The sequence below is a fragment of the Streptomyces sp. R44 genome, assembly GCF_041053105.1.
Classification (GTDB): Bacteria; Actinomycetota; Actinomycetes; order Streptomycetales; family Streptomycetaceae; genus Streptomyces.
The window spans coordinates 6290172-6514778 of sequence record NZ_CP163444.1; the positions used below are offsets into that span (position 1 = coordinate 6290172).

The following is a 224607-nucleotide window of genomic DNA, read 5'->3' on the forward strand; positions in this document are numbered from 1 at the left end:
AGGACGGGGTCTGCTGGTCGAGTGTGCTGCCGTTGCCGAGCTGGCCCGCCGTGTTCAGGCCCCAGGCCCGTACCCACGGGTCTCGGGGCTCGGCGTGCGCCGGGGAGACGGCGAGGCAGAGGAGCGCGAGGCAGGCGGCGCCGCGCGCGTATGCGTACGTCATGCCGTTCACCGGCTCAGTACGCGTACGTCGTGTTGCCGCCCAGGGAGACGGCCACGTCCTTGATCGCCGAGCCCTCGTTGAGGATCTTCACCGATTCGAAGCGCGCGACCGTCGTGCCGTTGCCGAGCTGGCCCTCGCCGTTGTGGCCCCAGGCGAAGACGTCGTCCGCCGTGACCGCGACGCCGTGCCGGGCGCCCGCCGCGAGGTGCTGGACGCCCTCCAGGCGCGGGATCTCGACGGGGGCGGTGCGGTTGGTGCGGGAGATGTTGTCGCCGAAGGCCTCGTCGCCCTCCAGGAGCTGGCCGTACTGGTTGTTGCCCCAGCCCCAGACGTGGCTGTCGCTCGTCTTGACGTAGTTGTGGAAGGCGCCCGCCTCGATGTCGGAGACGCCCTCCAGCCAGTCGACGTCGACGGGGACGGTCGAGGACTTCGTGGAGGAGTTGCCGAGCTGGCCGTAGAGGTTGTAGCCCCAGGACTTGACCGTGTCGTCGGCGGTCAGCGCGAGGGCGTGGTAGCAGCCGGCGTCGATCTCCACGATGTTCTCCAGGCCCTGCACCTGCCGGGGTACGGCGCTGGTGGCGCGGTTGCCGGTGCCGAGCTGGCCGTGGATGCCGCGGCCCCAGGCGTACACCTTGCCGTTCTCCAGGAGCGCGAGGCTGAAGTCGCAGCCGGCCGAGATCTGCTTGACCTTGGGCATGCCCTGGACGCGGTCCGGGACCGTACGGCTGTCGCCGGTGCGGTTGTTGCCGAGCTGGCCGTAGGCGTTGTCGCCCCAGGAGTAGACCTGGCCGCTGGTGTCGAGGGCCAGGGCGTGCTTTCCGCCGGCCGCGATGTCCTTGATGTTGGTCAGGCGCGGGACGGTGGTGGGCACGGTCTGGTTGGTGTTGCCGCCGTTGCCGAGCTGGCCGGAGGAGTTGTGGCCCCAGGACTTGACCGTCTTGTCCGTACGGGCGAGGACGAACGAGTCGGCCGAGGACGTGCCGCCGGCCGAGACCTGGTCGACGTCGCCGCGGAAGAGGCTGGTGACCGAGGTGGGGCTGAGACTGTCGGCGAGGGTGCCGTTGCCGAGCTGGCCGGTGCGGCCGGCGCCCCAGCTCAGGACGGTCGGATTGCCCTCGTTGGCGAGCGCGAGGGGGGTCGGTGCGGCGGCGAGCGCGGCGGCGGCCGTGAGGACCGCCAGGCTTCGCAAGGGGGTACGCAGGGGACTGCGGCGTGTACGGGACATGGCTCTGCTCTCCTTCGATGGGGACATACGGGAGCGCTGCGCCCGGTCGACCGGTGGCCCCACGGGGGAAGGCGGATCGGGCGCGGGTCATGCGGACAGGCCGTGCCGGGCCGTCGGGCATGGGGCGCCCGACGGCGGGGTGCGGCGGCCGGGACGGGCCGCCGGGCACAAGATCAGACTGGCCGAGAATGATCACCGTGGCGAGCGGGACGCGATGAAACACCCGTCTGACGGACGCCCGTTCGGGGTCGCGATTCCGGGGGCGCGTTCACCTGCCGAGCACCCCTGAGGGGCGCCTTCGCGGCTGCGGCCGACGGGCCGCCGTACGGCGGCGGCCGGGGGAGTGAAGGACCCCGTCGCGTACGGCCGCCCGCCCTCTCGCCCGCACGTCGCATTCCCTACGAACGGGTGGACCGGCGGGCCCGGCGGGCGGCCGGCGAAGGACCCGGATCCGGCCCCTCGCGGCGGCCCCGAATGCGCTCCGCCGAAGCGGTGAGCGGGCCCGTCGGCACGCGCCGCGCCGTGTGTCGCGCCGGGGTGCCGGGGTGGCGCCGGTTAGCGTCGGACCACGCTCGGTGATCTTGAGGACAGTCCCCTGTCCCGCCCCTGGCGTCCCCTTCCGAGCCGCCCAACACACCCCTGTCCCAAGGGAGTTCCCATGCCTTACGTGAAGGCGCGCCGTGCCCTCGGCGTCGTCCTGCTCGCCGCTGCCCTGGCCCTGCCGGCGACCTCCGTCGCCCACGCCGAGGAGTGCAAGCCCGACGACCAGGCCTGCCTGGACAAGGAGGCCAACGCCAAGGAGGCCAAGGAGATCGAGGAGAAGCAGAAGAAGAACGACGAGGCGGCCGCCAAGGCCGACAAGGACATCAAGGCGGCCGGCGAGAAGCTCAAGGAGTGCCCGCCCGGCTCCTCCTCCTGCATGGGCAAGCTGACCGGCGGCAAGGGCGCTGACGAGGAGCAGGGCCTCAAGGACATGACCGAGACCATCTCCACGAACAAGCCCGAACCGGGGAACAACGCGGCCGAGGCCGTCACCTCGACCTGCGCGTCCTTCCCCGGCTCGCTGCCGCAGGGGTCCACCGACCCGGGACAGTCCCCCTTCCCGGTCGACCAGCTCTGCTCCCTGCTCGGCTCCTGAACACACCCACCCACCCCGAAGGGTTCCTTCGTCATGTCTCCGCGCCGTCCCCGCGCCCTCCTGCCCGTGCTCGTCCTCGGCCTCACCGCGCCGCTGACGCTGCTCGCCCCGCCCGCCGCCGCCGAAGAGGGGCCGGGCGAGACCCCGGTCCCCCGCGCCCTCACCGCCGACGGACGCCCGGCCGAGGTCGACGACGTCCTCCAGCACTGCCGGACCAAGCGCTCCGCCTGCACGTTCACGATCGACCCCAAGCTCAGCCGCGAGTACGCCACCACCGTGAAGTCGCTCGGCAACGCGGTCGTCAACTGCACCCAGAGCGACATGGCCGTCGAGCGGACCGTCACCCTCAAGACCGGCACCACCGACAACATCGGCGGCGAGATCTCCGGGCAGATCACCGCCGAGGGCACGGTCGCCGCCTCCGGCCAGGTGACCGCCAACCTCGCCAACGAGACCGCCATGGAACACAAGACGCCCCAGCTCGACAAGGGCCCCACCTCGACGAACGGCAACAAGACCACCGTCTCGGGCGGCGCGACGGCCTCCGGCTCACTCACCGCGCGGCTCGCCTTCGCGGCCGCCTTCAAAGCCACGTACTCCAAGTCCTGGACGGTCGAGAACAGCGAGCAGACCGTCTACAAGACCACCGTCCACGCGCACGACATGCTCGTCTTCGGCGCCAACGCCGCCATGAAGCGCGTGGTCGGCAGCCTCGTCGCCAAGACTGGGCAACGCATCATCGGCATCGCCGTGGACAGCCCCTCGATGGTCACCAGCAGCTCGTTCATCGCCCAGACGTACGCCGCGCCCGCCGGCGTCTGCGGCGGCACGCGGCCCCCTCAGAACACCGCCCCGACTCCGGCCCCCGGCCCCGCTCCCGCTCCCGCCCCCGGCCCCCCTTCCGCCGCCGAGGTCCCCGCCGCACGGGCGGTGCCTCCGGCCGCCGAACCCAAGCACGTCGTCGTCCTGCCCGCCGCCGCTTCCTGATCCGGGAGGAGAACCACCATGCACCGCACCACGCTCCCGGCCCTCGCCGTCCTCGGGGCCGCCGGACTGCTGCTGCCCGTCGTCCCCGCCTCGTACGCCGCACAGGCCGCCCCCGCCGAACAGGACGTCACCGTCCTCAACGGCGACTTCGCCGACCCCGTCATGAAGGGCGACGGCCCCACCACCGTCGGCCTCGACCACTGGACCGGCCTCAACCAGCGCTACTCGCCCGCCGCTTCGGGCCGCACCGACGCCTCCCACGGCGTCGCCCTCCAGAAGGACGGCAACACCCTCCGCCAGCGGCTCCGCGGGGTCCGCGCCGGGGCGAAGGTCACCGTGACCTACGAGGACAGCCCCGCGGTCTCCAAGGAGTGCACCGGCGAACAGGTCGTCGACGGCCAGCCGTACGCCGTCAGCGGCTCCGGCGGCCCCGTCCGGGAGGTCACCACCGCCGGTGACCCCGACCGGGTCAAGGGCACGCCCGGCAAAGGCCGTTGGACCGGCCGCGCCTACGTCTTCACCGCCGGCGAGAACGAGCCGGTGCTCACCTTCACCTCCCGCGTCACCGACTCCCGCACCCATGTGACCTGCTCGCCGATGATCGCCCGCATCCGCGCCGTCGAGGTGCCGCCCGCCGTCGACAAGACCGTCGACAAGACGCGCCTCGGCACCTCGGAGGCGTACAAGGGCAACGAACGGGAGAGCAGCCTCCACAACGCGGCCGCCGCCTGCAACGGCGAGAACGCCTGCACGTTCCGGCCGGATGCCCGGACCTCCTTCCGCTACTACGACAAGGCGCGGGTCGTCGGCGAGGCCTACGTCAACTGCACCCGCAACGCCCTGGAGCACAGCCGGGTCCTCTCGTACTCCGAGCGCAGCCACGACAGCATCGCCCAGACGTACGCCGACGCCGGCCTCGCCCTCCCCGAGGTGGCCCGGCTGCCCACGAGCGGCGACCCGGTGGAGGACGCCAAGCGGATCAAGGAACGCCCGATGGCCACCCAGTTCTCCCAGGCGTACGAGAAGGGCTGGCAGCGGGCCTGGCAGTGGTTCAGCGGCGACCAGAGGACGGTCGTGGAGAAGATCCAGCCGGGCGAGGTCAGCTGGGTCGAGCTGCAGCCGAGCCGCGAGCGGGTCGAGGGCTGGTTCGTCAGCAAGAAGGACGACTACCGGCTGCACGCCGTCGTCGACGGGCCCTCCCGCGCCGTCCCCGACCGGCTGCTCCAGCGCACCGGGCCCATGTCCGAGGCCGAGAAGCAGCGCTGTGCCGCCTCCCGTCCCATGACCACCACCCCGGTGGACGCGGACGCGCCCGCGAGCTCCAGCGACAAGGGGCTCCTCCGGGCGAAGGCGCCGGCGGCGCCGGGCGTCCGCGCATCGGCCCGGACCCTGCCGCTGGACTAGACGGGTCCCGCCGCCTCACCCCGCCACGGCGGTGAGGCGGCGCACCACCTCGTCCCGGCCCAGGGCGCGGGCCACGGCGACGAGGTCCGGGCTGCGGGTGGCACCCGTGAGCGCGACCCGGGCCACGTTCGCGACGACCCTCGGCGGGCCCGCCCAGCCGTCCGGGTCCCGGCGCCAGGAGGCCGTGTCCGGGGCGTGGCCGTGGCGCCCGGCGATCTCCCCGAGCTCCGCGTACCAGTCCTCCGGGGAGACGGCGGCGAACTCGGCCGCGATCTCCCGCACGCGGAGTGCGGGCAGGCCGCCGTAGCGGTCGTCCTCCGGTGCCGGTGGCCGGCCGAAGAGCTCCGCGAAGAAGAAGCCGTACCGGTCGCGGAAGCAGGACCAGCGCTCCAGGTCCTTGCGGGCCGGCGCGCCCTCCGGCCGCCCCGTGGCCACGGCCGCCAGGGCGAGCTCCTCGTGGCGGGCGAGGACGGAGGCGAGCTCGGGGTCGTACTCCTCCGCCCAGGCGAGGAGCTGCGCGTACAGCTCGCCCGGGGTGAGCGAGGCGATGAACTCCCGGCTCAACGAGTGCAGTTTGGGCAGGTCGAGCAGGGGGCCCGAGGGGCGCATGCCGTCGAGCCGGACGTCGGAGGCGAGCGCCTCGGCGGTGGGGACGTCCATGAGCCGGACGTTGGCGAGACCCCGCAGATAGTGCTGGACGGCGGCCGGGGGATAGCCGGCGGACAGGTAGTAGTCCACGGACGCCTCGGGGTCCTTGCGCTTGCTCAGCTTGCGGCGCGAGGGCCCCTCCGCCTTCATCAGCGGGGCGAGGTGCGCGTACGCGGGCGGCTCGAAGCCCAGCGCCGCGTGCAGCTGCAGATGGACCGGGGTCGAGGACAGCCACTCCTCGCCGCGCACCACGAGCGTCACCCGCATCAGGTGGTCGTCCACGACGTGCGCGAAGTGGTAGGTGGGCAGCGGCAGTTCCTCCTGCGAGGACTTGAGGAGGACGATGTCGTTGCCGTTGTCCTGCATCGTGACGGAGGCCCGGATGCGGTCCGTGAACCGCACCCGGCCGGGGAACTCGTACGGGCAGCGGAACCGCACCACGTACGGTTCGCCCGCCGCGAGCCGGCGCGCCGCCTCCTCCGGAGCGAGCGTCCGGCACGGCGCCCAGCGCCCGTAGTAGCCGAGCGGCGAGCGGCCCGCGCGCTGCTCCTCCGCGCTCCGGGCGAGCAGCTCCTTGCCGCAGAAGCAGGGGTACGCGCGGTCGCAGCGCAGCAGCTCCCGCACATGGGAGAGGTAGATCCCCCGGCGCTCCGACTGGAGGTACGGCCCCCAGGCCCCGTCCCCGGCGACACCGCCCTCGTCCGGGGCGAGCCCGAAGGCCCCGAGCAGCCGGGAGAACTCCTCCGCCGCGCCCGCGACCTGGCGGGAGCGGTCGGTGTCCTCGACGCGCAGCAGGTGCACCCCGCCCGACTGGCGGGCGAGCGCCCGGGCCACGGCCGCCGTGTAGAGGCCGCCGATGTGCAGGTGTCCGGTGGGGCTCGGGGCGAAGCGCGTGACCTCGGCGCCGTCCGGCAGGGCGCGCGGCCCGAACCGCCGCTCCCAGTCGGCCGGTTCCGGGAGATCGGGCGGGAACATCGCGTTGATGACGGACAGGTCGAGCACGGTGGACTCCCTCCTGGGGTTCCTGGAGAGCCCGGGATCCTTGCGGGGCCCGGGTTCCTGGAGAGATCCACCGTAGGCCGGTGACCGGCCGATTCGAGGGCACGAGGGCGCGAGGCTGCGGAACTCCGAACCCTCTTGGGCGTTGTGGCCCCGCGGCGGCGCCACCGATCAGTAGCGTCCCGAGGACCGTTCCGTACGCGAAGTCCTCTGCGTACGAGGACCGTTCCGTACGACGACCACAAGGGGGTGTGATGGGCGGCACGCGCGCGGTGGCCCTGCTCGCGCTCGGCTCCTTCGCCATGGGGACCGACGCCTACGCCATGGCGGGACTGCTCCCGGACATGGGCGCCGACCTGGGCGTCTCCGTCTCCCTCGCCGGCCAGTCCGTCACCGCCTTCACCCTCTGCTACGCCCTGGCCGCGCCGCTCTTCTCGGCCGTGCTCGCCCGCTGGGGCACCCGTACCGTCCTCGTCACCGCGCTGGTCGTCTTCATCCTCGCCAACTCCGGGACGGCGCTGGCCGGTTCGTACGCCGAACTGCTCGGCACCCGGGCCCTCGCCGGCGCCGGAGCCGGCCTCTTCACCCCGGCCGCCGCCACCGCCGCCGTCGCGCTCGTCCCGCCCGAACGCCGCGGGCGCGCCCTCGGCCTGGTCCTCGGCGGGATGAGCGCGGGCACCGTGCTCGGCGTGCCGCTCGGGCTGCTCGTCGCGGCCGGCTCCGGCTGGCGGGCCGCCCTCTGGCTGATCACCGCGCTCGGCCTCGCCGCGCTGCTCGGCGTCGCGACGGCCCTGCCGCCCGTACGGGGAGCCGCGGCGCCCTCGCTGCGGGACCGGTTCGGCGCCCTCGCCCGGCCCCGGGTCGCCGTGGTCGTCACCGTCACCTTCACCCAGACCGTCGCCAGCCTCGGGCTCTACACCTACCTCGAACCCGTCCTGCACCGCGTCGCCGAGGTGGACAGCGCCGTGCCGTACCTGTGGGTCTGGGGCATCGGCGGGGTCTGCGGCAGCTTCCTCGCCGGGACCCTCGTCGACCGCACCGGGCAGCCCGCGCGCCTCGCCGTCACGCTCCTCGGCATCCTCGGCGGCGCCCTGGCGCTGCTGCCGTGGACCGGCGCCGTACCCGGCCTCGTCCTGCTGCCCCTGCTCGTCTGGGGCGCGGTCGGCTGGGCCTTCGTCGTCCCCCAGCAGCACCGGCTCCTCGCCCAGGACGGCGGCGCCGCCGCCGTCGGCCTCAACAGCTCCGCCACCTACCTCGGCGGCGCCGCCGGCTCCGCCCTCGGCGGCCTCGCCCTCGCCCACGGGCTCGACGCCCGCCTGCTCCCGCTCCTCGCCGCCGGGGCCGCGCTCGCGGGAGTCCTCTTCCACCTCACCGTGGCCGGCCGCCTCACCGGGCCCGCGCCGCACCTCCCGGACACCGCCCACGGGGCCGGAGCCGCGGACACGACCGCGGCCGAGACCCCCGAAAGGAACGCCTCATGAAATTCGGCGTCAATCTGCCGAACTACGGCCCCGAAGCCACACCCGACGCCCTCGCCGACTGGGCGCTGCGGGTCGAGGCGATGGGCTACCACTACGCCATGGTCTCCGACCACGTGGCGCTCACCCCGGACGTCCAGCACCTCTTCCCCGCCCCGTTCTACGACCCCTTCGCGACCCTCGCCTGGCTCGCCGGGGTCACCAGGACGGTGGGGCTCGGCACGACCGTGACGATCCTTCCGTACCGGCATCCCGTGCACACCGCGCGCGTCGCCGCCAACATCGACCGGTTCAGCAACGGCCGGCTCGTGTTCGGCGCGGCCGCCGGCTGGGCCGCCCGGGAGTTCGCCGTCCTCGACGTGCCCTACCGCAAGCGCGGTGCCATCAGCGACGAGTACCTCGCCGCCATCAAGGCCTGCTGGGCCGACGAGGTCGCCTCCTTCGACGGCGCCCACGTCTCCTTCCGCGAGGTCCACACCGGGCCGCTGCCCGTGCAGCGGCCGGGACCGCCCGTCTGGGTCGGCGGCCACAGCTACGGGGCGCTGCGCCGCGCCGTCCGCCTCGGCGACGCCTGGCACCCCACCTCCGTCTCCGGCGACTGGCTCCTCGGCGTGGGACTGCCCACGCTCCGCCAGGTCGCCGAGGAGCAGGAACTCCCCGTGCCAGACGTCTGTCCCCGGATCAAACTGCGGGTCACCCCACGGCCGCTGGGCCCGGGCAGGCTGCTCGGCGAGGGCACCCGGGCGCAGATCGCCGACGACCTCGGACTCCTCCAGGACCTGGGCGCGGCCGCCGTCGTCCTGGACCCCACCTACCCGGGCGACCGGCGGGAGGCGGGCCGCACCGCGCGGGACCTCGACGTCCTGGAGACACTGGTCAAGGAGGTCATCGACGTGGACGCCGGCTGCGTACGATGACGAGACGATGAGGGGCCTCACGGGGAGGGAGTGCGGGACGTGGCCGATCTGGACCTGCGGAAGCTGCGCGTGCTCAGAGAGCTCAGCGAGCGCGGCACCGTCAGCGCGGCCGCCCAGGCCCTCCACCTCACCCCACAGGCCGTGTCCCAGCAGATCAGCGCCCTGGGGCGGGAGTTGGGCGTCCAGCTCACCGAACCGTCCGGGCGCCGGCTGCGCCTCACCGGCGCCGCGCGGATCGTGCTCCGCCACGCCGACGCCGTGTTCACCCAGGTCGAGCAGATGCGTGCCGAGCTCGCCGCGCACGAGAGCGGCGAGCGCGGCGAGGTGGCGGTGGCCGGCTTCTCCACCACCCTCTCGGCGCTGATCCTGCCCGCCGTGGCCCGGCTGCGGGAGACCCGGCCGCTGCTGCGGACCTCACTCGCCGAGATCGACCCGCCCGAGAGCTTCTCCCTGCTCCACCGCGGGGGGACGGACGTCGTCATCTCCGCGGACACCGCGCACCATCCGGGAGCGCTGGGCGAGGACCCGCGCTTCCACCGCGTCGCGCTCTGCGACGACCCCTTCGACATCGCCCTGCCTGAGGGCCACCGGCTCCTCGACAGCCCCCGGCTGCTCCTCGCCGACCTCGCCGAGGAGACCTGGATCTTCGCGACGACCGGCATGTGCCACGACATCGGCGTCGCCGCCTGTACGGCCGCCGGGTTCACCCCGCAGGCCTCCCACGCCATCGGCGACTGGGACGCCACCCTCGCGGCGGTGCGGCTCGGCCTCGGGGTCGCGCTCGTCCCGCGGATGGCCAAGCCGGCGCCGCGGCCCGAGGTGACGATCCGCGCGTTCAGCGAGCGGGCCCCGTCCCGCACGGTCTTCGCGGCCGTACGGGAGGGCAGCCAGACCTCCCCGGAGATCGCCGCCGTCCTGGACGCGCTCCGCACCGTGGCCCGGGCGGCCGTAGCCGCCTGACCAGGCGGAACGCGATTCGCCACGGCTCGTGGACGGTACCGTCCACGAGCCGTTGCTGGACCCGCCCGGCAGCCGCTGCGAGGCTCGTTCCCGTACCGCGGACCCGTTCGCGCGTCCCCTTCTTCTCCCCTTGTCCTCTCCTGGAGCGGGAACACCCATGTCCAAAGCCACCTACGCGCGGCTGGCCGCGCTGAGCCTCATCTGGGGCTCCGTCTTCCTGTGGATCAAGATCGCCGGATACGGCTTCTCCCCCGTGCAGATGGTGCTCGTCCGGCTCGCCCTCGGCGCCGTCGTGATCCTCGCCATCGGCTACGCGAAGGGGCTCCGGCTGCCCAAGGAGCCCGCCACCTGGGGGCATCTGGCGGTGGCCGCGCTCCTCGGCAACGCCGTCCCCTGGACCCTGTACGCCGAAGGCGAGATCGAGGGCTCCAGCAGCGTCGCCGCCGTCGTCAACGGCAGCGCGCCGATCTGGACCCTGGCCGCCGCGCTCCTCCTCGGCCAGGAGAAGCGGGTCTCCGGCTACAAGGCCGGCGGTGTGCTGCTCGGCCTCGGCGGCACCGCGCTCATCGCCTCCCCCTGGAACTCGGCCTCCGCGGGCACCGGTTGGAGCATCCTCTGCTTCGTCCTCGGCTCGATCAGCTTCGGTGCCAGCTTCGCGTACATGGGCAAGTTCCTCGTGGGCAAGGGCATTCCGCCGCTGATGCTGGCCGGCGGACAGCTCAGCGTGGCGACCGTGCTGCTCCTCGCCGCCTTCCCGTTCCTCGGCCTCCAGGCCGTGACCTGGCGCACCGACTCGGTGATCTCCGTTCTCGTCCTCGGCGTGGTCTGCACCGGCTTCGCCGCGCTGCTCAACTTCGAACTGATCATCAAGGACGGGCCCACCGTGGCCTCCACCGTCACCTACCTCATGACCGCGGTGGCCGTGGTGCTCGGTGCCCTCGTGCTGCGCGAGCCGCTCGGCTGGACCGTGTGGCTGGGCGCCGTGGCCGTGCTCGCCGCCACCGGACTGCTGCGCCGCAAGCCCCGCCCGGCGCCCGAACCGGCTCCCGAGGCCGCCCCCGTACCGACACCCGCGGCGGCCGATTAGCCGAGCGCCGCAGGAACCCATGAAATGCCGGGCCGCCGTCCGCAACATTGTGTTCATTCAATGGGCGGGCGGTGGATGGTAGCGTCACAAGTGGAAACACCCGGCCTTAATGGGGGAGTCGCACGTGGCTTTTGTGGTCGAACTCGTTTTCCGTGGCAGTGAGACGGACCGGTTGAGTTTCGGAGAGGCTCACCGGGCCTACTGGAAAAGAATGGCCGCGCGCGGCATCCTGCTCGGCGGCGGACCATGGCGGGACGGCACCGGGGAATTCCTCGTCTGCGAGGCACCCGACCGCCGCACACTCTTACGGGTCCTGTACGCCGACCCGTACGCACAGGCGCAGGTCGTCGGCGAACTGCGGGTCCGGGAATGGAACGCCGTCATGGGGCACGTGGTGCTCGCCGGCCTCGAGCGGTCCATCGGCGGGGCCGGGACCCACGAGCGAATACGCGGGGGCGTGCCGGCCTCCCTCACGCCACCCACCCCTCCGGGCGCGCGCGAGGAGCCGACCGCCCCGCCGGGCGCCCGAGAGGAGCTCACCGCCCACGAGCGGCGCATCGCCACGATGATGCTCGACGGCCTGACCAACAAGCAGATCGCCGAGTCCTTCACGGTCTCCACCCGGGCCGTGGAGCTGCACATCACCCGGATCTACCGGAAGCTCGACATCCGCAGGCGCGCCCAGCTGGCCGCTGCCATCGACCGCTTCGAAGCCGCGCTGGCCTGCTGATCCACACCTCCTGACGCACACACCGATGATGGGAGTCACCATGCCTCTGGTCGAGATGACCGTTCCCGAGGGCACCCTGTCCGAGGCCGCCGCGGAGGTCCTGCAGCAGCAGGTCGCCGACTCCGTGCTCACGGCCATGGAGCTGCCGCACACCGAGTTCTTCGCCGCCGCGACCTGGGTGTACGTCCGCGAGGCCGCCAAGGGGCTCGCGACCACCGGCGCCGGCCGGCCCCCGGGCGTCCTGGTCGTCGTCACACCCCTGGAGGGCTTCCTCACCCCCGAGCGGAACGAGGCGCTGTCCGTCGAGGTCACCCGGCACGTGCACGCGGCGACCGGCCCCGACACCGTCGTCTGGCTCGTCGTGAACGAGATCCCGGAGGGGAACTGGGCCGTGAACGGCGGACTCACCCGCCGCGCGAAGATCGACGAACTCGTCGCCGAGGCGGCCCGGGCGAGCTGAATTCCATATTCCTGTCGGCGGCGCCGCACCGTATTCACGGTGCGGCCCCGTTCGCATTTCCGGAACCGGGCGCACCGCAAAGGGGTGCGGATTCCCGTATCGAAGTACGGCTCACCCGGCCCGTACGGTGATGTCAATGGCACCGACGGATGGGAGAGACTCGTTCATGGCTCTGCAATCGGCGCCGCGACTCGGTGTGGTGGTTCCGTCCGGGAACGCCGCCGCCGAACCCGAGATCGGCAGCCTCGTGAACCCCGCATTGAATGTCCACACATCACGATTCCCGGTGCTTCCCGGAAAAGACCTGCGCGGTCGTCTGGAGAAGTACAACGACGTGCTTCCCGAAGTGCTCGGGAATTTCGGCGGACTGCGTCTCGACGCGGCCGTCGTCTCCTGCACCGGTTCGCACTACCTCCTCACCCCCGAAGGCGACCGCGCGCTCTGCGCGGAGCTCTCCGAGCGCCTCGGAGCGCCCGTACGGTCCGCCGCCCTGGCCATCCTCGACACCGCGCGGGCCGTGGGCGCCGAACGGCTCGTCCTGATCTCGCCGTACGAGCCCTGGCTCACCGAACTCTCGCACGCCTACTGGGAGTCGGCCGGACTCAGGGTCGACCGGATCGTCAAGATCCGGGCCGGCGCGCGCTTCTCCCCGTACGACGTCACCACCGAGGAACTCGTCGCCCAGGTCCGGGAGGCCGAACTTCCCGAGGACGCGGCCCTGTTGTTCACCGGCACCGGCATGTTCACCTTCGACGCGCTCGCCGAGCTCGGCCGCGACAGCGGACGCACCCTGCTCACCTCCAACCTGGCGAGCGCCTGGTGGGCCCGCGACACCCTCGGCCTCCCGGCCGAAGGACCGGACGCCCACCCGCTGCTCCGCCGGCTCGCGGAGCGGGCCGCCGCCGTGGCCGTGTCGTGAGCGGCCGCGCGACGCCCCACGGGCCGGTCGCCGTCGTCGGCGCCGGGCCGGTGGGCCTGACCGCCGCCCTCGTCCTCGCCCGCGCCGGGATCCCGGTGACCGTTCTGGAGTCCAGGAACGAGCTGGCCACCGAGTCCCGCGCCTCCACCTTCCACCCCGCGACCCTCGACCTCCTCGACGAACTCGGCGTCGCGGCCGCCCTGCGCGTCCAGGGCCGCACCGTCGACCGCGTCCAGTGGCGCGACCTGGACGGCGCGGTCCACGCCGAACTGGACTACGGACTGCTCGCCGGACACACCGGCCACCCCTACCGGCTCCACGTCGAACAGGCCCGGCTCACCCCGCTGCTGCTCGACGCGCTCACCGCGACCGGCCTCGCCGACGTACGGTTCGGGGCCACCGCCACCGGCGCCACCGAGACCGGCGGCGGGGTGCGGCTGCGCACCGAGGACGCGGCCGGGCGGGCGACCGTCGGCCACCACCCGTACGTCCTGGCGGCCGACGGCAGCCGCAGCCGGCTCCGCGAGCTCGCCGGACTGCCCGGCACGGCCGAGGAGTACCCCGACTACGCGCTGCGCGTGGTCACCGACTCCCCGCTCGACGAACTGCTCCCCGGGCTCGCCCCGCTGGCCTACGTCCGCGACCCCCGTGGCTCGTTCAGCGCGCTCGGGATGCCCGACCACTGGCGGCTCATCTTCCGCATCCGGCGCGGGACGCCCCGCGACGAGGTGCTCGCGCCCGAGGCCGTCCGCGCCCGGGTCGAGCAGGCCCTGCCGGGCGCCGCGGGACGGGCCGTGCGCATCACCGACGCGCACACCTACCGGCTCGCCCGCTTCCTGCTGCCGGCCTACCGGGCCGGCCGGGTGCTGTTCGCCGGGGACGCGGCCCACCTCACCTCCACCGCCGGCGGCCTCAACATGAACTGCGGGATCCACGACGCCGTGGAGACCGGCCGGGCCCTCGCCGCCGTCCTGCACGGCGGCACCGGGGACGAGGCCCCGCTCGACGCGGCCCTCGCGCGCCGCCGCTCCATCGTCGAGACGGCGGTCCTCCCGCGCAGCGAGGCCCGCACGGCCGGCCTCGACAGCCCCGCCGAACTCCTCGCCCGGATCGCCGGCCTGCGGCGCACCGCCGCGGACCCCCGCGCCGCCACCGACTACCTGCTCAAGGCATCACTTCTCGACGTCGCACCACGACCCCTGAAAGGTGACGCACATGCGGATCTGGTTTCACAAGCACACCGTTGAGGGACGCCTGCCGCTGCTCGACCAGTGGTACCGCGAACACCTCGACGCGATCGCCGCACCCGGCACCACCGTCGACATCAAGACCCTGCCGGCCGACACGTACCCCGACCGCACCCCCTTCGGCCTCGTCGGCCACCACTCCGCCCAGGTGCTCTTCAGCCGCCACTTCTCCGAGTCCGCGCTCGTCGCTGAGCGGGAGGGCTACGACGCCTGGGTGATCGCCGCCGGCCAGGACCCCGGCCTGCGCGACGCCCGCCACCTCGCCTCCATCCCGACCCTCGGCTACGGCGAGACGGCCTTCTTCCTCTCGGCGCTCACCGGCCAGCGCTTCGGCGTCCTCGGCTTCATGCCGCCCCTGGAGGAGCCGATCAGGGCCAACATCCGCCAGTACCGCCTGGAGTCCTCGCTCAGCTCCTACGAGGTCGTGCCCGGCGGCTGGGACTCCGTGCACCGCTCCCTGGAGGGCGACTTCGACGAGTTCGTCGAGGTGTACTCGGCGGCCGCCCTGCGCGCCGCAGAGGCCGGGGCCGAGGTCATCATCCCCGCCGAGGGCATCCCCAACGAGATCCTCTGGCACCTCGGCATCCACGAGCTCCACGGCCTGCCCGTGATCGACCCCGCCGGACTCGCCGTGAAGCTCGCGGAGACCCTCGTCCAGCTCGGCGAGCTGAAGCTCTTCCAGCGCAGCGGCCACGGCTACTGGTTCAGCCGCCCCGACGAGCCCGTCGCCAAGCACCTGGAGCAGGTCTTCCTCGGCTCGGCCCTCTAGGAGATGCCGTGTCCGCAGGACCGGCCCTGCCCGGGGCGCGACGCACCGCCCCGCGCCCGTACCCCCACCGTCATGCACCGCACGCCGTCACGCCTTCGAGGGAGTCACGCCCATGACGTACGACGCCTACGGCCGCAACACCGCGGCCACCGACCCCGCCGCCCCCTACTACCGCCCGCGCCGGCTCCGCCGCACCCCCGCGCTGCGCCGCTTCGCCGCCGAGACCCGCGTCGGCCCCGCCAACCTCGTCCAGCCCCTCTTCCTCCGCGAGGGCCTCACCGAACCGCGTGAGATCCCCTCCATGCCGGGCGTCTTCCAGCACACCCGCGACACCCTCCGCAAGGCCGCCGCCGAGGCCGTCGCCAACGGGGTCGGCGGGCTCATCCTCTTCGGGATCCCCGAGCACAAGGACCCCACAGGCACCGGCGCCGTCGACCCCGACGGCATCCTCCAGGTCGCCCTGCGCGACGTCGCCGCCGAGGTCGGCGACTCCACCGTGATCATCGGCGACATCAACCTCGACGAGTACACCGACCACGGCCACACCGGCGTCCTCGACGCCAACGGCGACGTCGACAACGACGCCAGCATCGAGCTGTACGCGCAGGCCGCCGTCGTCCAGGCCGACGCCGGCGCCCAGATCGTCGCCCCCAGCGGCATGATGGACGGCCAGGTCCGCCGCATCCGCGAGGCCCTCGACCGGGCCGGGCACCAGTCCGTCGCCATCCTCGGCTACTCCGCCAAGTACGCCTCGCACTTCTACGGCCCCTTCCGCGACGCCGTCGAGTCCACCCTGCGCGGCGACCGCAAGGGCTACCAGCAGTTCCCCGGCAACATCCGCGAATCCCTCCTGGAGGTCTCGCTCGACGTCGCCGAGGGCGCCGACCTCGTCATGGTCAAGCCCGCCCTCGCCTACCTCGACATCGTGCGACTCATCGCCGACCACGTGCAGGTGCCCGTCTCCGCCTACCAGGTCTCCGGCGAGTACTCCATGGTCGAGGCGGCCGCCGCCAAGGGCTGGATCGACCGCGACCAGGTCGTCCGCGAGAGCCTCGCCTCCATCCACCGCGCCGGCGCCACCCAGATCATCACCTACTGGGCCTCCGAGTTCGCCCAGAGTCTGGACCGGTGACCCGGTGACCTCGTCCTCCACCGTGCTGGTCCTCGGCATCAGCCATGCCAGCGCCCCGCTCGACCTCCTGGAGAGACTCGCCGGCACCGACCGGCCCGCCGAGGAGCTCGTCTCCGACGCGACCTCCGTCGACGGCATCGACGCCGCCGTCGTCGTCTCCACCTGCAACCGCCTGGAGATCTACGCCGAGACCCGGGGCGGCCCCACCGACCTCGACGAACTCGACGGCCTCGGCGAGCTGTTCGCCCAGCACACCGGCGTCGACCACGAGGAGATCGCCCCGCACCTCTACAGCCACCACTCCGACCGGGCCGTACGCCACCTCTTCGCCGTGGCCTCCGGACTCGAATCGGTCGTGGTCGGCGAGGACCAGATCCTCGGCCAGGTGAAACTGGGCCTCGAACGGTCCCAACGGCTCGACCGCACCGGCCGCGTCCTCGCCAAGGCCGTCCAGACCGCCCTGCGCGTCGGCAAGCGGGCCCGCAACGAGACCGGACTCAACGAGGCCGGCCGCTCCCTCGCCACCGCAGGACTCGGCTTCTTCGAGCGCCGGGTCGGCTCCCTGCACGGCAAGACCGCCCTCGTCATCGGCGCCGGCGCCTTCGCCGGCGTCGTCGTCGCCGCGCTGCGCCGCTCCGGCCTCGACCGGGTGCACGTCGCCAACCGCACCCCGGAGAAGGCCCAGCGGCTCGCCGAGACCACCGGAGGAGTGGGCTACGACCTCGACGACGTGCCCCGGCTGCTCACCGAGGTGGACGTCGTCGTCGGCGCCACCGCCGCCACCGGCCACCTCGTCACCGCCCGGCACGTCGAGGAGGCGCTCGCCGCCCGGGACGGCCGCGAGCTGTTCCTGCTCGACCTGTCCCTGCCGCACAACATCGCCCCCACGGCGGCGGAACTGCCCGGCGTCACCTTCGTCGACCTGCGCCGGATCGCGGAGGAGGGCCAGGAGGACGAGATCTCCGCCGCCAGCGTCCAGGCCGCGCACGAGCTGATCGACGCCGAGGTCGAGCAGTTCCGCACCGGCCTCCGGCTCGCCGGCGCCAAGCCCGTCCTCACCGCCCTGCGCACCGCCGCCACCGAGGCGGCCGAGGCCGAGCTCGACCGGCTCGCCCGCCGTCTCGACGGGCTCGACGGCGCGGCGCGGCAGGAGATCGGCCGCAGCGTCCGCCGCATCGTCGACAAGGCCCTGCACCAGCCCACCGTCCTGGTGCGGGAGCTCGCGGCCGACCCGGACGGCGCCCGGCACATCGCCGCCTTCACCCGCCTCTTCGCCGCGGCGGAACCTCCCCACGACAGCGACACGAACGACCCGAACGAGAAGAAGATCGAGGCCATCGCATGAGTGACATCTCGGCCCTCTGGGAAGCCGAATCCATCGCCGTCATCGGGGCCAGCGAGCGCCCCGGCGCCCTGGGCCGCAAGCCGCTCGACTACCTCCTCCGGTACGGCTACAAGGGCCGCATCCTGCCGGTCAACCCGCGCTCGCCGGAGATCCTCGGCGTCCCCGCGTACCCCAGCGTCAAGGACGCCCCCGGCCCCGTCGACCTGGCCCTGATCATGGTCTCCGCCGAGCGGGTCCCCGGCGCCGTCGACGACTGCGTCGCCGCCGGCGTCAAGCTCGCCGTCATCGCCTCCTCCGGCTTCGCCGAGACCGGCGAGGAGGGCGCCCGCCTCCAGGCGGAGGTCGTCGCCAAGGCCCGCGCGGGCGGCCTGCGGATCATCGGCCCCAACTGCATCGGTGCCGTCGGCTACGAGAACCGGGTCCTCGCCACCTTCAGCCCGCTCTTCGGCGCCGAGTCCGTGCCCTTCGAGCCCGGCACCCTCGCCTTCGTCAGCCAGAGCGGCGCCCTCGGCTTCGGCGCCGCCAGCCTCGCCCTGGAGCGCGGTCTGCGCCCTGGCTGGGTGGTCAGCACCGGCAACGACGCCGATGTCACCGCCCTCGAAGTCCTCCGCGAACTCTCCGCCGTCCCCGAGGTCACCGGGCTCCTCGGCTACCTGGAGGACACCCCGGACATCGGGACCCTCCGCGAGCTCGCCGGCTCCGGCAAGCCCGTCGCCCTCCTCAAGTCCGGCCGTACGGAGGCCGGCGGCCGCGCCGCCGCCTCGCACACCGGCGCCCTCGCCACCGACGACCGCGTCCTCGACGCGGCCCTGCGCGGCCTCGGCATCGTCCGCGTCGACGACATCGACGAACTCCTCGACGTGGCCCGGGTCTTCGAGTCCGAGCGGCGCCCCGCCGGCAACCGCGTCGCCGTCGTCACCACCTCCGGCGGCTCCGGCATCCTCGCCGCCGACGCCGTCGAGGCCCACGGCCTGGAGCTCAGCGCCCTGGAGCCGCGCAGCAAGGAGGCGCTCGCCGAGATCGTCCCCGCCTTCGGGGCCATCGACAACCCGGTCGACATCACGGCCACCGTCCTCAGCGACCCGTCCCTCTTCGACCGCTCCCTCGACGTCCTCATCGCGGACGAGACCGTCGACATCATCGTCGCCGCCTTCTGCGTGATGGCGGGACCCGACGTCGAGAAGGCCGTCAACGCCCTCTCCCGCGCCGCCCAGAAGGGCGGAAAGCCCATCCTCGTCGCCCGCACCGGCGCCGACTTCCTCGCCCCCGACGCCCCCCGCGACCTGCGCGAGGCCGGCCTCCCCGAGTACCCCACCCCGGCCCGTGCCCTGCGCGCCGCCGCCGCCCTCTGGGAGGTCAGCCGTCCCCGTACGCTCCCGGAGGCACCGCGCCCCGGGACCGTGCCCGGCCCCGGCGCCGAGGCCACGGAGCCGCAGCTGAAGGCGCTCCTCGCCGAGGCCGGGATCGCCGTGCCCAAGGGCCGGATCGCGGCGGACGCCGAGGACGCGGCGGCGGCCGTCGCCGAGGTCGGCGGTACGGCGGTGCTCAAGGCCGTCGTCCCCGGCCTGCTCCACAAGACGGAGGCCGGTGGCGTCGAGATCGGCGTCACCGCCGACACCGCGCCCGGGGCGTACGAGCGGCTCGCCGCGCTCGGCGGCCAGGTGCTCGTCGAGGAACGCGTCGGCGAAGGCGTCGAGTTGATCGTCGGCGTCCACACCACCGACCTGGGCCCGGTGCTCACCGCCGGTCTCGGCGGCATCTTCACCGAGGTCCTCGACGACGTCGGCCACCGGCTCCTGCCGCTCGCCCCGGGCGAGGGCGCCGAGCTCCTCGCCGGCCTGCGCGGCGCGAAGATACTCGCCGGGGCCCGCGGCCGCGACGCCGTCGACGTCGAAGCCGCCGCCGCACTCCTCCACAAGGTCGGCGAACTGGTCCAGGACTGGCCGGCCGGCTTCGCCCTCGACCTCAATCCGGTGCGGGTCCTCGCGAAGGGCGCGGTCGTCCTGGACGCCGCTCTGAGCTTCGAGACCGCCGAGGAGGCCGGACGATGAGCGGTACGGAGACGCACAGCAAGGCCCTCTTCGAGCGCGCCCGCAAGGTCACCCCCGGCGGCGTCAACTCGCCGGTCCGGGCCTTCGGAGCTGTCGGCGGCACCCCCCGGTTCATCGCCTCCGCCGAGGGCCCGTACCTCACCGACAGCGACGGGAACGAGTACGTCGACCTCATCTGCTCCTGGGGTCCGATGATCCTCGGCCACCGCCACCCGGCCGTCGTCGAGGCGGTCACCCGGGCCCTGGAACGGGGCACCTCCTTCGGGGCGCCGTCCACCGGGGAGGTCGAACTCGCCGAGGAGATCGTCGACCGGGTCGCCCCGGTCGAGCAGGTCCGCCTGGTCAGCTCCGGCACCGAGGCCACGATGTCGGCGATCCGCCTCGCCCGCGGCTTCACCGGCCGCAGCAAGATCGTGAAGTTCGCCGGCTGCTACCACGGCCACGTGGACGCGCTGCTCGCGTCCGCCGGCTCCGGCCTCGCGACCTTCGCGCTGCCCGACACCCCGGGCGTCACCGGCGCCCAGGCGAGCGACACGATCGTCCTGCCGTACAACGACCTGGCGGCGGTCGAGAAGGTCTTCGCCGAGATCGGCGAGGAGATCGCCGCCGTCATCACCGAGGCGGCCCCCGGCAACATGGGCGCGGTTCCCCCGCTGCCCGGCTTCAACGCCGGCCTCAAGGAGATCACCGCCCGCCACGGCGCGCTCTTCATCTCCGACGAGGTCATGACCGGCTTCCGGGCCAGCCGCTCGGGCTGGTACGGCCGCGACGGCGTCGCCCCCGACCTGCTGACCTTCGGCAAGGTCATGGGCGGCGGCTTCCCGGCGGCGGCCTTCGGCGGCCGCGCGGACGTCATGGCCCACCTCGCCCCGGCGGGCCCCGTCTACCAGGCGGGCACCCTCTCCGGGAACCCGGTCGCCACCGCCGCCGGCCTCGCCACCCTGCGGCACAGCACCCCCGAGGTGTACGAGCGGCTCGACCAGGTCTCGGCCACGATCGGCGCCGAGGTCTCCGCCGCCCTCACCAAGGAGGGCGTGGCGCACCGGCTGCAGTACTCCGGCACCATGTTCTCGGTCTTCTTCGGGGAGGACGAGGTCGTGGACTTCGACGGGGTCCGCGCGACCGAGGCGTACCGCTACACGCCGTTCTTCCACGCACTGCTGCGGCAGGGCGTCTATCTGCCGCCCTCGCCGTTCGAGGCCTGGTTCATCTCGGCCTCGCACGACGACCGGGCCGTGAGCCGGGTGGTCGAGGCACTCCCGGCCGCGGCGGCGGCCGCGGCCGCGGCGAAGCGCTGACGGCGGAAACCGAAAGGGAAGAGCCCCCGTGGATCACGGGGGCTCTTCCCTTTCCCGCGGGGCGGTTCAGCCGGCGAGGTCGATCCGCACCTCGACATTCCCCCGGATCGCCTTCGAGTACGGGCAGCGGCCGTGGGCGGCGTCGGCGAGCCGCCGCGCCTCGGCGGCGTCGAGGCCGGGCAGTTCGACGGTGAGGACCACCGACAGGTGGAAGCCGCCGTCCTCCTTGTGCAGCGCCACCTCGGCGGTGACGGTGTCGTCCGTGAGCGCGGTCCTGGACTCGCGGGCGGAGACCCGGAGCGCGCTGTGGAAGCAGGCGGCGTAGCCCGCGGCGAAGAGCTGCTCGGGGTTGGTCGCGGTGCCGGAGCCGCCGACGGCCTTGGGGCTCGACAGCGGCAGGTCGAGGAGACCGTCGGAGGAGCGCACGGCGCCGTTGCGCCCGTCTCCGGTGGAAGCGACCTCGGCGGTGTAGACGACGGCCATGCGTCATTCCTTTCGACAGCGGAGAAGGGGGAATTCACCCAGTCTCCGGCGCTGGCGAATTCCCGGCGCTACGGATCTCCGCAGTCCTCTCCGGAGCTCCGCCGAATAGCGTGGAGGACATCACCGATCCATGAATTCAAGGGAGTTGGCCATGACCGGACCGCTGACCGGAGTACGCGTACTGGAATTCGCGGGCTCGGCGCCCACCGCGTTCGTCGGCACCGTCCTGTCCGGTCTCGGCGCCGACGTCGTACGCGTCGACAGGGCGCCCGCAGCCCCCGAGGGCGCACGCCCCCCGGAGAACCCGCTCTCCCGCGGCCGCCGTTCGGTCGCCCTCGACCTCAAGAGCCCCGAAGGGACCGAGCGGGCGCTCGCGCTCGCCGAGCACGCCGACATCCTCGTCGAGGGCTTCCGCCCCGGCGTCGCCGACCGCCTCGGCATCGGCCCCGCCGCCGCCCACGCCCGCAACCCGCGCCTGGTGTACGGGCGGCTCAGCGGCTGGGGCGGCCAGGGCGAGTGGGCCGGACGCGCCGCCCACGACCTCGCCGTGCTCGCCCTGACCGGAGCCCTCGACGCCGACCCGGTGACCGGGACGCCGGTCCCGCCCCCGACCGCGTACCTCTCCAGCTTCGCCGGCGGCGCCAACGCCCATGTGCACGGGCTGCTCGCCGCACTCCACGAACGGGAGCGCTCCGGCCGGGGCCAGGTCGTCGACACCGCCCTCGCCGACGGCGCCGCCCTGATCGCCACCCTGATCCACCAGTGGCGCGCGGTCCCCGGCAACCACACCGTCACCGACGCCCCGCACTACACCTTCTACGCGGCCGCCGACGGCCTGCACCTCGCCGTCGCCGCCATCGAACCCCGGCTCTACCAGAACCTCCTGGAACAGCTGGGCCTCACCGAGGAGGACAACCTCCCCGACCGCGCCGACGCGGCCGCCTGGCCGGAGCTGCGCGCCCTGATCGCCGCCCGCTTCGCCACCCGCGACCGTGCGCACTGGGTGAAGCTCTTCGACGCCGTGGACGCCGGAGTGGCCCCCGTCCTCACCGCCGCCGAGGCGGCCGAGCACCACCAGCTCGCCGCGCGCGGCGCGTTCGTGGAGGTCGGCGACACCGTGCAGCCCGCCCCCGCCTCCCGCTTCGACCGCACCCCGGCCGGCGCCCCGGGCCGCGCCCCGCTCCCCGGCGAGCACACGGACGAGGTCCTCGCGGAATGGGCTCAGGCCTCCAGGTAACGCAGCACCGCCAGGATCCGCCGGCTGTAGCCGTCGGTCCGGTGGAGCTCCAGCTTGTCGAAGACGACGCCCAGGTACTTCTCGACCGCGCTCAGCGAGAGGTGCAGCTGCCGGGCGATGGCCGCGTTCGTATAGCCCTGGGCCAGCACCTCCAGGACCTCCCGCTCGCGCGGGGTGAGCCGGGCCAGCGGATCGGCGTGCGTGCTGCGGACGACGAGCTGGTGCACCACCTGCGGGTCGATCGCCGCCCCGCCCCCGTGGATCCGTTCCAGCGCGTCGAGGAACTCCTCGACCTGCGCCACCCGGTCCTTGAGGAGATAGCCGACCCGTTCCGCGCCGGCCGCGAGGAGCCGGGCCGCGTAGCTGCGCTCGACGTACTGCGAGAGCACGAGCACCCCCGTCCCCGGCAGCCGCTCGCGGATCTCCACCGCGGCCCGCAGCCCCTCGTCGGTGTGGGTCGGCGGCATCCGGATGTCGGCGACCACGACGTCCGGGCGCCGCGCCTCGACCTCGGCGACCAGGGTCTCGGCGTCGCCGAACGCGGCGAGCACCTCATGGCCCTCCTCGACGAGCAGCCGCACCAGGCCCTCCCGCAGCAGGGTCGAGTCCTCGGCCAGGATCACGCGCACGGCAGCTCCGCGACAAGAGTGGTGGGTCCCCCGAGGGGGCTGTCGACGCGCAGGGTCCCGTCCAGCGCGGCGACCCGGCTGCGCAGCCCGGTGAGCCCGCTGCCCGCCGGGTCCGCGCCGCCCCGGCCGTCGTCCTCGACCCGCACGGTGAGCAGCGGGCCGACGCGTGTGACACGCACGGAGACGGCGGAGGCGGCGGAATGCTTGGCGGCGTTGGTGACGGCCTCCGACACCACGAAGTACGCGGCGGTCTCCACCGGCCGGGGCAGCGGCCCGTCCCCCGCCTCGAAGCGGACGCGCAGCGGGATCCCGCAGCGCTGCGCCACCCCGCCCAGCGCCTCTTCGAGGCCCAGGCTGTCGAGGGCCGCGGGGTACACCCGCCAGGCCACGTCCCGCAGCTCGGCCAGGACGTCCTGGGCCTCCCGGTGCGCCTGCCGCAGCAGCGCGTCCGCCTGCTCCGGGTCGCGCTCCCGGCCCCGGCGCGCCCTGCCCAGCAGCATGGCCAGGGCCACCAGCCGCTGCTGGACGCCGTCGTGGAGGTCGCGCTCGATCCGCCGGCGCTCGGTGTCCACGGCCTGGACCACGGCCGCCCGGCTGAGGGCGAGCTCGTCGATGCGGCGGCGCAGCAGCTCCTGCTCGGAGGGGCCGAAGCACGCGCGCGCGAGGCGGGCGTCGAGGGCGGTCAGCGCGTACAGGCCCTGGACGTCGAGGAAGAGCAGGACACCGCCGAGCAGCAGCTGGCCGAGGAGTTCGGTCCAGCCGAGCGAGCCCCGGACGACGCCCCGGACGAGCAGGACGGCCAGGACCTCGCCGAAGACGAGGAGCCCGAGCACGATCGCGGTCACCAGACCGGCCCCCACCCGGGCGGCGAGGTACCGGAGGAGCCGCCGGTCGGGGACTTCGTACGCGCCGGGGAACCGGTCGCCGAAGAAGACCGAGCGGCGCCTCCGCTCCAGGGCGGCCAGCCGCCGGACCCCGGCCATCAGGACGGGCCGCGCGCGGGGCCACAGCAGGAAGGGGCCGAGGACGGGGCCGGAGACCAGGAAGAGAAGGGGACTGAGGCATCCGAGCAGCACACCGACGAACCGCCGGCCCGCCGAAGCCTCCCCCTCGCCCCCTCGCATGCTCCCGGAGCCTACTTCGTCCGGCACGGGTCCCCGCTCCCCGCTCAGGAGGCCTACTTCGTCCGGCACAGGTCCCCGCTCCCCGCTCAGGAGGTACGGCGGTGCTGGGCTCGGCCGCGCCCCCGGAGCCGTACGGCGAGGAACGCGGCCAGGGCCACCAGGACCAGCACCAGCACGGCCTTGGACAGCACGCCCACGTACCCCTCGACGAGGTCCCAGCGGTCCCCGAGCCAGTAACCGGCCATCACGAGCACGCTGTTCCAGACGAGACTGCCGAGCGTCGTGAGGGTGAGGAAGAGGTGCATCGGCATCCGCTCGACCCCGGCGGGGACCGAGATGAGACTGCGGAAGATCGGCACCATTCGGCCCAGGAACACCGCCTTGGTGCCGTGCCGCGCGAACCACCGCTCGGTGCGCTCCAGATCGGAGACCTTCACCAGCGGCAGCCGGGCCCAGAGCGCGTGCATCCGCCGCTGCCCGAACCACGCGCCGATCCAGTAGAGGGTCACCGCCCCCACCACCGACCCCAGCGTCGTCCAGAACAGCGCCGAGGCGAGGCTGAGCACCCCCTGCCCGGCGGCGAAGCCGGTCAGCGGCAGGATCACCTCGCTGGGCAGCGGCGGGAAGAGGTTCTCCAGCGCGATGGCCAGCCCGGCGCCGGGCCCGCCCATCGTGTCGACGAGTCCGGCGGCCCACCCGGCGAATCCGCCGGCGGGCTCCCCGGCCAGGGCCAGGGCGGGGTGGGAGACGGGCGAGGTGATCGGCACGGCGGATCTCCAGGACGGCGAGTGGGTTCCCGAGGCCCTCCGCCCCGGCACCCTTCACGCTAGAAATCCCACGTCACGCCCGGTACGAGGCTTCCCGCCCGGCCACCCTGCGGAAAACCGCAGGGCCGTTCCGGACAGGCCCTAGGCACCCGCCCGGAACGGCCCGTCGAGGGCGGCCCACTGCAGCAGCATGACGGTCTTCGCGTCGGCGATCCTTCCGTCGCGGACCATGGCGAGTGCCTCCGCGAAGGGGACCTCCACGGTGGTGATGTCCTCGCCCTCGGCGGCGACCCCGTGGGTCTCACCGGGGGAGTGCGCCGTGTCGTACGGAGCGGCGAAGAAGTGCAGGCGCTCGGTGACCGAGCCGGGACTCATGTAGACCTCGAAGACCCGCTCGGGCGCACCGATGCTGTGCCCGGTCTCCTCCTCGGCCTCGCGGCGGATCGCCTCCTCGGGGCTCTCGCCGTCGAGGAGGCCCGCGGCGGTTTCGAGGAGCATGCCGTCGGGGTGCCCGTTGACGTAGGCGGGGAGGCGGAACTGGCGGACCAGGAGCACGGTACGGCGTTCGGTGTTGTGGAGCAGGACGGTCGCCCCGTCGCCGCGGTCGTAGGTCTCGCGCTGCTCACGGCTCCAGTGCCCGTCGCCGTGCCGGAAGTCGAAAGTGGTCTTCCGCAGGACGTACCAGTCGCAGGACAGCACCTCCACGTCCTGGATCCGCACGTCCGGGTTGCCGGTCAGATCGCGGCCGTGCCGGTCGAGACCGGTCCGGCCGCGGCGGTCGGGGGTGTCGACGCCGGCGGTCATCGGGCGGCCGGGACGGCGGTGATGTCGGTGTAGACGGCGGCGCCCTGCCCGAGGGCCTGGGCGACCATCCGGTCGGCGCCCTCGGAGGGCCCGCCGATCCGCAGCACCGCGTCGCAGCGGGACAGCAGGCGCTCGGCGACGGGATGGAAGATCTCGTCGAAGAGCGGGTCGCCGGGGGCGGCGCCGCCGGCCGTCTCCAGGAGCGGGAGGGCGAGGGCCTCTCCGGTGACGGGCAGGTGCCCGGCGCGGAAGAGCACGAGAGCGGCCTCGTTCATCGCCCGCACGTTGGCGGCCAGCTTGCGGGGGTCGTCGCCGGTGCCGGCCCGGTAGGGACCGGCGACGAGGATCATCAGGGGGCGGGGACCGGGGGTCATGACCGCATCACTCCTCCATCAGGCGTACGGGTACGGGCGACGGCGTCCCGGTCAGGCGAGCGCCGTCCGGACACCCGCGTCCCGCAGGGCGTCCAGGGTCTGGGGGCCGCCGGGATGGGTGGCGGCGTCCTCCGCGGCCCGGTCGGTCACGAAGTCGTCCACCGCGTCGAGGGAGGCGACCCGGCTGAACGCGCGCACGCCCAGCTTGGTCGCGTCCGCGACCGCGACCGTACGGGCGGAACGGGCGAGCCCGGCCTGCTTGACGGCCGCGTCGTCGAGGGAGAACTCCGACCAGCCGTGCTCGGCGTGCACCCCGCCGATGGACATCACGAAGCAGTCGAAGGCCAGGGCCTCCAGGGTGCGCAGCGCGAGCGGGCCGACGAGGGAGCGCTCACCGGGACGGGAGCGTCCGCCCACGACGAGGAGATCGATCCCGGGCCGGTCGGCCAGGGCGACGGCCGCCTGGAGGCTGAGCACGGCGACCGTCAGCGGGCCTCGGTCGGCCAGGTGCTCGGCGACGTGCACGGTCGTGGTCCCCGCGTCGAGCAGCACGCGCGAACCGGGCTCCACGAGCGCGGCCACGGCCGCGCCGATCCTGTCCTTGGTCGCGGTCTGCCAGGGCTCCCGCGCGGTGAACCCCGCCTGCTCCTCACGCGTGCGCGTGGCGACGGCACCACCGTGCACCCGGCGCACGAGACCCTGGCGCTCCAGCGCGTCGAGGTCCCTGCGGACGGTCATTTCGGAGACGCCCAGACGAAGGGAGAGCTCCGACACGGAGACCCGGTCGGAGCCCTGCACCAATCGCAGGGTCAGGTCCAGACGATTGGCGACACCCATGACGACTTTCTACCACGGTGATGTTCGAATGAACATCACCGTGTGCGAAATGACGGGACGGGAGCCATCCCCGGACCGCCTACCCTTGGACGCATGACGAGCAGCAGCGACCGGAGCACCGCAGTGAGCGTTGACGGCACCAAGACCTACGAGATCCGCACCTACGGGTGCCAGATGAACGTCCACGACTCCGAGCGGCTCTCCGGTCTGCTGGAGGAGGCGGGTTACGTCCGGGCCCCCAAGGGCGCGGACGGCGACGCCGACGTCGTCGTCTTCAACACCTGCGCGGTCCGCGAGAACGCCGACAACAAGCTGTACGGCAACCTCGGCCGGCTCGCCCCGATGAAGACCACGCGCCCCGGCATGCAGATCGCCGTCGGCGGCTGTCTCGCCCAGAAGGACCGCGACACCATCGTCAAGAAGGCCCCCTGGGTCGACGTGGTCTTCGGCACGCACAACATCGGCAAGCTGCCGGTCCTCCTGGAGCGCGCCCGCGTCCAGGAGGAGGCCCAGATCGAGATCGCCGAGTCCCTGGAGGCCTTCCCCTCCACGCTGCCGACCCGCCGCGAATCCGCCTACGCCGCCTGGGTCTCGATCTCCGTCGGCTGCAACAACACCTGCACCTTCTGCATCGTCCCCGCCCTGCGTGGCAAGGAGGAGGACCGCCGACCCGGCGACATCCTCGCCGAGATCGAGGCGCTGGTCGCCGAGGGCGTCTCCGAGATCACCCTGCTCGGCCAGAACGTCAACGCGTACGGCTCCGACCTGGGCGACCGCGAGGCCTTCAGCAAGCTGCTGCGCGCCTGCGGCCAGATCGAGGGCCTGGAGCGCGTCCGCTTCACCTCCCCGCACCCCCGCGACTTCACGGACGACGTCATCGCGGCCATGGCCGAGACGCCGAACGTCATGCCGCAGCTGCACATGCCGCTCCAGTCCGGCTCGGACTCGATCCTCCGGGCGATGCGCCGCTCCTACCGGCAGGAGCGTTTCCTCGGCATCATCGAGAAGGTCCGCGCGTCCATCCCGCACGCCGCGATCTCCACCGACATCATCGTGGGCTTCCCCGGCGAGACCGAGGAGGACTTCGAGCAGACGATGCACACCGTCCGCGAGGCCCGCTTCGCGAACGCCTTCACCTTCCAGTACTCCAAGCGCCCCGGCACCCCGGCGGCGACCATGGAGGGCCAGATCCCGAAGGAGGTCGTGCAGGCGCGCTACGAGCGCCTCGTCGCCCTCCAGGAGGAGATCTCCTGGGAGGAGAACAAGAAGCAGGTCGGCCGCACCCTGGAGGTCATGGTCGCGGAGGGCGAGGGCCGCAAGGACGGCGAGACCCACCGCCTCTCCGGCCGCGCCCCCGACAACCGGCTCGTCCACTTCACGAAGCCGGCCGAGGAGGTCCGCCCCGGCGACGTGGTGACGGTCGAGATCACGTACGCGGCTCCGCACCACCTCCTGGCGGAGGGCGAGGTCTCCTCGGTCCGCCGCACGCGCGCGGGCGACGCCTGGGAGAAGCGCACGGCGGCCCCGAAGCCGACGGGCGTCCTCCTGGGCCTCCCGAAGATCGGCGCCCCGGCCCCCCTCCCCCCGGCGGAGACCCCGGCCTGCGGCACGCACTGACGAACGAGCCCACCCGCCGTGTGGGCAGGCGTCCCGCTGGGGCGATGGGGGCACCTCCCGGACGAAGTCTGGGGGAGAAACGCATGCCCACAACGGGCGGGGCGCGGCGGGCGTAGGCCCACGACGGACGGCAGGGCGCAGTAGGCTGCCGATCATGCTTGTCGCCGCAGCCGTCTGCCCCTCCCCGCCCCTGCTCCTCCCCGAGATCGCGACCGGCGCCGCCCCCGAGCTGGACGCCGCGCGGACGGCCTGCGCGGATGCCGTCGGGCTGCTCGCCGCCGCCCGCCCCGACCGGCTGTACGTCGTCGGCCCCGCCGAAGCGGGCGCGCACGGCGCCTACCCGGCCGGTGCGACGGGCTCCTTCGCCGGATTCGGCGTCGACCTCTCGGTGCACCTGGGCGAAGGCCCGACAACCTCCCGCGCCCTCCCCGCCTCCCTCGCCGTCGCCGCCTGGCTCCTCACCCGCGCCGCCTGGGCCGACGCGCCGATCGAGGGCCTGGCCGTGGCCGAGGCGACGGCGCCGGACGCCTGCGCGGCGACCGGCCGTGAGCTCGCGGCCTCCGCCGAGCGCGTCGCCCTCCTGGTGATGGGCGACGGCAGCGCCTGCCGGACCGTGAAGGCCCCCGGCTACCTGGACGAGCGCGCGGCCGGCTTCGACGCGGAGGCGGCCCGGGCGCTCGGCACGGCCGACGTGACCGCGCTGCTCGGGCTGGACGCCGGGCTCGCGGGCGAGCTGAAGGCGGCCGGCCGCGCCCCCTGGCAGGTCCTCGCGGGCGCGGCCGAGGGCGCGGGCCTCGACGGCCGACTGCTCTTCGAGGACGCCCCGTACGGCGTGGGGTACTTCGTCGCCGCCTGGTCGTAGAAGCCCGGGCACACGAACGGCGGACGGCCGCGGAGCGCGATGCTCCGCGGCCGTCCGCCGTGCGGAGGGACTGTCGGGTGACGTCGGTCGTCAGGCGGCCGGCGGCGGCGTCGCGCCACCGCTCCCGGGCGTGCCGTCGTCCTTGTGACCGATCCGGTCGATGGCGTCCTTCGCCTTGCCCGTACCGGACTGGATCTTTTCGCTGTACTTGCCCTTGGTCTTCTCGTCGACCAGCTTCGCGGCCTTGTCCAGGCCGTGGTCGATCTTCTCGCCGTGCTGCTGCGCGAGGTCGGCGACCTTGTCCTTGGCCGGGGCGAGCTTGGCCTTCAGCGAATCCAGGAGACCCATGGGGCACCTTCCCTCCGCGGACCTCGGGGGCCCGTATTCCGTGTCCTACTTCCGGGCGCCTTCGCCCGCCTCGTTGTCGGCGGCGGCCTCGGCCGACTGCTGCTTCGGGATCTCGACGGCCTCGGCGGGCGCCGCTTCGGCCGTCACCTCGTCCGTCTCGACGTCCTCCGCGGCAGCCGTCGGGGCCTCCGCCTCGGCGGCCTCGGCCGTGGCATCCGACCCGGTGTCGCCCTGCTTCTTCCGGCGAAACATTGCAAAAACGCCCATATTCACTCCATAGCGTACTCGGACGGGACGGGCTCCGTGACGATCGACGGTCGGAACCTCGCAACAGGCAACGAAGCCGGATGGGGCCCGTCACGTAGCTCGTTCGGGGACCGGGCGGGAGGTTTGCGAGACTGGGACGGTGAGAAGCGCAGCTCCCGCCCCGCGGGTCATCGCCGTCGTCGGCCCCACGGCAGCCGGAAAGTCCGATCTGGGTGTATTCCTGGCACAGCAGCTCGGCGGCGAGGTCGTCAACGCCGACTCGATGCAGCTCTACCGGGGGATGGACATCGGAACCGCCAAGCTGACGCTTGAGGAGCGCGGCGGCGTCCCGCACCACCTCCTCGACATCTGGGACGTGACGGAGGCCGCCAGCGTCGCCGAGTACCAGCGGCTCGCCCGCGCCGAGATCGACCGGCTGCTCGCCGCGGGCCGCACCCCGGTCCTCGTCGGCGGTTCCGGACTGTACGTACGGGGGGCCGTCGACGCCCTGGAGTTCCCGGGCACCGACCCCGCCGTCCGGGCCCGTCTGGAGGCCGAACTCGAAGAGCGCGGCTCCGGCGTCCTGCACGCCCGGCTGGCCGAGGCCGACCCCGAGGCGGCCCGCGCGATCCTGCCCAGCAACGGCCGTCGCATCGTCCGGGCCCTGGAGGTGATCGAGATCACCGGCAAGCCCTTCACCGCCAACCTCCCCGGCCCCGACTCCGTCTACGACACCGTCCAGATCGGCGTCGACGTGGCCCGCCCCGAGCTCGACGAACGGATCACCACGCGCGTGGACCGGATGTGGGAGGCCGGCCTCGTCGACGAGGTGCGCGCCCTGGAGGCGCAGGGGCTGCGCGAGGGCCGCACGGCGGCCCGCGCCCTCGGCTACCAGCAGGTCCTCGCGGCGCTCGCGGGGGAGTGCACCGAGGACGAGGCGCGCGCGGAGACCGTGCGGGCCACGAAGCGCTTCGCCCGCCGCCAGGACTCGTGGTTCCGCCGCGACCCGCGCGTGCACTGGCTCAGCGGAGCGGCCGATCACCGGGGGGAACTCCCGCGGGAGGCGCTGTCGTTGGTCGAACGAGCGGTCACAGCCTGATCACGTGATGGCATCGGGACGCACTGCCCGTCATTTCGGCGGTCATGAGCGTGCCATCATCGAGCATCGATCGACCGAGTGAAGTCCGAGTGGGGAGGGCGCGTGGCGATGGAGGCCGGCCCTCGCGACAGAGAACAGCACGAGGCGGCCCTGAGTGACCCGACGGCGGATCCGTCGGCGGACACCCCGGGCCATCCGACGGACGACGCTCCCGTCGGCGCCGCCCCGGGGCTGACCCCGGACGGTCCGGACGACGCCGTGGGCACGGCCGTCGAGGTCGACGCCGACGAGGTCGAGGTCGAGCTGCGGCCCCAGCGCCGGCTGCGGATCTGGCAACTCGCCCCGATCGTGGGCCTGGCCGCCGTCGGCTCGCTGATGTTCGCCTTCCCGCTCGCCTTCGGCTCCGGGGACGGCGGTGCCGTGGTCGCGATGCTCGGCCTCCTCATCAGCTCCTGCGCGGCGGGCTGGGGCATGATGGCCGCCCGCAAGGTCGGCTACACCTGGCCGGGCCTCCCGCCCCGCGGCTCGGGCGAGCGCCCGAACTGGCGCGTCCTCGCCCTCTACGTGTCGACGATCGCGGCCCTGGTGGCCCTGGCGGTCTGGCGCGTCGCCCGCCTGCGCTGAAGGGCCACGGCCCGCACCCGTACGGCGCTCGCCTCGTACCGAGTCCCGGACGCACCCTCGCCCGCACGGAGTCCCGGACGCACGCTCGCCGGTACCGAGTCCCGGACGCACCCGTGCCCGTACCGGGTCCCGGGCACGCCCTCCCTCAGCCGTTCGGGGTCGCTCGTCGTGTGTGTGGTCCGGCCCGGGCCCGTGCGGAGGCGGGGCCCGGGGGGACGTGGCCCGAGCGCGGTCGGGCCGGGTGGACCGTCCTGTGGACAGGGCGGGCGGCCTGTCGGTCCCGACCCGTACAGTTGATCGCGTGACCAGCACGCAGACCTCGCCGCTCCCCTTCCTCAAGGGCCACGGCACCGAGAACGACTTCGTGATCGTCCCCGACGCGGAGAACGCCGTCGACCTGCCCCCCGCCGTCGTGGCACGGCTCTGCGACCGGCGGGCCGGCATCGGGGGCGACGGGCTGCTGCACGTCGTGCGCAGCGCCGCCCACCCCGAGGCGCGCCACCTGGCCGAGGAAGCCGAGTGGTTCATGGACTACCGCAACGCCGACGGCTCGGTCGCCGAGATGTGCGGGAACGGCGTGCGGGTCTTCGCCCGCTACCTGGAGCACGCGGGGCACGTCACCGCCGGCGAGGTCGCCGTCGCCACCCGGGGCGGCGTCAAGTACGTCCACCTGGACAAGGACGGCTCCGTCACCGTCGCCATGGGTCGCGCGGTGCTTCCCGAGGCCGGCGTCACCGTCACCGTCGACGGCCGCAGCTGGCCCGCGCGCAACGTGAACATGGGCAACCCGCACGCGGTCGCCTTCGTCGAGGACCTCGCCCACGCGGGGAACCTGTACGACGAGCCGCCGTACGAGCCCGCGGCGGTCTACCCGGACGGGGTGAACATCGAGTTCGTCGCCGACCGCGGCCCCCGCCACGTCGCCATGCGGGTCCACGAGCGCGGCGCCGCCGAGACCCGCTCCTGCGGCACCGGCGCCTGCGCCGTCGCCGTCGCCACCGCCCGCCGGGACGGCGTCGACCCCGCCGAGTCCGGCACCCCCGTCACGTACACCGTCGACGTCCTCGGCGGGACCCTGGTCATCACCGAGCACCCCGACGGCCGGATCGACATGACCGGCCCCGCGGTCATCGTCGCCGAGGGCACCGTCGACCCCACCTGGCTCACGGCATGATCGCGCGCGGCGGAATCGAAACTGTCAACGACTGAATTATCGCTCGAATGGGTGATCCGATTCACGCTGAGCGAGAGCGTGACTGCGCCACGTGGTGGGGTCGGTAGCATCAAGCACCGGCCCCCCGGGCACGCCTGGCCCGCCCACCGCCGGTCGACGTTGCCGGAGGTGCCCCATGAGCGCAGAGGCCACCAACCCCGAGGCCGCCCCCACCGACATGGCCGTCCGCAGACGCGGACGCGCCCGGATCGACCTCCGCCGCCTCGGCCGCGCCGCCCTGCTCGGCGCCACCGCCGGACCGGCGCCCCGTGACCGGCTGCCCGACGCCATCAGCCATGTGGCCGAGGCCCACCGAGCCCAGCACCCCGAGGCCGACCTGACGGTCCTCGGCCGGGCGTACGTCCTCGCCGAGTCCTCGCACCGCGGCCAGTTCCGCAAGAGCGGCGAGGCCTACATCACCCACCCCCTCGCCGTCACCCTCATCCTCGCCGAACTCGGCGCGGAGACCACCACCCTGACCGCCTCCCTCCTCCACGACACCGTCGAGGACACCGAGGTGACACTCGATCAGGTACGCCACGAGTTCGGCGACGAGGTCGCCTATCTCGTCGACGGCGTCACCAAGGTGGAGAAGATCGACTACGGCGCCGCCGCCGAGCCCGAGACCTTCCGCAAGATGCTCGTCGCCACCGGCAGCGACGTCCGGGTCATGTCGATCAAGCTCGCCGACCGCCTCCACAACATGCGCACGCTCGGCGTGATGCGCCCCGAGAAACAGGCCAGGATCGCCAAGGTCACCCGAGACGTCCTCATCCCGCTCGCCGAGCGGCTCGGCGTCCAGGCCCTCAAGACCGAGCTGGAGGACCTGGTCTTCGCGATCCTCCACCCCGAGGAGTACGAGACCACCCGCGCGCTCATCGCCGACAACCCCGGCGCCGCCGGCGAGCTCGCCGCCGTCGCCGACCAGGTCACCGCCGCCCTGCGCGAGGCCGGCATCGGCGCCGAAGTCCTCGTCCGCCCCCGGCACTTCGTCTCCGTCCACCGGGTCCGCCTCAAGCGCGGCGAGCTGCGCGGCTGCGACTTCGGCCGGCTCCTCGTCCTCGTCGCCGAGGACGCCGACTGCTACGGGGTCCTCGGCGAGCTCCACACCTGTTTCACCCCGGTGATCTCCGAGTTCAAGGACTTCATCGCGGCCCCCAAGTTCAACCTGTACCAGTCCCTGCACACCGCCGTCGCCGCCCCCGACGGCGCCGTCGCCGAGGTCCTCATCCGCACCCACCGGATGCACAAGGTCGCCGAGGCCGGCGTCGTCGCCCTCGGCAACCCCCACGTGGGCCAGGAGCCCGACGGCCCGCTCCAGGGGCCCGACGACGGCGAGCGCGTCGACCCCACCCGCCCCGGCTGGCTCTCCCGGCTCCTCGCCTGGCAGCAGTCCGCCCCCGACCCCGACACCTTCTGGACCTCGCTCCGCGCCGACCTCGCCGAGGACGACGAGATCACCGTCTTCCGCGCCGACGGCAGCGCCCCCGGCACCATCAGCCTGCCCGCCGGCGCCAGCTGCGTCGACGCCGCCTACGCCCAGCACGGCGAGGCCGCCCACGCCTGCCTCGGCGCCCGCGTCAACGGCCGCCTCGCCCCGCTGAGCACCGTCCTCGGCGACGGCGACACCGTCCAGCTGCTCCTCGCCCAGGACACGGTGTCCGGGCCGTCCCCGGAGTGGCTCGACCACGCCCGTACCCCCGCCGCGCGGATCGCGATCACCGGCTGGCTCCAGGCGCACCCCGAGAGCGCCGCGCCGCCCGCCGCCCCCACCGACCCCCGGCCGCAGCCCAGCGTCCCCGCCGACCGGCGCTCCGGCGCCGAGCTCCACGCCGACCTGGACGGCGAGCCGCCCGCGGCCGTCCGTCCCGCGGGCTGCTGCACCCCCGTGCCGCCCGACGAGATCACCGGCTTCCGGGTCCGCGGCGGCTCGGTCACCGTCCACCGCGCCCGCTGCTCCGCCGTCGACGCCATGCGCGATCTCGGCCGCGAGCCCGTCACCGTCCGCTGGGGCGACACCGCGCAGGGCCGGGTCACCCTCGTCGCCGAGTCCTTCGGCCGGCCCGGACTGCTCGCCGACCTCACCGAGGCCATCGCCGCCTCCGGGGCCGCCGTCGTCTCGGCGAACGTCGAGCCGCCCAGCGAGCAGCGGGTCCGCCACACGTACACCCTCCACCTCCCCGACGTGGCCGGCCTCGCCGCCCTCATGCGGGCCATGCGGGACGTGCCGGGGGTGTACGACGTCAGGCGGGCGCGCCACTCGCGCGGGCTGAACTGACGACGGCCTTCGAGCGCCCGGCCTTCGAGCGCCCGGCCGTCGGGCGCCCGGCCTTCGAGTGCCCGCCCTTCGAGCGCCCGGCCTCGGGCGACGGGGCTCCGGACTCGGGGCCTGGGGCGACGGGGCCTTGGACTCGGGGCCCGGGGTTCGCGGTAGGCCGTCACCTTCGGGTGCCCCCTCCGGTGACCCCCTTCGGGTGGCCGGCGCGCGCGCCGTCCCGGTGTGCGGCGGCGGCCCTGGTAGCCGTAGGGCCATTCCTCCGGAAAGGCCCTGGCCCATGCCGCTCGTCCGAACCCCCCTGCCCCGCGCGCGGTGGCTCCGCTCCGCCGTCCTGGTCGCCGCCTCCGCCGGGCTCGTCGCCGCCGCGCTGCCCGCCCCGGCGCCGCTCGGCATCGGGGACCCGCTCTTCCCGCACCTCGGCAACCCCGGCTACGACGTCCTCGCGTACACCCTCGACCTCACCTATCCGGGGGTGAACACCAAGCCGCTCGCCGCCGTCACCCGCATCGACGCGCGCGCCACCGAGGACCTGGAGCGGCTCAACCTCGACTTCACCCACGGCACGGTCTCCGCCGTCACCGTCGACGGTCTGCCCGCCGAGTACGTCGGCATTGGCGAGGACCTGGTCGTCACCCCGGTCGCCCCGATCGACGCGGGGGAGGAGGTCCAGATCACCGTCACCCACACCAGCGACCCCACCGGCCCCGCCGACACCGGCGGCTGGGTCCGCACCGGCGACGGGCTCGCCATGGCCAACCAGGCCGACGCCGCCCACCGGGTCTTCCCCTCCAACGACCACCCGGCCGACAAGGCCAGATTCACCTTCCGGATCACCGCCCCCAGCGACCTCACCGTCGTCGCCAACGGGCTCCCCGAGGGCCGCGTCGACCACGGCGCCACCACCACCTGGACGTACCGCGTCCGCCACCCCATGGCCACGGAGCTCGCCCAGGTCTCCATCGGCCGCTCCACCGTCGTCCACCGCGAGGGCCCCCACGGGCTGCCCGTACGGGACGTGGTCGCGACCGCCGACCGGCAGCTCATGGAGCCCTGGCTGCGCCGCACCCCCGGCCACCTGGAGTGGATGGAGAAGCAGGTCGGCCCGTACCCCTTCGAGACGTACGGCGTGCTGATCGCCGACGCGGACACCGGCTTCGAGCTGGAGACCCAGACCCTCTCCCTCTTCGAGCGCGGCATCTTCACCGAGCCCGCCTACCCCGAGTGGTACGTCGACTCCGTCATGGTCCACGAGCTGGCCCACCAGTGGTTCGGCGACAGCGTCTCGCCCCGCACCTGGTCCGACCTCTGGCTCAACGAGGGACACGCCAGCTGGTACGAGGCGCTGTACGCCGAGGAGACCGCCGGCAAGCCCCTGGAGAAGCGCATGAAGGCCGCCTACGCCGCCTCCGACGGCTGGCGCGCCGACGGAGGACCGCCGGCCGCCCCCGAGCCGCCCGCGCCCGACCACAAGATCAGCCTCTTCCGGCCCGTCGTCTACGACGGCAGCGCCCTCGTCCTCTACGCGCTCCGCCAGGAGATCGGCACCGAGGCCTTCCGGACCGTGGAGCGCCGCTGGGTCGCCGAGCACCGGGACGGGACCGCCACCACCGCCGACTTCATCGCGCTCGCCGGCGAGGTCGCCGGCCGGGACCTCACCGCCTTCTTCCACGCCTGGCTGTACGAGGCGAAGACCCCGGCCATGCCCGGGCACCCGGACTGGCGCAGCCGCCCCGTCGAGGGCGCGAGGACCGCCCCGAAACCCGGGTGACGGGCCCCGCGCGGCCGTGTCACCATCTTCAGGTCGGCGACGCGGCCGCGGACGGGAATCTTCCGGCGCCCGCAGGCGTTGTGACCGGCACAGACACGAATCTCCTCATCGACGTTAGGACCCAATGACCTCCTCTTCTTCCCCTTCCCAGGACCAGAGCTTCGCGGAGACGAGCCGTACCGAGAGCCTTCGGGCCGATGCCCTGATGGAAGAGGACGTCGCCTGGAGCCACGAGATCGACGGAGAGCGGGACGGCGAGCAGTTCGACCGCTCCGAGCGTGCGGCGCTGCGCCGTGTCGCGGGCCTCTCCACCGAGCTCGAGGACGTCACCGAGGTCGAGTACCGCCAGCTGCGCCTGGAGCGCGTCGTGCTGGTCGGTGTCTGGACCTCCGGGACGGTGCAGGACGCCGAGAACTCCCTCGCGGAGCTCGCGGCCCTCGCCGAGACGGCGGGCGCCCTCGTCCTCGACGGCGTGATCCAGCGCCGCGACAAGCCGGACCCGGCCACCTTCATCGGCTCGGGCAAGGCGCGCGAGCTGCGCGACATCGTGCTCGAGACCGGTGCCGACACCGTCGTCTGCGACGGCGAGCTCAGCCCCGGCCAGCTCATCGCCCTCGAAGACGTCGTCAAGGTGAAGGTGGTCGACCGGACCGCCCTCATCCTCGACATCTTCGCCCAGCACGCCAAGTCCCGAGAGGGCAAGGCGCAGGTCGCGCTCGCGCAGATGCAGTACATGCTGCCGCGACTGCGCGGCTGGGGTCAGTCGCTCTCCCGTCAGATGGGTGGCGGCGGCGGTGGCGGCATGGCCACCCGTGGTCCCGGTGAGACCAAGATCGAGACCGACCGGCGCCGCATCCGCGAGAAGATGGCGAAGATGCGCCGGGAGATCGCCGAGATGAAGACCGGCCGCGACATCAAGCGGCAGGAGCGGCGCCGTAACAAGGTGCCGTCGGTCGCCATCGCCGGATACACCAACGCCGGCAAGTCCTCCCTGCTCAACCGGCTCACGGGCGCGGGCGTCCTGGTGGAGAACGCGCTGTTCGCCACCCTCGACCCGACCGTCCGCCGGGCCGAGACGCCCACCGGCCGGATCTACACCCTGGCCGACACCGTCGGCTTCGTCCGGCACCTGCCGCACCACCTGGTCGAGGCGTTCCGCTCCACCATGGAGGAGGTCGCCGAGTCCGACCTCATCCTGCACGTGGTGGACGGCTCGCACCCCGCCCCGGAGGAGCAGCTTGCCGCCGTGCGCGAGGTCTTCCGCGACGTCGGCGCGGTGAACGTGCCGGAGATCGTCATCATCAACAAGGCCGACGCGGCCGACCCGCTGGTCCTCCAGCGCCTGCTGCGGATGGAGAAGCACTCGCTCGTGGTCTCGGCCCGTTCGGGCCAGGGCATCGACGAGCTCCTCGCGCTCATCGACTCCGAGCTGCCGCGCCCGGAGGTCGAGCTGGAGGTCCTCGTGCCGTACACGCAGGGCGGTCTCGTCTCGCGGGTGCACGCCGAGGGCGAGGTGCAGTCCGAGGAGCACACCCCGGAGGGCACCCTGCTCAAGGCCCGGGTGCACGAGGAACTGGCGGCGCTGCTCGCGCCGTACGTGCCGGCCGCGCACTGACGAACGGCGAAGGCGCCGGCTTCTCCTTCCGGAGGAGCCGGCGCCTTCTGCTTTCCTGCCTGCTTTCCTGCCGTGTCGCTCAGCGCGTCAGCGGGCGAACTTCTTGCTGACCATGTCGTGGGCGGCCTTGGCCCCCTGACCCAGCTGCGGTCCGGCGAGCCAGCCGTTGCCGCCGGCCGGGCCGATCGAGGTGTTCGACACGAGCGCCGTCTTGCCGTTCGGCAGCACGCGGAACCAGCCGCCACCGGAGGAACCACCGGTCATCGTGCAGCCGATCCGGTACATCGTCGGCGTGGCCGGAGCCGTGGTGAGCCGGGTGGGCCGGTCGAGGCACTTGTGCATGATCATGCCGTTGTACGGCGGCGCCGCCGGGTAGCCCCAGGCGCCCATCGTCCCGGCCTGCGCGGCCGTCGGAGCGGAGAAGTCGACCGGCAGGGCGACGCCGACGGTCTCCTCCAGGGACTTCCCGCCGCGCTCCGGCTGCACGTGCAGCACGGCGTAGTCGTACGGCCAGGCCTGGTTGGTGCCGCCCGCGTTGATCCACTCGCCCGAGGTCACGGCCCAGTCGGCCCAGAACTGGCCGTACGGGTACACCTCGTGCGGCTGCGCGTTCTGCAGCGCGGCGGGGGACTTGCCCAGGTCGTTGAAGGCCGGGACGAAGGTGATGTTGCGGTACCAGCCGCCCTTCTTGCCCGCGTGGACGCAGTGGCCGGCCGTCCAGACCAGGTTGGACTTCCCGGGCCGGCGCGGGTCCTTCACGATCGTGCCGGAGCAGACCATGGAGCCCTCGGGCGAGTCGAAGAAGATCTTGCCGACCGGGGCCGCGTTGCGGTGGTACGGGGTCTTCTCGCGCTGCGCCTGCACGGGCCGGGGCGTCGGGTCGCTGCCGCCGCTGCCGGCCTGCGCGGTGATCGTCTGGTCCGGGCTCTTCGCCGACTGCATGCGCGCCGGGTCCCAGAGTCCGTCGATGACCGGGTTGACGAAGTCCTCGGCCTCACGGAGCCAGGTGTCCTGGTCCCAGTTCTTCCACTCGCCGTTCTTCCACTTGTCCAGGTCGACGCCGTGCTTCTTGAGCTTGTCGGCGAGGTCCTTGGTGAGGTCGGAACCGGCGTCACCGCCGTCGGCGGCGGGTGCGGAGCTGCTCGCTCCGGCGGACGGCTTGCCGTCGGCCGGGGTCTCGGTGGGGCCGCAGGCCGTGGCGGTCAGCGTGAGCGCGGTGACCAGACCGAGGGCGGCGGGTAGGAGTCGTACGGAACGCATGTATGGATTCCCCGTTGGTGTTGCCATGGACGTGTCATAAGCGGTGCACAGTATGCCCGTTGCGCGGAACACGGGTGGAGGCGGGACCCGACGGTCCCGCCTCCGTGCGATGCCGTGCCTACTGGCCGGCGTACTTCTTGCTGACCTCTTCGAAGATGGCCTTGGCCTCGGGACCGAAGCGCGGACCCGCCAGCCAGCCGGCCGTCGACGGGCCGATCGAGGTGTTCGACACCAGCGCCGGCTTGCCGTCATGGCCCTTGGCGACCCAGCCGCCACCGGAGGAACCACCGGTCATCGTGCAGCCGATCCGGTACATCGTCGGCTGCTCGGCCTTCAGGGACAGCCGGCCCGGCTTGTCCTTGCACTGGAAGGCCTTCTGGCCGTCGAACGGCGGCGCCGCCGGGTAGCCGGTCGCCGTCAGGCTTGCGATCTTCGGCACCGCGGGGGCGTTGAACTCCACCGGCAGCGCCGAACCGACCGTCTCCTCCAGGGACTTGCCCGAGGAGCCCTTCTCCGGGGTCACCTTGATGACCGCGAAGTCGTACGGAGCACCGGCACCACCGGTGGACGCGCCCTCGGCGATCCACTGGTCGGAGGTCTTGACCCAGTCCGCCCACCACACGCCGTACGGGGCGATCTGCTCCCGCGTCGCCTTCTCCAGCGCGGAGGTCTCCATCGCCGCGTCGTTGTACGAGGGCACGAAGGCGATGTTGCGGTACCAGCCGCCCTCCTTGCCCTTGTGCACGCAGTGGCCGGCCGTCCAGACCAGGTTGGACTTGCCCGGGTGCGCGGGGTCCTTCACGACCGTGGCCGAGCAGACCATCGAACCCTCGGGGCCGTCGAAGAAGACCTTGCCGGACTCGGGGGCGTTGTCGTGGTACTTCGCCGCCACCGCCTTCGCCTTCACCGGGTCCGGCGTCGGGTCGGTGACACCCTTGTCGCCCGAGATGTCCTCCTCCTCGACCGGCTTGTCGGGGCGCTCGGCCTCGCGCATCCGGTCCGGGTCCCAGAGGTCCTCGATGATCGGGTTGACGAAGTCCTTGGCCTCACGCAGCCACTTGTCGCGGTCCCAGTTCTTCCACTCGCCGTTCCGCCACTTGTCGAGGTCGATCCCGTGTTCCTTCAGGCGGTCCTTCAGGTCCTCCGGAATCTTGAGCTTGTCCGGGTCCAGGCTCACGGGCGCGACGGGCTTGTCGCCTCCCGCGTTCTCCTCGCTCGGACCGCAGGCCGTGACGGTGAGCGTCAGCGCCGCGACGGCGGAAGCCGCCATCAGCAGCGGACGAATCGATCGCATCTCGTGATCCCCCTGGGACTACGTCAACTTGTGCATGGTGCATGGCCGAACACCGGCCGGGCCCTCGCGGACACGACCGACGGCCCCCACTATGCCGGTGCCGGAGGGGACGGTACGCGCCCCGTCCACGGTTCCGGGCACCGTTGAGCCGTTGCCGTGCCGTGATCCGGGACACGCCAACTTCCTGCCCCCCGGCCCGTGATCCCCGGCAGTTCCCGTCGTTGGTACGTACGGGGGACACAACGGTGGCGTTCAGGGCGGCCCTTGCGGCGGCTTCACGACGCCCCGATGTGCAACGCAACTGTTACAGCGGGAGGACACCCAGCCGTGGCCGTGACCGAATCAGCTCCGGCCGTCCCACCGGCCGCGCGCACCCAGACCCGGCCGACGGACCAGCCGGACCGGAGCGACCAGCCGGGCCGGAGCGACCAGCCGGGCCAGAGGGACCGGACGGACCAGAGGGACCAGCCGGGCCAGAGGGACCGGACGGACCGAGGGGAGGGGTACGAGGGCATCCTGCGCCGCCAGTCCCAGCGCGAGTCCGCCGCCCGCACCTACGCCCGCTCCCTGCCGATCGTCCCCGTACGGGCCCGGGGGCTGACCATCGAGGGCGCCGACGGCCGCCGCTACCTGGACTGCCTGTCCGGCGCCGGGACCCTCGCCCTCGGCCACAACCACCCCGTGGTCCTGGAAGCCATCAGGAAGGTCCTCGACTCCGGCGCTCCCCTCCACGTCCTCGACCTCGCCACCCCCGTCAAGGACGCCTTCACCTCCGAGCTCTTCGCCACCCTCCCCGGCGCACTCGCCGTCGACGCCCGCATCCAGTTCTGCGGACCGGCGGGTACGGACGCGGTCGAGGCGGCCCTCAAACTCGTCCGGACGGCCACCGGCCGCAGCGGCCTCCTCGCCTTCACCGGCGCCTACCACGGCATGACGGCCGGAGCCCTCGACGCCTCGGGAGGCGCGACCGACGTCCGCGTGACCCGGCTGCCCTACCCGCAGCAGTACCGCTGCCCCTTCGGCGTCGGCGGCGAGCGCGGCGCCGAACTCGCCGCCCGCTGGACCGAGACCCTCCTCGACGACCCCAAGAGCGGCGTCACCACCCCCGCCGGAATGATCGTCGAGGCCGTCCAGGGCGAGGGCGGAGTCATCCCCGCCCCCGACGACTGGATGCGCCGGATGCGCCGCATCACCGCCGACCGCTCCGTCCCCCTCATCGTCGACGAGGTCCAGACCGGGGTCGGCCGCACCGGCACCTTCTGGGCCGTCGAACACAGCGGCGTCGTGCCCGACGTGATGGTCCTCTCCAAGGCCATCGGCGGCTCCCTCCCGCTCGCCGTCATCGTCTACCGGTCGGAGCTCGACGCCTGGGAACCCGGCGCCCACGCCGGCACCTTCCGCGGCAACCAGCTCGCCATGGCCGCCGGCGCGGCCACCCTCGCGTACGTCCGCGAGAACAAGCTCGCCGAACGGGCCGGCACCCTCGGCGCCCGTATCCTCGGCCGCCTCCAGGGCCTCGCCGCCGCCCACCCCTGCGTCGGCGACGTCCGCGGCCGGGGCCTGATGATCGGCGTCGAACTCGTCGATCCCGAAGCGGCCGGCCCGGACGACCCCGTCCCTCCCCCCGCCCCCGCCCTGGCCGTCGCCGTCCAGCAGGAGTGCCTCGCCCGCGGACTCATCGTCGAACTCGGCGGCCGCCACTCCGCGGTGGTCCGGCTCCTGCCCCCGCTCACCCTCACCGACGAGCAGGCCGACGCCGTCCTGGACCGCTTCGCCGACGCCCTCGCCGCGGCCGAACGGGCCCACACCCCGCACCCGTCCGCCTCCCCCCGGGCCACGGCCCCCCGGAACGCCTCCGGCCCGTCCCACTGACCCCGGACCGCCCCGGCCCCCACCCCCAAGGAAGCCCCCCGTGAACGCCACCCCCACCACCCCGCCTCCCACCACCGAACCACCCCGCACCACCACCCCCCCCCTCCACCCGGAGCCCCCACTCCCCGGACCCTTCCACGCGGAGCCCCCGCTCCCCGCCCTCCACGCGGAGCCCCCGCTCCCCGCGTCCCTCCACGCGGAGCCCCCGCTCTCCGCGTCCCTCCACGCGGAGCCCCCTCTCCGCGTCCCTCCACGCGGAGCCCCCGCTCTCCGCGTCCCTCCACCCCGAGGGCCGGACGATGCAGGCTCTCCTCCCGGACACGTTCGGCTCCGAAGAGCTCGGCGTGGATCCGTTCGGATCCGAGGAACCCACCGTCCCGCGCCAGCACACCGGACCGTACGAGCCCCCGAGCCGCCGCACGGCCGGCAGCCCCGACCCACTGGACGACCCCGACCCCCAGCGCGCCGCCGACGCCGCAGCCGTCGAGAACCTCCTCCGCTGTTGGGTCCGGGAGAAGAACCTCCCCGCCCCCGGATCGACCACCCTGCGCATCCCCCTCGACGCCAGCGGCACCGCCCTCCTCGTCCCCGTCCGCTACTGGTCGCCCACCGGCTGGCACCGCTTCGGTGCTCCCGCCCTCGAAGGACTCCCGGCCTCGGCGCCGGCCGCCGACGCCGTCACGGTGGCCGCCCTGCTGAGCCGCGAGACCGGCCGCTCCGAGGGCACCGACCTCGTCGGCCGCGTCGCCGACTCCTCCCGCCGCACCGCCGCCTTCCTCACCGAGCGCCGCCGCCGCCCCGAGCCGCACCCGGACGCCGACCTCTTCCTCGCCGCCGAACAGTCCCTGCTGCTCGGCCACCCGCTCCACCCCACCCCCAAGAGCCGCGAAGGACTCTCCGAGGCAGAGGGCCGGCTCTACTCACCCGAACTCCACGGCTCCTTCCCCCTCCACTGGATCGCCGTCGACCGCACCCTCCTGGCCACCGACTCCGCCTGGACCGAACAGGGCCGGCCCGTCACCGCCGAACAACTCGCCTCCGGCCTCGCCGAAGGACTCGCCATCCCCACCGGCACCGCACCGCTGCCCCTGCACCCCTGGCAGGCCCGCGAACTCCTGCACCGCCCCGACGTCCGGGCTTTCCTCGACGCCGGCCTCCTGCACGACCTCGGCCTCCACGGCAGCCCCTGGCACCCCACCTCCTCCGTCCGCACCGTGCACCGCCCCGGCGCGCGGGCCATGCTCAAGCTCTCCCTCGGCCTGCGCATCACCAACTCCCGCCGCGAGAACCTCCGCAAGGAACTCCACCGCGGCGTGGAGGTCCACCGGCTGCTCCGCACCGGCCTCGTCGACGAATGGCAGGCCGCCCACCCGACCTTCGACATCGTCCGCGACCCCGCCTGGCTCGCCGTCGACGCCCCAGACGGCACCCCCGTCCCCGGCCTCGACGTCATGATCCGCCACAACCCCTTCGCCCCCGGCGACGACGCCGTCTGCATCGCCTCCCTCACGGCGCCCCGCCCCTGGCCCGGAGCCACCACCATGCGCTCCCGGCTCGCCGACCTCATCGGACGGCTCTCCGCCCGCACCGGCCGCCCCACGACCGCCGTCGCCGCCGAGTGGTTCCTCCGCTACCTCGACCAGGTCGTCCGCCCCGTCCTCTGGCTCGACGGCCACGCCGGCATCGCCCTGGAGGCCCACCAGCAGAACACCCTGGTGCTCCTGGACCCGGACGGCTGGCCGGTCGGCGGCCGCTACCGGGACAACCAGGGCTACTACTTCCGCGAGTCCCACCGGGGCGAGCTGGAGAGCCGCCTCCCCGGCATCGGTGCCGACAGCGACACCTTCGTCTCCGACCAGGTCACCGACGAGCGCTTCGCCTACTACCTCGGCATCAACAACGTCCTCGGTCTGATCGGCGCCTTCGGCGCCCAGCACCTCGCCGACGAACGCGTACTGCTCGCCGCCTTCCGCAGCTTCCTCATCTCCGCCACCAGCCTCGGCTCACCCCTTCCACACCGGCTCCTGGAAGCCGCGACCCTGCGCAGCAAGGCCAATCTCCTCACCCGCCTCCACGGCCTGGACGAGCTCGTCGGGCCCGTCGACACCCAGTCCGTCTACGTCACCGTCACCAACCCCCTCCGCAGCTGAACCACCCCGGCGGCGTCCCACGCCGCCCCGACCGCACCGCCGAGAGGAGAGCGACACCGTGTCACCCACCCGCCCACCGGTCGACCCGCCGGGGGAGGACACCCTGAACCTGAGGGTCGACGACCTCGTCGCCCTCCTCGACGGCGATCTGCTGGACTCCGTCGCCGGCTGGAGCCCCGCCGACACCCCCGTGGGCCCCTTCCGCCTCGTACCCGTGCGGCTCGAACGCGATCTGCCGCTCCTCACCCGATGGATGAACGACCCCGCCGTCGCCGCCTTCTGGGAACTCGCCGGACCCGACACCGTCACCGCCGAGCACGTCCGCGCCCAGCTCGAGGGCGACGGCCGGAGCGTCCCCTGCCTCGGCGTCCTCGACGGCACCCCCATGAGCTACTTCGAGATCTACCGCGCCGATCTCGACCCGCTCGCCCGGTACTACCCGGCGCTTCCCCACGACACGGGTATCCACCTGCTGATCGGAGGCGCCACCGACCGTGGCCGCGGCGTCGGCACCACACTGCTCCGCGCCGTCGCCGATCTGGTCCTCGACCACCGTCCCCGCTGCACCCGCGTCGTCGCCGAACCCGACATCCGCAACACCCCCTCCGTCTCCGCCTTCCTCACCGGCGGCTTCCGTTACGCGGCGGAAGTCGACCTCCCCGACAAAAGAGCCGCGCTCATGATCCGTGACCGGGCCCTACGTCACGTCCTGTGAACACCCCCTGCCTCACCCCGTGCCTCACCTCCACCGCTCGACCCACAGCGGTTCCCACCCCGAGGAGTCCTCGTGTCGACGTCCCCTGCACCCCACGACTCCGCACCACCCAGCCCGGCCGGCCCGCCTCCCACCGGCGGAGCCGTCCCCGCGCCCGAGCTGCTCGCGCCCCCCGAGCTGAACGAGGCCGCGTGGACACGGGCCTGTTCCCGCCTCCTCGCCAAGGCCCTCTCCGAGTTCTCCTACGAGGAGATCCTCGAACCCGTGCCCATGGAGGACGGCGAACCCGACCTCCACGCACTGCTCCTCGACGACGGCACCACACTCACCTTCCGTGCCCGCCGCGGCGCCTACGGCAGCTGGCACGTCACCGCCGGCTCAGTCACCCACGAGGGCCGCCCCCTCACCGACCCCTTCGACTTCCTGGTCCGCGCCCGCCGCCTCCTCCGGCTCGACGGCGCCACCCTCGGCCATCTGATCCGCGAGCTCTCCGCCACCCTGGCCGCCGACGCCCGCCTCGACCACACGGCCCTCACCGCCGCCGAGCTCGCCGAACTCTCCTACGCCGAACTCGAAGGCCACCAGACCGGCCACCCCTGGCTCGTCCTCAACAAAGGCCGCATCGGCTTCTCCGCCACCGACGCCGCCCACTGGGCCCCCGAGGCCCGCCGCGCCACCCGACTGCCGTGGATCGCCGTCAGCAACCGCCTCGCCGCCTACCGCGGCGTCTCCGGCCTCGACACCCCCGACCGTCTCTACGCCCGGGAACTCGACCCCGAGGTGCACGCCGCCTTCCGCGCCGCGCTGACCGCCCGCGGCCACGAACCCGACGGCTACCTCCTGCTGCCCGTCCACCCCTGGCAGTGGGACGAGATCCTGCTGCCGCTCTACGCCCCGGCCATCGCCGCCGGGACCGTCGTCCCGCTCCCCGCCGACGGCGACCTCCGGCTGCCGCAGCAGTCCGTCCGTACCTTCCTCAACACCAGCCGCCCCGACCGGCACACCGTCAAACTGCCGTTGTCGGTGCTCAACACCCTCGTCTGGCGCGGACTGCCCACCGAGCGGACCCTCGCCGCGCCCGCCGTCACCGCCTGGGTCCAGGGTCTTCGCGAGGACGACCCCTTTCTGCGGGACGAGTGCGGAGTGATCCTTCTCGGCGAGGTCGCCTCCGTCACCGTCGAGCACCCGCTGTACGACCGGCTGCCCGAAGTCCCGTACCAGTACAAGGAACTCCTCGGCGCGATCTGGCGCGAACCCCTGAGGCTGCCCCCGGGCGAGCGGGCCCGCACCCTCGCCTCCCTCCTCCACACCGACCCCGAGGGCCGGGCGTTCGTCGCCGAACTCGTCGAACGCTCCGGGCTCGCCCCCGCCGTCTGGCTCCAGCGCCTCTTCACCGCTCTGCTCCCCCCGCTGCTGCACTTCCTCTACCGGTACGGCACCGTCTTCTCGCCCCACGGCGAGAACGCCATCGTGGTGTACGACGGCGACGACGTCCCGGTTCGCCTCGCGATCAAGGACTTCGTCGACGATGTGAACATCTGTGCCCAGCCCCTTCCCGAACACGCCACCCTTCCGGATGATGTCCGCGCCGTCCTGTTGACGGAGGAGCCCGGATTCCTGATCCAGTTCATCCATTCGGGGCTCTTCGTCGGAGTCTTCCGCTACCTGGCACCGCTCTGCGAAGAGCAACTCGGAGTGCCCGAGGAGGACTTCTGGGGCCTCGTCCGAGCGGAGATCCTGCGGCACCAGGCACGCTTCCCCGAGCTGAAGGAACGGTTCGAGCTCTTCGACCTCCTGACCCCGCGCATCGAGCGGCTCTGTCTCAACCGCAACCGTCTGCACCTGGACGGCTACCGGGACCGGCCCGACCGCCCGCACGCGGCCGTCCACGGCACCGTCCCCAACCCGCTCGCATGAGGCGCACACGTGCCCCGGCTGTCAGTGCCGCCCCGTAGGCTGGAAGCGCTATGACGAAGCCATCCCTCCCCGACCTCCTCCACGCCGCCGTCTCCGCCGTCGGCGGCACGGAGCGGCCCGGCCAGGTCACCATGGCCGAGGCCGTGGCCGAGGCCATCGACGACAACTCCCACCTCCTCGTCCAGGCCGGCACCGGCACGGGCAAGTCGCTCGGCTATCTCGTGCCGGCGCTCGCCCAGGGCGAGCGGGTGGTGGTGGCCACGGCCACCCTGGCGCTCCAGCGCCAGCTCGTCGAGCGCGACCTTCCCCGGACGGTCGACGCGCTGCATCCGCAGCTGCGCCGCCGCCCGCAGTTCGCCATGCTCAAGGGCAGGTCGAACTACCTCTGCCTGCACCGGCTCCACGAAGGCGTCCCGCAGGACGAGGAGGACGGCCTCTTCGACCCCTTCGAGGCGGCCGCGCCCACCAGCAAGCTGGGCCAGGACCTGCTGCGGCTGCGGGACTGGTCGGACGAGACGGAGACCGGCGACCGGGACGACCTGACGCCGGGCGTCTCCGACAAGGCCTGGGCCCAGGTCTCGGTCTCCTCCCGTGAGTGCCTCGGCGCGAGCAAGTGCGCGTACGGGCCGGAGTGCTTCGCCGAGGCGGCGCGCGAGCGCGCCAAGCTCGCGGACGTCGTCGTCACCAACCACGCCCTCCTCGCCATCGACGCCATCGAGGGCGCCCCGGTGCTCCCGCAGCACGAGGTGCTGATCGTCGACGAGGCCCATGAGCTGGTCTCCCGGGTCACGGGCGTCGCCACCGGCGAGCTCACGCCGGGCCAGGTCAACCGCGCCGTGCGCCGGGCCGCGAAGCTCGTGGACGAGAAGACGGCCGACCAACTGCAGACCGCCGCGGAGGGCTTCGAGCGGGTCATGGAGCTGGCACTGCCGGGCCGCCTGGAGGAGATCCCGGAGGACCTGGCGTACGCGTTGATGGCGCTGCGGGACGCGGCCCGCGCGGTGATCACGGCCCTGGGCAACACCCGGGACCGGGCCGTGCAGGACGAGGACGCGGTGCGCAAGCAGGCCATGGCCTCCGTGGAGACCGTGCACGGCGTGGCGGAGCGGATCACCCACGGTTCCGAGTACGACGTCGTCTGGTACGAGCGTCACGACCGGTTCGGGGCCTCGCTGCGGGTCGCGCCGCTGACCGTCTCGGGCCTGCTGCGGGAGAAGCTCTTCACGGAGCGGTCCGTAGTGCTCGCCTCGGCCACGCTCAAGCTCGGCGGCGACTTCAACGGGGTCGGGGCCTCGCTCGGACTGGCCCCCGAGGGCACCAAGGGCGACGACCTGCCCGTCTGGAAGGGCATCGACGTCGGCTCCCCGTTCGACTACCCCAAGCAGGGCATCCTGTACGTCGCCAAGCACCTCTCGCGCCCCGCGCGTGACGGGGAGCGGGGCGACATGCTCGACGAGCTCACCGAGCTGATGCAGGCGGCAGGGGGGCGGACCCTCGGTCTCTTCTCCTCCATGCGTGCCGCGCAGCAGGCGGCGGAGGAGCTGCGGAGCCGGATCCCGGAGCTGCCGATCCTGCTCCAGGGCGAGGACACGCTGGGCGAGCTGATCAAGAACTTCGCGGCCGACCCGAAGACCTGTCTCTTCGGCACGCTCTCGCTCTGGCAGGGCGTGGACGTACCGGGGCCCAGCTGTCAGCTGGTCGTCATGGACAAGATCCCGTTCCCGCGGCCGGACGACCCGCTGATGAGCGCGCGGCAGAAGGCCGTCGAGGAAGCCGGCGGCAACGGCTTCATGGCGGTCGCCGCCACCCACGCGGCCCTGCTGATGGCCCAGGGCGCGGGCCGGCTGGTGCGCGCCACGGGTGACCGCGGCGTGGTCGCGGTCCTCGATCCCCGGCTGGCCACCGCCCGCTACGGCAGCTATCTGAAGGCCTCGCTGCCCGACTTCTGGTACACGACGGACCGCAACCAGGTGCGGAAGTCGCTCGCGGCGATCGATGCCGCCTCGAAGACGGCCGACGTCTGACGGGCCCGGCTCCGGACATGGCAGGGCCCCGGGACCGGCGCAGTGGGTCCCGGGGCCCGGTCAGAGCCGGCGGGGGAGGATCACACCCGCCGCAGCACCGCCACGACCTTGCCGAGGATGGTGGCCTCGTCGCCGGGGATGGGCTGGTACGCCGCGTTGTGCGGGAGCAGCCAGACGTGGCCGTCCTCGCGCTTGAAGCGCTTGACGGTGGCCTCGCCGTCGAGCATCGCGGCGACGATGTCGCCGTTCTCCGCGACGGGCTGACGGCGGACGGTGACCCAGTCGCCGTCACAGATGGCGGCCTCGATCATCGAGTCGCCGACGACCTTCAGGACGAACAGCTCGCCGTCGCCGACCAGCTGGCGGGGGAGGGGGAAGACGTCCTCGACGGACTCCTCGGCCAGGATGGGGCCACCGGCTGCGATCCGGCCGACCAGCGGGACGTACGACGCGGCGGGCTTGCCGGTGGTGTCCGTCGGCTGGGTGCTCGGCTGGTCGGAGCCGCGGACCTCGTAGGCGCGCGGCCGGTGCGGGTCGCGGCGGAGGAAGCCCTTGCGCTCCAGCGCCATGAGCTGGTGCGCGACCGAGGAGGTGCTGGAGAGGCCGACCGCCTGCCCGATCTCCCGCATCGACGGCGGGTAGCCGCGCCGCTGGACCGAGTCGCGGATGACTTCGATGACCCTGCGCTGCCGGTCGGTGAGTCCGGAGCTGTCGGCGCGGATGCCTGGAGGTCGCCCGGGGAGGGCGCGGGCGGGTCGCCCGGGCTCCTCGCCGTTCATGCTTGCGTCATTCATGGCGTGCACCGGCTCGAGTCGGCCCTGGGAGCGGTCCTGGGCGGTGATGGTGGCACTGTCTGCGGTGGTGGTCACGTCGTCGGCCCCTCTCGAATGGTCTCCCTGGCTGGCACAACGGTAGTGGCTTTCGAAAGGTTGCGCCAAACACACGTTCGAGTGAAAATTCGCAGATTGCCTTACGTGCGTATGTGCGGGGGTGTATGAGCCCGCTCACTCCGCCGTCCCAAATCGGTCGTTACGGTAGCCTTCGCCGCTGGGTCGCGAGCGACCGGTGCACCGTCCCAGTGTCGCACCCGGAGATGCGGATCCGCGGGAGTGTCCGGGCTGCGACACGCGGAGGGGCCGTTGGTGCCCCCAACCCAAGATCTAGTGGTTGGATGGCATCGGCCACCCAGGGGTAGTGGTCCCCGGTCTGCCGGGGGTGCCCGTATCGCCTATGCTGGTGGTCGCTTCGCAGGGCCCTGAAGGGCCGGCGAGGCTCGTCAGTCGTGCCGTGAGGAGGGTCGGAACCAATGCACTGCCCCTTCTGCAGGCACCCCGACAGCCGTGTCGTCGACAGTCGCACCACCGACGACGGGACGTCGATCCGACGCCGCCGCCAGTGCCCCGACTGCTCCCGTCGTTTCACGACGGTGGAGACCTGCTCGCTCATGGTGGTGAAGCGCTCCGGCGTCACCGAGCCCTTCAGCCGCACCAAGGTCATCTCCGGCGTCCGCAAGGCGTGCCAGGGGCGACCGGTCACCGAGGACGCCCTCGCCAAGCTCGGCCAGCGGGTCGAGGAGGCGGTGCGCGCCACCGGCAGCGCCGAGCTGACCACCCACGACGTGGGCCTGGCCATCCTCGGCCCCCTGCAGGAGCTCGACCTCGTCGCGTACCTGCGCTTCGCGTCCGTGTACAAGGCTTTCGACAGCCTCGAAGACTTCGAGGCCGCCATCGCGGAGCTCCGCGTGCGGCCTCCCGCTGAGAACCGCGGGACCGGTGCGACCCCTGAGGTCCCCGTTCCCGCCACCGCCGCCGACTGATCGGCGGACCGGGCCGTTCGACGGCCCGGCGTCCGGCCGCCGTGCGGCCCGGCAGACGTGCCCCGGGCGACCCCTGTGGTCCCTGTGGCAGCAGTACAGAACGACGTACAGAAGACGGTGCCCTGGGACTATCTGGGTGCCAAAGTGTGTTTTGCCCGTATATGGGAGGCGGCATGACAGAGACGGCGAGCGGCCCGGCACGTGGTTCCCGCACCAAGGGAACCAAGTCGGCGAGCAAGGGCCTGCGTATCGAGCGCATCCACACCACCCCCGGCGTGCATCCGTACGACGAGGTCGCCTGGGAGCGCCGTGACGTCGTCATGACCAACTGGCGCGACGGCTCGATCAACTTCGAGCAGCGTGGCGTCGAGTTCCCCGACTTCTGGTCGGTGAACGCGGTCAACATCGTCACCAGCAAGTACTTCCGCGGTGCGGTCGGCACTCCGCAGCGCGAGACCGGTCTCAAGCAGCTCATCGACCGGATCGTGAAGACGTACACGAAGGCCGGCGAGGAGTACGGCTACTTCACCTCGCCCGCCGACGCAGAGATCTTCGAGCACGAGCTGGCCTACGCCCTCCTGCACCAGATCTTCAGCTTCAACTCGCCGGTCTGGTTCAACGTCGGCACGCCGCAGCCCCAGCAGGTCTCCGCCTGCTTCATCCTGTCCGTCGACGACTCCATGGAGTCCATCCTCGACTGGTACAAGGAAGAGGGCATGATCTTCAAGGGCGGCTCCGGCGCCGGCCTGAACCTCTCCCGCATCCGCTCCTCCAAGGAGCTCCTCTCCTCGGGCGGCAACGCCTCCGGCCCGGTCTCCTTCATGCGCGGCGCCGACGCCTCCGCGGGAACGATCAAGTCGGGCGGCGCCACCCGCCGCGCGGCCAAGATGGTCATCCTCGACGTCGACCACCCCGACATCGAGGACTTCATCGAGACCAAGGTCAAGGAGGAGGAGAAGATCCGCGCCCTCCGTGACGCGGGCTTCGACATGGACCTGGGCGGCGACGACATCACGTCCGTCCAGTACCAGAACGCCAACAACTCGGTCCGCGTGAACGACACGTTCATGAAGGCCGTCGAGTCCGGCGGCAAGTTCGGCCTCACCTCGCGCATGACCGGCGAGGTCATCGAGGAGGTCGACGCCAAGGCGCTCTTCCGCAAGATGGCCGAGGCCGCGTGGGCCTGCGCCGACCCAGGCATCCAGTACGACGACACGATCAACCACTGGCACACCTGCCCCGAGTCCGGCCGCATCAACGGCTCGAACCCGTGCAGCGAGTACATGCACCTGGACAACACGTCCTGCAACCTCGCCTCGCTGAACCTGATGAAGTTCCTCAAGGACGACGGCAAGGGCAACCAGTCCTTCGACGTCGAGCGCTTCGCCAAGGTCGTCGAGCTCGTCATCACCGCGATGGACATCTCCATCTGCTTCGCCGACTTCCCCACCCAGAAGATCGGTGAGAACACCCGCGCCTACCGCCAGCTCGGCATCGGCTACGCCAACCTCGGCGCCCTGCTGATGGCGACCGGCCACGCGTACGACTCCGACGGCGGCCGCGCCCTCGCCGGCGCCATCACCTCCCTGATGACCGGCACCTCGTACAAGCGGTCCGCCGAGCTCGCCGCGGTCGTCGGCGCGTACGACGGCTACGCCCTCAACGCCGAGCCGCACCAGCGCGTCATGCAGCAGCACGCCGACGAGAACACCAAGGCCGTCCGCATGGACGACCTGGACTCGCCGATCTGGGCCGCCGCCACGGAGGCCTGGCAGGACGTGATCCGCCTCGGCGCCAAGAACGGCTTCCGCAACGCCCAGGCCTCGGTCATCGCCCCCACCGGCACCATCGGTCTCGCGATGTCCTGCGACACCACCGGCCTCGAGCCCGACCTCGCCCTGGTCAAGTTCAAGAAGCTCGTCGGCGGCGGCTCGATGCAGATCGTCAACGGCACCGTCCCGCAGGCCCTGCGCCGCCTGGGCTACCAGGAGGAGCAGATCGAGGCGATCGTCGCCCACATCGCCGAGCACGGCAATGTGATCGACGCCCCCGGCCTGAAGACCGAGCACTACGAGGTCTTCGACTGCGCCATGGGCGAGCGCTCCATCTCCGCGATGGGCCACGTCCGCATGATGGCCGCCATCCAGCCGTGGATCTCCGGCGCCCTCTCCAAGACCGTGAACCTGCCGGAGACGGCCACGGTCGAGGACGTCGAGGAGGTCTACTTCGAGGCCTGGAAGATGGGCGTCAAGGCGCTCGCCATCTACCGCGACAACTGCAAGGTCGGCCAGCCCCTCTCCGCCAAGAAGAAGGAGGAGGAGAAGGTCGAGGTCACCGCGAAGTCCGAGGCGACGATCCGCGAGGCCGTCGAGAAGGTCGTCGAGTACCGTCCGGTCCGCAAGCGCCTGCCCAAGGGCCGCCCGGGGATCACCACCTCCTTCACCGTCGGTGGCGCCGAGGGCTACATGACCGCCAACTCCTACCCGGACGACGGTCTCGGCGAGGTCTTCCTGAAGATGTCCAAGCAGGGCTCCACCCTCGCCGGCATGATGGACGCCTTCTCCATCGCCGTCTCCGTGGGTCTGCAGTACGGCGTCCCGCTCGAGACCTACGTCTCGAAGTTCACCAACATGCGCTTCGAGCCGGCCGGCATGACGGACGACCCGGACGTGCGGATGGCGCAGTCGATCGTCGACTACATCTTCCGCCGCCTCGCGCTGGACTTCCTGCCCTTCGAGACCCGCTCCGCCCTCGGCATCCACTCGGCCGAGGAGCGTCAGCGTCACCTCGACACCGGCTCGTACGAGCAGCCCGAGGACGAGGACGTCGACGTCGAGGCGCTCGCCCAGTCCGCGCCCCGCACCCAGGAGCTGAAGGCCGTCGCGGCCCCGGCCCCGAAGATCGAGGTCCCGGCTCCGAAGCAGGCCCACACCTCCGCGGAGCTCGTCGAGATGCAGCTCGGCATCAGCGCCGACGCCCCGCTCTGCTTCTCCTGCGGCACCAAGATGCAGCGGGCCGGCTCCTGCTACATCTGCGAGGGCTGCGGCTCCACCAGCGGCTGCAGCTGACGCCGGCCGGTGCGCTGAGCCGCGGAAGCCGCTGAGCGCACCGGACCGCCCGTCCGGTCGCCCGTGAGGGGGCGCCGACCACCGGTCGGCGCCCCTTTCGCATGCGCGGGCAGGTGGTTGTCAGGCCGCGGGGGAGCCCAGGAGCGTGCCGAAGGTCTGCGGGTCGGCGTCGAAACCGCGGCTGATCGAGCGGTACGACCAGCCGTCCGCGCCGTCGCGGGTGAACTCCACGACCGTCGCCGAGCGCGCCCCGCGGACGTCCGCGAAGTCGTGGGTCAGCAGGTCGGTGTAGCCCTCGCGGACCCGTATGCCCGTGTTCGCTATGTCGCCGAACGTGAGTCGCCCGCCGCCCTGCTGTATGGCGACGCCCACCACCACGCGCGCGTACCGCGCGTCCAGCCGGTCCAGCTCCAGGGTCATGGCCTCGTCGTAGCCGAACCCCTGCCCCGTACGGCTGTCGCGGTGGAGCGTGATCGTGCCGTCCGGGGAACGGCTGCCGAAGTGCACCAGGTGGGCCGGGGCGCCGTGCGGGTCGTCCGCGGGAAACACCCCGGCGACCAGATCCAGGTCGTGGGCCGGCCTGCCGACCGGCGCGGGGTCCCACTTGAGCGTGACCTCGACGCGTGCCACCCCTTTGTTGAGTCCGCTCATGGTGCTTCCCCTCTCCGCGCGCGCCCCCGCGCACGCCCTCGCCTCGTACCGTCGACCCGTTCAAAAGCCCGTGGTCGTGGGCCGATTACTCATGGTGTCATGTGCCTACGACAGAGGACCCGGCGCTTGAGGGGGAGAGCGGTTTGTGGAGCGGTGACGAGCTGGATCTCGACGCATATCTGGCTCGAATCGGATACGACGTCGGACGGGAAGGGGAACTCGCCGCCGATGTCGGGACCTTGACGACCCTTCACCGGGCACACGTTTCGGCCATTCCGTTCGAGAATCTCGACGTCGCCCTCGGGAGGAACGTCCCCCTCGACGTGAAGAGCCTTCAGGGCAAGCTCGTCGAGCGACGCCGGGGCGGCTACTGCTACGAGCAGAACTCCCTCTTCGCGGCCGTCCTCGAACGGATCGGCTTCCAGGTGGCCGGCCGCGGCGCCCGCAACCGCTCGCGGGGCGCGGCGCTGCCACCGGTCACCCACGCGCTCCTCGTGGTCACCGTCGAGGGCGAACAGTGGCTCGCCGACGTCGGGTTCGGCTGGCAGGGGCCGCTGGAGCCCGTACCGCTGCGGGACGGCGCGCGCGTGGAGCAGAGCGGCTGGACGTTCGGGATCGGCGTCGAGGACGAGGGCATCCACGTGCTGCGCTCGCTGCGGCCGGAGGGCTGGACCGATCTGTACGCGTTCTCGCCGCAGACCCTCTACCCCGGCGACTTCACCGTCATGAACCACTACAGCTCCAGCCACCCGCAGTCACGTTTCCTCGGCCAGGTCGTGGCCCAGCGGCCCGGCGCGGACGTGCGCAGGGCGCTGGTGCGCGAGCGTCTCTCCACGATGCGTACGGACGGAACCGCAGGGGAACGGACAGTGGGCGTGGCCGAGTTGGCGGCGACGCTGGAGGCCGAGTTCGGGATCGAACTGGACGACGAGGAGCGCGCCGGTCTGGAACGCGTGCACGCGGCGGGACTCTGACGGGGTCTGCCGGGGCGCTCTCCGGCCCCGTACGATGGCGCGGTGCTGGTCAAGTGGATTCGCTGCACCGTGGTGGACCGTCGAGGGTTCGAGCGGGGACAGCGGAAATGGGCGGGGCTGCTCGGTGAGCCGGGATTCCGGGGCCAGGGCGGCGGGTGGAGCCGGGGTCGCCCGGACGTCGCCCACATCTTCGCGTTCTGGGAGAGCCGGGCCTTCTACGACTCGTTCATGGCGCGGTCGCACGATCGCCTGGCGGCCTCCCAGGTGGGGACCTTCAAGGACATCCAGGTCAAGCTCTTCGACCACCGCTTCGACGTGAAGACGGGGTTCGAGCCGCGGTTCGCCGACGCCGACGTGGCACGGGTGGCGCACTGCCGGGTCCACGAGGACCGTGCCGAGCACTTCGCGCTCATGCAGGAGAAGGTGTGGAATCCGGCCATGGCCGGCTCTCCCGGGATGCTGCGGGGCCTGTTCGGCGAGGCCCCCGGCAGCGAGTTCCTGGTGCTCTCCCTGTGGCAGTCCGCCGCCGAGCACGGAAAATACCGGGTCGAGCGCGTGGAGCGGCTCGGGCTGCGGGCCCGTACCGCGGCCGACGTGGCGGCGCTGAACGGCGACGTCGTGCAGCTCGAACCGTCCTGGACCGTGTGAGCCTCCCCGGGCACGTACCCCGGATGGGCTCCGGGCGCCGCCTCGGCTGAGCCTGCCGGAGAGGGGCGATCTAGGGTCGGGGTATGGCACGACCGCGGCGCATCGTTCTCGTACGGCACGGAGAGTCCGAGGGCAATGCCGATGACACGGTGTACGAACGCGAGCCCGACCACGCCCTGAGGCTGACCGAGACCGGGTGGCGGCAGGCCGCGGAGACGGGGGAGCGGCTGCGGGAGCTCTTCGGGGACGAGCCGGTCAGCGTCTACGTCTCGCCGTACCGCCGCACCCACGAGACCCTCCGGGCCTTCCGGCTCCCCGCGGAGCGGGTACGGGTGCGGGAGGAGCCGAGGCTGCGGGAGCAGGACTGGGGCAACTGGCAGGAACGGGAGGACGTACGCCTGCAGAAGGCCTATCGGGACGCGTACGGGCACTTCTTCTACCGCTTCGCGCAGGGCGAGTCCGGTGCCGACGTGTACGACCGCGTCGGCGCCTTCCTGGAGAGCCTGTACCGCAGCTTCGAAGCGCCCGACCACCCGCCCAACGTCCTGCTCGTCACCCATGGGCTGACCATGCGGCTGTTCTGCATGCGCTGGTTCCACTGGACCGTCGCGGAGTTCGAGTCGCTGTCGAATCCCGGCAATGCCGAGACCCGCACGCTCCTGCTCGGAGAGGACGGCAGGTACCGCCTGGACAGGCCGTTCGAACGCTGGCGTACCCCGGAACCGTACGGCCCCACCGGATAGAGTGGCAGACCGATGACCGCTGACTCCTCACCCGACCGGCGCTTCGACCGCGCCCTGGCCAGCCTGCGCGGGCTGTCCGTGGGAGACGCCCTGGGCTCCCAGTTCTTCGTACCCGCCCACTACCCCCTGCTGAAGCGGCGCGAGCTGCCCGCCGGCCCCTGGCAGTGGACCGACGACACCGAGATGGCCTGCTCCGTCCTGGCCGTCCTCGCGCACCACCACCGGATCGACCAGGACGCCCTGGCCCTGTCCTTCGCGGAGCACCACGACTTCGACCGGGGCTACGGCCCCGCGGTCAACCGGATGCTCCGGCTCATCCGGGAGGGCGGCGACTGGCGGGAACTGGCCGCCGCGCTCTTCAACGGACAGGGCTCCTGGGGCAACGGCGCCGCGATGCGGATCGCCCCGCTGGGAGCCTGGTACGCCGACGACCCCGAGCAGGCGACCCACCAGGCCGAGATCTCCGCCTACACCACCCACCAGCACCGGGAGGCCGTGGTCGGGGCCATGGCCGTCGCCGCCGCGGCCGCGCTCGCCGCGGACCCGGCCGGGCCGCCCACGCCCGAGGCGCTGCTCGACGGCGTCATCGCCCTGGTGCCGCGCAGCGCGGTCGGCGCGGGTCTGCGCAGGGCCCGCGACATGCTCGACTACGGCGACGCCGGCACGGTCGCCGCGGTGCTCGGCAGCGGACGGCGGACCAGCGCCCACGACACGGTCCCCTTCGCGCTCTGGTCGGCCGCGCGCGGGCTGGGCGACTTCGAGCGGGTGTTCTGGACGACCGCGCAGGTCGGCGGCGACGTCGACACGACCTGCGCCATCGCCGGGGGAGTGGTCGCCGCCGCGGCGGCCGGCACGCCGCCGGAGGAGTGGCTGCGGCAGACCGAGGACCTTCCGGGATGGGTTCCGGACGGCACGGACTGAGACGGGCGCTGTCCCCCGCCCCGACGGGGGCGGGGGACAGCGGCGTGATCAGGTACGCGTGCGCGTGCTCAGGCCACCGGGCCCGCGGCCTCGGCGCGGCCGCTCAGCGCCTCCAGGTCGCTCTTGCGGACCCGGATCACCAGGACGGCCGTGACCAGGGCGATCAGCACCATGCCGACGGCGGCCGTGAAGGCCGAGGAGATGCCGGAGGTCAGCACCTCGTGGCCCCAGGGCGCGGGCAGCTCCCTCGCCTGCAGGGCCTCGGCCTGCTCCTTGGCCGTCGAGTGCGCGAGGAAGTCCGGCAGCTGCTTCTCGCTCTCCTCGCGGCTCGCCGTGCCGAAGACGGTGACCAGGATGGAGAGGCCGAGCGAGCCGCCGACCTGCTGGGTCGCGTTGAGCAGACCCGAGGCGGCGCCCGCCTCGTGCTGGGCGACTCCGGAGACCGCCGTGAGCGTGAGCGTCACGAAGTTGAGGCCCATGCCGAAGCCGAACACGACCATCGGGCCGAGCACCCCGCCGACGTAGCTGCTGTCCGACGAGATGAACGTCAGCCAGAAGAGCCCGACGCCGGTGAGCGTCGCTCCGGTCACCATGAACGGCTTGGGGCCGAGGACCGGGAGCAGGCGCTGGGCGAGGCCCGCGCCGACGCCGATCGCCAGGGTCACCGGGAGGAAGGCGAGTCCGGCCTTGACCGGGTTGTAGCCCAGGACGTTCTGCACCCACAGCACGATGAAGAAGAACATGCCGAACATGGCGGCCGACAGGCTGAGCATGATGACGTACGTGCCCGAGCGGTTGCGGTCCGCGAACATGCGCAGCGGGGTGATCGGCTCCTTGGCGCGCGACTCCACCACGGCGAAGGCCACGAGGAGGACCACCGCGGCGGCGAAGGAGCCGATGGTCAGGCCGTCCTTCCAGCCCTTCTCGGACGCCCGGATGAAGCCGTAGACCAGCGCGGCCATGCCCAGCGTCGACGTCGTGGCGCCCGCGATGTCGAAGCGGCCCGGGTGGCGCTCGGACTCGGCTATGTAGCGCGGGGTGAGGAAGGCGATCAGCAGGCCGATCGGCACGTTGACGAAGAAGACCCAGCGCCAGTCGAGCCACTCGGTGAGCGCTCCGCCGGCGAGCAGCCCGATGGCGCCGCCACCGGCGGAGACCGCGGCGAACACACCGAACGCCCGGTTGCGCTCCGGCCCTTCGGGGAACGTCGTGGTGATCAGCGCGAGCGAGGTGGGCGAGGCGATCGCGCCGCCGACGCCCTGCAGAGCCCGCGCCGCGAGCAGCTGCCAGGGCTCCTGGGCGAAGCCGCCGAGCAGCGAGGCGAACGTGAAGAGCAGGATTCCGGCCATGAACACCCGGCGGCGGCCGAGGATGTCGCCGGCACGTCCGCCGAGGAGCAGCAGACCGCCGAAGGTGAGCGTGTAGGCGCTGAGCACCCACGACAGGTCGGTGGTCGAGAAGGAGAGCGCGTCCTGGATGTGCGGCAGCGCGATGTTCACGATGGTGGCGTCGAGAACGACCATCAGCTGGCAGGCGGCGATGACGGTCAAGGCGATGCCCGGCCGACCTGCGGCGCGGGCTGGCTCGTCCTTGGTCTGTGTGTCCACCGGAGAAGTTGTCACTATGGATCCCCCACGGAAGAATTAGTGAACGCACCCGTTCACTGTTCGCCACGGTAGTGAGTCCCCCTCAGTGAACGCAACCGTTCACTGAGCACTGCCGACAAATCGAATCGCGTCAACGGAGAGATCCTGATGGTTACTTCGCGCTCCACGGCCGCCGCCCGGCCGGAGGGGGCGGCGCTGCGACGCCGCGGCCCCGTGCTCGAGCGGGCGATCCTGGAGGCCACGCTCGACCAGCTGGGCAGTGTCGGCTGGAGCGGCCTCACGATGGAGGGTGTCGCGGTCGGTGCGCAGACGGGCAAAGCGGCGGTGTACCGCCGGTGGCCGTCGAAGGAAGACCTCGTCGCGGATGCCCTCCAGGCCGGACTGCCGACGCTCGACGAGGCTCCGGACACCGGTCGTGTGCGTGAGGATCTGTATGAGCTGTGCCGCCAGGTCCGGGACGTCATGTACTCCAAGCCCGGCTTCGCCCTGCGTTCCGTGCTTCACGAATGCGATGCCGAGGCTGCCGAGCGATTCCATGGGCTGATCGAGACGGGTGTGATCGAACCGTCCAAGCGTCTCTTCCGGGATGTGCTGCGGCGCGGAATCACGCGCGGAGAGGTGCGCGCCGACGCGATCGACGATCTCGTCCTCGATGTCATTCCCGCCATGATGATGTACCGGTCCAAGGTGTGCGGAAGCGAATGGCCGGACCATGAGATCGCCGATGTCATCGACCGGATCATGGTGCCTCTGCTGCGTGCCTGATCAGGTTTGGGAGCGGGTTGGGAGCGGCTGGGGGGCGGCTCGGGGACGACGGCTCGGGGGTGGCTCGTGGGTGGCTTGGGGGCGGCTCGGGGTCCTCCGGGACGGGCAGGGTGAGGGGCTGCCGGGTGAGGATTCGGGCCGGCTGCGACCGGCCTCCGGGCGTCTGTGGCGAATCCGGGTATCGCGGGTGGCATCAGGCGGCGTAACCTGTCTGGCGCCATGCCGTACGAACCTCCCACCCACACCGTCGAGCGGTCGCTCCGAGCCACCACCGGCGCCAAGATCGTCGCCGGGGTCGACGAGGTCGGACGCGGGGCGTGGGCCGGCCCCGTCACGGTGTGCGCGGCCGTCACCGGCCTTCGCCGGCCCCCCGAGGGGCTCACCGACTCGAAGCTGCTCACCCCCAAGCGCCGGAACGCCTTGGCCGCGGAGCTCGAGGGCTGGGTCACCGCGTACGCGCTCGGCGACGCCTCTCCGCTGGAGATCGACGAACTCGGGATGACCGCGGCCCTGCGGCTCGCGGCCGTCCGAGCCCTCGAAGGCCTCCCCGTGCGGCCCGACGCGGTGATCCTGGACGGCAAGCACGACTACCTCGGCAGCCCCTGGCGGGTCCGTACGGTGATCAAGGGCGACCAGTCCTGCGTCGCCGTCGCGGCCGCCTCCGTCATCGCGAAGGTCCGGCGCGACGCCCTCATGGCGGAGCTGGAGGCCGAGGGCGGCCCGTATGCGGCGTATGCCTTCGCCGCCAACGCGGGCTACCCTTCGCCGGTCCACAAGGCGGCGCTCGAAGAGCTGGGGCCCACCCCGTACCACCGACTCTCCTGGTCGTACCTGGACGCGCTGCCCCAGTGGCGTCACCTCAAGAAGGTCCGCCTCTCCGCCGAGGCGGCCGCGCTGGAGAGCGGGGGCCAACTCGGCTTCGACTTCTGAACTTCCGGTCACGGGGGCCCTGTCCGAGGGCCGTCCACGCGGCCGGGGTGCACATGTGTGCCCACCCGCCGGTGCTCCGCGCAGCGGCGTTTGATAGACATCCATTCATGCCTCTCATCCCCGAGGAGCCTCAGATTCACGAGAGCGCCCAGGGTCCCCGCGCCACCGCGGCCGCCGGCCGCCCCGCGTCGACCCCCCGTCCCGTACCCGGCCCGCGTTCCGCGGCCTCTCCGCGTCCCGGACGCCCCGGTCCCGGCCCGGCCAGGCCCGCGGCGCCGGCACCGCACCCCAACCCCGGTGCCGGGCAGTCTCCGGCCAAGCGCCCGGAGAATCGTTCCGACCAGCGGACCACTCCGCAGCTCCAGCTGATCCCGGCCCCGGTCGACGGCGCGCTCGACGCCGCCGAGGAGGCCCTGGACCTGCTCCTGGAGAGCGGGCGGGCGCCCGGCGAGATCCTGGTCCTCACCACCGGTGACCCGCACCCGTGGGCGGCCCACGAGCTGTCCTTCGGCGAGGCCGCCTACTGGGCCCAACAGGACAGCGCCGACGACGTGTTCTTCGCGGACGCCGCCGCCGTGGAGCGGGCCTCCGCCCGCCCCGTGGTGATCGTCGCCGTCAACGGCGGAGACGAGGAGACGGCCGCCCGGGCCCTTCCTTCGGCGATGACCCGCGCGGGCGCGCTGCTCGTCGTCTGCGGTGACCCGCAGCGCATCACGGCGCTCCTCGGAGCCGGCGCCGGCGTCTGAACCGGCTCCGGCGTCTGACCGACCGCCCCTCCGCCGGCCCCCACCGGGCCCGGCGGGGGCCCGGTGCGATCTAGCCTTGGCGGCCTGTCGCGGCCCGCGTGATCAGCGTGCGGCCGCCCGGCGCAGGGGTTCGGTCGCGCCGCTCGCGGTTCTCGGTGTGAGCAGGCCGAGTTCGGCCGGCCCGTCACCCAGCGGCAGGGGCAGCGAGTCGGAGCTCGGCCGCCGGCCTCCCCGGCCCTCGCCGAGCACCTGCCAGCCTCCTCCGGTCAGCGTGATGTACGCGCCGCAGCGGAGTCCATGCAAGGTGCAGGCGTCCCGGAGCCCCCACATCCAGGCTCCGTCCTCCTCCGTCCAACGCTCGTCGCCCTCGCGGCAGTACAGCAGGACCGCGGTCCGCACGGGCGCGCGTCTCCGGAGGTCATGGGGAATGACCCGCCGCAGATGCGCGAGCAGCGCGTTGCGGAACTCCCAGCCGTCCGCCGCGACGGGGCGGCGGACGAACGAGGCGCTGGCGGCGAGCCGTTCCTCGTGGTCCAGGACGGCGATGACCGCCGTCGAGGGCGTGGGCGCGTGCCGGGAATGAAGGCCGCTGACGACCTCACGAGGGTTGCCTAGCAGGGGAATCCCCGCCGCGGCCCACTCGGCGGGTTCGAGCATCCGAGCGAGGCGGCTGGCGGACTGGGACGACGATCTGAGCGAGGCGGCTGTGGGCGGAGCGAATCCGAGGGTCACGGTCCTCCCTTCGGATACGCGCCCGCTGGGCGGGCAAGGTCGGGTGAGGGCGCACCACAGCACAGTCCTTCCGGACCGCTGACGGGCCGTGCGGGGCGGTTTCCCAATTCTTGCGGGCCCGTGCGCGAGCGGCAACGAGCAATTGAGACCGCTGACGGGATTGAGTCGGTATGCCACTCATATCCCTGCCCAGTTGCCCATTGTTCACTCCCCGTTCCCCCTCCTGTTTCACCCCTGGACGGCGAGCACCAGCGGAAACACCCCTTCCGCTCCGGCCCGTCGCAGCAGCCGCGCCGCCACTGCCAGCGTCCAGCCGGTGTCGGAGAAGTCGTCCACCAGGAGAACAGGACCGCCCGCGCCCGCCAGACGCCCCGCCAGGTCCGGAGGGACCGTCAGGGTCCGCTGCAGACCGACGACCCGCTGGGCGCTGTTGGTCCGCGAAAGCCGGAGATCCTCCGCCTCCGGCGCGTACTCCACCACGCCGAGGAAGGGCATCCTGCCGATCTCCGCGATCCGCTGCCCGAGCGAACCCACCAGACGCGGCCTGCGGTGGGAGGCGACCGTGACCACACCGGCGGGCCGGGCCGGCGCGTCCGGCGCCCCGGAAGCCCAACCGCCCGGTCCCTTGGCCCAGTCCGCCAGGACTTGCACCACGGCCTGCACGACATCGTCCGGCACCGGCCCGTCCGGTGTGCCGTCGGCCAGCAGCGGACGCAGCCGGTTGCCCCAGCCGATGTCCGAGAGCCGCCCCAGGGCCCGGCCGGCGAACGACTGCTCCCCGGGCGGAATACGACCCTTCAGGTCGACCCCGACCGCGGCGAGCCCGGTGGGCCACATCTTCCGGGGCTCGACCTCCACGCCGGGCCGCCCCAGCTCGCCCTTGGCCGCGTCCAGCGCCGTCTCGGACACCTTCGGGTCGAACCTGCTCCCCGCGCAGTTGTCGCAGCGACCGCACGGAGCGGCCTCCTCGTCGTCCAACTGACGCCGCAGGAACTCCATCCGGCACCCGGTGGCCGCCGCGTAGTCGCGCATCGCCTGCTGCTCGGCGGCCCGCTGCCGCGCCACCCAGGCGTACCGCTCGGTGTCGTACACCCAGGGTCGCCCGGTGCTCTCCCAGCCGCCCTTCACCCGGTGCACCGCGCCGTCCACGTCCAGGACCTTGAGCATGGTCTCCAGCCGGGTCCTGCGCAGCTCGACCAGCGGCTCGAGGGCGGGCAGGGACAGGGGCCGGCCGGCCTGGGCGAGCACGTCGAGCGTGCGGCGCACCTGCTCCTCAGGCGGGAAGGCCACCGAGGCGAAGTAGCGCCAGATCGCCTCGTCCTCCTGACCGGGCAGCAGCAGCACCTCGGCGTGCTCCACCCCTCGCCCGGCCCGGCCGACCTGCTGGTAGTACGCGATGGGGGAGGACGGCGACCCGAGATGGACCACGAAACCCAGGTCCGGCTTGTCGAAGCCCATGCCGAGGGCCGAGGTCGCGACGAGCGCCTTGACCCGGTTGGCCTGCAGATCGTCCTCGGCCTGCTGCCGGTCGGCGTTCTCCGTCCGGCCGGTGTAGGAGGACACGACGTGCCCGCACTGGCGCAGGTAGGCGGTGACCTCGTCGGCCGCTGCGACCGTCAGCGTGTAGATGATGCCGGAGCCGGGCAGCTCGCCGAGATGGTCGGCGAGCCAGGCCAGGCGGTGTGCCGCGTCCGGCAGTCTGACCACGCCCAGGCTCAGGCTCTCCCGGTCGAGCGGCCCGCGCAGGACGAGGGCGTCCGTGCCCGCGGCCGTGCCGAGCTGCTCGGCCACGTCCGCCGTCACCCGGGCGTTCGCCGTGGCCGTGGTGGCCAGCACCGGAACGCCGGCGGGCAGGTCGGCCAGCATCGTCCGCAGTCGGCGGTAGTCGGGCCGGAAGTCGTGGCCCCAGTCCGAGATGCAGTGCGCCTCGTCGACCACGAGCAGCCCGGTGGCGGCGGCGAGCCGGGGGAGCACCTGATCGCGGAAGTCGGGATTGTTGAGCCGCTCCGGGCTCACCAGGAGCACGTCCACCTCACCGGAGGCGACTTCCTCTTGGACCGTCTCCCACTCCTCGGTGTTCGACGAGTTGATCGTCCGGGCGCGGATGCCCGCCCGGGCCGCCGCCTCCACCTGGTTGCGCATGAGCGCGAGCAGCGGGGAGACGATCACGGTCGGGCCGCTGCCGCGCTCACGGAGCAGCGACGTCGCCACGAAGTAGACGGCCGACTTGCCCCAGCCGGTCCGCTGCACCACCAGGGCTCGGCGCCGGTCGGCGACCAGGGCCTCGATGGCCCGCCACTGGTCCTCGCGCAGTCTGGCCCTGCCGGTCGGGTCGGAGACGAGACGGGCGAGCACGGCATCGGCGGCGGCTCGGAGTGCGGCGCGGTCTTCCAGCGGGGCTGCTTGGGTCATGCCTCCATGCAACCCGATGCCTCGGACATCGCGCGAATGAGAGAGCGAACCTGTGGACAACTCGGCGATGGGGCGGATGCCCCGTTCCAGGAGTTATCCACAGGGGTTTCGGATTTCGGAAGATCGCGAGACGGTCCTGACCATGAACGCGAATCACCACGAATCCAGTGGACTCTCCCGTACCCAGCGAATCACCCTGCGCGGCCCGGCGGAGCTGGCCGACGCTCTGCCCTTCGTGCTGGGCTTCCATCCCACCGACTCCGTCGTCCTGGTCGCCCTCCACGGCGAGCACGGCCGCTTCGGGGGCCGGGTCAGGCTCGGAATCCCGCGCTCGCCCCGGGAGTGGGCGTCCACGGCGGACCACCTCGCCGAGTGCCTCGTCGAGGGAGGTGCCCGGTCCGGCGCCCGGCCGGACGGCATCGTCGTCTTCCTGTGCCAGGACCCCGCGCCGGGCGAGACGGGCCGCAGGGTCATGGAGCGGCTGCGGCCCTTCGCACAGCGACTGCGGACCGCCTGCGGGGCCCTCGACATCCCCGTCTACGAGGCCCTGTGCATCTCCGACGGGCTGTACTTCTCGTACTGCTGCCCCGACCAGCGCTGCTGCCCGCCCGACGGCACCCCGCTCGCGCTCAGCGGCACCTCGGTGATGGCGGCGGCCGCCGCCTACGCCGGAATGCAGGTGAGGGGCTCCCTGCGGGACATGGAGGCCCGGCTGAAGCCGCGCGGCGGGCCCGCGGACGAGGAGCAGCGTGCCGCTCTCGACGCGGCCGCGACCTCGATCGTCCCCCGGATTCTCGAAGGAGCCGAAGAGCGGGGACGGAAAGAGGTGCGCGAAGGGACGCTGCGTCTCGCCCGCGAGGTCCTCCGCCGGTTCGTGAACCCGAAGAGGCCGGAGAACCCGGGCAGCCCGGAGGAGGCGAGGGGCGCGGCCGGCGCGGTGGGTGCGCTGGGCACGGCGACTCCGGTGCGGCAGGTCGCTCCCGGCCGGCCCGCCGGTGCCACGGCCGCGGACGACGCGGCGGACGACGCCCTGATCACAGCTGACGAGGCGGCCGCTCTCGTCCTCGGCCTGCAGGACCGGGTCACCCGGGACCGCGCCGCCGAGTGGATGGAGGGCTGGGAGGGGACAGCCGCCCTGAGGCTCTGGCGCGTACTCGCCCGGCGCTGCGTCACGCCCTACCAGGAGTATGCCGCCGGGCCCCTCACCCTCGCGGGCTGGACGGCCTGGTCCACGGGCGACGAGCCGAGCGCCCGGGTCGCCCTCGGACTCGCCCTCGACGCCGACCCGAAGTACGTCTTCGCCCGGCTGCTGCACCAGGCGTGCAACGAAGGCCTCGACCCCGAGTCGCTCCGTTCCTGTCTGAGGAGCGAGCGGGATGCCCGGGCCGCCTCGGAGCAGGAGGCCGCGTCGCCTTCCCGGCGGGTCCGGATGCGGGCCGGCCGCCGGCCGGGCACCCCGCTGAGCCTCAGGAAGCCAGGGCGTCAGACCGGTGGGGGCGAGCGCCGGGCGAGGGCCGGGGTCCGCCCCGGCGGGCCCGCCACCGGGAGGCCGGCGAGCGGGACTCCGCGGCCCGGCGGGCAGCGCGGCTCCAGGAGTGGCCGATGACGACCGTGACCCGGCCGCCCGCAAGCGCGTTCAGCTCTCTGGCGGAGTCGCACGAACCGTCCCGCCGACACCCCGCCGGCCGACCGGTTCGCACAGAGAGCACCCCGTACCCGCCATGGCTCCCAGCCCCGTCCCGGCCCCCGGCCGCCCCACCACCCAGTCGCCCGGACCCGCCTCCGGACACACGTCCGGTGCCGGCATCGCGTTCCCGCGCGCGACGCGGCCCCCGGAACTCCCCTCGGTGCACGGTGCGCTCGTCTGCGTGGCCCTGCCCGCCCTCGCCGTCTGCGCCGAGCACGGCCAGCTCACCGGGGAAGGACCCGAGGGGGTGTACGAGGCGGGGCGGCGGCTCCTGTCCCGCTGCGTCCTGCGGGTGGCGGGACGCGAACCGGTCGCGCTCCAGGGCCGCATGGCGGCCGCCGACCGGGCGGTGTTCCTCGGGGTCCTCCGCGTCCCCGGGGACGCGGGCCCCGACCCCGCCCTCACCGTCGAACGCACCCGGAGCGCCGACGGCACCGAACGGATCACCCTGCGCAGCGCCGCGGCACGGCCGCTGCGGCTCCCCGTGGAAGTCGCTCTGGGGACGGATCTCGCGGACCTGGGCGCGGTGGCGTCCGGGCGGACCGGCCCCGACATCGCCGCGAGCGTCCACGGCACCGGACTGCGGTGGACCGGCACCGACGGCCGATCCGTCGCCGTCACGGCGGACCCGCCGCCCATGGACTCCTTGGCGGCGGCGGGAGTGCTGCGCTGGGAAGCCGAGCTGGCACCGGGAGCGGCCTTCACCCTCCGGCTGCGCGTGCGAGGGGCGTCGGCCGCCCGGCCCACCGCCTCCACGGGTGCCGGCTCGGGGCGGCCGGGCGGCCACCTCCTGGCCGAGGCCCGCGCCGAGGGCGACGACCCGCGGCGGGGAGAACTGCTCCGCGCCTCCGTCGAGGACCTGCGGGCCCTGCTCCAGCGCGACCCGGCCAACGCCGCGGACGTGTACCTCGCGGCCGGTGTCCCCTGGCGGTGCGGACCCGTCACCTCCGAAGCGCTCTGGGCGGCCCGTATGTCCCTGCCCCTCGGCACCCGGCTCGCCGCCACCACCCTGCGCGCCCTCGGACGCACCCAACTCTCCGGCGGCGGAGCCGAGTCCGGCCGCCTCCAAGGGCCCCTCAGGGACGCGGGCCCGCACCTCCCGCCCCGCTGCACCGGCATCGAAGCGACCCTCGCCTTTCCCGTCGTGCTCGCCGAGGCCCGCCGCTGGGGGCTCCCGTCCGCGGACCTGGAGGAGCTGCTTTCCGTGGCGGAGCGCTGCCTCGACTGGCTCGGCCGTACGGCCGGCCGGAACGGCCTCGTGCCGGACCCGGGGCCCGCCGGGCCCTGGCGGGCCGAGACCCAGGCGCACGCCCACCGCGCCGCCGTGCTCGGCGCCGACCTCCTCGACGACTGCGGACGGCCCGGGGGAGACGCCCTGCGCGAAGCGGCCAGGACCCTGCGCGAGCGGTTCCGGCGGGAGTTCTGGCTCGACGACCCGGCGGGCGGCCGCCCGGCCGTCGCCCGCGCACCGGACGGCCGGACCTGGCCCCAGCTGGGCGGCTGGGCCGCGCACCTGCTCGACACCGGGCTGCTGGGCGGCGGCCGGTACGCTCCCGGCCTCCTGGGCGCGACGCAGACCGAACAGGTGGCCCGGCTGCTCGGCACCCCGGCGCTCGACTCCGGCTGGGGGCTGCGCGGTCTCGGGACGAAGGAGCCGGGGCACAACCCCTTCGGGCACCGCGCCGGAGCGGTCCGGGTGCACGAGACGGCGGTCGCGGTGGCGGGTCTCGCCGCCGCCGGGCACGAGAAGGAGGCGGCCTCCCTGCTGCGGGGGCTGCTGGACGCGGCGGAGGCCTTCACCCACCGGCTCCCCGAGATGTACGCGGGAGAACAGCGGACAACGGGCGGACGCCCGGTGCCGCACCCGGCGGCGTGCCGGCCGGCGGCCGTCGCGGCCGCCGGGGCCGTCCAGGCGCTGCTCGCCCTCGCGGGCGTCCGGCCCGACGTGCCGGGCGGCTCCGTCTCGGTGCACCCGCTGGCCTCGGCCCCGCTCGGCGCGATCCGTCTGTCGGGGCTCGTGGTCGCCGGAGAACCCTTCGCCGTGCGGGTCGGCAGGCTGGGTCTCGGTATGGTCGAGGAGGCCGCAGAGGGCCTTCAGCTGGGGGTGTGACGGGATGCCGGACACGGAGACGAGGGAAGCCTCACGACGTGGTGAGGAAGTAGTAGCCGATGCTTCCGCGGGGCGTGTTTATCGTCAGGAAGACGACTATGATCGCGGCATGCCTCCCTACGACCCGTCGGCCTTTCCTCCCTTCGCCGTGACCGTCGACCTGGTCGTGCTCACCGTGCGGCGCCACGCACTGTGCACCCTGGTCGTTCGGCGAGGAGAGTCGCCGTACCAGGGGCGTTGGGCGCTGCCCGGCGGCTTCGTGCAGGCGGAGGAGGACCTGGGAGCCGCGGCGGCGCGCGAGCTGGTCGAGGAGACCGGCCTCTGCGCCCACGATCCGGCCGCCCCGACGCCCGTGCCGAGCAACGGAGCGCACCTGGAGCAGCTGGCGACGTACGGGGCGCCCGACCGCGACCCGCGCATGCGGGTGGTGAGCGTCGCGCACCTCGCGCTGGCGCCGGACCTTCCCGCGCCGCGCGCCGGAGGCGACGCGAACAGCGCCCGCTGGGCCCCGGTCGAGGAGCTCCTCGGCGAGGACGAGGCCGCCGCGGCCGAGGACGGAGGGCCGGGGGCGCTCGCCTTCGACCACGCCCGGATCCTCGCGGACGGAGTGGAGCGTGCCCGCTCCAAGATCGAGTACTCCTCCCTGGCCACGGCCTTCTGCCCGCCGGAGTTCACGGTCGGCGAGCTGCGACGCGTCTACGAGGCGGTCTGGGGAGTCTCCCTCGACCCGCGCAACTTCCACCGCAAGGTGACCGGCACGCCCGGCTTCCTGGTCCCGGCCGGAGGCACCACGACCCGTCAGGGAGGGCGCCCCGCACAGCTCTTCCGGGCAGGTGGGGCCACTCTTCTCAACCCGCCGATGCTGCGCCCCGAGGTCTGAGAGCCGTGCGCATCCGGCACCCCTGGGCGCCAACCATGCGCGGAAAGTCCGAAATGTAGCGTTATCTTGCTGCGGTAGCGCCGCCCTGCCGCGGAGCGGTGTCACCTACCGCGAGAGAAGCGATGCTCCAGGCCATCGGACTGACCAGCACTCCCCGCCGCGATCGCCCGCCCGCCGTGGACGATCTGACCTTCGAGGCACGGCCGGGTGCCGTGACCGCTCTCCTCGGCCCCCGGGGATCCGGCAAGACCACCACGCTCCGGCTCATGCTCGAACTCGAGCCGGGCCGTGGGATCACCTACTTCCGCGGCCGGCCGCTGCACCGCGTCGCCCACCCCCCTCGCGAGGTCGGCGTACTCCTCGGCGACGTCCCCGGGCACCCCTCCCGCACCCTCCGGGGCCAGCTCCGGATGCTCTGCGCCGCCACGGGAGTGCCCGCCGCCCGGGCCGAGGAGCTGGTGCGCACGGTGGGGCTCACCGGCCTGGAGCGCCGTCGGATCGGCACCCTGCCGATCGGCGCCGACCGTCGACTCGGGCTCGCCTCGGCCCTGTTGGGCGCCCCCCACACCCTGCTCCTCGACGAGCCGGCCGCGGGTCTCTCCGTATCCGAGAGCGGATGGCTGTACGAGCTGCTGCGGGCGCACGCCGCGGAAGGGGGAACCGTGCTGTACACCACGGAGGACCCCAAGGACGCCGCCCGCAACGCCGACCGTGTCGTCACCCTCGAAGGCGGCCGGCTCGTCGCGGACCAGGACGCCGTCGAGTTCGCCCGCACCCGGCTGCGCCCCCGGGTCGTCGTCCGCACGCCGCACGCCGCGCGCCTGGCCGCGGTCGTGACCCAGGAGGCCAGAGCCGCCCGGCGGGCCGTCGAGGTGGTCGCCGAGGACGGCAACCGCCTGTCCGTCTACGGCAGCGACTGCGCGGCCGTCGGCGACACCGCCTTCCGTCACGGCGTACCGGTTCACCGTCTGGCCGAGGAGCGGGGAGGCGACGGAGGCGCCGCTGCCGGTCGTGACCGTGGTTCCGCCGGGCAGGCGCGGCGTACCCACGAAGGCGAGGAGCCGGCGAAGCCCGGTAGCCGGGCCGTCGGGCCGGCGGCCGGGGGAGCGGGGCGGGAGGCTCCGGGAGGGAGGCGAGGCGCACGGCGGCCCACGCGCTCGCCGCTTCGACCGCTGCGCTACGAGCTCCACCGGCTCCTGGGCGTACCGTCCACCCCGCTGGTCGTGGCCGGCGTCCTGCTCGTCTCCGTGACGCTCGCCCTGCTCCTCGGACGTGGCGGCCGCGCCGAGCTCCCCGCCGTCCTCGCCGGCTGGCCCGCGATCTCCCCGCTGCCGCCCGCGGCCGTCGGCGCCGGACTGATCGGAGCGTTCTCCTTCGGCGAGGAGTACCGCTATCCCGCGCTCACCTCCGGGCGCGGAGCCGTGCCCCGCAGGCCGGGTCTGCTGCTCGCGAAGCTCGCCGTCGCCGCGGTCGTCGCCCTTGCGCTCGGGGTGCTCGTCGTGGCGGTCGACCTGGAGGTGCTGCGGTTCGTCTACGGCGGCGAGTTGGTTCCCGTACCGAAGAACTGGCCTACTCTCGCGGCGAGTTGGCTCGGTCTGGTGGTCGGCTGCGCGTGGGCCGGGGTGCTCGGCGCGGGAGTGTTCCGGGCCGCCGCGGCCGGAGTGGCGGCGGTGCTCGCGGTGCCGGTCGCCTTCGTTCCGCTGCTGCAGAAGGTGCTGACGGGGCCGTCGGTGCGCTCGGCGGCCGGACTTCCCGCGCGACTGCGCGAGTTCGCCGGCCCGCAGTGGTCCCCGGCCCTGGACCGGTGGCTGGCGGGGGTGCTGAGGGTGGTCGGTCAGCCCGCGGGGGTGGCGCTCTCGCTGACGTTGACAGGGCTGCTCTGCGCCTATGTGTTCACCGGCCTTCGCCGCAAGGCCCGTTGGTGATCATTTGTGGACCGAAAGGTTCCGGTTCCCCGTCAACTGCCTTGAAATCTGCCGTATATGTCCGATTAATCGTCAATTGTGTAGGGGGTGCCGATCACCCTTTCGTGTGCTTTTCACCAAAGACCTCAAGGGTCACGGAGGCAACGCCGACAAAGGATGCGTGAGTACCCTTGCGCACACCATGATGACCGCCGCCCGCCCCGTCGACTCCGGCCTCGGCGCCCCGGGCGATCTCGACCGCTACCCCTACACGGAGGCGCCCGCCGCCGGCCGCGTGGGCCCGCCCTCCTGGGAGGGGGTGGACACCGACCTGGGTCGCGTCGGCCGCCGGACCACCGGCAACCGGGGGCGCGGGCTGCACGGCCAGCTCGTCCAGCAGCTCGGCCAGATGATCGTCTCCGGCGACCTCGGGGCCGACCGCCCGCTCGTACCCGAGGAGATCGGCCAGCGGTTCGAGGTCTCGCGCACCGTCGTGCGCGAGTCGCTGCGCGTACTGGAGGCGAAGGGGCTCGTCAGCGCCCGCCCGAACGTCGGTACGCGGGTCAGGCCGGTCAGCGACTGGAACCTCCTCGACCCCGACATCATCGAGTGGCGTGCCTTCGGCCCGCAGCGCGACGACCAGCGCCGCGAGCTGAACGAGCTGCGGTGGACGATCGAGCCCCTGGCCGCCCGCCTCGCCGCGGGGCACGGCCGCGAGGACGTGCAGCAGCGTCTCGCCGACATGGTCGAGATCATGGGGCACGCCTTCGCCCAGGGCGACGGCATCACCTTCTCCCGGGCCGACACCGAGTTCCACACCCTCCTCATCCAGCTGGCCGGGAACCGCATGCTGGAGCACCTCTCCGGCATCGTCGCCTCCGCGCTCCAGGTCTCCGGCGGTCCCGTCACCGGCTGTGACCGGCCGAGCGAGGCCTGCCTCGCGCACCATGCCCGGATCGTGGACGCGCTGGCCACCGGGGACGCCCACGGTGCCGAGAACGCGATGCGGCAGCTGCTCACGGTCCACCCCGAGGTGGAGCGCGTGGTCCCCGCCCCCCGCGAACACTGACCCGCGGGCCGTGGCCGGGAGCGCGGAGGCGCACGCACCGCGTGCCGCCGGGTCCGAGCACCACCCGGGGGCCCGACAGGGTCTCCCCGGGCGGCGCCCGGGTTCCGGCGGCGCGAATGTGCCGTGATCGACCGCTCTGGCCGTTTCGTCGCAAATGGGGTGTGACTCGGGCCACGAAGATTGGGCGTAACACTCCTCCGAGCCGTGCGATGACCTAAGAGGTGACAGCCGAGGAAGGAATACAGCAGCCCGTGGAGGCGCTGTGCAGTTCCCCGGTCCAGCCCGCGCCGTCGGCACATTCCCCGTCGACGGTCGTCGGCTCCAGCCCGATCCAGGGCGGGGCCGGAAGCCGTTTCCATCGTTCCGAGAGGTTGTTCGTGTCGGCCAGCACATCCCGTACGCTCCCGCCGGAGATCGCCGAGTCCGAGTCTGTGATGGCGCTCATCGAGCGGGGAAAGGCTGATGGGCAGATCGCCGGCGATGACGTGCGTCGGGCCTTCGAAGCTGACCAGATTCCGCCAACCCAGTGGAAGAATGTTCTGCGCAGCCTCAATCAGATCCTCGAGGAAGAGGGTGTGACGCTGATGGTCAGTGCAGCGGAGTCGCCGAAGCGCGCCCGCAAGAGCGTCGCAGCGAAGAGCCCGGCCAAGCGCACCGCCACCAAGACCGTCACCGCCAGGACGACCGTGACGAAGACCACCGTCTCGGCCTCCGCGGCCCCTGCGGCCGAGGGCACCGACCCGGCCGACGAGGCCGGATCGCCCGCCAAGAAGGCGGCCGCGAAGAAGACCGTCGCCAAGAAGGCGGTGGCCAAGAAGACCGTCGCCAAGAAGACGGCGGCCAAGAAGACCACGTCCAAGAAGGACGCCGACGAGCTCGTCGAGGGCGAGGAGCTCCTCGAGGACGTCGCTCCCGGCAAGGGTGAGGACGAGGAGACCGAGGGCGAGAGCAAGGGCTTCGTCCTGTCCGACGAGGACGAGGACGACGCTCCGGCGCAGCAGGTCGCCGTCGCCGGTGCCACCGCCGACCCGGTCAAGGACTACCTCAAGCAGATCGGTAAGGTCCCGCTGCTCAACGCCGAGCAGGAGGTCGAGCTCGCCAAGCGCATCGAGGCCGGTCTGTTCGCCGAGGACAAGCTCGCGAACTCCGACAAGCTCGCCCCTAAGCTCAAGCGCGAGCTGGAGATCATCGCCGAGGACGGCCGCCGGGCCAAGAACCACCTCCTGGAGGCCAACCTCCGTCTGGTGGTCTCGCTGGCCAAGCGTTACACCGGCCGCGGCATGCTCTTCCTGGACCTGATCCAGGAGGGCAACCTGGGTCTGATCCGCGCCGTCGAGAAGTTCGACTACACCAAGGGCTACAAGTTCTCCACGTACGCCACCTGGTGGATCCGTCAGGCGATCACCCGCGCCATGGCCGACCAGGCCCGCACCATCCGTATCCCGGTGCACATGGTCGAGGTCATCAACAAGCTCGCGCGCGTCCAGCGCCAGATGCTCCAGGACCTGGGCCGTGAGCCCACCCCGGAGGAGCTGGCCAAGGAGCTCGACATGACCCCCGAGAAGGTCATCGAGGTCCAGAAGTACGGCCGTGAGCCGATCTCCCTCCACACCCCGCTGGGTGAGGACGGCGACAGCGAGTTCGGCGACCTCATCGAGGACTCCGAGGCGGTCGTGCCGGCCGACGCGGTCAGCTTCACCCTGCTCCAGGAGCAGCTGCACTCCGTTCTCGACACGCTCTCCGAGCGTGAGGCGGGCGTCGTCTCCATGCGCTTCGGCCTCACCGACGGCCAGCCGAAGACGCTGGACGAGATCGGCAAGGTCTACGGCGTGACGCGTGAGCGGATCCGTCAGATCGAGTCGAAGACGATGTCGAAGCTCCGTCACCCGTCGCGCTCGCAGGTCCTGCGCGACTACCTCGACTGATCCGTACGAGGGACACAGCGCTACACGGAAGGGCCCGGTTCCCCGAGAGGGGGAGCCGGGCCCTCCGGCTTTGCGCGGGTGCACGGCGGGGACAGGTGCTGGACGCTGGGTGAACCGACATCACCCGAGAGTCAGGAGGCTCCATGCGTGGTTCCCTCATCCGAGCATTGACGGGTGCTCTGGGCCTGATGACCGTGGCGGCCGGGCAGCTGGCCACCGCCGGTCCCGTGGCCGCCGACAGCGTCGTGGTGGGTGGCCGGCCGGCCCAGATCACGGACGCGCCGTGGGTCGTGGCGCTGTCCAGCCGTGACCGGTTCGGGGGTACGCGCGCGGGGCAGTTCTGCGGAGGTGTGGTCGTCGCCCCGACCAAGGTGCTCACGGCGGCCCACTGCCTCGGCCGTGAGGTGCTCGGCGGCGAGCCGTGGGAGGTGCGCGACTTCGTGGTCATCGCGGGCCGTGCGGCGCTCCGCGGACAGGAGGGGCAGGAGGTCCGGATCTCGGACACCTGGATCAACCCCGACTACGACCCGACGACGAACGCCGGCGACCTGGCCGTACTGACGCTCGTCAGCGCGCTGCCGCAGTCGTACGTGATCGGTGTCGCCCGCTCCGGAGACACGGCGTACGCGCCCGGGACGGAGGCGGACGTCTACGGCTGGGGCGACACGACCGGCAACGGGGCCTATGCCTCGACACTCCGGACGGCAGGCGTCCAGGTGCTGCCGGACACGGCGTGCGAGCGGGCGTACCCGGGCGGCTTCGGCGTCCGCTACCAGCGCGGGACGATGCTGTGCGCGGGCGACCCGCAGGGCGGGAAGGACGCCTGTCAGGGCGACAGCGGCGGCCCGCTGGTGGCCAAGGGGCTCCTCGTCGGTCTGGTGTCCTGGGGCAGCGGCTGCGGGCAGGCCGAGAACCCGGGCGTCTACACACGCGTCTCGGAGGTGCTCCCGGCACGCTTCTGAGTCGAGGGATACGAGAACGGGCGGCCACCCCCTGGAAACAGGGGTGACCGCCCGCCGTCCGATCAGCGCGACCGGCCCTGGGCTCGTCGTGGATGGCGCGTCAGGCGTGGTCCTCGCCCTGCGTGCGGGCCGGCACGTCGGTGAGCCGGTCCGTCTCATCCTGTATCTCAACGGCGATCTTCTTGAGTTCCGGCTCGAACTTACGTCCGTGGTGGGCGCAGAAGAGCAAGTCACCTCCGCTGGTCAGGACGACACGCAGGTATGCCTGGGCGCCGCAGCGGTCGCAGCGGTCAGCGGCCGTCAGGGGGCTCGCGGGGGTCAGAACAGTAGTCACGTCGCCTCTTCTCTAGCTCGACGAGCTGTCGTACCAGGGTCAACATCCAACCAGGCCGAAAACGTTCCCGCTCGTGGCTTTTCCTTGAAACTTCTTCCCAAGGTGGCTGTCTGCTGCCGGTTGGCGGCGAATGAGCCGTATTGCGTCGCTCTACGGATTTCGCGTTGCTTGTGTCGGTTAGCCCTCCCGGCTTGGTTGCCGGTTGTTCATGAGGACGTGCCCGGAGCCTAAATGGTTCATGCCTGGAAGGGAACGTGATGTTCGCGTCACCCCATCGAGGGATCGAACATCCATGCGAGGCTGGACTAGCATGAGGATTCGGGGAGGGTGGCGTGACAACGGCTCTACCAGGCATCGGTACCCTCTGAGCGGTGACCGAGGCCGGGCCCTACCCCACAGGGCCAGATTTCAAATTCAGCGAGGAGCGAACCGCGTGACCGCCGAGACGTCCGTGCCGTCCAGTGCGCTGCTGACCGCAGACCGTGACGGTTCCAACTACACCGCGCGGCACCTGCTCGTACTCGAAGGGCTCGAAGCGGTCCGCAAGCGCCCCGGCATGTACATCGGGTCGACCGACAGCCGCGGCCTGATGCACTGCATCTGGGAGATCATCGACAACTCGGTCGACGAGGCCCTCGGCGGCTTCTGCGACCACATCGAGGTCATCCTCCACGACGACGGCTCCGTCGAGGTCCAGGACAACGGCCGCGGCATCCCGGTCGACGTCGAGCCGAAGACCGGACTCTCCGGCGTCGAGGTCGTCATGACCAAGCTGCACGCCGGCGGAAAGTTCGGCGGCGGTTCCTACGCGGCCTCCGGTGGTCTGCACGGCGTCGGCGCCTCCGTGGTCAACGCGCTGTCGGCCCGCCTCGACGTCGAGGTCGACCGGAACAGCGCGACCCACTCGATCTCCTTCCGCCGCGGTGTCCCCGGCATCTTCACCGAGCAGGGCCCCGACAGCCCCTTCGACCCGGCCAACGGCCTCATCAAGGGCAAGCGCGTCCCCAAGACCCGCACCGGCACGCGTATCCGCTACTGGGCGGACCGGCAGATCTTCCTCAAGGACGCCAAGCTCTCCCTGGAGACGCTCCACCAGCGCGCCCGGCAGACCGCCTTCCTCGTCCCCGGCCTCACCATCGTCGTCCGCGACGAGCGGGACCTGGCCGGCGTCGGCAAGAGCGAGGAGACCTTCCGCTTCGACGGAGGCATCAGCGAGTTCTGCGAGTACCTCGCGCAGGACAAGGCCGTCTGCGACATCCAGCGCCTCACCGGGCAGGGCACCTTCAAGGAGACCGTCCCGGTCCTCGACGAGCGCGGCCACATGACCCCGACCGAGGTCACCCGCGAGCTCGCGGTCGACGTCGCCCTGCGCTGGGGCACCGGCTACGACGCCACGGTCAAGTCCTTCGTCAACATCATCGCCACCCCCAAGGGCGGCACCCACGTCTCCGGCTTCGAGCAGGCCATCACCAAGACGGTGAACGAGGTGCTGCGCTCGGCCAAGATGCTGCGCGTCGCCGAGGACGACATCGTCAAGGACGACGCCCTGGAGGGGCTCACCGCCGTCGTGACGGTCCGCCTCGCCGAGCCGCAGTTCGAGGGGCAGACCAAGGAGATCCTCGGCACCTCCGCCGCCCGCCGGATCGTGGCGAACGTGGTGGCCAAGGAGCTCAAGGCCTTCCTCACCTCCACCAAGCGGGACGCCAAGGCGCAGGCCCGCGCCGTCCTGGAGAAGGCCGTCGCCGCGGCGCGGACCCGGATCGCGGCCCGTCAGCACAAGGAGGCGCAGCGCCGGAAGACCGCGCTCGAGTCCTCCTCGCTGCCGGCGAAGCTCGCGGACTGCCGCAGTGACGACGTGGAGCGCAGCGAGCTCTTCATCGTCGAGGGAGACTCGGCCCTCGGTACGGCCAAGCTCGCCCGGAACAGTGAGTTCCAGGCCCTGCTGCCGATCCGCGGCAAGATCCTCAACGTCCAGAAGTCGTCCGTCTCGGACATGCTCAAGAACGCCGAGTGCGGGGCGATCATCCAGGTCATAGGAGCGGGCTCGGGCCGCACCTTCGACATCGACGCCGCCCGCTACGGGAAGATCGTCCTCCTGGTCGACGCCGATGTCGACGGCGCCCACATCCGCTGCCTGCTGCTGACGCTCTTCCAGCGGTACATGCGGCCCATGGTCGAGGCCGGCCGGGTCTTCGCCGCGGTGCCGCCGCTGCACCGGATCGAGCTCGTCCAGCCCAAGAAGGGCCAGGACAAGTACGTCTACACGTACTCGGACAACGAACTGCGGCAGACCCTCCTGGAGTTCCAGCGCAAGGGGGTCCGCTACAAGGACTCCATCCAGCGCTACAAGGGTCTCGGCGAGATGGACGCCGACCAGCTCGCGGAGACCACGATGGACCCGCGGCACCGCACCCTGCGCCGGATCAACATCGGCGACCTGGACGCGGCGGAGCAGGTCTTCGACCTCCTCATGGGCAACGACGTGGCGCCCCGCAAGGAATTCATCACCGGCTCGGCGGCCACCCTGGACCGCTCGCGCATCGACGCCTGAGCAACTCCACCCGTGGGTGGAGCCACGCGCTCCACCCACGGGCCGATCACACGATCGCCCACTCTCCGTAGCATTGAGATGTCGGAGGGGGACGGACATGGGCGAGAAGCGCGATCCGGGATTCGCGGGTACGAGGACGAGGACGAGGACCGGCCCGCGGGCAGGGACAGGGCCGGCGACGGGGGCGGCGGAACGGGCAGGGGCGGGGAGCGCGGTGGCGCACAAGCCCTCCTGGCGTTCCTGGCCCTCGCGGGAGGCGCTCACCCGCGTCGGTGTGCCCCGCGGGCGGATCGTTCTCGACCACACCATGATCGCGGGCTTCAGCGTCCTGGTGGTGACCGGCTGTTACACCTCGGGAGCGTTCGACGGCTGGTACGCGCCTTTGCCTCCGCTGGGCTTCGGGCTCTGTCTGGTGGCGGCGATCCGGTATCACCACACGACCCTGGAGAACCGCCTGGCGGCCTCACTGGGACTGCTCGCGGTGATCACTCTCTGCGGCCTGGGAGCCTATGCGGCAGGTGCCCCGACGCCCGCGACGGTGCTCTGGATCATCGTCTCGGTCATGGCGATGGAACGGCTCCCGCTCCCCGCGGGGCTGGCCACCGTGGCGGTGCTCGTGGCCGGCTTCGTGGAGGCCGACGAGACCGGGATCCTCGGGGCCGGTGTCACCACGGCGGCCGTGCTGCTCGCCGGCTACTCGCTCCGGCTGGACGCCGAGGCGCGGGGTGCCGGGTTCCAGCTGCTCGCGCAGGAGCGGCTCGCGCGGGAGGCGGAGGCCGCATCGGCGGCGCTCGCCGAGCGGGCCAGGATCGCCCGGGAGATACATGACGTCCTCGCCCACAGTCTCTCCGCCCAGATGGTGCACCTGGAGGTCGCACGGCTTCAGATCGAGGCCGGGGCGGACCATGCGGAGATCCTCAAGCTCGTGACCTCGGCCCGTTCGATGGCCAGAGAGGGGCTCGCCGAGACCCGGCACGCGCTCTCGGCCCTGCGCGGGGAGATGGCACCGGTCGAGGACTACCTGCGGGAGCTGGCGAGGGAGGACCGAGCCGAGGTCGATGTCACCGGCGAGCGACGGGACCTGCCCGCCGAGGCCTCGCAGGCCGTGCGGCGGGTCGCGCAGGAGGCGCTCACCAATGTCCGCAAGCACGCCCCGGGGGCCCGCACCAGGATCCGGTTCGCCTATGGGAGGGACGAGATCTCCCTGGAGATACGCGACTCCGGGCCACCCCGGACGGACGGAGGCCTCGGGGTGGGGGAGGAGCTCGGGTCCTCGGGCTCCGGGTACGGGCTGCTCGGCATGAGAGAGCGGGCCGAACTGCTCGGCGGCAGCCTGGACGCGGGGCCCGAGGGCGCCGGGTTCACGGTGCGGCTGCGGGTGCCGGCATGAGCGCCGCGGGCGGCGACCGCGTCGCACGCGTCGTCGTCGCCGACGACCAGGCCGTGGTGCGGGAGGGGATCGTGATGCTGCTCGGTCTGCTTCCGGGGATCGAGGTCGTCGGGTCGGCCCGGGACGGGGAGGAGGCGGTCGCGCTCACCGCCGAGCTCGGTCCCGACGTCGTCCTGATGGATCTGCGAATGCCCCGCTGCGACGGCGTCGAGGCCACCCGCCGGATCTGTGACCGGCATCCCGGGACGGAGGTCGTCGTGCTGACCACCTACGCCGATGACGACTCGCTGTTCCCGGCACTGCGGGCAGGGGCGCGCGGATATCTCACCAAGGACGCCGGCGGCGAGGAGATCGAGCGGGCCGTGCGGGACGTGGTCGACGGGCGGGCGGGACTCTCCCCCTCCGTGCAGCGGCGCCTCCTCGAGCGGCTGATCGACCGGGAGGAGCGGGAGCAGCGGGAGCACCGGGCCGCTCAGGACGGCCGGGACCAGCGGGATGCGCGGGATGAGCCGGGCAGCCGGGACGGGTGGGGTGGCCGGGACGAGCCGGGCGGTGGGGACGAGCCGGGCGGGCGGGGCGAGCCGGGTGGCCGGGACGGGCGGAGCGGCCGGGACGGGCAGGGTGGCCGGGATGGGCGGGGTGCCTGGGACGGGCGGGGTGGTGCCGGGCTCGGAGGGGATGTGCGGTCGGAGCGGTATGGGGCCGGGGCTGGGGTCGGGGCGGTGGCGGGTGGTGATTCCGGGGTGCGGCCGGGGAGTTCGGACGGTTCGGGCGGGCCGGGTGCCGACGGGCTGACGGAGCGGGAGACGGAGGTGCTCGTGCTGGTCGCGGACGGGCTGTCCAACCCGGAGATCGCCGGGCGGCTGCGGATCTCCACGGCCACGGTGAAGACCCACATCAACAACCTCTTCGCGAAGACCGGGGTGCGCGACCGGGCGCAGGCCGTGCGATACGCATATCAGCACGGTCTGGTCAGGGCACCTGGGAGGAGAGTCACCTGATGGGGTGAAGTGAGGGGGGAGAAGAGTCCGGGATCTTCCCGCTCTGTCCATCCTTGGGCACGCGGCCGAAACGGTTCGCTGACAAGGAGAGTTGGCCGGTGGAGCAGGTGGACAATCAGGAGGGGCGCGACGCCGCGGCGATGGCGGTCGACGACCCCTGGTACGACGCGACGGCCTCCGGCTGGGGCGAGGAGAGGACGGCCGGGGCGCCCGAGGAGCCCGGTGACGGCCGCCCCGGAGCGGTGCCGCGACAGCGGGTCCACAGCGCGGCGGAGATCTATCTGGAAGTCCAGCGGAGCCCCGCCTTCCAGGAAGTGCGCGGTCGCTACCGCCGGTTCGTCTTCCCGGCCACCCTGGCGTTCCTCCTCTGGTACCTCGCCTATGTCGTGGCGGCGACCGCCGCGCCCGAACTCATGGCCCGGCCGGTGGCCGGGGTGGTGAACGTGGCGATGGTCGCGGGCCTCGGGCAGTTCCTCAGCACCTTCCTGCTGACCTGGGCGTACGCGCGTCACGCGCGGCTGCGCAGGGACCGGGCCGCGCTGGAACTGCGCTGGGACACGCAGGAGATGACCCGAGGGGTGGTGCAGCCGTGACCGGAACCCACCAGACCCTGGCGCTCGTGCTGTTCAGCGTGTTCGTCGCCGTGACCCTGGGGATCACCACCTGGGTGAGCCGGCACCGGCACGGATCGGCAGAGGAGTTCTACGCCGGCGGGAGGCTGTTCTCGCCGCTGGAGAACGGGTTCGCCATCGCCGGGGACTACATGTCCGCCGCCTCGTTCCTCGGTATCTCCGGGCTGATCGCGCTCTACGGCTACGACGGCATGCTGTACTCCGTCGGCTTCCTCGTCGCCTGGCTGGTCGTGCTCCTGCTGGTCGCCGAACTGGTCCGCAACTGCGGGCGGTTCACGCTGGCCGACGTCGTCGCCGCGCGGATGGCCGAGCGCCCGGTACGGATCGCCGCCGGAACGTCCTCGGTGGCCGTCTCCGTGCTGTACCTCGTGGCCCAGATGGTGGGTGCCGGGAGCCTGGTGGCGCTGCTGCTCGGCGGTTCCAGCGAGGCGGCGCGTTCGTGGACGGTGATCGGCGTGGGCGCGCTGATGGTGATCTACGTGTCGCTCGGCGGCATGCGGGCCACCACCTGGATCCAGATCGTCAAGGCGGTCCTGCTCATGGCGGGCACGATCGCGCTCACCGTCCTCGTGCTGCTCCGCTTCCACGGCGATGTGAACAGCCTGCTCTCCACAGCGGCCGAACGCAGCGGGCACGGCCTGGGCTTCCTCGCCCCCGGGCTGCGCTACGGCGGGGACTGGACGGCCCGCCTCGACTTCATCAGCCTCGGCCTCGCCCTCGTCCTGGGCACCGCGGGACTGCCGCACATCCTGTCGCGCTTCTACACCGTGCCGACCGCCCGCGCCGCCCGTCGCTCCGTCGTCTGGTCCATCGGGCTCATCGGCAGCTTCTATCTGATGACGATCGTGCTCGGCTTCGGCGCCGCCGCGCTGATCGGCCCCGACGAGGTCCGCGCGTCCAACGCCTCCGGCAATACCGCCGTGCCGCTGCTCGCCCTCGACCTCGGCGGTGGCGCGGGCTCCACCGGCGGCACGGTGCTCTTCGCGATCGTCGCCGCCGTCGCCTTCGCGACCATCCTCGCCGTCGTCGCGGGGATCACGCTGGCCTCCTCGGCCTCCGTCGCCCACGACCTGTACGCCTCACTGCGCCGCCGGCACGCGAAGCAGTACAGCGAGGTCGCGGTGGCCCGGGTCGCCGCCGCGGGGATCGGCGCGACCGCCATCGGCCTCGGGCTGCTCGCCCGCGACCTCAACGTGGCCTTCCTCGTCGGTCTGGCCTTCGCCGTCGCGGCCTCCGCGAACCTGCCGGTGCTGCTCTACTCACTGTTCTGGCGGAAGTTCACCACCCGGGGCGCGGTCTGGTCGGTGTACGGCGGTCTGATCCCCGCCGTGCTGCTCGTCCTGCTCTCCCCGGTCGTCTCCGGGAGCCCCGAATCGCTGTTCCCGGGCGTCGACTTCCACCTCTTTCCGCTGCAGAACCCGGGGGCGGTCTCCATCCCGCTCGGCTTCCTGGCCGGATGGATCGGTACGGTCACCTCGCCCGAGCCGCCCGACGAGGCCCGGCACGCGGAGACCGAGGTCCGGGCCCTGACGGGCGCGGGCGCCGTCTGACCCCCGCCCCCGGGCCCTGACGGGCGCGGGCGCCGTCTGACCGTCGCCCCCGAGCCCTGACCGGCGCCGGTGCCCGTGCCGTGCGACCGTCGGCCTCCCCGTGCGGCGCGTCAGCCGCCGGCCTGGGAGCTCGCCCAGGCGTACCGGTGCTCGGGGCGGCCCGTCTCGCCGTACCGGAGGGAGAGGCGGACCCGGCCGGTGCGTTCCAGGAGCTTGAGGTAGCGCTGTGCGGTCTGGCGGCTGACGCCGGCCCGCTCGGCGATCTCCTGCGCGGACAGGGGGCCGCCGGCCGCGAGCAGTACCTGCCGGACCAGTTCGGCCGTGGTGGGGGAGTGGCCCTTGGGCAGGTCGGGGGCGACGGTGCCCGCCGACAGGACGCCGAAGATCCGGTCCACCTCGGCCTGTTCCGCCTCTCCGCCGCTCTCCAGGGTGCGGCGGAGCGTCGCGTAGGCCTCCAGCTTGGCGCGGAGCCCGGCGAAGTTGAACGGCTTGACCAGGTACTGGAGCGCGCCGTGCCGCATCGCCGACTGCACGGTGGCCACGTCTCGGGCCGCCGTCACCATGATCACGTCGCACTGGTGGCCGCGCGCGCGGAGTTCGCGTACCGCCGCGAGCCCGTTCTCGTCGGGCAGGTAGTGGTCCAGGAGGATCAGGTCCACCGGCAGGCCGTCCAGGGCGGCGAGCGCCTCGGCGGTCGAGTGGGCGGTGGCGACGACCCGGAAGCCGGGCACCTTGGCGACGTAGGCGGCGTTGATCCGTGCCACCCGCTCGTCGTCGTCCACCACGAGTACGTCGATCATCGCGACGCCTCCTCGGAGCGCTCCGAAACCCGTTCCGGCTGGGCGGTCTCCGGTTCGGTGGAATCCGGTTCGGTCAGGGCGTCGGGGAGGACGACCGTGAACACGGCGCCGCTCTCCGGGCCGTCGCTCACCCCGGCCGTCCCGCCCCGGCGCTCGGCGAGCCGGCGCACCAGGGGGAGGCCGAGCCCGCGCTTCCCGTGGGACGGGAGCTCCTTCGTCGTCCACCCCTCGGTGAAGATCAGCTCGCGGCGCTCCTCCGGGACGCCCGGGCCGCTGTCCGAGACCCGCAGCACCACCGTACGGCCCTCGGCGCGGAAGGAGACCTCGATGCGGGCGCCGGGGGTGCCGGCGGCGGCGTCCAGGGCGTTGTCGACGAGGTTGCCGACGACGGTGACCAGTTCGCGCGGGTCGACGAGCCGGTCCGGCAGCAGGGAGTCCGGTGCGAGTCGCAGCGAGACGCCGCGCTCGGCGGCCACGGTCGCCTTTCCGACCAGGAGCGCGGCGAGGAGCGGGTCGTGGACCTTCTCCGTGACCTGCTCGGCGGTGGCCCGGTGCACGCCGACGACCTCCGTGACGAACTCCACCGCCTCCTCGTGCATCTCCAGCTCCAGGAGCCCGAGGAGGGTGTGCAGCCGGTTGGCGTGCTCGTGGTCCTGGGCGCGGAGCGCGTCGATCAGGCCACGGGTGGAGTCGAGCTCGCGGCCGAGGCGCTCCAGCTCGGTGCGGTCGCGGAGGGTCGCCACGGCGCCGCCGTCGTCCGTGGGCATCCGGTTGGCGATCAGCACCCGGTGCCCCTGGACGGTGAGCAGGTCCTCGCCGGTGACCCGGCCCGCGAGGACGTCCGCGGTGCGGCCCCCGCCGAGGACCTCGTCGAGCGGCCGGCCCGCCGCCTCGGGGCCGAGGCCGAGGAGCCGCTGCGCCTCGTCGTTCATGAGCCGCACGGAGCCGTTGCGGTCGAGGGCCACGACGCCCTCCCGGATGCCGTGCAGCATGGCCTCGCGCTCGGCGAGCAGCGCGGAGATGTCGGAGAAGGCCAGGTCATGGGTCTGCCGCTGGAGCCGCCGGGAGATCAGGTACGCGGCGAGCGCCCCGGCCGCGAGCGCGCCGCCCGCGTAGGCGAGGAGGCCGGGGATGGCGGCGAGGAGCCGGTCGCGGACGCTGTCGTACTCGATGCCGACGGAGACCGCGCCGACGATCCGGCCGTCCGCGTCCCGTAGCGGCGCCTTGCCGCGCGCCGAGCGGCCGAGGGTGCCGCTGTCGATCTCCATGACCTCGTGCCCGGCGAGGACGGCGCTCGGGTCCGTGGAGACGACCCGGCCGATCTGGGCGGGGTCGGTGTGCGACCAGCGCACCCCGCGCGTGTCCATGACCACGACGTACTCGGCGCCCGTGGACGCCCTGATCCGCTCCGCCTCCGTCTGCACCGGGCCCCGCGCGGAGGGCCGGCTGCCGGTGAGGTCCGCGGCCAGCCGGGGCGACGCGGTGGTCCCGGCGATGGCCAGGGCCCGCCGCATGGCCTGGTCGTCGAGCTGCGCGCTCAGCGGGGCGAGGAAGAGGCCGGTGGCCAGGACGGTCACACCGGTCGCGATGGCCAGCTGCATCAGCAGGACCTGCGAGAACACCCGCTGCGGCCATCCGAACCGCCGGCGGCGCGCGCGGGCGCGCGGGGGGCTGCTCTGTGCGGGGCTCATGCCCGAAAAGGTAGACGGCCGCGCGCCGTGACCGGAAATGGTGACGGAGCGGGCGCCTATTCTGGGGGTTTCCCACGCCGGGGCCCACGCCCGTGGGACCCGAGGAACCCGTGGGACCCGAGGAACCGGAGGCACGTCCCTTGACCACGCAGCAGATCCCCGTCGTCGTCCTCGCCGGGTTTCTCGGAGCGGGGAAGACCACGCTCCTCAACCATCTGCTGCGCAGCGCCCGGGGCACCCGTATCGGAGTCATGGTCAACGATTTCGGGGACATCGGCATCGACGCGATGACCGTCGCCGGACAGGTCGGCTCCACCGTCTCCCTCGGCAACGGCTGCCTGTGCTGCGCCGTCGACGCCGGCGAGCTCGACGAGTACCTGGAGGTGCTGACCCGGCCCGAGTCCCAGCTCGATGTGATCGTGATCGAGGCGAGCGGGCTCGCGGAGCCGGAGGAGCTGGTGCGCATGGTGCTCGCCAGCGAGAACGAGCGGGTCGTGTACGGAGGACTGGTGCAGGTCGTCGACGCGTCCGAGTTCGCGGCCACCCGGCAGCGGCACCCCGGGACCGACCGGCACCTCGGCCTCGCCGACCTCGTCGTCGTCAACAAGGCCGACCGGGTGGCCGCGGACGAGCTGCGGAGCGTACGGGAGACGGTGGCCGGGCTCGCCGGGCGCGCCGCCGTGGTCGAGGCCTCGCACGGGCGCGTCGATCCCGAGCTGCTCTTCGACCGGGTCGTGCCGGAGGGGGAGATCGAGGGCCAGATGTCGATCGAGGACATCCTGTACGGCTCCGAGGACGAGGGTCACGCCCATCCGCACGCGGCCTACGAGAGCCTGTCGGTGACGGCCTCGACGCCGCTGCACCCGCGCCGTCTGATGGCCTTCCTCGACTCGCGGCCCGAGGGCCTCTACCGGATCAAGGGCTTCGTCGACCTCGGCCCCGCCGACCCGGCCAACCGCTACACCGTGCACGCCGTCGGCCGCTTCCTGCGCTTCTACCCGGAGCCCTGGCCCGCCGGCGAGGAGCGCCTCACCCAGCTCGTCCTGATCGGCTCCGGCGTCGACGCGGCCGCACTGCGCAAGGAGCTCGCCTCCTGTGAGCTGAACGGCCCGCAGGACGCCCCCGACGAGCACAGCATGTGGGGCGTCCTGCGGTACGTACAGCGGTCCGAAGAGGACCCGGAGGCTTCCTAGACGGCCGGGCCGGCCACCACCTCGACCGGATTGGCCAGCGGGGTGCCCGAGCCGTCGCGGCGCGGGTCCGGGTCCGGGAGGTCCACCGGGAGGCCCGTCTTCTGGGCGGCGCGGGCCGGGGTGGCGCCCGCCCAGGCCAGGATCAGGACGTCCTCGCCCTTCAGGAAGCGCTGGCAGCGGACACCGCCGGTCGCCCGTCCCTTGCGCGGGTACTGGTCGAAGGGGGTCAGCTTCGCCGACGTGCCCGCCGAGGCGTCCAGCGTGCCCGTGGAGCCCGCGACGGTGAAGACGACGGCGTCCGCCGCCGGGTCCACGGCCGTGAACGAGATCACCTCGGCGCCCGCGGTGAGCTTGATGCCCGCCATGCCGCCCGCCGGGCGGCCCTGGGGACGCACCTGCGAGGCCTGGTAGCGCAGCAGCTGGGCGTCGGAGGTGATGAAGACCAGGTCCTCCTCGCCCGTCCGCAGCTCCGTCGCGCCGACGATCCGGTCACCGTCCTTGAGGGTGATGACCTCCAGCTCGTCCTTGTTCGCCGGGTAGTCCGGCACCACGCGCTTCACCACGCCCTGGAGCGTGCCGAGCGCGAGGCCGGGCGAGGACTCCTCGAGCGTGGTCAGGCAGACCACCGTCTCGTCCGCCTCCAGGGAGAGGAACTCCGACAGCGGCGCGCCGCCCGCCAGGTTCGGGGCGCTCGCGGTGTCCGGCAGCTGCGGAAGGTCGATCACCGCGATCCGCAGCAGTCGGCCGGACGAGGTCACCGCGCCGACGTCACCGCGCTGGGTCGCGGCGACCGTCGAGACGATGACGTCGTGCTTGGCGCGCTTGCCGTCCACCACCGGCGGGAGGTGCTCGGTCACCGTGCGGGCCAGCAGGCCCGTCGAGGAGAGCAGCACCCGGCACGGGTCGTCCGCGACCTCCAGGGACACGGCCGCGACGGGCGCGCCGGCCGACTCGAGGAGGACCGTCCGCCGGTCCGTGGCGAACTTCTTGGCGACCGCGGCCAGCTCCGCCGAGACCAGCTTGCGCAGCTCCGCGTCGGATTCGAGGATGCCGGTCAGCTCGTCGATCTCGCCGTTGAGCCGGTCGCGCTCGCTCTCCAGTTCAATGCGGTCGAACTTGGTGAGGCGGCGCAGCGGGGTGTCCAGGATGTACTGCGTCTGGATCTCGCTCAGCGAGAAGCGCTCCATCAGGCGCTCCTTGGCCTGCGCGGAGTTCTCGCTCTCCCGGATGAGCCGGATGACCTCGTCGATGTCGAGCAGGGCGACGAGGAGGCCCTCGACCAGGTGGAGGCGGTCGCTCTTCTTCGTGCGGCGGAACTCGGAGCGGCGCCGGACCACCTCGAAGCGGTGGTCGAGGTAGACCTCCAGGAGCTCCTTGAGGCCGAGGGTCAGCGGCTGTCCGTCGACCAGCGCCACGTTGTTGATGCCGAAGGACTCCTCCATCGGCGTCAGCTTGTAGAGCTGCTCCAGGACCGCCTCGGGCACGAAGCCGTTCTTGATCTCGATGACCAGGCGGAGGCCGTGGCTGCGGTCGGTGAGGTCCTTGACGTCCGCGATGCCCTGGAGCTTCTTGGAGCCGACCAGGTCCTTGATCTTGGAGACGACCTTCTCGGGGCCGACGGTGAAGGGGAGCTCGGTGACGATGATGCCCTTGCGGCGGGCCGTCACGGTCTCCACGGTCGCGGTGGCGCGGATCTTGAAGGAGCCGCGGCCCGACTCGTACGCGTCCTTGATGCCGGAGAGGCCGACGATCCGGCCGCCGGTCGGCAGGTCGGGGCCGGGCACGAAGCGCATCAGCGTCTCGAGGTCGGCGTTCGGATGCCGGATCAGGTGGCGGGCGGCCGCCACGACCTCGCCGAGGTTGTGCGGGGGCATGTTGGTCGCCATGCCGACGGCGATTCCGGACGCGCCGTTGACCAGCAGGTTCGGGTAGGCGGCGGGGAGCGCCACCGGCTCCCGCTCCTGGCCGTCGTAGTTCGGCGAGAAGTCGACCGTGTCCTCGTCGATGGACTCGGTCATGAGCAGCGCGGCCGGGGCCATCCGCGATTCGGTGTATCGCATGGCGGCCGGCGGGTCGTCGTTGCCCAGGGAGCCGAAGTTGCCGTGGCCGTCGACGAGCGGGAGGCGCATGGAGAAGGGCTGCGCCATGCGGACCATCGCGTCGTAGATCGACGCGTCGCCGTGCGGGTGGAGCTTGCCCATGACCTCGCCGACGACACGGGCGCACTTGACGAAGCCGCGGTCGGGGCGGAGTCCCATCTCGCCCATCTGGTAGACGATGCGGCGCTGCACGGGCTTCATGCCGTCGCGGGCGTCGGGGAGGGCGCGCGAGTAGATCACCGAGTACGCGTACTCGAGGAAGGAGCCCTGCATCTCGTCGACAACGTCGATGTCGAGGATTCGCTCCTCGAACGCGTCGTCCGGCGGCGGTGTCTTCGTGCTGCGGCGGGCCATCGCGGCTGCGGCTCCTTCACCAACAAGGTTGATCTGACGCGGACCATTGTGGACCGTGCCACCGACAACGCCGACCGCGACCCGGAAGAGGGACATCACGAAGGCCCGGGAACTTCGCCAGGTGTCGGCGCGCTTGCATACAGTGGCAGGACTTTTTCACATCGCGATCGAAGGGACGTACATGCCCATGGGTCACACGGCCACGGCCGAGGCCGGCTCCGGCGGCCTGACAGCGACCGAGCACCGGTTGGCGAACGGCCTGCGCGTGGTGCTCTCCGAGGACCACCTGACCCCGGTCGCCGCGGTCTGCCTCTGGTACGACGTCGGCTCGCGTCACGAGGTCAAGGGCCGCACGGGCCTCGCCCACCTCTTCGAGCACCTGATGTTCCAGGGCTCGAAGCAGGTGCACGGGAACGGCCACTTCGAGCTGGTGCAGGGTGCCGGCGGCTCGCTCAACGGCACGACGAGCTTCGAGCGCACCAACTACTTCGAGACCATGCCCACGCACCAGCTGGAGCTCGCGCTCTGGCTGGAGGCCGACCGCATGGGCTCGCTGCTCGCCGCCCTGGACGACGAGTCCATGGAGAACCAGCGGGACGTCGTCAAGAACGAGCGCCGCCAGCGCTACGACAACGTGCCGTACGGCACCGCCTTCGAGAAGCTGACCGCCCTCGCCTACCCGGAGGGCCACCCCTACCACCACACGCCGATCGGCTCCATGGCCGACCTGGACGCGGCGACCCTGGAGGACGCGCGGAACTTCTTCCGCACGTACTACGCCCCGAACAACGCCGTGCTGTCCGTCGTCGGCGACATCGACCCGGTGCAGACGCTCGCCTGGGTCGAGAAGTACTTCGGCTCCATCCCCGCCCACGACGGCAAGCCCGAGCCGCGCCCCGGCGACCTGCCCGAGGTCATCGGCGAGCAGCTGCGCGAGGTCGTCGAGGAGGAGGTCCCGGCGCGCGCGCTGATGGCCGCCTACCGGCTGCCGCACGACGGCACGCGCGCGGCGGACGCCGCCGACCTGGCCCTGACGGTCCTGGGCGGCGGGGAGTCCTCCCGCCTGCACAACCGTCTGGTCCGCCGCGACCGTACGGCCGTCGCCGCCGGCTTCGGCCTGCTGCGGCTCGCCGGCGCGCCCTCGCTCGGCTGGCTGGACGTCAAGACCTCCGGAGGCGTCGAGGTCCCGCAGATCGAGGCGGCCGTCGACGAGGAGCTCGCCCGGTTCGCCGCCGAGGGCCCCACGCCCGAGGAGATGGAGCGCGCGCAGGCCCAGTTGGAGCGCGAGTGGCTGGACCGGCTCGGCACCGTCGCGGGCCGCGCCGACGAACTGTGCCGGTTCGCCGTGCTGTTCGGTGACCCGCAGCTCGCCCTGACCGCCGTCGACCGCGTCCTGGACATCACCGCCGAGGAGGTGCAGGCGGTCGCCGCGGCCAAGCTGCGCCCCGACAACCGCGCGGTGCTCGTCTACGAGCCCCTGGCGACCGAGCAGACCGCCGACGGCGACGACCACGAAGAGGGAGCGGACCAGTGACCGACGCCGCCGCGTCTTTGACGAGCATGGACTTCCACCCGCAGCCCCAGCCGGGCACCGCGAAGCCGTGGGCCTTCCCGGCCCCGGACCGGGGGAAGCTGGACAACGGTCTGACGGTGCTCACCAGCCACCGTCCCGGCCAGCAGGTCGTCGCCGTGGAGATCTTCCTGCCGGCCCCGCTGGACGCCGAGCCCGCCGGTCTCGACGGTGTCGCGACCATCATGGCCCGCGCGCTCTCCGAGGGCACCGACGAGCACAGCGCCGAGGAGTTCGCGGCCGAGCTGGAGCGCTGCGGCGCCACGCTCGACGCGCACGCCGACCACCCGGGCGTACGGGTCTCCCTGGAGGTCCCGGTCTCCCGGCTGCCCAAGGCGCTCGGCCTGCTCTCCGAGGCCCTGATCGCCCCGGCGTTCCTCGACACCGAGGTCGAGCGGCTCGTGCGCAACCGTCTCGACGAGATCCCGCACGAGACGGCCAACCCGGCCCGCCGCGCCGCGAAGCAGCTCTCCAAGGAGCTGTTCCCGGCCGAGTCCCGGATGTCCCGGCCGCGCCAGGGCACCGAGGAGACCGTCGCCGCGATCGACGCCGCCGCCGTCCGCGCCTTCTTCGAGGCGCATGTCCGGCCCGGCACGGCCACCGCCGTGGTCGTCGGCGACCTGACCGGCGTCGACCTCGACAAGGTCCTCGCCGAGACGCTGGGCGCCTGGACCGGTGAGCCCGCCGAGCCGCTCCCGATGCCGTCGATCACCGCCGACGACACCGGACGGGTCGTCATCGTGGACCGTCCCGGCGCCGTGCAGACGCAGCTGCTCATCGGCCGGATCGGCCCCGACCGGCACGACCGCGTCTGGCCGGCCCAGGTCCTCGGCACGTACTGCCTCGGCGGCACCCTGACCTCGCGTCTGGACCGGGTCCTGCGCGAGGAGAAGGGCTACACGTACGGCGTGCGGGCCTTCGGCCAGGTGCTCCGCTCGGACGCCGAGGGGAACGGCGCCTCGATGCTCGCCATCAGCGGGTCCGTCGACACCCCCAACACCGGCCCGGCACTCGACGACCTGTGGAAGGTGCTGCGCACGCTGGCCGCCGAGGGCCTCACCGACGCCGAGCGCGAGACGGCCGTGCAGAACCTGGTGGGCGTGGCGCCCCTCAAGTACGAGACGGCCGCCTCCGTCGCCGGGACGCTCGCCGACCAGGTGGAGCAGCACCTCCCGGACGACTTCCAGGCCCAGTTGTACGCGCGCCTGGCCGAGACCGGCACGGTCGAGGCGACGGCCGCGGTGGTCAGCGCCTTCCCGGTGGACCGGCTCGTCACCGTGCTCGTCGGCGACGCGGCGCAGATCGCGGAGCCGGTGCGCGCTCTCGGCATCGGTGAAGTGACCGTCGTGACGGGCTGATTCCGGCTCCCGGACGACAACAGGAGGGCCCCGACGGCATAGTTCGTCGGGGTCCTCCGCTTTGTCCGTATTGCCTGCAAGGATGATCGTTTGCCCTGTGGCATGTCTTACAAAAGGCGTGTCCGGTTGGTGATTGAAAGACGATCCGCATAGCGTCGGGGCGACTGTTCGTCAGTTGCACGTGCCGCACCCGCGGCATCGGACAGTCATCGCCGAGTCCCCGTCAGGCGCGAGCCTGGGGAGCCGGGGACCCACACGTAGTCCCTGGGGTGAATCGGGCGCCTTCGTCTCGACGGAGGGGCTCGTAGGAGACCTTCCTGCTCCGAACCCGTCAGCTAACCCGGTAGGCGAGAAGGAAGGAAAGGACCAGCCCCTTCATGGCGTTCACCCGTGCCACCGGGAAGCATCGTGGTCCGAGCCGGATGGCGCGCCGCAGCGCGGGCATCGCCGGCGTCGCGACCATCGCCACCACCGGCGTCATCGGAACCCTCGCCTCCCCGGCGCTCGCCGCCGACACGGACAAGCACTCCCTCGAGGACACCGGCCTCACCCAGGTCATCACCGAGGACTCCCTCGTCGACCCGATCAACGCCCAGGCCGCCGCCCAGGAGCAGGAGGCCGACGAGGCCATCGCCAAGGCGAAGGCCAAGGCCGAGGCGAAGCGCAAGGCCGAGGCCCGCGCCAAGGAGATCCGCCTGGAGCGCGAGCGCGCCGCCCGCGAGGCCGAGCGCCGCCGCCTGGCCTCCTTCCAGCTCCCCGTCGCCGGCTCGTACGTCTCCACCGGCTACAAGACCGGCGGCTCGCTCTGGTCCTCCGGCAGCCACTCCGGCGTCGACTTCCACGCCGCCTACGGCACCCGGGTCGTCTCCGTCGGCTCCGGCACCGTCGTCGAGGCCGGCTGGGGCGGCGCGTACGGCAACAACATCGTGATCCGGATGAGCGACGGCACGTACACCCAGTACGGTCACCTCTCCTCCATCGGGGTCTACGTCGGCCAGACCGTCGAGCCGGGCCAGCAGATAGGCGTCTCGGGCTCGTCCGGCAACTCCACCGGCCCGCACCTCCACTTCGAGGCGCGCACGAGCCCCGAGTACGGCTCGGACATCAACCCCGTCGCGTACCTCCGCGCCCGCGGCGTCAACGTCTGACCGACCCGCCGCGCACCGCGTCGCAAAAGCCCCGGCTCGTACTGAGCCGGGGCTTTTCGCTGACCAAAAGACATCCATGGATTCCGCTGGGGCATCGGAAATTCCGGCGCGCTGCAATAGAGTCGCAGATCGGGCGCAGAACAGGCGCCGACGGAATTGACTCGCGCGGACCAAGGCGGAGGTCGGACATGCGCATTCCCGCGCACTCGGTATGCACGGCGATCCGGGACGACATCGTCTCCGGCGTGTTCGAGCGGGGCAGCCGGCTGACCGAGGAGCAGCTCGCCCGCCGGTACGGGGTCTCCCGCGTCCCGGTCCGCGAGGCGCTGCGCACCCTGGAGTCCGAGGGCTTCGTCGTCACCCGTCGCCACGCGGGTGCCCATGTCGCCGAGCCGACCGAGCAGGAGGCGGCCGATCTGCTGGACATGCGGGCGCTGCTCGAACCGCTGGGGGCCGCACGGGCGGCGCAGCGGCGCACGGAGGCCCATCTCAAGGTGCTGCGCGGCCTGGTCAGGCTGGGGCAGGAGCGGGCCAGGCGCGGGCAGGGCGAGGATCTGCGCTCGCTCGGCGGCTGGTTCCACGAGACGCTGGCGCAGGCCTCCGGGAGCCCGGCCCTGACGGCGCTGCTCACCCAGCTGCGGCACAAGATCGCCTGGACGTACGTGGTGGACCAGCCCGTCCAGCCGGTGGAGGCCTGGGCCGAGCACGGCGCGATCGTGGACGCCGTGGCACGCGGGGACGCCGAGCGGGCGAGGTCGCTGACCGCGCTGCACGCGGAGCGTTCGATGGTGCTGCACCGGCTCAAAAGTCCGGGGCGCGGCGGTGTGAGTGTTTCGCAACATGCCGTCAACACGGCGAGTGCCCGGAATTAACACGCACGCCGTATACAAAGAATAGGCATTCGGCCGCGTCTTTTGTGCTGCCCGGAAATAGATGCGGGGGAATGCGAATGGCCGTGGCCGCCGGAATTTCGGCGGCCACGGCCATTCGGGGAACGGGGCGAGGGTCAGACGGTCTCGGGGAGCTCGTCCAGGCCCTCGGCGACCAGCTTCGCCAGGCGGTCGAGCGCGGCCTCGGCGCCGTCGGCCTCCGAAGCGAGAACGATCTCCTCGCCGCCCTGCGCGCCCAGACCGAGCACCGCGAGCATGGAGGCGGCGTTCACGGGGGTGCCGTCGGACTTGGCGATCGTCACCGGCACGCCGGAAGCCGTGGCGGCACGGACGAAGATGGACGCGGGGCGGGCGTGCAGGCCCTCGGCCCAGCCGACGTTGACGCGGCGCTCAGCCATGGTGTTGCCCTTCAAGTCTCAAGCGGGTTGTCTAGACCAGTCTCTCACGGGTTGCGCGGTGCTCACACCGACCTGCGGCCCGGGAAGGACCATCCTTCGCCCCGGACCGGACCGTCCGTCGGCCCTTCCCAGCTTGCAACACCTTGCGTCTCGCATGCCCACCCCGCGACCGGTGCCACAGTCGTGTCGCGGCCGTAGGCTGACCCCATGCAGAGCGCGTCGGAGCAGTCGGAAGCGGCGGAACCACCGGCACCACCGGCGCGGCCGGGCCCAGCGGAGCACGCCTACCCCGACCACTGGGAGGCGGACGTCGTGCTCCGCGACGGCGGCACCGCGCGCATCAGGCCCATCACCGCCGACGACGCCGACCGGCTCGTCAGCTTCTACGAGCAGGTCTCGGACGAGTCGAAGTACTACCGCTTCTTCGCGCCCTACCCGCGGCTGTCCGCCAAGGACGTCCACCGCTTCACCCACCACGACTTCGTGGACCGGGTCGGACTCGCGGCGACCGTCGGCGGCGAGTTCATCGCCACCGTCCGCTACGACCGCATCAACGCCCAGGGGCTGCCCGCCTCGGCCCCCGCCGACGAGGCCGAGGTCGCCTTCCTCGTCCAGGACGCGCACCAGGGCCGGGGCGTCGCCTCCGCCCTCCTCGAACACATCGCGGCGGTCGCGCGCGAGCGGGACATCCGGCGCTTCGCCGCCGAGGTGCTCCCCGCCAACACCAAGATGATCAAGGTCTTCACCGACGCGGGCTACACCCAGAAGCGCAGCTTCGAGGACGGCTCCGTCCGGCTCCACCTCGACCTCGAACCGACCGACCGCTCCCTCGCCGTCCAGCGCGCCCGGGAACAGCGCGCCGAGGCCCACTCCGTGCAGCGCCTCCTCACCCCCGGATCCGTCGCCGTCGTCGGCGCCGGACGCGCACCGGGCGGCGTCGGCCGGACCGTCCTCCGCAACCTCCTCGGCGCCGGTTTCACGGGACGGGTGTACGCGGTGAACGCCGCGCTCACCGGGGAGACCGAGCTCGACGGCGTCCCCGCCCACCCCTCCGTCGGTGCCATCGGCGAACCCGTGGACCTGGCCGTCGTCGCCGTCCCCGCCGAACGGGTGCCCGAGGCCGTCGCGGACTGCGGCGAACACGGGGTGCGCGGCCTCGTCGTCCTCTCCGCCGGATACGCCGAGAGCGGGGCCGCCGGCCGCGAGCGCCAGCGTGAGCTCGTACGGCAGGCCCGCTCGTACGGCATGCGGATCATCGGCCCCAACGCCTTCGGGATCATCAACACCGCCGAGGACGTCCGGCTCAACGCCTCGCTCGCGCCGCAGATGCCGGCCGCGGGGCGGATCGGGCTCTTCACCCAGTCCGGCGCCATCGGGATCGCCCTCCTCGCCGGACTGCACCGGCGGGGAGCCGGGCTCTCCTCCTTCATCTCGGCCGGCAACCGCGCCGACGTCTCCGGCAACGACTTCCTCCAGCACTGGTACGACGACCCCGGCACCGACGTCGTCCTCCTCTACCTGGAATCCATCGGCAACCCCCGGAAGTTCACCCGGCTCGCCCGCCGCACCGCCGCCGTCAAGCCGGTCGTGGTCGTCAAGGGCGCCCGGCACAGCGGCAGCGCCCCGCCCGGCCACCGGGTGCCGGTCACCCGCATCCCGCACGCCACGGTCTCCGCGCTGCTCCGCCAGGCCGGGGTGATCCGCGTCGACACCGTCACCGAACTCGTCGACGCCGGACTGCTCCTCGCCGCCCAGCCGCTGCCCGCCGGGCCCCGGGTCGCGATCCTCGGCAACTCCGAGTCGCTCGGCCTCCTCACGTACGACGCCTGCCTGACCGAGGGGCTGCGCCCGCTGCGGCCGCTCGACCTGACGACGGCGGCCGTCCCGGCGGACTTCCGGGACGCGCTCGCGGCGGCGCTCGCGGACGACACCTCCGACGCGGTCGTCGTCACCGCGATCCCCTGGGTCGGGGAGGACGGGGCCACCGAGTTCGGCGACGGCGAGGTGCTGGCCGCCGCCCTCCGCGAGGCCGTCGCCTCCGCCCCCGCTCCGACGAAGCCGGTCGTCGTCGTCCACGTGGAGATGGGCGGCCTCGCGGAGGCCCTCGCGGTGGCGACGAGCACCCGGCCGACGGCACCGGGGCGCGGAGCGGTCACCTCGCCCCCGACCCGCGCGGCCGCTCCCGCCGCGGCCACCGCTCCCGTACCGGACGGCCGGGGAACCACCCCCGATCGAGAACCCACCGTCCCCGCCCAGCAGGCCACCATCCCCGCCTACCCCGCCGCCGAGCGCGCCGTGCGCGCCCTGGCCGAGGCCGTGCGGTACGGGCAGTGGCGGCGGCAGGCCGCGGAGCCCGGGCGGGTGCCCGAGTACGAGGACATCGACGAGGCCGGCGCCGCCGCGCTCATCGAGGGGGTCCTCGGTACCGACGACGTCGACGCCCGCGGTGTGACCCTCGACACCGAGGAGGCGGGGGCGCTGCTCGCCCGGTACGGGATCACCGTCCGGCCGACCCTCCCCGCGCCCACGCCCGACGCGGCCGTCGCGGCCGCCGGCCGGCTCGGCTACCCCGTCGCGCTCAAGACGACCGCGCCCCACCTCCGCCACCGCCCGGACCTGGGCGGCGTCCGGCTCGACCTCGCCACAGAGGAGCAGCTCCGCACGGCGTACGCCGAGCTGACCGAGGTCCTCGGCAAGCCGGAGGAGCTCCAGCCGGTCGTCCAGGCGATGGTGCCCCGGGGCGTCGACACCGTGGTCCGCTCCGCGATCGACCCGGCCGTCGGCGCCGTCCTCTCCTTCGGCCTCTCGGGCGCGGCCTCCGAACTGCTCGGCGACATCGCCCACCGGCTGGTTCCGGCCACCGACCGGGACGCCGCCGAACTCGTCCGCTCCCTCCGCACCGCCCCGCTGCTCTTCGGCTGGCGCGGCTCGGCCCCGGTCGACACCCCGGCCCTGGAAAAACTGCTGCTGCGGGTCTCACGGCTCGTCGACGACCACCCCGAGGTGGTCGCGGTCTCCCTGGAGCCGGTGGTCGTGGCACCCCGCGGCCTCTCCGTCCTCGGCGCGACCGTCCGCCTGGCCCCGCCCCCGCCCCGCACCGACCTAGGGCCGCGGAGCCTGCCACGTTACTGACGGGGCCGGAGGGGGCCCCTCGGCCCCGTAGGATGGAGTCCATGGCAAAGAGCGGTACGACGACCCAGGGGCTGCGCGCGGCGATCGAGCGCAGCGGCTACTACCCGGCCCTCGTGGCCGAGGCGGTGGAGGCCGCCGTCGGCGGCGAGGCCGTTTCGTCGTACGTGGTCCACCAGGAGACCACCTTCGACGCGAACGAGGTCCGGCGCCACGTCACCGTCCTCGTCCTGACGCCGCACCGCTTCGTCGTCAGCCACACCGACGAGCAGGCCGCCGACACGAGCTCCCCGACCCCGTACGCCACGACCTCCACCGAGTCCGTGAAGCTCGACCGGATCTCGTCCGTCGTCGTCAGCCGCGTGGTCGCCAACCCCGAGTCGTACACGCCCGGCACGCTCCCCCGCGAAGTGGTCCTCACCATCGGCTGGGGCGCCGTCTCCCGCATCGACCTGGAGCCCGCCGCCTGCGGCGACCCCAACTGCGACGCCGACCACGGCTACACCGGCAACGCCACCGCCGACGACCTCAGCCTGCGGGTGAGCGACGCCGGAGACGGCCCGGACACCGTCCGGCAGACCCTCGCGTTCGCCCAGGCTCTGTCCGAAGCCATCGCGGCGACCGCCGCGCCCACCCGCTGATGGCGCAGCCCACCGCCGTGACCCACGGCTGGCCCGACGACCCGGTCCCGCTCGCCCCGGAGACCGCACCGGTGCCCGAGTACGCCTCCGGCTCCCTCGGCGACCTGCTGCCGACGCTCGTGGCGGGCCAGGACGTGCCCGGCTTCGACGCGCGGATCGCGGAGCTCGCCCCGGCCGACCGGAACTGCGTCTTCCTGATCGACGGGCTCGGCTGGGAGCAGATCAAGGCCCACCCGGACGAGGCCCCGTACCTGAGCTCGCTCCTCGGCTCCTCGCGCGGCGGCACGGGCCGGCCCATCACCGCCGGCTTCCCCGCCACCACCGCGACCTCGCTCGCCTCCGTCGGCACCGGCCGCCACCCCGGGACGCACGGACTGCCCGGCTACACCGTGCGCAACCCGGACACCGGCGAGCTGATGAACCAGCTGCGCTGGAAGCCGTGGACCGCGCCGCGCGTCTGGCAGCCGTACCCGACCGTCTTCCAGCTCGCGCACGAGGCCGGGATCCACACCGCCCAGGTGTCCTCCCCGATCTTCGAGCAGACCCCGCTCACCAAGGTCGCGCTCAGCGGCGGAACGTTTCACGGGCGGCTCTCCGGCGAGGAGCGCATGGACTTCGCCGCCGAGCAGCTCGCCGCCGGCGACCGCTCGCTGGTCTACACGTACTACAGCGAGCTCGACGGCGCGGGCCACCGCTTCGGCATCGACTCCGACGCCTGGCGCGGCCAGCTGATGTTCGTCGACCGGCTCGTGCAGCGGCTCGCCGAGCAGCTGCCGCCCCGCTCGGCCCTGTACGTCACGGCCGACCACGGCATGGTCGACATCCCCTTCGACGAGCAGCACCGCATCGACTTCGACGAGGACTGGGAGCTGCGCGCGGGCGTCGCCCTCCTCGGCGGCGAGGGCCGGGCCCGCCACGTCTACGCCGTGCCCGGCGCCGAGGCGGACGTCCTCACCTGCTGGCGCGAGGTCGTCGGCGAGCAGTTCTGGGTGGCGAGCCGCGACGAGGCCATCGCCCTCGGCTGGTTCGGCGAGGAGGTCGACGAGCGGGTGTACGGCCGGATCGGCGACGTCGTCGCGGCGGCCCACGACGACGTGGCGATCACCGCCTCCGTCAACGAGCCCAACGAGTCCGCGATGGCCGGCATGCACGGGTCCATGACCCCGGCGGAGCAGCTCGTCCCGCTGCTCGAAATCCGTTCCTGACCCCTGACACCGCCCCGTACCCCCACGACCTGAAAGGTCCCCGTCCCGTCATGCCCGAGCTGGTCTTCTTCTCCGGAACCATGGACTGCGGGAAGAGCACCCTGGCGCTCCAGATCGCCCACAACCGCGACGCGCGGGGGCTTCAGGGCGTGATCTTCACCCGTGACGACCGGGCGGGCGAGGGCAAGCTGTCCTCCCGGCTCGGCCTGGTGACGGAGGCGGTCGAGGCGCCGCGGGACATGGACCTGTACGCGTATCTGGTCACCCAGCTCTCCCAGGGCGGCAAGGCCGACTACGTGATCGTGGACGAGGCCCAGTTCCTCGCCCCGGAGCAGATCGACCAGCTCGCCCGCATCGTCGACGACCTCGGCCTCGACGTCTTCGCCTTCGGCATCACGACCGACTTCCGTACGAAGCTCTTCCCGGGTTCGCAGCGGCTGATCGAGCTCGCGGACCGGATCGAGCAGCTCCAGGTCGAGGCCCTGTGCTGGTGCGGCGCCCGCGCCACGCACAACGCCCGTACGGTGGGCGGCGAGATGGTCGTCGAGGGCGAGCAGGTCGTCGTCGGGGACGTGAACCGTCCGGCCGAGGAGATCGGCTACGAGGTCCTCTGCCGCCGTCATCACCGCCGCCGCATGACCTCGGCCACCGCCCGCGCGGGAGCCCTCTCCCCGGACGTCCTTCCCGTCGGCAACGCCTGACCGTCGGCGAGGCCTGACCGTCGGCAACGCCTGACGGCAGGGCTCAGGCCGGCGGCCTCGGCGCGTCGGTCAGGCCGTCCAGCGCCGTCGCGCTCACCGGAGCCGTTCCCGTCAGGGTGCCCAGCAGTGCCTGGGCGAGGACGGTCGCGGTGCCGATCCGGCCGTCCTCGCGCTCGTCGCCGGTGACCTTCCCGATGACCGCGTCGCGTACCGCGTACGAGATGGCGACGTCCCCGAACAGTTCGGGGAACGACAGCGCCATCATGCACACGCCCACGTTGGCGGAGAGGATCGACTGGCCGGCCAACTCCGGGGCCGTCCGCAGCCGTCCGGCGTCGCCGCAGCGCTCCACGGCCTTCAGCAGGATCGCCTGCGCCTCCTTGATGGCCTGCGGCTTGGCGTCGCCCGTCGGCGTGAACATCAGGCGGTAGAGGTACGGGTTGCGCAGCGCGAACGCGACGTGGCTGTCCCAGGCCGTGCGCAGGTCCGCCACCGGGTCCTCGGTGAGCGGGTTCCGCCGCTTCTCGGCGAGGAAGCGCTCGAAGCCGATGTCGGCCACCGCCGTGAGCAGCCCCTGCTTGTCGCCGAACTGACGGTAGATCTCCGGCGCGCCGACCTTCGCCCGGTCGCAGATGGCACGGGTCGAGATCGCCAGCGCGTCCTTGGTGGCGAGCAGTTCCCCGGTGGCTTCCAGGATGCGCTCTCGTGCCGTCGACATGGCTCCCACGATAACAGCGTTAACAGTGCTGACCTGGGAGACCGACTTCGACGTTATCGTCGCTTACGTATTGTGTTAGCGTGTTGAACATGCCCGGGGGGTGGCGCGCCTCCGAGCCCTCCTGTCGTACGCAACGCGAGAGCTGGTGTTCCCCCATGAGCCGTTCGACGTTCCTCCGACGACGCGTCACCTCGGGCGCCGTCGCCGCCACCGCTGGCGTGGCCCTCCTCGCCGGCTGCGGCGGCGGCACGGACGAGGACACCGCCGCCCCCACCAGGGCGTTCACCGCCACGCACATCGGCGGGCCGACCACGATCCTGGAGATCGGCGGCGTGCGCCTGCTGCTCGACCCCACCTTCGACGGGCCGAAGAAGTACAGGAGCGGCCTGGAGAAGACACAGGCCCCCGCGCTCGGCATCGACGGGATCGGCCGGATCGACGCCGTACTGCTCTCGCACGACCAGCACGACGACAACCTCGACGACAAGGGCCGCGCCTTCCTCAAGGACGTCCCCGTCGTCCTCTCCACGCCCGGCGCCCGGAAGCGGCTCGGCGACCACGTCACCGGCATGAAGAGCTGGGAATCCCGGCAGGTGAAGACCGCCGCGGGCGCGGTCGAGGTGACCGCCGTGCCCGCCCTCCACGGCCCCGACGGCGTCGACCGCGGCGCCGACGGCGAGGTCACCGGCTTCGTCCTCAGCGGCGAGGGCGTCCCCACCACCTACATCTCCGGGGACAACGCCTCGGTCAAGGTCGCGGGGGAGGTCGGTGACCGGGTCAGGAAGGAGATCGGCCCCATCGACACGGCCGTCCTCTTCGCCGGCGCCGCCCGCACCCCCGCGATCCTCGGCAACGCCCCGCTGACCCTCACCTCCGCGAACGCCGCCGAGGTGGCGAAGGACCTCGACCCCCGCAGGGTGGTCGCGGTGCACACCGACAGCTGGAACATCTACTCCGAGGACATGACGTCCCTGGTCAAGGCGTTCCAGGAGCGCGGCATCGCCGCCAAGCTCGTCGACCTCGCGCCCGCCGGCGCCCCGAAGAGCCTCTCCTGACACCTCCTCACGCCGGACGGCGCCCCCAGGAGCCTCTCCTGACACCTCCTCACGCCCGACGGCGCCCCCAGGACCCTCTCCTGACACCCCGTCGTTTCTCTCGACCCTCGATGAAAGGAAGCCTCATGACCGCCTCCACCACCCTCCGCGATGTGATCGGACTGCCCCAGGAGCTGCCGCGACTGGGCGAGTCCGCCCTGATCCTGGTCGACTTCCAGAACACCTACCGCACCGGTGTCATGCGCCTCGACGGGGCCGAGGAGGCCCTGGCCGCCGGGGCCAGGCTGCTCGCCGCCGCCCGCGCCACCGGTGCGCCGGTCGTCCACATCGTCAACGACGGCGGGGAGGGCACTCCGTACGACATCCGGGCCGAGATCGGCTCGATCAGCGACGAAGTCGCCCCGATCGAGGGCGAGAAGGTCGTCGTCAAGCAGTTCCCCAACGCCTTCCACGCCACCGACCTGGAGGACACCCTCAAGGACCTCGGCGTCAGCGGCGACCTCGTCATCGCCGGCTTCATGACGCACATGTGCGTCCTCTTCACCGCCCAGGGCGCCTTCAACCTCGGCTACCGCCCGACCGTGGTCGCCGAGGCCACCGCCACCCGCCCCCTGGAGGCGCCCGACGGCACCGTCCAGTCCTCCGAGGCCCTCCAAGCCGCGAGCCTGACGACGGTCAGGGACCTGTTCGGCACGGTGGCGCGCACGGTCGACGAGCTCCTCGCCCCGGCGTCCGCCGGCTGACGCCTCCGTGGCGCGTGGCACCCGGAGTTCACCGGGGGTGCGCCTGAAGAGCGCCTGCCGATCGGTTGCGGGTCGCCCGCCTCGGCGGTAATGGCGGTCGGCCCGTGACGACCCCTCCGGGCGTCTCCGTGCTGTGCGCCCCCTGGAGGATGTGTGCCACCCGCCGCCGAGGCCGTGTACGTCGAGGACCCCGAGCGCCGGACCGTACCCGACGAGCTCGGCGGCGACGCACGGCGGCGGTTCGCGGGCCCACGGGCCCCGGCCGCCGCCGCGCTGCTCACCGCCGTGCTGTTCTGCCTCGCCACCCGGCTCTCCCGGACGTACCCCTTCGGCCCGGTGACCAGGAACACCGTCGACCTCGGCCAGCAGTACCTGCCGTTCCACGCCTACTGGCGGGCCTTCCTGCTCGGCGAGACGCACGGGGACGCCTTCCTCAACTGGAACTCCGGCTTCGGCTCCAACTTCCTCGGCGACATCGGCACCTATCTGAGCAGCCCCTTCGACCTGCTCGTCGTGCTCTTCCCGGCGGACCGCGTCGAACTCGCCCTGTACGTCGTCACCGCCGCCAAGATCAGCGCGGCGGCGGCCGCGATGGCCCTGCTGCTCCTGCGGCTGCGCCCCGGCCCGTGGCCGGTCGCCGCCGCCCTCGGCACCGCCTACGCCCTCTCGGGCTGGACCCTCGGCAACGGCGCCACCGTCCCGATGTGGCTCGACGGGCTCGTCGCCTTCCCGCTTCTCTGCCTGGTCGGCGAGTGGGCCCGCACCGGCCGCCGTCCCGTCCTCGGCCCCCTCGTCGTCGCCCTCGCCTGGATCGCCAACTTCTACACCGCGTACATGGCGACCCTCGGCGCGGCCGTCGTCCTCCTCGTGCGCCTCCTCACCGCCGAGGAGACGGCCACCGCACGGCAGCGCCTCGCCGCTGCGCTCCGGGCCGCCCGGGGCGTCCTCATCGGCGTCGGGCTCGCCGCGCCGCTCGTCGTGGTCGTCTTCCTCGCCACGAAGGTCGCCGACCCCACTCCGGAGACCACCTTCGCGCCGGCGCCCTGGACGGACGTCCTCGCCCGGTTGCTGCCCGCGACCGCGAGCGGCGCCAGCCCCGCCCTCTTCATCGGCACCCCCGCCCTCACGCTCGCCCTGACCCTGCCCTTCAACCGGGCCGTCGCCCCACGCGTCCGGGCCGGCTGGACGGCCGCGATCGTCCTGGTGACGCTCTCCCTCCAGTGGGAGCCCACCCATCTCCTGTGGCACGCGGGCGCCTCGCCCAACGGCAATCCGTACCGCCAGACCTTCGTCCTGTGCGGCCTGCTGCTGATCGCCGCCTGGTTCTCCGCCGCCCGGGGCGTGCCCCGACCGACCGCGCTCCTCGCCGGCGTGGTGCTCCTCGGAGCCCTGGCGTGGACGGCCCGGGGGAGCGTCGACATCGACCGGTGGACCTTCCCCGCCTTCGGCGCGGCCGTGCTCCTGGCGCTCGCCGCGGGCCTCCTGGCCCTCGTCGGCGACCGCCGGAACCACGCGCGCGTACGCACCGATCAGGCCCGCGACCGCCGGCCCGCCGCGCGCGTACTCCCCGTCCTCGCCGTCGTCCTGCTCGTCGCCGGGCAGGCGGGCGAGGCGGCCGTCAACGGGAAGCGGATCGAGGAGCAGCAGCGCGACAAGGTCGCCTGGTCGCCCCGGATCGGCCCCTGGCACGCCACCGCCGCCGCCGAGGTGGCCCGCGCCGACGACTGGCCCCGCCACCGCACGGACCCCGGCGAGGTCCCCGGAGGCAACGACGTGCTGCTCGTCGGAGGGCAGGGCGCCGACTACTACAGCAGCCTCACCGCGGACGTGACCTCCCGCACCCTGGCCTCGCTCGGCTTCGGCTACTACGCCAAGGGCCGGCACCCGGTCAGCCTCGACAACCCCGTCGCGGACGCCCTCTTCTCCATCGGCACCCGACTGCGCTCGCGGCCCACGGAGCCGGTACGGCAGGACGCCCTGCCCCGCGCCACGGTCACCGCCACCACCACCCCCGTACCGCCCCTGGTCACCGTCCGTCCGCCGGAGCGGCCCGCCACGCACCCCGGGGACTCGGCCTTCGCCCGGCAGGAGCGCCTCCTCGGCGCCGACGTGTACGAGCTGCCCGCCCCGAGCCGTACCGGACGCACCCTCACCGCCCGCTGTCCCGCGGGCTCCCAGGTCTGGTTCTGGGCACCCGAGTACAAGGGCACGGCGGCCCTCGCGGGGGAGCGGCCCGTGGGCTTCGACGGCAGGCCGCCCGCCGTGCGCGCCCCCCTGCAGGCCCTCGGCACCGTCCCGGCCTCCGGCGCGGTACGGATCGACCTCGGGCCCCAGGGCAAGGTGCGGCTGCCCCGGGAGCCGATCGGCTGCCTGGTCCGCGCCCGGCTCGACTCCGCCGTACGGCAGCTCACCGCCACCGGCGCCACGCGCGTGCGTGCCGACGGACACACCGTCACCGCCGAACTGCCGCCGGGCAGCGAGGGCGTCGCGGTTCTCGCCGCGCCGCGCATCTCCGGCTGGCGCTGCTCCGCCGGCGATGCGGACGCCCGACCCCCGCGCGCGTACGAGGGCCTCGTCGCCGTCCCCCTCGACGGACGGGCGAGCACGGTCAGCTGCTCCTTCCGGCCGCCGGGGCTCCGGCTCGGCGGCGCGGTCGGCGCGGCGGCGCTCCTCGCGCTCGCGACGACGGCGCTCCTGCACCGCCGGCGGGCCCGCCGGTGACCGGGTTCGCGCCCGGGACGACAAGAGTTCACCCGGAGTGCACGCACGGATCGTTCACCCGGAGAAGTCGGTCGTTACTGTGCCCGCCGTAACGGCGTTAAATTGTTCGATTCAGCGTGGGGATCCCGAGTGCCGAAACTGTCCGTCGTCGTACCGTTCCACAATGTCGGGGCCTACGCGCCCGACACCCTGCGCAGTCTCGCGAACAACGCGGATCCGGAATTCGAGTTCCTGCTGATCGACGACTGCTCGACGGACGACACCCCGGAGATCCTCGACCGCTGGCGCGACCGCCTGCCGAACGCCACCGTCATCCGGCACGAGACGAACAGGGGCGTCGCCCAGGCCCGCAACACCGGAATCGACGCGGCGACCGGCGACTACCTCACCTTTCTCGACGGCGACGACTGGTACGCGCCCGGCCACCTGAGCGCGGCCGTCGCCGGAATCTCCCGCCTGGACTGCGATTTCGCCCGGACCGACCACGTCCTGTCGGAGGGCCGGAAGCGGCAGATCCGCTATGCCCCGGCCAAGCGCCGGGACACCGTGATGGACCCCAGGGACGGCATCTCGCCGGCCAGCATGGTCACGATGGTCGACTATCCCTTCGTCCCCTTCGGAATTTACAGCGGACGCCTTTTCGAGAAGGGCGAATCCCGCTTCGAGACGTCTCTCAGAACCGCCGAGGACCGCCTCTGGATCTGGCGCCTCCACCTCAAGGCGCGCACCTTCGCGGCGCTTTCCCTGCACGGCGTCTTCTACCGGCGGGGCGTCACCACCTCGCTCACCCAGATCACCGACAACCGGCAGCTGGACTTCATTCCCTCGTACGACCTCCTGCTCGACGACGTCTCCCGGGACGTGGAGGCGGACCGCTTCCTCCCGAAGGCGGTCCGCACCTACTGCGCGATGATCGCCTTCCACATGGGGAAGGCCGCCTCGTACGAGCCCGCCGTCGCCGCGCGGCTGCGCGCCGACGTCCGCGACGCCCTGCACCGCATGCCGCAGGACGTCCTCGACGAGACCCTCGCCACCATGGACACCCCGCGCAGCACCCTCCTGCGGAGCCTGCGCGACACCGGAAGGACCGCCTGACCCATGGCCCCCGCCCCCGCGAAGGCGCCCGCCCCCGACCTGCCGGTCCAGATCTTCCAGGTGTCCACCCTGTACGGCGCGGCCACCCTGGCCGCCGCGCTCGACGCCGGACAGTTCGGCCCCCGCCACTCCGCCCGCAGGCTCCTGCTGCTCTCGCACCACGCCGAGATCCCGGAGACCGCGCTGCGCCTGGAGACCATGACCGGGTACGGGCGGATCGCCGCCCGCTTCGACGGCACCCTCGACTGGAACGAGACGATCCACCCGTACCACCCCGCCACCTGGGCGCCCCGCCCCGAGGAGGCCCCGCTGTGGCAGCGCGTGCTGCGCACCGCCTGGGACCTCGGCACCGGCCCGGTCGAGCTGATCGTCGAGTCCATCCAGGTCAACCCGGCCAAGGCGCTCGCCGGGGCCTTCCCCGAGAGCGCCCTGCACGTCTACGCCGACGGCCTGATGAGCTACGGCCCGACCCGCTCCGAGCTCGCGCAGTCGATCGCCTGCCGCGTCCGCCGGGTCCTCCACCTCGACCTCGTGCCCGGCCTGCGCCCCCTCCTCCTGAGCGAGTACGGGGTCGAGCCCGAACTCGTCCCCGACGCCGCCTTCCGCGCCGTCCTCGCCGAGATCGCCGAGGAGGCGGCCGACGACCCCGAGATCGCCCGGGCGGCCGCCGCCGAGCCGACGGCCCTGCTGCTCGGCCAGTACCTCGCCGCCCTCTCCCTCCTCACCGCCGAGGAGGAGGAGGAGCTGCACGTGCGGATGCTGCGCGGGGCAGCCGCGGCCGGGCACCGCTCGATCGTCTTCAAGCCGCATCCGACCGCGCCCGCCCGCTACTCCCAGGCCCTGGACGAGGAGGCCGCCCGGAGCGGTGTGCGGCTCACGGTCCTGGACGGGCCGCTGCTCGCCGAGACCTTCTACGAGCGCTGCCGGCCCCGGCTCGTCGTCGGCTGCTTCTCCACGGCGATGCTCACCGCCGCCGTCCACTACGACGTCCCCATCGCGCGCGTGGGCACGACCGAGGTCCTCGAACGCCTCACCCCCTTCGAGAACAGCAACCGGATCCCGCTCACCGTCGTCGACCACCTCGTCGCGGACCTGGAGGGCGGTGAGGAGCCCGCCGTCCCCGGGGTGGCCCCGGACTCGCTCACGCCGCTGGTCCGGGCCGTCGGCTACTGCATGCGGCACAAGGTCCATCCGGGACTCCGGAAGGAGGCCGCCGCCTTCCTGGCGGAGCACCACGCCGACCCCGGCACCGCGCTCCACTTCACCGCCGAACGGCTGACCGAGCTCGGCCTGCCGGGCGGCGGGCCCGTCCCGCGGCGCACGGGCGCGTCCCGGCTGCGCCGCGGCCTGGCCCGGAGCCGCCGCGGCTGAGCGGAGGAGATCAGCGGTCGATGGACCTGACCAGGGTGAAGACCGCGCCCTCCGGGTCCGCCACCAGGGCGAGCCGGCCCGCCGTGCCCTCGCGCGGCGGGCGCAGCACCTGGCCGCCGAGCTCCACAACGAGCCGCGCGGCCGCGTCCGTGTCGGCGACCTCGAAGTACGTCATCCAGTGCGGGCCCCGGTCCCGGGGCAGCGCGTTGCCGACGCCGTGCAGCGAGGCCACCGGGACCCCGGCCACGTGCAGCGTCGCGTAGTCGTGGTCGGCGGAGACGATCGGCTCGACCTCGTAGCCGAAGACCGTCCGGTAGAACTTGCCGATCGAGGACGTCTCGTACGTGAGGAGCTCGTTCCACACCGGGGTCCCCGGAGGTCCCGCGACCACCGTGCCGTGGTGCGCCTCCGCCTGCCAGACCCCGAAGACCGCGCCGGCCGGGTCGGAGCAGATCGCCATGCGGCCCGCCTCGCCCGCGTCCAGCGGGCCGACGGCCACGGTGCCGCCGCAGCAGCGGATGTTCTCGGCGGTCTCGTCGGCGTCCTCGGCGGCCAGATAGGGGGTCCAGGCGATGCGCAGGTTCCGGTCGGGCGGCAGCTGGCCGATGCCCGCCACCTCCTTGCCGCCGAGCAGCGCGCGCACGTACGGGCCGAGCTGCTGCGGACCGGGCACGAACTCCCAGTCGAAGAGCGCGTTGTAGAACTCCTGCGTGGCGTCAATCCCGTGCACCATCAGGCTCACCCAGCAGGGTGTGCCGGGGGATCGGGGAGTCGCCTCGGTCATCGTCACTCTCTCCTCGGACCATCGTCGTGGCCGTGCCCGTCCGATGGTGACACCGACGGGCGCGCGCCGCGCCCCGGACGCACCGAACATGGCGCGATCCGGTCAGAGGTCGCAGGGTCCGTCCCCCGTGGCCGTGCGGCTGCGCGAGGATGGCTCCCATGAAGCCCATCATCTCCGCAAGCGAACTGCTGAGCGAGTCGGCCGGGGCTCGGCCGCCGGTCCTCCTGGACGTCCGCTGGACGCTCGGCGGCCCGCCCGGACGGCCCGCGTACGAGGCCGGCCACCTTCCCGGCGCCGTCTACGTCGACCTGGACGCGGAACTCGCGGGACCGCCCGGGAGCGGCGGCCGTCACCCGCTGCCCGACCCGGAGGCCTTCGGCGCCGTCATGCGCCGGGCGGGTGTCTCGGCGGACCGGCCGGTCGTCGTCTACGACGGCGGTCTCGGCTGGGGCGCCGCCCGCGCCTGGTGGCTGCTCCGCTGGGCGGGCCACCCGGACGTGCGGGTCCTGGACGGGGGCCTCGCGGCCTGGACGGGCGAGCTGACCGAGAAGGTTCCCACGCCGGACCCGGGCGACTTCCAGCCGGAGCCGGGCGCCCTCGGACTGCTCGACGCCGACGCGGCGGCGGAGCTGGCCGGTACGGGGCTGCTCCTCGACGCGCGGGCGGCGGAGCGCTACCGGGGCGACGTGGAGCCGATCGACCGGGTCGGCGGGCACATCCCGGGCGCGGTCTCGGCCCCGACGACCGAGAACGTCGACGCCGAGGGCCTCTTCCTGGCCGCCGGCGTCCTGCGGGACCGGTTCAGGGCGCTCGGAGCGGCCGAGGGGACCCCGGTCGCCGTCTACTGCGGCTCGGGCGTCTCGGGCGCCCACGAGGTCCTGGCCCTGGAGATCGCGGGGATCCCCGCGGCCCTGTACGCCGGCTCGTGGTCGGAGTGGTCCTCGGACCCCGCCCGCCCGGTCGCCACGGGCCCGGACCCGCGGTAGCGCGTACGGAAGGACCCGGACCCGCGGTAGCGCGTACGGAACGAGGGCCCGCGCCGGCGAGCGGTGCGGGCCCTCTCTCGTACAGCGGTCAGTCCTGCTTCTTCCTGCGGGTGCCGAAGACGATCTCGTCCCAGCTCGGCACCGCGGCGCGGCGACCCGGGCGGACGCCGTCCGCCTCGGCCTGCCGGTCCGTGGCGCCGTGCAGACGGTCCCGGTGGCCCGAGACCGCGCGCGGCATCAGGACGTCGGCGTAGGCCGAACCCGCGCCCGCCGAGGCGGCCGGGGCCGGCGGCTCCTCCGCCTCCGCCTCCTCCGAGGGCTCGGTGTCCGGCGGCTCGGGGACGACCATGTCGCCGCGGAAGCTCGGCACGGCCTCCAGGAGGCTGGTCAGCGAGTCCCGCTCCTCCTCCGGCTCGACGGGGGCGGGCGCCCGCTCCAGCTGGCGGTCGGACCGGTCGATCTGGCGGTCCAGGGCGCGGTCGAGCGGCCTGTCCCGGGGCAGCCGGGCGATGCGCGGCACGAAGGGGAAGCTCGGCTCCGGCGCGGCGGCGATCGTGTCGTCCGTCTCGCCGATCAGCGCCCGCGCCTCGTCGTCGACGGCCTGTACGAGCCGCCGCGGCGGGTCGTACGTCCAGCTGGCCGTGTGGACCTCGCCCGCGACCCGGTAGACGAGCAGCACCTCCCAGGTGCCGTCGTCGCGCCGCCAGGAGTCCCACTGCACGGTGTCCTTCTCGGCGCCGCGCAGCAGCAGCCGCTCCTGCACCGCCTCGCCGAGCTGCGGGCCGCTGTTCTCCCCGGGCCTGCGGACCGGGGTCTTGCGGGCCCGCTCGGCCATGAAGGCGCGCTCCGCGAGCACGGGGCCCTCGAAGCGGCGTACGCGGTCGACGGGGATGCCGGCGAGCTGGGCGACCTCCTCAGCGGAGGCACCGGCTCGTATCCGCGCCTGGATGTCACGGGGGCGGAGGTGGCTCTCCACCTCGATCTCGATCTGACCGAGGCGCGCGCGGTCGTTGCGCACGGCGGCACGGAGCCGCTCGTCGATCGGAAGCGTGTACTCCGTGCTGTCAGCAGCCTTCAGCACCAGTCGTGTGCCGTCGTTGGAGACGGCCACGACACGCAGTTCGGGCATGGGGACCTCCCGGGTGGTGCCTGCCGACGTCACGTGCGTCGCTGCTTCCGCTAGTCGAGTGTGGCCTGCCCGGGTGCAGCCTGCCACTACCTTGCCGAGTTGCCCGGCGTGTCGGGCATGGACCCTGGAACGCCGTTATGGCACGGTTACCTGTTGGCTACTCGGAGTGACTGGCGGTCACTCTGTGCAGCCGGTTCCCGTGCGATGCCGAGGCGCCGCCGGTTCGAGCGCCGTGTCCGGCCCCCTCCCCGTGATCGCGGGCACCCGTGAGGGCGTCCGGACCCAGGGTTCGTCAATGTACTCCATTCGGGCCACCTGGGTGGACCGGCGCGCCGCCCAACTTCTCGGGCGGTACGGGAGTTGAGTCTCCGTGATCTTCCCCCGTACGTGTCACTCTTCACAGAAACAGCAGAAACGGAACTATTCGCTTCTCCTGTTTGTCCCTTCTGGGTGCAAGGCGAACGGATGAACCATCAGGGGCTGGAGATGCGTCACAGGCCGGAAACCGACAGGGACGAGCCGGAGGAGGGCGGGAAGAGCGACAGGAGAAGGATCGACCTGAGCGTGGCTCAGGTCTCCGGCAGCGCCCTGGCCGCGGTCATCGCCGCCAAGCTCGCCTCGACCCTCGGTGTGTACGGCACGATCCTCGGCGCCGGTGTGATCAGTGTCATCGCGACCTGCGGCGGACCGCTCTTCCAGCACCTCTTCAAACGCACCGGCGAGCAGGTCCGCGACGTGACCGCGGCGGCCAAGCCGAAGGCGCGTCAGGTCCCGGTCCCCGCCGGGCCGCAGGGCGACCGCACCCTCCTGCTCGCCACGGTCCAGGGCCCGCCGCCGTCCGACGAGGAGTTCGGCGAGGCGACCACCCACGGCACCCGCGTCCGGGGCTGGAAGCGCCCGGCGATCGCCGCCGCCCTGGTCTTCGGCGTCACCATGGGCGGCATCACCGCCTACGAACTGGTCGCCGGGCAGGACTTCAGCGGCAAGCAGGGCACCACCACCTTCGGCTCCGTCGTCCGCGGCGGCGGGAGCGCGGGCCAGGACGCGCCCGACCGGGACCAGGAGCCCGCGCCCGCGCCCTCGGGGTCCGCCGACGGCACCGGACGGCAGCGGGGCGGCACCGACGCTCCCTCGACGGGAACCACGCCGACCCGGGAGCCGGCCACCGGGACCCCGTCGGCGGAGCCCACCCCCTCCGGTTCCGCCGGTGGCGGGACGACCCCCGCCCCGACGCCGACCGGCCCGACGACGGAACCGACCGCGCCGACCCAGGAGCCGGCCACGGGACAGCCCCAGGCCCCGTCCACCCAGGCCCCGGCACCGGCCGCGGACGGCGCCGGAGCCGAATGACCGTCAGTCGCCCAGGACCCGGCGCAGATAGTCGTTGGCGAACCGCCGGTCCGGGTCGAGCCGGTCGCGCAGCGCCGTGAACTCGGCGAAGCGCGGATAGGCCTCGGCGAGGTAGGCGGCGTCGCGGGTGTGGACCTTGCCCCAGTGCGGCCGGCCCCCGTGCGCCGTCATGATGCGCTCCACCGCGGTGAAGTACCCGTGGTGGGGCGTTCCCTTGTAGAGGTGGACGGCGATGTACGCGGTCTCCCGGCCCGAGGCCGTGGACAGCGCGATGTCGTCCGCCGGAGCCGTGCGCACCTCCACCGGGAAGCTCACCTTGAGCGGCGAGCGCTCGACCATCGCCTTGAGCTCGCGCAGCGCGGCGACGGCCGCCTCACGCGGCAGCGCGTACTCCATCTCCAGGAAGCGGACCCGGCGCGGCGAGGTGAAGACCTTGTACGGGATGTCGGTGTACGTACGGGCCGACAGGGCCCGGCTGGAGACCTTGGCGACCGACGGGATGACCGGCGGCACCGCCCGGCCCAGCGAGCAGGCGAGCTGGAAGATCCCGTTGGAGAGGAGCTCGTCCTCGATCCAGCCGCTGATCCGTCCGGGGGGAGCGGCGGGGCCCGCGCTGCGGTTGTTGCGCTTGGTGTTGCAGTTGTCCGTGTGGGGGAACCAGTAGAACTCGAAGTGCTCGTTCTCCGCGTGCAGCGCGTCGAAGTCCGAGGTGACCCGGTCGAAGCTCATCGGCTCCTCGCGCGCGGTGAGCAGGAAGACCGGCTCCACCGCGAAGGTGATCGCCGTGATCACACCGAGGGCGCCGAGCCCGATCCTGGCGGCCGCGAAGACCTCCGGATTCTCCTTCTCCGAGCAGGTGAGGAGCCGCCCGTCCGCCGTCACCAGCTCCAGCTCGCGGATCTGCGCGGCGATGGAGGCCGACTCGCGGCCCGTGCCGTGCGTGCCGGTGGAGGTGGCGCCGGCGACGGTCTGCTCCATGATGTCGCCCATGTTCGTGAGCGACAGGCCCTCCCGGGCCAACGCCACGTTGAGCCGCTTCAGCGGGGTGCCCGACTCGACCGTCACCGTCATCGCCTCGCGGTCGATCCGCCGGATCCCGGTCAGCAGGCCCGGCCGGATCAGCACGCCGTCGGTGGCCGCGATCGAGGTGAAGGAATGGCCGGTGCCGACGGTCTTGACCCGCAGCCCGTCCTCGGCCGCGCGGCGCACCGCCTCGGCGAGCTCCTCCGCGGAGGCCGGGCTGACCTCCCGCACGGGGCGGGAGGTGACGTTCCCCGCCCAGTTACGCCACGGGCTGCTCGCCGTCCTGGCGCTCCCCGACCCCGCTGCTGCCGTCCTGCTCACGCTGCCCCTCCCGGTTCGGCGCCGGCCTGCGCAGCCGGCGGTGTCCGAGGAGACCCACCGCGACCGCGAGCGCGCCCGAGACGACGGGCACCACGTACCCCGCCTCGGCCCCCGACGCGTCGACCACCCAGCCGGCGGCCGAGGAGCCGAGCGCCACGCCGACCGCGAGTCCGGTACCCGTCCAGGTCATGCCCTCGGTCAGCTTGGTGCGCGGTACGTGCGCTTCGACGAGGGCCATGGTGGTCACCATCGTCGGTGCGATGGACAGGCCCGCGACAAAGAGCGCCACGGCCAGCAACGGCAGGTTCCCGGCCAGTAGGAGGGGGATCATACTCACGGCCATCGCGCAGAGGCCCAGGAGCCATCTGCGGGACGCCTCGCCCTTGAGGTGGAGCAGCCCGAAGACGGCACCGGCCAGGCCGGAACCCAGCGCGTAGACGGCCAGGACGAGGCTGGCGGCCGCCTTCCGGCCCTGCTCCTCGGCGAAGGCCACGGTCACCACGTCCACCGAGCCGAAGATGGCGCCGGTGGCGACGAAGGCGAGGGTGAGCACCTGGAGGCCGCGGGAGCGGAGCGCGGAGGTGCCCCGGGCGTCCTCCTTGGGATGGGGCACCGGCTCCGTGGCGCGCTGCGAGGTCAGCCAGAAGACGCCGACGGCCAGGAAGGCACCGGCGAACATCGGACCGGCCTCGGGGAACCAGGCCGTGGACAGGCCGATGGAGAGGATCGGGCCGAAGATGAAGCACACCTCGTCGACGATCGACTCCCAGGAGTACGCGGTGTGCAGACGCCGCTCCTCGCCCCGGTAGATCTCCGCCCAGCGGGCGCGGGTCATCGCGCCGACGCTCGGCACACAGCCGATCACGGCCGTGAAGACGAAGAGGGTCCAGTCCGGGGCCTGCTGCTGCACACAGAGGAGCAGTCCCGTGGCCGCGGCGAGCGAGACCAGCGTGACCGGGCGGAGCACCTTGCGCTGTCCGTGCCGGTCGACCAGGCGCGAGACCAGGGGGCCGAGGACCGCGGCGGACATCGCCAGGGTCGCCGAGAGCGCGCCGGCCAGGCCGTACCGGCCGGTGACCTGCGAAATCATGGTCACGATGCCGATGCCCATCATGGACAGCGGCATCCGGCCGAGGAATCCCGCGACGGAGAACGAGGCGGTTCCGGGCGCCGCGAAGATCGCGCGGTAGGGACTGGGCAAGAGAGGTCCTTGGTCAACACGTGTAATTAACGTCTAAAGCCTACGGTGTTGAAGTCGATCGGTCATCCCCATTTTTTTGGACAAGTGCTGCCGGACGAACGTCCCCGGACGGGCCGCGCCCTTCGCCGTCGGTGGCGGGTGGGAGGATCGGTGCCATGTCCGATCAGCACGATCCCGCCCCGTACGACGCCCTGCTGCTGCTCTCCTTCGGCGGCCCCGAGGGCCCGGACGACGTGGTCCCGTTCCTGGAGAACGTGACGCGCGGCCGCGGCATCCCGAAGGAACGGCTCAAGGAAGTGGGGCAGCACTACTTCCTCTTCGGCGGCGTCTCCCCGATCAACGACCAGAACCGCGCGCTCCTCGACGCGCTGCGGACGGACTTCGCGCAGGCCGGGCTCGGCCTGCCGGTCTACTGGGGAAACCGGAACTGGGCGCCGTACCTCACCGACACCCTCCGCGAGATGATCACCGACGGGCGGCGCCACATCGCCGTCCTCACCACCAGCGCGTACGCCTCCTACTCCGGCTGCCGCCAGTACCGGGAGAACCTCGCCGACGCGCTCGCCACCCTGGAGGCGGAGGGGCTCCCGCTGCCCCGGGTCGACAAGCTCCGGCACTACTTCAACCACCCCGGCTTCGTCGAGCCGATGGTCGAGGGCGTCCTCGCCTCCCTCGCCGAGCTCGACCCCGCCGTGCGGGTCGGCGCCCACCTGGCCTTCACCACCCACTCCATCCCCGACTCCGCCGCCGACAGCTCCGGCCCGGTCACCGAGCACGGCGACGGCGGGGCGTACGTGAAGCAGCACCTCGACGTGGCCCGGGTGATCGTCGACGCCGTCCGCGAGGAGACCGGCATCGCCTACCCCTGGAAGCTCGTCTACCAGTCCCGCAGCGGCGCCCCCCACATCCCGTGGCTGGAGCCCGACATCTGCGACCACCTGGAGGAGCTGCACGGAGCCGGCGCGCCCGCCGCCGTCATGGTCCCGATCGGCTTCGTCTCCGACCACATGGAGGTCCTCTACGACCTCGACACCGAGGCCACCGCCAAGGCGGCCGAGCTGGGGCTGCCCGTCCGGCGCTCGGCGACCGTCGGGGCCGACCCGCGCTTCGCCGCCGCCGTCCGCGAGCTCGTCCTGGAGCGCGCCGCGAACGAGCGGGGGACCAGGGTCGAGCGGTGCGCGCTCGGCGCCCTCGGCCCCTCCCACGACCTCTGCCCGATCGGCTGCTGCCCCGCCAGGGCGGAACGGCCCGCCGCGGCCGGCGCCGACAGCCCGTACGCCTGAGGAGCCAGCGTGACCGACGTTTCCGACGTACCCGACCCCCTGCTCACCGAACTGCTCGACCTCGCCCTGGAGGCCGCGCGGCGGGCCGGAGCGCTGCTCCGCGACGGCCGCCCCGACGACCTGGCCGTGGCCATGACCAAGTCGAGCCCCATCGACGTGGTCACCGAGATGGACATCGCAGCCGAGAAGCTGATCACCGGCTTCCTCTCCGAGCACCGCCCGCAGGACGGCTTCCTCGGCGAGGAGGGCGCTTCGAGCCCCGGGACCAGCGGGATCCGCTGGGTGATCGACCCGCTCGACGGCACCGTGAACTACCTGTACGGCCTGCCCACCTGGGCGGTCTCGATCGCCGCCGAACGGGACGGCGAGACCGTCGTCGGCGTGGTCGAGGCCCCGATGCGCGGCGAGACCTACCGGGCCGTCCTCGGCGGCGGCGCGTACGCGGGGGAGCGGCGCCTCGCCGTCCGCCCCTCGCCCGCGCTCGACCAGGCCCTCCTCGGCACCGGCTTCGGCTACATCCAGGCCCGTCGCGCCCACCAGGCGGACGTCGCCCAGCGCGTCATCCCGCGCGTCCGCGACATCCGCCGCGGCGGCTCGGCCGCCATCGACCTCTGTGACGTCGCCGCCGGCCGCCTCGACGCGTACTACGAGCGCGGCCTCAACCCCTGGGACCTCGCCGCGGGTGCGCTCATCGCCCGCGAGGCGGGCGGCCTCACCGGCGGCCGCCCCGGTGAGCCCGAGTCCGGCGAACTGACGCTCGCCGCCTCCCCGGGCCTCTTCGGACCGCTCCAGGAACTCCTGGAGGAACTGGGGGCCTGGCACGACTAGCACCGCTCCCGGGGGACCGGGAGGCGGACGCACGTGGGCCCCGGTGCCGGTACGGCGCCGGGGCCCACGCGTGCGTCACGGGTCGGACAGGTGGGACGGGTCAGACTCCCGGCGCGGCCACCTCCACGCCGTGCTCGGCGGCCAGCCGGTGCAGGTCGTCCAGCTCCGCCTGCTCCACCTCCGCCAGGTAGTCGTCGCCCGTCTCACGGGCCCGCGTGAGGTCCGTCTGCGTGGTCCTGATGCGGTGCAGCAGTCCTGCGGTGAAAGCGTCCATCGTGCGCCCCCTCCTCGTGGGTCCGGTGGCACGGGGGTGTGCCGAGGGTGGGTGGATCACACACTGCGAACTCTGGGGGACAGAGAGCGGTAGGTGGCGCGCCACATACAGGGCGTGATCACGGGGTGTGCATTCGTCCTCCCCAGCCCTTTCCTCAGAGAAACCTCAACTGGCCCGAGAATCCGGTGAATTCTTCGTTCCGGGCCGCGCGCCCCATCGCGCGCCCCCCGCTCACCACCCGCCCGCCCCGGGCCCCGCACGGTCGCCTTACAGCCGGTTTACGCGCGTACGGGGCAGGATGGACACGCACAGTCAGTGCTCGGATTTCAGCCGGTCCCCACCTCGGACAGCGGCTCAACGGAAGGATCTACGACGTGCGCGTACTCGTCGTCGAGGACGAGCAGCTGCTCGCCGATGCGGTGGCCACCGGACTGCGCCGGGAGGCCATGGCCGTCGACGTCGTGTACGACGGCGCCGCGGCCCTGGAGCGCGTCGGGGTCAACGACTACGACGTCGTCGTCCTCGACCGCGACCTCCCGCTCGTCCACGGCGACGACGTCTGCCGCAAGATCGTCGAGCTCGGCATGCCCACCCGCGTCCTGATGCTCACCGCCGCCGGCGACGTCAGCGACCGCGTCGAGGGCCTGGAGCTCGGAGCGGACGACTACCTCCCCAAGCCCTTCGCCTTCACCGAGCTCACCGCGCGCGTGCGCGCCCTCGGCCGCCGCACCACCGTCCCGCTCCCGCCCGTCCTGGAGCGCGCCGGCATCAAGCTCGACCCGAACCGCCGCGAGGTCTTCCGCGAGGGCAAGGAGGTCCAGCTCGCGCCCAAGGAGTTCGCCGTCCTGGAGGTCCTCATGCGCAGCGAGGGCGCCGTCGTCTCGGCGGAGCAGCTCCTGGAGAAGGCCTGGGACGAGAACACCGACCCCTTCACCAACGTCGTGCGCGTCACCGTCATGACCCTGCGCCGCAAGCTCGGCGAGCCGCCGGTCATCGTCACCGTCCCCGGCTCCGGTTACCGGATCTGACCCGATGGCCACGACCCCCGCGCCTCACCCGCAGGCGCCGCCGAAACCGACCTGGGACCCCCGGGACCCCGTCCGCCCGCTGCTGCGCCCGACCATCCGGATACGACTGACGCTGCTGTACGGCGGGATGTTCCTGATCGCCGGCATCCTGCTGCTGTCGATCATCTACCTGTTCACCGCGCAGGCACTCACCGGCAGCGTGTCCGAGCTGCCCTTCAAGGTCGTCGAGGGCAAGGTCCAGCCGACCACCTCCTGGTGCCAGCTGCCCGCCCAAGGCACCGGAGAACAGCTCAACGACGCCGTGTCGGTCTGCCTCCGGCACCAGAGCGACATCGCCCTGGAAGACCTCCTGAGGCGGTCCCTCTTCGCCCTGCTCGGCCTGAGCATCATCGCCTTCGCCTTCGGTTACGCCATGGCGGGACGGGTGCTCTCCCCGCTCGGCCGGATCACCCGGACCGCCCGCCAGGTGGCCGGTTCCGATCTGTCCCGGCGGATCGAGCTCGACGGCCCGGACGACGAGCTCAAGGAGCTCGCCGACACCTTCGACGAGATGCTGGACCGCCTGGAACGGGCCTTCACCGCCCAGCAGCGGTTCGTCGCGAACGCCTCGCACGAGCTGAGGACCCCGCTCGCGATCAACCGCACCCTCCTGGAGGTCCACCTCTCGGACCCCGGGGCACCGGTGGAGCTGCATCAGCTCGGCAAGACCCTGCTCGCCACCAACGAGCGCAGCGAACAACTCGTCGAGGGCCTGCTGCTGCTCGCCCGGAGCGACAACCAGATCATCGAGCGCAAACCCGTCAACCTGGCCGAGGCCGCCGAGCGGGGCGTCGACCAGGTGCACGCCGAGGCCGAGGCCAAGGGCGTGGAGATCCGGGGCGAGCGCGCGCCGGCGGTCGTCCAGGGCAACGGCGTGCTCCTCGAACGGATCGCGCTGAACCTGCTCCAGAACGCCGTCCGGTACAACGTGCCGGAGGGCGGCTGGGTGGAGGTCACCACCGAGGTCAAGGACGGCCAGGCGGTCCTGGTCGTCTCGAACACGGGACCGGTGGTCCCCGCGTACGAGATCGACAACCTCTTCGAGCCGTTCAGAAGGCTCCGGCAGGAGCGGACCGGCAGCGACAAGGGGGTCGGTCTCGGCCTGTCGATCGCCCGATCCGTGGCGAGAGCCCACGGCGGCCGTATCATCGCGGAGCCGCGCGAGGGCGGCGGACTCGTGATGCGCGTCACTCTGCCGATCTGACACACTGCACGAGCCGACCGGTTCCGTTCGCTTTGCGCGGAATTCCGGAGCCCCGATTCTGAGACGCTCATGTGTGATCGATCACAGGAGAGGGTGTCCGGCCCTCCACTCTCCGTGACCGGGAAATCCCTCGGAAAACCAGTAAAAGTCCGGGTTTCCGGGGCCTGGAATGACGGGAAGTACACGGGGTGGCGCCCGTGAGGGCCGCCCGGAGGACCGTGTACGGTCCGGTTCGCCACCCGAAGCCGATCACTCGCGAGAGTGCGCGACGGGTGTCGATTGAGTAACAGACCTTGATGTGAGGCAAAATCTCCGCCTCAGGTCGGGCACAAGTCCGACCTCTCACGCGTTACGTGCGCTGGAGACACCGCAACCACCCAGAGGGGGAGAGCGACATGGCAACGGATTACGACACCCCACGCAAGACCGACGACGACGTCGACTCGGACAGCCTTGAAGAACTGAAGGCCCGCCGGAACGACAAGTCGACCTCGACCGTCGACGTCGACGAGTTCGAGGCCGCCGAAGGCCTGGAGCTTCCCGGCGCCGACCTCTCGAACGAGGAGCTGGCCGTCCGGGTCCTGCCCAAGCAGGCCGACGAGTTCACCTGCATGAGCTGCTTCCTCGTGCACCACCGCAGCCAGCTGGCCCGGGAGAAGAACGGCCAGCCGATCTGCCGCGACTGCGACTGAGACCGGCTCGGCCGTGGCAGGCGACACACCGTCCCGGAAGCGGCGTCTGCGGCTCCCCCGGAGCCCGGAGACGCACAAGGGCGGCCAGGGCACGGCAGAGGGCGCCCAGGAGGCACCTGAAGCCGAGCGCCCCGGCTCCCTGCCCTCCCTCGGCGCACGTGACGACGAGCGAGGCCTCCCGGCCTCGCTCGAGGCGGTCATCGAGATCGCCGAGACGGATCCGGCACATCTGCCCGCGCGGCAGGAGCAGGCAGGTCCGGGCGAAGCACGGCAGGGCGGACGCCTCGGCGCCGTCCGGCGGCTGGCCGACCCCGCGCGGGCCCAGCTCGACCGGATCAGGATCGACTCCGGCCGGATCGACGCCGTCCGGCGCGGCGTCACCCAGGGCGTCCGGCAGGGCGTGAAGCGCGGCGGCGACGGCGCCAAGGCCGGCCTGGGCTACCTGGCCGACCGGCTGATCGAACTCGCCCCGCGGATCCCCGTCCGCGACCTGGCGACCCTGAGAAGACAGTTCCCCGGGCTCGGCCCCGAGCAGCTCGCCGACAAACTCGTCGCCGGCGCGGCGAACGCGAGCTCGACCGTGGGCGCGGGCGTCGGTGCCGCCGCCATGCTCCCCGTGGCGCCGGCCTTGCCGGCCGAGCTGGCGGCCGAGATCACCGGCGTCGCCGCCGTGGAGCTCAAACTCATCGCCGAACTGCACGAGGTCTACGGGCTGCGGCCCCCAGGCCGGATCACCCAGCGTTCGACGGCCTATCTGACCTCCTGGGCCGAGGAGCGGGGCATCGACCCCACCAAGCCCACCACGGTCAACGCCGCACTCGGCGGTCAGCTCAAGCGCGAACTGCGCCAGCAGATCATGAAACGCATGGTGCGCAACCTGCCGAACCTCATGCCCTTCATGGTGGGCGCCGCCGTCGGCGCCGTCATGAACCGCCGCGACACCAAGAAGCTCGCCGCGCACATCCGCAAGGACCTGCGCGCCCGCCAGATCCCCTGGGACGCCCTCCGGGAGCTGCCCCCGCTGGAGCAGCCCGAGAACCCCAAGGAGCTGGGCTTCTAGCGCCCTGGAGCGGCCCCAGGGCCTGTTCTTTCGGATCAGGCCGGCTCGCGGGCCCTAGGCCCGCTCCGCCTCCAGGGCCGCGACCAGCGCCTCCGGCTCGCGGCTGGACAGGTACACGTACGGCGTCGGGTCCGCCGGGTCCGTCACCTCGACGCGTACCGCCCCCGGCACATAGCTGCGCATCAGCATGAAGGCGCGCGGGTCCGCCTTGTGGGTGCGCCAGGCGCGCGCCTCCTCCTCGTCCAGCGCCTCGGCTGCCCCCAGCGCCGAGACCGGGATCCGCGCGTCGCCCGCCACCAGCGAACCGGCCACCACCCGGATCCGGGCGGAGCCGTACGAGGAGACCGCCGCCCCGGCGAGCACCGCGGCCACGATCAGGCCGCCCAGCATCGGGACCGTGCCCAGCGGGAACATGATCAGGCCGCCGGAGATCCCCAGCAGGCCCACGATCACCCACCACGAGCGCGGCGCCGTGAGCCGCTCGTCGAAGCGCGGCGCGGCGGCGGGCGCGGGGGAGGAGGCCTGGGACGGTACGGAAGGCTGCATGCGACCAAGCTTGGCACGGCGCGAACCGGGCCCCTCCGCGCGGGTCCGGCCCGGCGCGGCCCGCCCTCACCCGCGTGGCTCCCGGCCCGGCGCGCCCCGCCCCGCCCGTGTGGGGTCCCGCACAGCGCGACCTGCGGCCATCCGCGCGGGTAAGGTCTGCGGCTGTGACTGCAACATCTGCCGCCCTCACCCCGCCGGCCGACGCCATACCGCCGGTACGCCACCCCGACGCGCCGGCCCCCGGCGAGCTGCTCGGTGCGCACTACGAGCACTGCTTCGGGTGCGGCGGCGGGCAGCCCCACGGCCTCCACCTGGAAGCGCGCGCGGGCGAGGGCGTGACCGTCACCGCCGAGTTCACGGTGACCCCCGACCACCAGGGCGCCCCCGGCCTCGCGCACGGCGGCGTGCTCGCCACCGCGCTCGACGAGACCCTCGGCTCCCTGAACTGGCTGCTGCGGGTCATCGCCGTGACCGGACGCCTGGAGACCGACTTCGCCCGGCCCGTCCCGGTCGGCACCGTCCTCCACCTGGAGGCCGCCGTCACCGCCGTGCACGGCCGCAAGATCTACTCGACCGCCGTCGGCCGGATCGGTGGGCCCGAGGGCCCCGTCGCCGTCCGCGCCGACGCCCTCTTCATCGAGGTCAAGGTCGACCACTTCATCGACAACGGCCGCCCGGAGGAGATCCAGGCCGCCATGTCCGACCCCGACCAGGTCCGGCGCGCCCGCGCCTTCGAGGTGAACCCCTGATGCGCAACCCTGTCGACGTACTGATCCGCCGCGTGGACCCGGAGGTGCCGATCCCGGCCTACGGGCATCCCGGCGACGCCGGGGCCGACCTGGTGACCACCGAGGCCGTCGTGCTGGCCCCCGGCGAGCGCGCCGTGCTGCCCACCGGCGTCTCCATCGCCCTCCCGGACGGGTACGCGGCCTTCGTGCACCCGCGCTCAGGTCTCGCCGCCCGCTGCGGAGTGGCGCTCGTGAATGCCCCGGGGACGGTGGATGCCGGGTACCGTGGAGAGATCAAGGTGATCGTGGTCAATCTCGACCCGCGCGAGGACGTGCGGTTCGAACGGTTCGATCGGATCGCCCAACTTGTCGTCCAGCAGGTCGAGAAGGTGCGCTTCCACGAGGTGGCGGAGCTTCCCGGCTCGGCGCGGGCCGAGGGGGGCTTCGGGTCCACCGGCGGTCATGCCGCCGTGGACGGCACAACGGGTGGGAATCGATACGCTTCGGTCGTATCCGACCGGGAAGGACAGTGACGTGTTCGGACGTCGCAAGAAGAGCGGTGCCGCCGAGGACGCGGCGAGCGAGGCCGAGCAGGTCGTCGACGCGGTGGAGGACGAGGACGGCGCCGAGGCGCCGCGCCGCGTGAACCTTCCGCCGGCGCCCCGGCCCGACGGACCCTGGGACATCTCCGAGGTCGCCAAGCCCGACGAGGGCCGCGTGGACCTCGGCGGGATCTTCGTGCCCGGAGTCGAGGGCATGGAGCTGCGGGTGGAGGTGGCGGGCGACGCGATCGTCGCGGCCACCGTCGTGCTGCGCGACAGCGCCGTGCAGCTGCAGGCCTTCGCCGCCCCCAAGAACGAGGGCATCTGGGGCGAGGTCCGCGACGAGATCGCCACCGGCATCGTCCAGCAGGGCGGTGCCATCGACGAGGTCGAGGGCCCGCTCGGCTGGGAGCTGCGGGCGCAGGTCCCGGTGCAGCTTCCGGACGGCAACCGCGGCGTGCAGCTGGTGCGCTTCGTGGGCGTCGACGGACCCCGCTGGTTCCTGCGCGGAGTGATCTCCGGGCAGGGCGCGGTCCAGCCCGAGGCCGCCGGCCTCCTGGAGCAGATCGTCCGGGACACCGTGGTCGTCCGCGGCGAAGGCCCGATGGCCCCGCGCGACCCGATCGTCCTCAAGCTGCCGAACGACGCGCAGATGGTGCCGGACGGCGTGCAGCAGGAGGAGCAGGAGAACTCCCGCTTCTCGGGCGGCATGGGCCAGCTGCAGCGCGGCCCGGAGATCTCCGAGATCCGCTGAACCCCTGTCGGGCCGCCGCGGCGGCCCGGCGTGATCGAGACACGGCCGATGGGCCGCTTCCCGTACCTCTCGTGCGGGAAGCGGCCCACCGGCCGTTTTCCACAGGCCCGGGCCCGGGCCTGGCCCTCGGGCCCGGCGGCGGACCATACTGACGGCGCACATGTTCGAGGAGGGGGAGCACAGGGTGAGTGAGAGCAGCACCGGGTCCGCCACGGCCGTCGTCGAGGACCCGGCCGGCCGGCCGATGGTCCGCGTCGAGGGCCTGCGCCGCTCGTACGGTACGGGCGAGGCCGCCGTCCACGCCCTGCGCGGGGTCTCCTTCGACATCCCACGCGGCGAGCTCGTCGCGCTCAAGGGCCGCTCGGGCTCCGGCAAGACGACCCTGCTGAACCTCGTGGGCGGCCTCGACAGCCCCGACGGGGGCCGGATCGTCATCGACGGCACCGACCTCTCCGGCCTCGGCGAGAACGGGCTCCTGGAGCTGCGCCGCGACCGGATCGGCTTCATCTTCCAGTCCTTCGGGCTGCTCCCGATCCTCTCCGCCGCCGAGAACGTGGGCGTGCCCCTGCGGCTGCGCAAGGCGGACCCCAAGGAGCGCGAGGAGCGGGTCGCCCTGATGCTCGGTCTCGTGGGCCTCGCCGACCACGCGAACCAGCGGCCCGGCGAGCTCTCCGGCGGCCAGCAGCAGCGCGTCGCCATCGCCCGCGCCCTCGCCAACAAGCCGGCGCTGCTGATAGCCGACGAGCCGACGGGCCAGCTGGACGCGGAGACCGGGCTCGCCGTCATGCAGCTGCTGCGCGCCGTGGTCCGCAGCGAGGGCTGCACGGCCCTGGTCGCCACCCACGACCCCCAGCTCCTCGGCCTGGCCGACCGGGTCCTGGAACTGAGCGACGGCGAGATCATCGAGCACTGAACCGACGGCCGAGGCGGCCGCGGGGCGACATCAGGATCACGTCAATACCGTCCCGGGGGCCGCTGCCCGCGTACGGAATGTCCGATTGGCTGGACGTATGGTCGAGCCATGGGACGCGGCAAGCTTCGGATCTACCTCGGCGCTGCGCCGGGCGTCGGCAAGACCTACGCGATGCTCTCGGAGGGCCATCGACGGGTCGAGCGGGGCACGGACTGCGTGGTGGCCTTCGTGGAGCACCACGGACGGCCGCGTACGGAGGTGATGCTGCGCGGCCTGGAGAAGGTGCCGCGCCGCATCCTGGAGTACCGGGGGACCACCTTCCCCGAGATGGACGTCGACGCCGTCCTCGCACGCCGTCCCGCGGTCGCCCTCGTCGACGAGCTGGCCCACACGAACGTGCCGGGTTCCCGGAACCCCAAGCGGTGGCAGGACGTCGCCGAACTCCTCGCGGCCGGCATCGACGTCGTGTCCACCCTCAACATCCAGCACCTGGAGTCCCTCGGCGACGTCGTCGAGGCGATCACCGGCGTACGGCAGCAGGAGACCGTCCCCGACGAGGTGGTGCGCCGGGCGGACCAGATCGAGCTGGTCGACATGTCCCCGGAGGCCCTGCGGCGGCGGATGGCCCACGGCAACATCTACACCCCGGACAAGGTCGACGCGGCCCTCTCCAACTACTTCCGCCCCGGCAACCTCACGGCGCTGCGCGAGCTGGCCCTGCTCTGGACCGCCGACCGGGTCGACGAGTACCTCCGGCAGTACCGGGGCGAGCACAACATCCGCTCCACCTGGCAGGCCCGGGAGCGCATCGTCGTCGGTCTGACCGGCGGCCCCGAGGGCCGCACCCTCATACGCCGGGCCACCCGGCTCGCCGAGAAGGGCGCCGGCGGCGAGGTCCTCGCCGTCTACATCGCCCGCAGCGACGGACTGACCGCGGCCTCGCCGAAGGAGCTGGCCGTCCAGCGCACCCTCGTCGAGGACCTCGGCGGAACGTTCCACCACGTCATAGGCGACGACATCCCCTCCGCGCTCCTGGAATTCGCCCGCGGGGTCAACGCCACCCAGATCGTCCTCGGCTCCAGCCGCCGCCGGACCTGGCAGTACGTGCTCGGTCCCGGCGTCGGCCAGACCGTGGCCCGCGACTCCGGGCCCGACCTCGACGTCCACATCGTCACCCACGGCGAGGTCGCCAAGGGCCGGGGCCTGCCGGTCGCGCGCGGGGCCCGCCTCGGCCGCTCCCGGATCCTCGGCGGCTGGCTCGTCGGCGTCGCCGGCCCCGTCGGTCTCGCGCTGCTCCTCACGCACGTCGACGCCGACCTCGGCCTCGCCAACGACATGCTGCTCTTCCTCGCCCTGACGGTCGGCGCCGCGCTCCTCGGCGGATTCCTGCCGGCGCTCGCCTCGGCCGCCGTCGGCTCCCTCCTCCTCAACTGGTTCTTCACCCCGCCCCTCCACCGGCTGACCGTCGCCGACCCCCTGAACATCGTCGCCATCGCCGTCTTCTTCGGCGTCGCGATGTCGGTCGCCTCCGTGGTGGACCTGGCCGCCCGGCGCACCCACCAGGCCGCCCGGCTGCGGGCCGAGTCCGAGGTGCTCTCCTACCTCGCCGGCAGCGTGCTGCGCGGCGAGACGAGCCTGGAGGCCCTCCTGGAACGGGTCCGGGAGACCTTCTCCATGGAGTCGGTGGCCCTCCTGGAGCGCGCGGACGAGGTCGAACCCTGGACGCGGGCCGCGAGCGTCGGCCCCCACCCGGCGGTCCGGCCCGAGGACGCGGACGTCGACATGCCCGTCGGCGACCACCTGGCCCTCGCCCTGTCGGGCCGGGTGCTGCCCGCCGAGGACCGTCGCGTCCTCGGCGCCTTCGCCGCCCAGGCCGCGGTCGTCCTCGACCGCCAGCGCCTCGTCGGCGAGGCGGAGGAGGCCCGGAAGCTGGCCGAGGGCAACAAGATCCGTACCTCCCTGCTCGCCGCCGTCAGCCACGACCTGCGGACCCCCCTCGCGAGCATCAAGGCCTCCGTCTCCTCGCTCCGCTCCGACGACGTCGAATGGTCCGAGGAGGACAAGGCCGAGCTCCTGGAGGGCATCGAGGCCGGCGCCGACCGCCTCGACCACCTCGTGGGCAACCTCCTCGACATGTCCCGCCTCCAGACGGGCACCGTCACGCCCCTGATCCGCGCCGTCGACCTCGACGAGGTCGTCCCCATGGCACTCGGCGGCGTCCCGGACGGCAGCGCCGAGCTCGACATCCCCGAGACGCTGCCCATGGTCGAGATCGACAAGGGCCTCCTGGAGCGGTCGGTCGCCAACATCGTGGAGAACGCCGTGAAGTACAGCCCCGACGGCGTGCCCGTCGCCGTCGCCGCCAGCGCGCTCGGCGACCGGGTCGAGCTGCGCGTCGTGGACCGCGGCCCCGGCGTCCCCGACGAGGCCAAGGACGGCATCTTCGAGCCCTTCCAGCGCTTCGGCGACGCCCCGCGCGGCTCCGGCGTCGGCCTCGGCCTCGCGGTCGCCCGCGGCTTCGTCGAGGCCATGGGCGGGACCCTCGGTGCCGAGGACACGCCCGGCGGAGGCCTCACCATGGTGCTCACCCTGCGGGCCGCGCCGGCCGGGACCCGGGCCCCGGCCGCCGACCTCCCGGCCCACGCCGTGACCTGACCGCGGGGCCCGCGCCCGTACCCGAATCCGAACCCGTACGCGATCCGTACTCGTCTCCGTGCCCGATCCGTACTTGAATCCGTACTCCCCGACACTCCCCGACACAACGAAGAAAGCAGGCCCCCTCCATGACCCGGGTCCTCGTGGTCGACGACGAGCCGCAGATCGTCCGCGCCCTGGTGATCAACCTCAAGGCGCGGAAGTACGAGGTCGACGCCGCTCCCGACGGCGCCACCGCCCTCCGGCTCGCCGCCGAACGCCACCCCGACGTCGTCGTCCTCGACCTCGGACTGCCCGACATGGACGGCGTCGAGGTCATCAAGGGCCTGCGCGGCTGGACGAGGGTGCCGATCCTGGTCCTCTCCGCCCGGCAGACCTCCGACGAGAAGGTCGAGGCGCTCGACGCGGGCGCCGACGACTACGTCACCAAGCCCTTCGGCATGGACGAGCTGCTCGCCCGGCTGCGCGCCGCCGTGCGCCGCGCCGAGCCGGTCGGCGGCGCCGAGGACGGCGTCGTCGTGGTCGAGACCGAGGACTTCACCGTCGACCTGGCCGCGAAGAAGGTCCACCGCGACGGACGGGACGTCCGGCTCACCCCCACCGAGTGGCACCTCCTGGAGGTCCTCGTCCGCAACAGCGGCCGGCTCGTCAGCCAGAAGCAGCTCCTCCAGGAGGTCTGGGGACCCTCGTACGGCACGGAGACCAACTACCTCCGGGTGTACATGGCGCAGCTCCGCCGCAAGCTGGAGACCGACCCGTCGCACCCGCGCCACTTCGTCACCGAACCGGGCATGGGGTACCGCTTCGAACGCTGAGACGGGAGCCGTACGGACGGGTGGTCCGGGGCCGCTTCCGGTGACAGCCCAGGCCGGTACGCTTTCTGTATGAGTGCTGCACCGCGTACAGAGAAGCCGGCCGGACGGTTCCGCCGGATGCTCGACCGGCTCTCCTCCTCTCCGGAGGACCTGGAGTCGGAGGAGCTCCAGGAAGATGCCGAGGCCTCGGGGTGCACGCGCATCAGCGACTGTTCCGACCGCCAGATAGTCAAGGTGACTGGTACCTTGCGCACGGTCACGCTGCGTCCCCGGGCCGGTGTGCCCGCGCTGGAGGCCGAACTCTTCGACGGCACGGCACCGCTCGACGTCGTGTGGCTCGGTCGCCGTTCCATCGTGGGCATCGAGCCCGGCCGCAAGCTGATCGCCTCCGGCCGCATCTCCATGAGCCACGGCCGGCGGGTCCTCTTCAACCCCAAATACGAGCTCCGACCGCTCGGACAGGAGTAGCCGGTGACGTCCCTCGACAAGCCGACCGCGGACCGGTCGACCCCGGACCAGGACGCCCAGGCGGACAAGGCCGTGACCGAGGCCGCGCTCTTCGAGGCCTTCGGCGGTCTGCGGGGCATGATCGAGACGGTCCTGCCCGGCCTGCTGTTCGTCACGATCTTCACGATCAACAAGAACCTGCACGTCTCGGCGATCGCCGCGCTCGCGGTCTCGCTGCTCCTGGTCGCCGTCCGGCTGATCCGCCGGGACACCGTCAAGCACGCCTTCAGCGGCGTCTTCGGCGTCGGCTTCGGCGTCGTCTTCGCGATGATGACGGGCAACGCCAAGGACTTCTACCTGCCGGGCATGCTGTACACCCTGGGCCTCGCCCTGGCGTACATCATCACCGCGCTCGCCGGGGTGCCCCTGATCGGCCTGATCCTCGGCCCGGTCTTCAAGGAGAACCTCTCCTGGCGCACCCGCAACCCGGGCCGCAAGAAGGCCTACACGAAGGCCAGCTGGGCCTGGGGCCTGATCCTGCTCGCCAAGTGCGCGATCCTCTTCCCGATGTACTGGTGGGCCGACACCACCAAGTTCGGCTGGGTCCTGATCGCTCTGAAGATCCCGCCGTTCCTGCTCGCGGTCTACCTCACCTGGGTGTTCCTCGCGAAGGCCCCGGCGCCGATCGACGTCTTCGCCGAGATGGAGGCCGAGGAGCGCGCCGAGAAGGAGCGCAAGGCGGCCGCCGCGGCGCGGAGCCACCCCGAGGCCTGAGAAGCGGTACGAGGAAGGGCCCGGACCTGTTCGACAGGTCCGGGCCCTTCCTCGTACACGACTCGGAGGTCAGGACTCGGGGCCGTTCCCCGTACACGACGCGGAGGTCAGAACTCCGGGCCCTTCCCCGTACACCTCTCGGAGGTCAGGACTCCGGGGTCTCCCGGCGCACCTGGAGGAGGTCCTCCAGCTGCTCCTCGCGGGCCTGCGCGGCCACGAACAGCAGCTCGTCACCGGCCTCCAGGGTCTCCTCGGCGCTCGGCGTCAGCACCCGCGAGCCGCGGATGATCGTCACGAGCGAGGTGTCCTGCGGCCAGGCCACGTCCCCGACCGCGGTGCCGGCGACCGCCGACTCCGGCGGAAGCGTCAGCTCGACCAGGTTCGCGTCGCCGTGGCTGAAGCGCAGCAGCCGGACCAGGTCGCCGACGCTCACCGCCTCCTCGACCAGGGCCGACATCAGACGCGGCGTCGAGACGGCCACGTCCACGCCCCAGGCCTCGTTGAACAGCCACTCGTTCTTCGGGTTGTTCACCCGGGCGACCACGCGCGGCACGCCGTACTCGGTCTTCGCGAGCAGCGAGACGACCAGGTTCACCTTGTCGTCGCCGGTCGCCGCGATCACCACGTTGCACCGCTGCAGCGCCGCCTCGTCCAGCGAGGTGATCTCGCAGGCGTCGGCCAGCAGCCACTCCGCCTGCGGCACCCGCTCCACCGAGATGGCGGTCGGCGCCTTGTCGACCAGCAGGACCTCGTGCCCGTTCTCCAGGAGCTCGCCCGCGATGGACCGGCCCACCGCACCCGCGCCCGCAATAGCGACACGCATCAGTGACCGCCCTCCTCGGGACCCTCGGCGAAGGCCGCCTCGACCTTCGCGATCTCGTCCGTACGCATCATCACGTGCACCAGGTCGCCTTCCTGGAGCACCGTCTGCGAGGTCGGCAGAATCGCTTCGCCCAGTCGGGTGAGAAAAGCGACGCGGACGCCGGTCTCCTCCTGGAGCCGGCTCACCTTGTGGCCGATCCACGCCGGGGAGGTGTGCACCTCGGCGAGCTGCACGGCACCGCTCGGGTCGCGCCACAGCGGCTCCGCGCCCGAGGGCAGCAGCCGGCGGAGCATCTGGTCGGCGGTCCAGCGGACCGTGGCGACCGTCGGGATCCCGAGGCGCTGGTAGACCTCGGCGCGACGCGGGTCGTAGATCCGCGCCGCCACGTTCTCGATGCCGAACATCTCGCGCGCGACCCGCGCCGCGATGATGTTGGAGTTGTCGCCGCTGCTCACCGCGGCGAAGGCACCGGCCTCTTCGATCCCGGCCTCACGCAGCGTGTCCTGGTCGAAACCCACGCCCGTGACCCGGCGCCCGCCGAAGCCCGAGCCCAGGCGGCGGAAAGCCGTCGGGTCCTGGTCAACGACCGCGACGGTGTGCCCCTGCTGTTCGAGGGTCTGCGCGAGAGCGGCTCCCACTCGCCCGCAGCCCATGATGACGATGTGCACGTCCCCTTACCCCGCACTCCTGATCGCCTTGCTGACCTGCGAATACACCCTGCTCACAACTTTCCTCGCCCGATCGGCCCGGGCCGTGGCGGACGACGCCCCGACGGGTCGCCCGGTCCGAGCTTAAGCGGCAACGCTGGCGGGGACCGCATCCGAGGTGGTACTCAGGGAGATTCGGTGCGGATCGGGGGTGCCGGTGCGCATGGCTCTTTTCGAACGCTTACGATCCTCTGCGTGTCCAAACTGACCGACGTGCCCAAACGGATCCTGATCGGGCGGGCCCTGCGCAGCGACAAGCTGGGAGAGACCCTTCTCCCGAAGCGGATCGCCCTCCCCGTCTTCGCCTCCGACCCGCTGTCCTCGGTGGCGTACGCGCCCGGCGAGGTGCTGCTCGTCCTCTCCGTCGCCGGACTGTCGGCCTACCACTTCAGCCCGTGGATCGCGCTCGCGGTCGTCGTCCTGATGTTCACGGTGGTCGCCTCGTACCGGCAGAACGTGCACGCGTACCCGAGCGGCGGCGGCGACTACGAGGTCGCCACCACCAACCTCGGGCCGAAGGCCGGACTCACCGTCGCGAGCGCCCTGCTCGTCGACTACGTCCTGACCGTCGCCGTGTCGATCGCCTCGGGCATCGAGAACCTCGGTTCGGCCGTCCCGTTCATCGTCGAGCACAAGGTCGCCTCGGCCGTCGCCGTCATCGTGCTGCTCACCCTGATGAACCTGCGCGGGGTGAAGGAGTCGGGCAGCCTCTTCGCCATCCCGACGTACGTCTTCGTCGCCGGCGTCTTCATCATGATCGTCTGGGGCGCGTACAAGGGTCTCGTCCTCGACGAGACCATGAAGGCCCCCACCGCGGACTTCGAGATCAAGGCCGAGCACCAGGGCCTGGCCGGCTTCGCGCTGGTCTTCCTGCTGCTGCGCGCCTTCTCCTCCGGCTGTGCCGCGCTCACCGGCGTCGAGGCCATCTCCAACGGCGTCCCCGCCTTCCGCAAGCCGAAGTCGAAGAACGCCGCCAGCACGCTCGCCCTCATGGGCGCCCTGGCCGTCACCATGTTCTGCGGCATCATCTTCCTCGCCATGGCCACCGACGTCCGGATGGCCGAGAACCCCGGCGAGGACCTGCTGCACAACGGCGTCCCGCTCGGCGCGGGCTATGTCCAGGACCCGGTGATCTCCCAGGTCGCCGCCGCCGTCTTCGGCGACGGAACGTTCTTGTTCGTCGTCCTCGCCGCCGCCACCGCGCTCGTCCTCTTCCTGGCCGCCAACACCGCGTACAACGGCTTCCCGCTCCTCGGCTCGATCCTCGCCCAGGACCGGTACCTGCCGCGCCAGCTGCACACCCGCGGCGACCGCCTCGCCTTCTCCAACGGCATCGTGCTCCTCGCCGGCGCCGCCGCCCTCCTCGTCTGGATCTACGGAGCCGACTCCACCCGGCTGATCCAGCTCTACATCGTCGGCGTCTTCGTCTCCTTCACGCTCAGCCAGATCGGCATGGTCCGGCACTGGAACCGGCACCTGGCGACGGAGCGCGACACGGCCAAGCGCCGCCACATGATCCGCTCCCGCGCGATCAACGCCTTCGGCGCCTTCTTCACCGGCCTCGTCCTCGTCGTCGTCCTCGCCACCAAGTTCACGCACGGCGCCTGGGTCGCCCTGCTCGGCATGGTGATCTTCTACGGGACGATGACCGCGATCCGCCGGCACTACGACTCCGTGGCAGGCGAGATCGCCGCCGCCGAGGAACGCCCCGACGAGTACGTGCGCCCCTCCCGCGTCCGCTCGGTCGTCCTGGTCTCCAAGCTCCACAAGCCGACGCTGCGCGCCCTGGCCTACGCCAAGCTGCTGCACGCCAGCGAGCTGGAGGCGCTCACCGTGAACGTCGACCCGGCCGAGACCAAGGCGCTCAAGGAGGAGTGGGAGCGGCGCGGCATCAACGTACCGCTCAAGATCCTCGACTCGCCGTACCGCGAGATCACCCGGCCGGTCATCGAGTACGTGAAGAACATCCGCCGCGAGAGCCCGCGCGACGCCGTCTCCGTCTACATCCCGGAGTACGTCGTCGGCCACTGGTACGAGCACCTGCTGCACAACCAGAGCGCCCTGCGCCTCAAGGGCCGCCTGCTCTTCACCCCCGGCGTGATGGTCACGTCCGTCCCGTACCAGCTCCAGTCCTCCGAGGCCGCGAAGAAGCGGGCCAGGAAGCGCCAGGACTGGAACGCTCCGGGCTCGGTCCGCCGCGGCCCGGTGGAGAAGCGCCAGAAGGAACCGACCGCGAAGAACCCCTGAGCCGCCGGGAACACCTGAGCCGCGAAGAACAACCGAAAAAGAAGAACTAGACTGGTGGGCTGCCGTCCGGACCGAGGTCCGCCGGCAGCCCACCTTCTTCTTTCCTCTGGAGTCCCCGGTCATGCAGAACACCCCTGTTACGTCGCTGGTCGGGGCGGAGTACGAGGTCGAGGTCGGCCCGGTGGCCCACGGCGGGCACTGCATCGCCCGTACGGAAGCCGGCCGGGTCCTCTTCGTCCGCCACGCACTGCCCGGCGAGCGGGTCCGGGTGCGGGTCACCGAGGGCGAGGAGACCTCCCGCTTCCTGCGCGCGGACGCGATCGAGATCCTGGACGCCTCCAAGGACCGCGTCGAGGCCCCCTGCCCCTTCGCCGGCCCCGGCAAGTGCGGCGGCTGCGACTGGCAGCACGCCAAGCCCGGCGCCCAGCGCCGCCTCAAGGGCGAGGTCATCGCGGAACAGCTCCAGCGCCTGGCCGGGCTCACCCCGGAGGAAGCCGGCTGGGACGGCACGGTCATGCCGGCCGAGGGCGACAAGCTCCCCGCGGGCGAGGTCCCGCAGTGGCGCACCCGCGTCCAGTACGCCGTCGACGCCGAGGGCCACGCGGGCCTGCGCAAGCACCGCTCCCACGAGGTCGAGATCATCGACCACTGCATGATCGCCGCCGAGGGCGTCTCGGAACTGGGCATCGAGAAGCGCGACTGGCAGGGCATGGCCTCCGTCGAGGCCATCGCCGCCTCGGGCTCGAACGACCGCCAGGTCATCCTCACCCCCCGCCCCGGCGCCCGCCTCCCCCTGGTGGAGCTCGACAAGCCGGTCTCGGTCATGCGGGTGGACGAGAAGGACGGCGGGGTCCACCGCGTCCACGGCCGCGCCTTCGTCCGCGAGCGCGCCGACGACCGCACCTATCGCGTCGGCAGCGGCGGCTTCTGGCAGGTCCACCCGAAGGCCGCCCAGACCCTCATGCTCGCCGTCATGCAGGGCCTCACGCCCCGCAAGGGCGAGACGGCCCTCGACCTCTACTGCGGCGTCGGTCTCTTCGCGGGCGCCCTCGCCGACCGCGTCGGCGACCAGGGCGCGGTCCTCGGCATCGAGTCCGGCAAGCGCGCGGTCGAGGACGCCCGCCACAACCTGGCCGGCTTCCCGCGCGTCCGCATCGAACAGGGCAAGGTCGAGTCGGTCCTCCCGCGCACCGGCATCACCGAGGTCGACCTCATCGTCCTGGACCCGCCCCGCGCCGGCGCCGGCAAGCAGACGGTCCACCACCTGGCCGGCCTGGGCGCCCGCCGCATCGCCTACGTCGCCTGCGACCCGGCCGCCCTGGCCCGGGACATCTCCTACTTCGCGGAACGCGGCTACAAGGTCCGGACCCTGCGGGCCTTCGACCTGTTCCCGATGACGCACCACGTGGAGTGCGTGGCGATTCTGGAGCCGGTGAAGTAGGGGCTCTGACCTGCTGTTTCTCTGGCTTGGCCGATTGCCGAGTGGAACCCTCAGGTGTCTGGTCCCAGGCACCTTGAGGTGGCTGGGCACTGGCTGCCGAGCTGTTGGCTGCCCCGGCCCCACCCGCTTCTCGGTAGTGACATTCCGTGAGGCCAGGTGGGGTCCGGTCCATGCTGAGGCAGGGGTCGTACGGGCTCCATGCCCGAGAAAGGGCATGAGATCGTCGGCTCGTGGTTCGGGGATGTCGGGCAGTCGGGGCGGTGTGTTCAGCGGGTCGAGGCGCTCCACGCGTGCTGCCGCCCAGTCGATCCATGACTCAGGGAATGAGCGAGCGCAGCTTCTCGCGCGTCTCGGGGTCTGTCGAGTACACGACCGTTCCGATCATGCCGCGGGTCAGCAGCACCTTGTACGTATTGCGGATGAGACGGTCGACGTCTTCGTCGGGCGTCGCCTTGGTGAACGAAGGGTCTTTCGAAGCAGTGCGGACGGTCACCCATCGGTCGGTCCGCCAGACCAGGTCCGGGCCCATGATCACGCCGGACCAGTCGTACTCGAAACCCTGAGCGGTGTAGACGCACCCGACCTGTCCGAATCCGGCCGGGTCGGTGGCCCAGAGAGGTGCCGGCGGGGCGCCGAGCAGGGCGCGGTCACCGTAGAGGTTCCACGGCCTGGCCCAGTCGCCGATGACGACGTCGGTGGGCAGGGCGTGCACGCTGGGACTGATCTTGGTCGTCCACTTCCAGCAGTAGCCCGCGGACATGCGGGCGCCGTAGCCCTGGGACCTCCGGGCGGCCAGGAAATCTTCCAGCTCCTGCGGGCTGTCGGCGGTCGAGAGCAGCACCCTGCCGTCCGGCTCCCATGCGCTGGGTGAGCTCCCCTCGATCCCCAGGAGGTCGACCACCCACCGAAGATAGGCATCGCTGCCCCCACACCGGAACTGGCTGTCGAGCTCCACCACCGTGCAGTCCAGGCCCAGTTCGGCCGCGGCGTCCTGGATCTGTTCCACGGTTCCCATCTCGCCGGGACGCACCACCTGGTGCTGGTCCAGCAGGAACACCGGAACCCGCGCGGCGTCCATCAGCTCCGCAACCTGCGGCCGGCCGGTTCGCAGGGTCGCTTTTGTGTAGCGGTTCGCGGAGGTCTTGCGCAGCCGGTGAGCCTCGTCGCAGACGAGCACGTCGAGGTCGTTCGGCTCAGCCTCCATGAAGCTGTTGAAGTAGCGGAAGAGTCGTTGGACCTCGGGCTTGCGTGCACCGGCGACCTTGCGCATCGTCTTGGTGAAGGACTGTGAACCGGTGGCGTGCAGGGCCGGTACCCCGCGTCGGTAGAGGTCGCCCAGCAGGGAGAGGGCAATCACGCTCTTACCAGAGCCCGGCCCGCCTGCTACGACGACGACCTTCTTGCGGTTGGACCGCCGGGCCTCACGCACTGCCGACATGACTGTTTCGTAGGCGAGCCGCTGTTCGTCGAGCAACACGAACTGTTCCCGGTTGCGCACCTCTTCGGCGGCGACGGTCATCAGCTGCCTCGACGGGCGCACCTTGCCCTGCAGCAGGGCGTCGGCTGCCTCGGCACCCGGCTTCGCCGCCAGCCTGGAGCGGAGGTAGCCGAGGAAGGCACCACGCTGGTCGCCGGTGAACATCCGGCCCCGATCGTCCTCGGTGACGGCGCGGAGCCCCGCCACCCCGAAGTCGGTCGCGTTGTGAAGGTAGGCGACGCCCGCTACCGAATCGGGGATCCGCTCGAGCGCTCCGTTGAACGAGATGAGGTAGTCGCAGTAGCCGCGCACCTGCTCGATCGGGTTGAGGACCGGATGCGGGTAGGCGTCGATGCGGCACAGCAGCGGATCGTCCTCCTCCGGGTAGGCCTCGCTCCACTGTTTCAGCTCGACCACCACGTACGAGGGCTCTCCAGTACTCGGATGAACACCGGCAAGTATCACGTCCGCGCGCTTGCTGGTCAGGGGCAGCGCGTACTCCAACAGCATCTCGACTTCACCGAGCCCGGCTTCGACGAGCGCGTTGGTGAGTGCCGGGATGCTCCGCTCCCAGGAGCGCACCTCCGACGGCTGGGGCCGATGGCGGTGTTTGTGCAGGAAGTTCTCGGTCAGGAGCTCGGTCAGCTGTCCCTCAAGGTGGGTGCGGTTGGCCAACGACGCCGCGGACTCACGGAACAGCAAGGGAATGCCCCCAGGCAGCACGAAGTAGCTCGTGCGGGTGGGGGCATGTCCTTCGGTTCCACGGAAGTGGAGCGGAAGCCCGTCGGGCCGCTGAGATGGTCTTCGCCATCCTAGAACAGGCTGTGGATCAGAGGCCTGGGCTCCTCGACAAACCGCATGTGGGGGACCTGGTGACGCTCCTCTGACGCACACAACTCCCTTGCTTCGACGCCACGGAGAGTCTGACGTGGCGGCGTCACCGGGCCGGTCGTGTCTCCGGTAGTTCGGGTACCTCGGCGACGCTGCCCAGGACATGGCTGTACGGCAGGTCCTGGAACGCCTCGTGGGGTAGTTCGCCGGTCAGGACGCCGATCACGACTCCCGCCCCGGCGTTCCTGCCCGCCAGTACGTCCACGACGGTGTCGCCTGCCGTCAGGACCTTCGTCACGTCGGTGACGCCGGTCTTCTCCATCGCGCGGTGGATCATGTACGGGGCAGGGCGGCCGCGTCGTACCTCGTCGGAGGTGACGACGGCGTCCAGGTTGCCGCCCTCCTCCGTGGACCAGCCGAGCGAGGTCAGCAGTGGGCCGGCGACGTCATCGCTGAAGCCCGTGGTCAGGGCAACCTTGATGCCGCGGGCGCGGAGCTCGGCCAGCGCCTGCTCGACGCCGGGAAGGGCCTCCGGGGCCTTGGTGCGGTAGCGCTCCTGGAGGATGCTCCGGAAGGCCGCGTACCCCTCCTCGACCAGTTCCGGTGTGACGGTGCCGCCGCCGATCCCGACCAGGGCGGCGATGGCCTCGCGCTTGTCCGTGCCCATCCAGGTCTGCAGATCACTGGGGGCAACAGCCACTCCGGTGCGTTCGGCCGCCTCGCGCAGTGCCGCGTACACGGCGCCGTGCTCGTCGATGGTGGTGCCTGCCATGTCGAATACGGCGAGTTCAATCAAGGTCGGACTCCTCATCCGTGCGGTACCGCCCGATGACGGCCCTGCCTTCGGTGGTGTTCTCGATGGTGAAGTTGGCCATCGTCGGCAGGAAGCGGTCGTCGGCGCTCTCCAGCGGGACACCGGCCGCCGACGAGGTCAGCCGGCGCACCCGGAGCAGGGGCGCGCCCGGCTCGACGCGGAGCAGTTCCGCGTCCTGCGCTTCCGCCGTGATGGCGTCGATGGTGTGACGGGCGTGGTGCAGATCGACGTCGGCCCGGCACAGCGCCTCGTAGATGGATCCGGAGTCCGGGTCGAAGTCGAACAGGTACCGCCCCACGTCATGCACGAACGTGGAGCGCTCGACCATCGTGGGCACCCCGTCCAGCAGCCTCAGCCGGACGAGCTCCACGACCGGATCCCCTTCCTCGATGTCGAGAAGGCCCGCGGCCTCCGGTCCGGCCCGACGGCGGGCCACCTCGACCGTGAACTGGCCGGGCTCGCGGCCGATGGACTTCGCCCACTGGGTGAACGACATGAGCGTCGCGAACGACTGGGACGGCGCCGCCCTGCGGGCGACGGGCGGCTTGCCCTGGCCGCCGACAAGGTTCCCGTCGCGGCGCAGCATGGCCAGTGCCTGGCGCACCGGGCCGCGGGAGGTCCCGAACTCCTGGCAGAGCTGTGCCTCACTGGGCACCGCCTCGCCCTCCGGCCATTCACCCGACTCGATGCGCCGCAGCATCTCCTCGCCGAGCCGCTGATGGAGCGGCACACCCTTACTTGTCATCACAAGAGGACCATCGCACCCTTCCGGGGTCGTGACCAAGCCCTGGCCCGTAACGTCCTTGTTAATGACCCCCGCCCCGGGGTGCCGCCACGTAAACTCTGAGGCGCCAGTCGGCTACTTGTATGTATAAGCCTTGACCGGTCTCCCGCCGCGGCGCACGCTCCCGGCATGAGTACTGCTGCACACACCGTCCCCGGTCCTTCCGCAGGCGCCGCCGTCCACAGCGACGTTGTGATCGTGGGCGCCGGCATCGTCGGACTGGCGCATGCCTACGAGGCCGTGAGCCGGGGTCTCTCCGTCACCGTCGTGGAACGTGACGGGGAGCCGGTCGGCGCGTCCGTCCGTAACTTCGGCCACTGCTGTATCACCGCACAGCACGGGGAACTGCTCGACATCGCCTACCGCTCGCGGGCCGGCTGGCTGCGGGCCGCCGAGAGCACCGGGATGTGGGCCAGGGAGGCCGGCGCGTACGTGGTGGCGAGATCCGTCACCGAACTGACCGTTCTCGAGGAGCTGTGCGCCGAGCGCGGCGACGACGTGGTGCGGATGCGGACGGCCGGCCGGCTCCGCAACACCCTCGGCGCGCCCGCCGGGCACGGCGGCATCGTGGGCGGCGCCTTCCTCCCGGACGACCTCCGGGTGAACCCCCGTACCGCCGTCCCCGCCCTCGCGCAGTGGCTGTCGGAGCAGCCTCTCGCCCGCGTCTTGTGGGGCACGTCCGTCATCGGTGTCGAGACCGGCGTCGTGCACACCACTCGCGGCCCTGTGCGCGGCGATCGCATTCTGGTCTGCGTCGGCCACGACCTCGACCGGCTCTTCCCCGAGGCGGCGGAGGATCACGGGATCCTGCGCTGCCGGCTCACCATGGCGAGGGTCGTGGCTCCTGATGGATTCCGCACCGACGCGGCGGTTCTCACCGGCACCTCGATGCTGCGCTACGACGGCTTCACCGCGCAGCCGTCAGCCATCCCCCTCCGGGACGAAACGGAGGCACACAGCAAGGAGTTGATGGACATCGGCGCCAACGTCATGCTCACCCGGCTCCCCGACGGATCCCTCATCGTGGGGGACTCGCACCACTACGGGACCACCGCGCCGCCCTTCCTGGACGAGCGTGTCTCCACTCTGCTCATCGAGTCCATCGCGGACCTCCTCGGTGTCGAACGCCTCGAAGTCGTCGAGCGCTGGCAGGGTGTCTATGCCAGCAGCGCCCGTGGACCGCTGCTCGTCCGCGACCTCGCCCCGGGCGTGCGGGCCCTGTCCGTCACCTCCGGTGTCGGTATGACCCTGAGCTTCGGCCTGGCGGCCGCCACTTTCGACGAATCGCTGCGGTCGACGGTCTGAGTCCGTGGTGACGGTCGGCGGTGACGCCGTCCCGCCGACCTTCGCCCCCTCCCGCTCGCACGCTTCTCTCGCTCTTTCTCCTCCCTTCCGGTCCCTGCCGCTGACGCCAGCCGACCGTAGGTGCGTCATGTCCATGTCATTGTTTTGTCCGAATGGAAGAAGGCCTCCGCCATGAGCAGACCCACGAACCCGACGATCGACCCGGCCGAAGCCCCGCCGGCACGGGAGGACAGCGGCGCACGCCTCCCCGTATCCCGCTTCATGTCCTGGAGTTGGCGGGTCTTCGCCGTCACGTGGGTCGCGTACGCCGGGTACTACTTCGTCCGCCAGGCGTTCTCCGTCGCCAAGCTGGGCATCCTCGACGACCCGGGCGTGAACAAGGTCCTCACCGAGCAGGCGCTCGGCGTGATCGACGGTGTCTACCTCGCCCTGTACGCCGTCGGGCAGTTCCTGTGGGGAGCGTGCGCCGACCGCTTCGGACCCCGGATCGTGGTGATCGGCGGTATGGCCGCCGCCATCGCCGCCTCCCTCGCCCTCGGCGTGGGCAGCTCCCTGCTGGTCTTCGCCCTCGCCATGGGCATCCAGGGTCTCGCCCAGGCCACCGGCTGGGCACCGCTCTGCAAGAACATGGTCTCCTTCTTCCCGGTCCCGGAACGTGGCCGGATCATGGGCCTGTGGTGCTCCAGCTACGCCTTCGGCGGACTCGTCGCCCCGCCGTTCCTCGGCTGGTGGGCGTACTCCGTCTTCGACAGCTGGCACGCCGCGTTCACCGCGGGCGCCGCGGCCATGTCCTTCACCCTCGTCCTGTTCGTGGTCTTCCAGCGCAACGCCCCTGCTGACGTGGGCCTCCCGGCCATCGACGACGACACGGCCACGTCTCCGCGGAACGACGGACCCGCCGCACGCGACACGTTCGCGCTGTACCGCAAGGCGCTCCGCGACAGGATGGTGATGACGCTCGCGGTCGCCTATTTCCTGCTGAAGCCCGCCCGCTACGCCCTGCTGCTCTGGGGCCCGGTGATCGTCAGCCGCCGGCTGCCCGAGGTGGGCATGGCCGGAGCCACGTTCATCCCGGTGTCCGTCGCCGTCGCCGGGATCGTCGCGCCGATGGTCATCGGCTGGCTCTCCGACAAGGTCTTCGACTCCCGCCGCATCCCGCCGCTGGTGCTGTCGCTGGGGCTGCTCGTGGTGATACTGGTGCTGTTCATGCCGCTCACCGCGACCGGCAGCGCCTGGGTGATGATCGCCGTGCTGGCCGTCATCGGCCTCGCCGTGTACGCGGCCGACGCGATGATCGTCGGAGTCGCCGCCGTCGACTTCGGCAAGACCGCGGGAGCGGGCACCTCGACCGGGGTCATCAACGGTTTCGGTTCGGTCGGTGCCATCCTCGGCGGCCTGCTGCCGGGCTTCCTCTCGACGACCACGCTCTTCTACACCTTCGCGGCGGCCGCCTGTACCGCGGGCCTGGTCCTGCTCCCGCACTGGAACCGCAGGCCCCAGGTCATGGCCCCTTGAGTGGCCGCCGCGTACACGCTCGGCGGAGCGGCCGGAGCCGCTGTCCTCTCCGCCCTCCCGCTGAGCGTGTGCGACGCACTGGCAGCCGCAGTGGCGTCCGCGGCCTCGTCGACCGTACGGCGGTACGCGGGACGAACGGCAGGTCCGTCCTCCACCTTCCTCGACCGGCGGTGTCGAGGAGCAGTCCTGCTGCCGGCATCGCCCCGTCGGTGCGGACCGTGCCGGCCACGGCCTCCGCCCCGCTGCCGGTTTCTGGGTCCAGGGCGGTCTTGTGCGCGGCCGACAGGGACTCGACGGTCGGAACCGGGCCGTCGTGGGCCGCGCCGACGCCCAGCTCGACCGCCCTGCCACCGGCTCCGCCGGGAGCGGCCGCCCGTCGGGCAGGATCCAAGCGCCGGTCTGTGCGACGTCGGGGTCCGGCGTCTCCGGCCTCGGGTCCGGCACCGGGTACGTCGCCGGCCGGGCCGTCGCCGAAGGCGTGGTCGCGGACGTGTCCACCGGGGGCGGGCCGGTCCGCCCGGCTACCGAGCCCAGGGCAGTTCGCGGGTGCCCTCGGTGCCGGGAACGGAGGCGACCCCGTCGGCGGGCATCGAGACGTGGGCCACGGCCTGTTCCGGGGCGTGGATCCGGCGGAGGCGGCCCGGCGGCAGGATCACGGTCTGGCCGGCCGCGACCTTCTCCGTACGGCCGAGGCACGTCACCTCCAGCGCGCCCGCGGTGACCGTCCAGACCTGCTCACGGCTGATGGAGTGCTCGGGGCCGGTGGCGCCGGCGTCCATCGTGACCGTCCAGGTGCTGAGTTCGGTGCTGCCGCGGCTGGGGGCAGCCAGACCGGCCATCGTGGCGTTCGGGGAGATGGTGACGTGGTCGGTGGAGGGCGTGATCACGACCACGGCGGCGCTCTCGTCGCTGTCGGCCGGATCGGCGTCGGCGGCGGTCGCCCATTCGACGAGCTGGACGACGACACCGTTCGGGTCGGTCATCTGGAACAGGCGCTCGCCCCACGGCTCTTCGCGCAGCGGCATGGTGATGGGGGCGCCCGCCGCGCGCAGTCGGGCCTCCTCCGCGGCGAGGTCGGTGACGGTGAGCGCCAGGATCAGGCCGGCCGCCCGCTGGTCGCGCTGCTCGGGCGGGAGGACGTCCGTACCGCTGCGGAGCAGGACGACGTCCACGGCGGCGTCCCCGCGCGTCAGGGACACGAAGCCGTCGTCGGCCATGGCCACCTCGTAGCCGAGGTGGGTGCACAGGAACGCGCGGGAGGCGTCCACGTCGGCGACGGTCAGGGAGAGGGCGGAGGAGGAGACGTTCATGACAGCACCTTTGCGAAGTGAGTGATGGCGAACCCGGAGTCGAAGGATCGCGTGCCGACCGGGACGAAGTTCGTCGGCGTGAAGGGGCCGTCGAACAGGGGGATGCCGGATCCGATGACGATGGGGTTCCGCTTGATGATCAGCAGGTCGATCTCGTCGCGCAGGGCGGCCGCCAGCTTGCCGCCGCCGCACAGCCAGATGTCCAGGCCGTCCTGCTCCTTGAGCTCACGGACGAGCGCGACCGGGTCGTCGACGACCGTCACCGCCGGATCGGGGCTGGTGAGGGTGCGGGAGACGACGTACTGTTTCAGGTGGGCGTAAGGGCTGGTCCACCCCAGTTTCAGACCCGGCTCGTAGGTCGCGCGGCCCATGATGACGGTGTCGAACCGCTCAGGGGCACGATCGGCGATGCCCAGCGGATCGCGTGTGGGTGTGGGCATCGTCTCGGGGAAGTCGGCCAGGATCGCGGCGGCTTCCTCACCCTCGAAGGGGAAGAAGTCGTACTGGCCGTCGGGACCGGCGATGTAGCCGTCGAGGGTGGCGGCGATGTAGTAGGTCAGCTTGCGCACAGCTGCTCGATTCTTCGAGAGGGATGACGGATCGGGGTACGGATCCGGTCGTACGGATCAGGCGGTCGGCACGTCGAGCTGGAGTTCGTGGGCGCGCCGGTAGGAGCGGAAGCCCAGCTCTCGGTTGACCGCGAGCATGTGGGCGTTGTCCTCGGCGTTGTCCGTCTCGATCTCGACGACGCCGGGATGCTCGGCGCGCAGCCGGCACACCATGGCGGTCTTGACCCACAACCCCAGCCTGTGGCCGCGGTGCGCGGGCACGACCGCGGTGTCGTACTGCTGGGCGCGCGTGCCGGAGCCGCGGGGGAGCAGGGTCTCGGTGTAGCCGGCCACGGTGCCGTCTTCGTGGACTGCGGCGATGGTCAGCAGTGTGTCGCCGCGGTCGGCGATCACCTGGGCCATGGCGCGGACGCGGTCGGCGTCCCACGCGACGCTGCCGTAGTCGAGGTCGCCGACGGGCATGTCGTTCATCGCGTTCTTGGCCGCGGCGAAGGCGTCGGCGAGGTCGTCGGGCACCGTTCCGGTCCAGCCGGTCAGACGGTAGCCGGGGTGCTCGGCATCGGCGATGCGCAGCAGGTCGGCCTCGGCCGGCTCGGCGAGGCGCAGGATGAGGTGATGCAGGGTGAGCGCCCGGCGGAAGCCACGCCGTTCGCTGAAGGCCTCGCCCGGGCTGTCGGCCGCGGCTGCGGCGATCAGGCTGCGCCGGTTCTCGGCGCGGCAGGCCGTGACGACCGCCGACAGCAGGAGGGAGCCGGCTCCCCTGCGGCGGTGTGCGGGGTCGACGTGGAGTTCCAGTTCGGCCAGGTGCTCCTGGCCCGGGGAGGTGAACATCCGCAGGCCGGCGACTCCGACCGGGACGCCGTCCGCCCCGACGGCCAGCCAGGCCAGCCGGCGGCTGCCCAGAGCGGGCTGGGTGAGCTGGGCGTGGATCCGCCCGGCGTCGGGGGGCGGTGTTCCGGGCAGGTCGTGGGCCGTCGAGGCCGCGACGACTTGATGCCACGCGGCGGCCTCGGCGGCCGAGACGCACTGGAGCGGATTGACATGTACAGATTTGAGCAAGGTGATGGCCTTCGTGGTCGAGGTCGGTGTACTCCGGGATGGCACGAGGGCGTGCTCTCGTCGGCCGAGGCGCCGCAACGGAGGGGGCTGGGGCGATCGGTTCAGGCGATCCGCGGCTCTGATGCCGTTTCATTGCGTTCGCGTTCGCGTTCATTCAGTCGGTGTGGCGCACGAGCGGCCAGTCGATGTCGACACGGGCGGCCGCGGCGAGGTAGTTGGTGAACACGTTGAGGGCGACATGGGCGATGACCTCGACGATCTGTCCGTCGGACAGGCCGGCGCGCCGGGTCGCGGCCCACTGCTCGTCGGTGACGGTTCCGCGGTCTCGGACCACCACGGCGGCCAGATCCAGGACAGCGGCGGCCCAGGGGTCGTCGGCCTCGCCCCGGCGCGCGCGGGCGGCCTCGGCCGGACTCAGCCCGGCCACCCTGGTCCCGCGGAACGCATGCGCGGACAGGCAGTAGTCGGACCCGTTCTCCTGTGCGACCAGCAACGCGATGCGCTCGCGCACGTCCGCCGGCAGGGTTCCCTCCGCGTTCAGGGTGGTGAGGACGCCCAGGTACGCCTTCAGCACGGGCGGGCTGTTGGCCATCACCCTGGCCAGGTTGGGGATGACTCCCAGGGCCCGGTGTGTGGTGGTGAAGAGAGCTGCGGCCTCACCGGTCGCGATCTCCGGTTCAACGGTGTGGAGTGGCATGCCGATCACCCTGCCGGGTGATCTTGATACATTCCCGATGCTTCTTCGATGCACGCGATGGAGACCTCTGGAGTGAGGCATGCGGTTCACGATCCTGGGTCCGGTGGAGGCCGTCGCTCCCGGTTCGGATGCGCCTGACCTGGCACCCCGTCATCGTGCGGTACTCGCCTACCTGTTGCTGCACGCCGGGGTCGCGATCAGTACGGATCGTCTGATCGACGCGATGTGGGGGCCACTGCCGCCGGATTCCGCCCGCGCGCAGATCCAGACCACGATCGCCGCGATCCGACGGATGCTGCGCGCTTCGGAAGCCGACCGGATGCTGGCCACGCGGCCGGCCGGGTACGTGATCACCCCTGAGCCGGGACAACTCGATCTTGCCGAGTTCACCCGCCTGATCGCCAAGGCACCGGCCGGCTCCGACGAACCAGGGGACACCGCGGACCGGATACGTGCCGCGCTGGCGCTGTGGCGGGGCGAGCCGTTGGCCGGCATCTCCGCCCATTACGTCGAGGGCGCCAGAGCGCGTCTCAACGGGCAGCTGCTGACCGCCGTCGAGCGCCTGGCCGAGCTGGAACTGGCCCGGGGGCGGCACGACGACCTCATCGACGAACTGTCCGCCCACGCGGCGGCGAACCCCTTGCGGGAACGACTCTGCTGCCGGCTGATGCTCGCCCTGCACCGCGCCGGACGCCAGACCGACGCGCTGCATGTGGCAAGAACGTTCCGGGAGAACCTGGCCGAACAGCAGGGACTGGACCCCGGCCACGCGTTCAGCAAACTCGAACAGGACATCCTGCGGGACGCCCCCGATCTACGGCCGCCGATCGGCGCCGCGCCTGTGAGGCCGCAGGGAGTCAACTTCCTGCCGTACGACGTCCCGGACTTCACCGGACGCGAAGGCGAGCTCGACGGGCTGATCCGCCTGTGGTCGGGCGACAATGGCGGTGTCGTGACGATCTCGGCGATCGACGGGATGGCGGGGGTCGGCAAGACGACGCTCGCGGTCCACGCCGCGCACCGCCTCGCGGACCACTTCCCGGACGGACAGCTCTTCATCGACCTGCAGGCGCACACCGCCGGCCAGGCGCCGCTCGACGCCGGTGCCGCGCTCGAGGTCCTCCTGGGCCAACTCGGGGTGCCCACACCGCACATACCGGCGTCGGTCGCCGATCGCGCCGCGCTGTGGCGGTCCGAACTCTCCGGCCGTCGCGTGCTGGCCGTGCTGGACAACGCCCTCGGCGCCGATCAGGTGCGCCCGTTGCTGCCCGGGGCCTCCCGCGCCCTCATCCTGATCACCAGCCGGCGACGGTTGATCGACCTGGACGGGGCACACGCCCTGTCCTTGGACGTGCTGCCCGCCGCGGATGCCGTGGAGCTGTTCACCGCGATCGTCGGCGAACGGGCGGCCACCGAACCCCTGGCCGTCCTCGATGTCCTGCAGTTGTGCGGATTCCTGCCGCTGGCCGTCCGCATCGCCGCCGCCCGCCTGCACCATCGCCCGCGCTGGACCGTCGCCCACCTGGCCGACCGGCTCCGCGACCAGCGCCGCAGACTCTCCGAGCTGGCCACCTCGGAGCGAGGAGTCGCAGCGGCTTTCACGCTGTCCTACCAGCAGCTGACTGCGGATCAGCAGCGCATGTTCCGGCTCCTGGGACTCCAGCCGGGCCGTGACATCAGCCCCGAGGCCGCATCCGCGCTGACCGGCATGCCGCTGGACCAGGCCGAGACGATCCTGGAAGACCTCCTGGACGCCCATGTCCTGACCCAGCATCAGCTCGGCCGCTACACCTTCCACGACCTGTTGCGTGAACACGCCCTCGGCACAGCGGCTGCCCAGGAACCCCCGGACGCCCAGCGCGAAGCCCTCGGCCGACTGTTCCACCACTATCTCCACACCGCGAGCGCGGCCATCGACCACCTCTACCCCGAGGGTAGGAACCGCAGGCCGCGCATCCCCGCGCCGGACGTCCCGGCCTGGGCACCGCAGGACGAGGCCGAGGCGATCACCTGGCTGGACGGCGAACGCGCGAACCTCATGGCGTCCGGCCAGTACGCGGCCGAGCACGACTGGCTCCCACACACCAGCCAACTGGCCTCCACCCTGCACCGCTACCTGCTGGGCCACGCCCACCAGGCCGACGCGCTGGCCCTCCACGACCTGGCGCTGCGAGCCGGCCGCCGGAGCGGCGACAGAGCCGCCGAAGCACGCACGCTCATCGACCTCGGTGAGGTGCACTTCTGGTGGCACGGCGCCTACGAACAAGCGGCCGAGCACTACCGGCACGCCCTGGACCTCGCGCGCGAGACCGGTGACCAGGTCGCCGAGGCCCGCGCGCTGACGGGCCTCGGCGTCGTCTCCACACGGCGGCGAGATTACGACCAGGCCCACGACCACTGCGCGCAGTCCCTCGTACTCTTCCGCGAGCTCGGCGACCACGGTGGCGAAGCCAGGACCCTGGCCGACCTCGGCATCGTCCACGAACGCCGAGGACGGTACGAGGGCGCCCACGAGCACCAACGGCAAGCGCTGGACCTGTACCGCGAGACGGGGTCCCGCATCGGCGAGACCGTTGTGCTGAACGACATCGGGCTGCTGTACCAACGGCAAGGCCGCTACGACGAGGCCAGGCGCCATCACCGCGAGGCCCTGGAGTTGAGCCGCAGGTTCGACTTCCCCGGAGACGAGGCCGAGTCGCTCAACGCCCTTGCGGAGGCGGCCCGGTCCATGGGGGACCTCGCCCAGGCCGCTGCCGAACACGACACCGCGTTGACCCTCGCCCGCGAGTTCAGCTACCGCCCCGAGCAGGCCCGCGCCCATGCCGGACTGGCGCACGTCCACCGCGACCTCGGCCGCGTCGACCTCGCCCACGACCACGCCCGACAGGCCCTCGACCTCTACACCGCCCTCGCCGTCCCCGAGGCCGACGAGATCCGCACTTTCCTCGCCTTGCTGCCGCCGGCCGCGAACGAGACAGAACCGCCGGAGCCATCCACCGCCGACCAGCCGTCCTGAACGCCATCAACCACCGTCGTCGGGAGTGCGTTGCCGCGATCGGGCCCTCGTGCGGATGTCGGACAAGGTGTCGGGAAAGGCCTGTTGACCGTCTGACAGGATGGACGTCCTCCGGTTGTTTCGTGGGGGCCGGGGTTCGTGGGTGTACGGGGTGTGAAGAGTCGGGTGGGCGAGGGAACGGGGCACGCGCCCGCCACGGCACAGGGGCCGGAGTGCGGGACTCCCTCGGGCGGCGGTCGTGACGTTCGGCTCGGGCTGGTCGTCGAGCGGGCCCGGCGGGGGGACGAGGAGGCTTTCGCCGAGGTCTATCGGATCGTCCATCCCGGGCTGCTCGGCTATCTGCGGGGGATCGTCGCCGAGGACGCCGAGGACGTCGCCTCCGAGGCGTGGCTGGAGATCGCCCGGGACCTCGGCCGCTTCCGCGGTGACGGCGCGGGCTTCCGCGCCTGGACCGCGACCATCGCCCGCCACCGCGCCCTCGACCATCTGCGGCGCGTACGGACGCGGCCCCGCCCCGCGCGGTTCGAGCAGGACCTCTTCGAGCTCCCGGCCGACGGGGACGTCGCCGGCGAGGCCCTGGAGGCGCTGTCGACGGAGCACGCGCTCGCCCTCATCGCGGGCCTCCCGCAGGACCAGGCCGAGGCCGTACTGCTCCGTGTCGTCGTCGGTCTCGACGGCCCGTCGGCCGCCCGAGTACTGGGCAAGCGTCCCGGTGCGGTACGGTCCGCCGCACATAGGGGATTGAGGCGACTTGCGAAACAAGTCAAGGGGAGGGGGAGATGACGGATGCCTGACGAGCTGCGGGACAGTGAGGCCGGGGAGTTGTTGCGGGCCGCTCTGAGTGCCGGGCCGGGGGCGGGTGGGGACGTCGTCGGCCAGGGGGAGGCGGATGCTCTTGCCGCTTTCCGGGCCGCCCGTGACTCCGGGCTCCACGCGACCTTGCACGTCCGCGAGATGGACGACTGGACAGCCGTCGTCGGTGAACGGCGGCCCTCCCGGCGCCCTCTGAAGGCCCTGGTCGCCGCGCTGGTCGCCAGCGTGACCCTCGGCGGTGTCGCCTTCGCCGTCGGCGGCCTCCCCGAGGACCTCCTCGGCACCCCCGCCCAGGCCCCCGAACCCCGGCCCACCCGCTCCCTGCCCCGGCCGGCGCCCGTGCCCACGGAGGCCGGTGAGGAGGGTCGTACGAACCGGCCCGCCCCGCCGGGAACCACCGCGCCCCTGCGCCCGGAGAAGGACCCGCCGGAGCTTCCCGGCCACAGCCGTGACGCGCTCTGCCATGCCTTCGAGAAGGAGGGCGGGCCCCAGGGGGCCCATGGCAAGGCCTCGAAGTCCGCTGCCTGGCAGCGGCTCGTGGCCGCCGCCGGGGGCGAGGAGCGCGTTCCCGCGTACTGCCGGTACGAGCCTTCACCCGCCCGTACCCGGTCGCCCGCCGCCCGCCCGAACGAGGATGCCGGCCGTGGCGCGCCCTCGGCCGCTCCCGGCAGAGGGCCCGAGCGGGAGCGCCCCGACAGGCCCTGACGGATCCCGGCCGCTTCCGGGCACCCAGCTGATCGGTCGTCAGAACTGTGCTTGTCCCGCACCCTTGTGGACCCCGCCCCCATCAATAAAATGTCACACACCACACAAGGGAGTCCTCATGGTCCACGCGCAAGTCCCCGTGCACCGCGCCCACCCCTGGCACGGGATCATGGTCGCCACCGCCCTCCCCTTCCGCGAGGACGGCTCCGTCGACCACGACGCCTATGCGCGGCACGTGGCCCGGCTCATCGCCGACGGCTGCGACGGGGTCGTCCCGAACGGCTCCCTCGGCGAGTACCAGACCCTCACCGACGCCGAGCGCGCCCAGGTCGTCCGTACCGCCGTCGAAGCCGCCGGTGACGGAGCGCGGGTCATGCCGGGCGTCTCCGCGTACGGCAGCGCCGAAGCCCGCCGCTGGGCCGAGCAGGCCGCCGAGGCCGGCGCGGGCTCGGTCCTGCTCCTGCCGCCCAACGCCTACCGGGCCGACGAGCGGTCCGTACGCGCCCACTACACCGAGGTCGCCGAGGCCGGTCTGCCCGTCGTCGCGTACAACAACCCCTACGACACCAAGGTCGACCTCACCCCCGACCTCCTCGCCCGACTCCACGCCGACGGCAGCATCGTCGCCGTCAAGGAGTTCAGCGGCGACGTCCGCCGCGCCTACGAGCTCGCCGAACTCGCCCCCGGCCTCGACCTGCTCGTCGGCGCCGACGACGTCCTCCTCGAACTCGCCCTCGCCGGCGCGGTCGGCTGGATCGCCGGCTTCCCCAACGCCCTCCCGCGCGCCTGCGCCGCCCTCTACCGGGCCGCCGTCGCCGGGGACCTCGCCGTCGCGCTGCCGCTCTACCGCTCGCTGCACCCGCTCTTCCGCTGGGACTCCAGGATCGAGTTCGTCCAGGCGATCAAGCTCTCCATGGACCTCGCCGGCCACACCGGGGGCACCACCCGACAGCCCCGCCTCCCGCTGACGCCCGAACAGGAGGCCGTCGTGCGCGCCGCCACCGAGAAGGTCCTCGCCGAGGGCCACGCGTAGAGCCCGTCACTCACTCACCAGAAGGGGACCCCATGCGCACCCGCCACGTCTACCACGCGGTGGACTCCCACACCGAAGGCATGCCCACCCGCGTCATCACCGGCGGTTTCGGGATCATCCCCGGCGCCACGATGGCCGAGAGGCGGCTCCACTTCGCCGAGCACCTCGACCACGTCCGCACCCTCCTCATGTACGAGCCGCGCGGCCACGCCGCGATGAGCGGCGCGATCCTCCAGCCGCCCACCCGCCCCGACGCCGACTACGGCGTCCTCTACATCGAGGTGTCCGGCCTGCTGCCGATGTGCGGCCACGGCACCATCGGCGTCGCCACCGTCCTCGTCGAGACGGGCATGGTGCCGGTCGTCGAACCGGTCACCACCGTCCGCCTCGACACCCCGGCGGGGCTCGTCAGCGTCGACGTCCGCGTCGAGGACGGCCGGGCGTGCTCCGTCACCCTCACCAACGTCCCCGCCTTCTCCGTCGGACTCGACCTCAAGGCCGACGTGCCCGGGTACGGAACGGTCACCTACGACCTCGCGTACGGCGGGAACTTCTACGCCTTCGTGGACCTCGACGCCCTGGGCCTGCCGTTCGACCGCGCCCACAAGCAGGAGCTGCTCGCCGCCGGGCTCGCCGTCATGGACGCGGTCAACGCCGGCCCCGACCGGCCCGTCCACCCCGAGAACCCGGCCTTCGCGGGGGTCAAGCACGTCTATCTGACCGCCCCCGGCTCCGACGCGACCCGCTCGCGCCACGCCATGGCCATCCACCCCGGCTGGTTCGACCGCTCCCCGTGCGGCACGGGAACCAGCGCGCGCATGGCCCAGCTGCACGCCAGGGGGCTCCTCGCCCCGCACACCGACTTCGTCAACGAGTCCTTCATCGGGACCGAGTTCACCGGGCGGATCGTCGACGAGACGACCGTGGGCGGACGGCCCGCCGTCGTCCCGACCGTCACCGGCCGCGCCTGGATCACCGGCACCGCCCAGTACTTCCTCGACCCCGAGGACCCGTTCCCCGCCGGGTTCCTGCTCTGAGGCCCTTACCGGCGGTACCGGCGGCCGGAGAAACGTGACATTGTACGATGCTCCCCCGTGACTTCTCGGAGGACGCACGATGGGTGACCTGAAACAGTACGGCCTCGTCAGAGCGCAGGAACGGCTCCGCGACCAGGTCGGCCACGCCCTTCGCGCCGCCCTGATCGCCGGCGAACTGCGCCCCGGGCAGGTCTACTCGGCCCCCGGACTCGCGAGCGACCTCGGCGTCTCCGCGACCCCGGTCCGCGAGGCCATGCTCGACCTGGCCCGGGAGGGCCTGGTCGAGCCCGTCCGCAACAAGGGCTTCCGCATCACCGAGGTCAGCGAGCGGGACCTCGACCAGTACACCGAGCTGCGGACCCTCATCGAGGTCCCCACCATCGGCCGGGTCACCCGCAGGGCCACCCGGGAGCAGCTGGAGGAGCTGCGCCCGGTCGCCGAGGAGATCGTCTCCCGCGCGCGCGAGCACGACCTCATCGGCTACCTGGAGGCGGACCGCCGCTTCCACCTCGCGCTGCTCGCCCTCTCCGGGAACGAGCGGCTCGTCGAGACCGTCGGCGAGCTGCGCAAACGCTCCCGGCTCTACGGCCTGACCGGCCTCGACGAGGCCGGCAAGCTGGTCTCCTCCGCCGAGGAACACGTCGAACTCCTCGACCTGATGATCGCGGGGGACGCGCCCGGCGCCGAGGCGTGCATGAGACGTCACCTCGGCCATGTGCGTTCCCTGTGGGCGGACGCGGACGCGGACGCCGGTGACGCCTAGGCGCCCTCCGGCGGGACGATCTCCCGCTTGAGGACCTTCCCCGTCGGGCCCTTCGGCAGGGCGTCCGTGAGCCAGACCCGGCGCGGGTACTTGTACGGGGCGAGCCGCTCCCGCACATGGGCGCGCAGCTCGGCGGGGGAGACCCGGCTGCCGGGCCGCAGGACGACCGCGGCCGCGACCTCCTGTCCGTGCACCGGGTGCGGGACGCCGAGGACGGCGGCCTCCGCCACGCAGGGGTGGAGGTGGAGGACCTCCTCCACCTCCCTCGGGTACACGTTGAACCCGCACCGGATCACCACGTCCTTGAGCCGGTCGACCACCCGGAAGTCGCCCGTCGCGTCCCGGGTGCCGAGGTCGCCGGTGTGCAGCCACCCGTCCCGTACCGTCTCGGCGGTCGCCTCGGGGCGGCGCCAGTACCCCTTCATCACGTTGTGGCCGCGGATGACGAGCTCACCGACCTCGCCGTCCGGGACCTCCTTGCCGTCCCGGTCCACCACGCGCATCTCCACGCCCTCGACCGGGATGCCGATCGTCCCGGGGAAGCGCGGCCGGTCGATCCGGTTCACGCAGGCCAGCGGGGACGACTCGGACAGCCCGTACCCCTCCAGAACCGCGCAGTCGAACGCGGACTCGAAGCCGGTGAGCACCGCCACCGGGAGGGGCGAGCCGCCGCACAGGCAGACCCGCAGCGAGGAGACGTCGTGGAGCGCGCGGTCCGGGTGCCGAAGCAGCAGCCCGTACATCGTGGGGACGCCGAGGAAGACCGTGACCCGGTCCCGCGCGACGAGCGCCAGCGTGCCCGCCGGGTCGAAGCGGGCCATCAGGGTCAGACAGGCACCCACGGCCACCGCCGAGTTGAGCCCCATCACCTGCCCGAAGGAGTGGAACAGCGGCAGTCCGCCGAAGACCACGTCCGAGGGGCCGAGCCCCAGGACCCGCACGCCTTCGTCGACGTTGCGCCGGATGTTGCGGTGGGTGAGCTCGGCGCCCTTCGGTGCCCCGGTCGTGCCGGAGGTGTAGAGCACGACCGCCGTGTCCCGGGGGGTGCGGGATGCCGCTCGCACGCGCGCGTGCTCCGCCAACAGCAGCGTGAAGGTGTCCGGTTCGACCGCGAGGTGCGGGACGCCCGCGAGCCGGGCGCCCTCGGCGGCCTCCTCGCCGTCCCGGTGCCAGGCCAGGAGCAGCGCCGCCTCGGCGTCCGCCAGACAGTGGCGGACCTCGCCCGCGCGCAGCAGCGGGTTCAGCGGCACGACGATCGCGCCCGCGCGCAGGATGCCGTAGTACAGCACGGCGAACAGCGTGCTGTTCGGGAGCATCAGCGCGACCCGGTCGCCGGGCCCGACCCCGCGCGCGTGGAGCAGCGCGGCGGCCCGGTCGGCGAGCTCGTCGAGCACGCCGTACGTCAGCGTGTCGGAGCCGAGCCGCAGCGCGGCCCGTTCGGGGTGCGCGGCCGCGCTCCGGGCCAGGAGTGCGGGGACGGTGCCGTCGTCGACGCTCATCAGGGGTGCTCCTTCGGGGCCGTACGGTACGGAGGGGGCGGTACGGGACGGGGGACGGCGACCGCGGTCAGCACCAGGCCCTCGCGGACGAGCCAGCGACCGTGCAGCACGCGCGGGAGGGGGTACGGCCGCGCAGACGAGGTCGTGCCCGGATCGACCAGGAGCCGCGCCAGGAACCGGCCGGCGGCGCGCGGGTAAGGGCAGGGACACGGGTACACCTCGGCGTCCTCGAAGCCGAGCCGGCCGCCCCCGTACCCGCTCCAGGCCTTGTAGACGGACTCCTTGGCGCTGAACAGCAACCGGTCCCAGGCGATGTCCGGCCGCCGGGCGGCCAGTTCGCGCAGCCGCGGCTCCTCCGGACCGAACGCCACCGCCTCGCGGACCCCGGACGGCAGCGGCGCGTGCGGCTCGGCGTCGATGCCGAGGGCGAGGAAGCGGGCCGACCGCGCCACCGCCGCGCCCCGGTACCCCGCGCAGTGCGTGATGCTGCCGACGGTGCCCCCGGGCCACGCGGGCGCCCCGCGACGCCCCCGCAGGAGCGGGGCCGCCGCCACCCCGAGGGCGGCGAGCGCCCGGTGCGCGCAGAGCCGGGCGGCCGCGAACTCGCGCCGCCGGCCGGGCACGGCGCGTGCCATCAGGGCCTCCTCCTCGGGGAAGAGCCAGACGGGGGCGGACTCGTGGGTGTCTTCGGCCCAGCGCACCCGACCGGGCAGCAGCGCACCGAGAAGAGACACTCCCTCGCGCCGCGCGATCACGCCCGGACGCCCGACGGGGCCGGTCCTGCCGGGACCACCGGGAACTCCGCCCACGTCGCGATCCGTTCGACCAGGCCCCCGTTGTGCCGGATCCACCGGAAGTGGTCCAGCTGCCGCCCTCCGGCGTCCGAAGCCCGGTAGCTCCACCGCCGGACCCGCGCCGAAGGCAGCTTCGCGCACAGATGGTCCACCGCCCGGGGCGGCGCGAGCGCGTCGCCCTCGACGTCGACGGCGAGCACGGGCAGGTCCACGGCCCGCAGCGCCTCCTCGTAGTCGGCGACGGCGCCCCCGGCCCCGTACCGCCCGGTCCGCATCTGCCGGGCCCAGTCCCGCATCACGCCCACCGACTCGCGCCCGCCGAAGCCGAAGCGGTGGCCCGGCCAGTACCCGAGCAGCTCCGCGCCGGCCACGCACAGCAGGCTCCGTACGAGCCACCGCGCACCGGGCCGGGGATCCGCCCCCGTACCGAGCGCGCGCCACCAGGCCGAACCGCTCGCGACCAGCACGACCCCCGCGAGGCGCGGGCGGAACAGACCGCAGTGCACCAGGCCGAGCTGACCGCCGAGGCTGTGCCCCAGAAGCAGCCGCGGTGCCTCGGGGAACGCCCGCTCCACCGCGTCGAGGACGGCGCCGATGTCGTGCTCGACGAGCTCGCGGTAGCCGAACCGCACCCCGCGCGCCGGCACCGGGGTGCTCTCGCCGTGACCCCGCAGGTCCGTCGTCACCACGGTCGCTCCCCGCCGGTGCAGCGCCCGCGCCAGCGGGGTGTAGTGGCGGGCGGCGGTGCCCATCGCGGGCAGGACGACCACGACCGGGGCGGCCGGCTCGGGGCGGGCGTGGACGCGGACCACGAGCGTGGCGCCGTCCGGGGCGGTGAGCTCGGCCAGTACGGGGAAGGGGGACGTCTTCATGGGCCTTCAGGGTGTTCAGGGAGCTCGGGGTGCTCGGGGAGCTCGGGGTGCTCGGGGATCTCGGGGTGTTCGGGGCTCGCGTCCGGCAGGCTCCAGCCGATCACGCCCGCGCCCCACGTGACGCCCGCGCCGAACGCGGCCACCCCCAGCAGGCCCGTCGGGCCGAGGCGGCCCTCCCGCCAGGCCTGGTGGAGGGCGAGGGGGATGGAGGCGGAGGAGGTGTTGGCGACCCGGTCGACGTTGAGGTACAGCCGCTCCGGCGGGACGCCGAGCTCCTTGCCCACCGCCCGGACGATGCGCGCGTTCGCCTGGTGGGCGACGAACAGGTCGACGTCCTCGGTGGTCAGCTCCCGTCGCGCGAGGACGTCCCGCGCCGCCTCGCTCATCCTCTCCACGGCCTGGACGAAGATCTCGGGGCCGTCCATCCGGAGCTTCCGGTCGTACCGGTCGGCGTACAGGAGCGGGATCAGATCCCCGTCCGAACCCAGCCGGAACGCGGGCCCCACGGAGGGACCGGCGTCCACGTCCGCCACGACCACCGCCCCGGCGCCGTCGCCGAGCAGGACCGCCGTCGACCGGTCCTCGTGGTCGGTGATCCGGGTCAGCGCCTCGGCGCCGCAGACCAGGACGGTGCCGGCCCGGCCCGACTCGATCAGGGCGACGGCATGGTCCAGGGCGTACACGAACCCGGCGCAGGCCGCGTGCAGATCGAACGCGGCGGCCCGGTCCGCCCCGAGCCGGGCGGCCACCTCCACGGCGAGCCCCGGAGTGGTCCGGTCGGGGGTCGTGGTCGCCACGACGACGTGCCCCACCTCCCGCGCGGTGCGCCCCGCCTGGGCGAGGGCGGTACGGGAGGCGGCGAGCGCGAGGTCGGCGAGGTGGCCGTCCTCCGGCAGGAAATGACGCTGCCGGATCCCGGTCCGCTTCACGATCCACTCGTCGGAGGAGCCGATGGCGGCGAAGTGGCTGTTGGGCACGGCCCGTTCGGGCAGCGCGGAGCCGATGCCGACGATCGCCGCGGTCATGAGCGGTCTTCCTTCGGCGCGGACCGGATCCCGACGATCGCCGCGGTCATGAGCGGTCCTCCTTGGCGGCGCGGGGCGGGGCGCCGATGCCCGGGGGTTCGCCGACGGCGCCGACCCCCATGCGGACGGCGTGCATCCCGCCGTCCGCGTGCACGATCTCCCCGGTGACGGTGGCCGCCAGGTCCGAGAGCAGGAAGAGCACGGGGCCGACGAGCCGGGCCGGATCGGCGCGGCTCCAGCCGAGCGGCGCCTCCTGCTCCCAGCGGTCGGCGATCCGGTCGAAGGTGCTGATGGCCCGCCCGGCCACGGTCTCGACCGGGCCGGCGGCGACGAGGTTGACGCGGATGCCGGAGTGCCCCAGATAGAGCGCGAGGTAGCGGCAGACCGCGCCGAGCGTGGCCTTGCCGACCCCCATCCAGTCGTATCCCGGCCAGGCCCCGGACGAGTCGAAGTCGAGCCCGACGACACTGCCCCTGGCCGCGCCCGCGCCGCCGCCCTCACGCAGCAGCGGGGCGAGCGCGGTGGTCAGCGAGTGCAGCGAGAACGCCGCCGTGCGCAGGGCGAGCGTCGCGCTCTCGACCGGGGTGGTGAGGAAGTTGCCGCTGAGCGCGGACCGCGGGGCGGCGGCGATCGCGTGCAGGACGCCGTCGACCGCGCCCCAGCGGCGCTCCAGCTCCTTCGTGAGCGCGTCGAGGTCCTCGGGGCGCGTCACGTCGAGTTCGAGGACCTCGGCCGGGTACGGGAGCCCGGAGGCGGCCGCCTCCGTGATCCGGCGGGTCCGTCCGAAGCCCGTCAGCAGGACCTCCGCACCCGCCTCCTGGAGCGCCCGCGCCGTGTGCCAGGCGATCGAGTCGTCGTTGAGGACACCGGTCACGAGATAGCGGCGTCCCGAGAAGCCGAGCAGGTCGTGGACGCCGTGGGGGCGGTGGGTGGTGTCGTGGGGGCCGCGGTCGTCGTGGGGGCTGCGGTTGTCGTGGGGCTCGCGGGAGGCGCGCATCAGGACCGTCCTTCCACGGCCAGGACCAGGGCCGCGTTGTGTCCGCCGAAACCGAAGGAGGTGGAGAGCCCGACCAACCGGCCTCCACGCGTGCGCGTGGTGAGCTTCCTCGCCGTACGCACGAGGTCCAGCCGGCCGAGCGCCGGGTCCGGCCGGCTCAGCCCGGCCGTCGGCGGTGCGACGCCGTGCCGCAGCGCCTGGAGCGTGGCGACGGCCTCGACCGCGCCCGCCGCCCCGAAGAGGTGCCCGAGGGCGCCCTTGGAGGAGGAGAGGGGCAGCTCGGCGAGGACGTCGGCCCCGAGGGCCCGCCGCAGGGCCTCGCACTCCAGACGGTCGTTGAGGGCGGTGCCGGTGCCGTGCGCGTTCACGTACGCCAGCTCGCCGGGCGCCACCGCGGCCTCCCGCAGGGCGAGCGCGACCGCCCGGCCCGCGGGCCCGCCGCCGGGATCGGGCGCGGTGACGTGGTGGGCGTCGGAGGTCGCCCCGTACCCCCGTACGACTCCGAGGACCTCGGCCCCGCGCCGGGCGGCACCCTCCGCCGTCTCCAGGACGAGGATCCCGGCACCCTCGCCGATCACGAAGCCGTCGCGGTCCCGGTCGAAGGGACGGGCGGAACCGCTCGGGGAGAGCGCGCCGGCGTTGGCGAAGGCGGCCGCCACCAGGTCCGAGGAGGCGGCCTCCGCGCCGCCCACGACGACGGCGTCGGCCGCCCCGGCGGCCAGCAGCCGCATCCCCGCGCCCACGGCCTGCGCCCCGCTGCTGCACGCGGAGGCGACGCAGAGGCTCTCGCCGTGGAAACCGTGCCGCATGGAGAGGTGGGCGGCGGCCGCGTTGGCCATCATCTGCGGGACCATCAGCGGCGACACGAGGTCCGCGCCCTCCCTCTCGTACACCTCCCGCTGCGCCTCGAAGGACGACGTCCCGCCGAGGCCGCAGCCGATGACGCAGGCGACGCGCTCGGCCGGCCAGACCTGTCCGCCGGCCCCGTGCCCGGCCTGCGTCAGGGCCTCCTCGGCCGCCACCAGGGCCAGCTGCGTGAATCGGTCGGTGCGGCGCACCAGGTTCCGCGGCAGGTGGTCGGCGGCGGTGAAGTCCGCCTGCCGGACGGCCGGATGGCTGCCGGAGGCCGGGGCCGCCGCGTCCCCGGCGACGGCGCGCTCGTGGAGCACACCGGCGCCGACGCCGAACGGGGTGACCGCGCCGAAGCCCGTGACGACGACCTCACGGGCCCGCCGAGGATCACTCAACTCCGGCCTTCTCGTAGCACAGTTCGAGGATCTGGCCGACGGTGTCGATGCCGTCGAAGTCCTTCGTGCGGACCGGTACGCCGAGGTCCCGCTTGACCGACTGCGCGAGCTCGACCATGTCGAGCGAGTCGATCTCCAGGTCGTCGAGCGCGGCCGCGGGCAGGACGTCGGCGGCGTCGACGCCGAGCTCGACGAGGGCGTCGGTGATGAACTGCTCGATGGTGGCGCGGTCCAGGGTCTCGGACATGACTCTCCCGTGCGGTGTGCGGACGGCCGGATGAGGGGATCCGGGTGAGGGAACCGGATGAGGGAACCGGGTGAGGGGATGCGGTGCGATCAGGAGGTGAGCTTCGAGGCGTGGTACGGGGACCAGTACCACTGGCGCCAGTAGCTCTCCGCGATGTCCACCCACTCCTCCAGGCGTGCGGCGCTGTCCAGGAAGCGGGAGGCGCTGACCACCAGCCAGCTGTAGACGGCCTGGCTGTCGCGGCAGCCGCCGCACTCCCCGGACGTGCAGCAGAACTGCAGCGACTCGTAGTCGGCGCCCCAGGCGGCGAAGCCCGGGATCACCGGATTGCCGTTGGCCACCCGCTCCTCGTGGTCGGGGTGGTCGACGCTGAGGCTCGGGCAGACGTCGTACCCGAAGCGCGCGCCCCAGTGGCTGGTGCCGGTGATGAGGCTGCGGATGAAGTACGGGTGGCTGACCACGGCCTCGGGGTACGCCTCCTTGACCCGCAGGGCCTCGTCGAGGACGCGACGCTCGTTCTCGATCCGCAGCGGGTTGTCGGTGCCGTGCTCGCTGTAGAAGTTGAAGGTGACGATGTTGCCGTTCTCGGCGATCTTGCGGACGGTCGGTTCGAGGTACGGCAGCCCGTCCTCGGAGAGGGCGAAGATGAACAGGACCCGCGGATCGTCCTTGTAGTGCGAGAGCGCCGTGTCGAACAGGCCGGTGAACTTGGAGCCGTTGACCCGGATGGCGCGCAGGTCGTCGTCGAGCGGCCCGCCGCCGAAGATGCTGACGGCCACGGCGATGTGCTCGAAGCCCTGCACGGGCATCGGACGCAGACCGTTGGTCGAGATCGTGATGTACGGCAGCTCCTCGACGAACGCCTCCACCCGGCGCAGCACCAGGGTCGGCTCACCGCCGATCAGGGTGGCCTGATTGACCCCCTCGTCCTTCAGCCGGCGGGCGAAGGCGCGGATCCTGTCGACGTCGGACAGCTCCCGTACGGCGGTGTCGAAGCCGCCCTCGAAGTACCAGCAGCCCTTGCAGCGGATGTTGCAGGTGTTGGTGAGGTGGACCTCGCACGAGCGCACCTCCCGGCCGAGTCGGCGCAGCCGGTGCAGGCGCTCGGCGAGGTCGGGGCGTTCGGCCAGGAGGGCGGCGGTGCGCTCCTTCGCCTCGCGGCGGCCGAGCGGGCGCGGGGTGATGGTCAGGGGGGTGGCCATGGGGGTGCGGACTCCTCCGTCGGACTGCTGCTCGGCGTACGGGGGCTGCTCGGGGGCGGGGCTGCTCGGGGCCGGGCTGCTCGGGGACCGGGCGTCGGCGGCCGGGCTACTTGGGGACCGGGCTACTCGGGGACCTTCAGGCCGAGGTTCTCGATCCGCGGGGTGACCTTCGCCCGCCAGAGGTCGCGCGCTTCTCCGTTGGTGGTCTGCCGGAGGCCGAAACGGACCGCGAGCTTCGACCGCTCCGAACGCGAGCTCCCGAAGATCCGGTTGAATCCGGGCCACAACCGGTCGAGACCCTGCTGGAGTTCCTCACGGCCCTCCTCGGTGCGGGCGAGATTCCGGCAGACACGCGCACCGTGCGCGATGTGCACCTTCTCGTCGAGAATGATCGTGCGCACCGCCTCGGCCCAGGGCTTGTAACTGCTCTGCGCGAATTCCGAGATCATCACCATCGCGGTCTCCTCGCCGATGTACGAGAAGATTCCGCGCTCCGCCCAGGTGGTGCACGTGTGGAACTCGTGGCCGGCGAAGAGATCACGGTCGACGAGCCGCTGCTGCTCCATGTATCCGGTGTCCACGCCGATGTCGGCCAGGACCCTTTTTCCGATCTTGTAGTGGTCGTACTCCTCGACGGCGCGCTCGGCGCACACCTGCCGTTCCTCGGCGTTCGGCGCGAGCGGCAGGAACACCTGGATGTAGTCGTCGGCACCGGACAGTTCGCCCTCGGTGTTGACGATCATTCCCCGGACGGCGATCTCGCGGTAGTCCTCGGGCATGGCGAGGAATTCCTCGGGGGTGCGGACGACGACTGCCTCGTCGACGGGAACGGAAGATGCCATGGTGATCCACTCGCCTCGCTCGTTCGACTTCGACCCGAAAGACCGCCGCCCTCGCGGCGGAGACCGCGGACATCGCGCTGAAACCGCGGACATCGCGCTGGAGACCGCGGACATCGCGGTGGTGGAGCGGTCGAACGCTATCCACGGCGCAGCCGGTCCATCAATGAGACCGAGGACCGGAATGGCCGATTTCCCCGAGTCGTTCACGACGTACGGAGAACCCGATCAAGAACGGCTCGCGGCGCGTCGGACAAGACGGCGGAAGATCGACCCGGTCTTCCTCTCCGGCGTCGACCAGCGAGAAAGGCGGGAGGAGGGCAATCCTCCGAATTCGCCTCCCGCGGCCGGATTTCCACGGCCCGCAGAGTGGCCGGATCAGACCCGAATCAGGCCTGGAATTCACCTTGCGAGGGCCCCGAAGAGTGTCAACTCGGCCACGCCCGGCGGGAATCGAACGACCTGGACACCGTCTTGAATCTCTATATGCTGGCGCCATGCTTTCTGCCGCCTCCGCGCCCGCGAACGCCACCCCCTCCCCTTCCTCCACCCCCTCCGTGCCCGCGCCGGCCACCGCCTCCCGGCTGGCCGACGTCGGCTCGTCGCCGGTACGGGAGATCCTGGCGCTCACGGCACGGCCCGAGGTGATCTCGTTCGCCGGGGGCCTGCCCGCCCCCGAGCTGTTCGACATCGCCGGGATCCACGCGGCGTACGACCGGGTCCTCACGGAGAACCCGCAGGCGGCCCTCCAGTACTCGACGACCGAGGGCGACCCGGAACTGCGCACGGCCATCGCCGCCCGGCTCACCGCGCGCGAACTGCCCACGGACGCCGACGACCTGCTCGTCACCACCGGCTCGCAGCAGGCGCTCACGCTCCTCACCACCGCCCTGGTCGAACCGGGCAGCGTGGTCCTCGTCGAGGACCCCTGCTACCTCGCCGCGCTGCAGACCTTCGGCTTCGCCGGCGCCCGCGTCGTCCCGGTGCCCACCGACGACCAGGGCATCCTCCCGGAGGCCCTGGAGGAGATCGCGGCCCGCGAGAAGGCCACCCTCCTCTACATCGTCCCCACCTTCCAGAACCCCACGGGCCGCACCCTCCCCGCCGAGCGCCGCCACGCCGTCGCCGAGGCCGCCGCGCGGCACGGGTTCTGGATCGTCGAGGACGACCCGTACGGCGAACTGCGCTACGACGGCGAGCGCGTCCCCGCCATCGCCGCCGACCCCGTGGCGGCCGACCGCACCGTCCTGCTCGGCTCCTTCTCCAAGGTGATGGCCCCCGGTCTCCGGCTCGGCTTCCTGCGCGCCCCCGCCGGGCTGCGTCGCGCCTGCGTGATCGCCAAGCAGGCCGCCGACCTGCACACCTCGACCATCGACCAGGCCGCGGCCGCGCGCTATCTGCGCGACAGCGACCTCGACGCGCACGTCGCGGTGATGCGCGCCGCCTACCAGGAGCGCCGGGACGCGATGCTCGAAGGCCTGCCGGCCGCGCTGCCCGAGGGCAGCCGCTGGAACAGGCCGGAGGGCGGCATGTTCATCTGGGTGACCCTCCCCGCCGGCCACGACGCGACGGCCCTCCTGAAGACCGCCGTGAGTCACGAGGTGGCGTACGTGCCGGGGGCGCCGTTCTTCTGCGGCGAACCCGACCCGGGCGCGATGCGGCTGTCGTTCACCACGCACTCGGCCGACGAGATCAGGGAAGGGCTCCGCCGGCTGGCGAAGAGCTTCGTCCGATGAAGGGCGCCGGGGGGCCGACAGCAGAGGCGGCTTCCTTCTCCTCGGAGGCCTCCGGCACGATGTCGCCGGACGAGCTCAACGCGCTCGTCCAGCGGCAGTTCCCGGACTACGCGGCCTGCCGGGTCACCGACGCGAGCGGGACCCACCTGCTCATGGAGGCGGACGGGACCCGGCTCCGCACCCGGCCCGGCGGCACGATCTCCGGCCCCGAACAGGCCGGTCTCGTCGACCTCGCCGCCTTCCTCCTGATCAACGCCCGGCTCGGCCGCTCCACCCCGATGGCGCTCACCACCTCGCTCCAGATCAGCTACCTCAACCGCCCCCGGCCCGGACTGCTCCGCACCCACGCGCGCATGGCCAAGTTCGGCCGCCGCCTCTGCGTGGTCCTCGCCGAACTCAGCGACGAGGCAGGCGATCTGGCGGCCTCCGCCACCGTGACGTACTCCGTCCCACCGGCTGACGCGGGCCGCCTGACGGGCTGACGTGGGCTGCCTGACGGGCTGACGCGAGCCGCCGGGCCGGCTGACATGGGTCGCTCGCCGCCGCCACCTGGGCCATCACCTCGTGTCGTTGTTGGGCCGAACGGGTGAGGAGCGGGAGGATGGGGCCATGAGTAGGTACGAGAGGTACGACGTCACCGACGAGCAGTGGGAGGGCCTCGCCCAGGTCGTGCCCCTGCGCGGCCGTGACGAATGGCCGTCCAGGGTCGACCACCGCACGATCCCCGAGCAGTACGAATCCGCCGAGCAGCGCCGTATGGTCGTGCTCCGCGTGCAGGTCTTCGCCGACGCCCGCGAGGTCGCCGAGTACCTCATCGCCCAGATCCCGGTGCTCCTCGATCTGACGAGCGCCGACACCGAGGTCGCCAAGCGGATCCTCGACTTCAGCAGCGGCGTGGTCTTCGGCCTCGGCAGCGGGATGCACCGGGTCGACCGGAACGTCTTCCTGCTGGCCCCGGCCGGCACGGAGGTCGAGGGCGCGGAGGGCGAGGACGAGGAGGACGTCGTGGGCCGCCGGACCGCCGGCGTCCCCCGATCGTAGGAAGGTCATCTCGCCGTAACGGTTCGTCAGGGAATGATCTGCGTACGGTCCGGGCATGGACCTCACCGGCGGCTCCACGCTCGCCCGCACGTCAGACAACCCCTCCTCCGACGTCGTTCCTTCCTCGGCTCGCTCCGCACCCGTCGGTGCCGGCTCTGCCGGTACTGACGCTGCCACCACTCCCTCCGGCGGTGCTTCCGCCGTCGACGCCTCGCCTGCCGGCTCCTCTTCCGCCGGCTCCTCGTCCGTGACGCCTGCTCCCGGTGCCGGCGCTTCCGGTGCCGGTGCTTTCGGACCGCGCGGCTCCGGTCGCGGCGCTTCCGGGCCCCGTGCCTCCGTCCCGGAGGCGCGGAGGCCGGTCGCGGAGGCGGCCCGGGGCGGCGGGCCGCGTACCGCCCGGCCCGCCGTCACCGAGCTGCGGCTGTCGGCGTTCGCGGGGCACCGCGCCGCCGCGCACACGCTCGGACCGGTCACCCTGTTCACCGGGCCCAGCGGCAGCGGCAAGTCCACCACCCTCCGGGCGTACGAGGCGCTGGCCAGGCTCGGCGCGGGCGACACGCTCGACGAGGTGTTCCCCGACGCCGCCGACTGCGTTCCCGAGCGCGCCCGGCCCGACGATCAGGGCAGGCGCGGCTTCCGGATCGGCTGCACGGTCGACGGACCCGAAGGCCCCGTCCACCTGGACCTCGCCGTGCAGGCCGAGCCCCGGCTCCGGATCGTCGGCGAACGGCTCACCGGCCGGGGCCGCACCCTGCTCGCCACCGCGCTCCGCGACCCCGGCCGGAGCGCCGTGCAGGCCGAGTGGCACACGGCGGGCACCACCCCCGTCACCCGGGCCCCGTTCCCCGACGACCTCCTCGGCACGGCGCTGCTGCCCCTGCGGGTCGCGGGCAAGACCCAGGGGCAGCGGGAGGTCCTGGCCGCCGCCGAGCAGGTGGTCATCGGACTGCGGTCGGCCTTCGCCTGCGACCCCCGGCCCGACGGGATGCGGGCCCCCGTGCCGCCCGGCGAGGGGCGGCTGCGGCGCGACTGCGGCAACCTCGCCGAGGTCCTGCACCGCACCCACACGGAATGTCCGCGCCGCCACCACCGCCTCGCGGCCGTCGCCGGAGCGGGCTGCAGGGGACCCGTCACCGGTGTCGGCGTACAGGAACTCCCGGAGGGGATCGTCCGTGCGGTCCTCGAGCGCGGCGGCCGGCCCGCGACGCCGCTCGACCGCCTCGGCGACGGCGAACTCCGCTATCTGGCCCTTGCGCTCACCCTGCTCACCGGCCCCGGAGTGCTGGAGATGGACCGGATCGCCGAGGTCCCGGACGCCATGCAGAGCCTGACGCTGCTCACGGACGGCCTGGACCGGGGGCTCGACGGGAGGCAGGTGGGCGAACTGCTGCGGCTCGCCACGGGCATCGCCGCCGACGGTCACATCCGGGTGGCGGGCACGCTCGGCGAACCGGCGGCGGAGGAGGCGCGCAGGACGCCCGGGGTGACGGTGGTAGACCTGAGCGGGTGACGGACGACGACATGAGGGGCGGTGGCCCGGTGGGCCACGACGTGGCGGGGCTGCAGCGCAGGCTGGCCGAGTTCGCGGCGGCGCGGGACTGGCAGCCCTACCACACGCCCAAGAACCTGGTGGCGGCCCTCAGCGTGGAGGCGGCCGAACTCCTGGAGATCTTCCAGTGGTTGACGCCCGAGCAGGCGGAGCGGGTGATGGACGACCCGGAGTCGGCGCACCGGGTCGCCGACGAGGTGGCGGACGTGCTCGCCTACCTCCTCCAGTTCTGCCAGGTGCTCGGGGTCGATCCGCTGGAGGCCCTCGCGGCCAAGATCGATCGGAACGAGGTCCGATTTCCCGTCCGGAGGCGGGACGGAGGGGGTGAAGGCGGCGCAGCGGAGGAAGATCGTCACTCTTCGGAGTGATCGACTTTTCCCCGTCAGGCTTCCTGTCCACAGATTTCCGAATTCCTCTGGTGCCGGGGCTCAGTCGGCCTCACTCTGGGTAGTGGAGTGAGTGGGCAGTAAGTCGTACGAACGGGGGCGGCGTTGATGGAAGCGGAGCGACTCATCGCGCTCGGCCGGCACGCACTGGCGGAGAGCGGGACGGCGCAGGACATCGTGGCGGAGGCCTGGCAGGCCCAGGCGCTCGCCCAGGCGATAGGAAGTCACCTCGCGCTCTGCGGACCGATGGAGCTGCGGGGCGAGGCGCGGGGACTGAGTGAGATCGGGGAGTACCCGAGCTGGGGCGCCGGTGGGCCGCGTGCGGCCCAGCTCACCGAAGTGGCGGACCCGAGCGGGGCGTTGACCGCGCTCGGGGAGCTGCTCGGGGAGGTGGGGATCGCGCTGGTGGGAGTGGCCTGCGCCACCGACGAGGAGGGGCTCTACTGGCAGTGCATCGAGGCCATCGACGCCGCCGACGAGTCGAGCGACCGGGTGCGCGGGATGCTGCGGCGCCTCGCCGTGCGGGACGGGGAGCGCGCCCGCCCGCCCGACCCCGCCCGAGGCCGAGCGGGCCCGGGGCGGGGCCCGTCGTGGTAGGGGTGCGCGGGGTGTTGCACGCTGTGGCGGTACGGAGCGGGGCCCTGGCGCTCGGGTCGGTGCTGTGGGTGACCGTGGTCTGCGGGGCCGTGGTGCTCGGGTCCGTGCCGGCCGGGGCCCCGGCGTCCAGGGCCGTGCTGCTCGGGTCAGTGCTGTCCGGGGTCGCGGTGCTCGGCGGCGGGGTGGTGGTGGGCGTCGGCGCGCTGTGGCTCGGACTCCTGCCGCGCCCCGGCCTCCGGGGCGAGACGGTCGGACGTGGACTGGAGGTCGGCGTCCAGCTGGGAGAGGTCGGCGGAGAGCGCCGCCATCAGCTCCTCCATCTGCTGGAGCAGGCCCTTGGGGGCGCCGGCGCCCTTCTGCTCGGGCACGGACTGCGGCACCGGCTGTTCGGGCACGGCCCGCTCCGGCGCGGCTTCCTGGGACATGGCGGCCTCCTCGGCCCGGGCCCCGCCGCCGAGGACGGGGCCGTGAGAGAGACGCACCGGCATCGGCCGCCGGCACGCGGGCCGGGCGGTCCGGCTCCGCCCGAGCCAACGACGGGTGCCGGGCCCCGGTCACTGGCCAGGGCGGACGCGGCCCGCCAGGGGGCCGGATATTCACCCGACCGAGCCGGTGCGGACGGAGAGCTGACGACGACGTTGACACGCACCCGAAGGTGCAGGATGGAGGCATGGATCTTCGCATCTTCACCGAACCCCAGCAGGGGGCCGACTACGACACCCTCCTCACGGTGGCCCGGGCCACCGAGGAGCTCGGATTCGACGCCTTCTTCAGAAGCGGTGTCGTTACTACCAGGTGAGCCCCTAGTATCCATCCATGGAGCTCGTGACCCTGGGGACAGGGGCAGAAGACATGATCAGGGCCGTCACCTACGAGCGGCAGAGCCACAAGAGCGAGACGGACAGCCAGGCGTCCCCGAAGATGCAGCGGGACAAGTCCATCGCCTACATCCGTTCGCAAGACAACTGGACGCACATCGACACCGATTACTCGGATGTCGGGCTCTCTGGGTACGACCCTAACGTGATTCGCCCTGGCTTTGAGCGTCTCATGGAGGACGCGAAGGCCAAGAAGTTTGACGTCGTTGTGATCTACATGCTGTCCCGACTGACGCGGCAGGGGGCCGCGGAGGCACTCAAGATCCAACAGGAACTCGCAAAGCACGGCGTTGCGCTCGTGTCGACGCAGGAGCCTTTCATCAACACGTCGGACGACAATCCGTTCGGCGTCGCATTCTTCGCGCTCATCGCCGGTCTTGCACATCAGGAGTCGAAGAACAAGAGCAAGTTCATTCGCGACGCCTTCGCACAGTTGAAGGCGCGTGGCTCGCACTCGTCGGGCCCGGTTCCGTTCGGGTTTACCGCGGACACGACTCAAGTCGATGGGCTGACGATCCGCACCCTCTCTCCGGGGGAACGCAGCACCGAACCAATTGGCCCGCAGTCGACGCCGGCTGACGCAGTCGAGTACATCCTGACGACGGCGGAGGACGGCATGAACCCGTCGGCCATCGCGTCGAAACTGACCACCAAGCGGGTGCGCACGCCGCTGGAGAGCCTGGACGAGGACAAGGCGACCGCACTGCGTAAGGCGGCCCAGAAGCGCCGTAAGAGCGGCACGGGCGACACCGCGGACTGCGAATGGTCGGCGACCGTCGTGACACGCATCCTGCGCGATCCGCGCATCGCCGGCTTCGCAATCGGCCCTGTCGACCCCAAGACGAAGCGGCGGCAGATCTTGCGGGACGAGAACGGCGAACCTGTGCGCCCCCATGAGGGCTTCCGGGAGCCTGCGGCGTGGTACAAGATCCAGGCTCAGTTGGACGGCCGTGCGCCGGCCACGCGCCGCGACAGGACCGGCGAGCGCACGTTCCTCGGGTCGTGGGGGAAGCTCCGGTGCGCACAGTGCGACGCGGGTATGACCGTCTCCAACACGGACAGCTCGTATGTGTGCAACTTGCGCCGCGCTGTGGGCGACGTTCCTCGCCACAAGCTGCGCACGCCGCAGTTGGATACAGATCAGATCGTCGCTGAACGCGTGTGGGCGCGCCTGTCCGCTCTGGACCCGTCCGATCCGGACGACATCGACCTCCTCACCGTCGCCAGTGCGCGGTTCGCCCGGCAAGGTGCCGACCCGGAGGCCGCGGAAGAGCTCGCAGAACAGGAGGCGCAGTTGGCACACGTACAGCAGAGCATCAAGGAGCTTGCAGAGGACCGCGAGTCCTACAAGGGGCCGACGGCCCGTCGCGCGTTCGCGGACACCATGAGCAAGTACGCCGACCACGAGGAGCGCTGTGTGGCGCGCATTGCGGAGCTGTCGGCCGCCTCCGTGGTGTCCACACGGCTGCCACTCGACGAGTGGACGGAGCACAACGACGGCAACCCGTTCGCGCCTGACGGCATCTGGTCACGCTGGGACGTCGACGAGCGGCGCGCGTTCCTGGACATCTTCGTCGACCACATCACCGTCGCTCCCGTCACGACGAAGCGGGGGACGACTCAGGAGCGGACGGACGCGCGGCTCGAAATCGTGTGGGCGAAGCCCGTTGAAGAGCCCGAAGAGGTAACAGGTTCATAACGGAGCTGCGGAAGGGGGAGGGTCGTGTGCGACAGCTTTGCCCCTCCCGCGCGCCGTTCGCTCCACTCGACGTCGGCCCGGATCCTCCTCGCCCGACTGCGTGGCGTCACCGAATGTCCACGATGGCTACCGTGAGTGGTCGAGCGGGGTCAATCAGGGGTCCAAAGTGCCCAACCAACCCCCTATTTCTATTTTCTCTAAGACGCGTTAAGGGAAAATGGAAAAAGGGGGTTAGTTTGCCAGTTTGGTCCCTGCCTCAGCGGGGGCGCGGATCATGATCAACAAACCCGAACATGCCCCACATAACTGTAGTAGGAGGGAAGACGAGCGCAGCCGGCGAGTAGCGCGGCTCCCGCTCCCTCCCGACGTCCGGCGCCGCTCCTGCGCTCCCCGACCTCTCCTCCGGGTAGAGCGCGGTAGAGCGGCGCTGGACGTTCCAAGCTTCCCGTTAACGCTCAGGGGACACCCAAGGGGCGGACGACGGGGAGGACGTCAGCGCGGTGTGTCGGCTATCGGGGCGGCCGACGGGGACGCAATCCCCAACCGGCGACGGTGCTGGTTCGAATCCAGACCGCTGACGTTCCACACCTTTCGTAGCTCAGTGGTAGAGCGGCGCGTTGTGGTCGCGCTGACCCCGGTTCAACTCCGGGCGGAGGGACGACGCACGCCAGGGCTCCGGCCGGAGTAGCCAGCGTGCTTAACCCGGGCCGTCGACGTGCTAGCCACACGCCGGCGCCCGGGGGATTGCCTTCGTAGCTCATCAGGTAGAGCGGCGTCCTCGTAAGACGCGGGTGATCGGTTCGAGTCCGGTCGAAGGCTCTTCGACAGCAGTAAGCCCGGCCGCGATGAAGTCGGCCGGGCCCCCGACGAGCCTGATCGCGATCAAGTCGACCAGGTTCGCAGTGTTCGACGCGCACGGCAGACCTGCAAGTCTGCCGAGCCTGTCGACAGTGTAGCGGCTGACGTGTGCGGGGACCGTGCAAACGGACCAGGATCCGGGCGTCAGAGGGAGCGGGACGAGGTCCGCGGCTGCCGACACCCGGGCTTCACGGTCCGGAAGGACGGACGGTCGTCTCCCCGGAGGCATCCGCGCACAGCCGGCCGACGTCACGGTCTCGTAGCTCAACGGATAGAGCACCGGATTACGGATCCGGGTGTTGGGGGTTCGAGTCCCTCCGAGACCACAAGCGGCGAGGGGGCGCCGCGGAGGACGCCCCCTCTTGGCTAGCTGTGCTTGAGGTACGTCAGCGCAGCGATGCCGACGGCCGCGACAACTCCCGTGGAAACCCCGCCCGCCGCGAGCGCGGAGGCCGTGGACTCGCCGAGGAGCTCCATCGTCGTGAATCCGACGACCCCCGTAAGGGTCGACGAGAGCCCGACGATGGCCAGGTCCCGACCAGGATGGGCGCAAGGCCCGTTCGTCGACGTAGTCGACATGTTGTGTCCTCCCGTTAGGTGCGAGCGTTCCGAGAGTGCGTGACATGCCTCTCTCGGTTGCGCGGACCCTTCTGTGCGAAGGCTTCAATCCGCGCTCAGCTTGGCTGGCCTGACGGCCTAGCCGCCGACGCTCAAACGGGATCCCTTTTTGTGTAGTGGTTGGACAGTGACCTCGAACCTCACTGGAGGACGGGGACAGAATACCGCAGCAACTAGCGGTTACCGGAACGTAGTTCAGCGGTAGAGCACCCGGTTTGGGACCGGGAAGTCGCAGGTTCGAACCCTGCCGTTCCGACTCAGTGGGTCCACACTTCAGGGCCCCCGCCGCGCCACTCGATGGGCGGCCACTCCTCCTCGTCGAGCCACCCGGCGCGGCGGAGGAACTCGATCACATCATTGAGCCCGCGTGCTCGCCCGAGGATCTCGCCGTCGACACGCACGCGACGGGTGCCGTCCTCATCGGGCGGATAGACGACGACATGCGGATCGCTCATGATTCCACCGTGCGACGCGTGTCCGCGGCCCGCACGCTGACCCGGGCCATACAGGCGACCAGGAGGTCCCCATGCCCCGAGTGAACGTGCCAGTGACCGTGCCAACCCGCGCCGGCGTCGCCCTGACGTCGACCCCGGGGGACGCGACGAACAACCACATCATGGTCAATGACGGCAAAACGGTCATCCTGGTCAAGAACACCGGATCCACCGTCGCCCGCGTGATCACGTTCAAGATCTCGAAGAAGGTCGACGGCCAGGTCGTGACCGCCCGGACGGCTTCCCTCGTCGCGGGCGAACAGAAGCTCTTCGGCCCCTTCTCCACCGACGAGTACGGCGGCCGGATGGAGATCGACGTAGCGCACGCCGAGCTGACGCTTACGCCGATCAAGCTCTGACGATCACGCGTCGGGGACGCCTGACTCGCGCCGGCGGAACGTCAGGCCGACGAACCGCTGAAGCCCTTCCCCTTCGGGAACCTGGCTGAGCAGCGTCCAGCCGATTGCCTCCACGTCCATGATCGCGCGAGCGACGTCCCCGTCCTGATTCCTCGGCGACGGGGACGGATGGAAGCGGTAGCTGAAGACGGTGTCCCCACGCTTGAACGCCTGGCCGGCAGCGTCCTCTATCGACGGCAGCGCGATTTTCTTCAACAGCTTCTTCAACATGCCCTGAGCGTAGGGCACCAACGCCCCTGGAGGTGGACGTATGGCGTGGGCAGGAAGCACCCGACGGCAGCGCCTCCCGAAGGACTGGCCCGCGATTGTGCGGCGCATCAAGAGGCGGGATCAGTACCGCTGCACCACGGTCTTCGAGATCGCTGGACGATGCACCTCACGGGGCACTGACGTGGACCACATCACCCCGGGCGACGACCACAGTGACGACAACCTGAGGTTGCTATGCCGGTGGTGCCACGTACAGAAGAGTGCCCGTGAGGGGGGCACAGCAGCGGCCCTCACACGCGTGCGCACACAGCGTCCGCCCACTGCTCATCCAGCGCTGGAGGACTGACGATGGCCGGCGCCCATGTGGTGGTGTGGGAGGCGGACGACACGGGCGAGGACGGCGTAAGCGCTACGCACGTGAGCGTCAACGGCGTCGACGTCGGAACGCTCGCGAGCGCACCGAAGGTCAAGGTCGGGACGCGCGCCGGCCGGACGGTCACGACTGTGAGCCTGGAGCTCGTCCCGAGCCGCCTGGAGATCAAGGGTGAGCTCGCTGACGGTGACCGTCGGGAGCCGCGAGCCGGCTTCACGGCCACGGTCGACAGCCCCAGACCAGGGGGGTGACCCCCTTCCGGCCGGCCTCCAGACCGTAAAGGTGCTGGTCCCCGCTGTCTGTACGGGTCTGGGGGATCTGAACGCGTCCACCAGACCCCGGTCCGTGGTAGGCCGGGAGGCGGCCACACAGCCCCTTCTAGGGGGTGCTGAGCATTGATCCTGCCGTGAAACTGTGACTCGCCGGCATGGCTGATGAACATGAATCCGCAGGTGAGAGGCTTGAAAGTGTGACACGCACCTACTACGATGAACCCATGAAGAGGACGTGCGAGATGTGCCCCAACGAGCTCCCGCTCATGGCGCGCTCTCACGCACGCACTTGCTCTCCTCGCTGTCGCAAGGCTCTGTCCCGCGCAGCGAAGAACGCGCTCCCCGACGAGCTGACGACCCGCGACAGGTGGGTACGCCGCTCCGCGGACAAGGTTCCCCTGACGATCGGCGGCATGCCGGCGTCCTCGACGGACTCCGCGACGTGGAGCACGCACAAGAGCGCTGCCGCGTCGTCGGTAGGCGTTGGTCTGGGCTTCGTGCTGAGCGACGTTGACGACGTCGTCTGCATCGACCTGGACCATTGCATCAACACCCTCACGGGCCGTCTGGCGCCGTGGGCCGCAGCCATCTTGCGCGACGCGGGCACCACCTACGTAGAGGTGTCCCCGTCTGGTGACGGGCTGCATATCTGGGGCCGCGCTGACGTCCGACAGGGACGGCGCATCCGGCGCCCTGACGGTACGGCCGTGGAGATCTACGGGACCGGCCGTTACATCGCAATGACGGGTCGCCGGCATGGCTCCTGCCCGTCGATCCTCGCGGACCTCTCCGCGGTGGTTTCCAAGCTGACGGCGTAGCCCCCGACATGGGACGGCGCTGCCGTTCCTACCCGGGAGGTTCTATGTTCCGATGCCTCGTGGTGCACGAGCACGACGCAAAGCTTCAGCACGTAGTGAACTGCGCGACTGAGCATGTGGAGGAGAGGCGTCCTGATCTGGACGCCTCGAAGTGGCACGCTTCGACCCTGCCAGCCGCTGATTACATCGTGAGCGGTGACGTGAGCGTTCGTGTCGACCTGTCGGTGACTGTCTTTGAGTGGCGCGGCGAGCACGGCCCGGAACTCGTTCGGCACGACAGGGAGGCCACCTGATGGCCGGCCGCGGACCCGCTCCGAAGGACCCATCCAAGCGCCGTAGGCGCAACACCTCCGAGCCGGAGATGGTCGTCACCCCTGATGACGAACTCCGCGGCCCCGAGCTGCCGGAGGGCGTCCTCGGCGTTGACGAGGAGACCGGGGAGTTCGTCCCCTGGCACCCGCGCACCGTCGCATGGTGGACCTCCTGGCGCACGTCGGCGCAGGCACAGACCTTCGTCGATACTGACTGGGACTTCCTCATCGACACCGCCCTCATGCATCACACGATGTGGGCGAAGGGGCGATGGGAGTTCGCCTCCGAAGTGCGTTTGAGAGCAGCCAAGTTCGGCGCTACGCCGGAGGACAGGGCCCGCCTGAAGCTGAAGGTCGACGACCCCGTGAACGCCCCGCAGCGGCCCGTACAGGCTGCCGGGAACGTCACTGACATCACGTCGCGCAAGGCGCGGCTCACAGGCTAGGAGACCGCGTGCCGCGCGCTATCGTGCGCGCCCCCGGTCACGACCGCTCCCGCTCTCTGGGCTGGCTGTCGGTCGCATGGATGGAGTACTTCGTCGTGCACGGTCCTGGCGACGTCCAGGGCATGGCAGTGCGCCACGGAGACGAGTACACAGGCTTTGTCGTCGACTGTTACGCCGTCGACGAGGACGAGGGTCGGCTCCTTTACGACTCTGCGTTCTTCAGTCGCCCGAAGGGGTGCGACAAGTCCGGTCTAGGCGCTCGTCTGGGCCTCTTTGAAGCTCTGGGCCCCGCCCGTTTCGACGGATGGGCAGAGGGCGGGGAGGTCTACCGCGACCCCTGGGGGCTCGGATTCGAGTACGTCTACGAGGCTGGCGAGCCCATGGGCCGACCGGTCAAGGTCCCGTACCTCCGCATCATGGCGACGGAGGAAGGGCAGACCGGCAACGTCTTCGACACCATCCACTTCAACCTGACCGACGAGGCGTCGCTTCTGTCGCAAGTCCCCGGCGTCGACGTGGGACTCACCCGAATCATCCTCCCTGACGGCGGAGAGATCATGCCGTCGACCGCTTCGTCCTCGTCGAAGGACGGCGGCAAGGAAACGTGGGTCTGTTTCGACGAAACCCACCTCTACAACACTCCTGAGCTGCGGCGCATGTACGCGACCGTTACGCGAAACCTCCGCAAGAGGAAGCGCGGTGCGCAGACGTGGTTCCTGGAGACAACGACCATGTTCGCCCCGGGGCAAGATTCCGTGGCAGAGCGCACCTACGAGGAGGCGGAAGCGATCCGAGAGGGTCGCAAGAAGCGTGGCCGTGCCCGCCTCATGTACGACCACCGGTACGGCGAGTGCGCCAACCTGAAGGACGAGGAGCAACTCCGTACCGCACTCATCGACGCCTACGGCGACGCCATGGAGTGGATGGACCTGGAGTCGCTCGTCGATGACTTCTACGACACCCGCAACGACTCCGCGGACGGCCGACGGTACTTCCTGAACTCCCGGACAGTCGCCTCCGACGCGTGGATGGACCCTGACGCATGGGCCCTCTGCCGGCGTGCGGAGGAGATAGCGGACGGCGAGCTCGTCACGCTAGGCTTCGATGGATCGATTCGAGACGACGCCACGGCGCTGACTGCCTGCCGCGTCTCCGACGGGCACCTGATGCTCCTCGGATGCTGGGAGAAGCCCGAGGGTCCCGAGGGCGAAGGGTGGCAAGTCGACCGCGAGAGCGTCGACAACGCTGTTGCCCGCGCCTTCGAGCGCTTCGACGTCTGCGGCTTCTACGCCGACCCGCCGCACTGGCAGGACTACGTAGACCGCTGGACGGCCGATTTCGGCGCCGACCTCCAGGTTCGTGCAACACAGGCCCGCCCACTGGAGTGGTGGACCAACCGTCCAACGGCCATGGAGAGCGCGCTTGATCGCTTCATGGAGGCCGTCGACGACAAGGCGTTGTCACATGCGGAGTCCCTGGACCCCGACGAGGACAGCCGCTACTTGAAGCTTGGCGCAACTCTCTCCCGCCACGTGAAGAACGCGCGGCGCCGGCCGCAGGGCCGCAACCACATGGGCATCGGCAAGGAGCACGCCAAGAGCCCGAAGAAGATCGACGCCGCGATGAGCGCCGTACTCGCCTACGAGTGCCGCGCTGACGCCGTGGCGGCAGGAATCACGAAGCGCAAGAAGCGCTCGAACCGTCTCGTTGCCTTCTGAGGGAGGTCCGTAAGTGCCTATCGACGCGTCGAAGGTGGAGTCTCCCGGATGGTGGCTCCAGCGACTCGGCAAGAAGCTCCTCGACGAGCGGGGCGACGCCTACGACACGGACGGGGAGCTCATTCCCGGTCTGGACAGGCTCCAGCGCTACGTGGAGGGGAAGGCGCCGCTTCCCCATGTACCAGGCATCGACCCGCGGGAAGTTGCGGCGTGGATGAAGGACGCCCGAACCAACTGGACGAGGTTGGTCGTCGACTCGCCGGCGGAACGCCTTCGCGTAACCGGCTTTCGATCCGGCGGGGACAGTACCCGTCAGAGCGTTGCCGACGAGGAAGCCAACAAGATCTGGCGCGAGAACGCCATGGTTGCGGACTCCCGCCTTGTTCACTACGGCGCACTCACCCAGCGACGTGCCTTCGTCCTTGTGGAGCGCTCGGAGGATGGCCGCCCGGTCATGACCCACGAGACACCGCGACAGGTGGCCGTGGAGAGGAAGCAGGGCAGCCGGCGCGAGCTCGCGGCGGGGCTGAAGCTCTGGCGCGACGATTGGACCGGAGACACCCGGGCCACGCTGTGGACCCCGGAACGGATCTACGAGTTCGTGACGAAGACGCAGACGCCAACCTTTGGCGGCCGGGCGACGTCGCTCCGCGGCTGGGACGCGTTTACGGTCCCCCGGGATCGCGACGGACAGCGTCGAAACGAGCTGGGTGAGGTCCCGCTCGTCCCATTCGTTAACCGCCGGCAGATCTCCCCTGAGGGCTTTGCGGAACACGAGGACATCCTCAGCGTTCAGAACCGGATCAACCTGTCGTTGATCATGCTTGTGGCAGCTGCCAAGTACGGTGCTTTCAGGCAGCGTTACGCCGCTGGCCTGGAGGTCGACGAAGACCCGGTCACCGGCAAGGCGATCGAGCCGTTCAAGCTCGATATCCAAAAGCTCTGGACGACGGCTGACCCCGATGTCCGGTTCGGGGAGTTCTCTTCGACCGACTTGGCGCCGTATGTCCGGTCTGTGGAAAGCGGAGTCCAGGATCTCGCGGCGATCAGTAAGACACCACCGCATTACATTATCGGTGCCGTCGTCAACGTCTCCGGTGACGCCCTGAAGGCCGCGGAGACCGGCCTCGTTGCGAAGGTGCTGGACCAACAGGACGACTTCGGCGAGTCCTGGCAGCGTTCCATGAGGCTCGCCTTCAAGGCCGCTGGCGACGAGGCACGCGCGAAGGATTACACGCTCGAAACGGTCTGGCGTGACCCCGAGTCCCGAACCGTCTCCGAGCTCGCCGACGCTGCCGTGAAGAAGCAAGCGGCCGGCGTTCCGTGGCGTCAGCGCATGGAGGATCTCGGCTACACCCCGGCGCAGATCGACCGCATGGAAGTCGAGCGTGCGCAGGACGCCCTCCTCGCTACTCCCGCAGAGGAGCCTCAGCGTCCCGACGAGCTCCAGGCCCGCCGCGAGGAGCGTGACTCCCGACCGGTGATCGGACGGAGGCCGGCGGACGATGACGTTGACGCGGCTTGACCAGCAATACGGGACGGCCGTCCGTCGAGTATGGACGTCTGTCCTAGGCCGCACCCGTCGCTCATGGACTGATCTTGGCTCCTGGCGTGGGGAGGATGTAGCGCGCTTCCAGCGCACTGCCCTCCCCGTCATGATCGCCGGACAACGCCAGGTGGCGGCGCTGACGACGACTTACCTGGAGACGCTCTACCGGGAGATCGCCGACGAGACGTCACGCGTGAACCTGGACCTCGACACGGTGACCGGACGCGCGCTACGCGGCGTCAACCCGGAAGAGGTCTACCGGCGTCCGTTCGTAGAGATTTGGACAGCGCTGGGCAACGGTACCGACTTCGACAAGGCGCTGAAGCTGGGCACGGATCGGCTGGACGACATCGCCAAGACTGATCTTCAGTTGGCACGCACCCACACGGTCCGCGCTGTCACGGCCGACCAGCCTGGCGTGGAGTACACCGTCCGCGAGCTCCAGGGCGAGTACGACTGTGCCCTTTGCATGATCGCTGCGACGCAGCGCTATCACAAGCGCGACTTGGCGCCGATTCACCCCGGCTGCGACTGCCTCGTGAAGACGGTGCGCGCCGATTACGACCCGGGCCAAGTCCTTGACCCTGACCGCCTGGACCGAATCCACGAACTTGTAGAGGAGGCGCTTGGGGAGTCGGACCGCGGAGGACGAGCGGTCGACTACCGAAAGATCATCATCGCCAACGAGCACGGGGAAATTGGCCCCGTTCTGGGCTACCGGGGTCAGCGGTTCACCGGCCCCGACGACATTCCACTTCCGACCTGACGCCCGCCACGGGCCGACGACTCCCGACAGGGGAACTTCAGCATGCCTCGACACACTCTCGCACGCCGCAACCTCCTGACCCTGGCCTCCGAGCCGTGGACGCTCTTCGAGAACGAGCCCGGCGCTGGGGGTGGCGGTGGCGGCAACACTCCACAGATCAACGAGCACGGCTACCCGGACAACACTCCGACGTCGGAGATGACGCCTGAGCATCAGGTGGCCTACTGGCGCCACCACGCCCGCAAGCACGAAGCTCGCGCGAACGCGGGCCCGGACGCTGCGGAGCTGGAGCGCCTGCGCGCCCGAGACGCGGAGCTGAAGACGCTGGAGGACGCCCAACTCACGGACACTCAGCGAATCCAGGCAGAGAAGGACGCCGCGGAGGCCGCACGTGTTGCTGCTGAGGCCGCACGTGACGCTGCCGTCGCGGAGGCGCTGCGGATCCGAGTTGCCGCGGAGAAGGGGCTCACGCCAGCGCAGGCAGAGCGGCTCCGTGGCTCGACGAAGGAAGAGCTCGAAGCCGATGCGGACGCTCTGAAGGAGCTCTTCGGCTCGACGAGCGCAAACGACGGCGCCGGCTCCGGCGCTCCTCGCTCCGGTGGTCCCCGCGGGGGCGACGTTGGAGGCAGCAAGACCACACAGGCCGGCGCGGACCTGTGGCGCGAGCGCAACCCGCGCAAGAACTAATCACCCTTCTACGGAGGACACATGGACCTCAGCATCAAGACTGAGTCGTTCTCGCAGGACCGCCGGGATTGGCTGGGGTCCGCTCACGGGACCGACGCCCCCGTTGGCGCTTCGCTGGACGTCTCGACGTTCACCGCCGGCACCCACTACCCGGGCGGCTTCCTGAAGAGCGGCATTCCGCTCGGGAAGATCACCGCCTCGGGCAAGTACGGCCCTTACAACGACGGCGCCACCGACGGTCGCCAGACCCTCGTGGGCTTTCTCTTCACGGGCGTGGACGTCAAGAGCGGTGCGACCACGGTCGTCGGCTCGATGCTCATCCACTGCTTCATCAAGGAGTCGAAGCTCCCGCTGGGCAACGTCGACGCCAACGGCAAGGCGGACGTCGCCGGCCGCATCATCTTCGTCTGAGAGGTACTGACGCATGCAGCTCATTTCTGAGTACGCCACTCCGGCGGAGCTGACCGGCTACGCGCGGGCGGCGCTCGCCGACCGGGACGAGAACGAGTTCAGTCTCGCCCGATGGCTTCCCAACCAGACCATCAACGATCTGACCTTCCGCTTCACGAAGGGCGGAGGCGGTCTCACTGAGGCGGCCAACTACCGCGCGTTCGACGCCGAGTCGGACATCGGTACGCGCCCCGGGGCCGCCCGTGTGACTGGCGAGCTCCCACCGATCTCCCGGAAGATCCCGGTAGGTGAGTACGAGCGGATCGTCCGGCGCAACACGAACCAGCGCGAAGAGATCCGTGACGCGATGCTGAACGACGGCGTCCGGCTCGCCCGGCAGCTTTCGGCCCGTGTCGAGCTCGCTCGCGGCGCCGCGATCTTCAACGCCTCCGTGACCCTGAACGAGAACAACGTCCAGGCCAGTGCCGACTACGGCCGGAAGGCGGAGCACTCCGTCACCGCTGGCACCGTGTGGTCCAACCCTGCGGCCGACGTGATCGGCGACTTCCTGACGTGGCTGGAGGTCTACCGCGACACGAACGGTGGCGACCCCGAGTTCACGCTCATGTCGTCCGCCATCTTCATGAACCTGAAGCGGAACACGCAGCTTCGCGGCCTGTCGACGACTGGCGCAACCGCTCCGACGATCCTCACGGATTCCATCCTTCAGGCGATCCTCGCAGACCACGGCATCCCGCCCATCGTGAAGTACGACGCGAAGGTCTCCGTGGGCGGTACCTCGACGCGCATCACGCCGAACGACAAGCTCGCCTTCATGCCGGCTCAGGGTGACTCCCTCGGTGCCACGCTGTGGGGTGTCCCGGTAGAGGCCGACGACCCGCGGTACGGCCTGGCGGGTGACGAGGCTGGCATCGCGGTAGGCGCCTACAAGAGCGAGGACCCGCAGACCGTGTGGACCCGCGCAACCGCGATCGTCCTCCCGGTCGCTGCGAACCCCGACCTGACGTTCGTCGCCGACGTCCTCTGACCAGGAACGCGAGGCATTCACGCATGGCAACCCTGAACACCCACGTCCATGTGACGGACGAAGATGGGCGCGCCCACGTGTTCGGCCCCGCGGACGAGGTCCCGGAGTGGGCACAGGCGCTCATCACCAACCCGAAGGCGTGGACGTCGGCACCGAGTACCGCTAATCGATCAGCGGACCCCGAACCGAAGCCCGCCACGAAGCGTGCGGCCCCGCGCCGGAAGGCGGCTGCCGATGACGCTGTTCACGGCGGCTGAGCTCACCGCCTACCGCCAGGTGCCGACGTCCACTGAGACGTACACCCTGGCTCATGAGCTCACCCTCGACGCGCTCCAGGGCGAAGTGGGGGACCGGATCACGGAGCCCCCACAGCCCGGCATCAAGAGCCTTGCTCTCGCGGTGGCCGCGCGACTCCTGACCAACCCTGGCGGGCTCCGTAGCGAGTCAGCCGGCGGCATGGCCGTGAGCTACGCCGACGCACAGACCGGCGTCATTCTCTCCGATGACGAGCGCCGGCGACTACGCAAGTCCGTCGGCCTTGCCTCAGGCGCGGGCATGCTGGACATCGCTCCTGACGACGCCTGCCCACCAGTGGCAGTGTGGCGGCCGGTATGAGCCTGATCGCTGCACTCCTTGCCGACTCGGTACGCATCGAGCGACGTACCCGCATTCAGGACTCCACTGGATCCTGGGTCCCCGGACCGAAGGTCACGACCACCATCGAGAGAGCCACCGTGATGAGCCCCTACGGCGTCACGGTCGGATCCTCGTCAGAGGAGTCCGCCGCATCGTTCACCGTGACGACGAGGCGAGTCCTCGTGGCGCCGCTCGGTACGGAGATCCGTCCTGATGACGTCGTCATTCACCGGGGCCGACGCTACGCCGTGGTGGGGGAGGAGCTGGAGTTCCCGTTCACGTCCCTTGCCCGTATTGAAGTGCCCGTGGAGGAGGTGACCGGCTGATGCCCTACTACCGAGCCAACTTCCGGAACACGGGCCGAATGCTTCAGCGTCCAGCCTTTCACGCGCCGTGCCTGAAGGCTGCGGCGGCGATGCAGGCTGTGGCAGAGAGCGTCAGCCCCGTCGGTGATCCGACGGAGGACGCTCACCCCGGCCTCTACCGGGCGAGCTTCCAGACGATGCCGATCTTCAAGGATGTGCGCTTCAAGGGACGGCCCACCACTCGCGCCGGCGCCCGCCTCCTGAACACGGCGCCGCACGCCTGGCGTGTGGAGCGGGGCGACGGGCGAGTCCCGCGGTACGCCCCGCTTCAGCGGGCCCTCGACGAGGTGAAGGCGGCGCACGGTGGCTGAGATCGAGGCAGTACTTGCCCCATGGCTGGGCAGCGTCATCCCAGGCACTCAGTTCGGGGCAGAGACGCCCCCGGATCTGGAGGAGCGACTCCCCTTCATCCGCGTCGAGCGGCTCGGCGGGTCGGACGGGCGTTTCCGACAGCATCCGCGCGTAGCCGTCGACGTCTTCGCAGCTACAGCCGACGAAGCGCGGTCGACGTCCAGCGCCGTGCGGGACGCGCTCCTCTTCCTTCGCGGAGAGGTCCGCGGCGCCGTAGTGAGCGACGTCCGATGCGACTCCGGCCCCTCCCGGCAGCCGTGGGCCAACACAGAGATTCACAGGCGAGGAGCCACGTACACCGTGACCCTCCGGGACGCCTGACCCCCTGACCACTTCCGACCCGACGTCGAGCGAGACGCGCGGGTCTCACGCATGCCCTGGAGGGCACATGGCGGACACCCGCAATGCCGATCTCACTTTCGGCGCATCCGACTTCCTCGTCTACGTGGCGGCACTCAACACCGCCTCGCCATCCGGCTTTGCCGACCCCGCTACGCCCTGGCAGTGCATGGGCTGGGTGACGACCGACGGCGGAACCTTCTCGATCGAGGACGAGTCCACCGATGTCCAGGCGGCCGGCTCGCTGGAGCCGATCCGAACCCTGATGTCGCGGTCGACGAAGACGATGGCCGTGACCTTCCAGGAGGCCATCAACCCCCTGGTCCGAGCGCTGTACGACAACGTCCCGGTCGCCTCGCTGGAGCCGACGTCGGGCACCGTGACCTACGGTCTGCCGGACAAGCCGAACGATCTGAGGTATGCCTTCCTCTTCGACACGGTGGACGGCTCGAAGAAGAACCGCCTCTACATGCCTAACGGCAAGGTCACGGCGCGCGGCGAAGAGCAGCCCCAGACCACCGACGTGTGGGCGGCGCAGATGACTTTCACCTTCTACAAGGGTGCGAGCATGCCGGCCGTCACGCGAAGCATCGACTTCGGCGGCGTCGACGTCTCGGGCTTCTTCCCCGTCGGCCCGTAACACCACATACCAGCGGAGCCCTGTACCGCGCGGGTCCGGGGCTCCGCTAATCGCTTGACGCATTACAAGACCCGCGCACCACCTTGCGCCTTCCCTCTCGACTCCGAGAGGGAAGGCGCAACCCTGACTTAGGAGACCCGCGCATATGACCACCACCGCTTCGCAGGCCCAGGAGAACGAGGCCACCGAGACCTACGCCGTCGCCACGCTGGACGGTGTCGAGCTTCGCGTGAAGCCGATCAACGCTTGGCGCCCCTCGTACATGCGAGCCCTTCGGCAGTCGGACTTCGACACGTGGGCTGCTGGCGTACTGCACGGGGACGACGTCGAGACCTTTATCGAACTGGACGCCACCTTCGACGAGATCAACGAGTTCGTCGGCGCTGCTCTGGAGGCCATCGGCGAGGCGCCGGGAAAGTCTGGGGCACCATCCAAGTCCTCGCGGACCACGCGGAAGCGCTAGAGGCAGACCTCCTCGTTCGGGGGATTGATCTCCTCGACGTCTATCGGGGAGGCCTCTCCCTTCGGCGGCTGCGGGTGCTCATCGAGTACCTACCGCCGGAGAGCGCGACGAAGACGGCCATGCGGAACGCATTGCCGGATGGTGCGGAGCCGGCAGGCGAGTACCGCCCGGACCTGGCGCCGTGGAGCTCCGTGGAGATGCTCCTCGCAGAGATCAAGGATCAACTCGTCCTGTCTCGGATGGTCGCTGTGGCGGCTGCCGGCGGGAAGCCGGGCGATTTCAAGCCCACCCCGCGACCGGGAATCCCACCCACTGCATCCGGGGGCCGACGACGGCTCACCGACGACCAGCGCCGCGCGCTTGACCCGCGGCTGAGAGCTCAGCCGAAGGAGGCGACCGATGGCGACTGACCTGGATATCGTCGGTACCGCAGGTGTCGACGTCGTACCTGTGGCGCCGCGCTTTCATCAGAAGCTCCAGGCCGTAGTTATCCCCTCCGCTCAGCGTGTGGGAGACGAAGCGGGACGCATCATCGGCGACCGCATGAGCGACGAGATTGCTCGACGTGTGGCGGCTGCTCTCCCGCAGGCGGTTCAGGCCGGCGGTCAGGCTGCACAGCGGCAGGCGAGTCGACAGGGTTCGGACACGGGTGGCGCCTTCGCTCGCTCGCTGCGGACGAAGCTCGAAGCGGCCTTCAAGGCCATGCCGAAGCTCGACATTCGCCTCTCCGACACAGGAGTTGACGCCGAGCTTGCTCGTCTCCGTGCTCGCATGGAGACGCTGGCAGGCAAGCGCATCGGCATCGACGTTGACGCTACGGCTGCTGAGGCTGAGATCCGCGCGATTGACGCAGAGCTGGAGCGGCTCGGGGCGTCGCACCCGAACATCGCCGTGAGGGCGGACACTGCGACGGCTCGCGCCGCACTCGCGGAGATCCGTGCCGAGATTGCGGCCATCGATGCGACGGAGGTGGACCTCGACGTCAACATCGACACGACCGGCGCCCGGTCTGCGCTGATGTCTCTCGGGATCCAGATGGCCGTACTCATGGCCATCCCGCTTGGCCCCGTCATCGCAGCCGGTCTCGGCGCCGTCGTCTCCATGGCGACTGCCGCGGGTGCGGGGGTCGGTGCGTTCGCCCTAGTGTCCGTCCCAGCAATCAAGGGCGTGGCGGAGGCGTTGAAGGCGCAGACAGCCGCGCAGGACGATGCTGCGAATGCTGCTCTTCGAGGCTCCGCAGCAACAGCGCGCGCAGCCTCCCAGGCAGCGTCGCAAGCACTCCAGCTCGCAGGCGCGCAAGCCTCCCTTGCGACGGCCCACCGCAACGCGGAGCGCACGATTGTCCAGGCCAACCGGGCGATTGAGGACGCCGAACGGGCTCTTGCGCAGGCCGGCATCCGTGCCGCTGAGCAGCGACGCCAGGCGGCTGAGGCCGTTGAGCGGGCGGAACGTTCCCTTTCCGACGCCAAGCGTGACGCGCTCAAAGCCGAACAGGAGCTCACACAGGCTCGGGAGGCGGCTGCGAAGGAGCTCGCGGACCAGCGTAAGGAGCTTTCCGAGCGCCTTGAGGACTCGGGCCTCGACGAGCGAGACGCGGTCCTTCGTGTGAAGGAAGCGCACGAAGAGCTCGCCAAGGTCATGAAGGACCCGAAGGCTACGCAACTTCAGCGTGACCGTGCGCAGCTCGCGGCCGACGAGGCGGATCGCAACCTCAAGAAGCAGCGAGACGAGATCAAGGATCTCCGCGCAGAGATCGCCCGTCAGACAACGGCCACCGTCGACGGGGCCGACCAGGTGGTACGCGCGCAGGAGCGAGTCACCGACGCCCAGCAGAAGGTGAAGGACGAGGCGAAGGCGCTTGCCGACGCCCAGAAGGCTGCGGCCCGCACTCAGGTGCAGGCGGCGCAGGATCTTGCCGATGCTCAGCGTCGCGTGGCGGACTCCGTCGAGAACGCCTCGAACGCGCAGGTGGCGGCTGCGGAGGCCATTGCGGCTGCGGAACGTGGCGTAGCAGCTGCCCGGCTGTCTGGCGCCTCCGCGACGTCGACGGCGATCACGAAGCAGCAAGAGTACGAACGAGCACTCGCCAAGCTGACGCCGGCGCAACGCGAGCTGTACGACTCGATCGCCGGTCCAAAGGGCATCAAGACCGCCTTCAAGGATTGGGCGACGGCCCTTCAGCCCCAGGTGCTCCCCATCTTCACTCGGGGCGTCGACGGGGCGAAGGCATCGCTGCCGGGCTTGACGCCGCTCGTCGTCGGTGCCGCGAGCGCGATCCAGACGCTCATGGACAAGGCCTCCGCTCAGTTCAAGACACCGTTTTGGCAGGGCTTCAAGGCAGACCTGAAGGACAACGTCGAGCCCGCAATCGTGGGATTCGGAGTGGCCTTCGGGAACGTCATCAAGGGGCTCGCCGGCATCATCGACGCATTCCTTCCACACATGGACGGCATCGCGCGAAGGTCGGACTCGATCACTGCGCGGTTTGCCAAGTGGGGGACGAGCCTGAAGGGTTCGCCCGACTTCGAGCGCTTCCTTCAGTACGTCAAGGAGACGACTCCCGGGCTCAGCGCGTTTCTGCGCGAACTCTTCGCGGCGCTCTTCGACGTCATGTCGGCTCTCAGCCCCGTCTCTGCGACCCTCTACGCGACACTCACGCCTGTTCTGAACACCATCTCGTGGCTCGCTACAAACGTTCCTGAACTCGTCGTGACCCTGTGGGCGATGTGGGCGGCGCAGAAGGCCGTGGCCATCGGAATGGCGGCGTTCGCGGCGGCAATGACGCTCTACCAGAGCGTCATAATCCTCGCGACGATCGCGACGTCCGGATGGGCGGTAGCCCTGAACGCGACGGGCATCGTCCCGATCATTCGGGCAATCGTGCTCGTGGTGGGACTCCTCGTTGCGGCAGTGATCTACGCTTATAACCACTGGGATTGGTTCCGAGTCACCGTTGACACCGTGGCATCTGCCATTGGGACGGCGATGTCGTGGCTCTGGGACAACATCCTGAAGCCTGTCTTCGACGGCGCGTGGTGGCTGATTAAGAAGGTCGGCGACATCGCCGTTTGGCTGTGGGATAACGCACTCAAGCCCACCTTCGGATTCATCGGCGAGGCGGCACAGATCCTCTTCACCGCCCTCGTGACGTTCTTCCTCCTGCCCGCCTATCTGGCGATCAAGGCGCTCGGGGCGATCGGTCTGTGGCTGTGGGACAACGCGCTCAAGCCCGCCTTCGACGCCATCGCCGAAGGCGCAGAGTGGCTGTGGGAGAACTTCCTTCGGCCTATCTTCACGTGGATTGGCGACAAGGCTACGTGGCTGTACGAGAAGGCAATCAAGCCTGCTTTCGGTGAGGCGAAGAAGACCTTCGACGCTCTCGGCGAGGCGGGCAAGTGGCTGTGGGACGAGATCCTCGAACCCATCTTTACTTGGATCGGTGACAAGGCTGGGTGGCTGTATGACGAGGCTATCAAGCCCGCCTTCGACAGCATTATGGACGCCGTCGACGCCGTTTCGAAATCCTTCGAAGACGGCAAGAACGCAATCGGTAAGGCGTGGGACCAAGTCCAGGAGATCGCGAAGAAGCCCGTCAAATTCATTTTGGACCATGTGTACAACGGGGGAATTGTCCCTCTCTGGAATCGCGTAGCCGACATCACCGGCGCGGACAAGCTGAAGCCGCTTGATCTTCGCGGATTCGCCCGAGGAGGCATCCTCCCGGGCCAGTCGACGTGGAGGCAGGGGGACGACCAGCTCGTCCCGATGCGTCGCGGTGAAGGCGTCTACGTCTCCGAAGCGATGCGTGACCCCTACGAGCGCGCCCGCCTTCATGCCGTCAACAAGGCGGCCATGAATGGTCAGTCGCTCGGGCAGTTCCAGGGTGGCTACGCAGAGGGCGGCATCGTCGGATGGCTGAAGGACAAGGCGGGCGATCTCACCGACTTCTTCAGTAACCCGCTCGACGTCTTCCGTGACGCGAAGAACATGGTCGCGGACCAGATGAAGAGCATCCTCACCAACCCTTGGGCGCGCGAGATTGCCAAGATGCCTGGGCGCATGCTCGACGGCCTGAAGGACAAGGCGCTCGACTTCTTGGGCTTCGGCGGAGGCGAAGCCGGGGGAAGCGGCGCGTGGGTCCGCCCGGTCAACGTTCCGTTCGGCACCCCGTTCGGTAAGCGCGGCCCCATGTGGTCGTCTGGGCGTCACACGGGTCTCGATTTCCCGGCAGCCGTCGGCACCGCTATCCACGCTGTGGCCGGCGGACGCGTCTCCATGGCGCAGGGAGGCGGACCTTACGGCCTCCACGTGATGATCAATCACGGCAACGGCTTGTCGTCGCTGTACGCCCACATGTCCGGGATGCTGACCGAACTCGGTAAGACGGTCCAGGCCGGCGAGACGATCGGAAAGGTCGGTGCGACCGGCAACGTCACCGGTCCCCATCTCCACTTGGAGGCACGGAAGAACGGCACTGCCGTCGATCCGATGCCGTATCTGACGCGTGGCGGGGGCGGAGGCGGCTCCGGCGTCGAACGCTGGCGGAACGTCGTTCTTCAGGCACTCCGGATGACCGGCAACCCCGCGCAGTACGCGGACCTCACCCTCCGACGGATGAACCAGGAGTCGGGCGGTAACCCCGAAGCTGTCAACAACTGGGACGTCAACGCGAAGAATGGGACGCCGTCGGTAGGCCTCATGCAGGTCATCAAGCCGACGTTCGAAGCGTGGGCCGGCCACATGCGCGGCGTCGGGCCGAAGCTCTTCGGTGTCTCGACGAATCCCCTGGCCAACGTCTACTCGTCGATGCGCTACGCCATGGGTCGCTACGGCAACCTCCCGAATGCCTACAACCGCCCTGGCGGTTACGCGACGGGTGGATTCCCTGGCGTCGGCGAGCTGGCGTGGGTGGGCGAGAACGGCCCTGAGCTCGTTCGTTTCCTCCACCCAACGCAGGTCTACAGCAACTCGGACTCAATGGCCATGGTCCGCCAGGCCGCGACGCTCCAGGCCGGCGCAGGACGCCCGACCCAGCTCCAGGCCGACGTGCATGTCTACGTCGGTGACCGCGAGATCACAGACATCGTCGACACCCGGATCGAGCTCCGGGACGCGGAACTTGTGACCGCATCTACCTACGGAAGGAACACCTGAGATGCCAGACGAGCAGCCTGACAACCCGCCGACCGAGCCGACGGACCCGGAGCCTACGCCGGATCCGGAGCCGGAAGTCCCGGTCTACACGGCGCCACAGGTAGACCCGCCGGAGGACCCAACCACGCGTCCATCGCGGGGCGAACAGGGTGGTGACGGTGGATGAGCGTAGCTGCCGCTAACCAACTCCTCAGCGCGAATGTCAGCGGAATAGAGACGGACGCAACGGGGTGGACGGCAGGGGCGAACACAACGCGGGCTCGCAGCACGGCGCGGTTCTATCAGGGAGCTGCGTCGCTGTCGTTGACCGCAACAGCGGCCGGCTCAGTGTCCGCCACTACGGCGGCTCGGGTGGCCGTCACGGCGGGGACGGAATATCAGGCCTACGCCTTCTTCGCGAACGCCGTGGCGGCTGCCGGCCGAGTGACGTCGGTGTCTATCGAATGGTACGCCGCGAGTACGGGCGGCTCTCCGATCTCCACATCGGCGGGAACCGGGACGACGCAGCCGAACACCACGTCGTGGGCCACCCCACCACCTCAGGTGACGGCCGTCGCCCCCGCGGGTGCACTCTTCGCCACAGTCACTTTGACGGTCACCGGCCTCACTGCCGGCGCCGTGGTGCACGCGGACACTATTGCGCTGGGTGTCCCTACTGTCTGGGCTGGGAACCTGATCCCGTACAGCGTCGCCAGTGTGGAGGGGGACGCATCAGGCTGGACTGCCGAGCCGTCCACGACGGTAACGCGGACCACGACGGACTGTTGGGAGGGGTGGTACGGGCTTCAGATGACGGTCACCGGCACTGGTCCGCGTGGTGCCGCTCTGACGACCGGAGTCCCTGTGACCCCCGGCACCGAGTACACGGCTTGGTCCATGTTCAAGAGCGTTGGTGCCAGCTCGACAGTGAACGTTGCCATCCGCTGGTACACAAGCGGCGGCACGCTGATCAGTACGAGTACGTCGGAGCCCTGGACGCTCACTGACGGCATCTGGGACCGAGTGGTCTGCGTCGCGACGGCACCTGCGACGGCTGCCACGGCAAAGCTCGTGCTCGTTGTCCCGACTACGGGTTTCTTGGGGCCGTGGATCTGCGACCAAATGGGCTTCCTGCCGTCGCAGGTAGTGGCCGGGTCGCTGCTCACCTTCCGCGAGCAAAGCATGGAGCTCTTGACACTGGCGTGGGAGGCGGAGTCTGGATGCACCGTCTCCCGTCCGCCAGTCGAACTGAGCACCGCTTTCGATGGCTTTGGATCCCTCCGCGTCGCGTCCACTGGCACGGGGACGGCCACAACGTCCATGACCCGGAAGGTGCCCGTAAGCCCGCGGCAGTCGTATCGGTTTGCCCCGCGAGTTTGGCACGCTGCTATGGCGGTACCGGCTGAGGTTGACCTCGTGTACACCTGGCTGGACGCTTCGGACACCACCTTGTCGGTGGTCTACTCGCGGTGGACGCTGGGCACTTCAGCCGGGTGGTACTCGCCGGTTCGAAGCTCGCTGGCTCCTGACGGGGCTGCAAAGGTGAAGCTGTCGATTCGTTTCCGCAACGTGACAGCCTCGGATGTCTTCTTCGTCGACTCCATCACCTTCAGCCCCGGAGGACTGGCGGTGTACGCGGATCCGACGGCCACCGGATACGGCGTCGACATCAAGCTTCAGGGGCTCACGGACGGCACCTACACCCATTGGAGCCTCTCGCGATGGCTGGAGGACGGCACCGAAGAACCGGTACGCGGCCCGAGCGGCGACCTGACGTTGGTCTCCATCACGGGGGACCTTGCCACCGCACAAGACTACGAGGCGCCGCTTGGCGTGCCAGTCCGCTACCAGGTGCGTGTCTCCGCAGGAGCCAACTACCGAACGACCCCCTCTTTGTGGGTGACGATCCCCGAGCCTCCGACGACGGACATCGTCGTCAAGGACCCCGGTCAGCCGGCCAAACAAGGCACGTTCACTGTGTCCGAGCTCCCGCAGTGGACGAGGTCCGCACGACAGGCGGTTCACCAAGTCCGCGGACGGGCCCGACCCGTGGTGATCTCCGACGTTCGCCTCTCCCGCACGGGGACGCTCACGCTGGTCACCGCTACGACCCGAGAACGCGACGCGTTGTGGTGGGTCCTGGAGGACGGGGCGACGGTCCTCATGCAATGGCCCTCGATCTGGGGCGAACGCGACGTGTACGTCCAAGTCGGGGACGTCACTGAGCAGCGCATCGTGCGATACGGCGAGTTCGGCGACCGCACATGGACGCTCACATTGACGGAGGTAGATCGCCCCGTCGGGGGCATGGCCGGATCCGCGGGACGCACGTGGACCACCGTCAGCACGGATCACGAGGACTGGACTGACGTTGCCACCACCTACGCCACTTGGCTCGACGTCTACACGGGGGTGTCCTGATGTACGCGGTCACGCCGGCGTTTCTGGCAGCCCTCGCCACGTCTCACCGCATGGTGGTGACTGTCGACGCCTACTACGGCGGCGCGCTTGTGGCGTCGGGGATCCCCGTCGCAGACGGGTCCGTCACGGTGGACCGAGGGAGCAAGACACGACGCTCCCTCTCGCTCACCGTGGCGGATCCCGCCCTCCTGCCGTGGGACGCGAACGACACTCTCGCGGCCTACGGCCAGGAACTCGTGATCAAGCGCGGGATCCGATACCCGAACGGGGACGAGGAGCTCGTCCCCCTTGGAACATTCCGGATCAACGAACCTGCGGGTGACACGCTCCTGGGCCCGGTGACGATCACGGGAACGTCGGCGGAAGCGGCGATCATCGACGACCGGTTCCAGGCTCCGACGTCGAGCCGCGGATACGCCGGATGTTTCAGCGCGATCGACGCCCTGATCCATCAGACCCTTCCAACTGCCACGGTCGTCAACCTGACGGCCGGCGGTCGGAATCCTGCCCTCGCCGTCGCACAGTGGGACGCCGGTGCGGACCGTTGGGACGCCATCGTTCAGATCGCAACGGCAATGCAAGCGGAAGTCTTCGTTGATGCTCTCGGCCGCTTCGTCGTTGCGGACCGTCCCAACGTGCTGAGCGGATCCGTCGCATGGGATATCGCGGAAGGCGAAGGCGGAACGCTGATGTCTTCGGCTCGAACGATGTCACGGGCGGGCGTTTACAACGCCGTGTTGGCGACAGGGGAAAACACTGCCGCTGGAACGGCTCCGGTTAGCGCCGTTGCGCGGGATACAAACCCGTTGAGCCCGACCGTTTGGGGTGGTCCTTTCGGGAAGGTCACAAAGACCATTTCGTCGCCTCTCTGGACAACGGTGGCGGCATGCCAGGCGGCAGCCGATTACGCCCTCATCGAGGCCACGGCGCCCAACGTGCAAACGTCGATCAACTCCCTACCCAATCCCGCCCTAGACGCAGGCGACGTAATCCGCCTCATCCACGCCGGGCGGAAAGAGCTGTACCTAGTGCAGTCGCTCAATATCCCACTGACGGTCTCCGGGAATTTCGCGGTATCCCTTCGAGGGCGTAAGGAGGACACATTCTGATGCGAATGCGGGAGTCACTTGCGGACCTCATTCAGCGGATAGCCGAGCGCGTAGTAGACCAGCGCGGGCACTCCTGGAGCCTCGCCACCGTTACGGCTGTCAACGCAGACGGAACCGTCGACCTGTCCATGCCCGCGGGCGCCGTCTCCTCCGTCCGACGTCTGCGGCACGCCCGGCTAGCAGTGGGCGACGTGGTGCAGGTGGACCGGTCCCCGTCGGGAAACTGGCTGGTCACAGGCGCGACAGCCAATGGCCCGCAGTTCGTCCACCTGGCCCGGACTGGGACTTGGAATCTGCCTGCCACGACGTACACGGGTATCCCCTGGGACACCGTCGTCGACGGCAGCGCCTCCATGCTGCCCGTAGCCGGGACACCCGCACGCATCCCTCTGAGCGCGGGGACGTGGCGGATCAGCTTTCAACAGGCGTGGCCTAACGGGGCGACGACCGCACGCGTGCGAATTCTCACGCCAACCCGTGACTATCAGGGCGAATTCATGGCGTCGTCAGGTGGCGCCCAAGGGGTGTCGGGAGTTGTTCCGATAACTCTGACGTCGGCCGGATGGGTCGAGGTTCACCTCTACTCAGGAGCAGCCGTAACCATGTCCGCCGACTATTCCTCCGTCCTCGTAGAAAACGTGCGCGGGTAATCGCTAAACAGAGGAGTTCATGTGCCGCAGCAAGACAACTACGGCCAGGACGTCAGTTATCCCGTCCTGTCCGACCCGCCGAACATCGAGACCGCTTTCGACGGGGTGGTAAACGGTCTCGTTAACCGGTCGGCGATGCGATTCGCCGACGCCAACGAGCGTGCCGCGACGTTGACAGGGACCACTGCTCCTAAGGCAGGGATGGTCACCTATCTCGTTGCGGAGAATCGCCTTGAACTGAGAATGGGCGACGGGACGTGGCAGACGCTCACTCCTGGCCCCTGGGTTCCGTTGACCTTCGCTTCGGGCTATGAAGCGCGGTCGGGAAGCCCCGCCTACCGCATCGTCAATCGCGGCGTGGAGCTGCGCGGCACGATCCAGAGGGCCGGCGGTGTTCCGTTCGTGAAGGACGCTGGATTCCAGATCCTCACTCTCCCCACCGAAGCTCGCCCGCCGGCGTACAGGACGTTCATCGCTGCCACGGAGTGGGCCGCAGCCATGTACGCGCGCATCGAGGCAGCTCCCGACGGTGGGATCACCGTCATCATCCCGGCCTCCGCGGCAACCGGAGCTTCCTGGGTCTCCCTGGACAACATGCGCTATTCCCTCGTCTGACCTCAGTCCGACAGTCACTTACGCCCCGCAGCGACGGGGCCTTTTTCATGCCCTGGAGGCGATCACCAATGGGTGAGATCTGGATCAAGGAAGCGGAGCGGCTCGGAGACGGTGACATCGGTGGGGCCATGGACTCCCCGTCGGCTCCGCCCCGCGTCGTCTGGCACACCACGGAGAGCGGGGCGGGGGACGCGTCCTTCGAGGCCGTCGCGAAGTACCTGAGCGACCACGCGTCGGAGCCGCACATCCTGTACGACCCGACGACCGACCGGCTCGGGCAGTACGGCCCGCTCAACGAGTCCGCCCGCGCGTTGAAGAACGACGGGACGACGCGAACGAACCGAACGGGCCGCGTCTGCATACAGATCGAGGTTCTCGCGAAGGCATCGAAGCCCTTCACGTCGTATTGGAAGCCGGGCAAGAACTTCGCGGCTCTCATGCGCGCTATCCGTTCCTGGAGCGTCCCCGACACCTGGCCGGCCGGTGCGCTCGCAACGTCGTACAGCGACGACTCGCCGCGCAACCGAACCGTCTGGGCGACGAAGGGCGGTCACTACGGGCACTCGAACATCCCCGGAAACGATCACTGGGACCCGGGCAACATCGACAAGGCGGCTCTCTTCAAGGCGGCTCCCCGCCCAACGACCCCACCCGCGACGTCGACCCCGGCGCCTGCCCCGAAGCCAGTCGTTGACCTCTCGAACCTCCTCGCGGCGTCCCGTCGTGACCCCGGTCTGAAGCAGGGCGGAACGACGCACCCGGACGACGTGAAGCCGGTGGAGGCGGCCCTCGTCAAGGAGGGGCTCCTCGCAGCGACGTATGCCAAGGATGGATCGTTCGGCACGAAGACGCTCGACGCCTACAAGGCGTGGCAGAAGCGATGCGGCTACACCGGATCCGCGGCCGACGGCTACCCGGGTCTGGCGTCGCTGACGAAGCTCGGGCGTAAGTACGGCTTCACGGTGAAGGGGTGAGCGGGTGGAGGTCGTTGTTGCCCTCATCGCTGCCGTTGCGGCAGTTATCTCCGCAGGCCTTAGCGCCCGAACGTCGAAGCAGACTGGGCAGTCTGTAGCGGCAGATGGAGAGGTTACCCGGGCGGCCACTGAGGAGGTCGTTGCGGGCGCCGTTGAAGCTGTAACGGCTCGGTTCGACGCCCGCGTTGACGATCTCCGAGACGACATCAACGACGTTCGGGAGTCTGTGACGAAGGTGCGTGAGTGGCAGGCGGGTCACGATGCCGAGCACCTCATCATCGGTCAGCCGCATCCCCGCGAAGAAAACTGACCCGCGACCCGAACATTTCGCGGCTACCCCCACACAACTTCTTCGTCAGCACAGACGGAGGAGGACGCATGAACATCGCCATCGCCGGCCGGGCCCGCACCGGTAAGGACACCATCGGTCGGTACCTTGTGGAGTCGCGAGGCTACCGGCGGGTGGCCTTCGCGGACGCCCTGAAGGAGGCGGCACTTCGGATCGACCCGCCCGTATGGATCACCAACCACGGCGACGACTTCGAGCGGCTGTCGGAGGTCGTGGGCGACTGGGGCTGGGAGAAGGCCAAGGAGGGCCACGAGGTCCGCCGCTTCCTCCAGGAGCTTGGCGCCTCCATGCGTGCCGTCGACCCGGAGATCTGGATCCGGGCAGCGCTGAAGAAGGTCGACGAGGCGAACGAGGCCGGCGTCCCGTGCGTGATCACGGACGTGAGGTACATCAACGAGCTCGACACTCTTCGCCGGCTCCGCTGGCATACGGTCCACATCGACCGCCCCGACGTCCCGCAGCTCGTCCATGAGTCTGAGGGGGCGATCAATCCGGATGACGTCCACTACATGATCCGCAACGTCGGCACCCTCAACGACCTTCACCGCCAGGTGGACGTGATCCTCGAAGAGATCGACTCCATCGAGTCCGCCCGTCACTACGCCCGCCTCTAACGAAAGGCACTCATGGAACGTCTGCGCACCCTGAGCTTGAGACTCCTCGTCTGGCTTCAACTCCTCAGCCCCAAGCGCTTCGCCGCACTGGCCAGCTCTCTCGTCCTCGCACTCGGCGCAGTCGTGCCGGTCCTGGCGGACGAGGACGTCGCCCGAGCCGTCGTCGACGTCGCAACCGCCGTGGTCTACGGCGAGTAACACCACCTTCAGCCCCCTGTCTCACACGAGGCAGGGGGCTTTTTGCGTTCCTGAGGGAACGTGCCACCTTAAGGAACCCTTAGTTCATGGCAAAGATTTTCGAATGACGCGCATTGCGCCCACGTCATGCGACCAGCGGGAACCGTCAAACCAGACCGCGCGGTCCGCTAATCGATTAGCGGTGTTCCACCGGTCAGGCCGTCACTAGCGATAGGGTCCCAAGTATGCCGACCTCACCGGGCGGGCCCCTGATCCATGCACTACATGCGCTCTGGGCCCATATTCAGAAGGCGGTGCCTGACCTACCTCCGGTCCGCATCGCCATAACGTCAGCGCTATCGCCGCCGGGCCACGGCCCCGAGCGGTGGCAGGAGGACGAAGACGGCGTAGTGACGGGCCTCGTCATCACCGCATCGACGCTTCGCGAGGGCGCCGACGCAACGAGTCATGAGGTCTTGCACCACGCCGCGCATCTTCTGAACTGGCGCAGGAACGTCGCGGACACCGCCGCACGTGGCGCCTATCACAACGCACGCTTCCTCGACGCGGCTGCGGAACTCGGTCTAGCACTCCCAGCCGGCGCCAAGCGGACTACCCGCGGCTTTGCCGACGTCGAGATGACGCCAGAGACCCACGCGCGGTACGCCGCTGATGTGGCCAAGCTGGCTGCCGTCATCCCTGGCGCGCTGCCACACCTGGAGCCTCCACCCTCGGCCCCACGAGCCCGCGGGGACCGCATCACACTTCGCTGTGGCTGTGAACCCAAGCCGCGTGCGATCAAAGTGGGCGCCACTGTGGCGGCGCTGGGTCCAATTGTGTGCGGAGTGTGTAAGAAGGAGTTCCTGGCTGACTAGCCAGTCCAACGCTGGGGTAGCCTCAGCACACAGCAAGTGACTAGCGATGGCTGCCCTAGCCAACACAAGGAGGATGTCCACCATGGGTGAAGTGAGCCGAAGGGACGACGCGCCGGCGCCTGTGCCCGTCGACCCCGCCACCCTGCCAACGCTGGAGGTGGACGAGCTTGTCAAGGAGTCTGAGGATCAGCTCGCGGCACGCGGCGTGGCCTACGGACGCGAGTACATCCGCATCGAGCACCATCCGACGATGCTCCTGAAGAACCTTGCGGCCGTCGCAGTAGCGTTGCGGGTCAAGTACGGCGACATGCGCGGCCAGTCCTACGAGTACCGGCAGCGCATGCGGGAGATTTACGCTGCCGCAGGCATGGGGTCGGAAGTTCAGGGCTCCGTTCGGTACCACATCGGCAACCTCCTGCGGCGTTCAATGACACCCCGAGAGCTGGAGAAGCACGAGCTTCTTCCCACGTCGCCGCTGGAGCGTCTCCAGGACGGACGAGAGATCAGGGCCAAGCTCACACAGGCAGCGAAGACCCTCGAATCGATGGACAAGTCCCTCATCGAGGGTCTCATTCCCAGCCCTGTCGCAAAGCCGAAGCCGGCCAAGAAGAGCGCGAAGCAGGCTCAGGCCAGTGGTAAGGGCGATGCCCCCAAGAGCACCGGACCGGAGCTGAAGGCCACCGCCGATGCCCTACGCCTGGCTACTGTCGCCAACGGGATCATTGGACAACTGGACGCCGACGTCATCGACGACCACATGACCGATGGACAGCGGGCCAAACTGGACGACGAGCTCGCAGCCATACAGAAGCGACTCACCGCGCTGCGTCGGCACACGCGAAAGCCCAGCTCAAAGGTCTGATGGCCGCCTCCTGACGTCGCCCCGGCCTCCTCCCTCCAGGCCGAACCAGGGTCCAAAGCGCCAAACTAACCCCCTATTTCTATTTTCTCTTGACGCGTCTTAGAGAAAAAGGAAAGAGGGGGTTAGTTTGGCGTTTCTGACCCCGGTCTGACCCTGGCGCAGTGGACGAAAAGATCTTGAGACTCGGCCCGAACATCTCGGCTCTACCCCCACATAACTAAGTCGTAGGCAGGAAGCGACGAGGTGGAGGCCAGATGGCAGGGGTGAGCACGATCAAGCGCGGCGGAAGCCGCTTCTACATCGATCCGGACAACGGAGCGATCAAGGTCCCGGGCGTGACAAGCATTGTCGGCATGCTCCCGAAGGACTTCCTCATGTACTGGGCTGCGAAGGAAGCCGCCACGGCAGCCGTGGACAACTGGGACGTGGTCTCGAAGCTCTGTGAGCGCGACCCGCAGGGAGCCATCGACTACCTGAAGGGTGCGCACCGACGGAAGTCGAAGGCTGCGGCCGACACCGGCTCCGCGGCGCACGACCTCTTCGAGCGTCTGGCGCGCGGTGAGACGGTCCACGACCGGCACGTCCACATCGACGTGAAGCCCCACGTCAAGTGGTTCAAGGAGTTCCTCGACGAGATGCAGCCGGAGTTTCTGCACCTCGAAGAGACAGTGTGGAACGACTCCATCGCCTACGCCGGCTCCTTCGACGCCATCGCGATCATCGACGGCGAGACGGTCGTTCTCGACTGGAAGACGTCGAAGGACGTCTACGACTCGGTGGCGCTTCAGCTCGCGGCCTACCGCTACGCGGAGCGCATCATCCGGGCGTCCGACGGCGAGTCGCTCCCGGTCCCGGAGATCACGGGCGGCGCAGTCCTTCACGTCCGGCCGGAGGCCTGGAAGCTCGTGCCCGTCGAGTGCGGTCCGCGAGTGTTCGACGTCTTCAAGTTCCTTCGCGGCGTCTTCGATTGGGAGGCCGACGGCAAGAAGAAGGTCGTTGGCCGGCCGATTGCCTGGGGCGGCGCGGAGGAGACCGGCACGCAGAGGAGGGCTGCCTGATGGGGTTCGAGCTTATTCAGGACTTCGAACGTGGGACGGTGACGCTCGCCTTCGATGACGTCGCAAGGTTCGAGCACGAGTCGGGTCCGTTCCAGGACCGAGCTACGGTCGTCCTCAGCCGCACGGAGTACGAGGCGCATGTCCGGCCGGCGGTGGTGCACGCTGGTCGTCCCCGTGGCGCGGCGCCGCTGAACTGGCGGACTTCGAGCGGATGGACGCCTGACAAGGTGCGGAAGGCGCACTCGATCCCCGTTTTCCCTCGCTCTGTCGTGCTCGCCATGCTCGACGCCGCCGACGAAGCGCACCGGGTGCGGCTCTACGACGAGAACGAACGAGGCGGGGAGGCACGTCGGAAGGCTGCCGAGCTCCGCGAGGAGCTGGAGGCGGCACGCAACGACCGGAGTCGCTGGGAGTCTCTGGCGACGTCCCGCGGTGCCGACGTCGCACGCCTCACAGTGGAGCTCAGCCAGGCGAAGGAGCAGCGCGACGCGTGGAAGGAAGCCGTCGAGACCCTGGACGAGAAGCGCGTCCGTCCTCTCGGCCGGGAGCTCGCGGAACTGAAGGCGGCGCACGAGGAGTGCCGAGCGCAGCGACGAGCGGCCCGGGGTGCGGCTCCACGGTTCATGTGGACCTCGACGGCGGAGGAGCACACGTTCTCCGACGAGGAGCTTCAGCGTTTCGCGGAGAGTGGCGCGCTTCGGGCTCCGCTGGGGTCGCTCGTGGCGGAGCTTCGCGCCGTCATCGTCAGCCAGGCGCGGGAGATCGCGCGACTGAAGGGGGAGAGCGAATGACCGACAAGCTCAGCACCTACCGTCTGCGCCGCCGGGAGAAGCGCGCGGAGGACTGGGAGGACCGGGAGGCACTCGCGCGGTACGAGTTCGGCGGGTGGCTGGTCATCGGCGCTCTCTCGCCGCTGGAGGCGTGGCTTCTCATGCTCGTCATCGGAGCCCTTCACGGCCTGGCGCCCGTCATCCCTGCCGCCGGCTACGGCACGGCGCTCCTCCTGACGCTGGGGCTCGATCTGGCGGCGTGGTGGGCGGGCCGGTTCAGGCGCACGAAGTAGCACAAGACACTTACGGAGGAGAGAGCATGACACAGCAGAGCAAGGCGCCGGCCCTGATGGAGCTCGACGGCTTCGAGTTCACGCCCTGGCCCAAGACGGCGAGGCTTTTCCGCGACATCGTCATCACGGAGAAGCTGGATGGGACCAACGCCGCGATCCACGTGCGGCAGATGGAGGACTGGGAGACCTCCGTCGACTACCCCATGGAGGCGTGCACTGCCGTCGTGGGCGACGTGCGGTACGCCCTGGCTGCGCAGTCGCGGAACCGGCTGATTACCCCGGAGCACGACAACTACGGCTTCGCGCGGTGGGTGCACGAGAACGCCGCGGAGCTCGCCTACATCCTCGGCCCCGGCCTCCACTTCGGTGAGTGGTGGGGCCAGGGGATTGCCCGGAAGTACGGGCAGGCGGCGAAGCGCTTCAGCGTGTTCAACACGGAGCGGTGGTTCAAGACCGGGGACGACGGCCTGGACTCGATGTCGACGAGGGCGGCGCTCTCGTCGCTCGTTGGCGTCGTCGGTGCGGTGCCTGTGCTGTACTCCGGTGTCTTCAGCGAGGCCGCGATCCACACCACGCTGAGCAACCTGGCGGCACTGGGATCCGTCGCAGCCCCCGGCTTCATGAACCCCGAAGGCATCTGCATTTTCCACACGCAGACTCGCACGGTCATGAAGGTCACGCTCGACGCCAACGACGCCGGTAAGTGGGAGGCGGCGTGAAGCTCCTGACCGCCATCGTCATCCCACTGGCGCTCCTTGTCGGTCTGATCTCGCTCGCAGCGTGCACCGGTCCCGACGTCGCACAGTCCCCGGGCATCGAGATCGATATCGACGGCCCGAAGCACAAGACGACGAAGGCGCCCGATCCGAAGGCTCCGGTCTACAAGACACCCCGGAAGGTGGGACGTCGATGAGCGACGACCAGCGCGACCCGGACTACTGCTGGATGCACATGTGTCACAAGACCCAGTGCCCGCAGCCGCACTGAGAGGAGCATCCATGGCCTTCAACCGAGGCTCACTGACATCGGCCGCGCGGCTCTACCGCGACGTGCGCGGTCACATCCTGCGCCTCCCGTCGGGGATCGTCTGCGTCCCCACCGAGTACCGCGGGTCGGGCTACTGGGCGGCCGTCCCCGTGGGCGGTTCGAACGCCACCTACGGCGCCGGCGCGTGGGACATCAGCATCCACGCGGAGGACATCGACGAGGCGGAGAGGATCACGGTTCAGTGAGCCCTGACGAGTACGCCGCAGCCCTGGAGAAGGAGCGCCAGGACCGCAACGAGCGAGCGAAGTACATCGTCCGTGAGGAGCACGGCGGGTGGGAGCTGTTCCGGCGCAACGGCATCGGTCAGGCGTGGGGGATCACCCGGTACACCAAGCTGGAGACCGCACAGCTCGCGGCCGACGTCCTGAACCGCCTGAAGGAGGACGAGGCGTGAGCATCGAGTACCTGCGCAAGCGGTTCGAGGAGCGGATCTGGGAGTCGCCCCTTGCGGCACACCTGGACGGCGACACTGATACGACCGTTGCCGCACTCGTCGAAGGCCTCCTGATCGAGGCGGAGGAGCTGGATCTCCGACAGCCGGCGCGTTCACTGAACGGGCACGCACGGCGCATCGAGGAGGCAGTGAAGGCGGCTGCAGCCGACGGCTTCGAACTCGACAACGGACACGGTGTTGCGCTGTATCGCGTGGACCTGAACGACCGTCGCGGTTCCGCCGGGTACGAGGAACTGGACCTCCCGCTGTACTCGGAGTAGTTCCGCTAATCGACTAGCGCAAGTCCCACACGCACGACCTCAGCCCCCGGTTGCTTCGGCGCCGGGGGCTTTGGGCGTGTAACCACATAGCAGAGGAGAGAGCGCGATGAAGCTCAGGACGACGCCCACCACCATCCACACCGCCGACGGTTCCAGCGTCACCATCCGCCGGCGCGGGATCGAGTACGACCTCGAAACGCGAAACGCTGTCGGAGAGACGATTGCCACCGTCGAGATGTCGGCCGACGACTTCCACGCGCTGTGCGCGGAGATGGACGAGCTGCGGTACGAGGAGGCGGCGTGAACGCACGAACCCTCACCGTCGCCCACCAGGCGCCGGGCGAGTGCTCTTACTGCGACGAGCGGCATGCGGCGATTGTCGACGCCGTGGTTGATGACCTCGTCGTCGGCATGAAGGTCGACGTCGAGCGGGCGCGGAACTACGTGCTTTCTCGGGTCTGGGAAGCGCTCCGTGACGCTGGCGACATCGACGGGATGGGTGTCGTTAACAAGCTGATGGAGGGACCGTGGTGAGCGAGATCAGCGATCCCGTCATGGAAGCCTTCGGGGAACTGGCCGTCGCCCTCGGGCACACCGCCCCGCTCATCCAGTGGCCAGCAGTGAAGGCGCTTTTCCGGCTCCTCGACGTGCACGCCCACGAGTTGGCGGAAGAGATCCGCGGTGAGGCGCGGCGCCTCGACAGCCCCCACATGGCCGACGCTGCCGATCTCATCGACCCGGAGGTGACCGGATGACGTACCACTTCATCCACTGTCCCGCCGGCCGTCCTGGACCGCCGGGCATCGGGAGCGGCTGCGGACACTTCGAGCCGCTTGACCTGGCGGACAGCCGACCTGCATACGCAGCGATGCGCGAGCACCTGTCGGGGCTGCACGGCGGCATGGTTCATGCACCGGAGTCCGTCGACCGTGCACTCCGACGGCTGCATGTCTGGACGCCGTTCCCGGTCGACGGTGGTGAGCAGAACTGTGATCGGTTCTACGACCACCCGCCCCACGACTGGACGCGCGGACGGTGCTGGGGCAACGGACCCTTCCGGCAGGTGCCAGAGCGTGAGATGTGGCCGCCGAACTGGACTGACGAGGAGGACTCATGAAGTACACCGACCGCCACGGCGACACGTGGGAGGAACTGACCTCCCAGTCTGGTGTGGCCGAGCTTGAATGCACGGAGTCGGACACCGCCGGCTTCGCCGGAACAGTCCTTCCGAAGCTCGAAGTCGAGACCGACTGGGGCCCGCTCACCCCGGTGCCCGAGCCGTCGGAATGCGCCGCCCGGGCGGACGAGGACAAGGCCGCCGGCCCCACGGTCTCCGACGTCATGAGCCGCGCGAGCGTCTTTCAGGCGGCGCACGCGATGGTCTCCGGGCTGAAGTGGGGCGACGACGACGCCCCGAGCATTTACGACGTCCTTCAGGTGGCGAAGTGGATGGGGGAGAGCGAGTGATGGAGAAGCACTACCGCGACGCGGCCGGCGCCGTGTGGGTCCGCACCGACAGCGACACGCTTCGCTGCGTCCGTGGCCGTGATGCCGTGCACGCCGGCGACCTGAAGCCCAAGTGGGAGTTCCGCTACGAGGATCGGCTGACGGAGGTCAACCCCTTCGTCGACGAGCACGCCTCGAAGGCGATTCGTGCGGAACTGGCGATCGTTCTGACGGAGCTGGCTGACGAGATCTACTCGCCCTACTCCTACTCCGGCGTGGAGGACGACATCCGGACCACGCTGTCGACAGTGCTGGAGGAGAAGTCTCGCAGCCTGCGGGCGTCGCTGGGAATGGAGGACTGATGGCCGTTGACCCCTATGGCATGAAGACCCGAGCCGTCGCCTTCGCCGTTCGCGCCGGCCACACAGACGAGATGGCGCATCGCTTCCTGGAGCGACTGTGCGCTGACGGTGTGCTCGGGCAACCCGACAAGTTCGGACCGCTTTTGGCTCAGATGATGGAGGAGAACCGGTGATCGTCGCAGTACTGCTCAGCGCTGCCTACTTGGCGGCTGGACTGGCCTACGCCCGCTGGGGTCCGGTCGACTTCGACGAGTACGAGGCGCCGAATGCGCTGGCGTGCGTGACGGTGCTGACGGGCCCTGTCGTTCTGCTCGTGTCCGCGCCGGTCTACCTCGTCGGCCGCCTGGCTCGCTTCGCAAGGGAGGCGGGCCGGTGAGCATGCGTGAACTCGTGGCAGCCGGCGCCCCAGAGCTGCCGCCCGGGTACTTCTACCGGGTCAAGCGTTTCATGGGAACCGGCATTGACGTACAGGTGCGCCGTGCGCGCCGTCTGGTGGGCTCTGTAGAGCTCGCGCACTGCATCACCTTCCCGGGCGTTCATTCGAGCGGGGAGGCGGCCGTGGTGGCTGCCTGCGTGCGGGCACATCAGCGGTGGGTGGAGCGTGACGAGGAGGGCGCAGCGTGCCGAGCTGCAGCGGAGTTCATTGGCGACCACGACCCGAGGGGCGGGAGACGGTGAACGACTTCCTCTGGCGCCTGGCACACACCCACGTGTGGTCGAAGAAGCGTCCGCCGCGCACCCTTCACGAGCTGACGGGGGAGTACTACGCCCCCGTTCACTGGCGGCGCCTCGTGTCGCGCCCCGGGTGGTTCATCGCGTTCGTTCGGTACGACAAGAGGGAGGGCGCGTGACACTCCGCTACATCACCCTTGCCGACGCGGTGCGCTTGGAGTTCGAGCGCACCCACCCGGGAGGGAAGAACACGCTCCTCTGCGTCGGCCTCTGTCGACGTCGGCTGGACCGCGAGGACTTCCGCGAGACGCCGTGGCATGGACGTGCGGCAAGCTGTCGACGCTGCGAGGGCTTCCGCTACGTCGACGTGCTCCGAGAACAGATCACGTGGGAGCTCGTCCAGGCCCGGGAGAAGCTGCGGGCCTACCAGCGCTACGCCCAGACGCTCCGGCTGGAACGACTGAACCGTGTCGTCATCGAGTTGTGGCCCGTGGAAGAAGACGAGGAGAACTGATGAGTACTGATGCACGGCTGATCCGCCCGCGTCCATACCTGGAGTTCGACGCTGGCGGCATGGTCCACCGGGTCGACATCACGACGAAGGACATCGGTTGCACCATCGGCACCGAGCTGCGCTACGTCGGTCCGTTCCGCAGCCTGACGAGCGTCCGCCTCGTCGCCTACCGGCCCGGGACTCGGCACTCCGACTGCGCGGAGGAGTGCGCCGCGGAGCACCTGACAAAGGCGCTGGAGAAGTACCGCGCGGGCAGCCGCTTCAGCCTGTCCGGCGTGGAGGGGCTCGCGGAGTGCCTGCGGGACGTCGTGACCGAGGACGGCTGCCGACTGTGGGATCCGGAGCACGAGGAGGACGAATGGAACTGACCCCGCTCCCGGGCGACTTCGCCCTAACGAAGATCGGCGGTCTCACTGGCCGCTTCGTCGCCGCCGGCCAGGCGCTCGTAGGCGACGCGGCGCCGGTACAGCACGCGTTCGTGTACGTCGGGAACGGCGAGATCGTTCAGGCCATGCCCGGCGGGGCGGAGCTGATTCGCCTGGAGGACGCGAGCGAGCCTGTCGTGTGGTCGACGGGGCGTTTCGACCTGACTGCCTGGCAGCGCACGCACATCACGACTGCCGCATTCAGTCTCGTCGGCACCCCGTACAGCTTCCTCGACTACGCATCGATCGCCCTCGCGCACTGGCGGATCCGTCCTCGGTGGGTGCGGGAGTACGTGGCGGACAGCGGGCACATGATCTGTTCTCAGCTCGTCGACGAGGTGTACCGCCGTGCTGGCGTCGACCTCCTCCCGGAGACGCGCCTTGCGGGCGATGTGACGCCTGGGGATCTGTGGCGCGTGCTGCACCCAGAGCGTGTGACATCAACGGATCGAGACCTGTGGGGGCTGATCAATGAGTGACGACCGGGACGCGCGCGTCGAGTCGTATTACGACGGCTGGGGCGCGCGTGGCATGGCAGAGAGGATTGTCGAGCTGGAGGACGCCCTAGCTGCCTCGAAGAAGGACGCTGACGACGGGTGGTCCCATGCCTCCGCACAGGAGGTCGACGCCACGGAGTGGGCTCACCTGTGGAAGGGGGCGCACGAGTGGGGAGTTCGTCGGCGCCTCGCCTGGCTCTCCGCCCGGCGTCGCGCCGCCCATGAGTCCGACATGGCGGCCGACGCCGTGGCACACCTTGCCGCGGACCGGGACCGCTGGAAGCGTGCGGCTGAGCAGAACGGAGTTCTCTACGCAGCCGCCGAGAACCAACGGGACGACGCACGCCAGGAGACCGCGCGTTTCCGTTCCTACGCAGCCGACGTCAAGGCCGTTCGTGGCTGGGCGCTCGACGGCTCGGAGGACTGTCCGCTCCGCTTCCTGCGGGAGGTGCACGAGTCCACGCACGAGCTGGAGACGGCGGAACGGGAAGGGCGTCCCTTCGTCTCCCGTACCCACCGCCGGGCCGCGCGAGGCGACTTCGACGAGGTCCGCTAATCGCTTAGCGAAACTTCGCGGTCGACCCGAACATCTGGCGCTCACCCCCACATAACTAAGGCAGAGGACGACGCGATCGTCCGACGCACACACGTCACCTACGAAAGGCACTCACGCATGGCGAACAACCTCCGCAGCATCTTCGCTCTCGATCCCGACGCCAAGCCCAAGACGCGCAACTTCGCCGACGACGTGGTGGGTCGCTTCCGCTCCGGCCGGCTCGTCGGCAAGCAGCCCGAGAGCCTGAACAACTGGCGCGTGACGACCGGCGACCCCGCCGTCGCGGCCGAGATCGCGAAGCTCATGGGTGGCGAGCCCGAGGACTGGGAGACGGAGAAGGAGGACAACATCGAGGTCCTCTCCACGTCGCCCTCCGTCGAGATCATCATCGAGAACGCCGACAGCCTCGACGCCTCGATGAAGAAGTTCGGCTTCCAGGGCATCGAGCATCACTGCGACGGCGCGGTCTACCTCACCGACGATGACGCCGAGCTCGTCGGCACCCCGTGCGGCTGCCCGACCACGGTGGAGAAGCGCAAGGAGTATGCGAAGTCGGGCAAGGGCCCGAAGCCGTCGATCGACCTGACGTTCAAGCTCGCTGACGCACCGGAGCTGGGCAAGTTCCGTTTCAACTCCGGCTCCTGGTCGCTCGTCGACGTCCTCGGTGACGTTTTCGCGGACATCGACCGCATCGGCGGCGCGGACGAGGAGACCGGCGTCAAGGGCAGTCCGGTTCTCGCCTCGCTCACGATCGAGCACGTCGCCTACACGACGAAGGCCGGCCGCGACGTCGCGTACAACAAGCCGGTGATCAAGGTTCTGAAGGTCTACGAGGCCGCTCAGCCTCTCGCCGACGCCGCCTGATCTCAGGCACATGTACTGCGCCCGCTCCTTCCGAATTGCGGTCGGAAGGGGCGGGCGTATCCACGAGTCTACGCACACAAGAGGAGAAAAGACATGGCGCTCTGGCTGGTGAGCCGGACGGACGATACGGACTACGACGAGACTCGCGCGATCGTCGTTCGGGCGGGCAGTGAGGCGACCGCGTTGCGGATCGCGACGAAGGGCTACCTGGGGGAGTACGGCGACGACAAGTGGTGGGTCGCTGACTTCCGTGGCTTCGAGCGGGACGGCTCCAACCTCACCGTCGAGCGCCTGGAGGCCCGCGGGCCCGTGGGGCTCATCCTCTGCGACTTCAAGGCGGGATGAGTCGATGCCGATCCTGGAGCTCTGCGCCGGGTACGGCGGACTGGGACTCGCGGTCGAAGCCCTGACGGGCGACAAGGTCACTGTCGTGGCCGAAGTTCACGGGGCGGCGTGCACGGTCATGGCGCACCGCTTCCCCGACGCCCCCAACATCGGCGACGTCCGGTACCAGACGTGGGGCGCGCTCATGGACGAGGGGATCGACACCATCACGGCGGGGTTCCCCTGCCAGGACATCTCCAACGCAGGTCGACGGGAAGGCATCAAGGGTGAGCGCTCCGGCATCTGGTTCAACATCGCTGACGCCATACGGGTTCTTCGACCGCGACACGTCTTCCTGGAGAACGTCGGAGCACTCCGAAATCGGGGACAAAGCGCAGTGCTCACATCGCTTCACGACATCGGGTATGACGCGCGGTGGACGACTCTACGAGCTTCCGACATCGGGGCTCCGCATCATCGGGACCGCTGGTTCTGCGTTGCCACACCTGCCGACGCCAACGGTCGCTGACGCCTACCGCGGACCTGACTACGCCAAGCGGGACCGGAAGGGAGCGGGCGGCGACGACCTCGTGACGGCCGTGTGTCGCCTCTTCCCCCGGGAGAAAGCCGAGAAGCTTTTCAAGACTCCGACGGCCAACCTGGCGAACAACGGCAGCGCGCAGCACCCGGACAAGCGCAAGGCGGGCGGCCACGGACCGACGTTGGAGGACGAGGTTTGTTTCCTCCTGAACGTCGACCCTGACGCCGAGCTCCCCGACGACGGACCGCACTCGCCGGCCGAGTGGTGGGGCGAGTTCGCGAAGGCCGTCTACCGGTGGGAGTGCATCCGGGGAACGGCCGCTCCGGTCCCCATCGTCCGCGGCCCGCGCGGCGGGCTGAAGCTCGCACCGAAGTTCGCCGAGTGGCTCATGGGCCTGGAGCCCGGATGGGTCACCGACGTCCCCGGGCTGACACACAAGGAACAACTCGGACGCATCGGGAATGGCGTCGTCCCGCAACAGGCCTACCACGCCTTCAAGTGGCTCATGGAGCACGAAGCATTCACGGAAGAGGAGAGCGCAGATGGGTAAGGCGAGACTCACAGACTTCACGGGCGCCGAGATCCGTCCCGGCGCCGTCATTGCGTACCCGAGCCGTCAGGGCAACAGGGTGCGCAACTCGGAGGCCGTCGTCCTGGAACTCGGGAGCGACAAGTCCGCCGGCCGCGTCGTTCCGGTGCTGAAGGTCAAGCCGACCGGCAGGGACTCCGGCTTCATCGCACGTAAGACGCTCGCGATCCAGACAGTGAGCGCGGAACACGTCGTCGTCATCGGTGAGGAGACCAGCAAGTGACGGAGTTCAAGGTCGGCGACAAGGTTCGCGTCTGCGGTTCGTTCGACGGAGAGATCACCTACGGACCCTTCAAGAGCGCCTTCGAGCGCTACACCATGTACGTGGTGCGCAACGAGACAGGCAACGAGCGAGCCCAGCACGACACCGACCTGACAGCTCTCCCGAAGTTCGCCATCGGCGACCGGGTGGAGAAGCCTGCGACGGGTGTTCGCCCCGGAACGATTGTGGCTGGCCCGTTTGTCACCGAGTACGACGATGTGCCGTTCTGGGTCGTCGAGCACGACAACGGCAAGGTGTCGACCCCGCGCGAGGACGGTGACCTGAAGAGGATCGAGGAGGAGCCGGCCCGAGAGATCAAGGTCGGCGACCGGGTCAAGGTCGTCTCAGGGCGCGGCATCAGCGCATACATCGGGAAGACGGTGACGCTGACGAAGGTTGGTGCGAGCAGCCCCTACGGCCCCTACGGCTTCAAGGGGGGATTCGGCGGCGAGATCTACGCCGAGGAGGTCGAACTCATCCGCGAGGCGCCTGCGGACACCTTTGAGTACAACGGCGTGACATACGACCTGACGGCGACGTACCGCGACAAGGACGGCGACGAGTGGACGTTCAAGGGCGGTACGAGGGCGTCTGACGGCACCCCCGACGGAGCGATGAACGGCTACGCCGGCGGGACCTACTCCTACACCCTCGGCTACGCGGCTCGCCACTACGCCCCCCTGACGCGCATCTGATCAACCCCTGTGCCCCCGGCGCCCACGTGGCCCGGGGGCTTTGGGCGTAGGAGCATCGACCAGCACGAGGAGAGCACATGGCCACAGCATCCGTGACAGAGGAGATCGTGCGCACCAGCGTGGTGACGTTGGCGCTGAATCCTGACGAGGCACGCGCACTGTCGTCGCTCGTACAGCACGTTACGCCGTCGAACGGTGAGGACGGGCCGGCCCGACACGTCGAGGTCGTAGCTGAGGAGCTGCGCAGAGTTGTTCGGGATGAGCTGCCGCCCGTTCCCGGTAACCGCATCTTCAGCGCGGACGGAAACGTCACGTTTTCAGCGTACCGATTCAGCCGCTAAGCCCCCGGAGGAGAACCCATGGCACACGCACAGTACGAGACCCGCACGCGCACCGTGGAGGAGACGGTCGTCGTCCTGGAGATCAGTGAGAACGACGCGGACGAGCTGCGAGCCATCGTGGGTGCCGCTGATGGCACCCGAGCGATGGTGCGTGTTTTTCAAGCACTCGAAGCGATCGGCGCGCCGATGAAGTCGGAGACCTACGCGACGGGGTCCACCTATGAACTGAACGCGAAGTACCGCGACCGCTCGGGCGACGTCTGGGAGTTCACGGGGAAGCGCTCGCAGAGCGGCGAACCCTACGTCACCTACACCGGCTTCATGGACAACGAGGACACGATCAGCGAGATCGAGCGTGAGTGGGGTCCGCTCGTCAAGGTCACCGAGTGACCCGCCTCGTCGTCGGTCCCGGCGCCTCCCCTGCCCTCGGAGATCTCCGCCAGGCCGGCCCGGAGGACGACGTCTTCGTCCGCCCGGAAGCCGCGGAGCGGAAGGACTTCCCGAAGCTCTGGGAGGCCGTCGGTGTGGCGCTCGTGCGGGGTGCGCGGGTGTACGTGATCAACCGAGAGGAGAGCACGTGACGGGCAAGGTGTTCCGGATCCGGGCACTGTTCAAGTGGCACGGCCGGGAAGAAGTGCGCGAGCGGCTGGAGTACGACGAGCAGCGCGTCCCGCGAATCGTCAGCGGATTCAAGGCGGCCCGCGCGGAAGCCGTGGAGGTGGAGGAGCTCCACTACACGGCGGAGTACCGGTCGGATCTCTCCTGGAACGTCCCGGAGGTGGGGGAGTAATGCCCTTCTACCGCGACCGTGACGGTTCCATCTGGGTCCCGGATCACCGGGCCGACAGGCTGTTCTGCCTTCTCGATCCGACGGAGGAGGACGACTCGGCGTCGATCGGGCTCGCCATGCTGCCTGACGAGGTGAAGGCGCAGTTCGGCCCGCTCGACGAGGTGCGGGCGACGGGGTGGGAGGAGGTCTGATGGGTGCCTTCGACGGCGAAACCTACCGTGTCAGCGTCTACCGGAAGGGCGACGAGGACCCGGACAGCGTCACTACCGACGAACCGCGCGAGCTCGTCGACCGCCTCCGCCAGGACCCGGACGTGAGAGCCGTGGAGACGTACACGGCGCACTTCGTGATCGGCGCCTATCAGGACGAGTTGTCGTTCGGGAGTGTCTACGAGGAGGACGAGTGAGCGACATGTCCGCTCGGTGCGCCCCGTACCGAGCGAAGCTGAAACATCAGTCATTCGCGACGATCATTCCGGACCGTCGGCCGGAGGTGAAGCTTCACGCCGGTATCGGCCTGGCCAAGCTCGCCGTCGGCTACCAGGGGTGGAACGGGGCTCGTGGTGGAGAGATCTACGAGCTCACGGCGGAGGGCTGGGACCTCCTGTACCGAGTGGAGGCGGGGACGTCGATGGACGCTCTGCCGTGGAGGGCAGAGAAGTGAGCTACATCGACGTGCACGTCTACGACGGTGACCCGGAGGAGTACAACGCGGACGAGCCGGAGACCGTCGGAACCCGTGAGGTCGGCAACCGCAGCTTCAGGGACGGCGAGGAGCTCGAAGCGGCGGCGTACATCGTCGGCCTCCTCGCCGACGGAAGGCACTTCGACGTGCGCCGCACGGTGAACTGAGGAGACACCATGACGATGAACATCGGCGGTGAAGACTGTGAGATCTCCCCGGAGGTCTGGCGAGTCTTCGATGAGTGGTACGGCGACAAGTCGTACCGGCATGCTGACATGGTTGCGGAGCTCGAAGAGGTCGTCCGCATGAAGGTGGTCGCCGACCTCCGAGCGAAGGCCGCGAAGGACTGGCCCGGCATCGGGGTCCTCCTGGAGGACATCATCGACATCGTGAAGGACGGTGCCGAGTGACGGAACTTCCTATCCAACGCGTCGGCACAGCAGCCGACGAACTCAGCGCCCGACTCGTCCGCAGTCGGTTCGCTGACGGTCAGCCCCCAGTGCTTGTGATCTCCGGGACGACGCACACATCCGACACGAGGTCCACCGCCTCCCAGCTCGTGATCAGCGATTGGAAGGCCGCGGAGAACCTGGCTTACGAGATCCTGGAGGAAGTCAGGCGGTGGCCAAATGACTGAAGACGAAGGGCACCAGATCCGAACTGACGTCGGTTCCGCGGTTCGTCCGGGGTACGGCTGGGTTGCCATCGGTCACGGCCTGGAGGCGAAGGCGGATCTGACGGACCGGGCCGGTACCTACTGGCTCCGCCCCGTCACGGGGGACGTTCTCCGGCTGGGGACCGAAACTCACGAGGTCGTGAGAGCGGACCTCTTCGACGTCGATACGGACTACCGCTGCTACACGGTGTGGGTGTCGTGTCCGACGGAGGAGAGCGGTGCCGATGGCTAACCCGTCGAAGGCCAAGGGGACCGCGTGGGAGTCCCTGATCCTCGGCTATCTCCGCGAGCACCACAACCCCGGCGCACACCGCAACGTGCAGATGGGCGCGAAGGACATCGGCGACATCGCTGGCTACTACCTCCACGCCGTGGAGGCGAAGGCGGAGAAGACGATCACCCTCTCCGACTACATCGCTCAGGCGAACCGGGAGGCCGTCAACGCCGGTCAGCCCTTCGGCTGTGCGGTCGTCAAGCGGCGTATGAAGGGCGTCGCGGACGGCTACGTCGTGCGGGACCTGGCGACGGACGTGCGGCTCGTGAACCGGCTGCGGGTCATGGAGGAGGCACTCCAGGACGAGTCCTTCGACCGATGGTCCGACATCGACGCAGAACTCAGGGAGGCAGCATGAAGCGCCACACGTTCACGATGGTCATCACTGCGCGGGAGACGTCGCAGACGCCTGAGGAGGTCGTCGACATCCTCGTCGAATCCGGCTTCAAGCATCAGGACGCCGGCTGGTACGTCGACGGTGAGATTCACACGGAGGACGTCGAGCCCGAAGAGTAGCGCCAACCACACACGCACGGCCTCAGCCCCCGGTGACTCGGTCCCGGGGGCTTTCGGCGTAGGACCACCAACTCAAGAGGGGAGCAGCCTTGCGACTGACCGACATCCTGTCGCGTCTCGACGGCGTGGAGGAGGATCACGATGGCTACCTTGCGCTCTGCCCCGTGCACAACGATCGGAACCACCCGAGCCTGAAGCTCACGCTGAAGGAAGACGGCCGGCTTCTCATGGTCTGCCGCACGGGCTGCAACAACGCCGACATCCTGAAAGCTGCCAACCTTCCCGCGTCGGCGCTCTTCGACGTCGACGGCCAGGGCATGAAGACCGTGTCTGCGAAGACACCGGAGAGCATCGGCCCCGGAGAGATCGCCGGCCTCCGCATGTTCGTCGACGAGACGTCGGCGGCACTAGAGGACTGCCCGGAGGCCGTGGCGTATCTGGCCGACCGGTTCGGTATCACGCCGGAGCTTGCGGAGGATCTGGGAGTCGGTTACGCGGCGCCCGAACGACGTTCTCAGCCGTGGTTGTCCCGCGGATTCACGCGCTACCCCCGCATCACCGTCCCGTTGACGGGCTTCGACGGTGTGGTCCGTGGGCTCCAAGGCCGCGACATCTCGAAGAAGTGCCCCGCGCGCTGGGTCTCCCTCACGAACGTCGACGGCCGCACGTGGGCGAAGTACGGCTTTCTCAGCGCGGGCACCGGCTATGACACGGTCATCGTCACGGAGGGCCCGGGGGACGGGCTGACGTCGGTCGGCGTCGGCTACGACGCGCTCCTCATCCGCGGCGCCGGCCTGGCGAACAACGCGGCGCTCGTCACGGAGCTCGTGGCGCACCTGCGCGGCCGTGACGTCGTCCTCGCCTTCGACCCGGATGCGGCGGGGGAGCGAGGGACGAACGCGCTTGCGAAGGCGCTCATTGCCGACGGTCAGACCGTGCGACGGCTCCCCTTCCCGAACGTCGGTGAGGATCTCACCGCCTGGCGCGAGCGGACGCCGGACACCTTCGCGGAGGAGATGCACCGCGCGGTGCGGTCCGCGCCGGTCGTCGAGTTGGAGCAGCCCAAGGCGGAGACGCCCGCCCCGTCGACGGAGCCGGCAGTCTCCGCAACGGACGGCGCGCTCGCGGAGATGACGGAGTCCGCCCGCCAGGCGTTCGACGGGACCGACGTTGGCATCGCCGTGCGCCTGCGTGACTTCATGAACCGCGACGGGGGCGTTCGCTACGCCAAGGGGCTTGGCTTCCTCGTCTGGGACGGGAAGATCTGGGTTCCGGGTGACGCGAAGGTCCGGGAGGCTCTCCACCTCATGGGCGCCGAGCTCATTGCGTCGGGTGACGACTCGAATCGGAAGCTCGCACTGAAGGCACTGACGAACCGCAGCATTGACGCCGTGATCAAGGAGCTCCCGAGCGTTCCCGGTGTCCCGGCCGACGCGAGCGACTTCGACTCTCGGCCGGAGCTCCTTTCAGTGGCGAACGGGACGATCAACCTGCGTCTCGGGACGATCCACCCCCACACCCCGGCGGACATGATCACGCGACGCCTCGACGTCGCGTATGACCCGGAGGCGGAGGCGCCCCGATGGGATCGCTTCCTGACGGAGATCTTCCCGACGCACCCGGAGCTTCCCGGCTTCATGCGTCGGCTCGTCGGCTACGGGATCACCGGCAGCACGGCGGAACAGTGCTTCGTCTTCATGCATGGAGGTGGAGCCAATGGGAAGAGTGCCTTCCTCGACGCCCTCCTCTACGTCCTGCGTGGCGTCACGAAGAGCACCGAATTCAGCACGTTCGAGCAGCGGACGGCCGTGGGCCAGGCGTCGCCCGAACTGGCTGCCCTCCGCGGTGCGCGGCTCGTGACGGCGAGCGAGACGGAGAAGTACAGCCGCCTTGCTGAGGCACTCGTCAAGCAGTTGACCGGCGGGGACCCGGTGACGTGCCGGTTCCTGCATCAGAACCCCTTCACCTACGTGCCGTCGTTCCTCCTCATGGTCGCGGGCAACTACAAGCCGGCGATCCTGTCGCAGGATGTTGGCGTGTGGCGACGGGTCAAGCTCGTCCCCTTCGAGGCTGAGTTCCGCGGCGCCAAGGTGGACAAGTCGCTCCCCGCCACGCTCCGGGATGAGGCGGAGGGCATCCTCGCGTGGGCCGTTCGCGGCGCCATGGAGTGGTACGCAACGGGGCTCCAGGAACCGGGATCCGTCAGCGACGCCACACAGGACTACCGGGAGTCGGAGGACCGACTTGCCGAGTTCATCGCGGCTCGCCTCGTCGTCGAGTCCGGTGCCCGGGTGCAGCCGATGCCCGTCCGCCGCGCCTACGCGGAGTGGGCGGAGGACGCCGGCCTCAGCCGGAAGGAAGTGCTCTCCGGATGGGCACTGGGTGTGGAGCTGGAGAGCCGGGGCTTCAAGAAGGTGAAGTCCAGCGGCAAGTGGGGCTTCGTCGGCATCCGTCTGGCCACCGACGCAGAGGTGCAGAGCGCTAATCGCTTGGCGGAGCAGCCCGAGAGCGACGGTGCGGAGGAGGGCCCGAGCGGGCCCGCAGACATCTTCGGGCAGACACGAGAGGAGGCAGTAGCGTGAAGTACTTCCCTTACCGGATCGCGGGCGAAGAGACCATGACCCGTGTTCCGGAGACGCCGCGGGACCTGGACGAGTTCAAGCGCTGGGTCGAACGCAAGGCACGCGCGGGCGAGATGATCGGCGCTGACACCGAGACGACCGGGCTCGACAGTTTCTCGCCGACGTACCGCCTCCGCACAGTTCAGTTCGGCGACGCCCTCGACGCGTGGGTGATCTGTGTCGAGCTCGGTCCGGTGTTCGCGGAAGCGGCCCGGTGGGCACTCCTGACGTTGCCTCGTCTCGTCTTCCACAACGCCACCTTCGATCTCCTCGTACTGGACCGCCACCTTGGGGTCCCGCTGGCGACGCTGGGCCCCAAGGTGGTGGACTCGAAGGTTATCGCTCATCTGTTCGACCCGCGACCCCGACACGAGGGTGGGCATGGACTGAGGCTGAAGGAGCTGTGCGCGAAGGACGTCGACCCGCAGGCTCCGGATACTCAGGAAGACCTCACAGCCGTGTTCCGCTCCATCGGTGCCACGAAGGCGACGGGGTGGCGGAAGATCGACATCAACCACCCGACCTACCTCCAGTACGCCGGCCTGGACGCGATCCTCGTATCCCGGTGGCTGCCCGTCGGCGTCGAACGGCTCCACAGGGCAGGGATCCGTCAGACGCTCGTGGACTTCGAACACCGCGTGATGCTCATCTGCGCCAAGATGGAGCGGCGCGGAATGCGGGTGGATCAGGAGTACGTCCGCGATCTCGTCGGCCGTCTGGAGGAAGAGGCCGCACACCATGCGGCGCTCGCGGCGCGGTACGGCGTGACGTCGGTCAACGCTCCGAAGCAGGTTTCCGCGGCTCTGTTGGGCATGGGGGAGACGCTAACCGAGACCACTGACAGCGGGGCTCTGAAGGTCGACAAGAGCATCCTCCTGGACCTGGCCGACCTCGACACCCAGTGGCAGCCGCGCGGGACGAGGACGCCGAATCCGTTGGCTGATGCGGTCCTTCGGAGCAAGCGGGCCGGCAAGTGGTCGACGTCCTACGGCATCGCCATGCGCGACGGCCTCGACGTCGAAGGGCGGATCCACCCGAAGATCAACAGTCTTCAGGCCAGGACCGCCCGCATGTCCATCTCGGGCCCGCCGCTCCAACAGCTCCCCTCGGGCGACTGGACGATCCGACGCGCACTCATGGCGGAGCCGGGGCACCGAGTCTTCTCCGTCGACTATGCGGCCGTGGAGATGCGGGTCCTGGCGGCCCTGGCGGACGAGACGGTCATGAAGCGGGCCATCGCGGAGGGACGTGACCTCCACGGCTTCACAGCGGAGCTCATCTACGGGCCTGACTACACGAGCTTTCACCGGAAGCTCTGCAAGGGCGTCGGCTTCGGCAAGGTCTACGGAGGAGGGGCAACTACGTTGTCCCGTCAGACCGGCGCCCCGCTGTCCGACGTCAAGACAGCTATCTCCGCGTATGACCGGACGTACCGCGGGATCAAGCGCTACAGCGCGCGTCTCCAGCGTGAGGCACGCGCGGACGGATACGTCGTATGGACTCCGGTAGGCCGGCGCCTGCCGCTGGACCGGGACCGGGTGTACGCCGCGACGAACTATGCGGTCCAGTCGACAGCGCGCGACGTCCTGTGTCAGGCGCTAGTGGACATGGATGAGAAGGGACTGACCGACCAGCTGTACCTCCCGATTCACGACGAGGTGCTTGGGTCGGCCCCGGACGACATCGCGGAGGATGTGGCGCGGGAGGTCGGCGCCACGATGGCGATGGACTTCTTCGGCGTGCCCCTCGACACAGACCCGGAGGTTGGAGGCCGTAGCTGGGGGTCCCTCTACATGAAGAAGGCGGACGCGATGGTGCAGCACGATCCCTGGTACGCGGCGCACCCTGACGAGGCGGCAGCCGCCGAGGAGCGTCGACGGTGAGTGGTCTAGTGGTGGCGCAATATCGTCCCCGCGTCGTCCGGACTACACGTCGTTCCCCGCGCCCCATGCGTACCCCTCGTCGCGCTGATCTGGCGGAACTGCCTTCCCGAGACGCCATCCTGAGGCGCTGGGAGGAGCTCGAATGGTGGTCCTGCGCCTACTGTGACCGCCCGTTCGGCGAAAAGGTTGTAGCGGAGGTGGACCATATTCGTCCGCTTGCGAAGGGCGGGCGTGATGAGTGGGTGAACTTCAACCCCGCGTGCCGTGAATGCAATCGGGGCAAGGGAGACCTCGACGTCGACGATTGGATCTCCATGTCCGCAGGCCAGAGGGAAGCGGAGGGCGACCTTTCGATTACAGAGGGCCACTGATAGGCACTTACGACACGAACACACCGTCTTCACATGTCACGGTTTGGTAACGGCCTGATGGTTGACGTCTCAGTTGTGCCGATCGGCATAACTCCAGCTCAGGGGGCGAGTCGCCTTTAGCCCACTCTCGCCCCCGCTGTCACCCAGGTACCCAAACCGTGCAAATCCGCCCATTGAAGGGGTCCTTTTCGGCCCCGAGTTGATTGCTCGTGGAGGATCAGTGACCTACAGTCCAGGACACATCGACGGACAGCGAATGATCGAGCTAGCCGACTCGCTCGATCAGGATCTGGCAGACATGCGCCAGATGATCGCTGCCTACGACGACGCAGTGACCATGCCGGGCCGCGTGCCCGACGTGGATGCGGACGGAACTGGCCGGCAGGCGACGCACGGACCATCCCGCCCGACGGAGCGAATTGCGCTGGACGACCGGCGCCTTGCGCTCCTCGAAGAAGTGCACAGGGGGGCAGCCGCGCTGCCATACGCCGTAGCCACCGTGCGCGGCATCGTCGCATCCATGGACCGCGCTCTTGCCCGCTGGGAGGGGGAGGAGCCGGTTCACGACACGGGGGAGTGATCCGTGATCGTCCTGATCGGCCCGCAAAGTACTGATGACGAGAGGGGGGACCTCGAAGAGACGGCCGGGTTCCTCGGTGCCGTCCGCATGACGCCTGACGTCGACTGGGCGTTGGTGACGGGGTTTCTCGTAACCCCCGACTGGGAGCGGTGCTCCGGCGCGAGAGCCGACGTGGCCGCAGCTCGTGTCTTCGGGCTCCCCATCGAGCAACTGAACACGATCCGCTAATCGACTAGCGGAACTTCGCGGGCCCCCGTTCCACGTGGGACGGGGGCTTCGTCGTCCCCAAACAGGTTCAGGGGCACGCCAATTGAAGCATGGGCCAGAGCTTCTGGTCTTCGTGGTGTGACCCACACCACAAAACACCACCCGAACATTTCTGAGCTACCCCCACACAACTGAAGTACACGAAGCACTCACGGAAGCGAGAACGAGATGGACCGCACCCAGGTTACGGACACGCTCATCACTGCCGCTCAGGGCGGGGACCGGGATGCCATGTGGCAGATCGTCTCGGCCTATGAGGGCGTTCTCGTGTCGACCGTCCGCGCCGTGGCTTCCACCGCCACGCCGGACCAGTTCGACGATCTCCTCCAGGAGGCGCGGGCGATCCTGATCCAGCACGTCCACGCCTTTGAGGTGAAGACGACGTCCGCTCAGCTCAGCACCTTCGCCCACCGGGCCGTGCGTCGCGGCGTGGCCACGGAGTGGGTGAAGATGACGACCGGTCTGACCATCGAGCCGAGCGCCGCACTCGCCGTCCGACGCGCTCTTCACCAGACGGAGGGCGACGTCGAAGGGGCGTGGATGATCGTCGGCTCCGACCACGACCCCCGCCGTCGGATGAGCCGGGAGACCTTCGTGGCAATCCTGGAGGCCCTGGAAGGAACGGACTCGCTGGACGCTCCGGCCGGCGGGGACGAGGACGGCGGCGTCACAGTGGGCGACGCGCTCCCGGACCCGGAAGGCGACTTCACCACCGACGCGCAGCGCCGCACGCTCGCACGCTTCTTGCTCGGCCAGATCGCGAACCGGCAGGCATTCGCGCTCCGAGCGTTCTACGGCATTGGCATGTCGCAGATGGCTGACCAGGAGGCGGCACTCGACATGGGGGTATCGACCATCCGCGTGCGCACCCTGCGGGCCGACGGCATCAAGTCCGCCCGCCGAGTCGCGAACGTGCACGGCATCGCAGCGTAAGACACTCACTAACTACCGAGAGGACACCACCATGAACCGCCTCCCCTCCCTCGACGAGTACGACGTCCAGGGCGTTCGCACCGCTGAAGCCGCCCTCTGGGGCGACGACATCCGGAACGCCGTCGAGACCCTCCAGGACGCGGAGCTCCTGGACTACGCGCTCGACTGCGACTGAGAACCGCTAATCGATTAGCGGACCGCTAGACATCGACAGAGGAGAGAACATGAGCAGCGAGACCCGCTACCCGGAAGAACTCTTGGGCGAGGACAGCGACGACGGCACCATGCCGGAGAACGTCGCGACGCTGCGGGAGGCCGTTGTGGGGCACCGCATCGTGAAGGCGGAGGCCGGCGTCGAGACCACCGACCGATGGGGGCGCCGTACCACGGCACCGCTCGTCATCACGCTGGACAACGGCAAGCGCGTCGAGCTCCGCAACACCGACGACTGCTGTGCGTACACGGAGCTGGAGAGCTTCCTCCTCCACCCGGAGAAGGTCGACCACATCATCACGGGTGTTGGGACCACCGACGGGTACGACACCTGGCACATCTACGCCGACATGGGGGACGTCCTGGAACTGTCGGTCGGCTGGAGCTGCGGGAACCCGTTCTGGTACGGCTACGGCTTCGACATCAGCGTCAAGGAGCTGGACGACGAGACCCGCTAATCGATTAGCGGACCGCTAGGCATCGACACAGAGGAGAGATCATGAACGGCATCAAGCTCGGTGACCGCGTGGAGATCACGAGGTACCGGGGATACAGCACTGACGGCGACACGCTGTACGTCGGGCTGCGGGGGACCGTCGACCGCATCGACGACGGCGACAGCCTCCCCTTCCGTGTCGACACGGACGACGAGGGGCAGCTTTGGGCCGCGGAAGTCCGGAAGGTGCCCAATGACCGCGAGCACTACGTCACCCGCGCGAAGGAGCTCCTCGAAGGAACCCACGCGATGGCCGGCGACATCCTCCGCATGGCCCGCTTCCTGGCCGGTGAGGATGGGGACCGCTAATTGTTTAGCGGAACTTCCCCCAAAGGAGTTGTGCCGGTCGGCACAACTGTGTCATCCTGGAGTCACGCAAGGAACTCGCGAGACAAGGGGAAGAGTATGTGGGTTGAGGTGCACTGCGGAAGCTGCGGCGGACGCTTTGGCGGGGCGAACGAGATCGACGGATGGCGCTGCAAGGCGTGCGGGCACGAGATCGTTCCGTCCGACCTCGTGGACGCCGACGACTGGAAGCTGAACGACGGCGAGCTGTTCGTCCTCGACATGTCGCTGTAGTTCCACCACCTTCCGGGTCCCTGCCAATTGCGGTGGCGGGGACCCGGATCCCCAGAAGGAGAAGCAGTGACCACGGCACAGCTCTTGAAGGCTCGTAACTCTGGCGCCCGGATCATGGTCGGCTCAACGGAGGTCAAGTTCCGGCCTCGCAAAGACCGGGACCGCTCTCCGTGGCGCGCGGAGGGCAGCTCCATCCGCTACACGGCGCGTGAGTGCCGCGCCACCGACTAGCCGAAACGCCCTCCGGGGCGTCCGCGGGGCATGGCCTACCCGCGCTGAGGAGGCAGGCCGAAGGAGGAGAGATGGCGCACAGCTTCACCATCGAGACGTATGACCACAGCAACGGGGAGGAGCAGGAGCAGCCGTTCACCGACGTCGACGAGGCCGTAACGGAGTTCAAGCGCCTGGCGGTGCTGATGAGCGACTCATTCTCAGTGACCCTCCGTCGAGAGACGGACTGACCCACCCGCCCCGCGTAGGAAAGTCCATCCGGTACCCCCAGTACCCGGGCGCGCGGTTCGAATCCGCGGCGGGGCACTCCCAGAAAGAATCCATGCAGGGAGGCATCATGACGTCGAGGGAACTCCTCGTTGCTCAGCGGGACGGAGCGCAGATCGTCCACAACGGCGCCCCAGTCGTCTACGCACCACGGCACCCGCGCGACCGAAAGCCGTGGGTGTTCTACGACGGACGTGACGAGTTCCGATACAGCGCTGAGCAGTGCAACGCCGTTAAGGGCAGCGCGAGCCATCCGTGAGCCACAGCCCCGGGACCGTCGAGCGGTACGGCCGTCATAGGCCACCCGGGGCGCGCAGAAACAACGAGGAGGGTCCGTGATCTACAAGATGCTCGACGGCACGCGCGTCCGTGCGACGCTCGTTGCCGACGTTGTGCGGTTCGAGACGTACAGCTTCACGCCGAAGCTGGATGTCCTCAGCGTGATGTATCTCCGCGGCGAACGTGCAGAGGAGCGGCTCTCGTGGCTCCGCGCACTAGACGCCATTCGCTTCGGCCGGGAGTACGGCATGCGTGGCCGGCAGGTGACCCTGTGAGCTTCTACATGCTCCCCGTGCGCGACGTCCAGGCCGGCGACGTCGTGGCGATCGCGTCGGAGAACGCACGCCCGGGGGACTCTGACGTCTTCCGCCTCCGGGCCGTGCCCGACGGGTCAGGCGGCGTGCGGTGAGGCGCGGGGAGCGGCAGGAGTGGCGCCAGGAAGCCCGCCCGTTCAAGGTCCGCTAATCGATTAGCGAATCTCTTGGCTCAGGTGTTGTGCCGGTCGGCACAACTATGTCATCCTGGAGTCACACCGAGAGGGACTAGCGGAAGGAATGCTCGATGAAGGCCTACAAGATCCTCGGCACCACGGACGACGTCACCACCTGCGAGCTCTGCGGCCGCGACGAGCTGAAGGGCACCGTCACCCTCTGCCCTCTCGACGTCGACGGCAACGAGGACGGCGACGCGGTGTACTTCGGTGTCTCCTGCGCCGCTAAGGCGGCCGGTTGGACGCAGCGTGAGGTGCGCGCCGGCGTTAAGGCCGCAGACACCGCCAAGCGGGAGGCGGAGCGGGCGGAGCGCGACGCCGCATGGTCCGCGCGTCGCGAATGGCTCGCTGCCTGGTACCTGGAGCACTACGGGACGTCGGACCTCCATGAGGCTGCGAAGCTCGCGGGCATGTCGACGGTCCGCCTCTCCGGTGAGGCTATTAGCGCGTACTGCGAGATGGAGCGCGCAACTGAGGCTGCGGCCGTAGTGCAGGAGCAGCCGGCGGAGGAGCTGAAGCCGGTCGCCGTCGACGCTTCCACGGAGTCCCGTTCGACCACCCTCCGCGTCGGTGACGTGGAGCGCGTTATCCGAACCGTGATGGCCGGGCGTGTCAACACCACGAAGCGGCTGGAGACGTCGCACACTGCGGCCGTGAAGGCGGCGCTCGTGGAGATGCGCCGGGCGAACCTGGATACCTACGAGCGCGCCGCGACAGCTGCCGAGGCGGTGGCGGCACGTGTGGGTTGCGGGTGGATGAACAAGGAGGAAGCGAAGCGCGCTCGCGGCATCGTCCGCCGCGCGGAGCGGGGAACGCTCCACTCCCACACGTCCCCGTGGGCCTCGAACCTGAAGCCCCTCCCGAAGGTCCGGTTCACCGACGAGATTCCCGCCTACCTCGTGGAGGTCGAGTCGGGCCACTACGCGACGGCTGAGGCGGCCGAACAGCTCGCCCTGATCTGACCCCATGGAGCCCCTGTCAATTGCGGAGACAGGGGCTCCACCCGATTCAAGAAACACTCACGAAGGAGCATACTATGGGCCCCGCCAACACCCTCCGCGAGCTCACCGTCCCCGTCATCGACGTCCGCGCCGGCGACGTCTTCACTCGCCACCGCCGGGAGTGGACGGCACGCCACGACGCCCACAAGCGCGGTCAGTTCACCGTGTCCATCGAGACCGTGGGCGGGGGAGTGGTCTACGCGTCCGTGAACGCCACAATCACCGTCACGCGCAACATGGAGGGGATCCGGTGCAGCGCCGATTCCGAGTGACCCTGGAGGGCTCCCCGGGCCGGCTCGTAACCGAAGAGACCGGCCACCGCATCCTTCGCACGGCCCGCGTCTGCGGGTGGACGAGGACGCAGGTCCCGCGCGGCTACGTCGTCACGCTCCCGTCGGGCGGGTTGCTCGCGGTGCTGCGGGAGGATCGTCAAACGATTAGCGATTCCCTTGCGTCGAGTGTTGTGCCGGTCGGCACAACTGTGTCATCCTGAGGTCGCACCGAGAGGGACTATCGAAGGAGCAGAAGATGCGCAGCGACCAGGCCGCCGAGTTTGTCGCCACCCGCCCCTACGAGGACAAGCGCGAGATGGACCACGCGCTCTACGCTCACGCCCGCCGCGTCATGCGGGCCCGTCAGACGGACCCGAACGGCGAGCTTGCCGCTCAGCCGGTACTCACCACGTCGGGCATGACCGTCATGTCCGCGGAGGCGGCGGAGTGCGGCATCGGCACCCACACCGTCGGTGCCGTGTTCCACGCGACGGCAGAGACGCACCGCATCGAGACCCGCAACGGAGAGCCGTGCGCGAACGCGTGGCTGTGTGTCCGCCACTGGAGCCGCTTCGCCCGCGTGGACGGCGAGCCTGCCGGTCTCCCGGTCGCCGAGATTCGGTTCGGCCGCGCGTAATCGACCCACCCTGGAGCCCCTGTCAATTGCGGAGACGGGGGCTCCTCTGCATCAAGCACTCACGAACCATGCGCACGAACGAGGAGCCATGCTCAAAAAACTTCGCCACGTCGACCCGATCCTGATCCAAGCTGTCATCGCGGCCGCTCTCTCCTTCGCCCACATTCACGACGTGGCGGAGACTGCTGGACAGACCGGATGGAAGGCGTGGGCCTACCCGGTGAGCGTGGACGTCCTCCTCGCGGTCGCGTGGAAGATGATGCGGACGCGCGGGGGAGTGGCTGCCTGGTTCTGGTTCCTCGTCGCCATGGCGGCGTCCCTCGGGGCGAACGTCGCGACGAGCGGCGTGATGAACATGGCCAACCCGCCTGGGTGGGTGCGGGTGGTCGTTGCTGGGTGGCCGGCCGTCGCTTTCCTCGGTGGGACGCTCCTTGTCCACAGGAGGAAGGACGCTGTCGTCGACGAGGTGCCGGAGGAGCCGCAGGCGCCCGCTGAAGAGCCCGCGGGGACGCCCGAGGCGGAAGGGGCGCCCGAGCCACTGAAGCCGCCCCAGCCGCCCGTTCTCGTCACCTACAGGGAGGCCGCAGACGCGTTGAGAGTCTCGGAGGGGACGGTCCGGGGGTGGGCGCACCGTGGACAGGTGAGTAAACACCCCGGGCACACCCCTTCGACGGTTCGTGTGGACCTTAGGGAGTGCAGGACGTACCAGGCTGGGCAGCTCGTCAGCCCGTGACCTAGCCCCACCCATCACGAGAGCCCCCGTCGGGATCATCCGGCGGGGGCTCTTTGCGTTTCCGGATCAGGCGAGCGCGCCGTCCTTCACGCCATCGACGAACGCGCTCCAAACGCCCGCGGGGACGACGAGCGCAGGGCCGGCCGGAATCTTGCTGTCACGGACGGGCATGGCGCCGGCGACGCCGTGCGCCACCTCCACGCAGTTGTTTCCGCCGTCACTGTAGCTCGACTTCGTCCAGGTCAGTCCGGACGCGTCGGCGTTGGGGATGATGGTCATCGGGAGTCCTTCAGGTTTGCAATGAGGTCGGCCGACTTGTCGAGCGGAAGCGCTTCCGCTCGGAGGTGCTCGAAGGCGCTGCC

At 71.0% G+C, this 224607-nt stretch carries 233 protein-coding genes, 4 tRNA genes, 1 other RNA gene, 3 pseudogenes and 1 riboswitch (2 of these 242 running past the window's edge); of the genes and pseudogenes, 186 read left to right on the top strand and 55 right to left on the bottom strand.

Features of this window, described 5'->3' with window-relative positions; translation table 11 throughout:
• Positions 1-163: the start of an RCC1 domain-containing protein gene (locus AB5J54_RS29300; RefSeq protein ID WP_369146896.1), read on the bottom strand. It extends 998 nt beyond the left edge of the window; 163 of the gene's 1161 nt are visible here — the first part of the coding sequence; its start codon is at positions 161-163; the stop codon falls past the left edge of the window.
• A 13-nt stretch (positions 164-176) separates the two neighbouring features.
• Complete coding sequence (locus AB5J54_RS29305) at positions 177-1388, bottom strand: sialidase (protein WP_369146897.1); 1212 nt, start codon at positions 1386-1388, stop codon at positions 177-179.
• A gap of 658 nt (positions 1389-2046) precedes the next feature.
• Between AB5J54_RS29305 and AB5J54_RS29310 the strand changes: the two genes are divergently transcribed.
• The 3 genes from AB5J54_RS29310 to AB5J54_RS29320 are packed head-to-tail and all read left to right on the top strand — an operon-like array spanning position 2047 to position 4917.
• Entirely contained in the window at positions 2047-2526 is a 480-nt protein-coding gene (locus AB5J54_RS29310) for a hypothetical protein (RefSeq protein WP_369146899.1), read from the top strand.
• A gap of 33 nt (positions 2527-2559) precedes the next feature.
• Entirely contained in the window at positions 2560-3513 is a 954-nt protein-coding gene (locus tag AB5J54_RS29315) for a hypothetical protein (protein ID WP_369146900.1), read from the top strand.
• Positions 3514-3531: 18 nt separating this feature from the next.
• A complete protein-coding gene (locus AB5J54_RS29320) occupies positions 3532-4917 on the top strand; it encodes a hypothetical protein (RefSeq protein ID WP_369146901.1) in 1386 nt (461 codons plus the stop codon).
• A gap of 15 nt (positions 4918-4932) precedes the next feature.
• Here the strand turns inward: AB5J54_RS29320 and AB5J54_RS29325 are convergent, their stop codons facing one another.
• Positions 4933-6567, bottom strand: coding sequence for a glutamate--tRNA ligase (locus AB5J54_RS29325; protein WP_369146903.1), 1635 nt, complete (start codon positions 6565-6567; stop codon positions 4933-4935).
• A gap of 251 nt (positions 6568-6818) precedes the next feature.
• Here AB5J54_RS29325 and AB5J54_RS29330 point away from each other — a divergent pair, with 251 nt between their 5' ends.
• The 13 genes from AB5J54_RS29330 to hemL all read left to right on the top strand — a co-directional run bounded on the left by AB5J54_RS29330 (position 6819) and on the right by hemL (position 20957).
• Positions 6819-8045, top strand: a complete 1227-nt coding sequence (locus tag AB5J54_RS29330; RefSeq protein ID WP_369146904.1) for an MFS transporter — start codon at positions 6819-6821, stop codon at positions 8043-8045.
• A complete protein-coding gene (locus AB5J54_RS29335) occupies positions 8042-8959 on the top strand; it encodes a TIGR03619 family F420-dependent LLM class oxidoreductase (protein WP_369146905.1) in 918 nt (305 codons plus the stop codon). The genes AB5J54_RS29330 and AB5J54_RS29335 overlap by 4 nt, the downstream gene beginning before the upstream one ends.
• A 39-nt stretch (positions 8960-8998) precedes the next feature.
• A complete protein-coding gene (locus AB5J54_RS29340; protein ID WP_369146906.1) occupies positions 8999-9919 on the top strand; it encodes a LysR family transcriptional regulator in 921 nt (306 codons plus the stop codon).
• A gap of 157 nt (positions 9920-10076) precedes the next feature.
• Entirely contained in the window at positions 10077-11006 is a 930-nt protein-coding gene (locus AB5J54_RS29345; RefSeq protein WP_369146907.1) for a DMT family transporter, read from the top strand.
• Positions 11007-11115: 109 nt separating this feature from the next.
• The gene (locus AB5J54_RS29350) at positions 11116-11736 is read left to right on the top strand and encodes a LuxR C-terminal-related transcriptional regulator (RefSeq protein WP_369146908.1); all 621 of its coding nucleotides are present in this window, start codon (positions 11116-11118) and stop codon (positions 11734-11736) included.
• A 40-nt stretch (positions 11737-11776) separates the two neighbouring features.
• Positions 11777-12196 carry a 4-oxalocrotonate tautomerase family protein gene (locus AB5J54_RS29355; protein ID WP_369146909.1) on the top strand — a complete coding sequence of 140 codons (420 nt, stop codon included), beginning with the start codon at positions 11777-11779 and terminating at the stop codon, positions 12194-12196.
• A 166-nt stretch (positions 12197-12362) separates the two neighbouring features.
• The gene (locus tag AB5J54_RS29360) at positions 12363-13115 is read left to right on the top strand and encodes an arylmalonate decarboxylase (protein ID WP_369146910.1); all 753 of its coding nucleotides are present in this window, start codon (positions 12363-12365) and stop codon (positions 13113-13115) included.
• Positions 13112-14362, top strand: a complete 1251-nt coding sequence (locus AB5J54_RS29365) for an FAD-dependent oxidoreductase (protein WP_369146911.1) — start codon at positions 13112-13114, stop codon at positions 14360-14362. Before AB5J54_RS29360 ends, AB5J54_RS29365 begins: the two co-directional genes overlap by 4 nt.
• Positions 14331-15131, top strand: a complete 801-nt coding sequence (locus tag AB5J54_RS29370) for an aspartate/glutamate racemase family protein (protein WP_369146912.1) — start codon at positions 14331-14333, stop codon at positions 15129-15131. The genes AB5J54_RS29365 and AB5J54_RS29370 overlap by 32 nt, the downstream gene beginning before the upstream one ends.
• 112 nt (positions 15132-15243) lie before the next feature.
• Entirely contained in the window at positions 15244-16263 is a 1020-nt protein-coding gene (gene hemB / locus AB5J54_RS29375; protein WP_369146913.1) for a porphobilinogen synthase, read from the top strand.
• 4 nt (positions 16264-16267) lie between these two features.
• Positions 16268-17608, top strand: coding sequence for a glutamyl-tRNA reductase (gene hemA / locus AB5J54_RS29380; protein ID WP_369146914.1), 1341 nt, complete (start codon positions 16268-16270; stop codon positions 17606-17608).
• Positions 17605-19659 carry an acetate--CoA ligase family protein gene (locus tag AB5J54_RS29385; protein ID WP_369146915.1) on the top strand — a complete coding sequence of 685 codons (2055 nt, stop codon included), beginning with the start codon at positions 17605-17607 and terminating at the stop codon, positions 19657-19659. The genes hemA and AB5J54_RS29385 overlap by 4 nt, the downstream gene beginning before the upstream one ends.
• Positions 19656-20957: a glutamate-1-semialdehyde 2,1-aminomutase gene (hemL, locus tag AB5J54_RS29390; protein WP_369146916.1), complete on the top strand. Its 1302-nt coding sequence runs from the start codon at positions 19656-19658 to the stop codon at positions 20955-20957. Before AB5J54_RS29385 ends, hemL begins: the two co-directional genes overlap by 4 nt.
• A 66-nt stretch (positions 20958-21023) precedes the next feature.
• On the opposite strand, the gene AB5J54_RS29395 is transcribed toward hemL, so the two are convergent.
• Complete coding sequence (locus tag AB5J54_RS29395) at positions 21024-21440, bottom strand: organic hydroperoxide resistance protein (RefSeq protein WP_369146917.1); 417 nt, start codon at positions 21438-21440, stop codon at positions 21024-21026.
• 151 nt (positions 21441-21591) lie between these two features.
• Between AB5J54_RS29395 and AB5J54_RS29400 the strand changes: the two genes are divergently transcribed.
• Complete coding sequence (locus AB5J54_RS29400; protein WP_369146918.1) at positions 21592-22677, top strand: CaiB/BaiF CoA transferase family protein; 1086 nt, start codon at positions 21592-21594, stop codon at positions 22675-22677.
• On the opposite strand, the gene AB5J54_RS29405 is transcribed toward AB5J54_RS29400, so the two are convergent.
• The 6 genes from AB5J54_RS29405 to AB5J54_RS29430 form a co-directional block, all read right to left on the bottom strand.
• Positions 22662-23306 carry a response regulator gene (locus AB5J54_RS29405; RefSeq protein WP_369146919.1) on the bottom strand — a complete coding sequence of 215 codons (645 nt, stop codon included), beginning with the start codon at positions 23304-23306 and terminating at the stop codon, positions 22662-22664. The two genes, AB5J54_RS29400 and AB5J54_RS29405, sit on opposite strands and share 16 nt — an antisense overlap.
• Positions 23297-24430 carry a sensor histidine kinase gene (locus AB5J54_RS29410; RefSeq protein ID WP_369146920.1) on the bottom strand — a complete coding sequence of 378 codons (1134 nt, stop codon included), beginning with the start codon at positions 24428-24430 and terminating at the stop codon, positions 23297-23299. Before AB5J54_RS29410 ends, AB5J54_RS29405 begins: the two co-directional genes overlap by 10 nt.
• An 86-nt stretch (positions 24431-24516) precedes the next feature.
• Positions 24517-25191, bottom strand: a complete 675-nt coding sequence (locus tag AB5J54_RS29415; protein WP_369149492.1) for a DedA family protein — start codon at positions 25189-25191, stop codon at positions 24517-24519.
• A 147-nt stretch (positions 25192-25338) separates the two neighbouring features.
• On the bottom strand, positions 25339-26001 hold the full coding sequence (locus tag AB5J54_RS29420) for an NUDIX domain-containing protein (protein ID WP_369146921.1): 663 nt from the start codon (positions 25999-26001) through the stop codon (positions 25339-25341).
• Entirely contained in the window at positions 25998-26375 is a 378-nt protein-coding gene (locus AB5J54_RS29425; protein ID WP_086830737.1) for a DUF4406 domain-containing protein, read from the bottom strand. Before AB5J54_RS29425 ends, AB5J54_RS29420 begins: the two co-directional genes overlap by 4 nt.
• A 51-nt stretch (positions 26376-26426) precedes the next feature.
• A complete protein-coding gene (locus AB5J54_RS29430) occupies positions 26427-27212 on the bottom strand; it encodes a DeoR/GlpR family DNA-binding transcription regulator (protein ID WP_369146922.1) in 786 nt (261 codons plus the stop codon).
• A gap of 93 nt (positions 27213-27305) precedes the next feature.
• On the opposite strand from AB5J54_RS29430, the gene miaB reads away from it, so the two are divergent.
• Positions 27306-28829 (top strand): tRNA (N6-isopentenyl adenosine(37)-C2)-methylthiotransferase MiaB, encoded by a 1524-nt coding sequence (miaB, locus tag AB5J54_RS29435; RefSeq protein WP_369146923.1) that lies wholly within the window; start codon positions 27306-27308, stop codon positions 28827-28829.
• Positions 28830-28983: 154 nt separating this feature from the next.
• Complete coding sequence (locus tag AB5J54_RS29440) at positions 28984-29691, top strand: class III extradiol dioxygenase subunit B-like domain-containing protein (RefSeq protein WP_369146924.1); 708 nt, start codon at positions 28984-28986, stop codon at positions 29689-29691.
• A gap of 90 nt (positions 29692-29781) precedes the next feature.
• On the opposite strand, the gene AB5J54_RS29445 is transcribed toward AB5J54_RS29440, so the two are convergent.
• The gene (locus AB5J54_RS29445; RefSeq protein WP_369146925.1) at positions 29782-30039 is read right to left on the bottom strand and encodes an antitoxin; all 258 of its coding nucleotides are present in this window, start codon (positions 30037-30039) and stop codon (positions 29782-29784) included.
• Positions 30040-30084: 45 nt separating this feature from the next.
• The gene (locus AB5J54_RS29450) at positions 30085-30306 is read right to left on the bottom strand and encodes a gliding motility protein (protein WP_369146926.1); all 222 of its coding nucleotides are present in this window, start codon (positions 30304-30306) and stop codon (positions 30085-30087) included.
• Positions 30307-30445: 139 nt separating this feature from the next.
• On the opposite strand from AB5J54_RS29450, the gene miaA reads away from it, so the two are divergent.
• From miaA to hflX, 6 genes are all read left to right on the top strand, one after another.
• On the top strand, positions 30446-31384 hold the full coding sequence (miaA, locus tag AB5J54_RS29455) for a tRNA (adenosine(37)-N6)-dimethylallyltransferase MiaA (protein WP_369146927.1): 939 nt from the start codon (positions 30446-30448) through the stop codon (positions 31382-31384).
• Between the two features lie 108 nt (positions 31385-31492).
• Positions 31493-32008 carry a hypothetical protein gene (locus AB5J54_RS29460; protein ID WP_369149493.1) on the top strand — a complete coding sequence of 172 codons (516 nt, stop codon included), beginning with the start codon at positions 31493-31495 and terminating at the stop codon, positions 32006-32008.
• Between the two features lie 301 nt (positions 32009-32309).
• On the top strand, positions 32310-33182 hold the full coding sequence (gene dapF, locus AB5J54_RS29465) for a diaminopimelate epimerase (protein WP_369146928.1): 873 nt from the start codon (positions 32310-32312) through the stop codon (positions 33180-33182).
• A gap of 175 nt (positions 33183-33357) precedes the next feature.
• Positions 33358-35499 carry a bifunctional (p)ppGpp synthetase/guanosine-3',5'-bis(diphosphate) 3'-pyrophosphohydrolase gene (locus tag AB5J54_RS29470; RefSeq protein ID WP_369146929.1) on the top strand — a complete coding sequence of 714 codons (2142 nt, stop codon included), beginning with the start codon at positions 33358-33360 and terminating at the stop codon, positions 35497-35499.
• 277 nt (positions 35500-35776) lie between these two features.
• A complete protein-coding gene (locus AB5J54_RS29475; protein ID WP_369146930.1) occupies positions 35777-37267 on the top strand; it encodes a M1 family metallopeptidase in 1491 nt (496 codons plus the stop codon).
• A 124-nt stretch (positions 37268-37391) separates the two neighbouring features.
• Positions 37392-38882 carry a GTPase HflX gene (hflX, locus tag AB5J54_RS29480; protein ID WP_369146931.1) on the top strand — a complete coding sequence of 497 codons (1491 nt, stop codon included), beginning with the start codon at positions 37392-37394 and terminating at the stop codon, positions 38880-38882.
• Between the two features lie 87 nt (positions 38883-38969).
• On the opposite strand, the gene AB5J54_RS29485 is transcribed toward hflX, so the two are convergent.
• Positions 38970-40142, bottom strand: coding sequence for a serine protease (locus AB5J54_RS29485; protein WP_369146932.1), 1173 nt, complete (start codon positions 40140-40142; stop codon positions 38970-38972).
• 118 nt (positions 40143-40260) lie between these two features.
• Entirely contained in the window at positions 40261-41436 is a 1176-nt protein-coding gene (locus tag AB5J54_RS29490; RefSeq protein WP_369146933.1) for a serine protease, read from the bottom strand.
• 327 nt (positions 41437-41763) lie between these two features.
• Between AB5J54_RS29490 and AB5J54_RS29495 the strand changes: the two genes are divergently transcribed.
• The 5 genes from AB5J54_RS29495 to AB5J54_RS29515 all read left to right on the top strand — a co-directional run bounded on the left by AB5J54_RS29495 (position 41764) and on the right by AB5J54_RS29515 (position 50114).
• On the top strand, positions 41764-43308 hold the full coding sequence (locus AB5J54_RS29495; RefSeq protein WP_369146934.1) for a diaminobutyrate--2-oxoglutarate transaminase: 1545 nt from the start codon (positions 41764-41766) through the stop codon (positions 43306-43308).
• A gap of 299 nt (positions 43309-43607) precedes the next feature.
• On the top strand, positions 43608-45458 hold the full coding sequence (locus AB5J54_RS29500; RefSeq protein ID WP_369146935.1) for an IucA/IucC family siderophore biosynthesis protein: 1851 nt from the start codon (positions 43608-43610) through the stop codon (positions 45456-45458).
• A 58-nt stretch (positions 45459-45516) separates the two neighbouring features.
• Positions 45517-46173, top strand: a complete 657-nt coding sequence (locus AB5J54_RS29505) for a GNAT family N-acetyltransferase (RefSeq protein WP_369146936.1) — start codon at positions 45517-45519, stop codon at positions 46171-46173.
• Between the two features lie 159 nt (positions 46174-46332).
• Positions 46333-48090 (top strand): IucA/IucC family siderophore biosynthesis protein, encoded by a 1758-nt coding sequence (locus AB5J54_RS29510; protein WP_369149495.1) that lies wholly within the window; start codon positions 46333-46335, stop codon positions 48088-48090.
• A 50-nt stretch (positions 48091-48140) separates the two neighbouring features.
• Positions 48141-50114: an ATP-dependent DNA helicase gene (locus AB5J54_RS29515; protein ID WP_369146937.1), complete on the top strand. Its 1974-nt coding sequence runs from the start codon at positions 48141-48143 to the stop codon at positions 50112-50114.
• Between the two features lie 80 nt (positions 50115-50194).
• On the opposite strand, the gene lexA is transcribed toward AB5J54_RS29515, so the two are convergent.
• A complete protein-coding gene (lexA, locus tag AB5J54_RS29520) occupies positions 50195-50983 on the bottom strand; it encodes a transcriptional repressor LexA (protein WP_015036661.1) in 789 nt (262 codons plus the stop codon).
• 437 nt (positions 50984-51420) lie between these two features.
• Between lexA and nrdR the strand changes: the two genes are divergently transcribed.
• Together nrdR and AB5J54_RS29530 are read left to right on the top strand one after the other, a co-directional pair.
• Positions 51421-51930, top strand: coding sequence for a transcriptional regulator NrdR (nrdR, locus tag AB5J54_RS29525; RefSeq protein ID WP_030325324.1), 510 nt, complete (start codon positions 51421-51423; stop codon positions 51928-51930).
• A gap of 173 nt (positions 51931-52103) precedes the next feature.
• A complete protein-coding gene (locus AB5J54_RS29530; protein ID WP_369146938.1) occupies positions 52104-54998 on the top strand; it encodes a vitamin B12-dependent ribonucleotide reductase in 2895 nt (964 codons plus the stop codon).
• 120 nt (positions 54999-55118) lie between these two features.
• Here the strand turns inward: AB5J54_RS29530 and AB5J54_RS29535 are convergent, their stop codons facing one another.
• Positions 55119-55649 (bottom strand): TerD family protein, encoded by a 531-nt coding sequence (locus AB5J54_RS29535; RefSeq protein ID WP_369146939.1) that lies wholly within the window; start codon positions 55647-55649, stop codon positions 55119-55121.
• Positions 55650-55750: 101 nt separating this feature from the next.
• Here AB5J54_RS29535 and AB5J54_RS29540 point away from each other — a divergent pair, with 101 nt between their 5' ends.
• The 4 genes from AB5J54_RS29540 to AB5J54_RS29555 all read left to right on the top strand — a co-directional run bounded on the left by AB5J54_RS29540 (position 55751) and on the right by AB5J54_RS29555 (position 58935).
• Positions 55751-56623 carry an arylamine N-acetyltransferase gene (locus tag AB5J54_RS29540; RefSeq protein ID WP_369146940.1) on the top strand — a complete coding sequence of 291 codons (873 nt, stop codon included), beginning with the start codon at positions 55751-55753 and terminating at the stop codon, positions 56621-56623.
• Positions 56624-56665: 42 nt separating this feature from the next.
• Complete coding sequence (locus tag AB5J54_RS29545) at positions 56666-57271, top strand: YdbC family protein (RefSeq protein ID WP_359588532.1); 606 nt, start codon at positions 56666-56668, stop codon at positions 57269-57271.
• 83 nt (positions 57272-57354) lie between these two features.
• Complete coding sequence (locus AB5J54_RS29550; RefSeq protein WP_369146941.1) at positions 57355-58014, top strand: histidine phosphatase family protein; 660 nt, start codon at positions 57355-57357, stop codon at positions 58012-58014.
• A 12-nt stretch (positions 58015-58026) separates the two neighbouring features.
• Positions 58027-58935: an ADP-ribosylglycohydrolase family protein gene (locus tag AB5J54_RS29555; protein WP_369146942.1), complete on the top strand. Its 909-nt coding sequence runs from the start codon at positions 58027-58029 to the stop codon at positions 58933-58935.
• 68 nt (positions 58936-59003) lie between these two features.
• On the opposite strand, the gene AB5J54_RS29560 is transcribed toward AB5J54_RS29555, so the two are convergent.
• Entirely contained in the window at positions 59004-60542 is a 1539-nt protein-coding gene (locus AB5J54_RS29560) for an MFS transporter (RefSeq protein WP_369146944.1), read from the bottom strand.
• 147 nt (positions 60543-60689) lie between these two features.
• Here AB5J54_RS29560 and AB5J54_RS29565 point away from each other — a divergent pair, with 147 nt between their 5' ends.
• The 3 genes from AB5J54_RS29565 to AB5J54_RS29575 all read left to right on the top strand — a co-directional run bounded on the left by AB5J54_RS29565 (position 60690) and on the right by AB5J54_RS29575 (position 62983).
• Positions 60690-61307 (top strand): TetR/AcrR family transcriptional regulator, encoded by a 618-nt coding sequence (locus tag AB5J54_RS29565; protein ID WP_369146945.1) that lies wholly within the window; start codon positions 60690-60692, stop codon positions 61305-61307.
• 219 nt (positions 61308-61526) lie between these two features.
• Positions 61527-62237, top strand: a complete 711-nt coding sequence (locus AB5J54_RS29570; RefSeq protein ID WP_369146947.1) for a ribonuclease HII — start codon at positions 61527-61529, stop codon at positions 62235-62237.
• 107 nt (positions 62238-62344) lie between these two features.
• Positions 62345-62983: a hypothetical protein gene (locus AB5J54_RS29575; RefSeq protein WP_369146948.1), complete on the top strand. Its 639-nt coding sequence runs from the start codon at positions 62345-62347 to the stop codon at positions 62981-62983.
• Between the two features lie 102 nt (positions 62984-63085).
• Here AB5J54_RS29575 and AB5J54_RS29580 read toward each other — a convergent pair whose 3' ends face one another.
• Both AB5J54_RS29580 and AB5J54_RS29585 read right to left on the bottom strand, forming a co-directional pair.
• Positions 63086-63715, bottom strand: coding sequence for a hypothetical protein (locus AB5J54_RS29580; RefSeq protein WP_369146949.1), 630 nt, complete (start codon positions 63713-63715; stop codon positions 63086-63088).
• Positions 63716-63943: 228 nt separating this feature from the next.
• The gene (locus tag AB5J54_RS29585) at positions 63944-66127 is read right to left on the bottom strand and encodes a RecQ family ATP-dependent DNA helicase (protein ID WP_369146950.1); all 2184 of its coding nucleotides are present in this window, start codon (positions 66125-66127) and stop codon (positions 63944-63946) included.
• Positions 66128-66269: 142 nt separating this feature from the next.
• Between AB5J54_RS29585 and AB5J54_RS29590 the strand changes: the two genes are divergently transcribed.
• The 7 genes from AB5J54_RS29590 to AB5J54_RS29620 all read left to right on the top strand — a co-directional run bounded on the left by AB5J54_RS29590 (position 66270) and on the right by AB5J54_RS29620 (position 76664).
• Positions 66270-67733, top strand: coding sequence for a DUF4192 domain-containing protein (locus AB5J54_RS29590; protein ID WP_369146951.1), 1464 nt, complete (start codon positions 66270-66272; stop codon positions 67731-67733).
• Between the two features lie 115 nt (positions 67734-67848).
• A complete protein-coding gene (locus tag AB5J54_RS29595; RefSeq protein ID WP_369146952.1) occupies positions 67849-69924 on the top strand; it encodes a glycogen debranching N-terminal domain-containing protein in 2076 nt (691 codons plus the stop codon).
• A gap of 109 nt (positions 69925-70033) precedes the next feature.
• A complete protein-coding gene (locus tag AB5J54_RS29600; RefSeq protein ID WP_369146953.1) occupies positions 70034-70804 on the top strand; it encodes an NUDIX domain-containing protein in 771 nt (256 codons plus the stop codon).
• Positions 70805-70926: 122 nt separating this feature from the next.
• Positions 70927-72729: an ATP-binding cassette domain-containing protein gene (locus tag AB5J54_RS29605; protein ID WP_369146954.1), complete on the top strand. Its 1803-nt coding sequence runs from the start codon at positions 70927-70929 to the stop codon at positions 72727-72729.
• Between the two features lie 160 nt (positions 72730-72889).
• On the top strand, positions 72890-73777 hold the full coding sequence (locus tag AB5J54_RS29610; RefSeq protein WP_369146955.1) for a FadR/GntR family transcriptional regulator: 888 nt from the start codon (positions 72890-72892) through the stop codon (positions 73775-73777).
• Positions 73778-74154: 377 nt separating this feature from the next.
• Entirely contained in the window at positions 74155-75702 is a 1548-nt protein-coding gene (locus AB5J54_RS29615; RefSeq protein ID WP_369146956.1) for an RNA polymerase sigma factor, read from the top strand.
• A gap of 143 nt (positions 75703-75845) precedes the next feature.
• On the top strand, positions 75846-76664 hold the full coding sequence (locus tag AB5J54_RS29620; protein ID WP_369146957.1) for a serine protease: 819 nt from the start codon (positions 75846-75848) through the stop codon (positions 76662-76664).
• A 100-nt stretch (positions 76665-76764) separates the two neighbouring features.
• On the opposite strand, the gene AB5J54_RS29625 is transcribed toward AB5J54_RS29620, so the two are convergent.
• On the bottom strand, positions 76765-76998 hold the full coding sequence (locus AB5J54_RS29625) for a hypothetical protein (RefSeq protein ID WP_017237643.1): 234 nt from the start codon (positions 76996-76998) through the stop codon (positions 76765-76767).
• Between the two features lie 433 nt (positions 76999-77431).
• Here AB5J54_RS29625 and AB5J54_RS29630 point away from each other — a divergent pair, with 433 nt between their 5' ends.
• The 6 genes and pseudogenes from AB5J54_RS29630 (at position 77432) to AB5J54_RS29655 (ending at position 84122) form a co-directional block, all read left to right on the top strand.
• Positions 77432-79549, top strand: coding sequence for a type IIA DNA topoisomerase subunit B (locus AB5J54_RS29630; RefSeq protein WP_369146958.1), 2118 nt, complete (start codon positions 77432-77434; stop codon positions 79547-79549).
• Positions 79550-79763: 214 nt separating this feature from the next.
• Positions 79764-80939 carry a sensor histidine kinase gene (locus AB5J54_RS29635; RefSeq protein WP_369146959.1) on the top strand — a complete coding sequence of 392 codons (1176 nt, stop codon included), beginning with the start codon at positions 79764-79766 and terminating at the stop codon, positions 80937-80939.
• Positions 80936-81370, top strand: a pseudogene (locus tag AB5J54_RS29640) (response regulator transcription factor); the annotation flags it as partial. The gene AB5J54_RS29635 and the pseudogene AB5J54_RS29640, both read left to right, overlap by 4 nt.
• Positions 81371-81724: 354 nt before the next feature.
• Positions 81725-81940: pseudogene (locus tag AB5J54_RS29645) on the top strand (response regulator transcription factor); the annotation flags it as partial.
• A 107-nt stretch (positions 81941-82047) separates the two neighbouring features.
• Positions 82048-82533, top strand: coding sequence for a DUF485 domain-containing protein (locus AB5J54_RS29650; RefSeq protein ID WP_369149496.1), 486 nt, complete (start codon positions 82048-82050; stop codon positions 82531-82533).
• Positions 82530-84122 carry a cation acetate symporter gene (locus AB5J54_RS29655; RefSeq protein ID WP_369146960.1) on the top strand — a complete coding sequence of 531 codons (1593 nt, stop codon included), beginning with the start codon at positions 82530-82532 and terminating at the stop codon, positions 84120-84122. Before AB5J54_RS29650 ends, AB5J54_RS29655 begins: the two co-directional genes overlap by 4 nt.
• Before the next feature lie 110 nt (positions 84123-84232).
• Here AB5J54_RS29655 and AB5J54_RS29660 read toward each other — a convergent pair whose 3' ends face one another.
• Both AB5J54_RS29660 and AB5J54_RS29665 read right to left on the bottom strand, forming a co-directional pair.
• Positions 84233-84922, bottom strand: coding sequence for a response regulator (locus AB5J54_RS29660; RefSeq protein ID WP_369146961.1), 690 nt, complete (start codon positions 84920-84922; stop codon positions 84233-84235).
• Complete coding sequence (locus tag AB5J54_RS29665; RefSeq protein WP_369146962.1) at positions 84919-86613, bottom strand: ATP-binding protein; 1695 nt, start codon at positions 86611-86613, stop codon at positions 84919-84921. The genes AB5J54_RS29660 and AB5J54_RS29665 overlap by 4 nt, the downstream gene beginning before the upstream one ends.
• A 140-nt stretch (positions 86614-86753) precedes the next feature.
• Here AB5J54_RS29665 and AB5J54_RS29670 point away from each other — a divergent pair, with 140 nt between their 5' ends.
• On the top strand, positions 86754-87806 hold the full coding sequence (locus AB5J54_RS29670; RefSeq protein WP_369146963.1) for a GTP-binding protein: 1053 nt from the start codon (positions 86754-86756) through the stop codon (positions 87804-87806).
• On the opposite strand, the gene AB5J54_RS29675 is transcribed toward AB5J54_RS29670, so the two are convergent.
• Complete coding sequence (locus tag AB5J54_RS29675) at positions 87803-90259, bottom strand: DNA topoisomerase (ATP-hydrolyzing) subunit A (RefSeq protein WP_369146964.1); 2457 nt, start codon at positions 90257-90259, stop codon at positions 87803-87805. The genes AB5J54_RS29670 and AB5J54_RS29675 overlap by 4 nt on opposite strands.
• Before the next feature lie 181 nt (positions 90260-90440).
• Here AB5J54_RS29675 and AB5J54_RS29680 point away from each other — a divergent pair, with 181 nt between their 5' ends.
• From AB5J54_RS29680 to AB5J54_RS29695, 4 genes are all read left to right on the top strand, one after another.
• A complete protein-coding gene (locus AB5J54_RS29680) occupies positions 90441-91793 on the top strand; it encodes a M16 family metallopeptidase (protein WP_369146965.1) in 1353 nt (450 codons plus the stop codon).
• Positions 91790-93187 (top strand): M16 family metallopeptidase, encoded by a 1398-nt coding sequence (locus AB5J54_RS29685; protein ID WP_369146966.1) that lies wholly within the window; start codon positions 91790-91792, stop codon positions 93185-93187. Before AB5J54_RS29680 ends, AB5J54_RS29685 begins: the two co-directional genes overlap by 4 nt.
• A gap of 200 nt (positions 93188-93387) precedes the next feature.
• Positions 93388-93552, top strand: a riboswitch (cyclic di-AMP (ydaO/yuaA leader).
• A 12-nt stretch (positions 93553-93564) separates the two neighbouring features.
• Positions 93565-94335, top strand: coding sequence for a M23 family metallopeptidase (locus AB5J54_RS29690; protein WP_369146967.1), 771 nt, complete (start codon positions 93565-93567; stop codon positions 94333-94335).
• Between the two features lie 188 nt (positions 94336-94523).
• Positions 94524-95207 (top strand): GntR family transcriptional regulator, encoded by a 684-nt coding sequence (locus tag AB5J54_RS29695; RefSeq protein WP_369146968.1) that lies wholly within the window; start codon positions 94524-94526, stop codon positions 95205-95207.
• A gap of 134 nt (positions 95208-95341) precedes the next feature.
• Here the strand turns inward: AB5J54_RS29695 and AB5J54_RS29700 are convergent, their stop codons facing one another.
• Positions 95342-95623 carry an HPr family phosphocarrier protein gene (locus tag AB5J54_RS29700; RefSeq protein WP_015036698.1) on the bottom strand — a complete coding sequence of 94 codons (282 nt, stop codon included), beginning with the start codon at positions 95621-95623 and terminating at the stop codon, positions 95342-95344.
• Between the two features lie 207 nt (positions 95624-95830).
• Here AB5J54_RS29700 and AB5J54_RS29705 point away from each other — a divergent pair, with 207 nt between their 5' ends.
• Genes AB5J54_RS29705 through AB5J54_RS29720 form a run of 4 tightly spaced genes read left to right on the top strand, consistent with a single transcriptional unit; the run spans position 95831 to position 101299 of the window.
• Positions 95831-98755 carry a GNAT family N-acetyltransferase gene (locus AB5J54_RS29705; RefSeq protein WP_369146969.1) on the top strand — a complete coding sequence of 975 codons (2925 nt, stop codon included), beginning with the start codon at positions 95831-95833 and terminating at the stop codon, positions 98753-98755.
• Positions 98756-98796: 41 nt separating this feature from the next.
• The gene (locus AB5J54_RS29710) at positions 98797-99393 is read left to right on the top strand and encodes a DUF5998 family protein (RefSeq protein WP_369146970.1); all 597 of its coding nucleotides are present in this window, start codon (positions 98797-98799) and stop codon (positions 99391-99393) included.
• On the top strand, positions 99393-100598 hold the full coding sequence (locus AB5J54_RS29715) for an alkaline phosphatase family protein (RefSeq protein WP_369146971.1): 1206 nt from the start codon (positions 99393-99395) through the stop codon (positions 100596-100598). The genes AB5J54_RS29710 and AB5J54_RS29715 overlap by 1 nt, the downstream gene beginning before the upstream one ends.
• A 50-nt stretch (positions 100599-100648) precedes the next feature.
• Positions 100649-101299: a thymidine kinase gene (locus AB5J54_RS29720; RefSeq protein WP_369146972.1), complete on the top strand. Its 651-nt coding sequence runs from the start codon at positions 100649-100651 to the stop codon at positions 101297-101299.
• A 43-nt stretch (positions 101300-101342) separates the two neighbouring features.
• On the opposite strand, the gene AB5J54_RS29725 is transcribed toward AB5J54_RS29720, so the two are convergent.
• The gene (locus AB5J54_RS29725; protein ID WP_369146973.1) at positions 101343-102017 is read right to left on the bottom strand and encodes a TetR/AcrR family transcriptional regulator; all 675 of its coding nucleotides are present in this window, start codon (positions 102015-102017) and stop codon (positions 101343-101345) included.
• 155 nt (positions 102018-102172) lie between these two features.
• On the opposite strand from AB5J54_RS29725, the gene AB5J54_RS29730 reads away from it, so the two are divergent.
• From AB5J54_RS29730 to AB5J54_RS29750, 5 genes are all read left to right on the top strand, one after another.
• Positions 102173-103072, top strand: a complete 900-nt coding sequence (locus AB5J54_RS29730) for an MBL fold metallo-hydrolase (RefSeq protein WP_369146974.1) — start codon at positions 102173-102175, stop codon at positions 103070-103072.
• Positions 103073-103197: 125 nt separating this feature from the next.
• Positions 103198-103815 (top strand): isochorismatase family protein, encoded by a 618-nt coding sequence (locus tag AB5J54_RS29735; protein WP_369146975.1) that lies wholly within the window; start codon positions 103198-103200, stop codon positions 103813-103815.
• A gap of 153 nt (positions 103816-103968) precedes the next feature.
• Positions 103969-106536: a YfhO family protein gene (locus AB5J54_RS29740; protein WP_369146976.1), complete on the top strand. Its 2568-nt coding sequence runs from the start codon at positions 103969-103971 to the stop codon at positions 106534-106536.
• Between the two features lie 129 nt (positions 106537-106665).
• Positions 106666-107631 carry a glycosyltransferase family 2 protein gene (locus AB5J54_RS29745; protein WP_369146977.1) on the top strand — a complete coding sequence of 322 codons (966 nt, stop codon included), beginning with the start codon at positions 106666-106668 and terminating at the stop codon, positions 107629-107631.
• A gap of 3 nt (positions 107632-107634) precedes the next feature.
• Complete coding sequence (locus AB5J54_RS29750) at positions 107635-109002, top strand: polysialyltransferase family glycosyltransferase (protein WP_369146978.1); 1368 nt, start codon at positions 107635-107637, stop codon at positions 109000-109002.
• A 10-nt stretch (positions 109003-109012) separates the two neighbouring features.
• On the opposite strand, the gene AB5J54_RS29755 is transcribed toward AB5J54_RS29750, so the two are convergent.
• Complete coding sequence (locus AB5J54_RS29755; RefSeq protein WP_369146979.1) at positions 109013-109786, bottom strand: VOC family protein; 774 nt, start codon at positions 109784-109786, stop codon at positions 109013-109015.
• 158 nt (positions 109787-109944) lie between these two features.
• On the opposite strand from AB5J54_RS29755, the gene AB5J54_RS29760 reads away from it, so the two are divergent.
• Positions 109945-110772 carry a sulfurtransferase gene (locus AB5J54_RS29760; RefSeq protein WP_369146980.1) on the top strand — a complete coding sequence of 276 codons (828 nt, stop codon included), beginning with the start codon at positions 109945-109947 and terminating at the stop codon, positions 110770-110772.
• Positions 110773-110860: 88 nt separating this feature from the next.
• Here the strand turns inward: AB5J54_RS29760 and sepH are convergent, their stop codons facing one another.
• Positions 110861-111901, bottom strand: coding sequence for a septation protein SepH (gene sepH, locus AB5J54_RS29765; protein WP_351186904.1), 1041 nt, complete (start codon positions 111899-111901; stop codon positions 110861-110863).
• 564 nt (positions 111902-112465) lie between these two features.
• Between sepH and AB5J54_RS29770 the strand changes: the two genes are divergently transcribed.
• On the top strand, positions 112466-113251 hold the full coding sequence (locus AB5J54_RS29770; RefSeq protein ID WP_369146981.1) for a hypothetical protein: 786 nt from the start codon (positions 112466-112468) through the stop codon (positions 113249-113251).
• A 3-nt stretch (positions 113252-113254) separates the two neighbouring features.
• Here the strand turns inward: AB5J54_RS29770 and AB5J54_RS29775 are convergent, their stop codons facing one another.
• Together AB5J54_RS29775 and AB5J54_RS29780 are read right to left on the bottom strand one after the other, a co-directional pair.
• On the bottom strand, positions 113255-114595 hold the full coding sequence (locus tag AB5J54_RS29775; protein WP_369146982.1) for a D-arabinono-1,4-lactone oxidase: 1341 nt from the start codon (positions 114593-114595) through the stop codon (positions 113255-113257).
• Positions 114534-115796, bottom strand: coding sequence for an MFS transporter (locus AB5J54_RS29780; RefSeq protein ID WP_369146983.1), 1263 nt, complete (start codon positions 115794-115796; stop codon positions 114534-114536). Before AB5J54_RS29780 ends, AB5J54_RS29775 begins: the two co-directional genes overlap by 62 nt.
• A gap of 155 nt (positions 115797-115951) precedes the next feature.
• Here AB5J54_RS29780 and AB5J54_RS29785 point away from each other — a divergent pair, with 155 nt between their 5' ends.
• Entirely contained in the window at positions 115952-117079 is a 1128-nt protein-coding gene (locus AB5J54_RS29785) for a ferrochelatase (RefSeq protein ID WP_369146984.1), read from the top strand.
• A 9-nt stretch (positions 117080-117088) separates the two neighbouring features.
• Entirely contained in the window at positions 117089-117907 is an 819-nt protein-coding gene (locus AB5J54_RS29790) for an inositol monophosphatase family protein (RefSeq protein ID WP_369146985.1), read from the top strand.
• A 100-nt stretch (positions 117908-118007) separates the two neighbouring features.
• Here the strand turns inward: AB5J54_RS29790 and AB5J54_RS29795 are convergent, their stop codons facing one another.
• Positions 118008-118181, bottom strand: coding sequence for a hypothetical protein (locus AB5J54_RS29795; RefSeq protein ID WP_181924475.1), 174 nt, complete (start codon positions 118179-118181; stop codon positions 118008-118010).
• Between the two features lie 374 nt (positions 118182-118555).
• Between AB5J54_RS29795 and AB5J54_RS29800 the strand changes: the two genes are divergently transcribed.
• From AB5J54_RS29800 to AB5J54_RS29815, 4 genes are all read left to right on the top strand, one after another.
• Positions 118556-119209, top strand: a complete 654-nt coding sequence (locus AB5J54_RS29800; protein WP_315893449.1) for a response regulator transcription factor — start codon at positions 118556-118558, stop codon at positions 119207-119209.
• A gap of 4 nt (positions 119210-119213) precedes the next feature.
• Positions 119214-120452, top strand: a complete 1239-nt coding sequence (locus AB5J54_RS29805) for a sensor histidine kinase (protein WP_369146986.1) — start codon at positions 119214-119216, stop codon at positions 120450-120452.
• Positions 120453-120847: 395 nt separating this feature from the next.
• A complete protein-coding gene (locus AB5J54_RS29810) occupies positions 120848-121144 on the top strand; it encodes a DUF4193 domain-containing protein (protein ID WP_003955561.1) in 297 nt (98 codons plus the stop codon).
• A 13-nt stretch (positions 121145-121157) separates the two neighbouring features.
• Positions 121158-122204, top strand: a complete 1047-nt coding sequence (locus AB5J54_RS29815) for a hypothetical protein (RefSeq protein WP_369146987.1) — start codon at positions 121158-121160, stop codon at positions 122202-122204.
• 54 nt (positions 122205-122258) lie between these two features.
• Here AB5J54_RS29815 and AB5J54_RS29820 read toward each other — a convergent pair whose 3' ends face one another.
• The gene (locus tag AB5J54_RS29820) at positions 122259-122750 is read right to left on the bottom strand and encodes a DUF3093 domain-containing protein (protein WP_369146988.1); all 492 of its coding nucleotides are present in this window, start codon (positions 122748-122750) and stop codon (positions 122259-122261) included.
• Between the two features lie 164 nt (positions 122751-122914).
• Between AB5J54_RS29820 and AB5J54_RS29825 the strand changes: the two genes are divergently transcribed.
• From AB5J54_RS29825 to AB5J54_RS29860, 8 genes are all read left to right on the top strand, one after another.
• Positions 122915-123499 (top strand): PaaI family thioesterase, encoded by a 585-nt coding sequence (locus tag AB5J54_RS29825; RefSeq protein ID WP_351186886.1) that lies wholly within the window; start codon positions 122915-122917, stop codon positions 123497-123499.
• Positions 123499-124011 carry a dUTP diphosphatase gene (gene dut, locus AB5J54_RS29830; RefSeq protein ID WP_116158406.1) on the top strand — a complete coding sequence of 171 codons (513 nt, stop codon included), beginning with the start codon at positions 123499-123501 and terminating at the stop codon, positions 124009-124011. The genes AB5J54_RS29825 and dut overlap by 1 nt, the downstream gene beginning before the upstream one ends.
• 1 nt (position 124012) lies before the next feature.
• Positions 124013-124774, top strand: coding sequence for a DUF3710 domain-containing protein (locus tag AB5J54_RS29835; RefSeq protein WP_369146989.1), 762 nt, complete (start codon positions 124013-124015; stop codon positions 124772-124774).
• Positions 124775-124958: 184 nt separating this feature from the next.
• A complete protein-coding gene (locus AB5J54_RS29840; RefSeq protein WP_369146990.1) occupies positions 124959-125687 on the top strand; it encodes an ABC transporter ATP-binding protein in 729 nt (242 codons plus the stop codon).
• Between the two features lie 108 nt (positions 125688-125795).
• The gene (locus tag AB5J54_RS29845; RefSeq protein ID WP_369146991.1) at positions 125796-128342 is read left to right on the top strand and encodes a DUF4118 domain-containing protein; all 2547 of its coding nucleotides are present in this window, start codon (positions 125796-125798) and stop codon (positions 128340-128342) included.
• 128 nt (positions 128343-128470) lie between these two features.
• Positions 128471-129157, top strand: coding sequence for a response regulator (locus tag AB5J54_RS29850; protein WP_116158403.1), 687 nt, complete (start codon positions 128471-128473; stop codon positions 129155-129157).
• Positions 129158-129226: 69 nt separating this feature from the next.
• Positions 129227-129625: an OB-fold nucleic acid binding domain-containing protein gene (locus AB5J54_RS29855; protein WP_015036728.1), complete on the top strand. Its 399-nt coding sequence runs from the start codon at positions 129227-129229 to the stop codon at positions 129623-129625.
• 3 nt (positions 129626-129628) lie between these two features.
• A complete protein-coding gene (locus AB5J54_RS29860; RefSeq protein ID WP_369146992.1) occupies positions 129629-130378 on the top strand; it encodes a DUF3159 domain-containing protein in 750 nt (249 codons plus the stop codon).
• 145 nt (positions 130379-130523) lie between these two features.
• On the opposite strand, the gene AB5J54_RS29865 is transcribed toward AB5J54_RS29860, so the two are convergent.
• Together AB5J54_RS29865 and AB5J54_RS29870 are read right to left on the bottom strand one after the other, a co-directional pair.
• A complete protein-coding gene (locus AB5J54_RS29865; RefSeq protein ID WP_351187805.1) occupies positions 130524-131201 on the bottom strand; it encodes a TrkA family potassium uptake protein in 678 nt (225 codons plus the stop codon).
• Positions 131201-131869 carry a TrkA family potassium uptake protein gene (locus AB5J54_RS29870; RefSeq protein WP_190159052.1) on the bottom strand — a complete coding sequence of 223 codons (669 nt, stop codon included), beginning with the start codon at positions 131867-131869 and terminating at the stop codon, positions 131201-131203. Before AB5J54_RS29870 ends, AB5J54_RS29865 begins: the two co-directional genes overlap by 1 nt.
• Positions 131870-132103: 234 nt before the next feature.
• Here AB5J54_RS29870 and AB5J54_RS29875 point away from each other — a divergent pair, with 234 nt between their 5' ends.
• Together AB5J54_RS29875 and AB5J54_RS29880 are read left to right on the top strand one after the other, a co-directional pair.
• Positions 132104-134155 (top strand): APC family permease, encoded by a 2052-nt coding sequence (locus AB5J54_RS29875; RefSeq protein WP_369146993.1) that lies wholly within the window; start codon positions 132104-132106, stop codon positions 134153-134155.
• Positions 134156-134276: 121 nt separating this feature from the next.
• Positions 134277-135596, top strand: coding sequence for a class I SAM-dependent RNA methyltransferase (locus AB5J54_RS29880; RefSeq protein WP_369146994.1), 1320 nt, complete (start codon positions 134277-134279; stop codon positions 135594-135596).
• Between the two features lie 316 nt (positions 135597-135912).
• Here the strand turns inward: AB5J54_RS29880 and AB5J54_RS29885 are convergent, their stop codons facing one another.
• The 3 genes from AB5J54_RS29885 to AB5J54_RS29895 all read right to left on the bottom strand — a co-directional run bounded on the left by AB5J54_RS29885 (position 135913) and on the right by AB5J54_RS29895 (position 139463).
• Positions 135913-137775: a DNA/RNA helicase domain-containing protein gene (locus tag AB5J54_RS29885; protein WP_369146995.1), complete on the bottom strand. Its 1863-nt coding sequence runs from the start codon at positions 137773-137775 to the stop codon at positions 135913-135915.
• Positions 137776-138010: 235 nt separating this feature from the next.
• Positions 138011-138676 (bottom strand): phosphonatase-like hydrolase, encoded by a 666-nt coding sequence (locus AB5J54_RS29890; RefSeq protein ID WP_369146996.1) that lies wholly within the window; start codon positions 138674-138676, stop codon positions 138011-138013.
• Between the two features lie 16 nt (positions 138677-138692).
• On the bottom strand, positions 138693-139463 hold the full coding sequence (locus tag AB5J54_RS29895) for a GntR family transcriptional regulator (protein WP_369146997.1): 771 nt from the start codon (positions 139461-139463) through the stop codon (positions 138693-138695).
• Between the two features lie 168 nt (positions 139464-139631).
• On the opposite strand from AB5J54_RS29895, the gene AB5J54_RS29900 reads away from it, so the two are divergent.
• Positions 139632-140807 (top strand): TIGR03364 family FAD-dependent oxidoreductase, encoded by a 1176-nt coding sequence (locus AB5J54_RS29900; RefSeq protein WP_369146998.1) that lies wholly within the window; start codon positions 139632-139634, stop codon positions 140805-140807.
• A 171-nt stretch (positions 140808-140978) separates the two neighbouring features.
• Positions 140979-142322 carry an MFS transporter gene (locus AB5J54_RS29905; protein WP_369146999.1) on the top strand — a complete coding sequence of 448 codons (1344 nt, stop codon included), beginning with the start codon at positions 140979-140981 and terminating at the stop codon, positions 142320-142322.
• Between the two features lie 521 nt (positions 142323-142843).
• Here AB5J54_RS29905 and AB5J54_RS29910 read toward each other — a convergent pair.
• The 4 genes from AB5J54_RS29910 to AB5J54_RS29925 form a co-directional block, all read right to left on the bottom strand.
• On the bottom strand, positions 142844-143632 hold the full coding sequence (locus AB5J54_RS29910; protein ID WP_369147000.1) for a VOC family protein: 789 nt from the start codon (positions 143630-143632) through the stop codon (positions 142844-142846).
• Positions 143629-144201 (bottom strand): dihydrofolate reductase family protein, encoded by a 573-nt coding sequence (locus tag AB5J54_RS29915; protein ID WP_369147001.1) that lies wholly within the window; start codon positions 144199-144201, stop codon positions 143629-143631. The genes AB5J54_RS29910 and AB5J54_RS29915 overlap by 4 nt, the downstream gene beginning before the upstream one ends.
• 57 nt (positions 144202-144258) lie before the next feature.
• Complete coding sequence (locus AB5J54_RS29920) at positions 144259-145260, bottom strand: GNAT family N-acetyltransferase (protein ID WP_369147003.1); 1002 nt, start codon at positions 145258-145260, stop codon at positions 144259-144261.
• A gap of 154 nt (positions 145261-145414) precedes the next feature.
• The gene (locus AB5J54_RS29925; RefSeq protein WP_369147004.1) at positions 145415-145957 is read right to left on the bottom strand and encodes a carboxymuconolactone decarboxylase family protein; all 543 of its coding nucleotides are present in this window, start codon (positions 145955-145957) and stop codon (positions 145415-145417) included.
• A gap of 79 nt (positions 145958-146036) precedes the next feature.
• Here AB5J54_RS29925 and AB5J54_RS29930 point away from each other — a divergent pair, with 79 nt between their 5' ends.
• The 6 genes from AB5J54_RS29930 to AB5J54_RS29955 all read left to right on the top strand — a co-directional run bounded on the left by AB5J54_RS29930 (position 146037) and on the right by AB5J54_RS29955 (position 153324).
• Complete coding sequence (locus AB5J54_RS29930; protein WP_369147005.1) at positions 146037-148973, top strand: tetratricopeptide repeat protein; 2937 nt, start codon at positions 146037-146039, stop codon at positions 148971-148973.
• Between the two features lie 255 nt (positions 148974-149228).
• Positions 149229-149756 carry an RNA polymerase sigma factor gene (locus tag AB5J54_RS29935; RefSeq protein ID WP_369149498.1) on the top strand — a complete coding sequence of 176 codons (528 nt, stop codon included), beginning with the start codon at positions 149229-149231 and terminating at the stop codon, positions 149754-149756.
• A gap of 3 nt (positions 149757-149759) precedes the next feature.
• Positions 149760-150491 (top strand): hypothetical protein, encoded by a 732-nt coding sequence (locus tag AB5J54_RS29940; RefSeq protein ID WP_369147007.1) that lies wholly within the window; start codon positions 149760-149762, stop codon positions 150489-150491.
• Positions 150492-150609: 118 nt separating this feature from the next.
• Positions 150610-151524: a dihydrodipicolinate synthase family protein gene (locus AB5J54_RS29945; protein WP_369147008.1), complete on the top strand. Its 915-nt coding sequence runs from the start codon at positions 150610-150612 to the stop codon at positions 151522-151524.
• A 32-nt stretch (positions 151525-151556) separates the two neighbouring features.
• Positions 151557-152561 (top strand): proline racemase family protein, encoded by a 1005-nt coding sequence (locus AB5J54_RS29950; protein WP_369147009.1) that lies wholly within the window; start codon positions 151557-151559, stop codon positions 152559-152561.
• Positions 152562-152640: 79 nt separating this feature from the next.
• A complete protein-coding gene (locus AB5J54_RS29955; protein WP_369147010.1) occupies positions 152641-153324 on the top strand; it encodes a GntR family transcriptional regulator in 684 nt (227 codons plus the stop codon).
• Here AB5J54_RS29955 and AB5J54_RS29960 read toward each other — a convergent pair.
• The 9 genes from AB5J54_RS29960 to AB5J54_RS30000 all read right to left on the bottom strand — a co-directional run bounded on the left by AB5J54_RS29960 (position 153321) and on the right by AB5J54_RS30000 (position 162049).
• Positions 153321-154823, bottom strand: a complete 1503-nt coding sequence (locus AB5J54_RS29960; RefSeq protein WP_369147011.1) for a long-chain fatty acid--CoA ligase — start codon at positions 154821-154823, stop codon at positions 153321-153323. The genes AB5J54_RS29955 and AB5J54_RS29960 overlap by 4 nt on opposite strands.
• Positions 154823-155557, bottom strand: a complete 735-nt coding sequence (locus AB5J54_RS29965) for a 4'-phosphopantetheinyl transferase (protein ID WP_369147012.1) — start codon at positions 155555-155557, stop codon at positions 154823-154825. Before AB5J54_RS29965 ends, AB5J54_RS29960 begins: the two co-directional genes overlap by 1 nt.
• 17 nt (positions 155558-155574) lie before the next feature.
• Entirely contained in the window at positions 155575-156489 is a 915-nt protein-coding gene (locus AB5J54_RS29970; RefSeq protein ID WP_369147013.1) for an alpha/beta fold hydrolase, read from the bottom strand.
• On the bottom strand, positions 156486-157514 hold the full coding sequence (locus AB5J54_RS29975; protein WP_369147014.1) for a 3-oxoacyl-ACP synthase III family protein: 1029 nt from the start codon (positions 157512-157514) through the stop codon (positions 156486-156488). Before AB5J54_RS29975 ends, AB5J54_RS29970 begins: the two co-directional genes overlap by 4 nt.
• A gap of 46 nt (positions 157515-157560) precedes the next feature.
• The gene (gene fabI, locus AB5J54_RS29980; protein ID WP_369149499.1) at positions 157561-158418 is read right to left on the bottom strand and encodes an enoyl-ACP reductase FabI; all 858 of its coding nucleotides are present in this window, start codon (positions 158416-158418) and stop codon (positions 157561-157563) included.
• 92 nt (positions 158419-158510) lie between these two features.
• Entirely contained in the window at positions 158511-159758 is a 1248-nt protein-coding gene (locus AB5J54_RS29985; RefSeq protein ID WP_369147015.1) for a beta-ketoacyl synthase, read from the bottom strand.
• Positions 159751-160005: an acyl carrier protein gene (locus AB5J54_RS29990; RefSeq protein WP_369147016.1), complete on the bottom strand. Its 255-nt coding sequence runs from the start codon at positions 160003-160005 to the stop codon at positions 159751-159753. Before AB5J54_RS29990 ends, AB5J54_RS29985 begins: the two co-directional genes overlap by 8 nt.
• 89 nt (positions 160006-160094) lie before the next feature.
• A complete protein-coding gene (locus AB5J54_RS29995) occupies positions 160095-161207 on the bottom strand; it encodes a radical SAM protein (RefSeq protein ID WP_369147017.1) in 1113 nt (370 codons plus the stop codon).
• A 122-nt stretch (positions 161208-161329) separates the two neighbouring features.
• Complete coding sequence (locus AB5J54_RS30000; RefSeq protein WP_369147018.1) at positions 161330-162049, bottom strand: Phenylacetic acid catabolic protein; 720 nt, start codon at positions 162047-162049, stop codon at positions 161330-161332.
• 494 nt (positions 162050-162543) lie between these two features.
• Here AB5J54_RS30000 and AB5J54_RS30005 point away from each other — a divergent pair, with 494 nt between their 5' ends.
• The 6 genes from AB5J54_RS30005 (at position 162544) to AB5J54_RS30030 (ending at position 167355) form a co-directional block, all read left to right on the top strand.
• Positions 162544-163782 (top strand): PLP-dependent aminotransferase family protein, encoded by a 1239-nt coding sequence (locus tag AB5J54_RS30005; protein WP_369147019.1) that lies wholly within the window; start codon positions 162544-162546, stop codon positions 163780-163782.
• Positions 163779-164264 carry a PaaI family thioesterase gene (locus AB5J54_RS30010; RefSeq protein WP_369147020.1) on the top strand — a complete coding sequence of 162 codons (486 nt, stop codon included), beginning with the start codon at positions 163779-163781 and terminating at the stop codon, positions 164262-164264. Before AB5J54_RS30005 ends, AB5J54_RS30010 begins: the two co-directional genes overlap by 4 nt.
• A 127-nt stretch (positions 164265-164391) precedes the next feature.
• Positions 164392-164823, top strand: a complete 432-nt coding sequence (locus tag AB5J54_RS30015; RefSeq protein ID WP_369147021.1) for a cell division protein SepF — start codon at positions 164392-164394, stop codon at positions 164821-164823.
• A 415-nt stretch (positions 164824-165238) separates the two neighbouring features.
• Positions 165239-166333 carry an ATP-binding protein gene (locus AB5J54_RS30020; RefSeq protein ID WP_369149500.1) on the top strand — a complete coding sequence of 365 codons (1095 nt, stop codon included), beginning with the start codon at positions 165239-165241 and terminating at the stop codon, positions 166331-166333.
• An 11-nt stretch (positions 166334-166344) separates the two neighbouring features.
• Positions 166345-166740 (top strand): nucleotide pyrophosphohydrolase, encoded by a 396-nt coding sequence (locus AB5J54_RS30025; RefSeq protein WP_369149502.1) that lies wholly within the window; start codon positions 166345-166347, stop codon positions 166738-166740.
• A gap of 126 nt (positions 166741-166866) precedes the next feature.
• Positions 166867-167355 carry a DUF6099 family protein gene (locus tag AB5J54_RS30030; RefSeq protein ID WP_369147022.1) on the top strand — a complete coding sequence of 163 codons (489 nt, stop codon included), beginning with the start codon at positions 166867-166869 and terminating at the stop codon, positions 167353-167355.
• A gap of 146 nt (positions 167356-167501) precedes the next feature.
• On the opposite strand, the gene AB5J54_RS30035 is transcribed toward AB5J54_RS30030, so the two are convergent.
• The gene (locus AB5J54_RS30035) at positions 167502-167780 is read right to left on the bottom strand and encodes a hypothetical protein (protein WP_369147023.1); all 279 of its coding nucleotides are present in this window, start codon (positions 167778-167780) and stop codon (positions 167502-167504) included.
• 245 nt (positions 167781-168025) lie between these two features.
• Here AB5J54_RS30035 and AB5J54_RS30040 point away from each other — a divergent pair.
• From AB5J54_RS30040 to AB5J54_RS30065, 6 genes and pseudogenes are all read left to right on the top strand, one after another.
• Positions 168026-168133: pseudogene (locus AB5J54_RS30040) on the top strand (LLM class F420-dependent oxidoreductase); the annotation flags it as partial.
• Positions 168134-168171: 38 nt separating this feature from the next.
• A complete protein-coding gene (locus AB5J54_RS30045; RefSeq protein ID WP_369147024.1) occupies positions 168172-169932 on the top strand; it encodes a recombinase family protein in 1761 nt (586 codons plus the stop codon).
• A 587-nt stretch (positions 169933-170519) separates the two neighbouring features.
• Positions 170520-170590, top strand: a tRNA-His gene (locus AB5J54_RS30050).
• A gap of 88 nt (positions 170591-170678) precedes the next feature.
• Positions 170679-170751, top strand: a tRNA-Thr gene (locus tag AB5J54_RS30055).
• 292 nt (positions 170752-171043) lie between these two features.
• Positions 171044-171116, top strand: a tRNA-Arg gene (locus AB5J54_RS30060).
• A gap of 476 nt (positions 171117-171592) precedes the next feature.
• A tRNA-Pro gene (locus tag AB5J54_RS30065) sits at positions 171593-171664 on the top strand.
• A gap of 1 nt (position 171665) precedes the next feature.
• On the opposite strand, the gene AB5J54_RS30070 is transcribed toward AB5J54_RS30065, so the two are convergent.
• Positions 171666-171863 (bottom strand): hypothetical protein, encoded by a 198-nt coding sequence (locus AB5J54_RS30070; RefSeq protein WP_369147025.1) that lies wholly within the window; start codon positions 171861-171863, stop codon positions 171666-171668.
• A 98-nt stretch (positions 171864-171961) separates the two neighbouring features.
• On the opposite strand from AB5J54_RS30070, the gene AB5J54_RS30075 reads away from it, so the two are divergent.
• Positions 171962-172261: a hypothetical protein gene (locus tag AB5J54_RS30075; protein WP_369147026.1), complete on the top strand. Its 300-nt coding sequence runs from the start codon at positions 171962-171964 to the stop codon at positions 172259-172261.
• Positions 172262-172264: 3 nt separating this feature from the next.
• On the opposite strand, the gene AB5J54_RS30080 is transcribed toward AB5J54_RS30075, so the two are convergent.
• Positions 172265-172531, bottom strand: coding sequence for a hypothetical protein (locus AB5J54_RS30080; RefSeq protein ID WP_369147027.1), 267 nt, complete (start codon positions 172529-172531; stop codon positions 172265-172267).
• A gap of 40 nt (positions 172532-172571) precedes the next feature.
• Between AB5J54_RS30080 and AB5J54_RS30085 the strand changes: the two genes are divergently transcribed.
• The 23 genes from AB5J54_RS30085 (at position 172572) to AB5J54_RS30195 (ending at position 194605) form a co-directional block, all read left to right on the top strand.
• Positions 172572-172877, top strand: a complete 306-nt coding sequence (locus AB5J54_RS30085) for an HNH endonuclease (protein ID WP_369147028.1) — start codon at positions 172572-172574, stop codon at positions 172875-172877.
• A 2-nt stretch (positions 172878-172879) separates the two neighbouring features.
• Complete coding sequence (locus tag AB5J54_RS30090; protein ID WP_369147029.1) at positions 172880-173155, top strand: hypothetical protein; 276 nt, start codon at positions 172880-172882, stop codon at positions 173153-173155.
• A gap of 434 nt (positions 173156-173589) precedes the next feature.
• A complete protein-coding gene (locus AB5J54_RS30095; protein ID WP_369147030.1) occupies positions 173590-173994 on the top strand; it encodes a hypothetical protein in 405 nt (134 codons plus the stop codon).
• 62 nt (positions 173995-174056) lie between these two features.
• On the top strand, positions 174057-174287 hold the full coding sequence (locus AB5J54_RS30100; protein WP_369147031.1) for a hypothetical protein: 231 nt from the start codon (positions 174057-174059) through the stop codon (positions 174285-174287).
• Positions 174287-174751 carry a hypothetical protein gene (locus AB5J54_RS30105; RefSeq protein WP_369147032.1) on the top strand — a complete coding sequence of 155 codons (465 nt, stop codon included), beginning with the start codon at positions 174287-174289 and terminating at the stop codon, positions 174749-174751. The genes AB5J54_RS30100 and AB5J54_RS30105 overlap by 1 nt, the downstream gene beginning before the upstream one ends.
• 80 nt (positions 174752-174831) lie before the next feature.
• A complete protein-coding gene (locus AB5J54_RS30110) occupies positions 174832-176469 on the top strand; it encodes a terminase (protein WP_369147033.1) in 1638 nt (545 codons plus the stop codon).
• A 13-nt stretch (positions 176470-176482) separates the two neighbouring features.
• Positions 176483-177994: a phage portal protein gene (locus tag AB5J54_RS30115; RefSeq protein ID WP_369147034.1), complete on the top strand. Its 1512-nt coding sequence runs from the start codon at positions 176483-176485 to the stop codon at positions 177992-177994.
• A 130-nt stretch (positions 177995-178124) separates the two neighbouring features.
• The gene (locus tag AB5J54_RS30120; protein ID WP_369147035.1) at positions 178125-178784 is read left to right on the top strand and encodes a hypothetical protein; all 660 of its coding nucleotides are present in this window, start codon (positions 178125-178127) and stop codon (positions 178782-178784) included.
• A gap of 42 nt (positions 178785-178826) precedes the next feature.
• On the top strand, positions 178827-179471 hold the full coding sequence (locus AB5J54_RS30125) for a hypothetical protein (protein WP_369147036.1): 645 nt from the start codon (positions 178827-178829) through the stop codon (positions 179469-179471).
• Between the two features lie 21 nt (positions 179472-179492).
• Positions 179493-179882 (top strand): head decoration protein, encoded by a 390-nt coding sequence (locus AB5J54_RS30130; protein ID WP_369147037.1) that lies wholly within the window; start codon positions 179493-179495, stop codon positions 179880-179882.
• A 13-nt stretch (positions 179883-179895) separates the two neighbouring features.
• Positions 179896-180909, top strand: coding sequence for a major capsid protein (locus AB5J54_RS30135; RefSeq protein ID WP_369147038.1), 1014 nt, complete (start codon positions 179896-179898; stop codon positions 180907-180909).
• A gap of 234 nt (positions 180910-181143) precedes the next feature.
• Positions 181144-181524 carry a hypothetical protein gene (locus AB5J54_RS30140; RefSeq protein WP_369147039.1) on the top strand — a complete coding sequence of 127 codons (381 nt, stop codon included), beginning with the start codon at positions 181144-181146 and terminating at the stop codon, positions 181522-181524.
• The gene (locus AB5J54_RS30145) at positions 181521-181871 is read left to right on the top strand and encodes a hypothetical protein (RefSeq protein WP_369147040.1); all 351 of its coding nucleotides are present in this window, start codon (positions 181521-181523) and stop codon (positions 181869-181871) included. The genes AB5J54_RS30140 and AB5J54_RS30145 overlap by 4 nt, the downstream gene beginning before the upstream one ends.
• A complete protein-coding gene (locus AB5J54_RS30150) occupies positions 181871-182221 on the top strand; it encodes a hypothetical protein (protein WP_369147041.1) in 351 nt (116 codons plus the stop codon). Before AB5J54_RS30145 ends, AB5J54_RS30150 begins: the two co-directional genes overlap by 1 nt.
• Entirely contained in the window at positions 182214-182582 is a 369-nt protein-coding gene (locus tag AB5J54_RS30155; protein ID WP_369147042.1) for a hypothetical protein, read from the top strand. The genes AB5J54_RS30150 and AB5J54_RS30155 overlap by 8 nt, the downstream gene beginning before the upstream one ends.
• Positions 182583-182649: 67 nt before the next feature.
• The gene (locus AB5J54_RS30160; protein WP_369147043.1) at positions 182650-183240 is read left to right on the top strand and encodes a phage tail protein; all 591 of its coding nucleotides are present in this window, start codon (positions 182650-182652) and stop codon (positions 183238-183240) included.
• A gap of 145 nt (positions 183241-183385) precedes the next feature.
• Positions 183386-183703: a hypothetical protein gene (locus AB5J54_RS30165; RefSeq protein ID WP_369147044.1), complete on the top strand. Its 318-nt coding sequence runs from the start codon at positions 183386-183388 to the stop codon at positions 183701-183703.
• A 74-nt stretch (positions 183704-183777) separates the two neighbouring features.
• On the top strand, positions 183778-184113 hold the full coding sequence (locus AB5J54_RS30170) for a hypothetical protein (RefSeq protein WP_369147045.1): 336 nt from the start codon (positions 183778-183780) through the stop codon (positions 184111-184113).
• Positions 184103-188857, top strand: coding sequence for a peptidoglycan DD-metalloendopeptidase family protein (locus AB5J54_RS30175; protein ID WP_369147046.1), 4755 nt, complete (start codon positions 184103-184105; stop codon positions 188855-188857). Before AB5J54_RS30170 ends, AB5J54_RS30175 begins: the two co-directional genes overlap by 11 nt.
• Before the next feature lie 351 nt (positions 188858-189208).
• On the top strand, positions 189209-191257 hold the full coding sequence (locus AB5J54_RS30180; protein WP_369147047.1) for a hypothetical protein: 2049 nt from the start codon (positions 189209-189211) through the stop codon (positions 191255-191257).
• Positions 191257-192366, top strand: coding sequence for a DUF5047 domain-containing protein (locus AB5J54_RS30185; protein WP_369147048.1), 1110 nt, complete (start codon positions 191257-191259; stop codon positions 192364-192366). Before AB5J54_RS30180 ends, AB5J54_RS30185 begins: the two co-directional genes overlap by 1 nt.
• Positions 192367-193037: 671 nt before the next feature.
• Positions 193038-193631, top strand: coding sequence for a hypothetical protein (locus AB5J54_RS30190; protein ID WP_369147049.1), 594 nt, complete (start codon positions 193038-193040; stop codon positions 193629-193631).
• Positions 193632-193678: 47 nt separating this feature from the next.
• Complete coding sequence (locus AB5J54_RS30195; RefSeq protein WP_369147050.1) at positions 193679-194605, top strand: peptidoglycan-binding protein; 927 nt, start codon at positions 193679-193681, stop codon at positions 194603-194605.
• On the opposite strand, the gene AB5J54_RS30200 is transcribed toward AB5J54_RS30195, so the two are convergent.
• Positions 194589-194897 (bottom strand): hypothetical protein, encoded by a 309-nt coding sequence (locus AB5J54_RS30200; protein WP_369147051.1) that lies wholly within the window; start codon positions 194895-194897, stop codon positions 194589-194591. The genes AB5J54_RS30195 and AB5J54_RS30200 overlap by 17 nt on opposite strands.
• A gap of 86 nt (positions 194898-194983) precedes the next feature.
• On the opposite strand from AB5J54_RS30200, the gene AB5J54_RS30205 reads away from it, so the two are divergent.
• The 58 genes from AB5J54_RS30205 to AB5J54_RS30490 all read left to right on the top strand — a co-directional run bounded on the left by AB5J54_RS30205 (position 194984) and on the right by AB5J54_RS30490 (position 224245).
• On the top strand, positions 194984-195568 hold the full coding sequence (locus AB5J54_RS30205; protein WP_369147052.1) for a hypothetical protein: 585 nt from the start codon (positions 194984-194986) through the stop codon (positions 195566-195568).
• A 12-nt stretch (positions 195569-195580) separates the two neighbouring features.
• On the top strand, positions 195581-195766 hold the full coding sequence (locus AB5J54_RS30210; RefSeq protein WP_369147053.1) for a hypothetical protein: 186 nt from the start codon (positions 195581-195583) through the stop codon (positions 195764-195766).
• 224 nt (positions 195767-195990) lie between these two features.
• Positions 195991-196620 (top strand): hypothetical protein, encoded by a 630-nt coding sequence (locus AB5J54_RS30215; RefSeq protein WP_369147054.1) that lies wholly within the window; start codon positions 195991-195993, stop codon positions 196618-196620.
• 82 nt (positions 196621-196702) lie between these two features.
• A complete protein-coding gene (locus tag AB5J54_RS30220) occupies positions 196703-197482 on the top strand; it encodes a hypothetical protein (RefSeq protein WP_369147055.1) in 780 nt (259 codons plus the stop codon).
• Positions 197483-197736: 254 nt separating this feature from the next.
• A complete protein-coding gene (locus tag AB5J54_RS30225) occupies positions 197737-198540 on the top strand; it encodes a hypothetical protein (RefSeq protein WP_369147056.1) in 804 nt (267 codons plus the stop codon).
• Positions 198540-199331 carry a hypothetical protein gene (locus AB5J54_RS30230; RefSeq protein ID WP_369147057.1) on the top strand — a complete coding sequence of 264 codons (792 nt, stop codon included), beginning with the start codon at positions 198540-198542 and terminating at the stop codon, positions 199329-199331. Before AB5J54_RS30225 ends, AB5J54_RS30230 begins: the two co-directional genes overlap by 1 nt.
• Entirely contained in the window at positions 199328-199603 is a 276-nt protein-coding gene (locus AB5J54_RS30235) for a hypothetical protein (RefSeq protein ID WP_369147058.1), read from the top strand. Before AB5J54_RS30230 ends, AB5J54_RS30235 begins: the two co-directional genes overlap by 4 nt.
• Before the next feature lie 26 nt (positions 199604-199629).
• Positions 199630-200322 (top strand): RNA ligase family protein, encoded by a 693-nt coding sequence (locus AB5J54_RS30240; protein WP_369147059.1) that lies wholly within the window; start codon positions 199630-199632, stop codon positions 200320-200322.
• Positions 200319-200516: a hypothetical protein gene (locus AB5J54_RS30245; protein ID WP_369147060.1), complete on the top strand. Its 198-nt coding sequence runs from the start codon at positions 200319-200321 to the stop codon at positions 200514-200516. The genes AB5J54_RS30240 and AB5J54_RS30245 overlap by 4 nt, the downstream gene beginning before the upstream one ends.
• Before the next feature lie 85 nt (positions 200517-200601).
• Positions 200602-200835, top strand: a complete 234-nt coding sequence (locus tag AB5J54_RS30250; RefSeq protein WP_369147061.1) for a hypothetical protein — start codon at positions 200602-200604, stop codon at positions 200833-200835.
• Positions 200832-201044 (top strand): hypothetical protein, encoded by a 213-nt coding sequence (locus AB5J54_RS30255; protein WP_369147062.1) that lies wholly within the window; start codon positions 200832-200834, stop codon positions 201042-201044. Before AB5J54_RS30250 ends, AB5J54_RS30255 begins: the two co-directional genes overlap by 4 nt.
• Entirely contained in the window at positions 201041-201364 is a 324-nt protein-coding gene (locus AB5J54_RS30260) for a hypothetical protein (protein WP_369147063.1), read from the top strand. The genes AB5J54_RS30255 and AB5J54_RS30260 overlap by 4 nt, the downstream gene beginning before the upstream one ends.
• A gap of 106 nt (positions 201365-201470) precedes the next feature.
• Positions 201471-201668 carry a hypothetical protein gene (locus tag AB5J54_RS30265; RefSeq protein WP_369147064.1) on the top strand — a complete coding sequence of 66 codons (198 nt, stop codon included), beginning with the start codon at positions 201471-201473 and terminating at the stop codon, positions 201666-201668.
• Positions 201665-201898, top strand: coding sequence for a hypothetical protein (locus AB5J54_RS30270; protein WP_369147065.1), 234 nt, complete (start codon positions 201665-201667; stop codon positions 201896-201898). The genes AB5J54_RS30265 and AB5J54_RS30270 overlap by 4 nt, the downstream gene beginning before the upstream one ends.
• The gene (locus tag AB5J54_RS30275; RefSeq protein WP_369147066.1) at positions 201895-202119 is read left to right on the top strand and encodes a hypothetical protein; all 225 of its coding nucleotides are present in this window, start codon (positions 201895-201897) and stop codon (positions 202117-202119) included. Before AB5J54_RS30270 ends, AB5J54_RS30275 begins: the two co-directional genes overlap by 4 nt.
• 358 nt (positions 202120-202477) lie before the next feature.
• Complete coding sequence (locus tag AB5J54_RS30280) at positions 202478-202831, top strand: hypothetical protein (protein WP_369147067.1); 354 nt, start codon at positions 202478-202480, stop codon at positions 202829-202831.
• Positions 202831-203172, top strand: coding sequence for a hypothetical protein (locus AB5J54_RS30285; protein WP_369147068.1), 342 nt, complete (start codon positions 202831-202833; stop codon positions 203170-203172). Before AB5J54_RS30280 ends, AB5J54_RS30285 begins: the two co-directional genes overlap by 1 nt.
• Positions 203172-203345 (top strand): hypothetical protein, encoded by a 174-nt coding sequence (locus AB5J54_RS30290; protein WP_369147069.1) that lies wholly within the window; start codon positions 203172-203174, stop codon positions 203343-203345. Before AB5J54_RS30285 ends, AB5J54_RS30290 begins: the two co-directional genes overlap by 1 nt.
• Entirely contained in the window at positions 203342-203548 is a 207-nt protein-coding gene (locus tag AB5J54_RS30295; protein WP_369147071.1) for a hypothetical protein, read from the top strand. The genes AB5J54_RS30290 and AB5J54_RS30295 overlap by 4 nt, the downstream gene beginning before the upstream one ends.
• Positions 203549-203846: 298 nt before the next feature.
• Positions 203847-204023: a hypothetical protein gene (locus AB5J54_RS30300; RefSeq protein WP_369147072.1), complete on the top strand. Its 177-nt coding sequence runs from the start codon at positions 203847-203849 to the stop codon at positions 204021-204023.
• Positions 204020-204358 carry a hypothetical protein gene (locus AB5J54_RS30305; RefSeq protein ID WP_369147073.1) on the top strand — a complete coding sequence of 113 codons (339 nt, stop codon included), beginning with the start codon at positions 204020-204022 and terminating at the stop codon, positions 204356-204358. The genes AB5J54_RS30300 and AB5J54_RS30305 overlap by 4 nt, the downstream gene beginning before the upstream one ends.
• Positions 204358-204726 (top strand): hypothetical protein, encoded by a 369-nt coding sequence (locus AB5J54_RS30310; RefSeq protein WP_369147074.1) that lies wholly within the window; start codon positions 204358-204360, stop codon positions 204724-204726. The genes AB5J54_RS30305 and AB5J54_RS30310 overlap by 1 nt, the downstream gene beginning before the upstream one ends.
• Positions 204717-205262, top strand: a complete 546-nt coding sequence (locus AB5J54_RS30315) for a hypothetical protein (protein WP_369147075.1) — start codon at positions 204717-204719, stop codon at positions 205260-205262. Before AB5J54_RS30310 ends, AB5J54_RS30315 begins: the two co-directional genes overlap by 10 nt.
• Positions 205263-205314: 52 nt before the next feature.
• On the top strand, positions 205315-205836 hold the full coding sequence (locus AB5J54_RS30320) for a hypothetical protein (RefSeq protein ID WP_369147076.1): 522 nt from the start codon (positions 205315-205317) through the stop codon (positions 205834-205836).
• Between the two features lie 117 nt (positions 205837-205953).
• Entirely contained in the window at positions 205954-206700 is a 747-nt protein-coding gene (locus AB5J54_RS30325) for a hypothetical protein (protein WP_369147077.1), read from the top strand.
• 93 nt (positions 206701-206793) lie between these two features.
• On the top strand, positions 206794-207045 hold the full coding sequence (locus AB5J54_RS30330; RefSeq protein WP_369147078.1) for a hypothetical protein: 252 nt from the start codon (positions 206794-206796) through the stop codon (positions 207043-207045).
• A 4-nt stretch (positions 207046-207049) separates the two neighbouring features.
• Positions 207050-207553, top strand: a complete 504-nt coding sequence (locus AB5J54_RS30335) for a DNA cytosine methyltransferase (protein WP_369147079.1) — start codon at positions 207050-207052, stop codon at positions 207551-207553.
• Positions 207522-208115 carry a DNA (cytosine-5-)-methyltransferase gene (locus tag AB5J54_RS30340; RefSeq protein WP_369147080.1) on the top strand — a complete coding sequence of 198 codons (594 nt, stop codon included), beginning with the start codon at positions 207522-207524 and terminating at the stop codon, positions 208113-208115. Before AB5J54_RS30335 ends, AB5J54_RS30340 begins: the two co-directional genes overlap by 32 nt.
• Positions 208108-208377, top strand: coding sequence for a hypothetical protein (locus AB5J54_RS30345; RefSeq protein ID WP_369147081.1), 270 nt, complete (start codon positions 208108-208110; stop codon positions 208375-208377). Before AB5J54_RS30340 ends, AB5J54_RS30345 begins: the two co-directional genes overlap by 8 nt.
• Positions 208374-209111: a phiSA1p31-related protein gene (locus AB5J54_RS30350; RefSeq protein WP_369147082.1), complete on the top strand. Its 738-nt coding sequence runs from the start codon at positions 208374-208376 to the stop codon at positions 209109-209111. Before AB5J54_RS30345 ends, AB5J54_RS30350 begins: the two co-directional genes overlap by 4 nt.
• A 77-nt stretch (positions 209112-209188) precedes the next feature.
• Positions 209189-209452, top strand: coding sequence for a hypothetical protein (locus AB5J54_RS30355; protein ID WP_369147083.1), 264 nt, complete (start codon positions 209189-209191; stop codon positions 209450-209452).
• Between the two features lie 18 nt (positions 209453-209470).
• The gene (locus tag AB5J54_RS30360; protein ID WP_369147084.1) at positions 209471-209842 is read left to right on the top strand and encodes a phiSA1p31-related protein; all 372 of its coding nucleotides are present in this window, start codon (positions 209471-209473) and stop codon (positions 209840-209842) included.
• On the top strand, positions 209839-210033 hold the full coding sequence (locus AB5J54_RS30365; protein WP_369147085.1) for a hypothetical protein: 195 nt from the start codon (positions 209839-209841) through the stop codon (positions 210031-210033). Before AB5J54_RS30360 ends, AB5J54_RS30365 begins: the two co-directional genes overlap by 4 nt.
• On the top strand, positions 210030-210242 hold the full coding sequence (locus AB5J54_RS30370) for a hypothetical protein (protein ID WP_369147086.1): 213 nt from the start codon (positions 210030-210032) through the stop codon (positions 210240-210242). Before AB5J54_RS30365 ends, AB5J54_RS30370 begins: the two co-directional genes overlap by 4 nt.
• Positions 210242-210433: a hypothetical protein gene (locus tag AB5J54_RS30375; protein ID WP_369147087.1), complete on the top strand. Its 192-nt coding sequence runs from the start codon at positions 210242-210244 to the stop codon at positions 210431-210433. Before AB5J54_RS30370 ends, AB5J54_RS30375 begins: the two co-directional genes overlap by 1 nt.
• On the top strand, positions 210433-210648 hold the full coding sequence (locus AB5J54_RS30380) for a hypothetical protein (RefSeq protein WP_369147088.1): 216 nt from the start codon (positions 210433-210435) through the stop codon (positions 210646-210648). Before AB5J54_RS30375 ends, AB5J54_RS30380 begins: the two co-directional genes overlap by 1 nt.
• Positions 210645-210905: a hypothetical protein gene (locus AB5J54_RS30385; protein ID WP_369147089.1), complete on the top strand. Its 261-nt coding sequence runs from the start codon at positions 210645-210647 to the stop codon at positions 210903-210905. The genes AB5J54_RS30380 and AB5J54_RS30385 overlap by 4 nt, the downstream gene beginning before the upstream one ends.
• On the top strand, positions 210902-211093 hold the full coding sequence (locus AB5J54_RS30390) for a hypothetical protein (protein ID WP_369147090.1): 192 nt from the start codon (positions 210902-210904) through the stop codon (positions 211091-211093). The genes AB5J54_RS30385 and AB5J54_RS30390 overlap by 4 nt, the downstream gene beginning before the upstream one ends.
• Before the next feature lie 9 nt (positions 211094-211102).
• Complete coding sequence (locus tag AB5J54_RS30395; protein WP_369147091.1) at positions 211103-211336, top strand: hypothetical protein; 234 nt, start codon at positions 211103-211105, stop codon at positions 211334-211336.
• A 490-nt stretch (positions 211337-211826) separates the two neighbouring features.
• Complete coding sequence (locus AB5J54_RS30400) at positions 211827-212234, top strand: hypothetical protein (RefSeq protein WP_369147092.1); 408 nt, start codon at positions 211827-211829, stop codon at positions 212232-212234.
• Entirely contained in the window at positions 212231-212392 is a 162-nt protein-coding gene (locus tag AB5J54_RS30405) for a hypothetical protein (protein ID WP_369147093.1), read from the top strand. The genes AB5J54_RS30400 and AB5J54_RS30405 overlap by 4 nt, the downstream gene beginning before the upstream one ends.
• Before the next feature lie 89 nt (positions 212393-212481).
• Positions 212482-214974 (top strand): phage/plasmid primase, P4 family, encoded by a 2493-nt coding sequence (locus AB5J54_RS30410; protein ID WP_369147094.1) that lies wholly within the window; start codon positions 212482-212484, stop codon positions 214972-214974.
• Entirely contained in the window at positions 214971-216896 is a 1926-nt protein-coding gene (locus AB5J54_RS30415) for a DNA polymerase (RefSeq protein ID WP_369147095.1), read from the top strand. Before AB5J54_RS30410 ends, AB5J54_RS30415 begins: the two co-directional genes overlap by 4 nt.
• A gap of 65 nt (positions 216897-216961) precedes the next feature.
• Entirely contained in the window at positions 216962-217267 is a 306-nt protein-coding gene (locus AB5J54_RS30420) for an HNH endonuclease (protein WP_369147096.1), read from the top strand.
• A 256-nt stretch (positions 217268-217523) separates the two neighbouring features.
• A complete protein-coding gene (locus tag AB5J54_RS30425) occupies positions 217524-217847 on the top strand; it encodes a hypothetical protein (RefSeq protein WP_369147097.1) in 324 nt (107 codons plus the stop codon).
• A gap of 3 nt (positions 217848-217850) precedes the next feature.
• Positions 217851-218075, top strand: coding sequence for a hypothetical protein (locus AB5J54_RS30430; RefSeq protein WP_369147098.1), 225 nt, complete (start codon positions 217851-217853; stop codon positions 218073-218075).
• Between the two features lie 207 nt (positions 218076-218282).
• Complete coding sequence (locus AB5J54_RS30435) at positions 218283-219047, top strand: RNA polymerase sigma factor (RefSeq protein ID WP_369147099.1); 765 nt, start codon at positions 218283-218285, stop codon at positions 219045-219047.
• Between the two features lie 31 nt (positions 219048-219078).
• Positions 219079-219222, top strand: coding sequence for a hypothetical protein (locus AB5J54_RS30440; RefSeq protein ID WP_369147100.1), 144 nt, complete (start codon positions 219079-219081; stop codon positions 219220-219222).
• 49 nt (positions 219223-219271) lie between these two features.
• Positions 219272-219718, top strand: coding sequence for a hypothetical protein (locus AB5J54_RS30445; RefSeq protein ID WP_369147101.1), 447 nt, complete (start codon positions 219272-219274; stop codon positions 219716-219718).
• A 41-nt stretch (positions 219719-219759) separates the two neighbouring features.
• Positions 219760-220065: a hypothetical protein gene (locus tag AB5J54_RS30450; RefSeq protein WP_369147102.1), complete on the top strand. Its 306-nt coding sequence runs from the start codon at positions 219760-219762 to the stop codon at positions 220063-220065.
• A gap of 96 nt (positions 220066-220161) precedes the next feature.
• Positions 220162-220335: a hypothetical protein gene (locus tag AB5J54_RS30455; protein WP_369147103.1), complete on the top strand. Its 174-nt coding sequence runs from the start codon at positions 220162-220164 to the stop codon at positions 220333-220335.
• A gap of 229 nt (positions 220336-220564) precedes the next feature.
• An RNA gene (locus tag AB5J54_RS30460) (hammerhead ribozyme type II) lies at positions 220565-220628 on the top strand.
• A gap of 9 nt (positions 220629-220637) precedes the next feature.
• Positions 220638-220796 (top strand): hypothetical protein, encoded by a 159-nt coding sequence (locus tag AB5J54_RS30465; protein WP_369147104.1) that lies wholly within the window; start codon positions 220638-220640, stop codon positions 220794-220796.
• A gap of 372 nt (positions 220797-221168) precedes the next feature.
• Positions 221169-221387, top strand: coding sequence for a hypothetical protein (locus AB5J54_RS30470; RefSeq protein WP_369147105.1), 219 nt, complete (start codon positions 221169-221171; stop codon positions 221385-221387).
• Between the two features lie 286 nt (positions 221388-221673).
• Entirely contained in the window at positions 221674-222564 is an 891-nt protein-coding gene (locus AB5J54_RS30475; protein ID WP_369147106.1) for a hypothetical protein, read from the top strand.
• A gap of 74 nt (positions 222565-222638) precedes the next feature.
• Positions 222639-222875 carry a hypothetical protein gene (locus AB5J54_RS30480; RefSeq protein WP_369147107.1) on the top strand — a complete coding sequence of 79 codons (237 nt, stop codon included), beginning with the start codon at positions 222639-222641 and terminating at the stop codon, positions 222873-222875.
• Between the two features lie 256 nt (positions 222876-223131).
• The gene (locus AB5J54_RS30485; RefSeq protein ID WP_369147108.1) at positions 223132-223512 is read left to right on the top strand and encodes a hypothetical protein; all 381 of its coding nucleotides are present in this window, start codon (positions 223132-223134) and stop codon (positions 223510-223512) included.
• An 88-nt stretch (positions 223513-223600) separates the two neighbouring features.
• Positions 223601-224245: a DUF2637 domain-containing protein gene (locus AB5J54_RS30490; protein WP_369147109.1), complete on the top strand. Its 645-nt coding sequence runs from the start codon at positions 223601-223603 to the stop codon at positions 224243-224245.
• 66 nt (positions 224246-224311) lie between these two features.
• Here the strand turns inward: AB5J54_RS30490 and AB5J54_RS30495 are convergent, their stop codons facing one another.
• On the bottom strand, positions 224312-224524 hold the full coding sequence (locus AB5J54_RS30495; RefSeq protein ID WP_369147110.1) for a DUF397 domain-containing protein: 213 nt from the start codon (positions 224522-224524) through the stop codon (positions 224312-224314).
• Positions 224521-224607, bottom strand: the end of a protein-coding gene (locus AB5J54_RS30500; protein WP_369147111.1) for a helix-turn-helix domain-containing protein. Its footprint extends 771 nt past the window's final position; only the last 87 of its 858 coding nucleotides appear in the window; its start codon lies beyond the right edge, outside the window; it ends in the stop codon at positions 224521-224523. Before AB5J54_RS30500 ends, AB5J54_RS30495 begins: the two co-directional genes overlap by 4 nt.

Coding starts and splice junctions, on each gene's coding strand:
- AB5J54_RS29905 (WP_369146999.1), top strand. CDS start 140,979: ATGAGCAGACCCACGAACCCGACGATCGACCCGGCCGAAGCCCCGCCG.
- AB5J54_RS30150 (WP_369147041.1), top strand. CDS start 181,871: ATGCCCTACTACCGAGCCAACTTCCGGAACACGGGCCGAATGCTTCAG.
- AB5J54_RS29895 (WP_369146997.1), bottom strand. CDS start 139,463: ATGACAAGTAAGGGTGTGCCGCTCCATCAGCGGCTCGGCGAGGAGATG.
- AB5J54_RS29475 (WP_369146930.1), top strand. CDS start 35,777: ATGCCGCTCGTCCGAACCCCCCTGCCCCGCGCGCGGTGGCTCCGCTCC.
- AB5J54_RS30450 (WP_369147102.1), top strand. CDS start 219,760: ATGAACGGCATCAAGCTCGGTGACCGCGTGGAGATCACGAGGTACCGG.
- AB5J54_RS30090 (WP_369147029.1), top strand. CDS start 172,880: ATGGCCGGCGCCCATGTGGTGGTGTGGGAGGCGGACGACACGGGCGAG.
- AB5J54_RS30210 (WP_369147053.1), top strand. CDS start 195,581: ATGGAACGTCTGCGCACCCTGAGCTTGAGACTCCTCGTCTGGCTTCAA.
- AB5J54_RS29880 (WP_369146994.1), top strand. CDS start 134,277: ATGCAGAACACCCCTGTTACGTCGCTGGTCGGGGCGGAGTACGAGGTC.
- AB5J54_RS30080 (WP_369147027.1), bottom strand. CDS start 172,531: ATGTTGAAGAAGCTGTTGAAGAAAATCGCGCTGCCGTCGATAGAGGAC.
- nrdR (WP_030325324.1), top strand. CDS start 51,421: ATGCACTGCCCCTTCTGCAGGCACCCCGACAGCCGTGTCGTCGACAGT.
- AB5J54_RS29595 (WP_369146952.1), top strand. CDS start 67,849: ATGGCTCCCAGCCCCGTCCCGGCCCCCGGCCGCCCCACCACCCAGTCG.
- AB5J54_RS30375 (WP_369147087.1), top strand. CDS start 210,242: ATGCCCTTCTACCGCGACCGTGACGGTTCCATCTGGGTCCCGGATCAC.
- AB5J54_RS29485 (WP_369146932.1), bottom strand. CDS start 40,142: ATGCGTTCCGTACGACTCCTACCCGCCGCCCTCGGTCTGGTCACCGCG.
- AB5J54_RS30145 (WP_369147040.1), top strand. CDS start 181,521: ATGAGCCTGATCGCTGCACTCCTTGCCGACTCGGTACGCATCGAGCGA.
- hemB (WP_369146913.1), top strand. CDS start 15,244: ATGACGTACGACGCCTACGGCCGCAACACCGCGGCCACCGACCCCGCC.
- AB5J54_RS30030 (WP_369147022.1), top strand. CDS start 166,867: ATGGAAGCGGAGCGACTCATCGCGCTCGGCCGGCACGCACTGGCGGAG.
- AB5J54_RS29865 (WP_351187805.1), bottom strand. CDS start 131,201: ATGCGTGTCGCTATTGCGGGCGCGGGTGCGGTGGGCCGGTCCATCGCG.
- AB5J54_RS29320 (WP_369146901.1), top strand. CDS start 3,532: ATGCACCGCACCACGCTCCCGGCCCTCGCCGTCCTCGGGGCCGCCGGA.
- AB5J54_RS29785 (WP_369146984.1), top strand. CDS start 115,952: ATGTCCGATCAGCACGATCCCGCCCCGTACGACGCCCTGCTGCTGCTC.
- AB5J54_RS30125 (WP_369147036.1), top strand. CDS start 178,827: ATGCCTCGACACACTCTCGCACGCCGCAACCTCCTGACCCTGGCCTCC.
- AB5J54_RS29500 (WP_369146935.1), top strand. CDS start 43,608: ATGCAGGCTCTCCTCCCGGACACGTTCGGCTCCGAAGAGCTCGGCGTG.
- AB5J54_RS30485 (WP_369147108.1), top strand. CDS start 223,132: ATGCGCAGCGACCAGGCCGCCGAGTTTGTCGCCACCCGCCCCTACGAG.
- AB5J54_RS30035 (WP_369147023.1), bottom strand. CDS start 167,780: ATGTCCCAGGAAGCCGCGCCGGAGCGGGCCGTGCCCGAACAGCCGGTG.
- AB5J54_RS29900 (WP_369146998.1), top strand. CDS start 139,632: ATGAGTACTGCTGCACACACCGTCCCCGGTCCTTCCGCAGGCGCCGCC.
- AB5J54_RS30085 (WP_369147028.1), top strand. CDS start 172,572: ATGGCGTGGGCAGGAAGCACCCGACGGCAGCGCCTCCCGAAGGACTGG.
- AB5J54_RS29400 (WP_369146918.1), top strand. CDS start 21,592: ATGACCGGACCGCTGACCGGAGTACGCGTACTGGAATTCGCGGGCTCG.
- AB5J54_RS30355 (WP_369147083.1), top strand. CDS start 209,189: ATGGCCACAGCATCCGTGACAGAGGAGATCGTGCGCACCAGCGTGGTG.
- AB5J54_RS30315 (WP_369147075.1), top strand. CDS start 204,717: ATGGAACTGACCCCGCTCCCGGGCGACTTCGCCCTAACGAAGATCGGC.
- AB5J54_RS29720 (WP_369146972.1), top strand. CDS start 100,649: ATGCCCGAGCTGGTCTTCTTCTCCGGAACCATGGACTGCGGGAAGAGC.
- AB5J54_RS29925 (WP_369147004.1), bottom strand. CDS start 145,957: ATGCCACTCCACACCGTTGAACCGGAGATCGCGACCGGTGAGGCCGCA.
- AB5J54_RS29420 (WP_369146921.1), bottom strand. CDS start 26,001: ATGACCGCCGGCGTCGACACCCCCGACCGCCGCGGCCGGACCGGTCTC.
- AB5J54_RS30045 (WP_369147024.1), top strand. CDS start 168,172: ATGGAGCTCGTGACCCTGGGGACAGGGGCAGAAGACATGATCAGGGCC.
- AB5J54_RS30455 (WP_369147103.1), top strand. CDS start 220,162: ATGTGGGTTGAGGTGCACTGCGGAAGCTGCGGCGGACGCTTTGGCGGG.
- AB5J54_RS29805 (WP_369146986.1), top strand. CDS start 119,214: ATGGCCACGACCCCCGCGCCTCACCCGCAGGCGCCGCCGAAACCGACC.
- sepH (WP_351186904.1), bottom strand. CDS start 111,901: ATGCCCGAACTGCGTGTCGTGGCCGTCTCCAACGACGGCACACGACTG.
- AB5J54_RS30480 (WP_369147107.1), top strand. CDS start 222,639: ATGGGCCCCGCCAACACCCTCCGCGAGCTCACCGTCCCCGTCATCGAC.
- AB5J54_RS30420 (WP_369147096.1), top strand. CDS start 216,962: ATGCGTACCCCTCGTCGCGCTGATCTGGCGGAACTGCCTTCCCGAGAC.
- AB5J54_RS29955 (WP_369147010.1), top strand. CDS start 152,641: ATGGGTGACCTGAAACAGTACGGCCTCGTCAGAGCGCAGGAACGGCTC.
- AB5J54_RS29710 (WP_369146970.1), top strand. CDS start 98,797: ATGGCAAAGAGCGGTACGACGACCCAGGGGCTGCGCGCGGCGATCGAG.
- AB5J54_RS29660 (WP_369146961.1), bottom strand. CDS start 84,922: ATGATCGACGTACTCGTGGTGGACGACGACGAGCGGGTGGCACGGATC.
- AB5J54_RS29960 (WP_369147011.1), bottom strand. CDS start 154,823: ATGAGCGTCGACGACGGCACCGTCCCCGCACTCCTGGCCCGGAGCGCG.
- AB5J54_RS29395 (WP_369146917.1), bottom strand. CDS start 21,440: ATGGCCGTCGTCTACACCGCCGAGGTCGCTTCCACCGGAGACGGGCGC.
- AB5J54_RS29315 (WP_369146900.1), top strand. CDS start 2,560: ATGTCTCCGCGCCGTCCCCGCGCCCTCCTGCCCGTGCTCGTCCTCGGC.
- AB5J54_RS29310 (WP_369146899.1), top strand. CDS start 2,047: ATGCCTTACGTGAAGGCGCGCCGTGCCCTCGGCGTCGTCCTGCTCGCC.
- AB5J54_RS29385 (WP_369146915.1), top strand. CDS start 17,605: ATGAGTGACATCTCGGCCCTCTGGGAAGCCGAATCCATCGCCGTCATC.
- AB5J54_RS30070 (WP_369147025.1), bottom strand. CDS start 171,863: ATGAGCGATCCGCATGTCGTCGTCTATCCGCCCGATGAGGACGGCACC.
- AB5J54_RS29950 (WP_369147009.1), top strand. CDS start 151,557: ATGCGCACCCGCCACGTCTACCACGCGGTGGACTCCCACACCGAAGGC.
- AB5J54_RS29565 (WP_369146945.1), top strand. CDS start 60,690: ATGGTTACTTCGCGCTCCACGGCCGCCGCCCGGCCGGAGGGGGCGGCG.
- AB5J54_RS29890 (WP_369146996.1), bottom strand. CDS start 138,676: ATGGCAGGCACCACCATCGACGAGCACGGCGCCGTGTACGCGGCACTG.
- AB5J54_RS30285 (WP_369147068.1), top strand. CDS start 202,831: ATGGAGAAGCACTACCGCGACGCGGCCGGCGCCGTGTGGGTCCGCACC.
- AB5J54_RS29620 (WP_369146957.1), top strand. CDS start 75,846: ATGCGTGGTTCCCTCATCCGAGCATTGACGGGTGCTCTGGGCCTGATG.
- AB5J54_RS30175 (WP_369147046.1), top strand. CDS start 184,103: ATGGCGACTGACCTGGATATCGTCGGTACCGCAGGTGTCGACGTCGTA.
- AB5J54_RS29600 (WP_369146953.1), top strand. CDS start 70,034: ATGCCTCCCTACGACCCGTCGGCCTTTCCTCCCTTCGCCGTGACCGTC.
- AB5J54_RS29845 (WP_369146991.1), top strand. CDS start 125,796: ATGGGACGCGGCAAGCTTCGGATCTACCTCGGCGCTGCGCCGGGCGTC.
- AB5J54_RS29690 (WP_369146967.1), top strand. CDS start 93,565: ATGGCGTTCACCCGTGCCACCGGGAAGCATCGTGGTCCGAGCCGGATG.
- AB5J54_RS29550 (WP_369146941.1), top strand. CDS start 57,355: ATGGCACGACCGCGGCGCATCGTTCTCGTACGGCACGGAGAGTCCGAG.
- AB5J54_RS30250 (WP_369147061.1), top strand. CDS start 200,602: ATGGCCTTCAACCGAGGCTCACTGACATCGGCCGCGCGGCTCTACCGC.
- AB5J54_RS29590 (WP_369146951.1), top strand. CDS start 66,270: ATGAACGCGAATCACCACGAATCCAGTGGACTCTCCCGTACCCAGCGA.
- AB5J54_RS29795 (WP_181924475.1), bottom strand. CDS start 118,181: ATGGACGCTTTCACCGCAGGACTGCTGCACCGCATCAGGACCACGCAG.
- AB5J54_RS30335 (WP_369147079.1), top strand. CDS start 207,050: ATGCCGATCCTGGAGCTCTGCGCCGGGTACGGCGGACTGGGACTCGCG.
- AB5J54_RS29450 (WP_369146926.1), bottom strand. CDS start 30,306: ATGGGCGTTTTTGCAATGTTTCGCCGGAAGAAGCAGGGCGACACCGGG.
- AB5J54_RS29675 (WP_369146964.1), bottom strand. CDS start 90,259: ATGGCCCGCCGCAGCACGAAGACACCGCCGCCGGACGACGCGTTCGAG.
- AB5J54_RS29715 (WP_369146971.1), top strand. CDS start 99,393: ATGGCGCAGCCCACCGCCGTGACCCACGGCTGGCCCGACGACCCGGTC.
- AB5J54_RS29430 (WP_369146922.1), bottom strand. CDS start 27,212: ATGGGTGTCGCCAATCGTCTGGACCTGACCCTGCGATTGGTGCAGGGC.
- AB5J54_RS29575 (WP_369146948.1), top strand. CDS start 62,345: ATGCCTCTCATCCCCGAGGAGCCTCAGATTCACGAGAGCGCCCAGGGT.
- AB5J54_RS29750 (WP_369146978.1), top strand. CDS start 107,635: ATGGCCCCCGCCCCCGCGAAGGCGCCCGCCCCCGACCTGCCGGTCCAG.
- AB5J54_RS30475 (WP_369147106.1), top strand. CDS start 221,674: ATGAAGGCCTACAAGATCCTCGGCACCACGGACGACGTCACCACCTGC.
- AB5J54_RS30465 (WP_369147104.1), top strand. CDS start 220,638: ATGGCGCACAGCTTCACCATCGAGACGTATGACCACAGCAACGGGGAG.
- AB5J54_RS30105 (WP_369147032.1), top strand. CDS start 174,287: ATGGCCGGCCGCGGACCCGCTCCGAAGGACCCATCCAAGCGCCGTAGG.
- AB5J54_RS30225 (WP_369147056.1), top strand. CDS start 197,737: ATGGCAGGGGTGAGCACGATCAAGCGCGGCGGAAGCCGCTTCTACATC.
- AB5J54_RS30425 (WP_369147097.1), top strand. CDS start 217,524: ATGATCGAGCTAGCCGACTCGCTCGATCAGGATCTGGCAGACATGCGC.
- AB5J54_RS30140 (WP_369147039.1), top strand. CDS start 181,144: ATGACGCTGTTCACGGCGGCTGAGCTCACCGCCTACCGCCAGGTGCCG.
- AB5J54_RS29680 (WP_369146965.1), top strand. CDS start 90,441: ATGCCCATGGGTCACACGGCCACGGCCGAGGCCGGCTCCGGCGGCCTG.
- AB5J54_RS30495 (WP_369147110.1), bottom strand. CDS start 224,524: ATGACCATCATCCCCAACGCCGACGCGTCCGGACTGACCTGGACGAAG.
- AB5J54_RS29995 (WP_369147017.1), bottom strand. CDS start 161,207: ATGGCCACCCCCCTGACCATCACCCCGCGCCCGCTCGGCCGCCGCGAG.
- AB5J54_RS29705 (WP_369146969.1), top strand. CDS start 95,831: ATGCAGAGCGCGTCGGAGCAGTCGGAAGCGGCGGAACCACCGGCACCA.
- AB5J54_RS29850 (WP_116158403.1), top strand. CDS start 128,471: ATGACCCGGGTCCTCGTGGTCGACGACGAGCCGCAGATCGTCCGCGCC.
- AB5J54_RS30025 (WP_369149502.1), top strand. CDS start 166,345: ATGAGGGGCGGTGGCCCGGTGGGCCACGACGTGGCGGGGCTGCAGCGC.
- AB5J54_RS29975 (WP_369147014.1), bottom strand. CDS start 157,514: ATGACCGCGGCGATCGTCGGCATCGGCTCCGCGCTGCCCGAACGGGCC.
- AB5J54_RS29760 (WP_369146980.1), top strand. CDS start 109,945: ATGAAGCCCATCATCTCCGCAAGCGAACTGCTGAGCGAGTCGGCCGGG.
- AB5J54_RS29335 (WP_369146905.1), top strand. CDS start 8,042: ATGAAATTCGGCGTCAATCTGCCGAACTACGGCCCCGAAGCCACACCC.
- AB5J54_RS30440 (WP_369147100.1), top strand. CDS start 219,079: ATGAACCGCCTCCCCTCCCTCGACGAGTACGACGTCCAGGGCGTTCGC.
- AB5J54_RS30160 (WP_369147043.1), top strand. CDS start 182,650: ATGGCGGACACCCGCAATGCCGATCTCACTTTCGGCGCATCCGACTTC.
- AB5J54_RS30000 (WP_369147018.1), bottom strand. CDS start 162,049: ATGGCATCTTCCGTTCCCGTCGACGAGGCAGTCGTCGTCCGCACCCCC.
- AB5J54_RS30230 (WP_369147057.1), top strand. CDS start 198,540: ATGGGGTTCGAGCTTATTCAGGACTTCGAACGTGGGACGGTGACGCTC.
- AB5J54_RS30015 (WP_369147021.1), top strand. CDS start 164,392: ATGAGTAGGTACGAGAGGTACGACGTCACCGACGAGCAGTGGGAGGGC.
- AB5J54_RS29555 (WP_369146942.1), top strand. CDS start 58,027: ATGACCGCTGACTCCTCACCCGACCGGCGCTTCGACCGCGCCCTGGCC.
- AB5J54_RS30200 (WP_369147051.1), bottom strand. CDS start 194,897: ATGCGGCTGACCGATGATGAGGTGCTCGGCATCGTGACCCGCCTGCCA.
- AB5J54_RS29665 (WP_369146962.1), bottom strand. CDS start 86,613: ATGAGCCCCGCACAGAGCAGCCCCCCGCGCGCCCGCGCGCGCCGCCGG.
- AB5J54_RS30195 (WP_369147050.1), top strand. CDS start 193,679: ATGCCCTGGAGGCGATCACCAATGGGTGAGATCTGGATCAAGGAAGCG.
- AB5J54_RS30280 (WP_369147067.1), top strand. CDS start 202,478: ATGAAGTACACCGACCGCCACGGCGACACGTGGGAGGAACTGACCTCC.
- AB5J54_RS30400 (WP_369147092.1), top strand. CDS start 211,827: ATGGCTAACCCGTCGAAGGCCAAGGGGACCGCGTGGGAGTCCCTGATC.
- AB5J54_RS30010 (WP_369147020.1), top strand. CDS start 163,779: ATGAAGGGCGCCGGGGGGCCGACAGCAGAGGCGGCTTCCTTCTCCTCG.
- AB5J54_RS30135 (WP_369147038.1), top strand. CDS start 179,896: ATGCAGCTCATTTCTGAGTACGCCACTCCGGCGGAGCTGACCGGCTAC.
- AB5J54_RS29460 (WP_369149493.1), top strand. CDS start 31,493: ATGGAGGCCGGCCCTCGCGACAGAGAACAGCACGAGGCGGCCCTGAGT.
- AB5J54_RS29360 (WP_369146910.1), top strand. CDS start 12,363: ATGGCTCTGCAATCGGCGCCGCGACTCGGTGTGGTGGTTCCGTCCGGG.
- AB5J54_RS29930 (WP_369147005.1), top strand. CDS start 146,037: ATGCGGTTCACGATCCTGGGTCCGGTGGAGGCCGTCGCTCCCGGTTCG.
- AB5J54_RS30110 (WP_369147033.1), top strand. CDS start 174,832: ATGGAGTACTTCGTCGTGCACGGTCCTGGCGACGTCCAGGGCATGGCA.
- AB5J54_RS29755 (WP_369146979.1), bottom strand. CDS start 109,786: ATGACCGAGGCGACTCCCCGATCCCCCGGCACACCCTGCTGGGTGAGC.
- AB5J54_RS29855 (WP_015036728.1), top strand. CDS start 129,227: ATGAGTGCTGCACCGCGTACAGAGAAGCCGGCCGGACGGTTCCGCCGG.
- AB5J54_RS30005 (WP_369147019.1), top strand. CDS start 162,544: ATGCTTTCTGCCGCCTCCGCGCCCGCGAACGCCACCCCCTCCCCTTCC.
- AB5J54_RS29810 (WP_003955561.1), top strand. CDS start 120,848: ATGGCAACGGATTACGACACCCCACGCAAGACCGACGACGACGTCGAC.
- miaB (WP_369146923.1), top strand. CDS start 27,306: ATGACGAGCAGCAGCGACCGGAGCACCGCAGTGAGCGTTGACGGCACC.
- AB5J54_RS30205 (WP_369147052.1), top strand. CDS start 194,984: ATGAACATCGCCATCGCCGGCCGGGCCCGCACCGGTAAGGACACCATC.
- AB5J54_RS29585 (WP_369146950.1), bottom strand. CDS start 66,127: ATGACCCAAGCAGCCCCGCTGGAAGACCGCGCCGCACTCCGAGCCGCC.
- AB5J54_RS30435 (WP_369147099.1), top strand. CDS start 218,283: ATGGACCGCACCCAGGTTACGGACACGCTCATCACTGCCGCTCAGGGC.
- AB5J54_RS29370 (WP_369146912.1), top strand. CDS start 14,331: ATGCGGATCTGGTTTCACAAGCACACCGTTGAGGGACGCCTGCCGCTG.
- AB5J54_RS30240 (WP_369147059.1), top strand. CDS start 199,630: ATGACACAGCAGAGCAAGGCGCCGGCCCTGATGGAGCTCGACGGCTTC.
- AB5J54_RS29910 (WP_369147000.1), bottom strand. CDS start 143,632: ATGAACGTCTCCTCCTCCGCCCTCTCCCTGACCGTCGCCGACGTGGAC.
- AB5J54_RS30310 (WP_369147074.1), top strand. CDS start 204,358: ATGAGTACTGATGCACGGCTGATCCGCCCGCGTCCATACCTGGAGTTC.
- AB5J54_RS30130 (WP_369147037.1), top strand. CDS start 179,493: ATGGACCTCAGCATCAAGACTGAGTCGTTCTCGCAGGACCGCCGGGAT.
- AB5J54_RS29425 (WP_086830737.1), bottom strand. CDS start 26,375: ATGACCCCCGGTCCCCGCCCCCTGATGATCCTCGTCGCCGGTCCCTAC.
- AB5J54_RS29990 (WP_369147016.1), bottom strand. CDS start 160,005: ATGTCCGAGACCCTGGACCGCGCCACCATCGAGCAGTTCATCACCGAC.
- AB5J54_RS30290 (WP_369147069.1), top strand. CDS start 203,172: ATGGCCGTTGACCCCTATGGCATGAAGACCCGAGCCGTCGCCTTCGCC.
- AB5J54_RS29735 (WP_369146975.1), top strand. CDS start 103,198: ATGACCGCCTCCACCACCCTCCGCGATGTGATCGGACTGCCCCAGGAG.
- AB5J54_RS30490 (WP_369147109.1), top strand. CDS start 223,601: ATGCTCAAAAAACTTCGCCACGTCGACCCGATCCTGATCCAAGCTGTC.
- AB5J54_RS29490 (WP_369146933.1), bottom strand. CDS start 41,436: ATGCGATCGATTCGTCCGCTGCTGATGGCGGCTTCCGCCGTCGCGGCG.
- AB5J54_RS29700 (WP_015036698.1), bottom strand. CDS start 95,623: ATGGCTGAGCGCCGCGTCAACGTCGGCTGGGCCGAGGGCCTGCACGCC.
- AB5J54_RS29730 (WP_369146974.1), top strand. CDS start 102,173: ATGAGCCGTTCGACGTTCCTCCGACGACGCGTCACCTCGGGCGCCGTC.
- AB5J54_RS29410 (WP_369146920.1), bottom strand. CDS start 24,430: ATGCGAGGGGGCGAGGGGGAGGCTTCGGCGGGCCGGCGGTTCGTCGGT.
- AB5J54_RS30235 (WP_369147058.1), top strand. CDS start 199,328: ATGACCGACAAGCTCAGCACCTACCGTCTGCGCCGCCGGGAGAAGCGC.
- AB5J54_RS29355 (WP_369146909.1), top strand. CDS start 11,777: ATGCCTCTGGTCGAGATGACCGTTCCCGAGGGCACCCTGTCCGAGGCC.
- AB5J54_RS30395 (WP_369147091.1), top strand. CDS start 211,103: ATGACGATGAACATCGGCGGTGAAGACTGTGAGATCTCCCCGGAGGTC.
- AB5J54_RS30095 (WP_369147030.1), top strand. CDS start 173,590: ATGCCGGCGTCCTCGACGGACTCCGCGACGTGGAGCACGCACAAGAGC.
- AB5J54_RS29515 (WP_369146937.1), top strand. CDS start 48,141: ATGACGAAGCCATCCCTCCCCGACCTCCTCCACGCCGCCGTCTCCGCC.
- AB5J54_RS30120 (WP_369147035.1), top strand. CDS start 178,125: ATGATCGCCGGACAACGCCAGGTGGCGGCGCTGACGACGACTTACCTG.
- AB5J54_RS29350 (WP_369146908.1), top strand. CDS start 11,116: ATGGGGGAGTCGCACGTGGCTTTTGTGGTCGAACTCGTTTTCCGTGGC.
- AB5J54_RS29820 (WP_369146988.1), bottom strand. CDS start 122,750: ATGCAGCCTTCCGTACCGTCCCAGGCCTCCTCCCCCGCGCCCGCCGCC.
- AB5J54_RS30220 (WP_369147055.1), top strand. CDS start 196,703: ATGGGTGAAGTGAGCCGAAGGGACGACGCGCCGGCGCCTGTGCCCGTC.
- AB5J54_RS30325 (WP_369147077.1), top strand. CDS start 205,954: ATGGCGAACAACCTCCGCAGCATCTTCGCTCTCGATCCCGACGCCAAG.
- hemL (WP_369146916.1), top strand. CDS start 19,656: ATGAGCGGTACGGAGACGCACAGCAAGGCCCTCTTCGAGCGCGCCCGC.
- AB5J54_RS29530 (WP_369146938.1), top strand. CDS start 52,104: ATGACAGAGACGGCGAGCGGCCCGGCACGTGGTTCCCGCACCAAGGGA.
- AB5J54_RS30405 (WP_369147093.1), top strand. CDS start 212,231: ATGAAGCGCCACACGTTCACGATGGTCATCACTGCGCGGGAGACGTCG.
- AB5J54_RS29305 (WP_369146897.1), bottom strand. CDS start 1,388: ATGTCCCGTACACGCCGCAGTCCCCTGCGTACCCCCTTGCGAAGCCTG.
- AB5J54_RS29345 (WP_369146907.1), top strand. CDS start 10,077: ATGTCCAAAGCCACCTACGCGCGGCTGGCCGCGCTGAGCCTCATCTGG.
- AB5J54_RS30185 (WP_369147048.1), top strand. CDS start 191,257: ATGTACGCGGTCACGCCGGCGTTTCTGGCAGCCCTCGCCACGTCTCAC.
- AB5J54_RS30330 (WP_369147078.1), top strand. CDS start 206,794: ATGGCGCTCTGGCTGGTGAGCCGGACGGACGATACGGACTACGACGAG.
- AB5J54_RS29330 (WP_369146904.1), top strand. CDS start 6,819: ATGGGCGGCACGCGCGCGGTGGCCCTGCTCGCGCTCGGCTCCTTCGCC.
- hflX (WP_369146931.1), top strand. CDS start 37,392: ATGACCTCCTCTTCTTCCCCTTCCCAGGACCAGAGCTTCGCGGAGACG.
- AB5J54_RS30265 (WP_369147064.1), top strand. CDS start 201,471: ATGAAGCTCAGGACGACGCCCACCACCATCCACACCGCCGACGGTTCC.
- AB5J54_RS29535 (WP_369146939.1), bottom strand. CDS start 55,649: ATGAGCGGACTCAACAAAGGGGTGGCACGCGTCGAGGTCACGCTCAAG.
- AB5J54_RS29970 (WP_369147013.1), bottom strand. CDS start 156,489: ATGAAGACGTCCCCCTTCCCCGTACTGGCCGAGCTCACCGCCCCGGAC.
- AB5J54_RS29440 (WP_369146924.1), top strand. CDS start 28,984: ATGCTTGTCGCCGCAGCCGTCTGCCCCTCCCCGCCCCTGCTCCTCCCC.
- AB5J54_RS30360 (WP_369147084.1), top strand. CDS start 209,471: ATGGCACACGCACAGTACGAGACCCGCACGCGCACCGTGGAGGAGACG.
- AB5J54_RS29695 (WP_369146968.1), top strand. CDS start 94,524: ATGCGCATTCCCGCGCACTCGGTATGCACGGCGATCCGGGACGACATC.
- AB5J54_RS30215 (WP_369147054.1), top strand. CDS start 195,991: ATGCCGACCTCACCGGGCGGGCCCCTGATCCATGCACTACATGCGCTC.
- dut (WP_116158406.1), top strand. CDS start 123,499: ATGCGCAACCCTGTCGACGTACTGATCCGCCGCGTGGACCCGGAGGTG.
- AB5J54_RS30165 (WP_369147044.1), top strand. CDS start 183,386: ATGACCACCACCGCTTCGCAGGCCCAGGAGAACGAGGCCACCGAGACC.
- AB5J54_RS29725 (WP_369146973.1), bottom strand. CDS start 102,017: ATGTCGACGGCACGAGAGCGCATCCTGGAAGCCACCGGGGAACTGCTC.
- AB5J54_RS29570 (WP_369146947.1), top strand. CDS start 61,527: ATGCCGTACGAACCTCCCACCCACACCGTCGAGCGGTCGCTCCGAGCC.
- AB5J54_RS30320 (WP_369147076.1), top strand. CDS start 205,315: ATGGCAGAGAGGATTGTCGAGCTGGAGGACGCCCTAGCTGCCTCGAAG.
- AB5J54_RS29605 (WP_369146954.1), top strand. CDS start 70,927: ATGCTCCAGGCCATCGGACTGACCAGCACTCCCCGCCGCGATCGCCCG.
- AB5J54_RS30380 (WP_369147088.1), top strand. CDS start 210,433: ATGGGTGCCTTCGACGGCGAAACCTACCGTGTCAGCGTCTACCGGAAG.
- AB5J54_RS29940 (WP_369147007.1), top strand. CDS start 149,760: ATGCCTGACGAGCTGCGGGACAGTGAGGCCGGGGAGTTGTTGCGGGCC.
- AB5J54_RS29445 (WP_369146925.1), bottom strand. CDS start 30,039: ATGGGTCTCCTGGATTCGCTGAAGGCCAAGCTCGCCCCGGCCAAGGAC.
- AB5J54_RS30445 (WP_369147101.1), top strand. CDS start 219,272: ATGAGCAGCGAGACCCGCTACCCGGAAGAACTCTTGGGCGAGGACAGC.
- AB5J54_RS29470 (WP_369146929.1), top strand. CDS start 33,358: ATGAGCGCAGAGGCCACCAACCCCGAGGCCGCCCCCACCGACATGGCC.
- AB5J54_RS30345 (WP_369147081.1), top strand. CDS start 208,108: ATGGGTAAGGCGAGACTCACAGACTTCACGGGCGCCGAGATCCGTCCC.
- AB5J54_RS29945 (WP_369147008.1), top strand. CDS start 150,610: ATGGTCCACGCGCAAGTCCCCGTGCACCGCGCCCACCCCTGGCACGGG.